The 226,900-nt window shown below is 70.7% G+C and carries 203 protein-coding genes, 1 tRNA gene, 11 pseudogenes and 1 riboswitch (2 of these 216 cut by a window edge); of the genes and pseudogenes, 115 read left to right on the forward strand and 100 right to left on the reverse strand.

Annotated features, from left to right (window positions below):
- From ABH928_RS04175 to ABH928_RS04240, 14 genes are all read left to right on the forward strand, one after another.
- Positions 1–228 carry the 3' end of a hypothetical protein gene (locus ABH928_RS04175; protein ID WP_370062108.1) on the forward strand. Its footprint begins 336 nt before the window's first position, so 228 of the gene's 564 nt are visible here — the last part of the coding sequence; the start codon falls outside the window, past its left edge; the stop codon is at positions 226–228.
- The gene (locus ABH928_RS04180) at positions 222–1,187 is read left to right on the forward strand and encodes a hypothetical protein (protein ID WP_370062110.1); all 966 of its coding nucleotides are present in this window, start codon (positions 222–224) and stop codon (positions 1,185–1,187) included. The genes ABH928_RS04175 and ABH928_RS04180 overlap by 7 nt, the downstream gene beginning before the upstream one ends.
- A 234-nt stretch (positions 1,188–1,421) precedes the next feature.
- Entirely contained in the window at positions 1,422–2,102 is a 681-nt protein-coding gene (locus ABH928_RS04185; protein WP_370062112.1) for an SAF domain-containing protein, read from the forward strand.
- Positions 2,102–3,430 (forward strand): hypothetical protein, encoded by a 1,329-nt coding sequence (locus tag ABH928_RS04190; RefSeq protein WP_370062114.1) that lies wholly within the window; start codon positions 2,102–2,104, stop codon positions 3,428–3,430. The genes ABH928_RS04185 and ABH928_RS04190 overlap by 1 nt, the downstream gene beginning before the upstream one ends.
- Positions 3,420–5,027: a CpaF family protein gene (locus tag ABH928_RS04195; RefSeq protein ID WP_370062116.1), complete on the forward strand. Its 1,608-nt coding sequence runs from the start codon at positions 3,420–3,422 to the stop codon at positions 5,025–5,027. Before ABH928_RS04190 ends, ABH928_RS04195 begins: the two co-directional genes overlap by 11 nt.
- Positions 5,024–6,013, forward strand: a complete 990-nt coding sequence (locus tag ABH928_RS04200) for a type II secretion system F family protein (protein ID WP_370062118.1) — start codon at positions 5,024–5,026, stop codon at positions 6,011–6,013. Before ABH928_RS04195 ends, ABH928_RS04200 begins: the two co-directional genes overlap by 4 nt.
- A complete protein-coding gene (locus tag ABH928_RS04205; protein ID WP_370062120.1) occupies positions 6,010–6,918 on the forward strand; it encodes a type II secretion system F family protein in 909 nt (302 codons plus the stop codon). Before ABH928_RS04200 ends, ABH928_RS04205 begins: the two co-directional genes overlap by 4 nt.
- Before the next feature lie 113 nt (positions 6,919–7,031).
- Positions 7,032–7,283: a hypothetical protein gene (locus ABH928_RS04210; protein ID WP_370062122.1), complete on the forward strand. Its 252-nt coding sequence runs from the start codon at positions 7,032–7,034 to the stop codon at positions 7,281–7,283.
- Positions 7,280–7,672 carry a TadE/TadG family type IV pilus assembly protein gene (locus ABH928_RS04215; protein WP_370062124.1) on the forward strand — a complete coding sequence of 131 codons (393 nt, stop codon included), beginning with the start codon at positions 7,280–7,282 and terminating at the stop codon, positions 7,670–7,672. Before ABH928_RS04210 ends, ABH928_RS04215 begins: the two co-directional genes overlap by 4 nt.
- Positions 7,669–8,094: a pilus assembly protein gene (locus tag ABH928_RS04220; RefSeq protein ID WP_370062126.1), complete on the forward strand. Its 426-nt coding sequence runs from the start codon at positions 7,669–7,671 to the stop codon at positions 8,092–8,094. Before ABH928_RS04215 ends, ABH928_RS04220 begins: the two co-directional genes overlap by 4 nt.
- A gap of 14 nt (positions 8,095–8,108) precedes the next feature.
- Positions 8,109–8,546: a pilus assembly protein TadG-related protein gene (locus ABH928_RS04225; RefSeq protein ID WP_370062128.1), complete on the forward strand. Its 438-nt coding sequence runs from the start codon at positions 8,109–8,111 to the stop codon at positions 8,544–8,546.
- The gene (locus tag ABH928_RS04230; RefSeq protein WP_370062130.1) at positions 8,546–12,142 is read left to right on the forward strand and encodes a LysM peptidoglycan-binding domain-containing protein; all 3,597 of its coding nucleotides are present in this window, start codon (positions 8,546–8,548) and stop codon (positions 12,140–12,142) included. Before ABH928_RS04225 ends, ABH928_RS04230 begins: the two co-directional genes overlap by 1 nt.
- Positions 12,143–12,373: 231 nt before the next feature.
- The gene (locus tag ABH928_RS04235) at positions 12,374–14,119 is read left to right on the forward strand and encodes a hypothetical protein (RefSeq protein WP_370062132.1); all 1,746 of its coding nucleotides are present in this window, start codon (positions 12,374–12,376) and stop codon (positions 14,117–14,119) included.
- A 55-nt stretch (positions 14,120–14,174) separates the two neighbouring features.
- Positions 14,175–14,726 (forward strand): Uma2 family endonuclease, encoded by a 552-nt coding sequence (locus ABH928_RS04240; RefSeq protein WP_370062134.1) that lies wholly within the window; start codon positions 14,175–14,177, stop codon positions 14,724–14,726.
- A gap of 91 nt (positions 14,727–14,817) precedes the next feature.
- Here ABH928_RS04240 and ABH928_RS04245 read toward each other — a convergent pair whose 3' ends face one another.
- The 4 genes from ABH928_RS04245 to ABH928_RS04260 all read right to left on the reverse strand — a co-directional run bounded on the left by ABH928_RS04245 (position 14,818) and on the right by ABH928_RS04260 (position 19,865).
- Entirely contained in the window at positions 14,818–16,293 is a 1,476-nt protein-coding gene (locus ABH928_RS04245; RefSeq protein ID WP_370062136.1) for an SDR family NAD(P)-dependent oxidoreductase, read from the reverse strand.
- Positions 16,294–16,379: 86 nt separating this feature from the next.
- The gene (locus tag ABH928_RS04250) at positions 16,380–16,856 is read right to left on the reverse strand and encodes a MarR family winged helix-turn-helix transcriptional regulator (protein ID WP_370062138.1); all 477 of its coding nucleotides are present in this window, start codon (positions 16,854–16,856) and stop codon (positions 16,380–16,382) included.
- 502 nt (positions 16,857–17,358) lie between these two features.
- On the reverse strand, positions 17,359–19,017 hold the full coding sequence (locus tag ABH928_RS04255) for an NAD-dependent malic enzyme (RefSeq protein WP_370062140.1): 1,659 nt from the start codon (positions 19,015–19,017) through the stop codon (positions 17,359–17,361).
- 140 nt (positions 19,018–19,157) lie between these two features.
- Positions 19,158–19,865 carry a nitroreductase family protein gene (locus ABH928_RS04260; protein WP_370062142.1) on the reverse strand — a complete coding sequence of 236 codons (708 nt, stop codon included), beginning with the start codon at positions 19,863–19,865 and terminating at the stop codon, positions 19,158–19,160.
- Positions 19,866–19,956: 91 nt separating this feature from the next.
- On the opposite strand from ABH928_RS04260, the gene ABH928_RS04265 reads away from it, so the two are divergent.
- Entirely contained in the window at positions 19,957–20,451 is a 495-nt protein-coding gene (locus ABH928_RS04265; RefSeq protein WP_370062144.1) for a winged helix-turn-helix transcriptional regulator, read from the forward strand.
- Between the two features lie 33 nt (positions 20,452–20,484).
- Here ABH928_RS04265 and ABH928_RS04270 read toward each other — a convergent pair whose 3' ends face one another.
- The 3 genes from ABH928_RS04270 to ABH928_RS04280 all read right to left on the reverse strand — a co-directional run bounded on the left by ABH928_RS04270 (position 20,485) and on the right by ABH928_RS04280 (position 21,921).
- Entirely contained in the window at positions 20,485–20,955 is a 471-nt protein-coding gene (locus ABH928_RS04270) for a nuclear transport factor 2 family protein (RefSeq protein WP_370062146.1), read from the reverse strand.
- A 191-nt stretch (positions 20,956–21,146) separates the two neighbouring features.
- Positions 21,147–21,473: a putative quinol monooxygenase gene (locus ABH928_RS04275; RefSeq protein WP_370062148.1), complete on the reverse strand. Its 327-nt coding sequence runs from the start codon at positions 21,471–21,473 to the stop codon at positions 21,147–21,149.
- A 79-nt stretch (positions 21,474–21,552) separates the two neighbouring features.
- The gene (locus ABH928_RS04280; RefSeq protein WP_370062150.1) at positions 21,553–21,921 is read right to left on the reverse strand and encodes a nuclear transport factor 2 family protein; all 369 of its coding nucleotides are present in this window, start codon (positions 21,919–21,921) and stop codon (positions 21,553–21,555) included.
- A gap of 157 nt (positions 21,922–22,078) precedes the next feature.
- Here ABH928_RS04280 and ABH928_RS04285 point away from each other — a divergent pair, with 157 nt between their 5' ends.
- Together ABH928_RS04285 and ABH928_RS04290 are read left to right on the forward strand one after the other, a co-directional pair.
- Positions 22,079–22,903, forward strand: a complete 825-nt coding sequence (locus ABH928_RS04285; protein ID WP_370062152.1) for a MerR family transcriptional regulator — start codon at positions 22,079–22,081, stop codon at positions 22,901–22,903.
- Between the two features lie 86 nt (positions 22,904–22,989).
- Positions 22,990–23,139, forward strand: coding sequence for a hypothetical protein (locus ABH928_RS04290; RefSeq protein ID WP_370062154.1), 150 nt, complete (start codon positions 22,990–22,992; stop codon positions 23,137–23,139).
- Between the two features lie 7 nt (positions 23,140–23,146).
- Here ABH928_RS04290 and ABH928_RS04295 read toward each other — a convergent pair whose 3' ends face one another.
- Positions 23,147–23,674 carry a MarR family winged helix-turn-helix transcriptional regulator gene (locus ABH928_RS04295; RefSeq protein ID WP_370062156.1) on the reverse strand — a complete coding sequence of 176 codons (528 nt, stop codon included), beginning with the start codon at positions 23,672–23,674 and terminating at the stop codon, positions 23,147–23,149.
- A gap of 88 nt (positions 23,675–23,762) precedes the next feature.
- Between ABH928_RS04295 and ABH928_RS04300 the strand changes: the two genes are divergently transcribed.
- Positions 23,763–24,668, forward strand: coding sequence for an NADP-dependent oxidoreductase (locus ABH928_RS04300; protein WP_370062158.1), 906 nt, complete (start codon positions 23,763–23,765; stop codon positions 24,666–24,668).
- Positions 24,669–24,728: 60 nt separating this feature from the next.
- Here ABH928_RS04300 and ABH928_RS04305 read toward each other — a convergent pair whose 3' ends face one another.
- Positions 24,729–24,926 carry a hypothetical protein gene (locus ABH928_RS04305; RefSeq protein ID WP_370062160.1) on the reverse strand — a complete coding sequence of 66 codons (198 nt, stop codon included), beginning with the start codon at positions 24,924–24,926 and terminating at the stop codon, positions 24,729–24,731.
- A 16-nt stretch (positions 24,927–24,942) separates the two neighbouring features.
- Between ABH928_RS04305 and ABH928_RS04310 the strand changes: the two genes are divergently transcribed.
- Entirely contained in the window at positions 24,943–25,095 is a 153-nt protein-coding gene (locus tag ABH928_RS04310) for a hypothetical protein (protein WP_370062162.1), read from the forward strand.
- Between the two features lie 69 nt (positions 25,096–25,164).
- On the opposite strand, the gene ABH928_RS04315 is transcribed toward ABH928_RS04310, so the two are convergent.
- On the reverse strand, positions 25,165–25,845 hold the full coding sequence (locus tag ABH928_RS04315) for a TetR/AcrR family transcriptional regulator (protein ID WP_370062164.1): 681 nt from the start codon (positions 25,843–25,845) through the stop codon (positions 25,165–25,167).
- 88 nt (positions 25,846–25,933) lie between these two features.
- On the opposite strand from ABH928_RS04315, the gene ABH928_RS04320 reads away from it, so the two are divergent.
- On the forward strand, positions 25,934–26,995 hold the full coding sequence (locus tag ABH928_RS04320) for an oxygenase MpaB family protein (RefSeq protein WP_370062167.1): 1,062 nt from the start codon (positions 25,934–25,936) through the stop codon (positions 26,993–26,995).
- Positions 26,996–27,221: 226 nt separating this feature from the next.
- Positions 27,222–29,186 (forward strand): prolyl oligopeptidase family serine peptidase, encoded by a 1,965-nt coding sequence (locus ABH928_RS04325; RefSeq protein ID WP_370062169.1) that lies wholly within the window; start codon positions 27,222–27,224, stop codon positions 29,184–29,186.
- A 228-nt stretch (positions 29,187–29,414) separates the two neighbouring features.
- Here ABH928_RS04325 and ABH928_RS04330 read toward each other — a convergent pair whose 3' ends face one another.
- Positions 29,415–31,118 (reverse strand): flavin monoamine oxidase family protein, encoded by a 1,704-nt coding sequence (locus ABH928_RS04330; protein WP_370062171.1) that lies wholly within the window; start codon positions 31,116–31,118, stop codon positions 29,415–29,417.
- Positions 31,119–31,247: 129 nt separating this feature from the next.
- Positions 31,248–31,994 carry a TetR/AcrR family transcriptional regulator gene (locus ABH928_RS04335; RefSeq protein WP_370062173.1) on the reverse strand — a complete coding sequence of 249 codons (747 nt, stop codon included), beginning with the start codon at positions 31,992–31,994 and terminating at the stop codon, positions 31,248–31,250.
- A gap of 106 nt (positions 31,995–32,100) precedes the next feature.
- Between ABH928_RS04335 and ABH928_RS04340 the strand changes: the two genes are divergently transcribed.
- The 8 genes from ABH928_RS04340 (at position 32,101) to ABH928_RS04375 (ending at position 41,168) form a co-directional block, all read left to right on the forward strand.
- A complete protein-coding gene (locus ABH928_RS04340) occupies positions 32,101–33,798 on the forward strand; it encodes an amidohydrolase (RefSeq protein ID WP_370062175.1) in 1,698 nt (565 codons plus the stop codon).
- An 80-nt stretch (positions 33,799–33,878) separates the two neighbouring features.
- On the forward strand, positions 33,879–35,516 hold the full coding sequence (locus tag ABH928_RS04345) for an ABC transporter substrate-binding protein (RefSeq protein WP_370062177.1): 1,638 nt from the start codon (positions 33,879–33,881) through the stop codon (positions 35,514–35,516).
- Between the two features lie 14 nt (positions 35,517–35,530).
- Complete coding sequence (locus ABH928_RS04350) at positions 35,531–36,511, forward strand: ABC transporter permease (RefSeq protein WP_370062179.1); 981 nt, start codon at positions 35,531–35,533, stop codon at positions 36,509–36,511.
- Positions 36,508–37,365 carry an ABC transporter permease gene (locus tag ABH928_RS04355; RefSeq protein ID WP_370062181.1) on the forward strand — a complete coding sequence of 286 codons (858 nt, stop codon included), beginning with the start codon at positions 36,508–36,510 and terminating at the stop codon, positions 37,363–37,365. Before ABH928_RS04350 ends, ABH928_RS04355 begins: the two co-directional genes overlap by 4 nt.
- Before the next feature lie 101 nt (positions 37,366–37,466).
- On the forward strand, positions 37,467–38,441 hold the full coding sequence (locus ABH928_RS04360) for an ABC transporter ATP-binding protein (protein WP_370062183.1): 975 nt from the start codon (positions 37,467–37,469) through the stop codon (positions 38,439–38,441).
- Positions 38,438–39,259: an ABC transporter ATP-binding protein gene (locus ABH928_RS04365; protein WP_370062185.1), complete on the forward strand. Its 822-nt coding sequence runs from the start codon at positions 38,438–38,440 to the stop codon at positions 39,257–39,259. The genes ABH928_RS04360 and ABH928_RS04365 overlap by 4 nt, the downstream gene beginning before the upstream one ends.
- A gap of 64 nt (positions 39,260–39,323) precedes the next feature.
- Positions 39,324–40,535 carry an FAD-dependent oxidoreductase gene (locus tag ABH928_RS04370; protein WP_370062187.1) on the forward strand — a complete coding sequence of 404 codons (1,212 nt, stop codon included), beginning with the start codon at positions 39,324–39,326 and terminating at the stop codon, positions 40,533–40,535.
- A 192-nt stretch (positions 40,536–40,727) separates the two neighbouring features.
- Complete coding sequence (locus ABH928_RS04375) at positions 40,728–41,168, forward strand: VOC family protein (RefSeq protein ID WP_370062189.1); 441 nt, start codon at positions 40,728–40,730, stop codon at positions 41,166–41,168.
- A gap of 32 nt (positions 41,169–41,200) precedes the next feature.
- Here ABH928_RS04375 and ABH928_RS04380 read toward each other — a convergent pair whose 3' ends face one another.
- The 3 genes from ABH928_RS04380 to ABH928_RS04390 form a co-directional block, all read right to left on the reverse strand.
- The gene (locus tag ABH928_RS04380) at positions 41,201–42,082 is read right to left on the reverse strand and encodes an SDR family NAD(P)-dependent oxidoreductase (protein ID WP_370062191.1); all 882 of its coding nucleotides are present in this window, start codon (positions 42,080–42,082) and stop codon (positions 41,201–41,203) included.
- A 174-nt stretch (positions 42,083–42,256) separates the two neighbouring features.
- Positions 42,257–42,835 (reverse strand): TetR/AcrR family transcriptional regulator, encoded by a 579-nt coding sequence (locus ABH928_RS04385; protein ID WP_370062193.1) that lies wholly within the window; start codon positions 42,833–42,835, stop codon positions 42,257–42,259.
- Positions 42,836–42,960: 125 nt separating this feature from the next.
- Positions 42,961–43,443 carry an SRPBCC domain-containing protein gene (locus ABH928_RS04390; RefSeq protein WP_370062195.1) on the reverse strand — a complete coding sequence of 161 codons (483 nt, stop codon included), beginning with the start codon at positions 43,441–43,443 and terminating at the stop codon, positions 42,961–42,963.
- Between the two features lie 104 nt (positions 43,444–43,547).
- On the opposite strand from ABH928_RS04390, the gene ABH928_RS04395 reads away from it, so the two are divergent.
- On the forward strand, positions 43,548–44,258 hold the full coding sequence (locus ABH928_RS04395; RefSeq protein WP_370062197.1) for a TetR/AcrR family transcriptional regulator: 711 nt from the start codon (positions 43,548–43,550) through the stop codon (positions 44,256–44,258).
- Between the two features lie 136 nt (positions 44,259–44,394).
- Here ABH928_RS04395 and ABH928_RS04400 read toward each other — a convergent pair whose 3' ends face one another.
- Positions 44,395–44,766, reverse strand: coding sequence for a PPOX class F420-dependent oxidoreductase (locus ABH928_RS04400; RefSeq protein WP_370062199.1), 372 nt, complete (start codon positions 44,764–44,766; stop codon positions 44,395–44,397).
- A 140-nt stretch (positions 44,767–44,906) separates the two neighbouring features.
- Entirely contained in the window at positions 44,907–45,407 is a 501-nt protein-coding gene (locus ABH928_RS04405; RefSeq protein ID WP_370062201.1) for a VOC family protein, read from the reverse strand.
- A gap of 63 nt (positions 45,408–45,470) precedes the next feature.
- On the opposite strand from ABH928_RS04405, the pseudogene ABH928_RS04410 reads away from it, so the two are divergent.
- Together ABH928_RS04410 and ABH928_RS04415 are read left to right on the forward strand one after the other, a co-directional pair.
- Positions 45,471–45,739: pseudogene (locus tag ABH928_RS04410) on the forward strand (DoxX family protein); the annotation flags it as partial.
- 47 nt (positions 45,740–45,786) lie between these two features.
- Positions 45,787–45,972: a hypothetical protein gene (locus ABH928_RS04415; RefSeq protein ID WP_370062203.1), complete on the forward strand. Its 186-nt coding sequence runs from the start codon at positions 45,787–45,789 to the stop codon at positions 45,970–45,972.
- 107 nt (positions 45,973–46,079) lie between these two features.
- On the opposite strand, the gene ABH928_RS04420 is transcribed toward ABH928_RS04415, so the two are convergent.
- Complete coding sequence (locus ABH928_RS04420) at positions 46,080–47,876, reverse strand: alkaline phosphatase family protein (RefSeq protein ID WP_370062205.1); 1,797 nt, start codon at positions 47,874–47,876, stop codon at positions 46,080–46,082.
- A gap of 305 nt (positions 47,877–48,181) precedes the next feature.
- Between ABH928_RS04420 and ABH928_RS04425 the strand changes: the two genes are divergently transcribed.
- The 3 genes and pseudogenes from ABH928_RS04425 to ABH928_RS04435 form a co-directional block, all read left to right on the forward strand.
- The gene (locus tag ABH928_RS04425) at positions 48,182–48,634 is read left to right on the forward strand and encodes a LysR family transcriptional regulator (RefSeq protein WP_370062969.1); all 453 of its coding nucleotides are present in this window, start codon (positions 48,182–48,184) and stop codon (positions 48,632–48,634) included.
- Positions 48,635–49,202: 568 nt separating this feature from the next.
- Positions 49,203–50,072, forward strand: coding sequence for an LLM class F420-dependent oxidoreductase (locus tag ABH928_RS04430; protein WP_370062207.1), 870 nt, complete (start codon positions 49,203–49,205; stop codon positions 50,070–50,072).
- Positions 50,073–50,240: 168 nt separating this feature from the next.
- Positions 50,241–50,375, forward strand: a pseudogene (locus ABH928_RS04435) (LysR family transcriptional regulator); the annotation flags it as partial.
- A 55-nt stretch (positions 50,376–50,430) separates the two neighbouring features.
- Here ABH928_RS04435 and ABH928_RS04440 read toward each other — a convergent pair.
- The 7 genes and pseudogenes from ABH928_RS04440 to ABH928_RS04470 form a co-directional block, all read right to left on the reverse strand.
- Positions 50,431–50,901 (reverse strand): annotated as a pseudogene (locus tag ABH928_RS04440) (FUSC family protein); the annotation flags it as partial.
- Between the two features lie 167 nt (positions 50,902–51,068).
- Positions 51,069–51,497, reverse strand: coding sequence for a DUF1269 domain-containing protein (locus tag ABH928_RS04445; protein WP_370062209.1), 429 nt, complete (start codon positions 51,495–51,497; stop codon positions 51,069–51,071).
- Between the two features lie 583 nt (positions 51,498–52,080).
- Positions 52,081–53,436 (reverse strand): glycoside hydrolase family 36 protein, encoded by a 1,356-nt coding sequence (locus tag ABH928_RS04450; RefSeq protein ID WP_370062211.1) that lies wholly within the window; start codon positions 53,434–53,436, stop codon positions 52,081–52,083.
- Positions 53,437–53,627: 191 nt separating this feature from the next.
- A complete protein-coding gene (locus tag ABH928_RS04455) occupies positions 53,628–54,380 on the reverse strand; it encodes an SDR family NAD(P)-dependent oxidoreductase (protein ID WP_370062213.1) in 753 nt (250 codons plus the stop codon).
- A gap of 17 nt (positions 54,381–54,397) precedes the next feature.
- Positions 54,398–55,357: a dihydrodipicolinate synthase family protein gene (locus ABH928_RS04460; protein ID WP_370062215.1), complete on the reverse strand. Its 960-nt coding sequence runs from the start codon at positions 55,355–55,357 to the stop codon at positions 54,398–54,400.
- A gap of 1 nt (position 55,358) precedes the next feature.
- Complete coding sequence (locus ABH928_RS04465; RefSeq protein ID WP_370062217.1) at positions 55,359–57,068, reverse strand: IlvD/Edd family dehydratase; 1,710 nt, start codon at positions 57,066–57,068, stop codon at positions 55,359–55,361.
- Complete coding sequence (locus tag ABH928_RS04470) at positions 57,065–57,835, reverse strand: FadR/GntR family transcriptional regulator (RefSeq protein ID WP_370062219.1); 771 nt, start codon at positions 57,833–57,835, stop codon at positions 57,065–57,067. Before ABH928_RS04470 ends, ABH928_RS04465 begins: the two co-directional genes overlap by 4 nt.
- A gap of 209 nt (positions 57,836–58,044) precedes the next feature.
- Between ABH928_RS04470 and ABH928_RS04475 the strand changes: the two genes are divergently transcribed.
- The 10 genes from ABH928_RS04475 (at position 58,045) to ABH928_RS04520 (ending at position 72,462) form a co-directional block, all read left to right on the forward strand.
- On the forward strand, positions 58,045–60,024 hold the full coding sequence (locus ABH928_RS04475; RefSeq protein WP_370062221.1) for a hypothetical protein: 1,980 nt from the start codon (positions 58,045–58,047) through the stop codon (positions 60,022–60,024).
- A 145-nt stretch (positions 60,025–60,169) separates the two neighbouring features.
- Positions 60,170–61,480, forward strand: a complete 1,311-nt coding sequence (locus ABH928_RS04480; RefSeq protein WP_370062223.1) for a sugar ABC transporter substrate-binding protein — start codon at positions 60,170–60,172, stop codon at positions 61,478–61,480.
- 27 nt (positions 61,481–61,507) lie between these two features.
- A complete protein-coding gene (locus ABH928_RS04485) occupies positions 61,508–62,461 on the forward strand; it encodes a carbohydrate ABC transporter permease (RefSeq protein WP_370062225.1) in 954 nt (317 codons plus the stop codon).
- Positions 62,458–63,366: a carbohydrate ABC transporter permease gene (locus tag ABH928_RS04490; RefSeq protein WP_370062227.1), complete on the forward strand. Its 909-nt coding sequence runs from the start codon at positions 62,458–62,460 to the stop codon at positions 63,364–63,366. The genes ABH928_RS04485 and ABH928_RS04490 overlap by 4 nt, the downstream gene beginning before the upstream one ends.
- Positions 63,367–63,451: 85 nt before the next feature.
- Positions 63,452–67,963 (forward strand): endo-alpha-N-acetylgalactosaminidase family protein, encoded by a 4,512-nt coding sequence (locus ABH928_RS04495; RefSeq protein ID WP_370062229.1) that lies wholly within the window; start codon positions 63,452–63,454, stop codon positions 67,961–67,963.
- A gap of 51 nt (positions 67,964–68,014) precedes the next feature.
- Positions 68,015–69,226 (forward strand): Gfo/Idh/MocA family protein, encoded by a 1,212-nt coding sequence (locus tag ABH928_RS04500; protein WP_370062231.1) that lies wholly within the window; start codon positions 68,015–68,017, stop codon positions 69,224–69,226.
- On the forward strand, positions 69,223–69,948 hold the full coding sequence (locus tag ABH928_RS04505; RefSeq protein WP_370062233.1) for a bifunctional 4-hydroxy-2-oxoglutarate aldolase/2-dehydro-3-deoxy-phosphogluconate aldolase: 726 nt from the start codon (positions 69,223–69,225) through the stop codon (positions 69,946–69,948). Before ABH928_RS04500 ends, ABH928_RS04505 begins: the two co-directional genes overlap by 4 nt.
- Positions 69,942–70,913, forward strand: a complete 972-nt coding sequence (locus ABH928_RS04510) for a sugar kinase (protein ID WP_370062235.1) — start codon at positions 69,942–69,944, stop codon at positions 70,911–70,913. Before ABH928_RS04505 ends, ABH928_RS04510 begins: the two co-directional genes overlap by 7 nt.
- A 203-nt stretch (positions 70,914–71,116) precedes the next feature.
- Positions 71,117–72,199, forward strand: coding sequence for a lactonase family protein (locus ABH928_RS04515; protein WP_370062237.1), 1,083 nt, complete (start codon positions 71,117–71,119; stop codon positions 72,197–72,199).
- An 89-nt stretch (positions 72,200–72,288) separates the two neighbouring features.
- The gene (locus ABH928_RS04520; RefSeq protein WP_370062239.1) at positions 72,289–72,462 is read left to right on the forward strand and encodes a hypothetical protein; all 174 of its coding nucleotides are present in this window, start codon (positions 72,289–72,291) and stop codon (positions 72,460–72,462) included.
- Between the two features lie 203 nt (positions 72,463–72,665).
- Here the strand turns inward: ABH928_RS04520 and ABH928_RS04525 are convergent, their stop codons facing one another.
- Both ABH928_RS04525 and ABH928_RS04530 read right to left on the reverse strand, forming a co-directional pair.
- Positions 72,666–73,124: a MarR family winged helix-turn-helix transcriptional regulator gene (locus ABH928_RS04525; protein ID WP_370062241.1), complete on the reverse strand. Its 459-nt coding sequence runs from the start codon at positions 73,122–73,124 to the stop codon at positions 72,666–72,668.
- Positions 73,117–73,875, reverse strand: coding sequence for an alpha/beta fold hydrolase (locus ABH928_RS04530; RefSeq protein ID WP_370062243.1), 759 nt, complete (start codon positions 73,873–73,875; stop codon positions 73,117–73,119). Before ABH928_RS04530 ends, ABH928_RS04525 begins: the two co-directional genes overlap by 8 nt.
- An 802-nt stretch (positions 73,876–74,677) precedes the next feature.
- Between ABH928_RS04530 and ABH928_RS04535 the strand changes: the two genes are divergently transcribed.
- A complete protein-coding gene (locus ABH928_RS04535) occupies positions 74,678–75,931 on the forward strand; it encodes an amidohydrolase (RefSeq protein WP_370062245.1) in 1,254 nt (417 codons plus the stop codon).
- A 94-nt stretch (positions 75,932–76,025) separates the two neighbouring features.
- Here ABH928_RS04535 and ABH928_RS04540 read toward each other — a convergent pair whose 3' ends face one another.
- Together ABH928_RS04540 and ABH928_RS04545 are read right to left on the reverse strand one after the other, a co-directional pair.
- On the reverse strand, positions 76,026–76,982 hold the full coding sequence (locus tag ABH928_RS04540; protein WP_370062247.1) for a phosphorothioated DNA-binding restriction endonuclease: 957 nt from the start codon (positions 76,980–76,982) through the stop codon (positions 76,026–76,028).
- A gap of 317 nt (positions 76,983–77,299) precedes the next feature.
- A complete protein-coding gene (locus ABH928_RS04545; RefSeq protein ID WP_370062249.1) occupies positions 77,300–77,755 on the reverse strand; it encodes a hypothetical protein in 456 nt (151 codons plus the stop codon).
- A 30-nt stretch (positions 77,756–77,785) separates the two neighbouring features.
- Between ABH928_RS04545 and ABH928_RS04550 the strand changes: the two genes are divergently transcribed.
- On the forward strand, positions 77,786–78,127 hold the full coding sequence (locus ABH928_RS04550; protein ID WP_370062251.1) for a hypothetical protein: 342 nt from the start codon (positions 77,786–77,788) through the stop codon (positions 78,125–78,127).
- Between the two features lie 59 nt (positions 78,128–78,186).
- Here ABH928_RS04550 and ABH928_RS04555 read toward each other — a convergent pair whose 3' ends face one another.
- Entirely contained in the window at positions 78,187–78,570 is a 384-nt protein-coding gene (locus ABH928_RS04555; RefSeq protein ID WP_370062253.1) for a DUF488 domain-containing protein, read from the reverse strand.
- A 249-nt stretch (positions 78,571–78,819) separates the two neighbouring features.
- Here ABH928_RS04555 and ABH928_RS04560 point away from each other — a divergent pair, with 249 nt between their 5' ends.
- Positions 78,820–79,320, forward strand: coding sequence for a cupin domain-containing protein (locus ABH928_RS04560; RefSeq protein ID WP_370062255.1), 501 nt, complete (start codon positions 78,820–78,822; stop codon positions 79,318–79,320).
- Positions 79,321–79,371: 51 nt separating this feature from the next.
- Here the strand turns inward: ABH928_RS04560 and ABH928_RS04565 are convergent, their stop codons facing one another.
- Positions 79,372–83,604 carry a molybdopterin-dependent oxidoreductase gene (locus tag ABH928_RS04565; RefSeq protein ID WP_370062257.1) on the reverse strand — a complete coding sequence of 1,411 codons (4,233 nt, stop codon included), beginning with the start codon at positions 83,602–83,604 and terminating at the stop codon, positions 79,372–79,374.
- Positions 83,605–83,776: 172 nt separating this feature from the next.
- Positions 83,777–84,970: a uroporphyrinogen-III synthase gene (locus tag ABH928_RS04570; protein WP_370062259.1), complete on the reverse strand. Its 1,194-nt coding sequence runs from the start codon at positions 84,968–84,970 to the stop codon at positions 83,777–83,779.
- Positions 84,971–85,243: 273 nt separating this feature from the next.
- On the opposite strand from ABH928_RS04570, the gene nirB reads away from it, so the two are divergent.
- The 4 genes from nirB (at position 85,244) to ABH928_RS04590 (ending at position 90,569) form a co-directional block, all read left to right on the forward strand.
- Complete coding sequence (nirB, locus tag ABH928_RS04575; protein WP_370062261.1) at positions 85,244–87,835, forward strand: nitrite reductase large subunit NirB; 2,592 nt, start codon at positions 85,244–85,246, stop codon at positions 87,833–87,835.
- Positions 87,832–88,260 (forward strand): nitrite reductase small subunit NirD, encoded by a 429-nt coding sequence (nirD, locus tag ABH928_RS04580; protein ID WP_370062263.1) that lies wholly within the window; start codon positions 87,832–87,834, stop codon positions 88,258–88,260. Before nirB ends, nirD begins: the two co-directional genes overlap by 4 nt.
- A gap of 187 nt (positions 88,261–88,447) precedes the next feature.
- Positions 88,448–89,827 carry a nitrate/nitrite transporter gene (locus tag ABH928_RS04585; RefSeq protein WP_370062265.1) on the forward strand — a complete coding sequence of 460 codons (1,380 nt, stop codon included), beginning with the start codon at positions 88,448–88,450 and terminating at the stop codon, positions 89,825–89,827.
- Positions 89,828–90,059: 232 nt separating this feature from the next.
- Positions 90,060–90,569, forward strand: coding sequence for a sirohydrochlorin chelatase (locus ABH928_RS04590; protein WP_370062267.1), 510 nt, complete (start codon positions 90,060–90,062; stop codon positions 90,567–90,569).
- Between the two features lie 5 nt (positions 90,570–90,574).
- Here the strand turns inward: ABH928_RS04590 and ABH928_RS04595 are convergent.
- From ABH928_RS04595 to ABH928_RS04630, 8 genes and pseudogenes are all read right to left on the reverse strand, one after another.
- A pseudogene (locus ABH928_RS04595) lies at positions 90,575–91,162 on the reverse strand (ATP-binding protein); the annotation flags it as partial.
- The gene (istA, locus tag ABH928_RS04600) at positions 91,159–92,688 is read right to left on the reverse strand and encodes an IS21 family transposase (RefSeq protein WP_370062971.1); all 1,530 of its coding nucleotides are present in this window, start codon (positions 92,686–92,688) and stop codon (positions 91,159–91,161) included. The pseudogene ABH928_RS04595 and the gene istA, both read right to left, overlap by 4 nt.
- 129 nt (positions 92,689–92,817) lie before the next feature.
- Positions 92,818–93,153: a hypothetical protein gene (locus ABH928_RS04605; RefSeq protein ID WP_370062269.1), complete on the reverse strand. Its 336-nt coding sequence runs from the start codon at positions 93,151–93,153 to the stop codon at positions 92,818–92,820.
- Between the two features lie 234 nt (positions 93,154–93,387).
- Positions 93,388–94,431 (reverse strand): DUF3533 domain-containing protein, encoded by a 1,044-nt coding sequence (locus ABH928_RS04610; RefSeq protein WP_370062271.1) that lies wholly within the window; start codon positions 94,429–94,431, stop codon positions 93,388–93,390.
- Positions 94,432–94,553: 122 nt separating this feature from the next.
- Positions 94,554–96,185 carry a cation acetate symporter gene (locus ABH928_RS04615; RefSeq protein WP_370062273.1) on the reverse strand — a complete coding sequence of 544 codons (1,632 nt, stop codon included), beginning with the start codon at positions 96,183–96,185 and terminating at the stop codon, positions 94,554–94,556.
- Positions 96,182–96,610, reverse strand: coding sequence for a hypothetical protein (locus tag ABH928_RS04620; protein WP_370062275.1), 429 nt, complete (start codon positions 96,608–96,610; stop codon positions 96,182–96,184). Before ABH928_RS04620 ends, ABH928_RS04615 begins: the two co-directional genes overlap by 4 nt.
- 259 nt (positions 96,611–96,869) lie before the next feature.
- Positions 96,870–98,153, reverse strand: coding sequence for an NAD(P)/FAD-dependent oxidoreductase (locus ABH928_RS04625; protein WP_370062277.1), 1,284 nt, complete (start codon positions 98,151–98,153; stop codon positions 96,870–96,872).
- A 39-nt stretch (positions 98,154–98,192) separates the two neighbouring features.
- A complete protein-coding gene (locus ABH928_RS04630) occupies positions 98,193–99,113 on the reverse strand; it encodes an ornithine cyclodeaminase family protein (protein WP_370062279.1) in 921 nt (306 codons plus the stop codon).
- Between the two features lie 105 nt (positions 99,114–99,218).
- Between ABH928_RS04630 and ABH928_RS04635 the strand changes: the two genes are divergently transcribed.
- The gene (locus ABH928_RS04635; protein ID WP_370062281.1) at positions 99,219–99,911 is read left to right on the forward strand and encodes a GntR family transcriptional regulator; all 693 of its coding nucleotides are present in this window, start codon (positions 99,219–99,221) and stop codon (positions 99,909–99,911) included.
- Positions 99,912–99,932: 21 nt separating this feature from the next.
- Here the strand turns inward: ABH928_RS04635 and ABH928_RS04640 are convergent, their stop codons facing one another.
- Positions 99,933–101,180, reverse strand: coding sequence for an MFS transporter (locus ABH928_RS04640; RefSeq protein WP_370062283.1), 1,248 nt, complete (start codon positions 101,178–101,180; stop codon positions 99,933–99,935).
- A gap of 901 nt (positions 101,181–102,081) precedes the next feature.
- Between ABH928_RS04640 and ABH928_RS04645 the strand changes: the two genes are divergently transcribed.
- From ABH928_RS04645 to ABH928_RS04675, 7 genes and pseudogenes are all read left to right on the forward strand, one after another.
- Positions 102,082–103,092, forward strand: coding sequence for a dipeptidase (locus tag ABH928_RS04645; protein ID WP_370062285.1), 1,011 nt, complete (start codon positions 102,082–102,084; stop codon positions 103,090–103,092).
- Between the two features lie 147 nt (positions 103,093–103,239).
- Entirely contained in the window at positions 103,240–104,046 is an 807-nt protein-coding gene (gene dapB / locus ABH928_RS04650; RefSeq protein WP_370062287.1) for a 4-hydroxy-tetrahydrodipicolinate reductase, read from the forward strand.
- A gap of 99 nt (positions 104,047–104,145) precedes the next feature.
- A pseudogene (locus ABH928_RS04655) lies at positions 104,146–104,328 on the forward strand (FCD domain-containing protein); the annotation flags it as partial.
- Between the two features lie 202 nt (positions 104,329–104,530).
- The gene (locus ABH928_RS04660; RefSeq protein WP_370063004.1) at positions 104,531–104,905 is read left to right on the forward strand and encodes a hypothetical protein; all 375 of its coding nucleotides are present in this window, start codon (positions 104,531–104,533) and stop codon (positions 104,903–104,905) included.
- A gap of 87 nt (positions 104,906–104,992) precedes the next feature.
- Positions 104,993–105,184 (forward strand): annotated as a pseudogene (locus ABH928_RS04665) (FAD-dependent oxidoreductase); the annotation flags it as partial.
- Between the two features lie 195 nt (positions 105,185–105,379).
- Complete coding sequence (locus ABH928_RS04670; protein ID WP_370062973.1) at positions 105,380–106,387, forward strand: 2-dehydropantoate 2-reductase; 1,008 nt, start codon at positions 105,380–105,382, stop codon at positions 106,385–106,387.
- Positions 106,388–106,488: 101 nt separating this feature from the next.
- Entirely contained in the window at positions 106,489–106,665 is a 177-nt protein-coding gene (locus tag ABH928_RS04675) for a hypothetical protein (RefSeq protein ID WP_370062289.1), read from the forward strand.
- Between the two features lie 278 nt (positions 106,666–106,943).
- Here the strand turns inward: ABH928_RS04675 and ABH928_RS04680 are convergent, their stop codons facing one another.
- A complete protein-coding gene (locus ABH928_RS04680) occupies positions 106,944–108,098 on the reverse strand; it encodes a PP2C family protein-serine/threonine phosphatase (RefSeq protein WP_370062291.1) in 1,155 nt (384 codons plus the stop codon).
- Between the two features lie 578 nt (positions 108,099–108,676).
- On the opposite strand from ABH928_RS04680, the gene ABH928_RS04685 reads away from it, so the two are divergent.
- Both ABH928_RS04685 and ABH928_RS04690 read left to right on the forward strand, forming a co-directional pair.
- Complete coding sequence (locus tag ABH928_RS04685; protein ID WP_370062293.1) at positions 108,677–108,862, forward strand: YegP family protein; 186 nt, start codon at positions 108,677–108,679, stop codon at positions 108,860–108,862.
- Positions 108,859–109,056, forward strand: coding sequence for a YegP family protein (locus tag ABH928_RS04690; RefSeq protein ID WP_370062295.1), 198 nt, complete (start codon positions 108,859–108,861; stop codon positions 109,054–109,056). The genes ABH928_RS04685 and ABH928_RS04690 overlap by 4 nt, the downstream gene beginning before the upstream one ends.
- Before the next feature lie 384 nt (positions 109,057–109,440).
- Here the strand turns inward: ABH928_RS04690 and ABH928_RS04695 are convergent, their stop codons facing one another.
- From ABH928_RS04695 to ABH928_RS04710, 4 genes and pseudogenes are all read right to left on the reverse strand, one after another.
- Positions 109,441–110,052, reverse strand: coding sequence for a cation transporter (locus tag ABH928_RS04695; RefSeq protein WP_370062297.1), 612 nt, complete (start codon positions 110,050–110,052; stop codon positions 109,441–109,443).
- A 19-nt stretch (positions 110,053–110,071) separates the two neighbouring features.
- Positions 110,072–110,623 carry a Chromate resistance protein ChrB gene (locus ABH928_RS04700; protein WP_370062299.1) on the reverse strand — a complete coding sequence of 184 codons (552 nt, stop codon included), beginning with the start codon at positions 110,621–110,623 and terminating at the stop codon, positions 110,072–110,074.
- 126 nt (positions 110,624–110,749) lie between these two features.
- Positions 110,750–111,010 (reverse strand): annotated as a pseudogene (locus tag ABH928_RS04705) (helix-turn-helix domain-containing protein); the annotation flags it as partial.
- 98 nt (positions 111,011–111,108) lie between these two features.
- Complete coding sequence (locus ABH928_RS04710; protein ID WP_370062301.1) at positions 111,109–112,083, reverse strand: hypothetical protein; 975 nt, start codon at positions 112,081–112,083, stop codon at positions 111,109–111,111.
- A 136-nt stretch (positions 112,084–112,219) separates the two neighbouring features.
- Here ABH928_RS04710 and ABH928_RS04715 point away from each other — a divergent pair, with 136 nt between their 5' ends.
- The gene (locus ABH928_RS04715) at positions 112,220–112,387 is read left to right on the forward strand and encodes a hypothetical protein (RefSeq protein ID WP_370062303.1); all 168 of its coding nucleotides are present in this window, start codon (positions 112,220–112,222) and stop codon (positions 112,385–112,387) included.
- Positions 112,388–112,488: 101 nt separating this feature from the next.
- Here the strand turns inward: ABH928_RS04715 and ABH928_RS04720 are convergent, their stop codons facing one another.
- From ABH928_RS04720 to ABH928_RS04735, 4 genes and pseudogenes are all read right to left on the reverse strand, one after another.
- Positions 112,489–112,737 (reverse strand): SCO4226 family nickel-binding protein, encoded by a 249-nt coding sequence (locus ABH928_RS04720; protein WP_196198144.1) that lies wholly within the window; start codon positions 112,735–112,737, stop codon positions 112,489–112,491.
- A gap of 133 nt (positions 112,738–112,870) precedes the next feature.
- A pseudogene (locus ABH928_RS04725) lies at positions 112,871–113,426 on the reverse strand (SpoIIE family protein phosphatase); the annotation flags it as partial.
- 40 nt (positions 113,427–113,466) lie between these two features.
- Positions 113,467–113,784 (reverse strand): annotated as a pseudogene (locus ABH928_RS04730) (dihydroneopterin aldolase); the annotation flags it as partial.
- Positions 113,785–113,878: 94 nt separating this feature from the next.
- Entirely contained in the window at positions 113,879–115,552 is a 1,674-nt protein-coding gene (locus ABH928_RS04735) for a multicopper oxidase family protein (RefSeq protein WP_370062305.1), read from the reverse strand.
- A 333-nt stretch (positions 115,553–115,885) separates the two neighbouring features.
- On the opposite strand from ABH928_RS04735, the gene ABH928_RS04740 reads away from it, so the two are divergent.
- Positions 115,886–116,689: a G1 family glutamic endopeptidase gene (locus ABH928_RS04740; protein WP_370062307.1), complete on the forward strand. Its 804-nt coding sequence runs from the start codon at positions 115,886–115,888 to the stop codon at positions 116,687–116,689.
- A 123-nt stretch (positions 116,690–116,812) separates the two neighbouring features.
- Here ABH928_RS04740 and ABH928_RS04745 read toward each other — a convergent pair whose 3' ends face one another.
- From ABH928_RS04745 to ABH928_RS04760, 4 genes are all read right to left on the reverse strand, one after another.
- Complete coding sequence (locus ABH928_RS04745; RefSeq protein ID WP_370062309.1) at positions 116,813–117,484, reverse strand: MBL fold metallo-hydrolase; 672 nt, start codon at positions 117,482–117,484, stop codon at positions 116,813–116,815.
- A complete protein-coding gene (locus ABH928_RS04750; protein ID WP_370062311.1) occupies positions 117,484–118,572 on the reverse strand; it encodes an S-(hydroxymethyl)mycothiol dehydrogenase in 1,089 nt (362 codons plus the stop codon). Before ABH928_RS04750 ends, ABH928_RS04745 begins: the two co-directional genes overlap by 1 nt.
- A 73-nt stretch (positions 118,573–118,645) precedes the next feature.
- Entirely contained in the window at positions 118,646–119,767 is a 1,122-nt protein-coding gene (locus ABH928_RS04755; protein ID WP_370062313.1) for an SRPBCC family protein, read from the reverse strand.
- A 60-nt stretch (positions 119,768–119,827) separates the two neighbouring features.
- Positions 119,828–122,335 (reverse strand): FAD-dependent oxidoreductase, encoded by a 2,508-nt coding sequence (locus ABH928_RS04760; protein ID WP_370062315.1) that lies wholly within the window; start codon positions 122,333–122,335, stop codon positions 119,828–119,830.
- A 314-nt stretch (positions 122,336–122,649) separates the two neighbouring features.
- Between ABH928_RS04760 and ABH928_RS04765 the strand changes: the two genes are divergently transcribed.
- The 3 genes from ABH928_RS04765 to ABH928_RS04775 all read left to right on the forward strand — a co-directional run bounded on the left by ABH928_RS04765 (position 122,650) and on the right by ABH928_RS04775 (position 126,005).
- The gene (locus ABH928_RS04765; RefSeq protein WP_370062317.1) at positions 122,650–124,146 is read left to right on the forward strand and encodes an aldehyde dehydrogenase family protein; all 1,497 of its coding nucleotides are present in this window, start codon (positions 122,650–122,652) and stop codon (positions 124,144–124,146) included.
- 93 nt (positions 124,147–124,239) lie between these two features.
- Positions 124,240–125,778 (forward strand): APC family permease, encoded by a 1,539-nt coding sequence (locus tag ABH928_RS04770; RefSeq protein WP_370062319.1) that lies wholly within the window; start codon positions 124,240–124,242, stop codon positions 125,776–125,778.
- Positions 125,775–126,005, forward strand: a complete 231-nt coding sequence (locus ABH928_RS04775; protein WP_370062321.1) for a hypothetical protein — start codon at positions 125,775–125,777, stop codon at positions 126,003–126,005. The genes ABH928_RS04770 and ABH928_RS04775 overlap by 4 nt, the downstream gene beginning before the upstream one ends.
- A gap of 210 nt (positions 126,006–126,215) precedes the next feature.
- Here the strand turns inward: ABH928_RS04775 and ABH928_RS04780 are convergent, their stop codons facing one another.
- Positions 126,216–126,989, reverse strand: coding sequence for an IclR family transcriptional regulator (locus ABH928_RS04780; RefSeq protein WP_370062323.1), 774 nt, complete (start codon positions 126,987–126,989; stop codon positions 126,216–126,218).
- A gap of 189 nt (positions 126,990–127,178) precedes the next feature.
- On the opposite strand from ABH928_RS04780, the gene ABH928_RS04785 reads away from it, so the two are divergent.
- A complete protein-coding gene (locus ABH928_RS04785) occupies positions 127,179–127,499 on the forward strand; it encodes a bifunctional 3-phenylpropionate/cinnamic acid dioxygenase ferredoxin subunit (protein ID WP_370062325.1) in 321 nt (106 codons plus the stop codon).
- Positions 127,496–128,671, forward strand: coding sequence for an NAD(P)/FAD-dependent oxidoreductase (locus tag ABH928_RS04790; protein ID WP_370062327.1), 1,176 nt, complete (start codon positions 127,496–127,498; stop codon positions 128,669–128,671). Before ABH928_RS04785 ends, ABH928_RS04790 begins: the two co-directional genes overlap by 4 nt.
- Before the next feature lie 78 nt (positions 128,672–128,749).
- On the opposite strand, the gene betA is transcribed toward ABH928_RS04790, so the two are convergent.
- Positions 128,750–130,408, reverse strand: coding sequence for a choline dehydrogenase (betA, locus tag ABH928_RS04795; RefSeq protein WP_370062329.1), 1,659 nt, complete (start codon positions 130,406–130,408; stop codon positions 128,750–128,752).
- 226 nt (positions 130,409–130,634) lie between these two features.
- Between betA and ABH928_RS04800 the strand changes: the two genes are divergently transcribed.
- The 6 genes from ABH928_RS04800 to ABH928_RS04825 all read left to right on the forward strand — a co-directional run bounded on the left by ABH928_RS04800 (position 130,635) and on the right by ABH928_RS04825 (position 138,903).
- Entirely contained in the window at positions 130,635–131,852 is a 1,218-nt protein-coding gene (locus tag ABH928_RS04800; protein WP_370062975.1) for a sarcosine oxidase subunit beta family protein, read from the forward strand.
- Between the two features lie 33 nt (positions 131,853–131,885).
- Positions 131,886–132,185: a sarcosine oxidase subunit delta gene (locus ABH928_RS04805; protein WP_370062331.1), complete on the forward strand. Its 300-nt coding sequence runs from the start codon at positions 131,886–131,888 to the stop codon at positions 132,183–132,185.
- Positions 132,182–135,085 (forward strand): 2Fe-2S iron-sulfur cluster-binding protein, encoded by a 2,904-nt coding sequence (locus ABH928_RS04810; RefSeq protein ID WP_370062333.1) that lies wholly within the window; start codon positions 132,182–132,184, stop codon positions 135,083–135,085. Before ABH928_RS04805 ends, ABH928_RS04810 begins: the two co-directional genes overlap by 4 nt.
- Complete coding sequence (locus ABH928_RS04815) at positions 135,075–135,716, forward strand: sarcosine oxidase subunit gamma (RefSeq protein WP_370062335.1); 642 nt, start codon at positions 135,075–135,077, stop codon at positions 135,714–135,716. Before ABH928_RS04810 ends, ABH928_RS04815 begins: the two co-directional genes overlap by 11 nt.
- A gap of 456 nt (positions 135,717–136,172) precedes the next feature.
- The gene (gene rho, locus ABH928_RS04820) at positions 136,173–137,564 is read left to right on the forward strand and encodes a transcription termination factor Rho (protein ID WP_370062337.1); all 1,392 of its coding nucleotides are present in this window, start codon (positions 136,173–136,175) and stop codon (positions 137,562–137,564) included.
- Positions 137,565–137,985: 421 nt separating this feature from the next.
- Positions 137,986–138,903, forward strand: a complete 918-nt coding sequence (locus ABH928_RS04825; protein ID WP_370062339.1) for an AEC family transporter — start codon at positions 137,986–137,988, stop codon at positions 138,901–138,903.
- A gap of 96 nt (positions 138,904–138,999) precedes the next feature.
- Here ABH928_RS04825 and ABH928_RS04830 read toward each other — a convergent pair whose 3' ends face one another.
- Genes ABH928_RS04830 through ABH928_RS04840 form a run of 3 tightly spaced genes read right to left on the reverse strand, consistent with a single transcriptional unit; the run spans position 139,000 to position 142,555 of the window.
- Complete coding sequence (locus tag ABH928_RS04830) at positions 139,000–140,148, reverse strand: alpha/beta hydrolase (RefSeq protein ID WP_370062341.1); 1,149 nt, start codon at positions 140,146–140,148, stop codon at positions 139,000–139,002.
- Between the two features lie 29 nt (positions 140,149–140,177).
- Positions 140,178–141,011: an SDR family NAD(P)-dependent oxidoreductase gene (locus ABH928_RS04835; protein ID WP_370062343.1), complete on the reverse strand. Its 834-nt coding sequence runs from the start codon at positions 141,009–141,011 to the stop codon at positions 140,178–140,180.
- The gene (locus ABH928_RS04840; RefSeq protein ID WP_370062345.1) at positions 141,011–142,555 is read right to left on the reverse strand and encodes a flavin-containing monooxygenase; all 1,545 of its coding nucleotides are present in this window, start codon (positions 142,553–142,555) and stop codon (positions 141,011–141,013) included. The genes ABH928_RS04835 and ABH928_RS04840 overlap by 1 nt, the downstream gene beginning before the upstream one ends.
- Positions 142,556–142,729: 174 nt before the next feature.
- Here ABH928_RS04840 and ABH928_RS04845 point away from each other — a divergent pair, with 174 nt between their 5' ends.
- Both ABH928_RS04845 and ribA read left to right on the forward strand, forming a co-directional pair.
- Positions 142,730–143,989 carry a PucR family transcriptional regulator gene (locus ABH928_RS04845; RefSeq protein WP_370062347.1) on the forward strand — a complete coding sequence of 420 codons (1,260 nt, stop codon included), beginning with the start codon at positions 142,730–142,732 and terminating at the stop codon, positions 143,987–143,989.
- A gap of 211 nt (positions 143,990–144,200) precedes the next feature.
- Complete coding sequence (ribA, locus tag ABH928_RS04850; RefSeq protein ID WP_370062349.1) at positions 144,201–144,854, forward strand: GTP cyclohydrolase II; 654 nt, start codon at positions 144,201–144,203, stop codon at positions 144,852–144,854.
- A 33-nt stretch (positions 144,855–144,887) separates the two neighbouring features.
- Here the strand turns inward: ribA and ABH928_RS04855 are convergent, their stop codons facing one another.
- The 3 genes from ABH928_RS04855 to ABH928_RS04865 all read right to left on the reverse strand — a co-directional run bounded on the left by ABH928_RS04855 (position 144,888) and on the right by ABH928_RS04865 (position 149,664).
- Complete coding sequence (locus ABH928_RS04855; RefSeq protein ID WP_370062351.1) at positions 144,888–145,343, reverse strand: ricin-type beta-trefoil lectin domain protein; 456 nt, start codon at positions 145,341–145,343, stop codon at positions 144,888–144,890.
- Positions 145,344–145,494: 151 nt separating this feature from the next.
- Entirely contained in the window at positions 145,495–147,810 is a 2,316-nt protein-coding gene (locus ABH928_RS04860) for a Dyp-type peroxidase (protein ID WP_370062353.1), read from the reverse strand.
- 81 nt (positions 147,811–147,891) lie between these two features.
- Complete coding sequence (locus ABH928_RS04865) at positions 147,892–149,664, reverse strand: galactose oxidase-like domain-containing protein (RefSeq protein ID WP_370062355.1); 1,773 nt, start codon at positions 149,662–149,664, stop codon at positions 147,892–147,894.
- Between the two features lie 153 nt (positions 149,665–149,817).
- Here ABH928_RS04865 and ABH928_RS04870 point away from each other — a divergent pair, with 153 nt between their 5' ends.
- On the forward strand, positions 149,818–150,222 hold the full coding sequence (locus ABH928_RS04870) for a hypothetical protein (RefSeq protein ID WP_370062357.1): 405 nt from the start codon (positions 149,818–149,820) through the stop codon (positions 150,220–150,222).
- Between the two features lie 102 nt (positions 150,223–150,324).
- On the opposite strand, the gene ABH928_RS04875 is transcribed toward ABH928_RS04870, so the two are convergent.
- From ABH928_RS04875 to ABH928_RS04900, 6 genes are all read right to left on the reverse strand, one after another.
- Positions 150,325–152,715: a glycoside hydrolase family 65 protein gene (locus ABH928_RS04875; protein WP_370062359.1), complete on the reverse strand. Its 2,391-nt coding sequence runs from the start codon at positions 152,713–152,715 to the stop codon at positions 150,325–150,327.
- Positions 152,712–153,479: an HAD family hydrolase gene (locus ABH928_RS04880; protein WP_370062361.1), complete on the reverse strand. Its 768-nt coding sequence runs from the start codon at positions 153,477–153,479 to the stop codon at positions 152,712–152,714. Before ABH928_RS04880 ends, ABH928_RS04875 begins: the two co-directional genes overlap by 4 nt.
- Positions 153,480–153,571: 92 nt before the next feature.
- Positions 153,572–153,928 carry a UBP-type zinc finger domain-containing protein gene (locus ABH928_RS04885; protein ID WP_370062363.1) on the reverse strand — a complete coding sequence of 119 codons (357 nt, stop codon included), beginning with the start codon at positions 153,926–153,928 and terminating at the stop codon, positions 153,572–153,574.
- 16 nt (positions 153,929–153,944) lie between these two features.
- Positions 153,945–155,402: an ATP-binding protein gene (locus ABH928_RS04890; protein WP_370062366.1), complete on the reverse strand. Its 1,458-nt coding sequence runs from the start codon at positions 155,400–155,402 to the stop codon at positions 153,945–153,947.
- Positions 155,399–157,075: an FAD-dependent oxidoreductase gene (locus ABH928_RS04895; RefSeq protein ID WP_370062368.1), complete on the reverse strand. Its 1,677-nt coding sequence runs from the start codon at positions 157,073–157,075 to the stop codon at positions 155,399–155,401. Before ABH928_RS04895 ends, ABH928_RS04890 begins: the two co-directional genes overlap by 4 nt.
- Positions 157,076–157,220: 145 nt before the next feature.
- Positions 157,221–158,165: an NADP-dependent oxidoreductase gene (locus ABH928_RS04900; RefSeq protein ID WP_370062370.1), complete on the reverse strand. Its 945-nt coding sequence runs from the start codon at positions 158,163–158,165 to the stop codon at positions 157,221–157,223.
- 81 nt (positions 158,166–158,246) lie between these two features.
- On the opposite strand from ABH928_RS04900, the gene ABH928_RS04905 reads away from it, so the two are divergent.
- Positions 158,247–158,807, forward strand: a complete 561-nt coding sequence (locus ABH928_RS04905; RefSeq protein WP_370062372.1) for a TetR/AcrR family transcriptional regulator — start codon at positions 158,247–158,249, stop codon at positions 158,805–158,807.
- Between the two features lie 21 nt (positions 158,808–158,828).
- Here ABH928_RS04905 and ABH928_RS04910 read toward each other — a convergent pair whose 3' ends face one another.
- Complete coding sequence (locus ABH928_RS04910; RefSeq protein WP_370062374.1) at positions 158,829–160,187, reverse strand: carotenoid oxygenase family protein; 1,359 nt, start codon at positions 160,185–160,187, stop codon at positions 158,829–158,831.
- A 2-nt stretch (positions 160,188–160,189) separates the two neighbouring features.
- Complete coding sequence (locus tag ABH928_RS04915) at positions 160,190–160,807, reverse strand: hypothetical protein (protein ID WP_370062376.1); 618 nt, start codon at positions 160,805–160,807, stop codon at positions 160,190–160,192.
- A gap of 98 nt (positions 160,808–160,905) precedes the next feature.
- Here ABH928_RS04915 and ABH928_RS04920 point away from each other — a divergent pair, with 98 nt between their 5' ends.
- Positions 160,906–161,481, forward strand: a complete 576-nt coding sequence (locus ABH928_RS04920; RefSeq protein ID WP_370062378.1) for a PadR family transcriptional regulator — start codon at positions 160,906–160,908, stop codon at positions 161,479–161,481.
- Between the two features lie 40 nt (positions 161,482–161,521).
- Here ABH928_RS04920 and ABH928_RS04925 read toward each other — a convergent pair whose 3' ends face one another.
- Positions 161,522–162,457: a LysR family transcriptional regulator gene (locus tag ABH928_RS04925; RefSeq protein ID WP_370062380.1), complete on the reverse strand. Its 936-nt coding sequence runs from the start codon at positions 162,455–162,457 to the stop codon at positions 161,522–161,524.
- A 71-nt stretch (positions 162,458–162,528) separates the two neighbouring features.
- On the opposite strand from ABH928_RS04925, the gene ABH928_RS04930 reads away from it, so the two are divergent.
- Positions 162,529–163,482: a cyclase family protein gene (locus tag ABH928_RS04930; protein WP_370062977.1), complete on the forward strand. Its 954-nt coding sequence runs from the start codon at positions 162,529–162,531 to the stop codon at positions 163,480–163,482.
- 298 nt (positions 163,483–163,780) lie between these two features.
- Positions 163,781–164,950 (forward strand): acyltransferase family protein, encoded by a 1,170-nt coding sequence (locus ABH928_RS04935; protein ID WP_370062382.1) that lies wholly within the window; start codon positions 163,781–163,783, stop codon positions 164,948–164,950.
- A 93-nt stretch (positions 164,951–165,043) separates the two neighbouring features.
- On the opposite strand, the gene ABH928_RS04940 is transcribed toward ABH928_RS04935, so the two are convergent.
- Positions 165,044–166,318: an LCP family protein gene (locus ABH928_RS04940; RefSeq protein WP_370062384.1), complete on the reverse strand. Its 1,275-nt coding sequence runs from the start codon at positions 166,316–166,318 to the stop codon at positions 165,044–165,046.
- A gap of 299 nt (positions 166,319–166,617) precedes the next feature.
- Here ABH928_RS04940 and ABH928_RS04945 point away from each other — a divergent pair, with 299 nt between their 5' ends.
- From ABH928_RS04945 to phoU, 4 genes are all read left to right on the forward strand, one after another.
- Positions 166,618–167,265, forward strand: a complete 648-nt coding sequence (locus ABH928_RS04945) for a MarC family protein (RefSeq protein ID WP_370062386.1) — start codon at positions 166,618–166,620, stop codon at positions 167,263–167,265.
- Between the two features lie 56 nt (positions 167,266–167,321).
- Complete coding sequence (gene rph / locus ABH928_RS04950; RefSeq protein WP_370062388.1) at positions 167,322–169,985, forward strand: rifamycin-inactivating phosphotransferase; 2,664 nt, start codon at positions 167,322–167,324, stop codon at positions 169,983–169,985.
- Positions 169,986–170,118: 133 nt separating this feature from the next.
- On the forward strand, positions 170,119–171,051 hold the full coding sequence (locus ABH928_RS04955) for a hypothetical protein (protein ID WP_370062390.1): 933 nt from the start codon (positions 170,119–170,121) through the stop codon (positions 171,049–171,051).
- A gap of 30 nt (positions 171,052–171,081) precedes the next feature.
- The gene (gene phoU, locus ABH928_RS04960) at positions 171,082–171,741 is read left to right on the forward strand and encodes a phosphate signaling complex protein PhoU (protein WP_370062392.1); all 660 of its coding nucleotides are present in this window, start codon (positions 171,082–171,084) and stop codon (positions 171,739–171,741) included.
- 266 nt (positions 171,742–172,007) lie between these two features.
- On the opposite strand, the gene ABH928_RS04965 is transcribed toward phoU, so the two are convergent.
- The 5 genes from ABH928_RS04965 to ABH928_RS04985 form a co-directional block, all read right to left on the reverse strand.
- Positions 172,008–172,682 carry an HAD family hydrolase gene (locus tag ABH928_RS04965; RefSeq protein WP_370062979.1) on the reverse strand — a complete coding sequence of 225 codons (675 nt, stop codon included), beginning with the start codon at positions 172,680–172,682 and terminating at the stop codon, positions 172,008–172,010.
- A gap of 170 nt (positions 172,683–172,852) precedes the next feature.
- Positions 172,853–173,380, reverse strand: coding sequence for a transposase (locus tag ABH928_RS04970; protein WP_370062981.1), 528 nt, complete (start codon positions 173,378–173,380; stop codon positions 172,853–172,855).
- Complete coding sequence (locus ABH928_RS04975; RefSeq protein ID WP_370062394.1) at positions 173,320–173,916, reverse strand: winged helix-turn-helix domain-containing protein; 597 nt, start codon at positions 173,914–173,916, stop codon at positions 173,320–173,322. The genes ABH928_RS04970 and ABH928_RS04975 overlap by 61 nt, the downstream gene beginning before the upstream one ends.
- 81 nt (positions 173,917–173,997) lie before the next feature.
- Positions 173,998–176,199 carry a SpoIIE family protein phosphatase gene (locus ABH928_RS04980; protein WP_370062396.1) on the reverse strand — a complete coding sequence of 734 codons (2,202 nt, stop codon included), beginning with the start codon at positions 176,197–176,199 and terminating at the stop codon, positions 173,998–174,000.
- A gap of 60 nt (positions 176,200–176,259) precedes the next feature.
- Positions 176,260–176,718, reverse strand: coding sequence for a MarR family winged helix-turn-helix transcriptional regulator (locus tag ABH928_RS04985; protein ID WP_370062398.1), 459 nt, complete (start codon positions 176,716–176,718; stop codon positions 176,260–176,262).
- A 63-nt stretch (positions 176,719–176,781) separates the two neighbouring features.
- Between ABH928_RS04985 and ABH928_RS04990 the strand changes: the two genes are divergently transcribed.
- Complete coding sequence (locus ABH928_RS04990) at positions 176,782–177,150, forward strand: VOC family protein (RefSeq protein WP_370062400.1); 369 nt, start codon at positions 176,782–176,784, stop codon at positions 177,148–177,150.
- Positions 177,151–177,172: 22 nt separating this feature from the next.
- On the opposite strand, the gene ABH928_RS04995 is transcribed toward ABH928_RS04990, so the two are convergent.
- Positions 177,173–177,733, reverse strand: a complete 561-nt coding sequence (locus tag ABH928_RS04995; RefSeq protein ID WP_370062403.1) for a GNAT family N-acetyltransferase — start codon at positions 177,731–177,733, stop codon at positions 177,173–177,175.
- 240 nt (positions 177,734–177,973) lie between these two features.
- Here ABH928_RS04995 and ABH928_RS05000 point away from each other — a divergent pair, with 240 nt between their 5' ends.
- Positions 177,974–178,990, forward strand: coding sequence for a patatin-like phospholipase family protein (locus ABH928_RS05000; protein ID WP_370062405.1), 1,017 nt, complete (start codon positions 177,974–177,976; stop codon positions 178,988–178,990).
- On the opposite strand, the gene ABH928_RS05005 is transcribed toward ABH928_RS05000, so the two are convergent.
- The 3 genes from ABH928_RS05005 to ABH928_RS05015 all read right to left on the reverse strand — a co-directional run bounded on the left by ABH928_RS05005 (position 178,978) and on the right by ABH928_RS05015 (position 180,876).
- The gene (locus ABH928_RS05005; RefSeq protein WP_370062407.1) at positions 178,978–179,814 is read right to left on the reverse strand and encodes a PspA/IM30 family protein; all 837 of its coding nucleotides are present in this window, start codon (positions 179,812–179,814) and stop codon (positions 178,978–178,980) included. The genes ABH928_RS05000 and ABH928_RS05005 overlap by 13 nt on opposite strands.
- 109 nt (positions 179,815–179,923) lie before the next feature.
- Positions 179,924–180,148, reverse strand: coding sequence for a hypothetical protein (locus ABH928_RS05010; RefSeq protein ID WP_370062409.1), 225 nt, complete (start codon positions 180,146–180,148; stop codon positions 179,924–179,926).
- Positions 180,149–180,270: 122 nt separating this feature from the next.
- On the reverse strand, positions 180,271–180,876 hold the full coding sequence (locus tag ABH928_RS05015) for a DNA-binding response regulator (RefSeq protein WP_370062411.1): 606 nt from the start codon (positions 180,874–180,876) through the stop codon (positions 180,271–180,273).
- Positions 180,877–181,029: 153 nt separating this feature from the next.
- Here ABH928_RS05015 and ABH928_RS05020 point away from each other — a divergent pair, with 153 nt between their 5' ends.
- Positions 181,030–181,848: a class I SAM-dependent methyltransferase gene (locus ABH928_RS05020; protein ID WP_370062413.1), complete on the forward strand. Its 819-nt coding sequence runs from the start codon at positions 181,030–181,032 to the stop codon at positions 181,846–181,848.
- 23 nt (positions 181,849–181,871) lie between these two features.
- On the opposite strand, the gene ABH928_RS05025 is transcribed toward ABH928_RS05020, so the two are convergent.
- Complete coding sequence (locus ABH928_RS05025; protein ID WP_370062415.1) at positions 181,872–182,339, reverse strand: MarR family winged helix-turn-helix transcriptional regulator; 468 nt, start codon at positions 182,337–182,339, stop codon at positions 181,872–181,874.
- A gap of 59 nt (positions 182,340–182,398) precedes the next feature.
- On the opposite strand from ABH928_RS05025, the gene ABH928_RS05030 reads away from it, so the two are divergent.
- Together ABH928_RS05030 and ABH928_RS05035 are read left to right on the forward strand one after the other, a co-directional pair.
- Positions 182,399–182,965: a YbhB/YbcL family Raf kinase inhibitor-like protein gene (locus ABH928_RS05030; protein ID WP_370062417.1), complete on the forward strand. Its 567-nt coding sequence runs from the start codon at positions 182,399–182,401 to the stop codon at positions 182,963–182,965.
- A 97-nt stretch (positions 182,966–183,062) separates the two neighbouring features.
- Complete coding sequence (locus ABH928_RS05035) at positions 183,063–183,698, forward strand: cyclopropane-fatty-acyl-phospholipid synthase family protein (protein ID WP_370062419.1); 636 nt, start codon at positions 183,063–183,065, stop codon at positions 183,696–183,698.
- Between the two features lie 33 nt (positions 183,699–183,731).
- On the opposite strand, the gene ABH928_RS05040 is transcribed toward ABH928_RS05035, so the two are convergent.
- Positions 183,732–184,391, reverse strand: a complete 660-nt coding sequence (locus tag ABH928_RS05040) for a hemerythrin domain-containing protein (protein ID WP_370062421.1) — start codon at positions 184,389–184,391, stop codon at positions 183,732–183,734.
- 314 nt (positions 184,392–184,705) lie between these two features.
- On the opposite strand from ABH928_RS05040, the gene ABH928_RS05045 reads away from it, so the two are divergent.
- The 7 genes from ABH928_RS05045 (at position 184,706) to ABH928_RS05075 (ending at position 192,385) form a co-directional block, all read left to right on the forward strand.
- Positions 184,706–185,302: a TetR/AcrR family transcriptional regulator gene (locus ABH928_RS05045; RefSeq protein WP_370062423.1), complete on the forward strand. Its 597-nt coding sequence runs from the start codon at positions 184,706–184,708 to the stop codon at positions 185,300–185,302.
- 126 nt (positions 185,303–185,428) lie between these two features.
- Positions 185,429–186,898, forward strand: a complete 1,470-nt coding sequence (locus ABH928_RS05050) for a DHA2 family efflux MFS transporter permease subunit (RefSeq protein WP_370062428.1) — start codon at positions 185,429–185,431, stop codon at positions 186,896–186,898.
- 126 nt (positions 186,899–187,024) lie between these two features.
- A complete protein-coding gene (locus ABH928_RS05055) occupies positions 187,025–187,498 on the forward strand; it encodes a DUF1772 domain-containing protein (RefSeq protein WP_370062430.1) in 474 nt (157 codons plus the stop codon).
- Between the two features lie 369 nt (positions 187,499–187,867).
- Entirely contained in the window at positions 187,868–188,494 is a 627-nt protein-coding gene (locus tag ABH928_RS05060) for a thermostable hemolysin (RefSeq protein ID WP_370062432.1), read from the forward strand.
- Positions 188,495–188,504: 10 nt separating this feature from the next.
- Complete coding sequence (locus ABH928_RS05065) at positions 188,505–190,091, forward strand: AMP-binding protein (RefSeq protein WP_370062434.1); 1,587 nt, start codon at positions 188,505–188,507, stop codon at positions 190,089–190,091.
- Between the two features lie 26 nt (positions 190,092–190,117).
- Positions 190,118–191,017 (forward strand): TauD/TfdA family dioxygenase, encoded by a 900-nt coding sequence (locus tag ABH928_RS05070; RefSeq protein ID WP_370062436.1) that lies wholly within the window; start codon positions 190,118–190,120, stop codon positions 191,015–191,017.
- A 492-nt stretch (positions 191,018–191,509) separates the two neighbouring features.
- A complete protein-coding gene (locus ABH928_RS05075; protein ID WP_370062438.1) occupies positions 191,510–192,385 on the forward strand; it encodes a transglycosylase SLT domain-containing protein in 876 nt (291 codons plus the stop codon).
- 146 nt (positions 192,386–192,531) lie between these two features.
- On the opposite strand, the gene ABH928_RS05080 is transcribed toward ABH928_RS05075, so the two are convergent.
- The 3 genes from ABH928_RS05080 to ABH928_RS05090 all read right to left on the reverse strand — a co-directional run bounded on the left by ABH928_RS05080 (position 192,532) and on the right by ABH928_RS05090 (position 195,428).
- Positions 192,532–194,190, reverse strand: coding sequence for a DEAD/DEAH box helicase (locus ABH928_RS05080; RefSeq protein ID WP_370062983.1), 1,659 nt, complete (start codon positions 194,188–194,190; stop codon positions 192,532–192,534).
- A 135-nt stretch (positions 194,191–194,325) separates the two neighbouring features.
- A tRNA-Met gene (locus ABH928_RS05085) sits at positions 194,326–194,399 on the reverse strand.
- A 102-nt stretch (positions 194,400–194,501) separates the two neighbouring features.
- On the reverse strand, positions 194,502–195,428 hold the full coding sequence (locus ABH928_RS05090; RefSeq protein WP_370062440.1) for a LysR family transcriptional regulator: 927 nt from the start codon (positions 195,426–195,428) through the stop codon (positions 194,502–194,504).
- 95 nt (positions 195,429–195,523) lie between these two features.
- Between ABH928_RS05090 and ABH928_RS05095 the strand changes: the two genes are divergently transcribed.
- The 4 genes from ABH928_RS05095 to ABH928_RS05110 all read left to right on the forward strand — a co-directional run bounded on the left by ABH928_RS05095 (position 195,524) and on the right by ABH928_RS05110 (position 199,259).
- Complete coding sequence (locus ABH928_RS05095) at positions 195,524–196,228, forward strand: succinate dehydrogenase cytochrome b subunit (protein WP_370062442.1); 705 nt, start codon at positions 195,524–195,526, stop codon at positions 196,226–196,228.
- Positions 196,228–198,195, forward strand: coding sequence for a fumarate reductase/succinate dehydrogenase flavoprotein subunit (locus ABH928_RS05100; protein ID WP_370062444.1), 1,968 nt, complete (start codon positions 196,228–196,230; stop codon positions 198,193–198,195). The genes ABH928_RS05095 and ABH928_RS05100 overlap by 1 nt, the downstream gene beginning before the upstream one ends.
- A complete protein-coding gene (locus ABH928_RS05105) occupies positions 198,192–198,956 on the forward strand; it encodes a succinate dehydrogenase/fumarate reductase iron-sulfur subunit (protein WP_370062446.1) in 765 nt (254 codons plus the stop codon). Before ABH928_RS05100 ends, ABH928_RS05105 begins: the two co-directional genes overlap by 4 nt.
- A 123-nt stretch (positions 198,957–199,079) precedes the next feature.
- Positions 199,080–199,259: a hypothetical protein gene (locus ABH928_RS05110; protein ID WP_370062448.1), complete on the forward strand. Its 180-nt coding sequence runs from the start codon at positions 199,080–199,082 to the stop codon at positions 199,257–199,259.
- A gap of 23 nt (positions 199,260–199,282) precedes the next feature.
- On the opposite strand, the gene ABH928_RS05115 is transcribed toward ABH928_RS05110, so the two are convergent.
- The 3 genes from ABH928_RS05115 to ABH928_RS05125 all read right to left on the reverse strand — a co-directional run bounded on the left by ABH928_RS05115 (position 199,283) and on the right by ABH928_RS05125 (position 202,157).
- Positions 199,283–199,675 carry an ArsR/SmtB family transcription factor gene (locus tag ABH928_RS05115; RefSeq protein ID WP_370062450.1) on the reverse strand — a complete coding sequence of 131 codons (393 nt, stop codon included), beginning with the start codon at positions 199,673–199,675 and terminating at the stop codon, positions 199,283–199,285.
- Positions 199,676–199,753: 78 nt separating this feature from the next.
- Positions 199,754–200,830, reverse strand: coding sequence for a HoxN/HupN/NixA family nickel/cobalt transporter (locus ABH928_RS05120; RefSeq protein ID WP_370062452.1), 1,077 nt, complete (start codon positions 200,828–200,830; stop codon positions 199,754–199,756).
- A 165-nt stretch (positions 200,831–200,995) separates the two neighbouring features.
- Positions 200,996–201,136, reverse strand: a riboswitch (cobalamin riboswitch).
- Positions 201,137–201,173: 37 nt separating this feature from the next.
- Entirely contained in the window at positions 201,174–202,157 is a 984-nt protein-coding gene (locus ABH928_RS05125) for a helix-turn-helix transcriptional regulator (RefSeq protein WP_370062454.1), read from the reverse strand.
- A 62-nt stretch (positions 202,158–202,219) separates the two neighbouring features.
- Between ABH928_RS05125 and ABH928_RS05130 the strand changes: the two genes are divergently transcribed.
- Both ABH928_RS05130 and ABH928_RS05135 read left to right on the forward strand, forming a co-directional pair.
- Positions 202,220–202,702, forward strand: a complete 483-nt coding sequence (locus tag ABH928_RS05130; RefSeq protein WP_370062456.1) for a hypothetical protein — start codon at positions 202,220–202,222, stop codon at positions 202,700–202,702.
- Complete coding sequence (locus ABH928_RS05135) at positions 202,699–203,250, forward strand: NIPSNAP family protein (protein WP_370062458.1); 552 nt, start codon at positions 202,699–202,701, stop codon at positions 203,248–203,250. The genes ABH928_RS05130 and ABH928_RS05135 overlap by 4 nt, the downstream gene beginning before the upstream one ends.
- 30 nt (positions 203,251–203,280) lie before the next feature.
- Here the strand turns inward: ABH928_RS05135 and cobF are convergent, their stop codons facing one another.
- From cobF to ABH928_RS05165, 6 genes and pseudogenes are all read right to left on the reverse strand, one after another.
- A complete protein-coding gene (cobF, locus tag ABH928_RS05140) occupies positions 203,281–204,042 on the reverse strand; it encodes a precorrin-6A synthase (deacetylating) (RefSeq protein ID WP_370062460.1) in 762 nt (253 codons plus the stop codon).
- 64 nt (positions 204,043–204,106) lie between these two features.
- Positions 204,107–204,952: a cobalt-precorrin-6A reductase gene (locus ABH928_RS05145; RefSeq protein WP_370062462.1), complete on the reverse strand. Its 846-nt coding sequence runs from the start codon at positions 204,950–204,952 to the stop codon at positions 204,107–204,109.
- Positions 204,952–205,956, reverse strand: coding sequence for a methylmalonyl Co-A mutase-associated GTPase MeaB (gene meaB, locus ABH928_RS05150; RefSeq protein WP_370062464.1), 1,005 nt, complete (start codon positions 205,954–205,956; stop codon positions 204,952–204,954). The genes ABH928_RS05145 and meaB overlap by 1 nt, the downstream gene beginning before the upstream one ends.
- A 14-nt stretch (positions 205,957–205,970) precedes the next feature.
- Positions 205,971–208,190 carry a methylmalonyl-CoA mutase gene (scpA, locus tag ABH928_RS05155; RefSeq protein ID WP_370062466.1) on the reverse strand — a complete coding sequence of 740 codons (2,220 nt, stop codon included), beginning with the start codon at positions 208,188–208,190 and terminating at the stop codon, positions 205,971–205,973.
- The gene (locus ABH928_RS05160; protein ID WP_370062468.1) at positions 208,187–210,115 is read right to left on the reverse strand and encodes a methylmalonyl-CoA mutase family protein; all 1,929 of its coding nucleotides are present in this window, start codon (positions 210,113–210,115) and stop codon (positions 208,187–208,189) included. The genes scpA and ABH928_RS05160 overlap by 4 nt, the downstream gene beginning before the upstream one ends.
- Positions 210,116–210,192: 77 nt before the next feature.
- Positions 210,193–210,387, reverse strand: a pseudogene (locus ABH928_RS05165) (hypothetical protein); the annotation flags it as partial.
- Here ABH928_RS05165 and ABH928_RS05170 point away from each other — a divergent pair.
- The 4 genes and pseudogenes from ABH928_RS05170 to ABH928_RS05185 form a co-directional block, all read left to right on the forward strand.
- Positions 210,388–210,684: pseudogene (locus ABH928_RS05170) on the forward strand (GTP-binding protein); the annotation flags it as partial.
- Positions 210,685–210,793: 109 nt separating this feature from the next.
- Positions 210,794–211,174 carry a glycine cleavage system protein GcvH gene (gene gcvH, locus ABH928_RS05175; protein WP_370062470.1) on the forward strand — a complete coding sequence of 127 codons (381 nt, stop codon included), beginning with the start codon at positions 210,794–210,796 and terminating at the stop codon, positions 211,172–211,174.
- A gap of 166 nt (positions 211,175–211,340) precedes the next feature.
- On the forward strand, positions 211,341–212,294 hold the full coding sequence (locus ABH928_RS05180; protein WP_370062472.1) for a hypothetical protein: 954 nt from the start codon (positions 211,341–211,343) through the stop codon (positions 212,292–212,294).
- Positions 212,295–212,473: 179 nt separating this feature from the next.
- On the forward strand, positions 212,474–212,899 hold the full coding sequence (locus ABH928_RS05185) for a carboxymuconolactone decarboxylase family protein (RefSeq protein ID WP_370062474.1): 426 nt from the start codon (positions 212,474–212,476) through the stop codon (positions 212,897–212,899).
- Positions 212,900–212,905: 6 nt separating this feature from the next.
- On the opposite strand, the gene ABH928_RS05190 is transcribed toward ABH928_RS05185, so the two are convergent.
- The 3 genes from ABH928_RS05190 to ABH928_RS05200 form a co-directional block, all read right to left on the reverse strand.
- Entirely contained in the window at positions 212,906–214,678 is a 1,773-nt protein-coding gene (locus ABH928_RS05190; RefSeq protein ID WP_370062476.1) for a protein kinase, read from the reverse strand.
- A 310-nt stretch (positions 214,679–214,988) separates the two neighbouring features.
- Positions 214,989–216,509 carry a hypothetical protein gene (locus ABH928_RS05195; protein WP_370062478.1) on the reverse strand — a complete coding sequence of 507 codons (1,521 nt, stop codon included), beginning with the start codon at positions 216,507–216,509 and terminating at the stop codon, positions 214,989–214,991.
- 301 nt (positions 216,510–216,810) lie between these two features.
- Positions 216,811–217,626: a DUF899 family protein gene (locus ABH928_RS05200; protein WP_370062480.1), complete on the reverse strand. Its 816-nt coding sequence runs from the start codon at positions 217,624–217,626 to the stop codon at positions 216,811–216,813.
- Between the two features lie 212 nt (positions 217,627–217,838).
- Here ABH928_RS05200 and ABH928_RS05205 point away from each other — a divergent pair, with 212 nt between their 5' ends.
- Positions 217,839–218,312 (forward strand): carboxymuconolactone decarboxylase family protein, encoded by a 474-nt coding sequence (locus ABH928_RS05205; RefSeq protein ID WP_370062482.1) that lies wholly within the window; start codon positions 217,839–217,841, stop codon positions 218,310–218,312.
- Between the two features lie 58 nt (positions 218,313–218,370).
- Entirely contained in the window at positions 218,371–219,303 is a 933-nt protein-coding gene (locus ABH928_RS05210) for an RNA polymerase sigma-70 factor (protein WP_370062484.1), read from the forward strand.
- A 437-nt stretch (positions 219,304–219,740) separates the two neighbouring features.
- Here the strand turns inward: ABH928_RS05210 and ABH928_RS05215 are convergent, their stop codons facing one another.
- Together ABH928_RS05215 and ABH928_RS05220 are read right to left on the reverse strand one after the other, a co-directional pair.
- Positions 219,741–221,339 (reverse strand): amidohydrolase, encoded by a 1,599-nt coding sequence (locus ABH928_RS05215; protein WP_370062486.1) that lies wholly within the window; start codon positions 221,337–221,339, stop codon positions 219,741–219,743.
- Positions 221,340–221,407: 68 nt separating this feature from the next.
- Complete coding sequence (locus tag ABH928_RS05220) at positions 221,408–222,904, reverse strand: APC family permease (RefSeq protein WP_370062488.1); 1,497 nt, start codon at positions 222,902–222,904, stop codon at positions 221,408–221,410.
- A 233-nt stretch (positions 222,905–223,137) separates the two neighbouring features.
- Here ABH928_RS05220 and ABH928_RS05225 point away from each other — a divergent pair, with 233 nt between their 5' ends.
- The 5 genes from ABH928_RS05225 to ABH928_RS05245 all read left to right on the forward strand — a co-directional run.
- Positions 223,138–223,785 carry a TetR/AcrR family transcriptional regulator gene (locus ABH928_RS05225; protein ID WP_370062490.1) on the forward strand — a complete coding sequence of 216 codons (648 nt, stop codon included), beginning with the start codon at positions 223,138–223,140 and terminating at the stop codon, positions 223,783–223,785.
- 425 nt (positions 223,786–224,210) lie between these two features.
- On the forward strand, positions 224,211–225,611 hold the full coding sequence (locus tag ABH928_RS05230; protein ID WP_370062492.1) for a sensor histidine kinase: 1,401 nt from the start codon (positions 224,211–224,213) through the stop codon (positions 225,609–225,611).
- Positions 225,608–226,018, forward strand: coding sequence for a roadblock/LC7 domain-containing protein (locus tag ABH928_RS05235; RefSeq protein ID WP_370062494.1), 411 nt, complete (start codon positions 225,608–225,610; stop codon positions 226,016–226,018). The genes ABH928_RS05230 and ABH928_RS05235 overlap by 4 nt, the downstream gene beginning before the upstream one ends.
- A complete protein-coding gene (locus ABH928_RS05240; protein ID WP_370062496.1) occupies positions 226,015–226,422 on the forward strand; it encodes a DUF742 domain-containing protein in 408 nt (135 codons plus the stop codon). Before ABH928_RS05235 ends, ABH928_RS05240 begins: the two co-directional genes overlap by 4 nt.
- Before the next feature lie 85 nt (positions 226,423–226,507).
- Positions 226,508–226,900, forward strand: the 5' portion of a protein-coding gene (locus tag ABH928_RS05245) for an ATP/GTP-binding protein (RefSeq protein ID WP_370062985.1). 171 nt of this gene lie beyond the right edge of the window; only the first 393 of its 564 coding nucleotides appear in the window; it begins with the start codon at positions 226,508–226,510; its stop codon lies off the right edge, out of view.

Raw genomic sequence — 226,900 nt, forward strand, 5'->3', positions numbered from 1 at the left:
CCGAAGGTGACCTCGGTCGGGGCGCTGTCCGGCGCGTCCGGGGTCGACCAGGCCACCGTCGTCGACTGCCTCGACGTCTCCGGCTGGCACCAGGTGCTCGCCTCCAGCGGGCGGACCGACGAGCCGGCGACGCGGCTGACGCGCTATCAGGTCGTCGCTACCGCACGCACCGTCAGAGGAGTGTGGATGATCTCCCAGATCACGCGCGAGACGGACAAGCCATGCTGACCCCGACGTCGACCCGGCCCTCTCCCCGTGCGGTGACGTCCACCGTGACGCGCATGGCCGCCGCGCTGCTGCTGGTCCTCGGCGGTGTGGTGGGCGGGGTGATGGGCGCGGCCGGTGCCGCGCACGCGGCCGTGTCGCCGTGCGCCAACTCCTACGTCTGCGTCGTCGTCGGGACCCCGGGGTCCGGCGGCGGTGCGCAGGGCGGCGGAGGCTCCGGCGGCGCCGGAGGCGGGAACGGGGCCTGCTACTACCAGAACCAGGTCGAGCCCTGCTACATCCCGGGCATCGGCGCGCTCGACTCCGGCGACGGCTGTTACTACATCCAGATGCAGCCGCAGCCCCCGGCCGGTGACCCGCTCTGGCAGGGGCACAAGCCGGGCGACGGTGCGATCTACGTCCGCACCTGCGCGCTCAGCGGCGGCGGGGGCACGGTCAGCCTCTGGATGGCCGCCGGTCCGCCCGCTCCGGTGCAGGTGACGCCCGCTCAGCTGGCGCACATGGCCGTGGCCAAGCTGCCGCTGCTCCCGGCCCAGCCGGAGACGGCACCAGGCAACGGAAAGCCCGGCCTCGTCAACACGCCGGTCATGCTCTGGCTCAACCCGGGCAACGGCAAAGGTGACTACGGCGACACCTATGCCTCGGCCGCAAAGCCGTTGACGGTGACCGCGAGCGTCCCTGGTCTGTCGGTGACCGCCACGGTCTGGTCGCCCAAGGTGACCTGGCAGATGGGCGACGGCGGGACCGTCGTCTGTCCGGACGCGGGGACGGCGTACACCGGGACGCTCGTCAACGGCTGCACCTACAGCTACACCAAGGCCGCCGGCGCCTATGCCGTCAACGCTCTGGTCAGCTGGACCGTCAGCTGGTCGGGAGGCGGCCAGACCGGAACCTTCCCGATGGACGACGTGGCCAGCCAACAGACCACGCTCAAGGTGGACGAGATCCAAGTCCTCAACTGACGCACCAACGAACCTACGCATCAACGCACCAACACGCTTCACCGTACGGACCGCACCACACCCGCAAGGCACCGCACCCGCAAGGCACCGCACCCGCACGGCACGCACAGCACAGAACGGACCAAGGAAAGAGGCGAGACTCCGGTGGAAGCCCCCGCGTCCCCGACGCTCGAAGCAGGGCATCGCCCCGCAGCGCCGATACGCGCGCCCCAACGCCGCAGGCGCAGGCCCGCCGTGCTCGCGCTCGGAGTCGCCCTGATCGCGGCCGGAGGACTGGGCGGCAGCGCCCTCTACCTGACCACCGGTCAGCGCGTCGGAGTCCTGGCCCTCGCCCAGGACGTGCCGGTCGGCCAGCCGATCACCGCCGGTGACCTGACGGTGGTGCGGATCTCACTGGACCCCGCCCTCAAGCCGCTCAACTCCGACAGCCACGTGCTCGGCATGCGCGCCACCGCCGACCTCAAGGCCGGACAACTGCTCACCGGCGCGGACCTGACCAACGATCCGCTGGTCGACGCGGGGGAGCAGGTCGTCGGACTGGCCGCGAAGCCGACCCAGTTGCCCGCGTCCGGAGTGCAGGCGGGCGCGTGGGTGGTCATGGTCTTCACGCCGTCGGCGGTCGGCAACGGCAGCGCGACGGGCGGTTCGCCGACGACCGGTTCCACCGGCGGCGGCACGAACGGCTCGACCGGCACCAGCGGTTCGGGATCAGGAACCGCCGGGACCGGTGCCGCGCAGGTGCAGTCGATCACGCTTCGGGTCGTCGACGTCGGCCAACCCTCGCAGTCCGACGGCACGGTGGTGGTGGACGTCGCCGTGCCGCCGCAGAAGGCCGCCGCCGTGGCGGACCTGGCCGCGAGCGGCCGGTTCATGCTGCTGCTCGCCGCCGCCGGGGCGCAGGGAGGGGGTGGCTGATGGCGGTGGTCGCGATCACCGGCGGTCCCGGCGCGCCCGGGGCCACCAGCACGGCGCTCGCGCTGCTGCTCAACTGGCCGTTGGCAGAGCACCGGAGGGTGCTGCTGCTCGAATGCGATCCGGACGGCGGCGCGGTGCTCTCCGGCGCGTTGCAGGGCCAGGTCGGGGCGGGCGGCGGCCTGCGCAACCTGGCGCTGGCGGACCGGCGCGGGCGACTGCTCGAAGTCCTGTGGGAGCAGTGCCTCGACCTCTCTCCGGGCGGCACCGGCGACCGGCTGCTGCTGCCCGGCCTCACCGATCCCGCCCAGGCCCCCGCGCTCGCGTACACCTGGGAGCCGCTCGCGCACACCTGCCAGAGCCTGGACGCGTACGGCTGTGACGTCCTGGTGGACCTCGGCCGGTCCGGCATGAACGGACCCTCGGCGGTGATGGCGCATCAGGCGGACGCCGTCGTGACGGTGCTGCGCACCACCCTGCGCGGGCTCAGCTCCACGCAACCCCGGATCGCCGCGCTGGCGGCGGACCTCGCGACGCAGGGCACCGGCGCGGACACGCTCGGCCTGCTGCTGATCCAGGAGGGCCCGTACGCGTCGTCGGAGGTCTCCCGGGCGTTGGGGGCCCCGGTCGTCGGCGTCCTGCCGCACGCCCCGCGCGAGGCCCGGGTCCTCTCCGACGGCGGCCAGACCTCGGACCGGCGCTTCCAGCGCTCCGAGCTGATGCGCGCCGCGCGCTCGACGGCCGACGAGCTGCGGGCGTTGGTCGCCCGCCGCCGGGTGCGGCTGCGGCCCGCCGCGGGTCCCGCTGCGGCTCCCGTGGCAGCGAACGTGGCGCCGACCGTTGCGCCGACCGTGACACCCCCGGTCGTGTCCCCCGTGGCACCGCGTCAGGCAGCGGCGGACTTCCGAGAGTTCCCGGAGTTCCCGGAGTTCCCCGAGTTCCCGGCGCCAGCACCGGCATCGGCACCGACAGCACCTGGGCCCACCCCACCGCCCGTGCCTGCACCATTCCCTGAGCCAGCCCCGCAGGCGGCGTACCGCCCGGCGCAGGCAGCCTCCCCGGATCCGGTGCCGCCGCAGTACCCACCCGCGCCCCATTTGGCGATGCGGCCGATTCCCGTGCCCGACGCAGCCGTTGCGGCGCACCCCAGCGGTCTTGTGACGCCCGGCCAGGCGCTGCGACTCCAGGCGGTGCAGCAGACCTACGGGCCGGACCCTGGAACAGACGTGAATTCTCACCCTAAGCCTCAGGTTGATGCTCAGGCGCCGCCGCTTGCGGTCCACGCGCCACGGCCGCCCGTGCCCGGGGAGGTGTCGGCCCATGTCCGTTGAGTCGTTGAACCAGCCGTTGCCGCGGCAGCAGCTCGCCGGCCGACCCGCGAACGACCAGGCGAGTGGCTATCCGAACGGCCAGTTGACCGGTCAGGAGCCGGCGCCACAGCCGTCGCAGCCGCCGAACTTCCTGTTCGGAGCGGTCGTCGACGCCAAGGTCGCGCAGGAGCTCAAGCGCCAGGTCGCCGCCGAGCTGCACGAGCAGCTCAGCGCCTCGCCGGACGCCGCGACCGCAGACTCCGCGGGCCGACGGCAGCGCGGCAGGGCGCTGATCGAGGACGCCGTCGCCCGCTGGTCGGACGCCTACGCCGTCGCGCACGGCGTCACGCCCACGCGGGAGCAGGACCGGGCGTTGGCCGAGGTGGTCTTCGACCTGCTCTTCCGTGCCGGTCGGCTGCAGCCCTACCTGGACGACCCGGAGATCGAGAACATCCTGATCAACGGCTACGACGACGTGTGGATCTCGCGCGCGCACCAGCCGCTGCGCCAGGTCCCGCCGATCGCCGACAGCGACGAGGAACTGGTCGAACTGCTCCAGGAGTTGGCGCGCCGGCACGGCGGCGGCGAGCGCTCGCTGTCGACGGCCACGCCGACGCTCGCGCTCCGGCTGGAGGGCGGCATGCGGCTCCAGGCGATGACGCACGTCACCCCGCGCCCGTACGTGGCGATCCGCCGCCACCGCGTCCAGAACGCGACGCTGGGCGACCTGGTCCAGCTCGGCACCGTCGACTCGAGCATCGCCGCGTTCCTGGCGGCGGCGATCCGCGCGCGGAAGAACGTGATGATCACCGGCACCCAGGGCGTCGGCAAGACCAGTCTGCTGCGCGCCATGGCGGGCGAGATCCCACCGGACGAGCGGGTCGGCACGCTGGAGTCGGAGTTCGAGCTCTGGCTGCACACCCTCGGCCATCTGAAGCAGGTCGTGCCGATGGAGGCGCGGGAGGGCAACGGCGAACGGATCGACGGACGCGTCGCGGGCGAGGTCTCGATCGGCGAACTGATCCCGGCCGCACTGCGGATGACGCTGAGCCGGATCATCGTCGGCGAGGTCCGCTCCAGCGAGGTGGTGCCGATGCTCCGGGTGATGACCAACGGCGAGGGCGGCTCGATGTGCACGCTCCATGCCCGCACCCCGCACATGGTGGTCGACCGCATCGCCGAACTCTGCCTGGAGTACGGGGCACAGATGACCGACCAGCTCGCCTACCGGCTCACCGCCAACGCGCTGGACTTCGTGGTCCACGTGACCATGCTCGACGAGACCGGGATCGGCGGGAAGCGCCACCGCTTCGTCTCCCACATCCTTGAGGTCACCGGCCTCGGCGAGCAGGGACGGCCCGCGCTGAACACCGTCTTCGGGCCGCGTCAGGGCGGCGTCGACGCGCAGGGGCGGCAGATCTGGCCCGAGCCACGCGGCGTTCCGCAGACGCCTCCCGCCTGCCTGGACGACCTGCGCCGCTCCGGTTTCGACGCCTCGCTGCTGCGGAACCCTTACGGGACCTGGGCCGCACCGCTCGGACTGCGGATCGGCGGCGGCCGGGGCAGCGGCGTCGACGTTTCGTCCGGGCCCGACAGCGGAGTCGGGGGAGCGGTATGAGCGTGCTGCTCTGGGCCGGCTGCGGCGTGCTGCTCTGCGGCGGGCTGGTGGCGCTGATCGTCTTCGCGCGCGGCAGCGACATGCGACCCGAGGCCGGAGCCGAGCCCGAAGCTGGGCCCGGCTCCGAACGCCGCCGGTTCCGGCCGACCGGCCCTGTCGGGGTGCGGGGTCGCGTCCAACTCGTGGTGGCGATCGGCGGTGCGGCGTTCGGCTGGCTGCTGACCGGTTACGTGGTGGCGCTCGTGATCGTGCCGATGCTGGCCTTCGGCCTGCCGTGGCTGCTCGCCGCGACCATGCCCAGGACCGAGGCGATCGACCGGCTGGAGGCGCTGGCCGAGTGGACCCAGCGGCTCTCCGACGTGCTGCTGCTCGGCGTCGGGATGGAACAGGCCCTGATCGGCAGTCTGCGCACCGCGCCGGAGGCGCTGGAGAAGGAGATCGCCGACCTGGTCGGCCGGATCCAGTCGCGGATGAACCCGGAGGAGGCGCTGCGCCACCTCGGCGACCGACTCGGTGACGCGACGTCGGACAAGGTCCTGGCCGCGCTGCTGCTCCGGGTCAACGACCGTGGTCCCGGCCTCTCCAGGGCGCTCTCCGACCTGGCCGACTCGGTCCGCGAGGAGGTCCGGCAGCGCCGCGTCATCGAGGCCGACCGGGCCAAGCACCGGGCGACCGTGCGCTGGCTGGTGCTGATCTTGCTGGGCGCGGCCGTCGTGATGTCGCTCAACGCCTCCTACGTCGCCCCGTACGGGACGCCGATCGGGCAGGCGGTGCTGACCGCCGTCGTGTTCTGCGTTGTCGCCGTCGTCGGCTGGATGGCCCGGATGACGCTGCACCGGCCCGTCCCGAGGTTCCTGGAGGCGGACCGCCGCAGTCGCGTCTCCACGCGCGAACTGCTGCGCCGGGACGGAACCGCAGACTCGGACGCCGACAGTCTGGGCGCGATGACCGGGCGCCCGTGGGCAGGGCAGGGGGAGGCACGATGATCACGTGGCTGGTGGTGCTCGGCGGCGCGCTCGGCCTCGGTCTGGCGCTGCTGATCGCCGAACTACGGCCCGCACCGCCGCATCTGGAGACGGCGCTGAACCGCCTCAACCCCGGTCCCACCGCGCCGATCCGGCTGGGCGAGGCGGTGCCCGACTTCGGCGTCACCGCCGAGCCGGGCCTGCTCGACGGTCTGGGCCGCAGGCTGCGGGGGCTCGGTGTGCTCAGCGGCTTGACCCTCCCGGAGCGCGATCTGGCCCTGGTCGGGCGGACTCCGGAACGCCATCTGGCGCAGAAGCTGATCAGCTCCCTGCTCGGCCTGCTGGCCTTCCCCTACGGCATCGTCATTGCCCAACTCATCGGCCACCCACTGCCGTTCGCCGTCCCGGCGGTGGCGTCGCTCGGGCTCGGCGCGGTGATGTGGTTCCTGCCCGACCTTCTGCTGCGCGGTCAGGCGGACGAGGCCCGGATCGACTTCCTGCACGCCGTCGCCGCGTATCTGGAACTCGTCGCGCTGGAGCGGGCCGCCGACCGCGGACCGGCCGAGTCGCTGGAGCGGGCCGCCCAGGTCGGGCGCGGCCCGGTCATCCGGCGCATCGCCCAGGCGATGGAACTCGCCTCGCTGCAACGCCGCCCTCCCTGGGACGGTCTGGCGGACCTGGCCACCGAACTCGGCCTGACGCCGCTTCAGGACCTCGCCGACACGATGCGGCTCTCCGGCACCGACGGCACCGCGGTCTACAAGACGCTGCGAGCCCGGGCCGCCAACCTGCGCTCCGAACTGCTCTCCGACGAACTCGCCAAGGCCAACGTCGTGAGCGAACGGATGGTCGTTCCCGGCACGGCCCTGGTCATGCTCTTCACCGCCCTGGTCGGCTTTCCGGCCCTCTATCGCATGCTCCACTGATCGACCCGTGCCACATGCACGACCGGTGCCACATGCACGACCCGCACGACCCGCACGATCCGAAACACCCGCACCGCCCGCACCACCCCGAGAAGATCACGAAGGAGTACGTCATGTCCCGCGAACGTCGTCGTCCCGCCTCGCCGCCCACGTCCGAACGGCCCGACATGCCTGCCGCGTTGCTCCCCGTCGTCATGGCCGTGACCTTCCTGCAGGGCCGGGCCGAGAAGGCGCGGCGGACGGAGGACCTGGGTGCGCTCAGCTTCGAGCTGGTGCTGCTGGCCATCGGGCTGATCGTGGTCGCGACCACCGTGATCGGCGTGCTGGTGGCGGCAATCACCAACAAGGCCAGCAGCCTCAAGTGAGGCGGGCCGATCGCGGCTCGCTCTCCGTGGAACTGGTCTTCCTCTTCCCCGTCGTGCTGTTGATGGTCTTCCTGGTCGTTCAGGGGGCGTGCTGGTGGTACGACCGCCAGGTCGCCCTGAGCGCGGCCCGAGAGGGTGCGGCCATCGCCGCCGACACCCAGAAGGGCGGCCAGGAGCCGGTGGCCGCCGCCGTGGACTTCGTCGACACCAATGCCCTGCTCAACGGCGGCGCCTCCGTCCCGCCGCCCACGACGTCGGACAACGACACAAAGGTCACCATGACTGTCACCGTGCGGGTGAACTCGCTGCTGGGCCCCGTGTGGGGTGGCCCGGACATCACGGTGACGGCGACCGTCCCCCTCGAGCGGTTCGTGGGGGTGGGGCAGTGACCGGACTGGCCCACGGGCCGGGGCGGGAGCGGGGCTCGCTGTCGTTGGAGGCCGTGCTGCTGATGCCGGTCGTGACGGCGTTCTTCCTGTTCGCCGTGGCGGCCGGGATCAGGGAGCAGGACCAGGGCACCTTCGACCTCGCCGTCCAGGCGGCGGCGCGGGCCGCCTCGCTGGACCGGAACCCCGGGGACGCCGTCAACGCGGCCACCACCGCGGCCGACACCGTGCTGCAGAGCGAGGACCTCCAGTGCTCGAACCTCCAGGTCGCGCCGCCGGTGCGGCAGGCCGGGGCCTACGACGACTACCTGAAGGTGTCGGCCAGTTGCGACCTGAGCCTGGACATCGGCCTGCCGTTCCCGATCAGGACGACGGTGACCAGCGACTTCGCCTCGGTCGTCGACACCTACCGAGGGCAAGGGTAGGAGGTGCAGGGCGAATGCGGGACCAGGGGCGAATGCGGGACCGGGGTTCGTTGTCGCTGTTCTTCCTCGGGATCGCCCTGGGGTTCCTGGCGTTGACCGGTCTGGTGCTGGACGGAGGAGGCAAGGTGCTCACCGAGGAAAGGGCGGACGCCGTCGCACGCGAGGCGGCGCGCGCCGCATGCGAGCAGATCGACGTCAACGCCGTCCTCGGCGGGACCTACCAGATCGACCGGACGCGTGCGGCCGAGGCCTCGGCGGAGTACCTCGGCTTGGCGGGCATGAACGGCTCACCGCCGCAGTTCCCCGCCGGGGCGTGCTCGGTCGCGGTCACCACCACGTACCGGACGAAACTGCTCGGACTGATCGGCATCGATCAGATCACGGTCACCGGCCACGGCACCGCCGTGGCCTTCTACGGCATCACGGGTCCGGAGGGGTCGGTGGGGAACTGATGCTCCGCAACGTCGTTCGCGCGTGCTTCGCGTGCGTCACGCTGCTCGTGCTGATGATCGGCCTTCCGGTCGTGCTCGGCTTCGGCACGGTGACGGTCGTCCACGACGCCCGACCGGCAGGCGGGCTGGGTGGCCTGCTGACCTCGGGAGACCAAGGAAACCTTTTCCTGTGGGTGTTGGTGCTGGTCGGGTGGGTGGCCTGGCTCTCCTTCGCGGTCTCACTGCTGGTCGAGATCCCCGCGCAGTTGCGGGGACGGGTGCCACGCCGGCTGCCCACGCTCGGCTGGAGCCAGCGGCTGGCCGGCGGCCTGGTCGGCGCGATCCTCTCGCTGCTCCCGGTGGCGGGCACGGCGCTTGCCGCCGCGCCCGCGCCGCAGCTCGCGATCACCGCGCCGCACCTGCCGTCGTCGGCGGAACGGGCGACCGGAACTCCGGCGATGGCCCACTCTGCTGACGTCGCGTCGGTCGCGGAGCCGCACGGGGCGGGCGGCGTCGCGGACAGCGCAACCGGTCAGGGCGGACACCTCAGCTACACCGTCCGGTCGACCCGACCGGCCGAGAGCCTGTGGAGCATCGCGGACCAGTTGCTCGGGTCCGGCGAGCGCTGGCGGCAGATCGCTGCGCTCAACGAGGGCCGGGTGATGGACGCCGAGCACCGCGTCTTCGACGCGGAACGCCCGATCCAGCCCGGCTGGGTGCTGCTGCTCCCGTCCGACGCGAAACTGCCGAGCGGGGACGGCAGCGTGACGCCCAGCCACGCGCCCGGGCGGCCGGGCGAGGTGACGGTCCGTCCCGGCGACACCCTCTCCGGGATCGCCGAGAACACCATGGGCACGGCCTCGGACTGGCCCAAGCTCTTCGCCGCGAACCGGGGCGTCGCGGCCCCGGACGGAGACCGCCTGACGGACCCGAACCTGATCGAGCCGGGGATGCGGCTCACCGTTCCAGAGGCGAGCGCGCCGAGCGGTAGTCCGGACTCCGGGACCGCAACGGCCCCGCCGCCGACACCGGCTCCGAAGCCGCCTGTGGCGACGCCGCCCTCAACACCGCCCGCCACGACGGCTCAGACCGCTGCGCCCTCCAGCCCTGCCACCTCAACGCCGACCTCCGCGCCTGCGTCCGACGCACCGACATCCAACGCACCGACATCCAAGGCACCGACATCGTCCGCGCCCGTCGGGAAGCCCGAAGGCATCCCGCACGCGACCGCCTCGCAGTCCCCGGAGGAGTTCGCGGTGGCGTCCGGGACCAGCGTGCTGGGGGCCGTGGTTCTAGGCGCGGTCGCCCTGCGTCGCTCCCGCAGGCGGAACGTGCCGCCGAGGCAGGGGGGTCAGCACCGGACGACGCGCGGGCCTCGCCCGACTCCCACGATCGACCCGGAGGCTCGCAGCGCCGCGCATCTGACGCCGGTTCCCATGCCGCTGCCCCCGTCCCTCGCCGGGGCGCCGCAGTCCGGGCCGCAGTCCGCGCCGCACGCCGCGTCGACTCCGGCCCCGGCGCCCGCCCCTGGCCCGGTCCCCGTCCCGCAACTCGGCGGCCAGGCCGGGCGTGACCTCGACCTGCTCGGCCGGGCGCTGCGCAGCATGGCCCGCAACGTCGCCCGGGAGGGCCGTCGGCTGCCGCCGCTGAACGTCGTCCGGGTGACGCCCGCGCACACCGTCGAGCTGCACCTGGTCGCTCCCGCGCCGCCGGTCGCGCCGTTCCGGGCCGCGCACGCCTCGACGGTGTGGTGGTGCACCGCCGACGCCCCCGGCCTGCTCGGGCCCGAGGCGGCGGCCGTGGTGCCCTCGCCGTATCCCGCGCTGGTCAGCCTGGGGGAGACGGACGACGGGGCCACGGTGCTGGTCGACCTGGAGGCGATCCGGCTGCTGCACATCTCCGGCGAACCGGACGACGTCTCCCGGGTGCTGCGGACGCTCGCGCTGGAGCTCACCTTCACCCCGCTCGCCGACCGGGTGGGCGTCCACGTCGTGGGCGTGGCCGCGGAGTTGGCGGCCGTGGCGGACGACCGGCTGGTCGTGCACGAGGATCTGGAGCACGCGGTTGCCGCGCTGCAACAGCGTGACGCCGCCGTCCGGTCCGCACTGGTCGAGGCCCAGGCGGCGACCCCGCGCGAGGCCCGCAGCCGTGGCATCGGCGGGGACGAGTGGGCGCCCGAGGTCGTCCTGTGCGCCGGTTACCCGACCGGCACGACGCCGGAGGCGCTCGGGAGGCTTCTCGACTCCCGTCCGCGCGGCAGCGTCGCCGTGGTGACCGCCGCGCCGCCGCCCGGCAGCGGTCCGGTGGCGCGCTGGACCCTGCCCGCCTCCGGTCGGGGCGTGGTGCCGGGACTGGGGATGGACCTGACCCTGCAGCGGCTCGACGACGAGTCCTACGACCGCTGGCTGCGCCTCCTCGGCGCGAACGTGGTCGATCCGGCAGTCGATCCGGCACCCGTCGCCGCCTCCGCTCCTGCCCCGGAGCCCAGTTGGCCCGAGGACGCCTTCGCGGACCTCTTCGACGACATCGACACGCCTGATGTCGCCGCGGACACCTCCGATGTGCCCGAGAGCCACGACCGCCCGCAGCGCTCCAGTGTGTGGAGCAGGCGAGACGTCGTCCCGACGCTGCGCGATCCCGACGCCGCGCCCCCGGACCCGCGCCTCGACCACCGCCTTGATCAGCCTGACAGTCCGCACGACACCCCGCCGGACAACCGGTCGTCCGACCGGTCGGACGCCCCTGGCGGGGACGACGACGCACGTCCCGCCGCCCGATTCGCCGTCACCGAACCGCCCGTACACGGAGCAGCGGTCGTTCTCCCGGACCGTCCGGGCCCGCTCCTCCCGGCAGCCAATCCGCCCGTCCCGAGCCTCGACCTCCCGCGCCTCGACGTCCCGACGCAGGGACGGCTGCCGAGCGACCCGTGGATCCTCGCCCTGCTCGCGACGCCGCCGACCTCCGCCACGCCCGCGCATCCGCAGCTCCGGCTGCTCGGACCGGTCGAACTGGTCGGCGCGGCCGGGCCGGTGGAGCCTGAGCGGCGTGCCGTGCTGATCGAGGCCGCCGCCCGTCGCTCGGTCGGGCCTGCCCAGGGCGCGTACGTCTCAGCCGACGCCATCGGACGGCTGCGGGAGTGGCTCGGCGACGGGCCGCACGGCCGCCCGGTCACCCTGCGCTGCGACTGGGACGACTTCCAGGCCCTCAGCGAGCGAGGACTTCGCGACACCGGGCCCGCCGCCGACACGGCCCTCGCGCGCGCCCTCGCGCTGGTGCGCGGCGCGCCGTTCGCGGAGGTCGCGTACCCGTGGGCGGAGCCGCAGCGCCGACGGATGGCCGCCGCGGTCGTCGACGTGGCCCACGAGCTGACGCTGCGTCGGCTCCAGGCCCGCGACCACCGGGGCGGCGAGGCGGCTGCCGCCCGTGGCCTGAGCGCCGATCCGGGTGCGGAGCTGCTGCTGCGCGACCTGCTCTGCCTGCACGCGGACGCGGGAGCCACCGCGGAACTCCGGTCCACCGTCGGCCGGCTGGAGGCGAAAGCGCTCCGTACCGGGCAGCCGCTGGAACCGGAGTCGGCCGCCCTTCTCGCCGAGCTGCGCAGTGCGTCGTTCAGCTGAGGGGGAGGGAGGGGGAGGAGCGGGCAACAATCGCAGTTTCTCCACAATGGCCGTGCGCGGGCCGCCGAAAGCCGAACGCGCCCGGGGGCCTGACCGATCCGAGAGGAAATGGGACGATAGCGCGCGGGACCGGCCAAGGCGGTTCGGTGCGCCCGAGGGTAGTGTGTCGCTCGGTGGGGCGTCAGGTCGCCCCAGCCCAGCGTGGGGTGCAGGCAACGGACGGGGTGGCGGATGGGCGGCGACGGGCTGCGCGGCCGGGTGCTCGTGATCGAGGGCGGCATCGGACGTGCCGCACGGCGGTTTCCGCCGCGTGAGGCGCGACCGGCGCCGGGGATGTCCTCGATCCTGGCGGCGCTGGCCCCACAGGTGCTGCTCGCCGCCGACGGCGTCGACATCGTCCACCTGCCCAAGGCCATGGACGCCGACGGCATTCGCGCCCACCTGCAGGCCTGCGTCCGCCACCCGGGACCGCTGCTGATCCATGTCGGCGGACACCTGGTCAAGGACCGCCGCACCGGCCTGCTCGACCTGGACCTCGGCGGCCACGGCCACACCTCCCGGCTGCCGTGGCGGGCCTTCGCGGAGGAACTGCGGCTGCGCTCCCTCCAGACCGGCACGCTGGTCATCGCCGACCTCAGCGCCGAGGAGGGCGCACTTCCCCAACTGCGCGTGCAGCCCTCCCCGTTGGGGGCGGGCCTGCCGCTGTGGGCGGCGGTCAGCCCGGACCCGCAGCAGGTCGGCATCTTCACCAAGGCCCTGGTCGAGGCGCTCCACGGCGGCCAGCCGGGCGCGGGCGAGCGGCTGACGCCGGAACAACTCCAGTACCAGGTCCACTCGGTGCTACGGCCCGAGACGCAGGTCGTCATCTCCCACGCACCGGGCTGGCAGATCTTCCGCAACACCTCCCGGCGTCTCGCCCCGACCATCGTCGACTCGCCGACCCCGGTTCCCGGCCCGACCCCAGTCTCGGTTCCTGGCCCGGTCGCTGGCCCGCCGCTGGTCCCAGGCCCGACCCCGGTCCCTGGCCCGCCGCCGGGAGCGCTGCGTCCGTCCTCGGTGACGATCGCCCCGGCCTCGGAGGAGGTGACCGTCGAGTTCCTCTCCCCGACGGCCACCAGTGCGGGAGGGCACACGCCGCCCGGCGTCGCGATACCGAGGGGCGTGGTGCCGACCGCTCCTCGGCTCCCCGCCGACGACATGCCGACCGCCCAGGTCCCCGTCGTGGTCATCCCCGCCGACGCGGTGCCCGCCGCAGTGCCGCCCGCCGATCCGGCACCCTTCGGCGTCGCGCCGTTCGACATGCCGCCGCTTCCGCCGCACTCGCCCACGGTCCACCTGCCCGACGAACCCGACCAGTTGGAGCAGTCGGACCGGTCCCACCCCTCCGGCGAGCCCACGGCCACGCTGCCGGCCACGCAGCAGGACCCGTCGGACTGGGCCGACGACGTCGAGCACGTCGACGAGGCCGACTCGGCTGGTGAGGCCGAAGAGACTGACGGGGCCGAGGCGTCGTCGACCCTCGCCGACCAGGACGACCTCGCGCCCTACCGCGAGGCCATCGGCACCATCGTCGCCGCAGCCGAGGCGGGCGAGCACGCCCAGGCCATCGCCGACGCCCAGTCGCTGGAGCGGCAGGCCATGCATTCCCACGGGCCGGATGCCGAGCCGGTGTTGAAGCTCCGTCAGGTCCGTGCCCACGTCACCCGCATGGCCGGGCTGCAGTCCGATGCCACGCTGCTCTACCGGGACGTGGCGCTCAGCCTGCTGGACGCCCGCGGCCCGGAGAACCCGGAGACGCTCCAGGCCGCCGCCAACGCCGAGGCCTGCTGGCGTGCGATAGAGGACGACGCGGAAGCCCGCCGCATCGGCCCGGACCTCCTCCGCCTCCGCCAGGCCGTCCCAGACCCCCGCCGCCTCGCCGCGGTCGAACGCCACCTCGCCCGCCTCCGCGACACCAACCGCGCCGCCGCGTCCTGAGAACGCCTACGGTGCAGGCGACGCCCCCGCTGAACTTGCCGTATGAGGGAAGCCGATGAACCCGCGCACTTTCGAGTTGCTGGAGCAGGTCCGCCGGGTAGCCCCGGAGAAGGCGAAGGTCGAGCTCAGCGGCGACATGGTCGTGGTTCAGGCGTCCCCCTCGGCCCTGCACCAACGGAATCTCGCCACCGTGCAGGAGCAGTTCGACGCGCACCGCCCGGACGGGTACTTCCCCAGCGGCAACAGCGACCTCGCCGCCGTGGAGGTGGGCAAGGTCCGCAACCCGGACCTGACCTACGTCCCCAACGACGTGGTCGACCTGCCGGAGCACGACATCCCAGCGGCTTTGGCGCTCGTCGCCGTCGAGATGGTCTCGCCCCGGAACCCCGAGAACGACTGGGTCGGCAAGCTGCGTGACTACCCGGTGATGGGAATCCCGCTCTACGTGATCGTCGATGCGCGGGCGAAGACCGTGACGCTCTTCTCCGAGCCGGAGAACGGCCGGTATCGCAGCCGCGAGGACGCCGACTTCGGCGAGACGATCCGGATCCCCGCACCGTTCGACTTCGTCCTGCAGACGTCGTCACTGCTCCCGATCACCGACTGACCGCGGCCGGCTGACCGCCGACCGACCGACCGACCGCCGCCCCCGACCGACCGGCGCGCGGTCGGTCGGGCGCGCCTGCGGGCGCGAACGCTCACCACGGGTGCGGGTGGTAGTCCTTGAGGAAGATACCGAAGAGGTCCTCGCCCTGCTCGCCGCGGACGATCGGGTCATAGACGCGGGCCGCGCCGTCGACCAGGTCGAGCGGGGCGTGGAAGCCGACGTCGGCCATGCGCATTTTGTCCGGGTGGGGGCGCTCGTCGGTGATCCAGCCGGTGTCGACGGCGGTCATCAGGATGCCGTCGGAGTCCAGCATCTCCTGGGCGCTGGTGCGGGTGAGCATGTTGAGGGCGGCCTTGGCCATGTTGGTGTGGGGGTGGCCCGGTCCCTTGTAGCCCCGGCCGAACTGGCCCTCCATGGCGGAGACGTTGACCACGTACTTCCGGCGGGCCGGGGACGCGGCCATCGCCGGGCGAAGGCGGCTGACCAGGATGAACGGCGCGGTCACATTGCAGAGCTGGACTTCGAGCAGCTCGATCGGGTCGACCTCGTCGACCTTCTGGCTCCAGCTGTTGGACGCGTCCAGATCCGGCACCAGGCCGCCGGCGTCGATCGCCGTGCCCGCCTCGATCAGCGCGGGCGCGGCCGAGCCGCTGGTCAGCGCCAGGGCGGTGAGCGCCTCCGCGCTGAGCTCGGCGCGACGCGGGCTGCCGGCCTGGGCGGGCAGCATCGGCTGGCGGCTCATGTCGAACCGGCCGAGCGTGACCGCGGAGGGCAGCTCGCCGGCGGGAAGCGGCGCGGCCTCGGCGTCGATCAGCTCCTTGTAGGCCCGGGGCGAGCGCCTCACGGTCTGGGCCGCGTTGTTGATCAGGATGTCCAGCGGACCGGCCGCGCTCACCGCGTCGGTCAGCGCGATGACCTGGGACGGGTCGCGCAGGTCCAGGCCGACGATGTTGAGGCGGTGCAGCCAGTCGGCGCTGTCCGGCATCGCCTTGAAGCGGCGGATCGCGTCGTTGGGGAAGCGGGTGGTGATCGTCGTGTGGGCCCCGTCGCGCAGCAGCCGCAGCGCGATGTACATGCCGATCTTGGCCCGGCCGCCGGTCAGCAGCGCGCGCTTGCCGGTCAGGTCGACGCGGGCGTCGCGACGGGAGCGGTTCTCCCGGGCGCAGTCCTGGCAGAGCTGGTGGTAGAACGCGTCGACCTCGACGAAGCGGGACTTGCAGGTGTAGCAGGCACGCGGGCGCTCCAGTGTCCCGGCGATCGCGCCGCTGGCGGAGGACGTGAGCTGCAGGCCCTGCGTCTCGTCGTCGATGCGGTCGGCGGCGCCGGTCGCGGTGCGCTCGGTGACCATCCGGTCGTTGGCGGTCTTGGCCGCCCGGCGCTCCTGGCGACGGCGGTGCTTGACCTCGCGGTAGACGCCGGAGGTGGCCTTGCGCAGCGCGATCGCCTGCGGGTGGTCGATGGGGAGCTCGTCGAGTTCCGCCAGGGTGTCCAGCACCAGCTGCAGGCGGTCCGGGTCGATCCCGGGGTGGGCCTCGGCGGCGGTCGTCACGTCGGGTCCTGCGTTCATCGCCTGCTGTTCTCTTCTGGAGGGAGGATCGGGTGGGGCGGTGCGGGGATCGTGCTGGGAGACAACCCGATCAACTCTACTTGGTTCTACGTGGGTGGGTTCTGTGTCCCGCATCGCAGTCGGCGGGCGACCTCGCCGAGCCCGGTGGCGAGGTGTGCCTGCTGCTCGGGCGTCAGCACGTCGATCAGTGCGGAGCGGACCGCGGCGACGTGGCCGGGGGCGGCCTGGCGCAGTGCCTCCCGGCCCTGGTCGGTGATCTCGGCGAAGACGCCGCGCACGTCGCTGGGACACGAGCGGCGAATGACCAGTCCGGCCCGCTCCAGCTGGGTGATCTGGTACGTGAGCCCGCTCTTGGAGGTGACCAGGCGGTCGGCCAGCTCGGTCATCCGCAGTGAGCCGTCAGGCACGGCCGAGAGCTGGACCAGCACTTCGTACTGGGTGTGGGAGAGCCCGGAGTCGTCCTTGAGCTGCTGTTCGAGCTTGCGGCCCACCAGGCTGGTCGCGCTGAGGAAGGCGATCCAGGCGGCCTTCTCGGCGTCGTCGAGCCAGCGGGGTTCACTCATGCTCACCACTGTACTCCCAGTAGTTCAAATTTAAAGAACACGTCCTCGGGACCAGGAGGGGGCAGGCCGAAGCCGTCGGTCAGGACGTTACCAACGATCTTGCGGGGTCGTCCGCCACCCCCGCGGCCGACGGTGGCCCGGGGATCAGCTCGGCGAGAGCGGCGTCTCCTGACCGGGTGAGGCGCATGGCGAGGCGCGTCGCGGCGCGTTGCCGGGTGCGGGAGGATCAGGCGCAAGATCGTCCGTACACCTCCACAACCAGGGCACCGGGGCATGCCTGGCCGCCGGGGGCGGCTACGCCTACAGCACCGGCTGCGACAACCGGCCCAACGAGAAGTGGAGCGCCGAGCGCCAGTAGGCAGCACAGCCGGTCGGTCGCGGCCGAGCGGCAGGTGTCGGTCCTCCCTGTCGGCCCTGCATGACCAGGGCGGCGACGCCAGGGCCGGCCTGCTCGCCGAGGCGGACGCCGATGCGGACGCCGCGCCCCGGCGCAGCCCAGCGGTCAGGCGTGGGCGTCGTGGTGAAGATAGGCGGCCTGCCAGCGGGTGGCATCGACCGCGTCGTGGATCTCCTCGACGCTCAGGTGCGGGGCGACCCCGTCGGCGACCGCGGCCCTGGCGACGGTGCGTGCGACGGCGGTGGCGGTCTCCGCCAGGCGCGCCCGCTCGGGGAGCAGGGAGGGGACCTGCGCGTGGGTGTCGACGCTCTCGGCCACGGCTTCGGCGGCGGCAGTCATCATCGCGTCCGTCACGCGGGTGGCGCCCACGGCGGTCACGGCCAGGCCGATGCCGGGGAAGATGTAGACGTTGTTGCACTGGGCGACCGGCACCTCCCGCCCGCCGTAACGCGCCTGGGGGAACGGCGAACCGGTCGCGATCAGGGCGCGCCCGTCCGTCCAGTCCAGCAGGTTCTGCGGGGCGGCCTCGCTGCGGCTGGTCGGGTTGGACAGGGGCATGATGACGGGCCGGTCGCAGTGCTCGTGCATGGTGCGCACGACCTGCTCGGTGAACGCCCCGGCAGCGGTGGACAGGCCGACCAGGGCGGTGGGGTGCACGGCGGCGACGACGTCGGCCAGACCGGCGGGGCCGACCGTGCTGGAGGGCACGGCGCCCGCCCGTTGGGCCAGGCGCTGCTGCGCGGGGTCGAGGTCGGTGCGGTCCTCGGTCAGCAGGCCCCGGATGTCGACCACGTAGATGCGCTCGCGGGCCGCCTGCTCACTCAGGCCCGCTGCGGTCATCGCGCGCACGATCTGCTCGCACACCCCGATGCCCGCGGAGCCGGCTCCCAGCATGACCACGCGCTGCTCGGTCAGCTTCGTGCCGCTGACCCGGCAGCCGGCGGTGAGCGCGGCCATCGCTACGGCCGCGGTGCCCTGGATGTCGTCGTTGAAGGTCAGCAGCCGGTCCCGGTAGCGCTCGAGGATCGGCAGCGCGTGCGGGGTGGCGAAATCCTCCCACTGCAGGAGCGTTCCAGGCAGTTCGGCCTCGACGGCCGTGACGAACTGCTCGATGAACGCGTGGTACTCCTCACCGTCGACGCGCGGGTGGCGCCAGCCGAGGTACATCGGGTCGGCGAGCAGTTCCGGGTTGTCGGTGCCCACGTCCAGCACGATCGGCAGGGTCCGGGCAGGGTCGATGCCGCCGAGCGCGGTGTAGAGGGAGAGCTTGCCGATCGGGATGCCCATCCCGCCGATGCCCTGGTCGCCGATGCCGAGGATGCGCTGCCCGTCGGTCACCACGATCACGTCCACCTCGCGGCGCGGGCGGTTGCGCAGGATCTCGGCGAGGTGCTCGCGGTCGGGGTAGGCGACGAACAGTCCGCGCGGCCGCCGGTAGATCTGGCTGAAGTGCCGACAGGCCTCGGCGACGGTGGGGGTGTAGACGATCGGCAGCATCTCCTCGACGTGGTCGCGCAGCAGTCGGTAGAAGAGCGTCTCGTTGTTGTCCTGCAGCGCGCGCAGGTTGATGTGCCGGGCCAGGTCGGTGGGCTGGTCGCCGTATGCCGCGTAGGCGCGCCCAACCTGCTGGTCCAGTGTCTCCACGGCGAAGGGCAGCAGCCCACGCAGCCCGAGCCGGGAGCGTTCCTGCTCACCGAAGGCCGTGGAGCGATTGAGGACGGCGTCCTCGAGCAGGTGCAAGCGGGCCGTGTCGCGAGGGCTCATGCCGTCGTTCCTTCCTCTCCCGCCGCGGGGCGGTGTGGGCGCGGGCCCACACGATGTCACATCCCACGATTCTCCCTCGCTCGGTCTGGTCAGCGCGGCAAAGGCGAGGGGAGCAGGTGGTGAACTGTGGAGTCCTCGGCTCAGCCTGTGTGCCAGGTGACGGCGTTGCCGGGCTGTTCGCGGGTGGTGCGGAACGAGTTGACGGGGTGGTCGGGGTGAGGGTGGCCGAAGGAGATCCCGGCCACCACGCGCCGGTTGGCCGGGATGGCGAAGTGGGCGCGAAGGAAATCGGAGTAGGAGGCGAGGGCGGCTTGGGGTGCGGCGGCCAGGCCGAGGCTCTGGGCGGCGAGCAGGAAGGTGCTGATGTAGAGGCCGCAGTCGACGGCGCCGTAGACGCCGAGGTCGGCTTCGGTGGTGATGATCGCGACGTGCGGCGCGTCGAACAGCTCGAAGTTCCGCAGCATCTGACGCAGCGTCTGTTCCTGGTCGCCCTTGGCGATGCCGAGGCTGCGGTACAGCTGGAGGCCGCACTCGCGCCGGCGCTGCCGGTAGACGCCGGTGTACTGGGCGGGGAACGGGAAGTCGGGGGCGGCCGGGTGGCTCTGGACGTGGGCCGTCAGCCGGGCGCGCAGCTCCTCGGTCGCGGCGCCTTCGGTGAGGTGCACGTGCCATGGCTGGGTGTTGCACCAGGACGGTGTGCGCTGTGCCAGTTCCAGCAGCCGCTCGATGGTGTCCCTCGGGACCGGGTCGGGCAGGAACTGGCGGCAGGTGTACCGGTCGGCGAGGATCCGGCCGAGCGCCTCGTGCAGGTCGGTGCCGGATTCGGGGTGGGTGCTGGTCGGGCTCAAGGATGGCCTCCGCTGGCGCCTATGGTCTCGTTTCGAGACCGCATGCTACCGGGCCGGTCTCGTTTTGGAACCGCGCGGGTAGAGTCGTGGGGTGCGTTACGAAGACCTCGCCGACCTGCCGTGCTCGATCACGCGCCCGCTGGTGATCCTCGGCGACCGCTGGACGCTGCTGATCCTGAAGGCCTCATTCACCGGAGTCCGCCGCTTCAACGCGTTCCAGAGCACGCTGGGCATCTCCCGCAGCCGCTTGCAGGACCGCCTCGGCCGCCTGGTCGAGCACGGCATCCTCACCCGGCGGCAGGCCGACGACGGTGACCATGTCGAATACCGCCTGACCCGCAAGGGCCACGACATCTACCCCATCCTCATGGCGATCCGGGACTGGGGCGACGCCTACATGGCCCCCGACGGACCGCCCGCGCACTACCGGCACCGCGACTGCGCGGGCGAGGCCCACGTCCAACTCGCCTGCGACGCCTGCGGTACCGGCGTCACCGCACGCGACATCACGCCCGAGCCAGGACCAGGCATGCTCACCCACCTCAGGCCGCCGGGGTCGGGCCGGTCCGGCAGGCAACCCGACTGATCATGCCGAGGGCGGCGACCCGGGCGGTGGCGCTTACGGAGAGCAGGGGCGGGTCTCGGTCCAGTCGACCATGAGGCGGCGTTCTGCGAAGTACCAGTTGCCGTCGCTCAGCTTGACGAACCGGTCGAGGTAGCGGATGGAGGCGACCATGATCGTGCGCTGCGGAGGCTCGTCGCGCGAGATGTGGTGGGCGAGGCAGTAGCTTTCGCCGGAGGCCCGGTCGCCGTCGAGGGTGACGGTGCTCTGGCCGTTGAAGTGGGTGGTGGCCTGGTAGGTGTTCAGGTTGTCGAACACCGGGGCCAGGGCGTCGCGGCCGTGGAGTTCCTGCGTGGGCTCGGCCGCGGTGGCGTCCATGAAGACGAGGAAGCGGGTGTCCTCGGTGAACAGGGCCATCTGGCCTTTGGCGTCCCGGCGGTCGGCGCAGTGCGCGTAGGCGTCGACCAGCTCGCGGATGGCCAGCCGGTCGGCGGCCTCTTCCGGGGAGATCGGCGGGTGGGGGGACATGGCGACTCCGTTCGAAATCAGATGCTGAGACCTATCGGATGTCAGCAGTCAGGGTCCGGCAACCCGTGGAGCGGCGGCCGTCGAGGCCGCCCGCCGGATCATCGAACCCGCAGCGCCGTCGAGTGACGGTTGATCAGTCGGTGGAGGACTGCGGGCAGGGCCGCAGCTTGAGCCGAGGCGTGTCTCGGTGGTCAGGCCTGCGCCGTGCGCGCTGCGATGCCACGGCCCTGGTAGATCTCGTCGTAGTAGTGGATGACCAGCGGGCGGGTGAGCATGGCTTCGAAGGTGGCGGTGAAGCCGTGCGCGGTGCGCCAGGCGAGGTAGTCGGTGTAGTTGTGTGCCTCGGTCCACTGCGTCAAGCCGGTGACGTGGTCGGCGTCGTTCCGGTCGCGCAGGATGCGGATCTCTTCGCAGCCGTCGTGCTCGAGACTTTCCCCGAGGATGTCCAGCAGTAGCTTGGCGACGTCGTCGCGGCGGCCGGGCTGGGCGAAGAGCTCGGCGGTGACAAGTGCGCTCATGGGGGAGCCCTCTCTTAAGGGTGTCGCCGCCGGCCGGAAGCAGCCGGCCGAGCGTCGCATCGGTCGAGACCCGGCAGGCTCAGTAGGGGGAGGGCTGGTTGAAGATGACGGTCAGGCTGGTGATCCTGCCGTCGCGGATGGCGAAGTAGCTGGTCATGACCAGCACCTCGGGCAGGTTGGTCTTGTCGTAGTCGCCGTCGTACTCGGCGCGCACGATGATGTCTCCGTGGTGGTCGATGACCTCGCGGACCTCCATCGTGACGCGGTCGCCGACGAACTCCTTGTCCAGGAACCGGCGGATCGCGTCGGTGCCCCAGATCTCGCGCCGGTTGTCGTTCACGTAGGCGTCGGGGGAGAAGGTCGCCACGATGCGTTCGGTCTCGAACGCGTTCACCGCGGCGATGTGCTCTGCCACGACGGCGGGAAGGTCGGTTGTCGTGCTGGACATGGCGGATCCTCTCGATCGGCCGGAAGGCTGATCTGCGCAGTGGCTGACCAGCCGGAATCGGTCTGTCACGGCCCAGGTTCGCCGCTCTCGTCGGGTGAGGGTCAAGGCCGGGATAAGCCGTTGACCCTCACACGACTGGAGGGTTGAGAATGAGGGGATGAGCCACGCGCTGACGATCGGCGACTTCTCCAAGGCGACGCACCTGAGCGTTCGGAGGCTCAGGCACTACCACCAGATCGGGCTGCTGGAGCCGGCCGACGTCGACCCGGACACCGGCTATCGCCGTTACGCGACCGAGCAGATCCCGGCAGCTCAGGTGATCCGCCGGTTCCGGGCGCTGGACATGCCGCTGGACGACATCCAGGCCGTGCTGACCGCCCCTGACGTGCGGACCCGTGACCAGCTCATCGCGGCCCACCTCGGCCGGATGGAGGCCGGTCTGGCCCGAACCCAGCAGGCCGTGACGTCCCTGCGCGACCTGCTCGAACGCCGCTCCGCGCCGGCCGCGATCGGGCACCGCAGCGTTCCCGCGACGCCCGCCGCGGCGATCAGCGAGGACGTCGGAGTCGCCGACGCCCTGCTCTGGTACCAGGGGGCGCTGGGGGAGCTGCGTGCCACGCTGGGCGCCCAACGCCTCCGTGCGGACGGCCCCGCGGGAGGGATGTTCGCCGACGAGCTGTTCGCCGACGAGCGCGGCCGGGCGACCGTCTTCCTCCCGTGTCGCGGGCCGCTCCGGCCCACGGGCCGCGTCACGCCGACGACCGTGCCAGCGGCCGAGCTGGCCACCATCGTCCACTCCGGTACGCACGACGACATCGACCGCGCGTACGGGGCCCTCGCCACCCACGTCGCCGAGCACGAACTGGCCGTCGACGGGCCACTGCGCGAGTACTACCTGATCGGCCCGGGCGACACCCTCGACGAGGGAGCCTGGCGAACCGAGATCGGCTGGCCCGTCTTCGCCACCGGGACCACTGGCTAGCGCGACCCCGGCTAGCCGGCGGAGGCTCGCCCGTGCCCGGGCCTGCGCGGGTACGGCCTGGCCGACTCGTCCGTCGGCCAGGCGGCGTGGATCTACGAGAAGCTCGAGCCGAGCGCACCCACAGCCACCGGCACTACTGGAACGACCGTATCCCCAGGGGCGGCCACTTCGCGGCCTTCGAGCAGCCCGCCATCTTCGTCACCGAACTGCGCGACTGCTTCCGCTCGCTGCGTTGACGGCAGGTCAGTCCTGGGCCGGCGGCCAGTCGACCGGGGGCGGCAGGGTGCCGCGCTTGAGGATGTTGGCGTACACGCCCTCCAGCGCCTCGGTGAGCGGCCCTATCAGCCCGGACGGCAGTCCCTCGACGAACAGGTTCCGGACGAGATCGACGTGCCCGGGCGCCGCCTGCCCGAGGGTCTGCCGCCCGGTGTCGGTCAAGGTCACCTCGGTAACGCGCTTGTCCGTGGCCGACAGGGCGCAGCTGACCAGCCCACGGGTGCTCATCCGCTTCACGTGGTGGGAGACGCGGCTGCGTTCCCAACCGATCTGCGCGGCCAGCACGGTGATCGGCATCCGGCCTTCGTCGGCGACGCTCAGCGCGGTCAGCACGTCGTAGTCGGGAAGGGACATGCCACTGTCCGCGAGCAGCTGGCGGTTCATCTCGTACGCCATGCGCAGCTGAACCCGGATGTAGGCCAGCCACGCCCGCTGCTGGTCGCTGTCCAGCCACCCGCCCTCGGGCTCCGGCACGGCGTTGCGTTTACGTGACATGTCACTAAGCTTTCTCTTGAAGCCACCACGCGGCAGGCACCACTTGGGACATCATCCCTCGCGGGCTGCCGCGATCAGGAGGTATCCCATGCCGTACGCATCAGTACCGACCGGATACGGGCCGCCCGAGGTGCTCGTCTGGTCCCAGGTCGCCTTGCCGGAGCCGGGCCCCGGCCAGATCCGGATCCGCGTGCACGCCGCCGGGGTCAGCCCGACGGACGCCAAGATCCGACGCGGAGACCTCGCGCAGGCGTTCCCGCTGCCGCCCTCCACCGTGCTCGGCTTCGAGGCCGCGGGCACCGTGGACGCCCTCGGCCCTTCCGTCACGTCGGCGGCGGTCGGCGACGAGGTCGCCGCCATGCTGCCCGCCCTGGGCGGGTACGGCGAGTACGCGCTGGCCTCGACCTGGACGCCCAAGCCCGCCGGAGTGAGCTGGGCCGACGCAGCCGCGCTGCCGTCGTCGGCGGAGGCCGCGGTCGGTGTCCTGCGGCAACTTCGGGTCGCCCCCGGCGAGACGCTGCTCATCCTCGGCGGTGGGGGATCGGTCGGTGTGATCGCCACCCAGCTGGCCGTCGCGCAGGGCGTCACCGTCGTCAGTGCCACCGGCGCACACGATGACCGGCTGGCCCGGGAGCTCGGCGCGATCCCCGTGCGCTACGGACCCGAGCTCCTCGCACAGGTGCGGGCCGAGGTCGGCAAAGTCGACGCCGTCCTGGACGCCGCCGGAAGGGGCGGGCTCGGTGACGCCGTCGAACTCGCCGGCGGAGCCGAGCGAGTGATCACCCTCGCGGACGAGCACGCGGCCGACTCCGGCGTCGCACTCTCGGCCCCGACGCCGGACCGCGCGCCCGACGCCCTCGACCTGACCATGCCGCTGCTGGCGAGCGGGACACTGCGACTGCGGGCCCAACGGACCCTCTCCATGCGCGACGCCGCTAAGGCGCACGCGTTCCTGGAGACGACACACGAGAGGTTGGTCCTCACCGCCGAATAGGCGCGCCCGCAGGGAACCCACTCCGCGGGTGGGCTGGTGCGGCCGTTGTATGAGTCGGTGTCAGTTCTTTTGGCGGGGTGCGTAGTCGAGGATCGCGTCGCCGAGCAGCGTGCGCATGTGCTGCAGCAGGTCGGTCGCGTCCCTGGTGACCTGCTCGGGCGGTCGGCCGGCGACCATCTCCCAGCCGATGAGGTCCAGCAGGGTCGAGTGCGCCCAGCCGAGCTGACTGGCCACCAGGCCCGGCAGCAGGGCCCTCAACGGGCTCTCCCACCTGGTGCCGTTCCGCTACCTGGTCGACGCCATGCGCGACGCCTACCTCGGCCAGTACACCGCACCCGCCGTCCTCGAAGGCGCCGCTGTCGCCCTCGCCCTCGCCGCCGTCTCGCTCGCCGTCGGTACCCGGGTGTTCCGCAGGACGGGCGCCTGACGTTGCGCGGCAACCCCGGGGTCCGGAGCACGCGCTGGGGGGGCTCGGCAGGTGCTAGGCGCTCGGCGCTCAGCGCGGCGGCCAGAGCATGCGGAACAGCAGTTCCACCTGCGCCGCGACGTGCGCGGGTTCGAACCGGTCGGGGTCCGTGAGGGCGACGCGCCCGAAGTGCTCGGCGCAGGCGACCAGGGCGTGCGCGAGGATCTGCGGGTCGAGTCGGGAATCGCCCCGGTCGGCCAGCAGGTCGGAGGTCCAGCGGGCGACCTGGCGCCGGAACCGCTCCCGGTCCGCCTCGACGCGGTCGCGGACGACGGCGGGCATCTCGCTCGCAGGCTGCAGGATCAGCCGCCAGGTGTCCGGGTCCGCGCGGAGCATCGCCGACATTCGGCACACCGCCCCAGCGGCGAATTCGGCCGGGTCGCTCGAGTCCGTCTCGGGAGGCAGGGTGTCGAGGAGCAAGTGGAAGGCGCGTTCCTGCTCCCGGTCGAGCAGGTCGCCCAGCAGGTCGCCCAGGTTCTCGAAGGCGCCGTAGACCACCGACCGGGCGACGTCGGCCTTCTTCGCGATCGCGTCGATGGAGACCCGGTCGTAGCCCTCACTGACGATCACCGCAAGGGCCGCGTCGAGCAGTTGCTCGCGGCGTTCCGCCATCGGGACGCGCGGGGCGTAGGGCCGTCGCTTGCGCGGCCCGCCCCCCGAGGAAGCGGACGCGGGTGAAGTGGATGCGGGCGAAGGGGTGGGCGCAGACACCTTGGCAGCTTACGACATCCGTGTCTTAATTTAGGACAGCAGTGTCGTAATCACGGAGCAGACGGACAGACAAACGAGGAGCGGCACCATGGCCTTGCTGAAGCGCGACGAGGTCGAACCGCACGAGGACTACGGCTTCTTCGGCCCTGACTCGGTGGTGTGGAAGGTCTGGAGCTATCCGACGTCGCTGACGGTGGGCTTCCAGCGGGCCGTGGTGGTGGAGGAGCTCGACCCGCCGCTGGTGGCCGCCGTCCACGGGACCCAGGGCATCTACCAGCGCCCGCGCACCCGCTACGACCGGACGTTGCGGTACTTCGCGATGGTGGCCTTCGCCGGGTCGCGCGAGGTCTGCAAGGCGGCCGACATCCTGGTCAAGGTCCACTCCAAGGCGATCGGCCACCTGCCCTACGGCGAGGGCGTCTACGACGCCAACGACCCCGCCTCGCAGCTGTGGATCCAGCTCACCGGCTGGCACTCCATCCTCTACGCCTACGAGAAGTACGGCCCCGGCAAGCTGACCGCCGCGGAGGAGCAGGAGTACTGGGAGGCCTGCGCCACCGCGGCCGAGCTCCAGACCTGTTCCCCCGACGACATCCCGCGCAGCCGTGAGGGCGTCCGCGCGTACTTCGAGCGGATGCGTCCGCAACTGTCCGCCAGTCCGATCGCCAAACAGGCGATGAACCACCTCTTGCGGACCGAGCTCGTGCTGCCGCCGACGCCGTGGTGGGCGAAGCCGACCTCCCTGGTCGTCGCGAAGGCACAGCGGGTCGCCACTGTGGCCACGATGCCGCGCTGGATGCGCGAGCTGGCCGAGATCCGCCAGTCACGCCTGCTCGACGCCCTGATCGTGCCCGTCATGAAGGTGTCGTTCGCGCTGGCCCACCTGAACCCGCAGCTCGAGCTGCTTCTGCTGGGCCGGCTCTCACCGTCCACCGTTCCGGTGGTCGCGCCGATGAAGCTGGGGATCCCGCCCCGCACCGACGAGGTGTTGACCCCCGCGGAGGCCCGCGCCCGCCACGGTTATGCCAGGCCCGCCGAAGCGCACCTCGAACTGCGGGCCCGGCAGGCCGTGCGCGTCTTCGGCGACAACGAATCGCCCAGCGACCAGGGGCTCGTGGAGTCACAGGAGATCCTCGGCCCGCTCGCCTGAGCGGCTCGATTTCCCTGTGGGGCTCGAAAAGTCATCGCTGCGCTCGAACCGCCCTTCATCGAACCGCCGTTAAGGAGCTCGGCGAAGCGGTCCAGCGTCACGGCCGCCCTGGCTTGGGTGAAGGGTGATCAGCACGAAGCGTGACGGGTTCAAAACCCGACTGACACAGGCTCGTCGGTGCGACAGGATGTCAATTTGTCGTACCGACGAATGAAAGGCAGTCCGCATGCCGCACCCCGCACCGCGACCGCTTCCCGAGTCGACCGACCTGCTCACCGCGGAACTGGTGGTGGACATGGCCGCCCCCATGGCGCCGGCCATCTCGCCGGACGGTCGCCTGGTCGCGTACGGCGTGGTCGCGAACAGCGGAAGGGGCGGACATCCGCACAGCTCTGTCTGGGTCGCCGCCGCCGACGGCAGCGCAGCCCCGTGCAGGCTGACCGACGGCACGGCCCGCGACGCCGCCCCGAAGTGGGCGCCGGACTCGGCTTTTCTGTTCTTCACCTCCGACCGCGAGGAGCAGGGCACCGCTCAACTCCAGCGGATCCCTCTGGACGGCAGCGAGGACGACGCCAAGGCAGAGTCCCTGACCAGGTGGCGCGGGGGCATCTGCGACTACTACCCGCTCGCCGACGGTCGCACCGTCGCGCTGCTCGCCGAGGACGAGCCCACTGCGGAGGACGAACGCCGGGAGGCCGAGGGTGACGACGCGAAGGTCTGGGGCCGGCACCTCCCGGTCACCCGGCTGCGCCTGCTCGACCTGGCGACCGGCGTGGCCCGCACCGTGGACGGCCTCGGGGACCGCCATGTCGTGGAGGTGACCCAGCGTCCGGACGGCGGCCCGCTGGCCGTGCTGAGCTGGGCCACCCCCGAGCTCGATCCCGGCGTCACGACGGCGGGACTGCATCTGGTCGCCCCGGAGACGGGCGCCGTCCAGGACCTGGGCCCGGTCGGATTCGAGGCCCAGTCCCCGGTCTGGTGGAACCACGACGGTGCTTGGCATCTGGCTCACCTGGCAGTGACCCCTGGGCACTTGGTAGGCGGCCTCGCCGTGATCGACACGGTCCCGCCGGCGACCGGCCCGACCGTCGAACAGCGCAATCTCACCGCCGGGATGTCTGCCTGCCCCACCGAGCTGGTGCAGGTCGCCGACGGGCCGCCGCTGGCGCTGTTCGCCGAAGGGTTGGATACCGCGCTGTACCGGCTCGATCCGCAGTCGCTACGGTTCGACCGATTGTCCTGCGCGCCCGGCACGCTCGCCGGGCTGACTGCGAGTCACTCCGGGGAGACCCTCGCCGTGGTGACGAGCACCGCGCACGAGCCCAGGAACGTCCACGCGGGGCCCACCGGCGGGCCACTGCTCCGGCTCAGCGACACCAGTCCCGAACTGCGCAGGATCCGCTGGGGTGTCCAGGAGCGGCTCAGCTACCAGGCGTCCGACGGACTGCAGTTGGACGGCCTGCTGATCCTGCCGACCGGCCGGACTCGGGACGAGGGCCCGTTCCCGCTCGTCACCCTGGTCCACGGCGGCCCCTACTTCCGCCATGCCGACGAGTTCGCGCTCACTGTGGTCGACTGCGGCCAGTGGCTGGCAGCCGCCGGATACGCGGTCTTCCTGGCCAATCCCCGGGGCGGGTCGGGCCACGGCCATGAATTCGCAGCCGTGGTGGCCGGCGCGGTGGGCGGCGACGAGTGGACCGACATCCTCACCGGGATCGACCTGCTGGTCGCCGAGGGAGTCGCCGATCCCGAACGCTTGGGCATCTCCGGCTGGAGCCACGGCGGTTTCATGGCGGCCTGGGCCGTCGGCCAGACCGACAGGTTCAAGGCCGCGTTGATGGGCGCCGGCATCAGCGACTGGGGCATGCAGGCCGGGACCGGCGACTGGGGAGTCATGGACGCGACGCTCGGCGGCGGCACCGCCTGGAACGGTCCGGGACCACACATCCACGACCGGAACAGCCCGATCTCCTACGCGTCCCGGATCCGCACCCCGGTCCTGATCCTGCACGGCGAGGAGGACACCAACGTCCCACTCGGCCAGGTGGTGCACTTCCACCGCGCACTGCGCCACTTCGGCGTCGAGCACGAGTTCGTGGTCTACCCCCGAGAGGGCCACGGGCTTCACGAGCGCGCCCATCAACTCGACGCCCTCCGGCGTATCCGCGCCTGGTACGACCGCTGGCTGTAGGCCCGTGCCAGGGTGTGGGCATTGAGTCGTGATCAATGAGTGGCAAACACACGTGAGAACGAAGTCCTGCGGGCCACCAAGGCCCGCCGCCGCTCAAGCACGCCGTCAACCGTGGCGAGGCGGGGGCAGCGCCGGCCTGAGCGGGTGCGGCTCGGCCTGCCCGGCCGGTGTGCGGAAGGCGGCGAGGCCGCTCCCGCGCACCCTGCCGAGCAGTCCCTTGACGCCCGGTCACACCTGCGTGGTGACCTCCGCCGCGACCCGCTCCCCGGAGGCGACCGCGGCGTCGAGGGTCGCGTTGTCGACGTCGGTGTGCTCGCCGGCGAAGTGGATCCGGCCCTCCTGGACCGCCTCGTAGCCGGCGAAAGCGGTGTACTGGCCGATGCCGTAGTAGTGGTAGGCACCCTTGTGCCACGGGTCCAGTGACCAGTGGTCCTCGTAGGCCAGCCCGTTCCATGCCGCCGTGGTCCCGGGGAAGACCCGCTCGATCTGGGAGAGGAACCAGGTGACGTCCGCCGTCGGGGCGGGGCCGTGGGCCGCGCCGGTGAGGACGGACTTGGCCGTGTTCCCGCCGGGGAAGTTGACCAGCAGGGCGGGGCTGCCCTTGGCACCCAGCTGGACCGAGCCGTCCCAGGCGGTCTGGTAGCCGTTCGGCGCGGTGTTGCTGACGCCGTTGTAGCCGAGCGAGGGCCAGGTCTTGGCGGTGAGCTGGGTGACCAGCTTGGCGTTCTGCCCCATGCCCTGCTGCTGGATGGCGGTCGTCTTCAGCGGGGAGAGCCCGGCCCGGGAGAGGTCGACGTCGCGCAGCGTGCTGAACGGGAGTGCGAGCACCACGTGGTCTGCCGGGACGGCGATCGTGCCGCCGCTGGAGACGTCGAAGGTGCAGGTGTAGCTGCCGTCGCCGTTCTGGGCGACCGCGACCAGTTGGTAGCCCTGCTGCACCGTCTGGGCGGGGAGTTGGGCCTGCATGCAACTGATCAGCTGGTCGTTCCCGCCGACCAGGTGGTACTTCTCGTCGAATCCTGGACCGCCGTCGAAGGTCGACGAGTTGCCGAGGAAGCCGATCATGCCGATCGCCGACGACTGCGACGGCTCGCCGCCGGACTGCAGCTGGATGGACTGGATCAGCTGGCTCAGGGCCGAGCCGGACGGCAGGCCGATCTGGCTGAGGTAGTCGAGGCAGGAGAGCTGGTCCAGCTGTTTGGCGGTGGCGGTGGCGCTGTTCCAGCGGGGGGTGCCCATGGCGGTGTAGGAGGAGGCGAACGCACTGTACGCCTCGGCGACCCAGTCGCTCTGCTGGGCCGGGCCGTCGTAGTGGCTGCCGTTGATCCAGCCTGCGTAGGTGCCCGCGTCCAGTGCCCCGCCGTCGGCGTACTCGGTCTTCAGACCGAAACGCTTGGCGAGGTTGAGCACGGAGGTGTCGGTGGAGCTGATGAACGAGCCGCCGTGCTCGCTGACCTGGTCGCCTGCGAAGAAGCCTCGCAGCGACCAGCAGCGACCGCCGATGTGGCTGGTGTCCGCCTCGTAGACGGTCGAGGCGATCGGGGTCGACTGGGTCCACAGCTGGTGCGCGCAGCGCAGTCCGGCCAGGCCGGAGCCGACGATGACGACGCGCGGAGCGGTCGCCGGGTTCACCGCGGACGCCGACGAGGCGGACGAAGCCGCCGCCGCGCGGGTGGCGCCGGAGAGTGCCGCGGCGGCCAGTCCGCCGACAGTCACTGCTCCGGCACCCGCCAGTAGTTGACGGCGATTCAGCTCACGCTCGGCGCGCTCGGCGCGTTCGCCGGCCACCTCGGCGACCGGCATGCGGCGGCGTCGCGCCTCGCGCTGGAGGGAGAAGGCCAGGCCGAGCGGATCGGGCAGGCCGGTGCGGGACTTCGGGGGAGTGGGGGAGGAAGCGGGGGTGGTGCTCGATCTGGCAGGTTCCCGGTGCATGGGGAATCCCTCTCGGAGAGCGGATCGAACGATGCTGACCGGGAGTGAACTGCCGCCGCAACGCTGTTGTCAACAGTGTTGCGCCAATTGACCGCGCCCACGTGCTGTCCTGAGGAGGAACCGGGGTGCTCAGTCCGGCGGGCCGAGTTCGGTGGCCCGCCGTTCGATCGCCGTGATCAGCGCCTCCACCCGGGCGTCGTAGACCCGGTCCTGGGTGACCTGGGCCAACTCGGCTGCCACGGCCGTGATCTGGGGGAAAATCCCCGGGTCCACCAGCCGGTACTCGCGGGTCCACGCGGACTCGTCAGCTGCCCGCGCCTCCGGCGAGAAGAGCAGGTAGGCGGCGCGTTGGCCGACCAGGGCGAGCAGCGAGTCGCCGACCATGCGGTAGTGGACGGCCGCCTCCGTGCCGCGCAGGCCCGCCTCGTGCACGGCGCCGAGGATCAGCTCCACGACGCGGAACTCGTTCGGCCTGCGGGTGGTGCGGCTGGCCATCGCGGAGGCGACGGCCGGGTACTTGAGCGCCACGGCGAGCGAGCCGTCGGCGAGCGCCCGCAGGCGGTCCTGCCAGGTCAGGCCTGCGGGGATGCTGTCCAGCACCTCGCCGAGGGTCCGGTCGGCGACCTCCAGCAGCAGCTCGTCCTTGTCGCGGAAGTGCCGGTAGACGGCTGTCGGGTCGGCGCCCAGCTCCTCGCCGAGGCGGCGCACGGTGAACGCGTCCGCGCTGCCGCGCGCGGCGATCCGCAGGCTGGCCTGGATGATCGCCTCGGGCGTGAGCTGACTGCCCGAACGCTTGCTCCGTGCGGGCCGGGCCGCGGGCTTTCCGGCGGCCTCGCCGGCGGGTGCCGCGGGGGTGGGATTCGAGGAGTTCGACATGGTGCGGTCAGTGTAGCGATGTGGTCGGAGCTCAGCGCAACAGTGTTGACAACAGTGTTGCGCCGCGCTTCACTCCTCCTCACCACCACTCGGGGAGGACCCGCCCATGGCAGCGAACAATCCGTCATATCCCAAGGCAGACCTGCTCTTTCGCGGCGGTCGCGTCTTCACGGCGACTGCGCCGAGCCCGGCTGACAGGTCGGCGGTCGCCGTCGGTGCGGGCAGGATTCTCGCCGTGGCCGAGAACGAGGCCGACCTGCGCGAGCTGGTCGGTCCGGCGACGGAGGTGGTCGACCTCGACGGGGGACTGCTCGCGCCGGGCTTCCAGGACGCGCATGTGCACCCGACCGTCGCCGGGGTCCAGATGCTGCGCTGCGACCTGTCCGGGCAGCGCACGATCGAGGGATACCTGGCCGCCGTCGCCGGCTATGCCGCCGCAAACCCCGCCGCGGAGTGGATCCGCGGCGGGGGTTGGTCGATGGACGTCTTTCCGGACGGCATTCCCACCAGGGCGATGCTCGACGCGGTGGTCCCCGACCGACCGGTCCTGCTCACCAACCGCGACGGCCACGGCGCCTGGGTCAACTCCCGGGCCCTGGAGCTGGCCGGGCTCGACCGACGTACCCCCGACCCCGCCGACGGCCGGATCGAACGCGAACCGGACGGCACGCCGATCGGCATGCTCCAGGAAGGCGCGATGGACCTGGTCGGCAGCCTGGTCCCGGTGGCCACGCCGGAGGAGGCCCGCGCCGGGCTGCTCGTCGCCCAGCAGCACCTCTTCTCGCTCGGCGTCACCGCCTGGCAGGACGCCATGATCGGCGCCTTCCCCGGCAATCCGGACAACTACGGCGTCTACCTGGACGCCGCACGCGACGGCTCGCTCCAGGCCCGCGTGGTGGGCGCGCTCTGGTGGGACCGGGAGCGCGGCACCGAGCAGATCCCGGAGCTGGTCGAACGCAGGCGGGGCGGTCAGGTCGGCCGGTTCCGCGCCACCACCGTCAAGATCATGCAGGACGGCATCGCCGAGAACTTCACCGCCGCCATGCTCCAGCCCTACCTGGACGCGTGTGGCTGCCCGACCGGCAACGCCGGCCTGAGCTTCGTCGACCCGGCCGTGCTCCACGACGCCGTCCGGCAACTGGACGCGCTCGGCTTCCAGTTGCACTTCCACGCGCTCGGCGACCGGGCCGTGCGTGAGGTGCTGGACGCGCTCGCCGCCGCCCGCGCGGCCAACGGCGCGAACGACCATCGGCACCACCTGGCCCACCTTCAACTGGTCCATCCCGAGGACATCGCCCGCTTCGCCGAACTCGGAGCCGCCGCCAACATCCAGGCCCTGTGGGCGGCCCACGAGCCGCAGATGGACGAGTTGACCATCCCCTTCCTCGGGCCCGACCGCGCCGCGCTGCAGTACCCGTTCGGCGATCTCGCCCGCGCCGGTGCGCGGCTGGTCGCGGGCAGCGACTGGTCGGTCAGCAGCCCCAACCCGCTCTGGGGCATCCATGTCGCGGTCAACCGCGCCGTCCCCGTTGCCGCGCCGAACGCCGCCGCCGACCGTCGACCGCGCCGCCCCTTCTATCCCGATCAGGCGCTCACCCTGGCCCAGGCGTTCACCGCCTACACGGCAGGCAGCGCCTGGGTGAACCACCTCGACGCCGAGACCGGCACGGTCGAACCCGGCAAGCGGGCCGACCTCGTCGTCCTCGACCGGGACCCGTTCGCGGGCCCGCCCGAGGAGATCGGCGAGGCCCGAGTGCGGATGACCTTCGTCGACGGCCACCCCGTCCACTGCGCCGCCGGCTGAAGCCTGACCGACCGTCACTCTCCCCGCGCACCCCCGCTGCGCCGCTCGACCACAGAACGCCCTCACCCCGGAGGCCCTTCATGCCCCGCACCAGCCCCACACCGAGCAGCCACAGACCCCGGCGCTCCGTCGCCGCCGCCCTCGGCCTGCTCTCCGCCCTCGCCCTCACCGCCTGCAGCGGCACCGCCGCCGGCGGCACCGGCACCGGCAGCAGCAGCGCCGCCGCCTACCAGTTGACCGCCGACACCCCGCCCAGCAAGGGTGACCTGAAGTCCTTCACCTGGTCCCTCTACGCCGAGCCCACCTCGCTCGACTACGCCCAGTCGTTCGACTACCCGCCCAACACCGTGCTCGCCAACGTCTGCGAGGGCCTGCTGCGCTGGAACCCGGACCTGACCGTCTCCCCGGGCCTGGCCACCTCCTACGCCAACCCGACGCCCACCACCTGGGTCTACACCATCCGCAGCGGCGTCCACTTCCACGACGGCACCCTGCTCACCGCCGACGACGTGGTCGCCTCGCTGCGCCGCAACCTCGACCCCAGCGTCAACAGCGTCTGGGCCTACCCGTTCCGCAACGTCAAGTCGGTGGAGAAAACCGCGCCGATGCAGGTGACGGTCCAACTGACCAGGCCCGACTCGACCTTCAACAAGTACATGGCGGCCAGCCCCGGCACTGTCGAGTCCGCCGCGACCCTGGCCAAGGACGGCAGCAGCTACGGCAACCCCACCGACGGTGTGAACTGCACCGGTCCCTTCTCCTTCGCCTCCTGGAAGCCCGGCCAGTCGATCACCCTCAAGCGCTTTGCCGGCTACTGGGATCCGAGCCTGCGAGCCAAGGCCGGGCAGGTCACCTTCGTCTTCCTGCCCGACTCCACGGCCCGGGTCAACGCGTTCGAGACAGGCGAGGTCGACGGCGGCTGGATGCTGCCTCCCGACTCCTACGGGCAGTTGGCCTCCTCCTCGGCGGGCAGGCTCTACTTCGGGCAGAACACCACCGTCGCCGACGAGGTCGTCAACAACCTCAAGGGCCCGCTGGGCAATGCCAAGGTGCGGCAGGCGCTGCTGATGGCCATCGACCGACAGGGCATCATCAAGGCCGGCGTCTCCGGTGTCGGCGACGTCGCCGACTCGCTGGTCACCCGCAACAACTGGAGCGGTGTGCCGCAGAGCACCCTCGACGGCCTGCTCAAGGACCTCCCCGGCTACCCCTACGACCCCACGAAGGCCAAGGCGTTGGCGGCCTCGGCGGGTGTGCGGGGACAGCAGGTGGTCATCGCGACCAGCCCGCTCGACTCGCAGACCACGATCATCACCCAGGCCGTCGCCCAGGCGGCCACGGCCATCGGGCTCAAGCCGGTGATCGACACCGTCTCGGCGGACAAGTACACCGCCCTCTTCCTGACCTTCTGGTACACCTCCATCACCGACCCGCTGGACATGTACACCTCGCTGGAGACCGGGGCGTACTCCAACTACGGCAACTGGTCCGACCCGCAGTTCGACGCGGCGGTCAACCAGGCAGTCGGGGCGTACGACCCCGCCACCCACGCCGCGGCCACCGCCCGCGCCCAGCAGATCGCCATGGAGCAGCTGCCCTGGCTGCCCCTCTACACCACTCCCGTCAGCGTCTTCCTGGGCAACCGGGTCACGGGCGTCAAGCCGTCCATCGACTACCTCTACTACCCCTGGGCCGCCGAGATCGGGGCCAGGCAGTGACGCGCGCCGGAGCGGTGACCCGCGCGCGAGCGGTGCTCGGCGCCGTGCTGCGACGCCTGATCGGCACCGCGGTGACCCTGCTGGTCACCTCGTTCCTGGTGTTCTCCTCGCTCTACCTCGCACCGGGCGACCCGGTCTCCTTCCTGGTCCGCGGGCGCAGCCCCGGGCCGGGCGAACTCGCGGCGCTGCGCCGGCAGTACGGCTTCGACCAGCCGTTCCCGGTGCGCTACTGGCACTGGCTGGACGGCGTCCTGCACGGCGACTTCGGTCAGTCCTACCTGTTCCACGAGAGCGTCGGCGCGCTGATCTGGTCCCGGTTGCCGTCCTCCCTGCTGCTGGTCGCGGTCGCCGCGCTGCTGATCGCCGTCTTCGGGGTCGGCGCGGGGGTGCTCGGCGCGCTGCGGCGCGGCAGCCGGACGGACAAGACGGTGCTGCTGCTGGTCACGGTCGGGGCCGCGGTCCCGTCGTTCGCTGCCGCGATCGTCCTGCGGTCGGTGTTCGGGGTCCGCCTGGGCTGGTTCCCGACCATCGGCAACGGCACCGGTTTCGTCGACGAGCTGCACCATGTGGCGATGCCCGCGGTGGCGCTGTCCGTGACCTTCATGGCCCTGGTCACCCGGGTGACCCGCACCTCGATGCTCGACGAACTCCGGCGCGAGCACGTGGAGGTGGCACTCAGCCGGGGCACGCGGCGCAGCAGCGTGCTGCGGCGGCACGTCTTCCGCAACGCCCTCGGACCGATCGTCACCGTCTCCGGCCTGCTGGTCTCCGGAATGCTGGTGAGCACGGCGATCGTGGAGACCGCGTTCGGCATGTCCGGCATCGGCTCGTTGCTGGTCGAGTGCGTCGACGAGATGGACTTCCAGGTGGTCCAGGCGCTGGTGCTGCTGGTGGTGACGGTCTTCGTCCTCGTCAACACCGCGGTGGACCTGGTCTATCCGCTGATCGATCCGCGTGTGGCCCGTCGCCCCGCGACCGCAGGAGGCGCCCGATGACGCAGCTCACCACGACCGCTCCAGCCCCCACCATGCGCCGCTGGTGGCCGCACGGTCTGTTCTACCGGATCTGCCTGCTGGCCCTGGTCGTCTTCGTCGTGGTCGCGCTGTTCGCTCCCTGGCTCGCGCCGCAGGACCCGACCGTCGGCGACTTCTCCCAGACGCTGGCCGGCCCGAGCGCGCAGCACTGGCTCGGCACGGACCAGGGCGGGCACGACACCTTCTCCGCGCTGCTCGAAGGGGCCCGGACCAGTCTGCTCGGGCCGTTGGGCGTCGTCGCCTTCTCCAGCGTCGGCGGCATCGCGGTCGGGCTCTTCAGCGGCTGGCGCGGCGGGTGGCTGGACGCGTTGATCGGGCGAGCCCTGGACATCCTCTTCGCCTTCCCCTCCCTGCTGCTGGCGATCCTCGCTGTGGCCCTGTTCGGCAAGGGACTCGGCGCCCCCGTGGCCGCCATGGCCATCGCCTACCTGCCCTACACGGCCCGGCTGGTGCGGGGTCTCGCGGCGCAGGAGAAGACCCGCCCGTATGTCGCCGCCTACCTGGTCCAGGGCCATTCCCCGGCCTACGTCGCGCTGCGCCGGCTGCTGCCGAGCGTCGCGCCGACGGTACTGGCCCAGTCGACCGTCAACTTCGGCTACGCACTGCTGGATCTGGCCGCCCTCTCCTTCCTCGGCCTCGGCGTCCAGCCGCCCACCCCCGACTGGGGAGCCATGATCAACCAGGGGCAGGGCGCCATGCTCGCCGGTCAGCCGCTGTCGGCCGTCGTCCCGGCGGTCGCCGTGGTGCTGGTCGTGGTGGCCGTCACCGTCGTCGGTGAGCAGCTCGGAGACCGCCTCGCACGAAGGGACGCCTGATGGCCGAGACCGTGACACCGCGACCGGGGAGAACCCCGGGACCGGATTCACTTCCGACACCCGAGACGTCACCACGACCCGCGACCGGTCCGCTGCTCGACGTGGTCCGGCTGACCGTCGAACTGCCCGGCGCTGCCCGGCCCGTACTGGACGAGGTCAGCCTGACCGTGGCCGCGGGCGAGGTCGTCGGCCTGGTCGGCGAGTCCGGCTCCGGCAAGTCGGTGACCGCGCGCAGCGCCCTCGGTCTCTTCCCTGCGGGAGCGACGCTGCGCGGGCAGGTGCTCGTGGACGGCGCGGACCTGGTGTCGCGTGACCCGGAGCGGCTGCGGCAGGTGCGCACCTCGGTCGCGTCGATGATCTTCCAGGACCCTCGCGCGGGCATCAACCCGGTCCGCAGGATCGGCGACTTCCTCACCGAGCCACTGCGTCTGACGCGACGTCTGCCCCGCGGACAGGCGCGGGAACGGGCGCTGGAGCTGCTCGCAGCCGTCGGCCTGCCGGACCCACCGCGTCATCTGCGCCAGTATCCGCACGAGTTGTCCGGCGGCATGCTGCAGCGCGCGATGATCGCGGGCGCGCTGGCGGGCGAGCCGCGGCTGCTGCTCTGCGACGAGCCGACCACCGCCCTGGACGTCAGCACCCAGGCGGAGATCCTGGCGCTGCTCGGGCGGCTGCAACGGGAACGCGGCCTCGGCATGCTGCTGATCACTCATGACATCGACCTGGCCGCCGCGAGCTGTGACCGGGTCTACGTGATGTATGCGGGCCGGATCGTGGAATCCGCGTCGGCCGCGGACCTGTTCGCGGCACCGCGCCACCCCTACACGATCGGCCTGCTCGGCTCCACCCCGCCGTTGGTCGGTCCGCTGCAGCGCCTCCGCCCGGTCCCCGGTGCCCCGTTGGGTCTCGCCGAAGCGCAGCCCGGCTGCGCCTTCGCTCCACGATGCGCCTTCGCCCTCCCGGGCCGGTGTGACGTGGAGCCACCGGCACTGGTGCCGCTGGACGGCGCCTCCGGGCGCGCCACGGCCTGTCTGCGAGCGGCCGAACTCCCCGACCCCCAGGAGGTCCACCCATGACACCCACGGCGCAGAGCCCGCTGTTGGAGGTCGCCGACCTGCGCAAGTGCTACGGGCCCACCGTGGCCGTCGACGGGGTCTCCTTCACCCTGCCGCCGGGCGGAGCGCTCGGACTGGTCGGCGAGTCGGGTTCGGGCAAGACCACCACCGCGCGGATGCTGGTCGGCCTGGAGCGCCCGGACCGCGGCACGATCACGGTCCGGGGCGAGCCGCTCGCGGCGCGCGTCCACGGCCGGACCGCACGCCTGGCGCGCGCCAAGGCCGTCCAGATCGTCTTCCAGGACCCCTACCTCTCCCTGGACGGGCGCCTCTCCATCGCGGCGACCGTCGACGGCGTCCTGCGCCTGCACGGTCTCAGTGACCGCGCCGCCCGCGCCGACCGCGTCCGCGACCTGCTCGCCCAGGTCGGCCTCGGCGACCGCGAGGCGGCGGCGCTGCCTCGCCACCTCTCCGGCGGCCAGCGCCAGCGGGCGGCGATCGCCCGCGCCCTGGCGGTGGAGCCCTCCGTCCTGGTCCTCGACGAGGCGGTCTCGGCACTGGACGTCTCGGTCCAGGCACAGGTGCTGAACCTGCTCACCGACATCCGCACCGAGACCGGTGTCGGCCTGGTCTTCGTCAGCCACGACCTCGCGGTGGTGCGCTACGTCTGCGACGAAGCCCTCGTCCTGCACCGGGGCCGCCCGGTCGAGCAGGGCCCGCTGGAGCCCCTGCTCGAACACCCGGCCCACCCCTACACCCGCCTCCTGCTGGCCTCGGTCCCGCACCCGGGTTGGAACCCCGACGACATCGCCCGCCGCAGAAGGGAGTTGAGCGCCTGATCCGGATGACGCGATATGACGCGTATTCTGATGCCCTCGACAGCGACCATCGGGGGATGGCGTCATGGGATTGCGTGTAGCTGTGATCGGCGGCGGGCTTGGCGGACTGTGCCTGGCCCAGGGGCTGAGGAAGGCCGGCATCGACGTCACCGTCTATGAACGGGACGCGACGTCGGCCATGCGGAGGCAGGGCTACCGGCTGCACGTCGACGCGCGTGCCGGACTGGCCTTGCAGCGCTGCCTGCCGCCGGAACTGTGGGAGCTGTTCTTGGCGACGTGCAGCCGCGCCAGCACCCGCTTCACAGTGGTGACCGAGCACCTCCGACAGCTGCACGAGGTGGCGGGCGACCCGGCGGTCGACACGTTCGCCGCTGCGACGCTGGCCACGTCCGTCAACCGGCAGACGCTGCGGGAGATCCTGGCGCGCGGACTGGACGTCGAATACGGCCGCGAGTTCGTCGGCTACGAGCTGACCGGCGACTTGGTCCACGCCGTGTTCGCAGACGGTAGCCACGCCGACGCGGACCTACTGGTCGGCGCGGACGGCGTCAACTCGGCGGTGCGTCGCCAATATCTGCCGGAATCCGAGGTCATCGACACCGGAGGCCTCAGCGTCTACGGCAAGACTCCGCTCACGGAAGAGACCTCGAAGCTGGTGCCGCCGAGCCTGCTCGACGGTTTCACGGCCGTCATCGGCGGTCAGGTCGGCATGGCGACCGGGCTGGTCCGCTTCCGGAAGGCACCCGGCGAAGCCGGCCTCTCGCCGGTCGGCGACTACATGATGTGGGCTGTGACGGCCGAACAGCGACTGTTCAGGGTGTCGCAGGACAGGCTGGACGCCATGGCGGCGGCCGAGCTGCACGCCCTGACGGGGAGCATGATCAGGTCTTGGCACCGGGACCTGCGCGCGCTGCACGCCCTGGCCGACATCGACGAGACGTTCCTGGTGCGGATCCGGACGTCGGTGCCGACGCCGGCCTGGAAGCCCAGCCGCGTCACCGTCCTGGGCGACGCCATCCACGCGATGAGCCCGGCGCGCGGATCCGGCGCCAACACGGCTTTGCAGGACGCCGGACTGCTGTGCCACGTCCTGACCGAAGCCGCGCCGGACGAGAAGAGCCTGCTGGCGGCGGTCGGCGCGTACGAGGCGCAGATGCGCGAGTACGGAAATGCCGCTGTCGAGGCATCCAGGAAGGCGGAGGCCGAGTACGCCCGTCGGCGCGGCGGCCCGATGTTCTGGCTCTACCGGCGGCTGGCCCGGAACAGACCGTCATGACCGCGGACGCCCCGGCGGTTCGGTGTCGGGGCGACGCCGGGCGCTCTGCGCGGAAGACGAGTGTGGACACGCGCGGAAACCCGCCTGAACAGGAACCGGTCAGTCCCGTCACGTTGCCCGTTGGCCTCGTGACAGTGCGGCATCATTGACCCCACTCGATGGACCTGATCGAGCGAAGAAGGAGAGACCAGCGTGGCGATTCAGCGGATGGACAACGTCGGCATCGTCGTCGAGGACATGGATGCCGCCATTGCCTTCTTCGTGGAGCTCGGTATGGAGCTGGAGGGCAGGGGGGAGGTCGAGGGCCTCTTCGCCGACCAGTGCACCGGGCTCGACGGCGTCCGCTGCGAGATCGCGATGGTGCGGACCCCGGACGGTCAGGGCCGGCTCGAGCTGGCCAAGTACCGCAGCCCGGCGGTGATCAGCGCCGGGCCGCGTAACCGGCCGCACAACGTTCTGGGTACGCACCGCGTCATGTTCGCCGTCGACGACATCGAGGACACCGTTGCCCGCCTGCGCCCTCACGGCGCCGAACTCGTGGGCGAGATCGCCCGGTTCGAGGACAGCTATCTGCTCTGCTACGTCCGCGGCCCGGAGGGCATCATCGTCGGACTGGCCGAGCAACTGAGCTGAACCACCTCGTCGAGGCGGGCCCTGCCCTGAATTCAGCGCGTGTGCGCGACGGGACCACCGCGCAGGGGTGCCAGCTTTCGGCTGAGCCTGAGGACGTTGTCGACGACCTGGGGGTCGGTACTTCCCCGGAAGGCGGGGACGGGGTGGACCCGAGGGCCGATCAGGAGGCCGGTCTTCCCGTCGAGGGAGGTGTCGGTGGCGGCGAAGACGGACGGGCGGGCGGCAGCGGAGGCGGGGCCGGCGGTGGAGCGTTCGAAGGTCCGCCGGACCAGCGGCCACAGCAGGCGCAGCCCGGGGGAGACGATCTTCGGTGAGGTCATGGTGCCGTTGGTCATGTCGGTCGCGGCGCCGCCGGGGTCGGCGGCGAAGACCGCGATGCCGGTGCCGCGCAGCCGCTCGGCCAGGTCCAGGGTGTAGGCGAGGTTGGCGAGCTTGGCCCGGCCGTACCAGTGGAATCCGTAGTAGCCGCCCGGCGGTTCGACGGCCTCGAAGGTGCGCTTGGCGACCTTGATCGCGCCGGAGGTGACGTTGACGACCCGACTCGGCCCGCCGGCCCGGAGCTGATCCAGCAGCAACTCGGTGAGCAGGTACGGCGAGAGGTGGTTGACGGCGAATGACGCCTCGATCCCGTCAACGGTCTCCTGCCGCTGGGCGAACATCGCGCCGACGTTGTTGACCAGCACTTTGAGTGGGCCCTCGGCTGTCAACTGCGCTGCGAGCGCGCGCACGTTGTCGAGCGAGGCCAGGTCGGCTGCCACGAAGCGCGGGGCCGCTCCGGTGGCCACCGCGGCGATCCGCTCGGCCGCGCGGGCGCCGCGCTCCGCGTTGCGGCCGACCACCGTCACGGCTAGCCCGTGCGCTGCGAGTCCCATCGCGGTCTCCAGGCCAATCCCGCCGGTTCCCGCCGTCACCACTGCCCGATGCTCCACAGTTCCGCCTTCCAGCGCCACACGGATACGGATAGGTATCCGTTTCGATGAGCGCACGTTAGCACAATCGGATAGTTATCCGGTTGCTGTGTGTGGGATGCACCGGGCAACCCCCTCGGCGGGGGTCCGGTGCGGGTGTCGGCGGGGCGGGGGGTGCGATCAGCGTGGGGGGCGCAGGCCCTCAAGGAGAATGCCGAGATAGAGCTCTCGGCGCGTGGCGTCGCTGTCGCCGGACCGCACGGCGTGCTCGATGCCGCAGAGAAGGCGGCGCACATCGTCCGCCCCGACCCCGTCCCGGATGACGCCGACCCGGCGGGCCCGGTCCAGCAGATCCCCGACGGCCCGGTCGAGCTCGGCCTTCATCGCCGAGGTCTGCGCCTCGGCGTCGCTCGCGGACTCCAGTACGGCCGCGAAACCGGCATCGTCCAGGGCTCGGTCGAGCGTGAAGTGCAGCAGGCGGTGCAGTCCGGCGAGAGCGTCCTCGGCGGCGGCTGCCGCCTGTGCCTCGCCGACCAGCTCCCGGAAGCGTTCCGCCGAGAGCGCCTCCATCAGCGCATGGCGGTTGGGGAAGTGCCGGTACACGGTTCCCACGCCGACGCCGGCGATCCGGGCGATGGCGTTGAGCTGGAGTGAGTCGTCACCGGCGGCCAGTTGCTCGCGGGCGATCTGCAGCACCCGGGCACGGTTGCGCGCGGCATCCGCCCGCAGCGCTGGCCCCTGCTCGGCTCTCGGTGTCACCGGCCCAGCATAGGTGCCCCGGCTGGGGTGCCGTCGTCGGTGGCGGGTGCCGACGGAGGCTCTTGCGGGCCGCCCATCGATGGGCTCAGGCGTCAGGGCAGGGGGTCAGGGGGCGTAAGGGGGCGTCAGAGTGGCTTCGGGCGCAGAGTACTGCCGGCCTTCAGCCGGCCGTGGCCGTCCATGTCGTCGAGCAGCGCGCTCAGGCCGACGGCGAGCATCTTGTGGCGGACTCTGCCGAGCAGCTTGGCCAGGAGGCGGCCGCCGAGGCCGGTGAAGCCGGCGTGCTCGTAGGTGAAGCGCGTGCCGCCGGCATGGGGCTCGATGCGGTAGCTGACCTCCGTCGTCCCGCCCCCACCCGGGTCCGTCCACGAATAGCGCAGCAGGGAGGGCGGTTGGACCTCCAGGACCTCGCAGGCGACGACCCCGCTCCAGCCCGGCTTCGGCTTCGCGACGAACCTGAACCGGGTGCCGACGGTGGGGCTGAAGCCTTCTGGCCTCCCGCCTGCGCCGGTCGCCGTCCACAGCGGGATCAGCTCGGCGTCGGTGACCGCCCGCCAGACCTTCTCCGGGGGATGGGGGTAGTCCTGGGTCAGATGGATGGCGCTCACGCGAGGCTCCTCTGGCTGATGGACAAGACAAGCTCCAAGGTTTATATAGTGACTAGAAATTTACAGTAACACTAAAGTTCTGGTGGCACGACTATGCTGACGCCATGAGTCAGCGCGCGGTGGACTGGACGGGGCTGCGCCCCTTGGCTGAGGGGTCCACGGGCGAGGGGTTGCGCGAGCGCAAGAAGCGGCTGACGCGCCGCCAGTTGTCCGACACGGCCACCGAGATGTTCCTGGAGCGCGGCTTCGATGCCGTCCGCGTCGCCGAGATCGCGGAAGCCTGCGGGGTGTCGGAGAAAACGGTGTTCAACTACTTCCCGACCAAGGAGTCACTCCTTCTCGACCTGGACGAGGCCATCGAGGACGCCCTGCGCTCCACCTTGGCCGACCCTGGCCTCACGCCGGTCCAGGCCGTGCTGAAGATCCTCGCCGAGCAGCTGGCGATGGTGACCTCCTGGCTCGGCGCCCAGGACGACCGACCTCACGCCGTGGAGCAGTTCCGGCGCTTCGGCGCCCTGATCCGATCCACGCCCTCGCTACGCGCCCACCAGCGCGACGCGACCGAGCGGCTCATCGCCGCCGCTGCCGAGATCCTGGCCCACCGCACAGGCATGCACCCCTACGACCCCGAACCGCAGATCGCAGCCACCGCCCTTCTCGGCCTGTGGCCCGTCCAGTTCCAGGCCCTGGGCAGATACCTCGACGACGCCCGCACCCCCCAACAACTGCACACGGCGGTCACGGCCCACGTGGCCAGAGCGGCAACAGTTGTCGAGACCGGACTGGGGTCCTGCTTCACACCGGCTGCCGATTGACCGGCCCGGTCGCAGCACGGGCCGGGTGTGAGCGGCCAGTATCAGTTCTGTCTGCGACAACCTGGTCCAGCGTCGCGCCCTGCGGCGCTACCGCTCCTGGCTGGGATGGCTGGGGACGACGGTCTGACAGCCGGCGCTATTCGATGCCGAAGCTGTTGACCTTGGCCGGATGGATGCGGATGAAGGCCTCGCCGAATCCCGGCCCGAAGTGCGCGCCGCCGGTCGGAATGGCTTCGGCGGCGCCGCGGATCTCCAGCATGCGCGGGGTCCACGGATCGGTCGACACCAGATCGTCGACCACGATCGCCGCCCAGCCGTTGGCCTGGACGTCCCGGTACTTCTTGGTGTTCGCCACATCGTGACCGCCGACGTCGACCGTGCCAAGTTCGGCGTTGTAGCGGAACGAGGTCGGCACGACGTGAGGCTTGTGGTCGGTTCCGGCGGTGGCCAGCCGGCCGAGCAGTTGGCTTCCGAGATACTCGATCTGCGCAGCAGTCAGTTCCGTCATGCCACCAGTAGACAGCGGGCCGCCGTGCCGGTCACGCGACAACGCCGGTCCCGGGCCCCGCCATCGCGAGCATCTCGAAGATCCTGGACCCGCCTGCACGCACTGCGCATGATCGAGACCAGGATCTTCGACGGCCGTGATCAGGTGGCAAGACCCGCTGCGGACCCGGTGGCGAGGTCGGGCCCCCAGCGTTCGAGGGATTGAGCGAGGTCGAGGGGGCCCGGCTTGGCGTCGGAGTCGGGGCCGGGCCAGTCTTCGCGGGGGACGCGCCACATCAGCTCGAACTCGTTGCCGTCGGGGTCCTTGGCGTAGAAGGACTGGGAGACCAGGTGGTCGGTCGAGCCGACGAGGGCTCCGCGCTCGGCGAGCTTGCGGCCGATGGCGGCCAGTTCACCGAGGGTGCCGACCTCCCATGCCAGGTGATAGAGGCCGACTCGGCCCTGCTCGGGGCCGGGGGCGTCGAGCCCCAGGGCGAAGAGGCCGAGGTCGTGGTCGTTGAGGCTGTCGGGCGCACTGAGGAAGGCGGCCCGGCCGGGGATCAGATGGTCGACGTGGAAGCCGAAGACATCGGTGTAGAACGCGACCGAGCGGTCGACGTCGCGGATCCAGAGCACGGCGTGGTTGAGGCGGCGGACTGACATGCGGGAAAGGATACGCCAGGACGTTCGAATTCAAACTACAAGCATGGTGTGCTGGGACATCTGCTCCGCCCGATGACGGCCTGGGCCGAAGGCGTACCCCGGCCTGTCGTCAGGACGCTGGGCGCGCTCGAAACACTCGGCGCGGCCGGCCTCATCCCGCCGCCCCTGACCGGCATCCCCCCTCGCTGGCCCTGGCCGCGGCCGTCGGCTTCGTACTCCTGCAACTGGGCGCGATCGCCGTCCACCCGGCCTGCGACGACCGCCGGATCGCACTGAACCTCGGGCTCACCGCGACCGCGGCCGTCACCGTGTGGCTCGCCACCGGGCTGTGATCGAGTGACCGAGCACGGCCCCCGACGGCGGCTGCGAGAATGGGGCCGTGGAATTCGAGGGTTCACGTCCGATCGCGCCGAGACTCCTCCTCACCAGCCGCGTCGGCTGGTTCGTGCTGGAGCATCCGGTCTTCATCCCGGCCGGCTGCCGCTTCTGGAGCGAATCAGCCGCTCTGGTCGTCGAGCCGCCGGCAGGCGAGCGGCGCAAGTACCCGGGCAGCGTGGTCCGCTGACCCGGGTACCTGCGCGCCGCGCCCCGGCCCGGAGATGACGCTCGTGCTTGGCGCCCCGGCCTCCCGTTTCAGGCGCTGCCGATCAGCTGGCGGGTAGCGGCGCCGGGTCAGTGGCCCCGCGGACGGTCAGCGAGGCCGGGAAGGACCTGCGTGCCCTCAACCTTGACGGCCGTCAACTCGCGCGGGTTGAGCCCCAGAACGGACAGGATCGTGGGAGCGACCTGGGTGGTCTCGACCGAGGCGGACTCGACCTGAGCCGGGATGCCCGGGCCGTCGACAAGCATCAGGACATGCCGGTCACCGGTGTTCATGCCACCGTGCTCGGCCAGCTTGGTCGGCTTCGAGTAGACAATGCCCTCCTGGACCTCGCCGAAGACGTCCGGGTAGTGGCCGTTGTCGACCGAGGTGCCGAAGAAGTGCGCGGCGGCTGCGCCGGCCCAGATCTGCGCCAGGCCCGAGTGCGCGACGGTAACCGGCTTCTCGTTGACGTCGTAACCCTGAGCGGTGTGGTCCCACAGGTAGCTCTTGACGAAGTCGGAAGCGGCTTGCGACCTGTCCGACAGGTAGGACTGCCACAGGTCGTCGTCCGTTCCGGCGACGATGAGGCTCTTGTTGGCCGGATGCGTCTTCGCCCAGGCGGCGTTGATCGCGCTGATGATCGGACCGTCCTGGACGGTGATGAGCTTGTTGGGGTCCTCCGGCGACTGACCGTGCTTGGCCGTCACAATGATCGTCGTCGAGCCCGCGAGGCCGTCCTTGTGAATGGCGGCGACCATGCGGCCGAGCTGAGTGTTGACGTAGTCCAGCGCGCTGGACAGCACCGGCCCTGGGACGAGCTTGCCGTGCACCCACTGGTAGCCGCCCGGTTCCGGAGCGCTGGTGGTGTAGTTGCCGTGGGCGTCCGGACCGATCAGCGTCGTCGGGGTCGAGCGGATCTTCTGCGCGACCGAGACGGTCTGGAAGTTCATGCCGAAGATCGCCGGGGTGCCGACCTTGGTCTTGCCCGAGTGATCGCGGCCGCCGATCTCATTGAGGATGGCCTGGACCTTGTAGCCGTCGTACTGCTTGGTGGCGGCGTCGATGTGGGCCCAGTCGTTGTCCTGCGGGTACGGGACGCCGTTCGGCATGACGGCCTGTGAGTCGATCTCCGGCGAGAAGAGGTCGTCGATGCTCTGACCGTTCGAGCCGGGACCGTTGAAGGACGCATAGACCTCGTGCTTGTCGGACCACGCGGTGCGCAGGCCGGCGTTGTGGATGACCTGGAAGATCGTGTTGTCGCCAAGGTAGTCCCACGGGGTGATCGGCTTGCAGGTCTTGGGATCGACCGGGAACGTCTTCGGGTTGAGCGACGTCTTCGGGTCGAACTTCAGGTTCATGATCGCGGCCGGGTTCTTGTCGACGCCCCCGGGGAAGATCGAACCGTTCTCGTCGAACGACGGGAAGGTGCCGTTCGCCGGGTTGATGAAGTCGTTGACGTTCGCCAGTGCGTCGTCCGGCGAGTCGTAGATGACGTCACCACCGGTGGCCGGCCGGCCAGGGGTGCAGGCGGCGCCCGCCTCGTCGGTGGTGTGGCTGTACTCGACGTCGTAGTAGACGCCGGTGGATTTGGGGTTGCCGCCGGTCATCAGCGCGGTGCCGCCCGGGTCGGAGTCCGACGGGTTGGACGTCTCCGCATTGGTGTACTCGCTGCCGGCGTGCGCCAATCTGGCCAGCGTCGAGCCCGGGTGGTTGGCGATGTACCAGTCGAGATCGCTCTGGTGCATGCCGTCGACCGAGATGAGCAGGACGTGCTTGCTCGCGGGCGCGGCTGTCTCAGCGCTGGCGTTGAGGACCGGAAGCCCACAGAGTGCGGCTGCCGTCGCCGTGGCCAGTCCGATCAAGGCCGGACGGGTGTATTTGGGCATCATGCTCTCCAAACAAGTCGAGCCAGTGAAGTCGCACATCGCACATTGCTGTGCGCGCGTATCCTTCAACGCCCAGGCGGGCCTAAGAGAAAAATCGAGTGTCCATCAGGCAACTGTCAGGTCACGTCCGGATGTTGCGGGGCCTCGCGAGCGCTCGCCCGCAACCCTGTCGAGACCGGGTAAGCCCCGCGCCCATCCGCCTGACGGTTCACCAGGGCGCGTGAAGGTGCCGGTCGGTCCGTCGGCGCCGATGGTGGCCATCCGGACGGCGGCCACCGCGCCTTCGGCGGGGTGCGGTGGCCGCGATGGCCGTTGAGGTCGGTGGCGACGTAGCCGGGGCAGACCGCGTTGACCTTGATGCCGTCCGGCAGCAGGTCTCGGGCGTACTGCAGGGCGAGGGCATGGCGCAGCTGCCGCTGTCCCGCGCCATCGCCCAGTTGGAGCGACGCATGGGCGTGCAACTGCTGGAACGCACCAGCCGGGCCGTGAACCTCACCGCCGCCGGCCAGGTCTTCCTGACGGAGAGTCGCAAAGCACTGGACGCGGTCTCGGCATCGATCCGGCGCGCGCAGCGCGCGGGACGGACCGATCCGAAGCTCACGCTGGCGATGAAGCCCAACGGGGATGCAGGGCTGCTGGAGTCGATCCTGCAGCGCTACCACCGCGATCCGGATGCCGTCGACATCGACGTGACCGTCTGCGGCATCGGGAGCAGGCTCCGATTCTGCGCGACGGCAGGGCCGATGTCGCGTTCCTGACCGCGCCGTACGACGACCTCGCGGGCTTCGACACCGAACCGCTCCTGACGGGTCCTGAGCTGACGAGGCCTTGACAGCCAGGGCAACCGGCCTCGGTGTCTCCAGCAGATCCAGGGGTACGACGGCTGACCTGGCGAGACCTGGCGGCCGGTCAGCGATGACCCGTCGAGCCGCACACCCGTCCAGGTGGACTCGTACATCAGTCGGGCGCGTCTGCCGGCCGGGCATCGGGTCGGGTGGTGACCTTGGGTGGGCAGCTCCCGCTCAGACGGCTGAGGATGTCTCGTCACGCGCCGTGCTTTCGAGTTGATCGGTGCTCCGGCCGGGGCGCCGGCACGGTCACCGTCGAAAACCTCAACACCACCGGTCTGGGGACGTTCACCCGCTGAACGTCCCTGCGAACAGGGGCGGTCGCGCGTGCGCCGGCCGACGTTGCTGGAGATGCGACAACAGCGCGTCTCCGCCTGACGGCGTCTCGTTCGCAGGGCGGCGCACCCAGTCTGTCGCGGACGGCGTCCCGAGCTGGTCGTGGTCGCGGTCCGGTGCCGATAGTGAGGTCAGGTGGAGCATGCGGGTGGGTCTGCACGTGCTCGGTATCGGTGACGGTGCCCGTCCGGAGGTGATCCGGGCTGTGGCCACGGCCGCGGAGGCGGACGGCTTCGCGAGGCTGTGGTGTGGTGAGCACGTAGTGCTCGTGGACGCGCCTGCCTCCCGCTACCCGTACTCTGCGGACGGCCGGATCGCCGTCCCCGCGGATGCGGACTGGCTGGACCCGCTGCTCGCTCTGAGCTTCGCGGCAGCGGTCACCGGCCGGATCGGACTGGCCACGGGCGTCCTCCTGCTGCCCGAGCACAACCCCGTCGTGCTCGCGAAGCAGGCCGCCACGCTTGACGTACTGTCCGCCGGGCGGTTCAGCCTCGGGGTCGGGGTGGGCTGGTCGGCCGAGGAGTTCGCCGCCCTCGGCGTCCCCTTCGCCGGGCGCGGGCGGCGCACCGACGAGTACCTCGCCGCGATGCGCATCCTCTGGACCGACGACCCCGCCTCCTTCGCCGGGGAGTTCACCCACTTCGACGCGATCCGGGTCAACCCCAAACCGGTGCGCGGCGGTCGACTCCCGGTCCTGGTCGGCGGCAACAGCGATGCCGCGCTGCGCCGCGCGGCACGGCTCGCCGACGGCTGGTACGGCTTCAACGTGCCCATGGCCGATATTCCGGCGCGCGTCGCCGTTCTCGCCGACGAGCGCGCCCGCTTCGGCCGCACCCTCGACGATTTCGTGGTCGCCGTCGCGCCGAGCGAATGCACCCCGGAGCGTCTGCCCGAGCTCGCCGCCGCAGGCGTCACCGAACTCGTTGTCGTCGACGCACCCCCGACGGCTCCCGATCAGGCCGCGACGTGGGTCAGGGAACTCGCCCGAACATGGATCCGCTCAGGCGGATGACACGGAGTAGCTGTTGACTGGCCGTTCGGTCAGTGTTCGCCGGCACATCGAGCGGTCGAGCGGACACGGTCATTGGCCGGCAGGCCAGACCCCACTCCCACCGACGAGCCGGGCAAAAGCCCACACCCGCCCTCTCATGCATCTGCACCTGCCTCGGAGAGCGCGTGCCGAGCCCAACTGCACGGTGACCTCGCCGCCGTACCCGTGCTGGACGCGCCGAAGGTCACCACCGTCATCGCCTGGCCACCGCACAGCCGGTCCAAGGCCGTCGCCGACCTCGTCCGCACTGCGACACATCTCTAGGCGTTCTTGAGCCGCTCGGCGACCTTGCCGACGGCCTCGTCCTCGTACAGGTGCCGAAGCGCTTGAGCGCCTCCTGCGCCTCACGCGACGTCAGACCCCTGGGGCGGACCGGCTCCTGCTGTGCCCGGTCGTAGGCCTCCTGCCAGGCGGCGCGTGCGTCCCTGCTCGCCAGCAGTGCCCTGCGCATGTCGGCGCGATGCTCTCGGATCGGTTCGGCGTAGCTGCGGAGCACCGCGGCCGCGTAGCGGCCGTTGGCGGCGAGCCAGTCCGCAAGCCGACCCGGCAGCCGGGGCGTCTCCCACGCGGGGAACACCAGGTACGCCAGCATTGCCAAGGCCCCGCCGAGCAGGGTGAGCATCACCCGCTCCGGGACCGTCTGCTCCCGCGCCTGGCCACCCATGCCGAGCAGGAAGACAACGTACGCGGCAGTGAAGCACTGGGAGTAGGCGTTGCCGGTACGGATCAGCGTGTACGACAGGCCCGCCGAGACCACCGCCAGCGCAGCGGACACATGGGCTGCTCGACCCGGCCGCACTCCGCGACCACCTCATCCACCAGCTCCGGAGGGAACGCGCGGGTCAACACCCCCAACGCGATCCGATCCGAGAACCGTTCACCCACCGACTTCACCTGACCGGGCCTTGGCACAACCCGTCCAACGACCAAGGCCCACCAAAGTCACCGGTATTGCATCTAGGCAGGCCCCTGGCCGCCGTCGGACGGTGCGCCGAAGGCAGCCCTGAGCTGATCTTCCTGCTTCACCGAAAGGTCGGAGCGCATCAACTCCATGGCGTGTCCCTCGAACGCCTTCGCGACGGCGTCGACCTCGCTATCGGTGCTCATCAGCACCAGCGCCGAGCTCCCCGGCGTCATGTCACCTTTCACCGAGTCGATCATCGAGCCGTCGATACCGGTCTTGCTGAACTTCTTGGCGAGCGAGGCAGCCTTACTGCCCTCGTCGGTCACGTGCTCCTGTACCTGGGGTGCCGCTGCGTACAGCGGCCAGCGGATCACAGCGACATCACGCAGGTCGATGAGCTCCTGGCCACCCAACTGCTTAAGCCTGAGGACCGCGTCATCGGCCTCTTCGGTGCCACGGAACCGCCATGCCGTTGTTGACATCGATTCACTCCTTCCGGCAGACCGTTTGATCGGGCCGCCGTGCCGATCCGTGCATCCCTCCGGGAGTCGCAGGACCCCCGCGGGCTGGCCGGAACGATTCCCGGCGTGGGAGGTCGGAACGGCCAGGTAGCCAGGGGAGCCAAGGTCGGAGTGTCGATGGCAGGCCTGCCGGTCCGTTCCTGTCTCGCTCGTCCAGGCTAACCTGATATGCCAGGCGTTTCATCTGAGACTCTCCAAGCGTCTCACCAGCACTTTTGTGCCTGCGGGGCAGCCTCTGTTCTACGGCGCAGCGCTCGCCACAGCGCCCTGACGACGAGCGCCATCACGCTGAGCGCCAGCGCTGCGAGGCCGAGTGCGATGGCGGTTGCGGCGAGCGCGAGCAGTTCGACGGTGACGATCCCGCCGGCCTCAAGTCAGGCGAGGATCTGGGTCGAGTGACCTGCGCAGTAGACGTCAAGCTCGGGGCTTGCTCCTGCGCTGTCGGTGTGCGAGGAGCAGGCCGCAGGCGGCCAAAGTGGCTGCGGCGGCCTCGGCGAGGACTGAGAGGGTCTTCATCTGGGACGCCGGAGTTGGAATCGCCCGTTCAGGGCGTGGACGGGACGAGCGGATCGGGCGTCGAGCGGGCCAGCAGACGTCGAGCGGTCTGCAGCCCCCAGTCGTCGAGGGAGTTCACGCGGTCGCTCAGGACTCGGATCCCTGAGTACTTCTCGATGTGGTGGGCCCACTCCTCGCGCCGCTCGACCTGGGGGCGGACGATGATGCAGTCGGGGTCGTTGTGCCAGAACCGGCCGTGCATGAACGCCCGTCCGCGCCCGCTGAGGACGGCGCCGGCCTGGGAGGGTTCGCTGATGTCGCGTTCGGGCGATTCGTAGGTCGGGGCGATGTCGCAGCTGATGCGCATACCGTCGAAGAGGCCCACCGAGGGCAGCAGCGGGGCGCCGCAGCCGAGCAGGGTGGCGTCCTTGCCGACGGCGTCGCGGATGAGGTCGATGCCCATCGCGTACGCCTGGAGCGCGGTGACGTCCTCGTGGCGGCGGCCGACACGGGCCGCGGAGGCGAGGAAGTCCAGTTTGAAGTAGTCGAAGCCGTGGCCGCGCCAGGTCTGGAAGACCTCGCGGAGGTAGGCTGCCGCCCCGGGGTGGGTGACGTCGAGGGCGTACAGGTCCTGCTCCCAGATGTGACCGGTCCACAGCGGCTCTGACCCGTCCGGGGTCCGCACCAGCCAATCCGGATGGTCACGGTAGACGTCGGAGCGGGCGCCGACGAACGTAGGGGCGATCCAGACACCGGCGCGCCGGTCGGAGGCGTGGATCCGGTCGACGAGGCCGTTGAGCGAGCTGAACCGGTCGGAGAGCTGGAGCCAGTCGCCGATCTCCTTCTGGAAGGCGTCGTCGACGGCGATCATGTCGATGGGGAGTTCATGCGCGTCGATGGCGTCGATGTTCTCGTACATGTCGCGCTCGGTGAGCTCGGTGAAGTACTGGTACCACGGGCACCAGCCGGTCGGGTAGCTCTCCGCGACGCGAACGCCCACCTTCTCCGCGTACCGGTCCGCCCAACGGGCCAGGACGCAGTCCAGGCCGCCCGGACCGTCGTCGACGGTGTGCTCGACTGCGCCGTCGGCGCTGATCTGCACGCCCCCGGCCTGTGCGGTGGCCCGGATGGAGGGGCACTCGACGCGGGCGTCGGGCGCCGCGAACACGTGGACGGGACCACCGTCCCCGGGGTCGACGGCGAGCAGCCCCTCACCCTGGAAGCCGGTGGCGGGCGCCGGGGTGTCGGCGCGGAAGACCGACATCTCGAACACCCGCCGCGCGGGCCGGGGGGAGGTGGCCGTGGCCGGGTAGGCGGCGCTGGGGCCGAACGAGGACCAGCCGTTCTCGAAGACACGCGTGCGGGTGGGATCGCACTCGACGAGTGCGACGGGAGCGAAGGGCATGGGAGTTCCAACTCTCGGGCAGATGGCGGCCGACGCGCGGCCCGCCTGTGTCTCGAAGGTGTCGGCGGGGGCCGGGCGTGGGTGAGGTCGGCGCGTGCCGATGCACGCGTCGTAGTCGGGGGCCGGGTGGCTCGCGCCGTCCGCGACGGGCCGGGCGGCGGCCGGGGTCCCGCTTGTCGCAGGGGCCCTGACTATCCGTCGTGGGGGTCCTGCATGAGCGCCGAGCGTCCGCCGTCGATGGTGAGGGAGGTGCCGGTGATGAAGCCGGACTCGTCCTGGTCGGCGAGGAAGCGGATGGCGCGGGCGACGTCCTGGGGGCTGCCGATGCGGTGCAGCGGGTGCAGGGCTTCGACGCGGGTGCGTTCGGTTGCGGGGTTGTCGAAGCCGGAGAAGTAGGCGTCGTTGATCGGGGTGTCGATGTAGCCGGGGCAGACCGCGTTCACCCGGATTCCGCGGTCGGCGAGTTCGAGCGCGAGGGACTGGGTCAGAGCGAGCACGCCGGCCTTGGCGACGTTGTAGGGGAAGATGCCCGGCATGGTGGAGTGGGCGTGGTTGGAGGCGACGTTCACGATCGCGGCGGGCCGAGCCAAGTGTTCGGCTGCGGCACGGGAGAGGAGCCAGACGGCTCGCAGGTCGAGGTCCAGGCAGTCGTTCCACTCGTCCAGCCCGGCCGGGAGCGTGCCGGCGAAGACGTTCGCCCCGGCGTTGTTGACCAGGACGTCGATGCGGCCGGTGTGCCGCAGTGCGAAGTCGGTGAGCCGGCGGCCCTCTGCGGGGTCGCGCAGGTCGCCGGCGAGGAAGTCGGCCTGGCCGTCGGCGGCTCGGATGCCGGCGGCCAGTTCGGCGCCGTCGTCCTGCCCGTGGCCGATGACGTGTGCGCCGCAGCCGGCGAACAGTTCGACGGTGGCCGCGCCGATGCCGCGGGTGGCGCCGGTGACGATCACTGTTTTTCCTGTCCAGCTCATGCGTTCTGCCCCAGCCGCTCGGTCGCCTCCGCCTGCGCGGCACCGCCGGGTCGCGGTCCCGGCAGCAGGTGGTCGGCGAACTCGTCCAGGAACCGGTCGATCATCGCTCGCTCTTCGGCGTCCAGCCGCCAGCCGGGCCGGCGGCACGTGTCGGAGGCGAACCAGCCGCGCGCTACCGAGACAGTCTTCTCCGCCGCCACGATGAGGTTCACGTGCTGCATCCAGTAGGCCAGGTAGGGCGCCAGCCGCTGGTGCAGTGCCTCCGCCCGCTGCTGGTCGCCGGTGGTCCACCGGTGCCAGATCTCCAGGTAGATCTCCACGAAGGAGCAGCCCGGTTGGACACCGACGGCGCCCCGGCGCAGCGCGTCGGGCAGCTGCAGTCCGGCGTACCCGACCAGGCTGGGCAGCGGCTGCGGCCGAGCGGCGAGGGCGGCGATGAGCCGGCCGGGTGGCTGTGACTCGACCTTGACGCAGGCCAGGTTGGGGTGTTCCGCTGCGAGTTGCTTGATGGACCGGGCGTCCAGGGCGGTGCCGGTCTGGGCGGGGGCGTACTGCAGGACGACGGGCAGCGGTGCCACGGCGTCGAGTACGGCGCGCAGGTGTGCCAGGACCTCGTCCGGGGGAGGGGCGAGGAAGTGCGGCGGCAGCAGGTTGATCGCCGCCGCGCCGTTCGCCGCCGCGTACTCGGCGTTGGCCACGGCGGTGGCCGTGGCGTGGTCGGGGACGGAGATGACGGCGGCCGGGCCGCCCTGGGCGCTGTGATCCAGCAGTATGTCGGTCAGGCGTCGGCGTTCGGCGTCGGTGAGGGTGTGGAACTCCGAGGCGAAGCCCGGGAACATGACGGACTCGACGCCGGCGGCCGTCATTGCGTCGATGACCCGGCCGAAGCCGGCCTCGTCGACGCTCTGGTCGGCGTGGAAGGGTGTTTCGAGGACCGGGCAGATTCCGTGCGGCATGTCAGAACGCCTTCTTCGGTGGGGTGTCGCCGCTGGAGCCGACCAGGAAGTCCAGGTCGACGCCCCGGTCGGCCTGAAGTACATGGTCGACGTACAGGCGAGTCCATCCGCGGTCGGCGGCCGGTGCGGGCGCGCTCCATGCCTCGGCGCGGGAGCGCAGTTCGGCCGGGTCGACCAGCAGGTCCAGGCGGCCGCCGGGGACGTCGAGGCGGACCGGGTCGCCGCTGCGGACGAGCGCAAGCGGTCCGCCGACGGCGGATTCGGGGGCGACGTGCAGGACGCAGGCTCCGAACGCGGTACCGCTCATGCGGGCGTCGCTGATGCGCACCATGTCGGTGACTCCGGCGTCCAGGAGTGCTTTGGGCAGGGGCAGGTTGCCGGCTTCGGGCATGCCGGGATAGCCGCGCGGGCCGAGGTTGCGCACGATCAGGACGGTGTCTGCGGTCACGGGCAGTGCGGGGTCGTCCGCCACGGCGAGGTAGTCCGACAGGGAGTCGAAGACCAGGGCCGGCCCGGTGTGTTGAAGGAGGTGCGGTTCGGCGGCCGAGGGTTTGATGACCGCTCCGCTCGGGGCGAGGCTGCCCTTCAGCACGGCGGTCGCGCTGCCTGCGGGCTGGACGGGATCGCTCAGAGTCCGTATCACCGTGGCGTCGTCGCTCTTCCGGGCCGCGTCCAGCAGGCTTGACCCGGTGACGGTGCGCACGTCGGTCCGCAGCAGGTCGCGCAGCTCGTGCAGGAGTGCCGGCAGTCCGCCGGCGTAGGCGAACTCCTCCATCAGGTACCGGCCGCTGGGCATCAGGTCCACAAGCAGCGGGACGTCTCGGCCGAGGGCCGCGAAGTCGTCGAGTTCCAGCGGCACACCGACCCGGCCGGCGATCGCGAGCAGGTGCAGCACGGCGTTGGTGGATCCGCCGATCGCGGCGTTGACGACGATTGCGTTCTCAAAGGCGGCGCGGGTCATGATGGTTGAGGGCCGCAGGTCGGAGCCGGCCAGCTCGACCGCGCGTGCTCCGGTCTGTTCGGCGAGCACGGTGCGGCGGGAATCGACGGCGGGCAGTGCGGCGGCGCCGGGCAGTTGCATCCCCAGCGCCTCGGCCAGGCAGGCCATGGTGGAGGCGGTGCCCATCGTCATGCAGTGCCCGGCGGAGCGGTTGAGGCAGGACTCGAACTCGGCGAAGTCCTCGGCGGTGGCCTTGCCGGAGCGCAGGTCCTCGGTCATTCGCCAGATGTCGGTGCCTGATCCGACGGTGCGTCCGCGGTAGCGGCCGTTGAGCATGGGCCCGCCGGTGAGCAGGACCGAGGGGAGGTCGACGCTGGCTGCTCCCATGAGCGCGGCAGGGGTGCTCTTGTCGCAGCCGGTCAGCAGCACGGCGGCGTCGAGCGGGTTGGCGCGCAGACCCTCCTCGACGTCGATGGCCATGAGGTTTCGGTAGAGCATCGACGTGGGCCGCACCAGCGGTTCGCCGGGTGAGAACACCGGGAACTCCAGCGGTACGCCGCCGGCCTGGAGCACTCCGCGCTTGACGGCCTCGGCGAGTCCGCGCAGGTGGGCGTTGCAAGGGCTCAGTTCCGACCAGCTGGTGCAGATACCGATGACAGGACGGCCGTCGAACTGGGCGGGGCCCAGGCCCATCGCGCGCAGGTGGTGGCGGGCGATGAAGCCGTTCTTGACGTCGCCCCCCAGCCATTCCTGGCTGCGCAGCGGGCTCATCGTTCGTCTCGCTTGGCGGCGCGCAAGTCCTGTTCGGTGTCCAGGAGGTGGTCGTCCATCGCGGCCGCGGCGGCGGCGGGGTCGCCGCGGCGGATCGCGTCCAGGACGGCGCGGTGGGCGGCGATTGTGGCGGTGTGGCCGCCTCCGCGCCGGGATCGGCCGGTGTAACTGGAGCGCCGCGAGTCCAGCAGGACCCCGCCGAGGGAGTCGAGGACGAGCTGCAGCATGCCGTTGCCGCCCAGTTCGGCGAGTTCGTGATGGAAGGCGATGTCCAGCGCGATGAAGCGGTCCGGGTCGGTGACCGCGTCGGCCATCGCGGCCAGCGTCAGCTCCGCCTTGTGGACGGTCACCTGGCCGTCGGCCACCCGCTCCGCGGCTCGCGCGGCGAGGGTCCCCTCGATCGCGCGGCGGGCGCTGACCAGGTCCTCGAACCGCAGTGACTCCTGCTGCAGCCGGAACTCCAGCATCTGTCCGAAGACCCGGGCGGACGGCACCGTGACGCGGGCCGGACGCCCCTGGCTGGAGACCAGGATCTCTCGCGCGGCCAGGATTCTGATCGCCTCGCGGACTGCGAGGCGGTTGACCTCGAAGCGGCGTGCCAGGTCGGCCTCAGCGGGCACCACGTCCCCCGGGCGCAGGTGCAGTTCCTCGATCAGCGCGACGATCCGTGCGGCCACCTGCTCGGCGACGGTGGCCCGCGCCGGATTCTGCGCCGGACTCGGGCTTTCGTGGGTGGCGGCCTCGTCGGCCGAAGCACTCTGGGTCATTCCAACCCCTCCCTCAAACTTAGCTGCGATGTTAGCCGAACGTGTCGCCCGACGCGAGAGTGATCGAAGCACTATTCCTGTGAACTGCGAGCCCGTCACATCGACCCTTGACAACCTAGCTGCTAGGTAACAGGATCCCGGGACAACACCGGCTCGACCGAGCAGGTGGCACGACGTTGCTCCCGGTTGCGGGGGCGGAGGTGAGTCGGATGGGGACGCGGTATGTGCTGCGGGTCCAGGCAGACCCGGCCGACGATCCGGCTGAGGTCGCCGAGCGCATGATGCGGCTGGCCGAGCAGTCCGGGGCCGACGAGCTGTGCGTCTTCCTGTTCGGCATGGAGTTCAACGACGGCAACCCGCCGCTGGAGCGGATCGAGCGCTGGCTCGACCGGACCAGGCCGTGGCGCGCGGCCGTGCGGTCGGCCGGCATCTCGGTCAGCCTGAACCCTGGCCACACCCTCGGGCACTGCGACTGGGGCCGCCCACGGCGCGACGACTGGCAGCCGATGGTCGACCAGCGCGGGACCCCTGCCGATGTGGTGGTCTGCCCGCTGGACCCGGGGTGGCGGGCGTACTTCGCCGAATCCCTGCGCCGCTACGTCGCCGAGGACCTGGACGCGGTCTGGATCGAGGACGACATCCGGCTGCACAACCACGCACCTCTGCAGTGGGGTGGCTGCTTCTGCCCGCTGCACCTGGCCGAGTTCGCCCGGGTGTCCGGCGTGCAGGCCACCCGTGAGGAGGTGGTCGCCGCCTGTACGGCCTCCGGTGAGCCGCACCCGTGGCGCCGGCTGTGGCTGGACATGTGGGAGCGCACCCAGCTCGAACTGGTCCGCTCCTGGCAGAAGATCGCCGCTGATCACGGTGTCCGGCTGGGCCTGATGTCCAGCAGCCCGGAGGCGCACGCGGCCGAGGGGCGGCGCTGGTCGGACTGGCTGGCCGGCTTCGACCTGCACCGGCCGCACTTCTGGGGCTACTCCGACGTCGGCGCCGAGGCGTTGCCCAGGTACGCGGCGCTCCTGGACGCCCAGCGCGCGCAGCAGCCGCCCGGCCTGGTCAGTTACCCCGAGATCGAGTGCTGGCCGTACGGGCAGTGGAACAAGTCCTACCGGCAGACCTTCGGCCAGATGGCGATCGCGCACATCCTGGGCTGCGACGGGCTGGCGATCAGTCTCTACGACTTCTTGACCAACCATCCCGACGACGAGCCCGGCCGCGCCGACTTCCTCGCCGACGCGCGACCGGCCCTGGATTGGTTGGCCGACACCTTCGACACCACGCTGCGCACCGTCGGGGTCGGCGTGCCCTGGTCGCAGGAGACCGGCCGGGCCGTCCGGCTCGGCGACCGCACCGGCGACTGGCGTGCACTGACCGTGGCACACCGCGAATGGGCCGGCTGGCTCGGCGCCACCGGCCACGCCGTCACTCTGCGAGGCGACGCGCCGGTCAACGCCCTGGCGGGCGAGTCCGCGTGGGCCTACGACGACGCCACCCTGCGGGGCTGGCTGGCCGGCGGTCTGCTGCTGGACGGCATCGCGGCGCGGGTCCTCGCCGAGCGCGGCTACGGGGAGCTGACCGGGCTGAGCAACGTGCGCGAGCTCGGCCCGTCGGACCCGCTGCCCGTGCGCGAGATCTGCGAGGACCCGGATTTCTCGTTGCGGGTGGGCGCGATGATCTCGGTCGACCCGCACATCAACGCCCATCCGGCGGTCGTCGTCGGCGATCCCGCCCCCGGCGCCCGAGTGGTGAGCCGGATGACGGACGGCGACGGCCGCCCGGCAGGCCCGGGACTTGTACTGCACCGCAACTCGCTGGGCGGACGCGTCGCGGTCTGCCCGTGGCCGGCCACCACAACGGTGCGGATGACCCCGCAGCGTGCCGCACAACTGTCCGCCGCAGTGGACTGGCTGAGCGCGGGAACCCACGCGCGGGTGTCCGGCGGTCCCTGGCTGGTTCCGCAGGTGCTGACCGACGGCACCCGCTGGCGGCTGGTGGTGTGGAACGCCGGCCCCGACGAAGTCGACGCGGTCACCGTTCGGCTGCCGGCCGGTATGCCCCCACCGACCGACTGCGTGCAGATCACCGCCTGTGGCAAGCGGCACTGGGTGGGATACGCCGACGGCGTGCTCGAACTGAGCCGACCGCTGAGGCAGTGGGAGTTCGCGGTCCTCACCGCGCAACGGCCCTGACCACCCCGGCACATGCGCACCCGCCCCGCCGCACCGCCGGCCGTTCGCGGTGATTCACGCAACGGCCCTGACAACCCCACAGATTTCCCTCCCATCGGCGCGCTGCAGCGAACTGTCGCGCGACCCCCTGACCATGGAGCAGACCATGAGATCTCGACGTCTGGTGTGTACGGCCGCACTGACCGCGGCGGCGCTGACCGCGCTTGCCGCCTGCGGCTCGGGCAGTTCGGCCGGCGGGGCCGGCGGATCCTCCGGCAAGCCGGTGAACATCACCTTCTGGGGGTGGGCACCGGGTTACGACAAGTCGGTGGCGCTGTTCAACGCCACCCACCACGACGTGCACGTGACGTTCCAGCAGACCGCCTCCGGATCGGGCGGCGGCTACGCGAAGATGCTGACCGCGGTCAAGGCGGGCAGCGCCCCGTGTCTGGCCCAGGTCGGCTACGAGACGCTCCCCACCTTCGCCGCGGCCGGCGCCCTGCAGGACGTCTCGACGTACGCGAACGCTTCCAGGGGCGAGTTCGTCCCCTGGACCTGGAACCAGGTCAGCATCGACGGCCAGGTCTACGGCGTGCCGGTCGACACCGGGCCGGAGGCGATGTTCTACCGGACCGACCTGTTCGCCAAGTACAAGCTGCCGGTCCCCACGACCTGGGCGCAGTTCGAGAGCGACGCGGAGAAGTTCCACGCCGCCGACCCGGCGAACTACCTCACCACCACCCCGCAGGACGCCTACGACCTGGCCGGGTTGGCGTGGCAGAACGGTGCCAAGTGGTTCGGCACGGCAGGCGACCAGTGGCAGGTCAGCACCACCGACGCCGCGACCCAGCAGGTGGCGGCCTACTGGCAGACGCTGCTGGACCGTCATCTCGCCAAGAGCGAGCCGACGCTGGACGTCGCCTGGTTCGACGATCTCAACGCCGGGCACGTGGCGACCCTGATCGGCGCGGTGTGGAACGCGCCGCTGATCGCGCAGAACCTGCCCAAGCTGGCCGGCAAGTGGGCGGTCGCACCGATGCCGCAGTGGACGGCAGGGGCGAAGGCCGCGGGCAACAACGGCGGGTCGGCCACCGCCGTCCTCAAGGGGTGCGACCAGCCGCAGGCGGCAACCGAGTTCGCGACGTGGATGAGCACAGACAACGCGAGCGTCACCAACCTGATCGAGAACACCGGCATCTATCCGGCGGCCACCAGCGGCCTCGACCTGCCTGCCGCCAACGCCACGTCGGCCTACTACGGCGGGAGCGACATCTATCCGGTGTTCAAGGAGGCCGCCGCCCAGGTCAACACCTCCTGGCAGTGGGGTCCGACGATGGACCAGGTCGAGTCCGACTTCACCGATGTGCTCAAGCAGGCCGGCGCCGGCCAGGGCACCATCCCGAACGGCCTGTCGACGGTGCAGTCCAAGACCATCGCCGCCATGAAGAACCAGGGCCTGTCGGTTGCCGGCGAGTAGACCTGACCCGTCGTCCGGAGGGACACCATGACGACCTCACTGACGCACGCGCCGCCCGAGGCGGCCCACCGAGGCAGGCCGGCGGCACGACGTGGCGCACACGCGCGCCGGGTCTTCTCCGCCGTCGGGTTCCTGCTCCCGTTCGGGGTGCTCTTCGCCGGCCTGATGATCGCGCCGATCTGCTACGCGCTATACGAGAGCCTCTTCCGACTCCACCGCAGCGGACTGGGACTGAGCGCCCCGACGACCTCCTTCGCCGGCCTGGGCAACTACCTCACCGCCCTGAAGGACTCGGTGTTCACCTCCTCGATCCTGCGGGTGCTGCTGCTCGGCATCGTGCAAGTCCCGGTCATGTTGATCGCGGCGCTGATCCTCGCCCTGCTGCTGGACGCGCGCAGCACCCGCTTCAAGCGGACCTTCCGGCTGATCTACTTCCTGCCCTACGCCCTGCCCGGCGTGATTGCGGCGATCATGTGGTCGTTCCTGTACGCACCCGGGGTCAGCCCCTACGCCTCGGCGATCGCGCACCTCGGTGTGCATGTGGACTTCCTGTCCCAGCACATGGTGATCTTCTCGATCGGCAACATGATCACCTGGGCGTGGACCGGCTACAACATGCTGATCATCTACTCCGGCCTGCAGGCCATTCCGCCCGAGCTCACCGAGGCCGCGCACATGGACGGCTGCCGCGGTTGGCGGCTGGCGTGGCACGTGAAGATCCCCCTGGTGCGCCCCGCCCTGGTGCTGACCACGGTGTTCTCGATCATCGGCACCACCCAGCTCTACAACGAGCCCGCGATCCTGTACCGGGTCGCGCCGACCGTGACCTCGTCCTACACCCCGATCCTCGCCGCCCAGCACTCGGCGGACATCAACAACTACAACTACTCCGCGGCGCAGTCGATCATCCTGGCGGCCGTCACCTGCGTGCTGTCCTTCGGGTTCCTCAGGTTCACCCAACGCAAGGCGGCCGACGGATGACCACCACGACCACCCGACCCCGCAGCGCCGCCTCCCCGACCGGTCACCGGCCCGCGGTCCGCGGCATCCCCGTCGCTTCCGCCGCAGGCCGTACCGGCGCCATGCTCGTGATGCTGCTCGCGGCGCTGTACAGCCTGCTGCCCATCTGGTGGCTGATCGTCACCGCCACGAAGAACAAGGGCTACCTCTTCACGACCAACGGGTTCTGGTTCTCCCACTTCGACCTGTGGTCCAACATCCGCGACGTCTTCGACCAGGACAACGGCATCTTCGGCCGCTGGCTCCTCAACAGCCTCCTCTACAGCGCAGGCGGCGCGGCGACCGGCACCGTCATCTCCGTGATGGCCGGCTACGCCCTGTCGAAGTACGCCTTCCGCGGCCGGGACGCGGTCTTCAACACCGTGCTGGGCGCCGTCCTGATCCCCGCGCCGCTCTTCGCCCTGCCGCTGTATCTGATGTTCAGCTCGGTGCACCTGGTCAACACCCTCTGGGCGGTGTTCCTGCCCAGCATCGTCAGCCCGTTCGGCGTCTACCTGTCCCGCATCTACGCCAGCGCGTCGGTACCCGACGAACTCATCGAAGCCGGCCGCCTCGACGGCGCCAGCGAGGCCCGCATCTTCTGGCGGATCGCCCTGCCGGTGATGTCCCCAGCACTGGTGACCATCTTCCTCTTCCAGTTCGTCGGCATCTGGAACAACTACCTGCTGCCCGCGCTCATGCTCAGCAACGACCAACTGCAGCCCGTCACCGTGGGCCTGGCCGGCTGGCGCGCCGAACTCAACAACGGCGTCCCCTACAACGTCACCATCACCGGCGCGTTCCTGTCGGTCGTCCCGCTGATCGTGGCCTTCCTGGCACTCCAGCGGTTCTGGCGCTCCGGCCTGACCGCGGGCGGCCTGAAGTAGCCCGCCACGCCCCGCCACGCCCCGCCCCACCTCTGGCCTCGCCAGACCCCACCCACCGCACCAACTCAGTCACTGAGGAGCCCCCATGGGCAGCGGAACCACACGCCTGCCGAGAGCCGTGGCCGGCGCCACCGCCGGCGCCGTCCTGGCCTTCGGCCTCACGACGCTGACCGCACCGCCGTCCGCCGCCACGGCACCAGGCGTTGCGATCATCCGGTCCGGACAGCTCAGCGCCACCCTCGACCGCGCCTTCCCGCAGGCCGAGCAGTACCAGTACGGACCCGCCGGCCTGGTGTACGGGCACAACGGACCAGCACCACAGGTGGACATCAACGGCACCGCCTACACCCCCACGGTGACCTCCACCATCGCCGCCGACCACGCCGACTACCGGCTCGACTTCGCCGCGATCGACGTCAGCGTCAAGATCCGCATCTCGGTCCGTCAGGACGTACTGGACTGGAAGGTCACCGGCGTCACCGAGTCCGGCACCACCAAGGTGTCCACGTTCGCCGTCCCCGGCCAGAGCCTGCTCTCCGTGCGCGGCGACCAGCCCGGCGCCACGCTCGCAGACGCGACCGTCTACCGCACCGACTACGCGCCCGGCCCGGACCTGGACACCATCAAGGCAGTTGCCGACCTGCCGGTCCAGTCCACGCCGCAGACCGCCAGCATCGCCCTGCTCAACACCAGCACGGTCGCAGCCGCCCTGGAGTCCAACTCCCTCCAGAGCTACGGCAACCTCCAGGTGCAGACCACCCAGGCTGGCAGCGTCAAGCAGACCGGGGCCTGGTCGAACTCCTGGACCTACCGCGGTCCGGACGGCAAGGTCGTCGCGCCGCCGGAGGAGAAGGTCGTCTTCACCGGCGACCGCAACGGCGACTCAACCGTCGACTGGCAGGACGGGGCAATCGCGTACCGGGAGATCATGCCGGCGCTCACCGGTGCCGCCGAGACCAAGAACAACGTGGTCTCCCAGATCGCCCTGAACTTCGAGAGCCAGGCCCAGAACCCCTTCATCAAGACCCTCGACGACATCAAGAAGGTCGACCTGCTCACCGACGGCCTCGGCCAGTCGATCGAGCTGAAGGGCTACCAGGACCAGGGGCACGACTCGGCACACCCCGACTACGCCGGGCACTACAACCAGGCCGCCGGCGGCCTGACCGACATCAACACCGTGGTCAGCCAGGCCAAGAAGTACAACACCATCGTCGGTGTCCACATCAACGACGCCATGGCCTCCCCGCGCGCGAAGGCGTTCCGCTGGGACGACACCAGCGACACCAGCGCCCCGTCCTACATCTACGGCGACACGAACTACGCCCTGAACCAGACCAAGGACCTGGCGAGCGGCGACTTCGGCTCCCGCATCGACGCGCTGCTCAAGGACGTCCCCGGGCTCGGGTTCATCTACTCCGACGCGTTCTTCGCCGAGGACTGGGACGCGTGGAAGGAGGCCGCCACCGTCAACAGCCACGGACTGCCGATCTACACCGAGTTCCCCACCTACATGTGGCCGGACGTCGCCTGGTACCACGACTCCAACGAGTACAACGACGTCGGCATCAACAGCCAGATCCTGCGCTTCATCTACAACTCCGACACTGACGCCTGGATCCAGAACAGCCAGCCGATGCTCGGCGGGGAGCAGAACAACGCGAGCTTCATGGGCTGGCACAGCGCCAACTCGGTCAACAAGGAGATCACGCAGGTCTTCACCAACAACCTGCCCACCAAGTACCTGCAGAACTTCCAGATCACCCGCTGGCAGCCCAACGAGATCGACTTCACCGGCGGCGTCAAGACCACGATGAGCGGCAGCACGCCGCAGATCTGGAAGGACGGCGCGCTGGAGCGCGACGGCGACAACCTCTTCCTGCCCTGGTCCGCGCAGGGTGAGGAGAAGATCTACACCTACAGCGACAGCAGCGCCGCCCGCACCTGGACCCTGCCACGCGCCTGGGCCGACCAGCACGAGGTCACGCTCTACAAGCTCACCGACACCGGCAAGACCCAGGCCACCACGGTGCCCGTGCACGACGGCAAGGTGACGATCACGATCGCGGCCGACACCCCCTACGTCGTCTACCCGCAACACCCGATCACGCCGCAGCAGACCACCGCCACCGACAGCGACGGCAGCAACACCGGCACCCCCGTCCTCACCCACGACACGGCCCAGAACGTGGACTTCGGCGCCGGGACGCCCGTCAAGGACGGCGAGTTCTTCTCCCACAGCTTCGACGCGTGGAGGCCCTCCTCCTCGACCGGCGACACCAGCGGCGTGCAGATCGTCACCGACTCGAACGGCTTCCAGAACCTCAAGGTCAGCGGCCCCAAAGACGGGCAGGTCAGCCAGCAGGTGAACGACCTGCAGCCCGGGCAGACCTACGCCGCCTCCGCCTACGTCAACGTCACCGGCAATCGCAAGGCCACCCTGCAGGTCAGCGACTACGGCGGCCCGACCGTCCAGCAGTGGATCGACGCCCCGCCACCCGTACAGAACGACCAGGACAACCGGCTGGCCGGGCAGCGGTTCCAGCGCATCGACGTCCTGTTCACCATGCCCCAGCGCGGACACACCTCAGCGAGGCTCAGCCTGATCGGCGGCGCCGGCACCGGATCGGACGCCGTCCAGTTCACCGACGTCCGCATCCAGACCGACCCGGGCGGCAACGACCAGACCGGCGGCCACTACGCGACCGAGGACTTCGAGCACCCCATCGGTGGCAGCTTCGGCCCGTTCATCATCGGCCAGTCCAGCGAGCCGAGCGAGATCCTGTCCGAGAACAACCCCGGCTACACCCGGGACACCATCAGCGGCACGTACTCCCTGGAGACCATCAACAACGGCGCAGGACTCCAGTTCCGAACCTGGCCCGGCACACTGCGCCTCCAGCCGAACCACGTCTACCGGGTACGCATGGACTACCAGTCCGACACCAGCGGCCTGTACGACTTCCAGGTCGACACCGACGGCGTCACAACCCCGATCGTCGACCTGCCCCTGGCGCAGACCACCGACCGCGGGCTGACCAGCTCACCGCCGCCCGGCCCGAGCCCGAAGGGATGGACCGACAGCCTGCCGCCCCAGTACTCGGCCCCGCACGCCTCCATCGACACCACCTTCGCCACCGCCGCCACCGGTGACGCCTACCTCGCGCTCACGCAGAACTCCGACGCGCAGGGCGCAGCCACCCTCGACAACCTGGTGGTGGACGATCTCGGCCCGGCACCGGCAGCCGACGCCGGCAACGCACTGTCGACGCTGACCGTGACCCCGGCACAGTGGGCCAGCGGCACCACCACCTCGGCGACCGTCAGCCTCACCAACCACTCCGCGGAACCGATGACCGGACTGGACCTGTCGCTGACCTCGCCCAACGGCTGGGCGATCAAGCCCACCTCGAAGCCCGCCTCGACCGTCGCCGCCGGCGCGACGACCACCGCCACCTACGCCGTCGCCGTCCCGACCACGGCCCTCGCAGGCGACAACGTGCTCACCGCACACGCCGACTACACCTGGAACCGGCAACGGACCGGCGCGACCAGTTCGATCAACGCGGCGATCACGTACTCCTCGGTCGCAGCCGCCTACAACAACGTCGGCATCACGGACAACGCGAACACCAAGGCCGGCGACTTCGACGGGAGCGGCAACAGCTTCTCCGCCCAGGCACTGGCAACCGCAGGAGCGACCCCCGGCGCAACCGTCACCCACGACGGGGTCGACTTCACCTGGCCCGACGTACCGGCCGGCGCACCCGACAACATCTCCGCCCAGGGACAGACCGTGCTGCTCCACGGAGCAGGCCAGATCGCGGTCCTCGGCGCCTCCGCAGGCACCGGCTACGGCACCGCCACCCTCACCTACACGGACGGCAGCACCTCCTCGGCACAGATCGGGCTGCCCAACTGGTGCTGCTCCGACGTCCACGCCCACGGCGCGCAGCCGACCATCGACTCCGTCGGCGACAACGGACCCGGCGGGCCCGCCAACGCGGGCACCCACTACGACATCGCGTACAACACCATTCCCACCGACCAGGGCAAGACGGTCGCGGCGGTGACCCTGCCCAACGACCCGGCGCTGCACATCTTCGCCATGACCCTCAAACCCCTGGTCACCGCGCCGCCGACCGCCGACGTCTACGCCAGCGACCTGGAGTGGACCGGCAGCACCAACGGCTGGGGTCCGGTGGAGCGCGACCACAGCAACGGCGAGGACCTGGCCGGTGACGGCAACGCCCTCACCCTGGGCGGCACCGTCTACGCCAAGGGACTTGGCACCGTCCCCGTCTCGGACATCCCCGGCACCATCGACTACGACCTCGGCGGCAACTGCACCAGCCTGACCGCCGTCATCGGCCTGGACGACGAGGAGACGGGCACCGGCGGCTCCGTCAACTTCATGGTGGTCGCCGACGGCAGGACCGTCTTCAGCAGCGCAGTGTTCCGTTCCGGGACCCCCGCGCAGAGCATCACCGTGCCGCTCACCGGTGCCCAGCAGGTCGAACTGCAGACCGGAGACGGCGGCGACGGCATCGGCAACGACCACGCCGACTGGGCCGACGCGCAGTTCCACTGCTCCTGACCGCCACGCCACTGCCCCGAACGACCATCAACCGAGAGGAGCACCAACGCCATGGACGACCTGCGCCTGGGCGTCATCGGCCTCGGGCCGCGCAGCACCCTCGCCGACTACGCCCACCTGCCCGGTGGCGGCTCGCGCATCGTCGCCTGCTGCGACACCGACCCGCGCATCCTGCGGGCCGAGTCGGCCCGGTCCGGCCCGGACATCGCCGCTGTGCCCGACCTCGACCGAATGCTCGACCTCGACCTCGACGGTGTGTTCGTGCTGACGCCCGACGACACCCACGAAGAGATCGCCCTGCGGCTGCTGGCGGCCGGGGTGAACGTCTTCCTGGAGAAGCCGATGGCGATCACGGTCGAGGGCTGCGACCGCATCCTGGAAGCGGCCCGGAGGCACCGCGTCCGGCTGTACGTCGGCCACAACATGCGGCACATGCCGGTCGTGCAGACCCTGCGCGCTCTCCTCACGCAGGGCGCCATCGGCGAGGTCAAGGCGATCTGGTGCCGTCACTTCGTCGGCCACGGCGGGGACTTCTACTTCAAGGACTGGCACGCCGACCGCACCCGCACCACCTCACTGCTGCTGCAGAAGGGCGCCCACGACCTGGACGTCATCCACTGGCTGGCGGGTGGCGTCAGCCGCCAGGTGACGGCGCTGGGGGACCTGAGTGTCTACGGCGGCATCACCGACCGCGCGGACCGCTCCGGCCAGCGGATGAGGGACTGGTTCGACCCCGACAACAACTGGCCGCCGGCCTCCCTGACGGGACTCAACCCGGTGGTCGACGTCGAGGACATCAGCATGATGCTGATGCAGCTCGACAACGGCGTGCTCGCCAGTTACCAGCAGTGCCACTTCACCCCCGACTACTGGCGCAACTACACGGTCATCGGCACCGAAGGACGCATGGAGAACTTCGGCGACGAGAGCGGCGCGCAGGTGAGGGTGTGGAACCGACGCTCCAACTACCGGGCTGAAGCCGACATCACGGTCGTGGTCCCCCCGGCCTCGGGCGCGCACGGAGGCGCGGACAGCGAACTCGTGGCGGAGTTCTGCGCGTTCCTGCGGGACGGCGTCCAGACCCTCACCTCGCCGGTCGCCGCCCGTGAGGCGGTCGCGGCCGGATACGCGGCGACCGCGTCTCTGCGCGCGGGTGGCCGACCCGTCGCCATCGAAGCGGTGGGCGACGCGATCGGCGAGTACTACGCGGCCGGGCAGCCCGGTGCATGCCGGCCGACAGCGCACGCGGGCGGTGTGTCGTGACGACCGACGTGTACGACCTGCTCGCCCAGGACCGGGTGCTCGCCATCGTGCGCTACCGCGACGGCGCCCACACCCTCGACGCCCTCCGCGCCCTGGCCGCGGGCGGGGTACGGCTTGCTGAGGTGACCGCCACAACTCCCGGTTGGCTGGACGCGATCGGTGCCGCGACCGACGCAGGGCTGGTCGTCGGAGGCGGCACGGTCACCACACCCGCGCAGGTGCGGGACGTGGCCGCGGCCGGCGGCCGCTTCGTCGTCTCACCCGGCCTGGACGCCGACGTGGTCACGGCGGCGCTGCGGGCCGGACTCGAACCCCTGCCGGGGGTGTTCACCGGCACCGAGGTACTCGCCGCCACCCGTGCCGGAGCACGCCTGCTCAAACTGTTCCCCGCCAACACCCTGGGCCCCGCACACCTGGCACAGCTCCGGGCACCGTTCCCCGCCACCGCCTTCGTACCCACAGGCGGCATCACCCTCGGCGACATCGGCACCTGGCTGGAAGCAGGCGCGTTCGCCGTCGCCGTCGGCGCACACCTGGTCGGCCGCACCGCCCCCGCCGATCCGTCCGCCCTGCGCGACCTCACGCAGCGGGCCGCACACGCCCGCGCCACAGCGAATCCCGAACGGGGAACACACGCGGGCACATCCGCTCTGCGGCACCTGACCGTGCGGGCCGCACCGGCCCGCGCCACGGCGAATCCCGAAGGAGGCGCCTCATGCTGACCACCCCACGACCGGCGGGCGGCGCGGTCACCCTCGGCGAGGCGCTGGCCACCGCGACAGGCACGCAGCCCGGGACGCCGACGGCAGGATCGCCGCTGCGCCTGTCCTTCGCCGGCGCCGAGTCGAACGTGGCGATCGGCCTCGCCCGCCTCGGGCACGCCGCCACGTGGATCGGCCGACTCGGCGACGACGACCCGGGCCGGATGGTGCTGCGCGGCCTGCGCGGCGAGGGCGTCACCGTCCCCGCCACACGGACCGCGGAACCCGCCCCGACGGCGTTCATGCTCAAGCAGCAGCGCACCGCGGACCGGGTGTTCGTCACCTACTACCGCACCGGTTCCGCCGGGTCCCGACTCGACGAGGGCGACGTGGATCCGCAATCGATCTCCTCGGCGGCTGTCCTGCACGTCACCGGCACCACACCTGCCCTCGGCCCCGGCCCTCGCCGCGCCGTGCAACGGGCCCTGGAAGTGGCCCGCGAGCACGCCACACTGATCAGCCTCGACGTGAACTACCGGTCCGCGCTGTGGTCGCCGCGACAGGCCGCTTGTGTACTCGGTCCTCTCGCGGCCCATGCGGACGTCGTATTCGCGGGATCCGAAGAACTCGACCTGGTCACCGACGCCGGCTCGCGGACCGCCCAGCAACGTGCCGCGGACCTGCGCGCGAACGGGGTGCGCGAAGTCGTCGTCAAGGACGGTGCCCGGGGTGCCTGGGCCCTCCACTCGGAAGGGCTCACCCGCGTCGCGGCCCGACACGTCACCTGCGTGGACCCGGTAGGAGCGGGTGACGCGTTCGCGGCAGGCTACCTGTCCGCACTGCTGGACGGTCTGCCCGTCCCGGACCGGCTGGAGCGCGGCACCCTGTGCGGCGCGGCGTGCGTCTCGACCCGGGGAGACTGGGAGGGCCTTCCGCACCGTGGCGAACTGGCCATGCTTGCCACCGCCGACAACGTGAGGCGATAGGCCAGGGCCCAGAAGAACTGAGGCGACTCGCTGCCACGGTGATTGCGCCGGGTCCCACGGTGGTAGGGCGCGCCGGAACCGTTCGTGCGCCGCACTGCCCGGCGACGCCGCGCAGATCGCGCGCGGCTACCCGGGCGGCGCGGGCCAGCCTTGGACGGTACCGCCCAGACCCCTCCTCCTCCCACACGGAAGGCAACAAGCCAGTGCACGACCGGACCGTCCTGCCTCTCATCGTCGGCAGCTACACCGAGCAGCTCCCACATGTCGAGGGCAAAGCCGAAGGCCTTCTCGCAGCCTGGTTCGACACCACGACCGGCAGGATCAGCAGCGTCAGCACACTGATCACGGCACGGAACCCGTCGTTCGTCGCACTGTCCCCATGCGGTTCAATTCTCTACGCCGTGAACGAGGTCCGAACCTTCCAAGGCGTCGCAGGCGGCGGTGTCGAGGCCTTTGCGCGCGATCCCGTCTCCGGTGCACTCAGCCGGCTGAACACCCGGCCGACCGGCGTCGACCCCTGTCACCTCGTCGTGGACCCGACCGGCCGGTTCGTGTTGACAGCGAACTACGGCGACGGCTCGGTCACGGTATTCCGCATCGAGGACGACGGCAGACTGGGGGAGCCCACCGACCAGGTCCGCCACCAGGGCCGGGGTACGGATCACAGCAGGCAGGCCGGTCCACACGTCCACATGATCGCCTGCACCCCCTGGGCCGGCGAGGTACTGGTCACCGACCTGGGCCTCGACCAGATCCGGGTCTACTCCCTTGACGCCAGGGGCCGTCTCACGCCCCGCCCAACAGCGCGCATCGACACACCACCAGGTGCCGGACCGCGCCATCTGGCTCTGTCACCCGACGGGATACACCTGTTCGTCGTCAATGAGCTGGACAACACCGTGCTCACCCTCCGTCGGAGCGACAACCGCTACCAGCAGAGCCATCGCGTCTCGACGTTGCCTGCGAACTTCGACGCACACAACCGGACCTCCGCGATCCGGGTCACGCCATCGGGTCGGCTCGTACTGGTGGCAAATCGGGGCCACGACAGCATCGCAATGCTGCGCTTCGACGAACTCGCCGGCACACTGCGTCTCATCGGCACCGCACCCATTCCAGGCCAAGAACCGCGCGACCTCGTGGTGACCCAGGACGGGCGCCACGTGATCGTCGCCGCCCAGGAAAGCAACCTACTCGTCTCCTACGAACTCGATGAGGAGATCCCAGAGCTGCGCATGGTTCACTCGGTTCCAGCACCGAGCCCGTCCAGCGTGTTCCTCGGCTGACTGGCGAGGCCAAAGTCCCGGCGCCGACCAGGCGGAACCCGTGCGGAGCAGGGACGACCGCCCACGAACACGCCGCTGCCCCGGACCGGGTGGTCGGCGCTGCCGGCGAGATCGAGCAGTTCCGCGGTGAACTCAGCCTCTGGGTCGGACTGCTGGTTCCACAGCGTGAACGCACCCTGCAAGGCATCGACGCCGAAGCCGTGTGGGCGCTCGACGCGACTGCGGACATCGGCGGCCTCCAAGGCCAGTCCCACCGCCCGTAGTCATTGAGGAGGGCGACCCCGTGCCCGGGGCAGTGGATCGTCACGTTCTCCAGAACGTTGTCCCGGTCAACCGCACGCCCCTTCGTGCCGAACTCGAACGTGCCGCCCCGCAGCCGCACTCCCGGCGCCAGCGTGATCGGCGGAGGCACGCACCGGCACCAACGCCAAGCTCCCTGGCCGGCTGGCCGGCTGTGAGCGTGGAGTCAGTCGAGGTTGAGGCGTTTGTTGAGGGCCTCGCCTGCGGGCAGGGTGTCGATGAGCTTGTGCAGGAATTCGAGGACCGCGTCGGTCTCCAGGCCCTCGGAGACGGCGTCGAGCAGGGTGTACATGTCCTGTTCGATCCCGGCGACGGTGGTGGCCAGGCGTTCTCCCTGGGGGGTGAGGCTGAGTTGGAGGTAGCGGCGGTCTTCGGCGTCGGTGCGGCGCTCGACCAGCCCTGCCGCGACGGTGCGTTCGACCAGTCGGCTGGGGTTGGTGCCGCTCTCGCAGACCAGGAGCTGTCCGAGGCCGTTGAGGCTCAGGGTGCCGTGCTGCTGGAGCAGGCGCAGCACCTCGGCCTGTGACGGGGTGATGCCGTGGGGTTTGAGGGCCTGGGTCAGCAGCCGGTTGCCTTCGCGTTGGGCTGCCAGGATCGCGAACCGCAGGTGTTCGGCCTTACGCATCGGCGTCCTGTCGGGTGGTCGGCAGGGCGGCGGCGAGGAAGTCCTTGACCGCGGTGGCGTAGGTGGCCGGGTGGGAGAAGCGGAACATGTGGCCGGTGCGCGGCAGGACGACCTCCCGGGCGTCGGGGATGCCCGCGAGCATGGTCTTGGAGGCGTTCTCTCCGATCAGCACGTCGTGGGAGGGGGTCAGGATCAGGGTCGGGACCTGGATCTTGCCGAGCGCGTCGACGTAGTCGGCCGTGAAGGCCGCTGACACGCGGGCCCCGTAGGAGGCGGCCGGGGTGTTGGTGAGGAACAGTTCGCGGCTGCGTGCCTCGGTCCAGGGCACCTGGCCCTCGCCGTCGAACGGGGAGGCGAGGCGGTTGGCGTGGGCGCGCAGTGTCAGCTGCCGGTAGAACGGGCCGCGGGTCTTGCCCATCACCTGCGCCAGTGCCTTCAGCGGCTTCGAGTCGACCGGGTTGGCCGCGAATCCGCCGGACAGGACCAGGGCGCGCAGGCCCTGCGGGCGGCGGACGGCGAGGGCGAGCGCGATGTTCGCGCCGAACGAGTCGCCGACCAGCACGTAGTCGTCGAGGTCCGCGATCGCGTTCTCGACGTAGTCGGCGTAGCGCTCCATGTCGTCGACGCCCTCGGGCAGGCGCAGCGTGCGCTTGGGCGCCTCGCCGTAGGGGTCGAGCTGTTCGGCGCTCCACGGGGCGCCGGAGAAGCAGGGGATGAAGACGAGGGTCGGGTTCTTCTCTGCAGTGTTCATATCGAATACATTACACGACATATATGCCGTGACATAAGTTATCTGGGTCACACTTGAATCCGCTCCGTGCGCTCGTCCGCCTCTCGGCGCGGCGCGGCCGGTCGAGAGGGTCAGGAGTCCCGGGCCAGTCAGGTGGAGTGGCCGCCGACAGCAGGTTCACTCCTCGCCGACTCGTCCTCGGCGGCGTGGGGGTCGCCGAGCGGGGGCATTCCGGGGGCTGGCGCCCGCCGTTCGCCGGCACGGGTGGGCCGCCTCGCGGGGCGGGGAGCACGGGGGTCTAATCGAAGGCGTTCCGACTGGCCACGATCGTGAGGATCCCCCGATGCGCAGCGTCCGCCCGCTTGCTCTGCCCTTGGCCTGATGGGGGCTCTGACGCTCGCCGTCAGCACGTGCACCGGTCTGATGCTGGGCGACCGGCGCACCCCGGACAGAGCTGCTCCCCCCGCGCTTGCGCTGGCCCTGGCGGAGTCGGCCTACTCCTCCCGGCGACCACCTGTCTTCCGAGCTATTCCGGCAGTTCGGCGTCCCGCTACGGCCCCGTCGGCCCGGTGTTCGTGGTGGTCTCAAGCCGGTTCGTCGTCATGCTCGTTGTTGTCGCGGGCGCCTTCGGCCGCGAGGTCGTCATCGAACGCGCCCGCATCTGGCGGGGACACACACCGCCCAAGGGGGAGGAACGCCAATTGTGGAGCAATCTTCGCGGCCAGGCACGGCTCCGCTGGGACCTGCTCCGCGAGCGCGTCCAGCCGCGCCGGCCACCACGACAGAAGTCCCAGTCCCATGAGTCGGCGGAGAGAGGCTGTCCATGAACGACGCCGTGATCGGGAACCTCCCGGAGATCCGCGAGGGCCTGGCCGAGCTCTACCGGCACCTGCACCAGCATCCCGAACTGTCCCTGCAGGAGACACGTACGGCCGCACTGCTCGCTCGGCGTCTGCGGGACGCTGGATTCGACGACGTCACCGAGTGCGTGAGCGGGACCGGTGTGGTGGGCGTGCTGCGCAACGGCGAGGGCCCGGTGGTGATGCTCCGCGCCGACATCGATGCCCTGCCCGTCGAGGAGAAGACCGGCCTGCCCTACGCGAGCAGCACCCGCGCCATCGACCAGGACGGCCGCGACGTCCCCGTGATGCACGCGTGCGGGCACGACATGCACGCGACCTGCCTCGCCGGCGCAGCGACCCTGCTCGCGCGGTCACGCGACCAGTGGCGCGGTACGCTGCTGGTCGTCTTCCAGCCCGCCGAGGAGTTCGCCGTCGGCGCGCGCGGGATGGTCGACGACGGGCTGTTCGACCGCTTCCCGCGGCCACAGATCGTGCTCGGCCAGCACGTCGCGCCCCTGCCGGCCGGCTTCATCGGCTACGGCACCGGGCCGGTGATGGCGGCCTCGGACTCACTGGCCATCACCCTGCACGGCCGCGGAGGGCACGGCTCGCGCCCGGAGTCGACCGTCGACCCCGTGCTCATGGCGGCCCATCTCGTCACCCGCCTGCAGGGGATCGTCGCCCGCGAGGTACCCCCGGCGGAGTCCGCCGTGGTCACTGTCGGGCGCCTCCAGGCCGGCACGAAAGACAACATCATCCCCGACCGCGCCGAACTCGGCGTCAATATCCGCACCTACACGGAGCAGACACGCAAGCTCGTCCGCTCCGCGATCGAGCGCATCGCCCGCGCCGAATCCGCGGCGTCGGCCGCCGTGGCCGAACCGGACCTGTCCTGGTCCGTGTCCGTCCCCGCATTGGTGAGCGATCCGGAGGCGACCAGGACCACGATCGCCGCTTTCACCGAGCACTTCGGCGCCGCACGCGTCCTGACGATGCCGCAGGTGAACGCGAGCGAGGACGTCGGAGTGTTCGGCGCCGCGATCGAGGTGCCGACGGTCTTCTGGTTCTGGGGAGGCCTGGACGCCGAGCCCACCCTCGCCGCCCTCCAGGAGGGCCGCCTCGACGAGCTGCCGGGCAACCACTCCCCGTTCTTCGCCCCGGTCGTCGAACCCACCCTGACCACCGGTGTCGAAGCGCTCACCATCGCCGCCCTGACCTGGCTCGGAACCCCCTGAGCAGCGTCTCGCCTTCAGTGCGTCGGCGACGCCGAGCCCCGGCGCCACGGCACCATGCAAGGGCGCCTGGTCGTGTTCGGCCTGTACGCCGGGTTCAGTCATCGGTGCCCGCCGCATGCGGGTCAGGCGAAGGGACAGTTCTCACCTCTCGCAGAAGCCCCAGCACTCGAGGGCGCGGGAGTCCGTGGAACACCTGCTTGGTGTGCCAGGCGCGGTGTCGAGGGTCGACGCGCCTCGTGCCTGCCTGGGGGCCGAGGAGCGACCTGCCGGCAAGGTCGATCACCTGGCGCCCAGCCGGGCTCCGCGCCACGAAGTGCTGCGAGACCATGACGGTGTCGTCGTCCGTGAGTCCGAGGACGCCCTTGTCGAAGAGCTTGTGGTGCAGCGAGCAGAGGCACAGGCCGTTGTCGACCTCGTCCGGGCCGTCGAATGCCCACCAGCGCACGTGTGCTGCTTCGAGCCCGACCGGGACCGTGCCGATGCGGCCGTCGTAGCCGCAGAAAGCGCACTGGTACTCGTATGCGGTCAGGACGAGTTCGCGCATCCTGGCGTCGCGTTGCCGGGATCGGGCCGGGCCGGGCAGGGTGGCTGTCTCGGTTGGTTCCAGTTCGAGGCCGACGGCCTGGCACAGGTCGTCGTGCAGGGACGGCGGGAAGTGAAGGTCGAGGAGGATCCGTGCCATACGTCCGAGCAAGGACGGGTCGCGGCGCAGCGAGACTCGCAGATCTTCGGCGAGCCGGCCCGTGGCGCCCGAGGTTCGGAGTTCCCGGACGCCGGTGCCGGGGCTTCCGGGACCCCGGGTGGTGTGCACTTCCCAGACGCCATCGCTGACCAGGTGGTGGAACGGGTACGCCGGGGTGGTCCGGCGGCTCGGGCCGTATTCGACCAGGAGGTTCGCCAGCGCCGACTCGACCGTGCTGTAGGACAGTTCGGCGTCGGGGTCCTGCTGGAACCGAGCCAGGGCGAAGAGCAGGAGCAGCGGCTTGTGCGGGGCACGGACTCCGCCCGCGCTCCACTGACGCAGCCGTGCGGTTCGCTCAAGCCAGTCCATGGGCCACGATCGTAGGGGTTCACGCGGATCAGGACGTGGCACTTGTACGGACCGTACGCCCGACCACCGGACAGATCGCCCGGCACGAGGAGTCCGGCGTCGAGTCTGCAAGTGCCCTGACCGGGGGCGGACTTGTCCGGAGCATCACCGCGATCCACGACCGTCGTGACCGGGGCACATGCTCCCTCTCGCGGTGGGGGCTCAGCGCACATGCCGTGTGCGCTGCGGGACGATTGCCGGCACTGCCGGCTGCTTACTGTGGAAGCGCCACTCCGGGGCCGGATTGCGCGCAGGTCGACCAGGTGGGCGCCTGAGAATCAGGTCGTGGCCCAGGCTTCAGCACGCCAGCCTGGCAGTTCCTTGTCCAGCCACTCCTCGACGGTCCTCCGCCGAGGATCCGAGGGATCGCTGTCGGCGACATCGGCCCAGGCGTCCTCCGCCATATCGGGGCGGATGATCAGGCTGTCGAGATAGGCGTCGAACTCGTCAGCCACCTTCGTGAATACATGGTTGCCCAGATACCCAGGGTGGGAAATGGCGTGGATGAACGCATGGAGCTGGCCATGAGTGGCCGGGTTCAGGTCCAGGAAGAGAGTGTCGCTGCCGCCGTTGCGGGCGATGGGCAAGAGACCGGTCAGAGAGACGTTCTCGGCGAGCCACCCGACGCGACTCCGCCGGTACTCGCCCAGGCTAATGCCACCCGCTGGCGTCGAAGGGACGAGCGAGTAGTCCCGCGCGGTCCGAAGCGCGGGACTCTCTCCGTTGACGTCCACTGCTTGGCGGACTATGCGAGCAGCTGCCCCATGTTCATGTTCATCTTGAGCTGGGCGAACGGAGTCCGGGTGACGTCGTGCGCGATCGTCCCCAGGTTCCGTCCCGACGTCCGGTTCCACCCCGCCGGCCCTGCCCAGCCCGCGACCCGGGGCCGCGACCAGGCGCTGGCTTGGTACGACGACCGCCACGCCCGTGGCATCCGCACCCAGGTCGAGGAGACCTTCACCTACCCGACGCCGTCGTCCTGGACCTGCGGATCACCGACCCGAACGATCCCGCCGCAGCGCCCACCCTGGTGTACCGCCTCTTCCGTCTTGCCGGTGACCATGTCACCCACATCCGCGACTTCACTGAGCGTCCCCACGCTCTGACCGCCGCCGACCGCCCCGGACCACGCCCCAACTGAAACCCCGCACACCAGTCGCCGCGCTCACACAGGCCGCTCCTGCCGCTGGCGCTTCAGATGGTCGATGAGCACAGACACATGGCTGCGCTCCGGGTCCTTCACGGCGGTAACCAGGGTGACCGTGCAGGTGCGGGCCAGGTCGAGCAAGTGGCTGACCGCCGCCGCGTGGTCGGGCCCGGCCAGTTCCGCCCGGTAGCGGACCCGGAAGGTGTCGAAGTCCACCTGGCCTGCGTGGTAGGCGGCACGCAGCCCGCCCGACGGCGTGACGTCCTTGAGCCATTCGTCCACCGCCGCCCGTTCCTTCGACAGCCCGCGCGGCCACAGCCGGTCGACCAGCACCCGCAGCCCGTCAGCGGGCTCGGGCGGGTCGTAGACACGGCGCACACGGAACCCGGGGTCGGACTGCATGATGTGCCTCCTCGATCGCTGCGCTGTCCCAGTCCACACCCGTGGACACCCTCTGGCGACCGGCCCGTTACCACCCGCCGCCTGCGTGTGCGCTCCCATGAGTGCGAGCGCACCCCGCTTGCTTGCCGCCACCGCTTACCCTGGTCGAGCGCGCCGCTGACGCAGGTGCAGACTTCCCCCGGCAAGCGGGGGCAGGGCTTGCGAAGGACCGACGAAGACGGCGCCAGGATGAAGTCAGAAGGAGAGACGATGGACTCCAGGAGCACGGTGCGTCTGCTGGCAGAACTGGCCGAGTGCGTCGCCGGGGCTTCGCCTGGGCAGCGCGGCGCGCTTTGGCGGCTCTCCGAGCCCGCACGGCAACTGGACGCGAACCTGATCCGGCTCCCGGCCGGTGCCGATGTGGGTGAGCACCAGGAGAACGACCTGGACGTGATGCTGCTCGTCGTCGCGGGCAGTGGGGCCTTGCTGGACGTGGAGCGGGAGCTGCCGCTGGGTGTCGGTTCGCTCGCATGGTTGCCGAGTGGGGCCGGGCGCGGTCTGCGTGCCGGGTCCGACGGGCTGGTCTACCTCACTGTTCACCGACGGCGTCCCGGCCTGGTGGTCCAGGGCATCCGGGAGGCCGAGCCGATGGAGGAGGCCGGTGAGGCCGCCTGCTGGCTGCATCTGATCTGCCCCGGCTGCGGCGCGGTCCCCGACGGAGCCTCCCCGGCTTACTGCAGCCGCTGCGGTGAGCGGCTGCCGACGGACTGACAGGCCCGGGTGCCACCGCTGCCCGGTGAACCGGGCGGGAGGTACCGGTTGTCAGTAGACGTCACGGACGTAGCGCCGGTCGGTGGCCAGCTGTCGGACGTACGCCTCGGCCTGCTCCTCGTCGAGGCCGCCGTGGGTGACCGCGATGTCGCGCAGGGTCCGGTCGACGTCTTTGGCCATGCGGGTGGCGTCACCGCAGACATAAAGGTGCGCGCCGTTGTTCAGCCAGCCCCACAGCCGGTGGCCGTGTTCGCGCATCCGGTCCTGGACGTAGATCTTGGCTCGTTGGTCGCGGGAGAAGGCGAGGTCGAGTCGGTCGAGGTGGTCCGAGCGGTGGAAGGCGGTGAGTTCCTCGCGGTAGTAGAAGTCGGTCGCCTGTCGTTGTTCGCCGAAGAACAGCCAGTTGGGACCGGTGTCCCCACGGGCCTGACGTTCCTCCAGGAAGCCGAGGAAGGGCGCTACTCCGGTGCCGGGGCCGACCATCACCATGGGTGCCCTGGGGTCGGTGGGCGGTCGGAAGTGCGGGGAACGCTGGACGAAGACGGGGACGGGGCCGTTATCGGCGTCGTCCGCGAGGTAGGCGGAGCATACTCCGGTGCGCGGGACGCTGCGGTCGTTGCTGTAGCGGACGACCGAGACGGTGATCCGTAGCTGGTCGGGGTGGGCCAGCGGGCTGGAGGAGATGGAGTACAGCCGCGGCTGTAGTGGCTTGAGCACTGCAGCCCATTCGGCGGCGGTGGCCCGGAGTGGGTGGGCGGCGATGACGTCGATTGCCTGGCGTCGCCAACTCCATTTGGCCAGTTCGCCCTTGTTGTCCGGACGCAGCAGTTGCTTGAGATCCCGGTCCGCGGTGCGTTCTGCCACGAAGCGGAGCAGGTCGGGGGTGATCCGGGCGATCTCCAGACGGGTGCGCAGGGCCTCGCCGAGGGGGACCTGGCCCAGGTTGGCGAGCGGGACGGGTTCGGTGGGGTCGAGTTCGGTGGCGGTCAACCACTGCGTCACCAGCTCGGCGGAGTTGGCGGGCCAGACGCCCAGGGCGTCGCCGGTCTGGTAGGTGAGCTGGCCGCGGTCGCCGCCGTGGATGTCGAAGGTGAACTGGCGGACCTCCTTGGCCGATCCGGGGAGGTTGAGCAGCCGGTTGCCGACCAGCAGTGCGGCGAAGGGGGATGCCTTCGAGTACCCGGTCTCGTGCTTGGGCGTGGCCGCTGCCGGGCGGACTCCGGCAGGGACCGCTGTCGCTGGCTGGGTGGCGGTACTGGTGCCGGCCAGTGCGGTCAGGACCTGGTCCAGCCACTGGTCGGTGGCCTGCTGGTAGTCGGGTTCGCAGTCGGTGCGCGGGGTCAGCCGGGTGGCGCCCAGTTCGTGCAGGCGTTGGTCGATGCGGCGACCGTGGGCGCAGAAGTCGTCGTAGCTGGAGTCGCCGAGGGCCAGCACGGCGTACCGCAGGCCGCTCAACTGGGCCCGGGTGTCGTCGCTGCTGCTGAGGGTCTGCCAGAAGGCGGTTCCGTTGTCGGGGGCCTCGCCGTCGCCGAAGGTGCTGGTGATGACCAGGACGACGGCGTCGGGCGACAGCGCCTCCGGGGTGCAGTCGTCCATGCTGAGCTGGCGGGGGAGCCAGCCGGCCTCGGACAGCCGACGGACGCTGGCGGCTGCGGCGTCCTCGGCGTTGCCCGTCTGCGACGCCCACAGCACCACCACCTCCTGGTGCTGGGGCCGGGACTGTGGCTGCGGGTCGGTAGCGGACGCCGGGAATGAGTCGGCCGGCGGTGGCGCGGCTGGGTTCGCCTCGGTGCGTGAGAACATGCCGGCCAGCAGGCCGTTGACCCACCGGGCCCGGTCCGGCGCGAGCGGAGCCAGCGCCGGGAGCACCGGCACGGCGGTGGTCGCTGTGCCGCCGGGACGCTGCCCGCCGTCGAGGCCGGTGAGGCCGGTGAGGAACCCGGACAGGTAGAGCCGTTCCTCGGTGGGGAAGACGGGCGCTGCGCCCGGGTCCACCCCCAGCAGCCTGCCCAGCGCGGTGACCAGGTCGCTGCTCCGCTCGCCCCCAGCCGGAGCCGGAGCACCAGTGGCGGGCGCGGTCGACGTCACCTTGCTCGACACCTTGGTCAACGTCACGGCGCAGAACTTGAATTCGGGTTCGTAGGAGATCGGGTCGACGGCGTCGTTGGTGACCGCGTTCAGGCTGAGGTACTCGCCGAAGAGGTCGTTCCAGTGGAACGGCGCGAAGCAGTTGCCCGGCCGGACCCGGTCGGTGACCACGGCGGGCAGCACGGCCCTGCCGCGCCGCGAGCAGACCTCGACCTGATCACCCTCGGCGATGCCCGACCGCAGCGCGTCGTCCGGGTGGATCTCCACGAAGGGGCCGGGGTTGAGCTTGTTGAGCCTGGCGACCTTCCCGGTCTTGGTCAGCGTGTGCCACTGATGTTGCAGCCGCCCGGTGTTGAGCACATAGGGGAACGCGTCGTCGGGGAGTTCGGCGGGGGGTAGGTGTGGGCGGGCGAAGAACACCCCGCGCCCACTGGCGGTGGCGAAGGCCAGCCGGGGCCGGCTGCCGTCGGCACGCTCGACCAGCGTCTGGTGGGTGCCGTCGTTGAGGTAGCGGATCGGGTTGCGGTCGCTGCCGTCGGTCGTGGCGCTGGGCCACTGCACCGGGGCGTCCCGCAGCCGCTGGTAGGTCACGCCGCGCAGGTCGTAGCCGGTCTTCGGGTTCCACGCCCGTTTGATCTCCTCGAAGACCTCTTCGGCGCAGCTGTAGTCGAACGCGTCCGCGAAGCCCATCTCGCTGGCGATCCTGGCGATGAGCTGCCAGTCCGGCAGCGCCTGGCCGGGCGGGTCCACGGCTTGTCGCAGCAGGGTGAGGTTGCGTTCGGAGTTGACCATCACGCCTTCGGCCTCGGCCCACAGCGTGGCCGGGAGCACCACGTCGGCGTAGGCGTTGGTCTCGGTCTGGGCGAAGACGTCCTGGGTGATCACGAACTCGGCGGCCTCAAGGGCGGCGATGACGGTCTTGCGGTTGGCGACCGAGGCCACCGGGTTGGTGCAGATGATCCAGCAGGCCTTGATCTCGCCCTCGGCCATCCGTGAGAACAGGTCGACGGTTCCCTGACCGGCCTCGGCCCGCAGGGTGCCGGGCGGCAGGCCCCACAGCTGCTCGGTGAACTCGCGGTCCTGCGCGACCAGGGTCGAGCGCTGCCCCGGCAGCCCGGGTCCCATGTAGCCCATCTCGCGACCGCCCATCGCGTTGGGCTGGCCGGTCAGCGAGAACGGGCCGCTGCCCGGGCGGCAGATCGCGCCGGTGGCCAGATGCAGATTGCACAGCGCGTTGGTGTTCCAGGTCCCGTGCGTGCTCTGGTTCAGGCCCATGGTCCAGCAGCTCATCCACTCGGCTGCCGCGCCGATCCACTGCGCGGCGAGGCGGATGTCGGCCTCGGGGATGCCGGTGATCTCGGCGACGCGCTGCGGCGGGTAGTCCTCCAGGAATTCGGGCATGGCCTCCCAGCCCTCGGTGAACTCGGCGATGAACGCCGTGTCGGTGCGGCCGTCCTGTACCAGCAGGTGCAGCAGTCCGTTCAGCAGGGCGAGGTCGGTGCCGGGCCGGATCTGCAGGAAGAGGTCGGCCTTGGCGGCGGTGGCGCTGCGCCGGGGGTCGACCACGATCAGTTTGGCGCCTGCCTTGACCCGCTCCATCATCCGCAGGAACAGGATGGGGTGGCAGTCGGCCATGTTGGCGCCGATGACGAAGAAGACGTCCGCGTGTTCGAAGTCCTGGTACGAGCCCGGTGGTCCGTCGGCGCCCAGCGAGAGTTTGTAGCCGCTGCCCGCGCTGGCCATGCACAGCCGGGAGTTGGACTCGATCTGGCTGGTACCGACGAAGCCCTTGGCCAGTTTGTTGGCGAGGTACTGCGCCTCCAGTGTCATCTGGCCGGAGACGTAGAACGCCAGCGCGTCGGGCCCGTGGGCGTCGATGATCTGCCGAAGTCGGCGCGCGGTCGCGGTGATCGCCGCGTTGAGGTCGGCGGCCTCGGGCTCCGCGCCCCGTTCGCTCCGCACCAGCGCGGTGGTCAGCCGGTCGTCGGCGGTGAGTAGGTCGGCGCTGGTCGTGCCCTTGGTACAGAGCCGTCCGAAGTTCGCCGGGTGGGACTTGTCGCCGGAGGCCCTGGTCGCTGTGCGCCGACCGGTGGACGGGTCGGTACTGACGTCGAGGACCATCCCGCAGCCCACTCCGCAGTAGGAGCAGACGGTCTTCACCGCACTGGTGGCGGCCTGGGGAGCCGATGCCGTCACAAAATGCCCCTTCCACATCACGTGGGTCAGTGCTTCGCACCGCACCCTAGGAACCGTCCATTGCGCCCGGGTCACGCGAGCCTGACGCCGGTCGTTACGTCCGGCTCACCAGTCCGCCGTCGGCGCGTGATCCGCCCAACGGCCGTCCCCGCAGCGCGTCGGCCGAGCCAGGTCAGGGGGTGTCGCCCAGCCGGTAGCCGCGTTTGAGGACGGTGCGGACCAGTCCGGCGTGCGGACCCAGGACTGTCCGCAGTCGGGCGACCGCGGCCTCGACCGCGTGTTCGTCAGCACTGCTGCCCACCCATACCCGTTGCAGCAGTTCGGCCCGGCTGAGCACATGTCCGGGCCGGTCGGACAGGGCCCGCAGAAGCGCGCTCTGGGTCGGGGACAGCCACAGGTACTCCCCGGCGACCAGGAGAGCATTGCCCTGGAGCACCAACCGGCTCTCCCCCAAACGCAGTTCGCGATTTCCGGTCGGCAGCGTCTCGACGATGGTGCGCACCAGTGAGCCGAGCCTGCCGCGGTCGGGGCAGGTGGACGCGATGCCGTGTTCCTCCAGCGGCCTGGCACAGACCGGCCCGACACAGACCGGCAGCACGCCGCCGCCCGTCGCGCCCACCCGCAGCGCGGTCACCACCTCGGCGTGCAGGTCCAGCGTCCGGGCGGCGTCGAGGAACCCGGTGATGGCCGGGGCGCTGGTGAAGGCGATGGCCTGGACCTCCCGGCGCACGGTCTGCTCGACCAGACGCCGCACCGCGGCCGGGTCCTCGGGCGGTCCCCAGCGGTAGACCGGCACCACGATCACTTCCGCGCCGCGTTCGCGCAGCGCGGCGGCGAACCCGTCCAGCGGTGCGCCGTGCTCCTGCACGGCGATCCGCCGTTCGTGCAGATTGCGGGCGAGCAGCCAGGTGAGCAGTTCTTCGTTGGCCTCGCTTTGCGGTGAGAAGGTCTCGCCCAGGCCGCTGGCCCGCACCGCGCCGGTCGCCTTGGGTCCGCGGCTGAGCACCACAGCGTCCCGGCAGGCCTCGGCCAGACGTCGTCCCAGGCCCCAGCCGTCGGCGGCGCTCATCCAGCCGCGCCAGCCCACCCCGGTGGTGGCCACGACGTAGTCCAGCGGGGCCACCAGGCAGCGCTCGGTGGCGCGGCGTAGCGCGCTGTCGTCGTCGAGCGGCACGATCCGCACCGTCGGCGCCTCCACCACCCGCGCGCCGCGGCGTTTGAGCAGCGCGGAGAGCTCGTCGCGGCGGCGCGCGGCGGTCACCCCGACCGTGAACCCTGTCAGCGGACCCGTGAGCGACCCCTCCGGCGGAGCCGCCGAGCCGGGGCGCGCGGGCGGGCCGGTGTCGGGCATGTGACCAGTTGCCATGAGCTGAAGGCTCCGGCAGCGGCGTTTCACCCCGATTGCGTGGTGGTCACGGCGTCGTTAGCGCACCGCCGCCAGGAGTACGGGAGATGTCGTCCGGGTCACCCTCAGCGGGACATCGAGTGAGACACCCGTACCGCGGTGGCAACACGGGCGACCCGGACCGGAAACCCGCCCCCTCGACGCTCAGGGCATGGCTCGTACTCCCGCCCCGCCCAGGACCCGCCCCGCTGCGCCTGAACCCCGGTCCCTGCCGACCATCGAAGGAGCCCGTCCGTGACACCTCAGCATCTGGTCCTGGTGGGACACGGCATGGTCGGCCAAGGCTTCCTGGAATCGCTGGCCGAGCACAGTCCGGCCACCGCGTGGCGGATCACCGTGCTGGCCGAGGAGCCACGCCCCGCCTACGACCGGGTGCACCTGACCTCCTGGTTCTCCGGCACCAGCGCCGAACAACTCACGCTGTGCCCGCCCGAGTTCCTGGACCAGCTCCGCCGCGCTGGGCACAGCATCGAGCTGTGCCTGGGGGACCCGGCGGTCACCGTCGACCGCGCCGCCCGCACCGTCACCGCCCGCTCCGGCCGCACCTTCCCCTATGACGCCCTGGTCCTGGCCACCGGCTCCTATCCGTTCGTCCCGCCCATCCCCGGGCACGACGCACCGGGCTGCCACGTGTACCGCACCATCGAGGACCTGGAGGCCATCCGCGACCACGCCACCGACGCCGGTGTCGGCGTCGTGGTCGGCGGCGGGCTGCTCGGGCTGGAGGCGGCGGGCGCGCTGCGGACGCTGGGCCTGCGGACCCATGTGGTGGAGTTTGCCCCGCGGCTGATGGCCCTGCAGATCGACCACGGCGGCGGCGAGGTGCTGCGCCGCAAAATCGAGCAACTGGACGTCACTGTTCACACTGGAGCCGCGACGCAGCGAGTCGACACCGACGCGGACGGCCATGTCCGCACCATGACGCTCTCCGACGGTACCGTCTTGGACGTCGACCTGGTGGTCTTCTCCGCCGGGGTGCGCCCCCGCGACCAGCTCGCCCGTGACTGCGGCCTGCCGGTCGGCGAACGCGGCGGCATCGTCGTCGATGAGCAGTGCCGCACCGCCGACCCGCGGATCTGGGCGATCGGTGAGTGCGCGCTGGCCGCGGACGGCCGGGTCTACGGCCTGGTCGCCCCCGGCTACGCGATGGCCGAGGCCGCCGCCCGCCACTTGGCCGGCGCCCCCGGCAGTTTCACCGGCGCCGACACCTCCACCAAGCTCAAGCTGTTGGGCGTGGAGGTGGCCAGCTTCGGCGACGCCCACGGCGCCGCCGAGGGCGCGGTGGACGTGGTCTACAGCAGCAGCCGCACGGGGGTCTACCGCAAGCTGGTGATCGACCCGCAGGGCCGACTGCTCGGCGGGGTCCTGGTCGGTGACACCGAGTCCTACGCCACCCTGCGGCCACTGGCCATCAGCGGAGCGCCGCTGCCTGCCCCGCCCGAGCAACTCGTCCTGCCGGCAGCGCTCGGCGCGCCCGTCGGGCCGCTCACCCTGCCCGACGACGCCGTGGTCTGCTCCTGCCACAACGTAGACAAAGGCACTATCGCCGCCGCCGTCCGCGACGGCGGCTGCGACACCCTGCTGCAGGTCAAGAAGTGCACCAAGGCCGGTACCGGCTGCGGCAGCTGCATCAAGCTGGTCGAAGGCATCCTCAAGGAAGAGCTGGAGGCCTCCGGGGCCGAGGTCGCCCACGGCCTGTGCGAGCACTTCGCCCACACCCGCGCCGAGCTCTACGAGATCGTCCGGGTCAAGGGCATCAACAGCTTCACGCGGCTGCTGGAGGAGCACGGCACCGGTGAGGGCTGCGAGATCTGCAAGCCCGCGGCCGCCTCCATCCTGGCCAGCCTGGACCAGGGCCACATCCTGGACGGCGAACAGGCCACGCTCCAGGACACCAACGACCACCACCTCGCCAACCTGCAGCGCAACGGCTCCTACTCGGTCGTGCCGCGCATCCCGGGCGGCGAGATCACCCCGGACGGCCTGATCACCATCGGTGAGATCGCCCGCGACTTCGGCCTCTACACCAAGATCACCGGCGGCCAGCGGATCGACCTCTTCGGGGCCCGGGTCGACCAGCTCCCCCTGATCTGGCGGCGCCTGGTGGACGCGGGCTTCGAGTCCGGACACGCCTACGGAAAGGCTCTACGCACGGTCAAATCCTGCGTCGGCCAGACCTGGTGCCGCTACGGAGTGCAGGACTCCGTCGCACTCGCCATCGAACTCGAACTGCGCTACCGGGGTCTGCGCGCCCCACACAAGATCAAGTCAGCGGTCTCCGGCTGCGCACGGGAATGCGCGGAAGCACAGAGCAAGGACTTCGGGGTCATCGCCACCGCCGAGGGCTGGAACCTCTACCTCGGCGGAAACGGCGGAATGACCCCGCGCCACGCCGACCTGTTCGCCAAGGACCTGGACCACGACACCCTGATCCGCACCATCGACCGGTACCTGATGTTCTACATCCGCACTGCCGACCGCCTGGAGCGCACCGCCCCCTGGCTGGACCGCCTCGAAGGCGGCCTGGACCACCTGCGCGCCGTCCTGCTCGACGACTCACTCGGCATCTGCGCCGACCTCGACGACCTGATGGCCCGCCACGTCGCCACCTACCAGGACGAATGGGCAGCCACCCTGGCCGACCCGGAGCGCCTGCGCCGCTTCGTCTCCTTCACCAACGCCCCCGGCACCCCCGACCCCACCGTGCGCTTCGTCCCTGAGCGCGACCAGATCCGCCCCGCTCGCCCCGACGAGGACGGCCACACCCTGCCGGTGGCGTCCGTGCCCCTGATCGCCGGCCCTTCCCTGGAGGTACGTACCCGATGACGTTGACACTCACCGAACAGCCCACCGTTCAGCAGCCCGTCGACCAGTCCACCCAGCGTCCCTCCCACCAGCAGTCGCTGACATCCCAGGTCGAGATCCACGACGGCAGGAACTGGACCCGGGTGTGCGCTCTGGCCGATCTGACGCCCGGACGCGGCACAGCCCTGCTGGTCGACGGACAACAGGTGGCCGCCTTCCGCGACCGCGCAGGACAGCTCTACGCCCTGGACAACCGCGACCCCTTCAGCGGCGCCTACGTCCTGGCCCGCGGCCTGCTCGGCACCCGCGGCCCGGTGCCGGTCCTGATCTCCCCGATGTACAAGCAGGCGTTCGACCTGCGCGACGGCACCTGCCTGGACGAGGAAACCGCACCGGACGGCAACAGCAGCCACCTGCGGACCTGGCCGATCCGACTGCAACCCTGAACCCTGACGCCACCTCAGCCCAGCTCCCGACAGCATCCGGCCGCCGCTCTCACACGGGCCGGCGGCCGGTGTGCGTGAGCCGTAGCGCTGCGGTGCCCGCGCGAAGCAGGCCGCGAAACCTCTGCTCCCTAGCGTCGGGAACCAGTCAGCAGCCGCCGCAGCAACCCTCCGCCGAAGGCAGGCAACCATGAGCGCGACAGTCCATGACCCGCACACCGCCACTACAAAGGCCCCGCCCCGGACCCGGTCCCGCAGGGTCGCCGAATGGCACCCCGAGGAACCGCAGTTCTGGGAGCACACCGGCGCTGCGGTGGCCCGGCGCAATCTGATCTTCTCCGTACTGTCCGAACACATCGGATTCTCCGTCTGGAGCCTGTGGTCGGTCCTGGTGCTCTTCCTGGGACCCCAGTACCACATCGACACAGCTGGGAAGTTCGTCCTCACCGCCGTCCCCACAGCCGCCGGATCGCTGCTGCGGCTGCCCTACACCACCGCTGTGGCCCGCTTCGGCGGACGCAACTGGACCATCGCCAGCGCGTTGCTGCTGCTGATCCCCACCGTGCTGGCCGGCACCCTGCTAAGGCCCGGCGTCTCCTACACTGCCCTGCTGGCGCTGGCCGCCGTGGCCGGAGTCGGCGGCGGCAACTTCGCCTCCTCCATGGCGAACATCAACGCCTTCTACCCACAACGCCTCAAGGGCTGGGCACTGGGGATCAACGCGGGCGGCGGCAACATCGGCGTCGCAGCCGTGCAACTCGTCGGCCTGCTGATCCTGGCCACCGCCGGTGCCGCCCACCCGCGACTGCTGCCCCTGGTCTACGTGCCGCTGATCGTCCTGGTGGCGCTCGGCGCCGCCCTGCGGATGGACAACCTCGACGCCCCCGGAGACCGGCGGCACGCTCTGCGCGACATCTGCCGTGAACCGCACACCTGGGTGATGTCCGCGCTGTACATCGGTACCTTCGGCTCCTTCATCGGCTTCGGCTTCGCCTTCGGCCAGGTCCTCCAAGTCCAGTTCCATACCCAGTTCGACACCCCCCTCAAGGCGGCCTACCTGACCTTCCTCGGCCCGCTGCTCGGCTCACTGGTACGCCCGATCGGCGGCAGGATGGCCGACCGCTGGGGCGGGCCCCGGGTGACCTGCTGGAACTTCGCCGCGATGGCCCTGGGCGCGGGCACGGTCCTGATCGCCTCCGGGCAACGCTCGCTGCCGTTGTTCCTGGTCGGATTCATCGCCCTGTTCGTGCTCAGCGGCATCGGCAACGGCTCCACCTACAAGATGATCCCAGCCATCTTCCAAGCCAAAGCCCGCGCCGCGGTGCCGGCTGGGGTAGGCCAGGCCGAGGCCGAGCAGGCCTCCCAGCGCCAGGCCACCTCACTGATCGGCGTCGCCGGCGCGATCGGCGCCTTCGGGGGCGTCCTGGTCAACCTCGCCATCCGCCAGTCCTTCCTCAACGCCCACAACGGCAACGCCGCCTACCTGGCCTTCCTCGGCTACTACGGCCTGTGTCTCTCCCTGACCTGGGGCGTCTACCTGCGCAGGCGCGGCCCGGCCGCGGAGAAGTGACCGCCGACGCCCACCCCACCCCCCATGGGAGGACCTGCCTCATGCCGTCGCCGATCGCCGTGGTCCTGGCTGTTCACGGAACCCGCAACCCAGCAGGGACCGCGGTGACGCAGGACCTGGCCTTCGCTCTCGCCGACCAGCTCGGACTGCCGGTGCACCCCGCCTACGCGGACGTCCACGGCCCCACCATCGCCGACGTGCTCAGGGGCACACCGGCCGTACCCCGGTCCTGGTGCCGGCCTTCCTGTCCAGCGGCCATCACGTCCACACCGACATCCCGGCCCAGATCCTGGGCTCCGGCCGCAGCGACACGGTGGTCACCCCGCCGCCCGGCCCGGCTTCGACTCTCCTTACCGCGTTGACGGACCGGCTCGCCGAGGCCGGTGCGGGGCCCGGCGACTCTGTCGTCCTGGGGGCGGCCGGCTCCCGCGACCCAGCCGCCCGAGCGGAGGTCGCCGCACTGGCCCAGACCCTGGGCCGCCGCCTCGGCACAGCAGTGTCCGTAGGCTGGGCTGCGTCCGCGCGGCCCACCGTCGCCGAGGCGGTCGCGGACGCCCGCTCCCGGGGAGCACGGCGGGTATCGGTCGCCACCTGGCTATTGGCTCCAGGCCTTTTCGCTGACCGGATCAACGACTGCGGCGCGGACTCCGCCGCACGTCCGCTCGGAACCCACCCGGCCCTGGTCGAAGCGCTCGCCCAGCGGGTGGAGGCGGCCACCAGAACCTGCCTGACCGGTCCGTGACGAGCATGCAGGTCCTCGGCGGCGTCCTCGGAAACCGGCAATAGGCCGATGTCATCAACGATGATCAAATCGGATCGGATGATCCGGGACAGCGCCCTTGCGATGGAGTCGTCCGCGCGGTGCCGGCGGACCAGCGACCCGAGGTCCTGGATCGTGAACCAGGAGACGGCCAGGCCTGCCTCGACCGCGGTCTGACCGAGGGCCTCGGTGAAGTGGCTCTTGCCCGTCCCCGACGGGCCGCAGATGCAAAACGACTCCCGGCGGCCGACCCACTCCAGCGTCTTCAGGGCGTCCTGGGTTGCCCTGGGGATCGAGGACTTGCCCTCATCCCAGTCGCCGAAGGTCTTCCCGGTCGGGAACCCGGCCCGCTTGCGGCGGGTGTGCAGGTTCGCGCGGTCCCGGCCGGCGGCTTCCTCCGCGAGCAGGACGCGGACGACCTCGGCCGGGTCCCAGCGCTGGGCCTTCGCCGTGGGGATGATGTCGGTCAACGACCGGCGGATGTGCGGGAGTTTGAGCCGCCTGGTGTATTCGATGGCCTCGGCGAGCGGGTCGCCGTTGGTGCCGGGAACGGTGCGGAGCGGGGCGGCCCTCAGGTCAGATCGCTCTCGTCGAACTCGGGGGTGTCGGTGGTGGTGCGGCCGAAGGAGGACCAGGCGCCAGTGCCGGGCTGCAGGGAGTGGTCCTCGCTGCGGCGGTGGGGCTCGGTGTGCTCGTGGACAGCCTGGTAGTCGAGGATGGACAGCAGGTCCGCGTCGGCGAACCGCCCGGTGACCGCGGCGGTGCCAAGCGCCCGGTCGACGTCCGGGGCGGAGTGCAGCTTCGCCAGGGCGACGGCCTCGGCCATCTTTGCCTTGATCCTGCGGACGCCAGCTGCTGCGGCTTCGACCAGCCAGGACGCGGCGCCGGGCCCGAGGGCGAGGAACGCGGCTTCGTCCGCGCTGGTGGCGCGCGGAGTTCGGTCCGCGGTCTTGTCCTCGCGGGGCGGGTAGTGGCCGTCGTCCAGGACTGGGGAGCCGGGCTGTCCGCGCTGGTGGCGGGCGACCTCGCGAGCGGGTCCGTGTTCGTCGACAGCGGTGACGATCAGCTCGTCGCCGTGGAAGCGGGCCCAGACCCGGGTGTCGATCAGCTGGTGCGGGACCGAGTAGCGAACCGCCTCGACGGAGATCGTCGAGTCCCAGGCGACCCTTCGGGTGGTGCCGAACGCCGCGGTGAACGGGCTCTTCGGCGGCGGGTGCAGCCGTTGCTGTTCCTCGGCCAGCCGCTCGATCGGCTTGCGCCGGGTCGCCTTGTGGACGCGGGAGTTGACCTCCTCACCGAACTGGCGGCAGGCAGCCTCCAGCTCGCCGAAGGTCTGGTAGTGGTCGCGCAGGTTGACGTCCTTCGGCACGAGATCGGCCTTCGCGATCTTCACCGTGGATTCCGAGCCGCCCTTCGTCTCCGGGTCCGCCGGGACGCAGGTGCGTATGGTCGTGCCGTAGTGGCGGGCGACCTCGACGACGTCCGGGTTGCGGACCGCGATCCCGGCGATGTGGTCGGTGGTGACCGTTTTCTCGTTGTCGGTGAGCACGTAGGCCGGGACGCCGCCGATCCTGCGGAAGGTGGTGTCCAGACAGGCGGTCACTGTTGGGAGCGTCTTGTCCCAGATCGGGATGACGACGCGGAAGCGGGACCAGGCCAGCCATGCGCAGAACAGCGTGGTCTTGCGGCCCTTGATGACTGGGCCGTCGCCGAAGTCGTATTGGAGCCAGAGCCCCGGCTCGGTCACCCACGGCCTGTAGACCCTCCGCCGACCGGTCTTGAACTGGGCTTTCGCCTCGGCGATGGTGCGGCGGGTGGTCCGTTCCCCGCCGGTGAAGCCCATCGCGGTGATCCTCTTGTGGACCACGTCCGCGCGGATCTTGCCCCGCGAGCGGACCACCAGTTCCTCGATCTTCGGCAGGTAGTCGTCGATCTGCCGGGTCCGGTGCCGGCGGCGATCCGGCTGCTGGCCGGCGGCCCGCATCTTCACGTGTCGGGCAACGGTGTGGTGGTCGCAGCCGGCCAGCTCGGCCGCGGCGCGGTAACTCCCCGTGAGGTCGTATGCCTCCAGGATCTCCATGATCTCCTCGCCGTTCTTCACCCGCTCCAGCGTCGTCGAGCGGGACTGCAAGCGGCGAGCGGGGAGAAATATCTGGCGGTACTCGGGGGATCCCGTGGCCACAGAATGCGCCGTATATGGCCGCACTCGGGGAGCTTACGAAGACCGCCGTCACTCCGCGAGCGCCATGGCGAGGTCGAGGTCTGCGGCAGTGAGTGCGTTCGGGCGGTTGGAGCGGACGAACGTGGCCAGCCCGAGGAACTGCTCCTGGACCAGCAAGGGTGCGTGAACGCCGGAGCGCTCCCCGAGCGGCAGGACGTGGTCCTCGGACACGCTCTCCACGAGCACCGGTGCCGGTGAGGCCATTGCCTCGGTGCAGGCGGACGGATACGGCTGGGCCCAGACCTCTCCCAGATCCGGGCCGACCACCGGGCAGCAGTGCGCGACCGGGATCACGCCGGGTTGGCTGGCCGCTTCGGTCTTGTGTCCTGGAACGAACATCTGCATCCGGCGACTGTCGCGGCGGAAGAACCGCAGGCACCGGGGATCGCCTCACGCGGCGCGCGGACTGCGGCCAGTCAGCGCCGGCAAGTCGCGGAGACGAGGGGCCCCGGGGGGGGGGGGGGGGGGGGCCCCCCCCCCCGGGGGGGGGGGGGGCCCCCCCCCCCCCGCCGCGGGGGGGGGGGGGGGGCCCCGGGGGGGGGGGGGGGGCCCCCCCCCCCCCCGGGGGCCCAGGCTGGACTACACCAGCGGCGTCTCCGTCTGCGTGTCAGGGCGCTTGCGGACCACGGATCCGAGCAGGGTCAAGGCCAGCCCCACGATCGCCCAGGCCACCAAGACCAGCCATGGGAAGGTGGTGTGGGTACCGTCGAAGTACGCGTAGCTCCGGTTGAGGCTCGTACCGGCGCTGTTGGGCAGCCAGGGGCCAATGGCTCGCCAGAACGGCGGGATCATGGGGGGTGCGTACACCCCGCCGGAGGACGGATTTCCCAGGATCACGAAGATCAGGACCGCTGCTCCGATGCCGGCGATCCCGAGGAAGCACTGCAGAGCCATCGAGCACGCACCGACCGCGAAGACCAGGAGTGAACCGATGCCCCACAGGGCGAGGATGCCCGCGGGAAGCGCGCCGAGAACGGGGCCCACGATGATCGCTCCACCGAGGCCGGCGGCGATTGAGTAGAGCGCCAGCGCGCCGAGGCGGATCGTAGCCCGTCGGGGGTTGGCGGGCCGTGCGCCACCGCTGATGCCGAGAATGGAGGCGACCAGGTAGCCGCCCACGCACCAGCCGATGGCCAGGTAGAAGGAGGTCAGACCGTTCTGGTCGTGACTGGAGACGGGGACCACGTCCTGGACGGTGATGGTGCGGTGCTGGGTAGCGTCCACCTGAGTCATCGTCTTCTCTAGGGCGGTGGCCAGAGAGGCGCTCGACGCCGAGGCGACCAGCAGCCGGTCGTGAGTTCCGGCGGGGTTGGGAATGAACGCGCTGTAGAGCGTCTGGTCCTTGATCTGGCGGACCGCCTCAGCCTCGGAAGTCACGGCCTTGGCGTCCAGCGGCTGACCCGGAATCGCGTTCAGCTGGTGGACGATCTTGCCTTGTGCCGCGGTTGGGGCGACGACCCCGATGGAGGCCTTGTGGGGGACGGGGTGGTGCAGCGCCCCCACGAAGCTGAGGATGAAGCCGAGCTGAAGAAGCAGCGTGGCGAAGACGAGGATCACCGTACGTGCGCTCACAGCGTCCCGCAGTTCGGCCGCGAAGCCGCGTGGGGTTTCCGTGCCGGTCATCTGACTGAGTTCCATTCCGTTCGTTGTGTTGCCTATTTCTGGATCGCCCTCGACAGGCGAAGAGTGACGTCGCTCGAATGGCCCGATCCCACGGAATCTCCGTGGCTCAGCCCGGCCGCAACTCAAGCCGACCCTCGGTCGGCGCCCGGGTTCTGCTGGGCGCCCAGGAGCAGCGCAGCATCGGGTCCCCGTGGAGGTTCTACGCCCGTAGGTGTGCCTTTTCCTCGGACGCTGGCGGCCCAACCAAGAAGGAAGGCCACCGGCACGGAAATCAGCCCCGGGGTCTGGAGCGGGAAGAAGTGAAAGTCGACCTGCGGGAACAGGGAGGACGCGGAGCCGGAGATCGTCGGGGAGAACAACTGCAGTCCGACGGTGCAGGCCAGGCCGCCGTACACAGTCCACAAGAGGCCGGCTCGGTTGTAGCGCGGCCAGAACAGGCTGTAGACCAGCGCTGGGAAGATGGTGGACGCGGCCATCGCGAGCGCGAAGACGGTCAGGAAGTTCACGTTGTAGCCCAGCGCTGTCACGGCCAGCCCGATGCCAAGAAGACCGACCGCCACCGCTGACCACTGGGTCGCGCGCACTTCCCTGGCCTCCGACATCGTGCCGCGTTTGAAGGCGTGGGCCGCGAGGTCGTGTGCCAGGCCGGCGGCGGCTGCGAGGGTGACGTCGGCCACCGCCGCCAGCACGGCAACGAACACCGTCGAGGCGACGACGGTGAACAGGGCGTTGCCTGCGGTGGTCCCGATGCCGCCGTTGAGCGTGCGCGACAGCAGGAGCAGAGCTGACTGGCCGTTGGGGTTCACCGCCGCAATCGTGAGGCCGCCCACCATCGCCGCTTCTGCCATGCCGAGGAGCACCACGCCGAGCATGAGCGCGCCGACCATGGAGATCGCGCGTCGGGCAGAGCGCCGGGCAGCAATGCCGTTCGGTGCGCAGCTCACCCGCATGATCATGTGCGGCATGAAGGCGCTGAGGGCCACGGTGACCTGTACGCCCACGAAGTCCAGCCGACCGTTGAGCGAGTTGCCGAACTCGCGGCCCGGACGCAGGTACGGGTACGGCGACGGCCCGCTGCCGTCGCCGGCGGCCCGAAGCAGAGCGTTGAGGCTCCAGTGGAAGTGGCTGAACACGGAGAGCAGGACTACGAGCATCACGCCGAGGACCAGAGGCACCTTGACGATCTGCAGGATGCCGATGCCCCTCATCCCCCCGAGCACAGCGAAGCAGACCATCAACACGCCGATCAGTGCCGTGCACAACTTCTGGGTGCCCGCGTCGGTATGGCCGAGGAACAGTGCGGTGGTCGAGCCGGCACCCGAGAGCTGGACGACCAGGAAGGGCAGCGAAGCCGCCAGCGTCGCGACAGCGGCCGCGATGCGCGGGGCGGGTCCGGCTGCCCTGAGTTCCAGGATGTCGCCGAAGGTGTACCGGCCCGCATTGCGCATCGCCTGGGCCAGCAGCATGAGGACGCCCATGCTCAGAACGATGCTGACGCTGAGGGCGAACCCGTCGTAGCCAGCCAGGGCGACCAACCCGGTCATGCCCAGCATCGTGGTGGCGGACACGTAGTCGCCGGCCAGCGCCAGACCGTTCTGCAGAGGTGTCAGGGTGCGGTTGGCCGTGTAGAAGTCGGCCACCTGGTCGCTGTCTGAGCCGAACAGCACGCACAGCAGGATTGAGAGGCCCACGACGATCAGGAAGGAGATGAGGACCCCGCTGGGGACACCGGTGTTCGGGACAGGGACGTTCATCGTCTCTCCGTCCTGATGTCGCTGCGCTGCTGCGTGTGGGAGCTTTCGCGGTCGTAGAGGTAGCTGTCCCAGATCCCGTAGAGCTGATCGAGCGATCGGGGCTCCGGAGGCACGCACTTGGCGTCCTGGGCCCGGGTCGACCTGTGGTCGAATCGTCCGGCCGTCACCAGCAGCAGGACGACTTGGGCCAGCCCGAGCAGGATGCCCAGGCTCAACTGACCCAGGACGTCGATGCCGAGAAGGCCGCCGGCCGTGCAGGCGAGCAGTAGCATCGCGGCGAAGGGCACGCTGTTGGTGACCGCGAAGGTCCGGGACAAGGGCGCGGTCGTCCGGTGCCAGTCGCCGAGTTGGCTCGTCGGGATCGACGAGGAGGGCTCGAATGGGCTCGCGGCGCGAAGCCGGCGAGGGTGAAACAGCGAAGACATGCGGCGTCATCCTTGGGATCAGCCCGACTGGCGCAGCTCTGGTCGACGTCCATGCGCCCAGGCGCGGGGATCAGGGCGTATTCGGTGCTGCCATCGGGTCATGACGAGCGATCAACGTTTGGAGTGCGTGGAGAAGCCCGATTCGCCTTCGCGGGTCACGCGACTGCGGCGCGGCTTGATGCCTTCGGGCGGGAAGCCGCAGCAGGCTCCCCTGCGCACCCCTCTGGGTGCGCACACAGCAGCCCGCCAAAGTCGCGCATCAGTTGCGTGCCGGAGTCCGCGCTCGGCGACCGGCGAAGCGCACGGGGGCGAACGGGTGAGCCGCAGCGGCCATATGTGACACCTGCTGACCGCCCTTGATGTGTGCGGAGATGACCTCCGCCGTGACCGGGGCCAGAGTGACGCCCAGCATGCAGTGTCCGCTGGCGACAAGCACGTTGTCCTTGCCGGGCAACACCCCGATGACCGGTAGCCCGTCCGGCGTCATCGGACGCAGTCCCGTCCAAGCTTGTGGCTCTGACGTCGGCGAGAAGGCCGGCAGGTACTCGTGGGCCGAACGGACGATGCCTCGCACGCGATGCGTGTCGATAGTCGCGTCGAAGCTGCCGAACTCCATGGTTCCGGCAAACCGCAGCCGGTCTGACAACGGGGTGACGGCCACCTTCGCCTCGCCTAGGTACACCGAGTGCCGCAGCGTCACGGCGCTGTCGGTTTCGTCGAATCCGTACCCCTTGCCGGGCTGGATGGGCAGTGGGAACCCGGCCAGCCGTGCAAGCCGGCGGGTGTGCACGCCTGCCGCGAGGACGAAGAGGTCAGCAGTGACTTCCTCACCGCCGGCGACCACCGACGTCACCACCGGGCCGCGGAAGCGGATGTCGGTCACCGGGCTGTCATAGCGAAACCGGACGCCGAGTTCCACGCAGCGCCTTGTCAGGCCGTCGATCAGACTTGCCGGGTCGACGTGCCGCTCCTGTGGGCACTGCAGTCCCGCCAGCACATGCTTGCCCAGCGCAGGTTCGAGATCCCTGAGCTCATCACCGGAAAGGGGGACGGCGGTGTGGCCGATCCGCTCCACCGGCTCTGCTGCCGCTTGGTACCCCTGCATCGCTTTCCGGGTGTGGAAGACCATGAGCTGGCCTGTGCGGTGGTATTCGAACCGAACGCCGTCCTTCTCGTACTCGTCGAACAGTTCGATGGTCCGTTCGTTGAGCGTGGTGAGGGATTCCAGGCCCTGGTGGAAGTCCTTGGCATTGGAGTGCCGCAGCATGCCGACCATAAAGCGCACGTGTTCAGGACGTGGCGAGAGTCGGGCGCGCAGCGGGCTCTCCTTTCGGCCCATCCACTTCAGTGCTGCTCCGAGCATGCCGGGTGCGGGCACGGGAGCCGACATGATCGGGACGACCCACCCGGCGTTGTGCCTGGAGGCTCCCGTCTCGCCGTGAGCTGCGTCCACGATGGTGACGGCCAGGCCGTCACGTGCGAGCCTGTACGCGGTGGCCAGCCCGATCACGCCTCCACCGACGATCACTGCACTGTCTGTCATGTCTTGGCCTTCTTGTGGTTCGGACCGGGCTGCGCCGGGTCAGTGGAGGAACTTCTTGGCCAGCAGGTGGGCGATCGCCCAGTCCTGCATGGCGACACCGACGGTCTTGAACACGGTCCGCTTGCCGTAGTCCGCGGCCGGAGCCGTCAACGCGGTGCCGAGTGGCGTGAGGGCGTCCGTGGTGAGAGCGCCGGCTTCGAGGGCGTGGATGATCTCGCCGGACTCCTCGAGGATCGCAGCGAGGTCGTCGACGACGACGGTGCTGTCGGCGAGCAGTTCGTCGGGCAGTTCGCGCATGGTGGGGCGGTACGCGCCGATGGCGTTGACGTGCACCAGTGCGGGCAGCGCCGGCTCCGGGAAGAGCGGGCTGGTCGCGTTGGTCGCGCAGCACACGATCTCAGCCGTCCGGACGGCCGACTCCGCGTCTGTTGCGGTGAAGAGTTCCACGCCGGCCAGTTCCGGTTCCAGCGTCTGGATGAGGGACCTGGTGCGCTGTGGGTCGCTGTCCACGACCGTCAGTTGACGCAGGGGCCGGACCGCGTGGACGGCGCGGACCTGGTCGAGGGCCTGCCCGCCTGCACCGATCAGGGTGAGACGTCCGGCCTCAGGAGCAGCAAGGAGATCGGTGGCGACGCCGACCGCCGCACCGGTGCGCAGGCAGGTCACGGCTCCGGCATCGGCGACCAGGTGGTCCAGGCGGCCGGTCTCGCTCCAGACGACGGTTCCCGTGATGGCGGGTTTGCGCGTGAAGTTCACGCTCAGCGTCTTGATCATGGCTGAGGCGGTCGGCCTGTGATGTGCCGACATGACCAGGAACTGCCCGTCGCACAGTGAAGTGCGGGTCGGCATCTCGAACTGTCCGTCAGCGAGGTCGATGAAGCCCCCCCGAACGGCATCGATCGCCTCCCTGATCGTGACGGCGTCACGTATCTCACGCTCACCGACAGTGATGGTCTTCATCGGCATCCCGCCTTCGTCATCGTCGACTAGTAAGGTATTACGCCTTACACAGTACAGCAGGGTTGGCCTTTCGACGACTTGGGCATTTCGTGTTATGCATAAGGCGTGACCACTCCTCGCCCGGCAGCACCGACTGCCCGCACCCCGCAGCTCAAGTCGATCAGCCTCCGGGAGCAGGCACGGGAGGCAGTGCGGACTCAGATCGTGCTGGGACAGATCGCACCGGGGCAGGTGACGAGCGTCATCAATGTGGCCGCGGAGCTCGGCGTCTCGGTAACTCCGGTCCGAGAAGCGATCATGGATCTCGCCAATCTGGGCATGGTCGAGATCATCCGCAACCGGGGGTTCCGGGTCCCGGTACTGACCGACCACGACCTTGAGGAGATCTTCCAGCTCCGCACCATGCTCGAGGCGCCGGCCATGGCCGAGGTGGTCCAGGTTCTGGGCGGAGCACCGGTGCCGCAGTTCCGGCAGCTTGCGCAGGAGATCACCGATGCCGCGCACGAGGGCGACCTCACCCTCTTTCTCGACCTGGACCGGCAGTTCCACCTCGGCCTACTCGAACTGCTGGGCAATCGTCGCCTGGTGACCACGGTCGGCCAGTTGCGCGACCAGGCCCGGATGCAAGGCCTGCAGAAACTGGCGGATCAGGGACAGCTGACCCGGTCCGGCGAGGAGCACATCGACATCGTCGACGCCATCGAGTCGGGAGACCACGAGCTGGCCTCCGAACTCATGCGCAAGCACCTCGCCCACAGCCGCGGAATCTGGGCCGGTCGCCCTGAAGCCGACGCCTGAACCGGGCGGGTGGTTGCTCCCTCATAGGGGTCGCCCGTGACAGTGGGCGCGTTCGAGTGCGGCCAGGCCGGATTCGTGGACGTCGGCGATCTTTCGGTACGACTGTTCGGGCATGCCGACGCGCTTGCAAGCCGTCCTGGCCGAGCCCGCCGCCGACGACGCCCTGCGCGCATCCGGCCGGATCCAGCAGATGTGGCAGGACCTCCACCTGATGGACGGCCAACCCTGACCCCTGCGGGAGTCGGCGCGACGACAGAGCGGAGACGTGATGCCGGCCGCCGCCACACCAGGGACTAGCCGAAGAGCGATCAGCGGGGTGGCTGCAGCCTCCCAACCACCTGAAGTGGTTGGCTCGACCTGCTTCATGCGCCAGCCCGCGAGCTTGCCGTCGCGTTTCGCGGCTTTCATGCCCGATTCTGATTCAGCCTGAATCAGCGTGCTGCGATGTACGCGCTCACCGACCAGGTCGAGTTGCCGAACCCGCCGAACAGCGCCGTCGCGATCACCGGCGGTGAGACCGCCGGTGAGAGCCGCGCCGACCTGGTATCCGAGCGAGAATCCGATGTAGCGGCGCCGTGCGGGGTGCTGCTCGCAGAAGAAGGCGAGGAGCGGGCCGAGAACCGCGCCCGGACCAATCGCCGCCATGGCCAGCGCAAGGATGACCAGTCCCGGCGAACGGGTCTGCAGCAGGAGGAAGAAGGGAACCGCCTGGAGCGCGGTGAACAGCGCTCCCGCCACGATGATCGGCTTGCGGCCATACCGGTCGGACAATGCGCCGAAGGCCAGGACTACAGCGGTCTGGACGAGCGAGCTGGCCACCATGCCCACCAGGCTCACGCCGGCCGCGACCTTCAACGTGTCGGAGAGATAGCTGGGAGCCCAGGTGATCAGCAGATACCAGAAGCTGGTGAAGCCGAAGTTGACGCCGATGATGCACACCGTCCGCCGCCAGTCCTGCCGCGCTACCTCGACAATCGGTGCCCTGGCCGTTCGCCGCTCCTCGGTCAGGTCGGCGAACTCCGGCGTCTCACTGAGACGAAGACGCGCATAGACGCCGGTACTGACGACGAGCACACTCACCGCGAACGGTATGCGCCAACCCCAGTCGACGAGGTTGTCTTCACCCAGTGACTTGGTCACCGCCCACACCACGGTGGCCAGCAGAGCGCCCATGGGTGCGGTGGCTCCGCCGATGGCCGTGTAGGGCCCCGCGCCGTCCGGGGCTGGCGTGTTCCAGCAGGGTGAGGGCTCCGCCTCCACTCTCCCCACCCTGGGACAGGCCCTGGACGAATCGGAGGATCACGAGCATGACTGGCGCCGACACCCCGATCTGCCCGTAGGTCGGGAGGGCGCCGATGAGCCACGGTCGCGCCTCCCATGATGAGGAGGGTGTACTGGAGCATCCGTCGACGTCCCAGGCGGTCGTCGAAGTGGCCGAAGACGATGCCGCCCACCGGCCGGGCGAAGAACCCCACGCCGAAGGTCATGAACGCAAGCATTGTTCCGACGGTCCTGTCGCCGCCGGGGAAGAAAAACTGGCTGAACACCTGGCCACTGGCCAGGCCGAAGAGAGTCACGTGGTAAAGCTCGAGGGTGGGTCCTGCGCCCCAGGTGATAAGGATCCTGCTCAGCGGCATTCTTGTCGACGCCGTCTGTCTTTCGGTCATCGTCATCTTCGGCCCCCTCACCTGCTTTGTCACTGTTGCTGTCTGTCGCGGCCGAAGCGGCGAGTCGGTCGGCCACCGTCCCGCCCGTCACCGGTGCGAGGGTCATGCCGAATGCGCCGTGCCCCGCCGCGACCAAGCGGCCCTTGTGCCGCCTGGCGGAGGCGTCCGCACTTCAATAGGACCCTTCGGAGAGGTGTGATACCTTACACATTAGGTGCCAGGCCGTAGTGAGCTGGGCTCGTGAGATCCGGTTCCGAAATGAGGAAAGAGAAGCGGATGCCGCAGAGCCGGCCGGTGGCCGAAGGATCACTGCGACAGGCCTTCGCGACCAGGCGCCGCGCATGATCCGCGCCCGTGGCGGTAGGACGTCAAGACCAGCCGGTCGGCGCCGACCTCGGCGCGCGACATCCAGGGTGACCAACCCCCCTGACCATCGGCGTTGACGCAGAGCGCGACAAGCCCGCGGCGTGGATCACCCATCACAACTCCCGAAGGAGCCAAATATGACCTCCGTAGCTGACCTCCACCGGCAGTCCGTCGTGATCGACGGCTGTGCACCGCTCATCGCCAACGCACAGGGCGTACTCGACTACATGGCTGGGGGTTTCACCGCCGTCGCCGCGACGGTCAGCGACAACGTCGAGGGGGCACTGGGGACGCTGCGGAACATCGGTCGGGCTCAAAAGCTCATCCGCTCGGCCGGCGACGCACTCACCGTTATCCGAAGCGCCGACGACATCGACGCCGCGAAGGCCGCCGGCAAGATGGGGATCATCCTGCATTTCCAGGGCGGTGACCCCATCGAGAATCGCCTGGACTACATCGACGCCTACAAGTCGATGGGCGTCGGCATGATCCAACTGACCTACAACGTCAAGAACCGCATCGGCGACGGCTGCGAGGAGCGCACCGATGCCGGCCTGAGCCGCTTCGGGCTCGACGTCATCAAGCGCCTCAACGAAGCCAGGATCGTCGTCGACTGCTCCCACACCGGCTACCGCACCACCATGGAGACCATCGAAGCCTCCGAACGCCCCGCAGTCTTCTCTCACGCAGGCGTGAGGGCAGTGCACCCCTCGCCGCGCAACATCCTCGACGACCAGATCAAGGCCATCGCCCAAAGTGGCGGCCTCGTTGGCGCCAACGCCTACCCGCCGTTCGTCTCCGGCGACAAGCAGCCCAGCCTTGAGCAGCTCATCGACCACATCAAGTACATCGCCGATCTGGTGGGCGTGGACCACATCGGTCTCGGGCTCGACTACTTCGACGGCCAGCACCCTTACTCCACCGACGAAGAAGCCCAGGTGTTCTACAACAAGTTCCTCGAGTCCGGTGAATGGTCGCCCGCCTCCTACCCGCCCCCGCCGTACCTCTACCCCAAGGGCATCGAGACCCCCGACAAGGCCGCCAACCTCACCGAAGCCCTGCTGCGGGCCGGCTTCGACACCAAAGAAGTACAGAAGATCATCGGCGGCAACTGGATGCGCGTGTTCCGGGAGGTCTGGGGTGAATAGAGACATCCTCTTGGTTCAGGCGTTCCAGATACTTCTCGCGCCGGCCCCAGGACGCGACCAGACGCTCCGCGTCGGCTTGCTGGCAACGGCCACGCGAGTCACAAGACTTATCGGGCGACAGCACCGAGTCCCGGTCCTGGAGGATTTGTGACACTACGTCTGTGCATCGCCGGCGCGACGGGCTGGACAGGGTCAGCGGTGGCGCGAGCCGCCATAGGGCGTGACGAGCTCACTGTCGTCTCGGGCGTGTCGCGGAAGCACGCCGGCAAGGACCTTGGCCTTGCCCTGGGTGTTGAACCGATGGATGTACCCCTGTTTTCCACCGTGCAGGAAGCGCTGGACGCCGGCTCGACTGACGTGCTGATCGACTACACATCGCACTTGAGCGTGAAGGACCACGTGCTCAGGTCGCTGCGCCACGGCGTGGCGGTGGTAGTCGGGTCGTCAGGCCTCTCTGCTGATGACTTCGCCGAGATCGAGGCCGCGGCAAGTGAAGCTGGACGCGGCGTCGTCGCGTCGGGCAACTTCTCGATCACGGCGTCACTGCTCCAGCATGCCGCACTGCTTGCCGCTGAGCATCTGCCGACATGGGAAGTCGTGGAGTACGCGGACTCCACGAAGGCGGACGCGCCTGGCGGGACGGCACGCGAATTGGCCGAACACCTCGCCGAGGTCCATGAACCGCAAATCGATGTCGCAATTGCGGATACCGGCGGTGTCCCGGCAGCGCGCGGGGCACCGATAGCCGCCACACAGGTACACAGTGTCAGGTTGCCCGGCTACGCACTGAGCGTTGAGATCCTGTTCGGGCTGCCCGCCGAGCGGCTCACGATCCGGCACGACGCCGGATCGGACACTACGCCTTACGTTGACGGAACCCTTCTGGCTGCCACCAAGGCCATGGACCGCATCGGCCTCGTGCGCGGTCTGGACACGCTCTTGTTCGCGCCCTAGAAGTCGAGCTCTGCTGTCTTGAAGTCGCTGGCCAGCGGGTTGGCGTGGAATCGATAAGGGACGCTCGCACCGGCTCGCACAGGAGATCGCCGATGCCGCGTGCGAGGGCGACCTACCGCTTTCCCGGACCTGGACCGGCAGTTCCACCTCGGCCTGCTCGAACTGCTGGGCATCCGCCGCCTGGTGGCGATGGTCGGCCAGCTGCGCGACCAGGCTCGACGGCAGGGCCCGCAGAACTTGGCCGACCAGGGGCGATGGACCCGCTCCGACGAGGAGCACAGGACAACGTCCGACGCCATCGCGTCGGACGAGGAGCCGGCCTCCGAGCACATGCGCAAGCACCGTCTTCCGCAAGGTCCGGGGCGAATAGCTCGGGCTCCACTGAGTCCGGCGTCGGTGGTTGCGGCCACCCCCCCCTGTTCTCCAGTGTTCGGGGCAGGTCCCCGTCGCGTCGCTGATTTTTCTCAACTACGACAGGACAACTATGAGTACGCACGGCATACCCGCTCTGCTCTGCGCCCAGGCGGCGTACGCGGTGGTGGCGGCGGGCTACCACGCCCTCAGTATTCGCGAGAAGCGGGCAGGTCGCCGGCCGCTGCACTCGGAGTCAGGAGGAGCGAGATTCCTCGTGATGGTCGCTTACACCGCATCACTGGGGCTGGGGCTGGCACGCCTTGATGTCGCCTACCGGATCGCGATGGCCGTGTTCATCGTGATCCTCGGCTATGGCGGGCTCCTGGTCCACCTGCTGCGGGGCCCAGGTGACTACTACCGGAGCCGGGCAGCGTGGGCCAGCCCCATCGCCATCAACGTAGCGGGGCTGGCGCTGAACATCACCGGTCTGGTCGCCGGGGCTTGATCTGCGCGGCGGCGGCACCGAACGCGAAGCGGGGCTGCGCGTGTCAATACTCATCAGCAACTTGTGTTGTCAGAAGGAGAAGTGCTCATGGACGCCGACTTGATCGTCGTCGGGGCAGGTCTCGCGGGGTTGATGGCAGCCCATGAACTCACCTCGCGGGGGCGTCGGGTGGCGCTGGTGGATCAGGAGAACGCCGCGAGTCTCGGCGGTCGGGCCGTCTGGTCCTTCGGCGGCCTGTTCTTCGTCGATTCGCCCGAGCAGCGGCGTCTGGGGGTGGAACGCCCTGGAGGGCACCTTCCTCGGTGGCTGCCTCTTCTCGAGCCGCCAAGGAGGACGCGCCGTCGCCCAGGCGACCTCCAACTGACGCCACACTTGGCCCACCTCGCGCGCCACTCCCGCATTTCTCTTCACACTCCGCGACCCACTGCAACGCCGACCGAGAGGTCGCGCCCCACGCCAGACCTGGAGCACTCCATGGTTGAGACCACCCGCCCCACCATCACCGTGTTCGGCGCCGGCAGCATCGGCTGCCACCTGGGCGGCGCGCTCGCCGCCGTCGCTGACGTCACTCTGATTGGCCGGGCCCCCGCCATGGACGTCCTGGCTGAGTGCGGTCTGACGTTCAGCCGGGCGGGCAGCGCTCCCCGCCGAATCGAACCGGACGAACTGCGCTTTGCGACCGGCCCGGACGCGGTAGGCGATGCCGACTACGTACTCGTCACGGTGAAGACAGCAGCGACCGCCGAGGCCGGCCGGCAGCTGGCGCCGCACCTCCGCTCCGACGCGGTGGTGGTGAGCTTCCAGAACGGCCTGCACAACCCGGACACCCTGCGCGCGGAACTGCCAGGCCATACAGTCCTGGCGGGAATGGTCCCGTACAACGTCGTGCAGACCGAAGCCGGAACCGTCCACCAGGGCATGCCCGGCACCATCATGGTCGAACAGGCCCCAGCTGCCGACAAGTTGATCCGCCTGTGCACGGCAGCGGGCCTGTCGGTCCAGGCGCGCGGAGACATCGCCGAGGTCCAGTACGGCAAACTCCTGATGAATCTCAACAACGCGATCAACGCCCTGTCCGGGTTGCCGCTGCGCGAGCAACTGGGCCTGCGCACCTATCGGTTGTGCCTGGCCCTCTGCCAGCGCGAGGCACTGATCGCGTATCGGACCGCCGGAGTGCGGCCGGCGAAGCTCGGCCCGATGCCGGCCGCGATCACACCGCATGTGCTGCGACTGCCTGATGCCCTGTTCCGGCGCGTGGCCGCCTCTACATTGGACATCGATGAGCAGGCTCGCTCCTCGATGTGGGAGGACCTCGAGCGTGGTCGGCCAACCGAGATCGACTCCCTGCAGGGCGAGATCGTCGCTCTGGCCGCGCGGCACGGCCAGTCCGCACCGGCCAACGCGTGCCTGACGAGGCTGGTGCATGAGCCAGAGACAGCTCCCGAGGTTGTGTCGTGGACCGGGGAACGGCTGCTCCAGTAGGTACTGTCGGCGGTCCGAGGCTGAATCGCGCACCTGTGGGTGCCGAACGTTGCGTCCATGCAGGGCAGGGCAGCTTTGTGCTCGGGCGTCCGAGATCCGGCGTGAGCAGCGACACCAACTCGCCGGGCCGATTTGGTCGCCCACGTGTGGTGGGCCTTCTTTTTCGCGCCGATTGCGAACAGGCCGATCGTCGTCATGCGGGTCAGCGTCATCCGCTCGCGGCCTTGGTCGGCGACTTCGAGGCGAAGAGTGCTGAGCTGGAAGGTCTTGCGATGTAGGCCTGCGAGGACGGTTATCGTGGCCTGCTCATTGTCGATCTTGATTCCGAAGCCGAACGGTGGCTTTGGTGGCGGCACCAACACTTCACTGATCATGGCGACGACTCCTGTCCCGGCGCGGCATGCACCCGCCTTGCGGCTGCCCGCCGATTGGCCCGGGGGCACCTGCGTGGGTAGCGCTTCGGCCGGGCGGTGTAGGCGACCTTGGCAGTTGGGTGAACCGATCGCCGGACGGTTCGGGCCTCGGTCGCCCTGCAGACCAGCTGCAGGCGGACGGTTCAGTGGCTCTCGCGGGTTCCCGCGCCCCGCTGGCTGATCCGGGATCCGACCGGCCGCTCGATCGCGATCGCGGCAGCGTCGTCGCCGAGGCGGCGCCCGCAGTGCTGCAAGAGGTCGTGCTGCAGGTGTCGCAACAGACTCTCCGGACCCTGGCCCGTCCAGTTCTGTACGCGTTCCGCCAGTGGGTAGAACTCGCCGACCTGGTTGCGCGCTTCGATGACGCCGTCGGTGTAGAGGAGCAGAGTGTCGCCGGCCTCGAAGGCGGCGGCCTCCTCGGTGTAGTCGGCCAGAGCCAACATGTGCATGCCGAGCGGCGGGGCGGGATTGGGGCTTGCCAGGAGCCGGACATCGCCATCGCGGATCAGCAGTGGTGGCGGGTGCCCGCAACTGGTGAACTGCACGGAGTGCCCGCGGCTGGGGATGTTGAGCAGCAGGGCGGTGATGAAGTGCTCGGCGGCATGGGCGTAGTCGTCGACGAAGTCGGCCAGGTAGCGGCTGACGCTGAGGTCCAGGGCGGCGGCGAGCTCGGGCAGGGTGGTGTGGCTGTCGGCGGCCTCGCGAAACGCCCCGATCAGTAGGGCCGACTCGCCGACGGCGGTCAGTCCCTTGCCGCGCACGTCCCCGATGATCATGCGGGTACCGTGCCGGGTGCGGGTCGCCGTGTAGAGGTCGCCGCCGATCTCGGCCTGGTCCGCGGCGGCCAGGTAGAAGGAGGAGATGCGCAGTTCCCCCAGGCGTTCGGGCAACGGCCTCATGAGTGCGCGCTGAGCCGCCTCGGACACGGAGCGTACCTGCTGAAGCTGGCGCTCGCGCCGGTCGCGGATCCGGGTGAGAACAACGACCAGGGTGGACAGCGCCGTGGTGGCGAGGATCTGGACGGCCTCCTGGCGCTGCACCGCCAGCACATCCAGCCGGGCGGCGAGGAAGGCCTGGGCGCACACGGCCAGCAGTCCCGTTGCCGCGGTGAGCCACGCGTCGCCGATCAGTGCCGCGATCAGGGGAGCCAGGACGAGCAGCACCCCGTAGTGGACATTGTCCGTGGTGAGCACGTCGAAGACCGTGACCGCGGCGACGAACCCGATCGGGATCAGCGCCAGCGCATGGTGTCCGCGCCAGGCCGGCCACGTCGAACGGTTTCCCTTCGACGCTCCCACACATCCACCATGCGCTCCGCAGCGCCCCTGCTCCACACCGGAACGAGGGTGCCGCCGTGCGTCACGGAGGTGAACGCGTAGTGGTGTGGCTCAAAGGCGAACGACCTTGCCCCACGAAGAAGAGTGGCCACCATCACGGCACCGAAGAAGGACCCCTGTGCCGGTTGTTGGACGACTCTCTGGGTGAGCACGTAGGTGGGGGTTCACGTCACTGACGGCCGATCCGGACCTCCCGCAGCATCCGCTGCCGCTTCCCGCAGGCCGTCCGCCGGGCTGGTGGCGGTGAGCAGGGCGACCGAGATGGTGCCGCCGGCGGCTGCCAGTCCAAGCGACAACACCCGACCGGACGACGCACGCGAGGAACCTCACGCCACTCGCGTCCGTGATCACGAATTCGACCCTCGCCGGTCGGCGCATGCCCATGAGGCCCCTCAGCGCTCGGCAGTCTGAGAAACCTGGCAGCCGTGTTTCAGCAGGCCGGGGGCTGGTTTGCTGTATGGGTTCGCCGTCTCGGAATGCCAACCCAACCCTCCGGTCGCACGCTGGAGTGAGCGACCCATCGTTGCAGGGAGGCTGGCATGAGCGCACACTTCGAGGTCTACGAGGACAAGGCCCACCAGTGGCGATTCCGGCTCAAGGCCGGCAATGGTGAGATCGTCGCCGTCGGTGAGTCCTACCCGACGAAAACGAACGCTGAGCGTGGCTGCGAGGCGGTGAAGCGCGCCGCGGCCGAGGCGGACATCGTCGAAGCCAAGGCCGCATGATGGCCCGCGCCATCCCGCACTTCGAGGTCTGGCAAGGCGAAGACAACGAGTGGCGCCGGCATCTCAAAGCCGCCGGCGGTGAGATCCTCGCAGAGGAGAAGGGCTTCGACACCGAGGACGACGCCGGGCGGGCGTGCGACGCGGTCAAGCGCCCTGCGGCGGAGGCCCACATCATCGAAGCCAAGGCCGCGTGAACAGTAGCTACGGTCCTGGTGACGCGCCGATGATGTTCTGCCTCGGCTGCAACCGCGAGCGGGCGTGGACGCCCTTTGGGCGCTGCTCGTGGGAGTGCCAAAGGGCCATCAGTTCGCGTTTTCTGAAGGAACCTGGCTGGTGAACTCAAGGGTCTGCTGTGTGGACTTGGTGCATCGACAGCTGGGAGTTCGCGAATCCGAGGTGGACTCCAGTGCTGCAGAGAGACAACACGCCTGATCCAGGGCGAGATGGCTGCTCTCAACATAGGCCGGGCGCAATGATGAGGACGGGCGAAATCTGACCAGGGTTGCTCGTCACCTCAGTTCATTTACTCTGCAGCAGAGAAGGGGTCCGGCGGTCGACGGGCCCCTTTGCGCTCGGGGTCAATGTTCGCCGAGGAAGATCTCCTTGACCTCGCGGGCGGCGTAGTAGACGAGGACGTAGCCGGCGGCTGGGTCGGCCCACCACCAGCCGAACGCCAGGTTGAGGATCAGTCCGAGCAGCACGGCGGCGGCCAGGAGGCCGTCGATGAGGGTGACGCGGCCCTCGGTCTTGAGGACCGGGTTGTCGAGCGCGGTGCCGGTGCGCGCCTTTCCGTATGCGAGCGAGAACATCACGGCCGCGGTGATCGCGGTCCACACGATGCCGAGGGTTGAGTGGTGCGGACGGAAGCCGGCCACGAGGACCCAGGTCGACTGCACGAGCAGGTACAGCCCGAGCAGCGCGAAGCCGACGCCGATCAGCCTCAGGGCGCGCTTTTGGCGTTCCTCGCCGGCCCCGGACAGCTCCCAGATCACGACGGTGGAGGCGCCGATCTCGATCAGGGAGTCCAGGCCGAAGCCGGCCAGCGCCACCGAGCGGGCGCTGATCGCGGCGATGGCCAGGACCACGATGCCGACCACGTTCCAGCCCAGCGTCGTGTACTCCAGGGCGAAGCCCCGCCGCAGCAGCGCGGCCCGGGACACCTCAACGGTTTCTGCAGAATCTTGCGTCACGGCATGAGTGTAACGGGCGTTAGATTCCGATGTTCGGCTTGGCAGTCTCGACGGCGTAGACCCGCTCCGCGAAGTGCTCCAGTGCGCTGCCGCACTCCTGGACCGCTCTCACGGCCTCGTTCTGCCGTGCCGCGCCGAATTGGTCCCGGGCGCGGATCTTGTCCAACCAGGTCCGGAGCTTGGCCAGGTCCTCGTCGTTCTCCTCCAGCTCGGCGTAGGTGAAGTGCTCTTCGGCGGTCTCGGTTTCGATCTCGGCGAGGAAGTCCCGGCACTGGCCCAGCAGCTCGGCGTACTCCTCGTCCCGGGCCGTGTTGAACGCGCCCACGACCTCGTCCTCCCCCGCGAGTGCTTCCGCCCGGAGCACTTGGGCGGAGCCGCCCATCTCGATGATGTCCTGGCGCAGCAGCCGAAGTGCCCGCTCCGCCTCCGGCGAGGCCGGCAGGACCGCCACCGCGTTCTGCAGGTACATCGCCCCGAGCGCCTTGAGTCGGCGCCAAACCCCGGCACGCAGCCGAGTCGGCTCGGTGGGAATTCGGTAGCTGAGCAGCAGCCATTTGATCGCATCCGCCATGCGCCCAGTCTGCCCCCGCCGCGATCCTCCCCGGCGAGTGGACCACCCCGCCCCCTCGAACGGACGATATTGAAGTGTGGGGAACGAAGCCCAGCTCCAGTGACATCAGCAACGCGTGTGGGCGACTGCGGCTACATCTCCGAGCTTGATGGCGGTCACGATGCCTGGGAACGCGTTGCGGGCCGAGGTGGAGCGTCGCTCGCCGTCCTCACCGTCGCCCTCTTTGGCCAACTGCACACAGAACGCGGCCAGGTCTGCACCTTCCACGATCCGCCGGTCGCCGGCGTCGCGGGTGGTCGTGAAGCGCCCGGCATCCGCCCAACGGCGCGCGGTGTCGATGCTCACGCCGAGCAGTTCAGCGGCCTGGCCGATCGTGTAGGACTCCATAGGTCAGAGCCTAGGGCGGTGACGTGCGGCGAGCTGCTGGCGGCGCGCCTCAGGCTCGATCGATCCCTGACACCGGGCTGGGCGTCTCGCAGTTCCGGTCATTGTGGAGGTCGGCGGAGGTGGATGTTGACTTCGGTGAGGCCTGGGTGGCCGAGGGTTGCGGTGTAGCGCAGGGCGGTGCCGACGCTGACGCCGAATAGCGCGCACAGGCGGCGTACGTCGCCGCCGGATTCCCGTGCCTCGTCCAGGATTCGGTCCTCGCGGATGGACTGAGCTGTCATGCCGAGGGTCTTGTTGACCCACGCACTGGTGACGGGCGAGATGCGGCGGGCGGTGAACTGGGTGATGAACAGGTGCGGGTTGGCGGTAAGCGGCCATCGTCGGTCGCGCACGTCGAGGTAGGCGCGGAGTCGCTGCTCGACCTGGGGCGCGAGGAGGATCACCCGGCCGTCGAGATGGAGGCGGCCGTCGACGCCGAGGTCCGGGCGCCAGTCCTTGACGTCCAGCTTCTCGGTCTCGTTGATTCGCAGGCCCGCCCGGCGCCACAAGGACGCGGCAAAGTAGTCCCGCACGGCCGGCAGGTACTTGCGGGCGTCGGGCAGCGCCGCCCGCCAGCCCCCGAAGAGCGCATCTACCTCTACCTCGGAGGGAGGGACGCGCACCGCGCTGTAGGTGGCCTTCGGCGGTCCGTTGAACTTGTCGATCGGCTGGACCAGCACGTGGCCGGTCAGCGCATGGATGTCGCCCTGGTAGCGGCCGATCAGGAACTCGTAGAAGGACGCGAGCGCCCAGGCCTTGACCTGCACCGTGGCCGGCGCCCACCCGCAGTCCTTGCGCTGGTGGGCCAGAAACCGGTCCGCGTCCTCAGGGCCTGCCGCCCACACCGGCCTGCCAACGAATCGCATGAACTCGCAGATGACCCGCCGATCCCCGGCGACCGTCCCGTCTCCCACTCCCGCGCCGACGCTCGCCAGCAGGTACTGGTCGACGAGCTCCTGCTCGAAGTCCTCTGACTCCTGCGCGGTCCGTAGCTGCCGCGGGGCGTCCATCGAACGCACTACGGCCAGGGCCACGACCACCACCCCAGCTCAATGAAGGCGACCATGCCTCACAGATACCGGTAGGCCGTCAGGAATCCCGACGGAACCTCACTCTTACCACGCGAACGAGTGAACCCTCCCTCACCTGCACCGCAGGCCAGGCAGGCCCATGCGTCATCCAGGGAACGCGAGGGACTTCCTACACGACCAAGACCGCGACGACCCCGCCGAGCACCAGGCGATGCAGCTGGCCGCGCCGGAGGCGTTCGCGTTCTTCTTCGGCCTGCCTCCCGGCCGGCGGGTCGACGGCGGCTCGGATGTCAGTGACGCGCCGTAGCTTCGAATCAGCGCACCGGCCCGGGGCAGCACGCAGATTGCGACGGGCCGGGCCGGCTCCGACACTCGGGAGCGGCCCGGCCTCTGCGCTTTAGCGTGAAGTCAGGCCGTCAACGGCACCGGGTGGATCTCGTCCGCCCGATGGCCGGCCCGCTCATGGATCCGCTGGACGGCTTCCATGGACGGTGCTTCGGACAGGCAGTAGACCGTGCCAGAGTCCGGGTCTGCCCACGCCTGCTTGAAGTGGACCTGTTCCTCCGCTTCGATCGCGAGATCAGCTTGGTGGGCTGCAGCGAGTTGATCGGCTGTGATGCCAGCCATGCCGTGGTGGACGTCCATGAATACAGCCATGATCCCGACACCTCCGATGTTCAGGGGCCACGACGCTTTCATCATCGCCCGGCTTGGCGTGGCGTGCCAGTTTCGCTCGCGCTGGCTGGTGTTCCCGATTCGGGGATGCGCTGGTTGGCACGGCGCGTCCGACGCCGACGGGTGGCAGCAGGTCGGACAGCAGTGCGTCGGCGAGGGCATCCGGGTTGGCGCCCAGGTGGCGGGCCGGGGACGCGGCGAGGTGGTCCAGGCCGGCGGTGATGTCCTGGTGGCGGCGCTCGATGACCCCGTCGGTGAAAGGGGTGACGGCTTCGGGGCGCGGGCCGGGGTCGGGGGAGGCGTCCAGGGGCGGGTCGAGGGCCTGGTCGAGCCAGGTCACGCGGCCGTCGGTGTGCAGGTGCGCGGGTGGGGGTGGCCGGCGCTGGAGTAGGTGATGGTGTGCCGGCTCCAGTCGACGAAGCAGGTCACCGCGGTGGTGGACTCGGCGCCGTCGACGAAGCTGGCGTAGCGGCCCAGCACGTCCAGGGCCTGGGCCGGGCCGTCGGCGACACGGGAGGTGGCGGCGAGGGCGCTGCGGAGTTGGCCCATGACGTCGGCCGCTTCCAGGCCGTGGCCGACGACGTCGCCGACGGAGACGCCGACGCGGTCACCGCCGTGAGGTCGGCGATGTCGTACCAATCGCCGCAGACGTTCAGCGCGCCGGTCGCGGGGTCAGCGATGTCCAGCGTCCGCACCGGTCGCACCCACCGGTCACTGCCTGGAACGGGAGATCGTCACGGCCACGTCGTCGAACGGCACCTGGATCGGGGCTTCGGGCTTGTGCACGGTGACCTCGACCTCGCGCACACCGTCGTGCCCCAGGCAGGCGTCGGCGATCTGCTGGGCCAGGGTCTCGATCAGGTCGACCGGAGGGCCTTCGGCGAGCGCCACCACCTGTTCCGAGACCCGGCCGTAGTCGACCGTCAGGGCGAGGTCGGCGGTGGTGCCGCGCGCGCCGAAGACGACGAGCGGGCCGAAGACCGGGTCCTGGACCACACCGGCCAGCAGCTCCGTCCCGGTGGCACAGCGCGGTTGGACCTGCGCTCATGTACTACGCCATCCGCGAGGTTCGGGAGATCTTCTTCACGGCTCACTGAGTGCGGGGCCCGCCTGGATTCTGTCTTCACGCGACCACGTTGATGAAGCTCATCATCCCGTTGTCCTCGTGGGCCGCTATGTGGCAGTGGAACATGTAGCGGCCGGTGAAGTCGGAGAAGGCGACGCGGATCACCACGACGCCCGGCTTTCCGTTGACCTCGTTCGGGACCGGGATGATGTCCTGCTGGTGGGTGTAGGGCTGTGCTACGCCGTTGATCGACATCACCTGGAACGCCGAGGTGTGCAGGTGGAAGGGGTGTATCTCGCCACTGGTGTTGACGAGGGTCCACTCCTCGACCGTGCCCAGCTTCGCCGGGGTGGCGAAGACCGACGGTGCGTCCATGGAGAACTGCTTGCCGTCGATGTAGAAGCTGTTGCCGTCAGCGCTCTCGGACAGGACGACCGTGCGGTGCTGTGCGATCGGCGCGCCCGCGAGGTTCGGCGCGGCCGTCGGGATGCGCCCGGAGACGGTCGGCAGTGAGTGCGCGGGGCGGCCGGACACGTTCAGCTGGAGCAGCGGGACGTTCGGGTAGGAGTCGCCCTGCGGGCCGTTGCTGTAGGCGAGGGTCCGCAGCCAGGTGCGCGCGGGGTGCGCGCCTGCGGTCACCAGCACGTCGTACCGCTTGCCCGGAGGCAGCAGCAGGGACGAGGCCGTGGTCACCTGCGCGACCGGGGTGCCGTCCTCGCCGATCACGGTGAAGCGGTAGCCGTCGAGTTGGAGCTTGTAGAAGATGTCCGCCCCGGCGTTGGCGAGCCGCCACAGCTGGGTCTCGCCGGGACGCATGGTCAGCACCGGCCGCAGCTGCCCGTCGACCAGGCGGACGGTCGGGTTGTTCGAGTTGATCGATGTGGTGGCGGTGTTCTGGACGATGTGGCCGCCGCTGTCGATCTGGGCGTCCTTGAACACCATGGTGTGCGCGGTGATGTGACGCAGCGCGGGCGGCAGCAGCGACCGGTCGTCGCCGACGATCAGCGCTCCGGAGAGCCCGGCGAAGATCTGGTTCTCGACGTCGCCCGGCACGAAGGCGGTGGGGGAGGCCGACGCGGAGGGCGTCGGGCTCGACATGCCGGGCATACCTGCCATTCCGGCCATGGCTGACGCATCGTCGGAGTCGCTACCGTCGTCGGTCACCATCGTGCCCGGCGCCGGGCAGGTGGTGCCCATGGCGTGGCTGTGGTACCAGAACGTCCCTTGAGGGTGGTTGCGCGGGATCGCCAGGTGGTAGACCAGCGTCTTGCCCGGTGCGACGCAGAGGAACGGGTCGTCGGAGTCGCCGGTCGGCGACACGTGCAGGCCGTGGAAGTGCAGGTTGGTGGCCACCGGGAGGTGGTTGACCAGGCGGATCGTCAGGTCCGTACCCGGCTGCGCGTGCAGCGTCGGCGCGACGAACCGGCCGTTGTACGACTGTCCCCACACCGGGCGGCCGGAGAGGTCGAAGCGCGTCTGTCGGGCGTCCAGGGTGATGGTCAGGCCGGGCTTCGCGCTCGCGTCGACGGGCTCGGTGAACGGACGGCCCGCCACCATGCCCTGCTCCTGCTGCGCCGTCGACGGCGGCTGTGGCGAGGGTGACGCGATCGCCTGTCCGGCGAAGGCCGCGCCGACCATGCCGACCACGAGGGCGGCTGCGCTCAGGCGACGTCGGCGCAGGCGCCCGGATCTGTCGGTTTCCTTTGCCGTGCTCGGTATGTGACTGATCATCGGATCCCCCGTTCACGAGCGCGGGGGTGAGCTCATAGCTTTTCCCCCGAAAGCTCAGAAGTTTTTCAAAGGAAAGCATGTCAAGTGCGCCACGCCGAAACAATCCCGAACGTGTAACGGGGACTTTGCCGCGATGTGTCATCAGAGGAACCTCAGAAGTTTCTGCTTCAACCCTCTTTTCAGCGTGTACGCGACACCTCTACGCTCCGGTAGCGGCAGCAAGCACCACACCGCAGGGTGACACGCCACGCCCTCCGGGTCTGCCGGCGTTCCGCTCGAACCGCAACTCCCTTGCACGTCCAGTGAAGTTGGACACCGTCCGAAAGGAATCCGATGCAGCTCCGCCACCTGCTCGCCCCCGGCTCGGCCCTCGTCCTCATGGCCACCGCGTTCGCGCCCGCCGCTGCCGCGGCCACCGTCGCGACCGCCGGGCACGCCGCTTCCGCCGTGACGGTCGACGCGCCGATGCACCACGTCAGCGGGCAGCACGGCAGCGTGCCGTTCTTCGTCAGCCACGGTGGTGGCGTCAAGCACGCCACGTCGACCAGCGACAACTGGTCCGGCTACGCCGCCACCGGCTCGACCTACAACAGTGTCTCGACCACGTTCGTCCAGCCGTCCGTGGACTGCTCGCAGGGCGACGGCTACTCCAGCTTCTGGGTCGGCCTCGACGGCTACAGCTCCAGCTCGGTCGAGCAGACCGGCACCGAGGCCGACTGCTCCGGCGGCCAGGCCTCGTACTCGGCCTGGTACGAGATGTACCCGGCCAACCCGGTCACCTACAGCAACACCGTCCAGCCCGGCGACACCATCACCGAGACCGTCAGCTACGCCTCGGGCACGTACACCCTCAAGCTCGCCGACAAGACCGAGGGCTGGACCAAGACCGTCACGAAGAAGGAGAGCGGCCTGGCCCGCTCGTCCGCCGAGGTCATAGCCGAGGCCCCGTACTCCGGCGGCGTCCTGCCGCTGGACGACTTCGGGACCGTGAACTTCACCAACTCCACGGTGAACGGCAGCAGCCTGGCCTCCACCAACCCGACCGGCATCAACATGGCCTCCGACTCGGGCACGCCCGAGGCCACCATCTCCGCCCTCAACGGCGGCGCCTTCTCCATCACCTGGAACAGCCTGTAACCCAAGCCACCTCCCGGCACCGCCCCGGCCCGTCCCCGTCGGTCTTCCCCCATCCGACGGGGACGGGCCCGGCCGTTGTCACAGCCGGGCCCGTCACACCACCGTCGGTCGCACCACCGTCCGTCAGTGCCCGCGGGCGATCCACTCGTCCAGGTGCGGGGCCTCCGCGCCGACGGTGGTCGGGTCGCCGTGGCCGGTGCGGACCGTCGTCTCCGGCGGCAGGGTGAGCAGCCGTTCGCGGATCGAGCGGACGATGGTGGGGAAGTCGGAGAAGGACCTACCGGTCGCGCCCGGTCCGCCCGCGAAGAGCGTGTCGCCGGTGAAGACCGTGCCGAGCGCCGGAGCGTGCAGCGAGACCGCCCCGGGGCTGTGGCCCGGAGTGTGCAGGACGTGCAGGTCCACGCCGGCGACGTGCAGCACGGCGCCGTCCTTGAGCACGCCGTCCGGCTCACGGTCGGGGTGGGTCATCCGCCACAGCGTCAGGTCGTCCGGGTGGAGGAGGATCGGCGCGCCGGTGCGGTCCGCGAGTGCGGGAGCGGCGTTGACGTGGTCGTTGTGGCCGTGAGTGCACACGATCGCGGTGACCCGCCGCCCGCCGACGGCGGTCGCGACGGCGTCCGCGTCGTGGGCCGGATCCAGGACCAGTACCTCGCTGTCGTCGCCCACCAGCCAGACGTTGTTGTCCACCGCCCAGCTGCCGCCGTCCAGGGTGAACGTGCCCGAGGTGACCAGGAGTTCGACGCGGGCGGCGGAGTCGGACGGAGCCCCTGCCGACGGCGCTGCGGACGCCGCCATCAGAACAGCACCACCGAACGCAGCACGTCGCCGCCGCGCATCCGCTCGAAGGCCTGCTCGACCTCGTCGAGGGCGATGGTCTCGCTCACGAAGGCGTCCAGGTCCAGGCGGCCCTGGAGGTGGAGGTCGATCAGCATCGGGAAGTCGCGCGAGGGCAGGCAGTCGCCGTACCAGGAGGACTTCAGCGCGCCGCCGCGCCCGAAGACGTCCAGCAACGGCAGTTCGAGCGTCATCTCGGGCGTGGGGACGCCGACCAGGACGACCGTTCCGGCCAGGTCGCGGGCGTAGAAGGCCTGCTTGTACGTCTCCGGGCGGCCGACCGCCTCGATCACCACGTCCGCGCCGAAGCCGTCGGTCAGCTCCTGGATCGCCGCGACCGGGTCCGTCTCGCGGGAGTTGACGGTGTGCGTCGCACCGACGGTGCGCGCCTTGTCCAGCTTTCGCTCGTCGACGTCGACCGCGATGATCCGCCGCGCGCCTGCCAGCCGCGAGCCGACGATGGCCGCGTCGCCGACGCCGCCGCAGCCGATCACGGCCACCGAGTCGCCGCGGCTGACCGCACCGGTGTTGATGGCCGCGCCGATCCCGGCCATCACCCCGCAGCCGAGCAGCCCGGCGACGGCCGGGGAGGCGGCCGGGTCGACCTTGGTGCACTGACCGGCGGCGACCAGCGTCTTCTCGGCGAACGCGCCGATGCCCAGCGCGGGGGAGAGCTCCTGGCCGGTGTCGGCGAGGGTCATCTTCTGGGTCGCGTTGTGGGTGTTGAAGCAGTACCACGGCCGCCCGCGCCGACAGGCCCGGCACTGGCCGCAGACGGCACGCCAGTTGAGGATCACGAAGTCCCCCGGCGCGACCTCGGTCACGCCCTCGCCGACCTGCTCGACGATCCCGGCCGCCTCGTGCCCGAGCAGGAACGGGAAGTCGTCGTTGATGCCGCCCTCGCGGTAGTGCAGGTCGGTGTGGCAGACGCCGCACGCCTGCACGCGCACCACCGCCTCGCCGGGGCCCGGGTCGGGGACGACGATCGTCTCCACCCGCACGGGTTCGCCCTTGCCGGGGGCGACGACTGCTCGGACCTGCTGGGGCATGGAACGACACCTTTCGCGGGGCAACCGGGATACGGGGAAGCGGCCGTGGCGATCATGGAATCAGCTCATGGAATCAGGGGCGCAGCCGGTCGGCAACCCATGTGTGGAAGTCTCCGATGTGGTGCTCGCTGGGGACCAGCACTCCGCCCCGAGCATAGGCGCGCGAGTCCATCGCGGGCTGGCAGCGCTCGCACGCGTCGAAGTCCTGCACGTTGACCCGGTGGAACAGCTCGACGGAACGGTCCAGGTCGGCGCCGTTGTCGACCACGTCCTTGAGGAAGAGCCAGTCGCACTCGACGACCGTCCGGTCCGCGGCGAGCGGGAACATGCGATGGACGATGGCGTGGTCGGGCACCAGGTTGACGAACACCTGCGGCTTGACCGTGATGGCGTAGTACCGCCGGTCCTGCTCCGCCGAGACGCCGGGGATCCGGGTGACCCCGGGGCTGCCGTCCACGGTGAAACCCTGCGCCTCCTCGGCGAACTCCGCGCCGTGGCCCACGTAGTACTGGGCCGCGTAGCCTCCGGCGAACTCCGGCAGCATCTCGGTGAGTTCGGGGTGGATGGTGGCGCAGTGGTAGCACTCCATGAAGTTCTCGACGATCAGCTTCCAGTTGGCCTTGACGTCGTAGCGGACGCGTCGGCCGAGGGCGAGCTGGTCGAGCTGGTAGTGGCCGATCGCCTCCGGGGTGCCCAGCCGCTGGGTCGCCGCGGCGACCACCTCGCCCTCGAAGGACGGCGGCTTCTCGGCGAGGCAGACCCAGACGTAACCGAGCCACTCGCGGACGTGCACCGGGACGAGCCCGAAGGTGGTCCGGTCCACGTCCGGCATCGAGGTGAGGTTGGGGGCGGCCACCAGCCTGCCGTCGAGGCCGTAGGTCCAGGCGTGGTACGGGCACTGGAACGCCCGCTTCACCGCGCCCGCTTCCTCCGTGCACAGGCGTGCGCCGCGGTGGCGGCAGACGTTGAGGAACGCCTTGATCGTGTGGTCCCGCGAGCGGGTCACCAGCACGCTCTCCCGGCCGACCTGCACGGTCTGGAACCTGCCCGGCGCGTCCAGCTCGGCGGCGCGGACGGCGCAGAACCACAGGGACTCGAAGATCTTCTCCTGCTCCCGCGCGAAGACCTGCGGATCGGTGTAGGAGGAGCCGGGCAGGGTGCTGATCAGGCTCGGCGGCAGCTCGGTCGCGGTCACGTCGTGTGCCTTTCGACGAGGCGGTCGGGGAAAGGTGCTGAACCAAGGGCCGTTCGGTACTCAGCGGCGGATGCGGGCCATCTCGGGGTCGAACAGCGGCTCCGCCGCGACGGTCGCGGGCAGCCGTTCGCCGAAGTACTCGACCTGGACGCGCGTGCCGGGCGCTGCGGCCGTCGCGGGCAGCCAGGCGTAGGCGATGGACCGGCCGACCGAGTACCCGTAGGCGGCGCTGGTGACGTACCCGGCCGGGGCGCCGTCGACGTACACCGGCTCCTTGCCCGTCACCACCGCGTGCGGGTCGTCCAGGACCAGGCAGGCCAGCCGTCGCGCCACGGTCTCCTCGGTGACGCCGACCAGTGCCTCCCGCCCGACGAAGTCGCCTTTGTCCATCCGGACCGCGAAGCCGAGGCCGGCCTCGTACGGGTTGTGCTCGGCTGTCATGTCGGTGCCCCAGGAGCGGTAACCCTTCTCCAGGCGCAGGCTGTTGAACGCGCTGCGGCCCGCCGCGACGATGCCCAGCGGCTGCCCGGCGCGCCAGAGCGTGTCCCACAGCTGCTGCCCCGCGTCCGCCGTGGTGTACAGCTCCCAGCCGAGCTCGCCGACGTAGGAGAGGCGCATCGCGGTGACGGGGACGTTGCCGAGGTACGTCTGCCTCGCCTTGAAGTAGCCGAAGCCGCGGTGTGAGAAGTCGGCGCCGGTCAGCGGCTGGACCAGCTCGCGGGCGAGCGGGCCCCAGACGCCCAGGCAGCAGGTCCCGGCGGTGATGTCGCGGACCTGGACCGTCCCGTCGTCCGGCAGGTGGCGGGTGAACCAGTCCAGGTCGAGCATGCCGTTGGCGCCGACCTGGAAGCGCCGCTCGCCCAGCCGGGCCACCGTCAGATCGCTGCGCACGCCGCCGGACTCGTCGAGCAGCAGGGTGTAGGTGACCGCGCCGACCGGCTTGTCCAACTGGTTGGTGGTCAGGCGCTGGAGGAAGGCGAGCGCGCCCGGCCCGGTGACCTCCAGCCGCTTCAGCGCCGTCATGTCGTAGAGCGCGACGCGTGAGCGGGTGGCCAGCGCCTCGGCACCCGCGATCGGGGACCAGTAGCGCGACGCCCACGCGCCCCGTCCGGGGATCTCCGAGACCTCGGCGAGGCCCGCGTTGGCCTCGTACCAGTGCGGGCGCTCCCACCCCGAGGCCTCCAGGAACACCGCGCCCAGCTCGCGCTGGCGGGCGTGGAAGGGGCTTACCCGCAGCGGGCGCGGTTCCTCCATGGGCTGCAGCGGGTGGACGATGTCGTAGACCTCGACGAAGTTCTGGCAGCTGCGCTGGTGCACATAGGCGGGGGCGAGCTGGACCTGCTCGAAGCGGTTCAGGTCGCACTCGTGCAGATCGGTTCGCGACCGGCCCTCGACCAGCCACTCGGCCATCGCCTTGGCCACGCCCGCCGAGTGGGTCACCCAGACCGCCTCGGCGACCCAGAAGCCGCTCAACTCGGGTGCCTCGCCCAGCAACGGGAAGCCGTCGGGGGTGAACGAGAAGACGCCGTTGAAGCCCTCCTCGACCTTGGCGCCCGCGAGCGCGGGCAGCAGGGCGCGGGCGTCGTGCCAGGAGGGTTCGAAGTCCTCCTCGGTGAAGGCCAGCATCGAGGGCATCACCGGGCCGCCGGGCGCGGCTGGGTGGTCGAGGTCATCGAGGTCATCGAGGTCGTCGAGGTCGACGGGCAGGGGGCGGTGCGCGTAGGAGCCGATGCCGATCCGGTCCACGTGCTCGCGGAAGTAGAGGTCACGGTCCTGGTACCGCAGGATCGGCTTGGTGGCCTCCTGCAGCTCGGTGTTCTGCCCGGCCAGCACCGGCAGCGGAGTGGTGCGCGCGTACTGGTGGGCCATCGGGACCAGCGGCACGGTCAGCCCGGCCATCCGGCCCAGCTTCGGACCCCAGAAGCCGGCGCAGGAGACGACGATGTCGGCGGGGAAGACGGCCTGCTCGGTGCCCACGCCGGTGCCCACACCGGCGACGTCGGTGACGACGCCGGTGACCCTGACGCCGCTCGACTCGATCCCGGTGACGGTGTGGTGGGCCAGGAACCGCGCACCGCGCGCCTCGGCCCGACGGGCCTGGGCCTCGCCGGCGCGCAGCGCCTTGGCGAGACCGTCGTCGGGGGTGTGCAGCCCGGCCAGGACCTGCTCGCGGTCGAGCAGCGGGTGCAGCGCGACGCACTCGTCGGGGTCGGCCAGCCGGGCGCGCACGCCCCAGGAGGCGGCCCAGCCGCGCTTGCGCGTGAGCTCCGCGACGCGCTCCGGGGTGGTGGCCACTTCCAGACCGCCGACCTTGCGGAAGCACCACTGCCCGTCGAGCGAGAGGTCCGTGTACTTGTCGACCGTGTAACGGGCGAACTCGGTCATCGTCTTGGAGGAGTTGGTCTGGAAGACCAGGCCGGGGGCGTGCGAGCTCGATCCGCCGGTGGCGAAGAGAGGCCCCTGGTCGAGCACGGTGACCTCGGTCCAGCCGCGGGCGGTGAGTTCGTCGGCCAGCGCGCAGCCCACGATCCCTGCGCCGACGATCACGACCTTCGGTTGAGCTGTCAAGTGATCCGTCCCCTCGGGAGGTCGACCCTGACGGTGCATTAACCACTGTTGTGCGGGCGGTGCTTGATGGTCCTCACCCTGCGCCGGTCGAGTTCCGAATGGCGCACAGCAATGCGTGATGTGAAACAGCGTCCGTCCGGACTGAGGTCGTGTCAAGACGCCTGGCAGGTATGCCGACGGCCATTGCGGTCGTACTGTCGTGACCTGGTGGCGAACCCCTTGACACCCCCTTGACGCCGCTTCCATACTCGGCGGCACGTTGCGGATGAAGACAGTTGTTGCACATGACGCAACTCACCCGAGGAGGCGGCGGCTTGCGCCCATCCATCCGATCCGAGTCCCTGCTCGTCGCCGACTCCTGGAGTCCGGCCGAGAACGGCCGCCTCCGGCAGATCGTCAATCCCTTCGACGCGAGCGTTCTGGCTGCGGTCGCCGAGGCGTCCGGCGCGGACGTCGATCGGGCGGTTCGCGCTGCTCGCAAAGCTTTTGACGAAGGCTCATGGCCCGCCGCGCCTGCGGCCCGACGGGCCGCGGTCCTGACCGCCCTGGCCGACGCGCTCCAAGCGCACCGCGAGGACCTGGCCCATGTGGAGACGCTCGACACCGGCAAGACCCTGGCCGAGAGCCGCTACGACGTCGACGACTCCACGGCCGTGCTGCGCTACTACGCCGCGCTGGTCACCACCGACGCCGGCCGCACCGTCGACACCGGCCGCGCCGACGCCATCAGCCGGATCGTCCACGAGCCGGTCGGCGTCTGCGCGTTGATCACCCCGTGGAACTACCCGCTGCTGCAGATCACCTGGAAGCTCGCCCCGGCGCTCGTCGCCGGGAACACCGTGGTCGCCAAGCCCAGCGAGGTCACCCCACTCACCACGATCCGTCTCTTCGAGCTGCTGCAGCCGCTGCTCGCCGACGCGGGCGCCCCGGCCGGAACGGCCAACCTGGTGACCGGCGGTGGCGTCGCGGGAGCGGCGCTGGCCGAGCACACCGGAGTGGACCTGGTCTCCTTCACCGGCGGCCTAGCCACCGGACGGTCCGTCATGCGCGCCGCCGCCGAGACGGTCAAGCGGGTCGCCCTGGAACTCGGCGGCAAGAACCCGAACATCGTCTTCGCCGACGCCGATCTCGACGCCGCTGTGGACTTTGCGCTCACCGCGGCGTTCCTGCATTCCGGCCAGGTCTGCTCGGCCGGATCGCGACTGCTGCTCCACCGCAGCCTGCACGAGGACTTCACCGCCGAACTGGCCCGTCGCGCCGACCGGATCCGGCTCGGCGACGGACTGGCCAAGGGCACCGAGTGCGGCCCGCTGGTGTCCGCGGAGCACCGCGCCAAGGTCGAGCGCCATCTGGCCGGTGCGCTCGTCGAGGGAGCGGTGGTGCGGGCGGGCGGCGGCCGCCCGGTCGAACCCGAGCTGCAGGACGGCTTCTTCCTGCGGCCCACGGTGCTCGACGGCTGCCACGCGGGCATGGCAGTGGTCCGCGAGGAGGTCTTCGGACCGGTCCTGACCGTCGAGCTCTTCGACGAGGAGGACGAGGCCGTGGCGCTGGCCAACGACACGCCCTACGGCCTGGCCGGAGCCGTCTGGACCCAGGACGCCGGACGCGGCGAACGGGTGGCGGCCCGGCTGCGGATGGGCACGGTATGGATCAACGACTACCACCCCTATGTCCCGCAGGCCGAGTGGGGCGGCTACAAGCAGTCCGGAACCGGCCGCGAGCTGGGCCCGACCGGTCTGCGTGAGTACCAGGAGACCAAGCACATCTGGCGCACGCTCACCCCCGCACCACAGCACTGGTTCGCCGGCTGACGCCCGCACGACGGGGTCGCGGTTCCCGGACCACGCTCCGTGTCTTGTCCTCGAAGCACTTTTTCTGAGCATTCGGAGCACCTGGAGCTGCCCATGAGCACCTCGGGAAAGACCACCGCCCCCGGACAACCGGGGGAGGACACCGCCGACCTGGCCCGGTTCGGCTACCGACAGGAACTGGAGCGGTCCCTCGGCTCCTTCTCCAGTTTCGCCGCCGGGTTCAGCTACATCTCCATCATGACCGGCGTCTTCCAGCTCTTCGGCTTCGGATTCGGTGCGGGCGGGCCGGCGTTCATCTGGTCCTGGCCGCTGGTCTTCGTCGGCCAGCTCGCCGTCGCGCTCTGCTTCGCCGAGATGGCCGGGCAGTTCCCGCTGGCGGGCGGCGTCTACCAGTGGTCCAAGCAGATCGCCCGCCCGATCACCTCGTGGATGTCCGGCTGGATCATGGCGATCGGCGCGGTGGTCACCGCTGCCGCCGTCGCGGTCGCCTACCAGGTGATCCTGCCGCAGGTCTCGCTGGCCTTCGAGATCGTGGGAAGCCCCTCGGACGCGGGTCAGACCGCGACGCCCAACGGGGCCAAGAACGCGATCCTGCTCGCCCTCGGGCTGGTCGTCTTCACCACGCTGGTCAACCTCGTCGGCGTCAAGCTGATGGCGAAGATCAACAACTTCGGCGTGGCGGTGGAGCTGACCGGCGTCACCCTGCTGATCGTCATGCTCGCGATCCACATCCACCGCGGCCCGCAGGTCGTGCTCAAGACGGCGGGGACGGGGACCGGGCACTCCTGGGGCTACCTCGGCGCGTTCCTGGTCGCGTCCATCATGAGCGCCTACGTCTTCTACGGCTTCGACACGGCGGGCGCGCTGGCGGAGGAGACCAAGGAGCCGCGCCGGCACGCCCCGCGGGCCATCATCCGGGCGATCAGCGCGGCGTTCCTCGCGGGCGGGCTGCTGATGCTGATCGGCATGATGGCGGTGGGCGACATCAACTCCCAGGCGCTGGGCTCGCTCGGGATGCCGTACCTGATCAAGTCCACGCTCGGGAACGGCCTCGGGGACGTCTTCCTGATCTGCTCGGCGATCGCCATCACCGTCTGCTGCCTGGCCGTCCAGACCGCCGCGATCCGGCTGCTCTTCGCCATGGCACGGGACGGGCGGCTGCCGTTCGGCCACGCCATCGCCAAGGTGTCGCCGCGCTCCAAGACCCCGGTCGTGCCCGCGCTGCTGACAGGTGCGCTGACCATCGCGCTGCTGCTGGTCAACATCGGGAACCAGCGCGTCTTCTACATCCTGACCTCGGTCGCGATCATCCTCTTCTACATCCCCTACCTGATGGTCACCGGCCCGATGCTGCTGCGCCGCCTGCGCGGCGAGTGGCCGCGTCCGGACCACGGACCGTACTTCAACCTCGGGCGCTGGGGTACTCCGGTGAACGCGTTTGCGGTGCTCTACGGCGCGGCGATGACCGTCAACCTCGCGTGGCCGCGTGCCTCCGTGTACGGGAGCGACCACTGGTACTACCAGTGGGGCGCCGTGGTCTTCACCGCGGTCATCACGGCCGTGGGCCTCGGCCTCTACCTGCGCTACCGCCGGACGGCGGCCACTCGTCCACCTGTCACCATGGACGCATGACGTTCAGTGACTGGGCAGAGCGGCACTACGGCAGCGAGGACCTCGCGCTCGTCGACTGTGTCGCATCGATCGAGGAAGCGGGAGGCGACGACTTCGCGCAGCTGTCGGCCGACACGAGGGCGAAGGCGGTCCAGCTCTTCGTCGGCTGGATCGCGACACACCACCCCGACGAGTCAGCGACGGGCGCGTTGGCGGGCGAGTTCCTCGCGGAGCTGATGACCGGTTGACCTCAGGGCCTAGGCCCTGTCGTCAAACTCGCGTCGGATCAGCCCGGGTTGTCTGGTGCGGCCAGCTGCAAGGCGGAGGATCGCCCTCGTACTGGGCCGTACTTGGGCGATGCGACAACGCAGCGTGGGGGTACCCCCGGCCGAAGGCTGGGGGAGGGCGTGCCAGGCGAGCCGGGCCCGGCGGGAGTTTGACGACAGGGCCTGGGGTCGTCAGCCGACGCGGACGTGGCCGAGGCGTGCGGAGATCTCCTCGGCCGCGTCGCGGACGGCGACTGCCACGTCCGCGAGACGGCTCTCCGAGAGGCGGAAGGAGGGCCCGGACACGCTGACCGCAGCGACCACCTGGCCGTTGTGGGCGTAGACCGGAGCGGCGACCGCGTTCAGCCCGGTCTCCAACTCCTCGACCGTGCAAGCGAATCCGTCCGCCCGGGCAGCGTCGAGCTGTTGGCGCAGCAGGGTGGGGTCGGTGACCGTACGCGGGGTGAAGCGCGTCAGCTCCAGGGCGAGGCGCTGCTCCAGGGCGGTGCCCGGCAGGTGGGCGAGCAGCACCTTGCCGCTGGACGTCGCGTGCAGCGGGGTGCGCTGGCCGACCCAGTTGTGCGTGGTGAGCGCCGAAGGGCCGAGTACCTGGTCGACGTTGACGGCCGCGTCGCCGTCCAGGATCGCCACGTTGATGGTCTCGGCGACCTCCGCCGCCAGCCGCTCACAGACCGGGCGGCTCTGCTGCGACAGGTCCAGCCGTACGGTCGCCGCTCCGGCCAGCCGCACCAGGCCCAGGCCCAGGCGGTACTTGCCGCGCTCGCCGGGCTGTTCGACCAGTCCGCGCAGCTCCAGGGCGGCGACCAGCCGGAAGGCGGTCGACTTGTGGACGCCGAGTTCGGCGGCTATCTCGGTGACGCCCGCCTCCCCGCGCCTGGCCAGGAGTTCGAGGATCGTCACCGCCCGGTCCACGGACTGCACCGGGGATTCCGCGCTGTTGCTCATGGCGCAACATTATGCACGCGTGGCCGCAGGGCGAAAGCCTTGACAAGGCATCAGGCGCCGGAAACCATGTTGCGTATGCCGCATCGAGTTGTGTAATACGCGACACTGCCCGGCAGTTGAGCGCGGTACCGCTCCGAGCAGCGCGAGTGTTCCGATCCCCGGAGTCCTTGGAGTCCTTGGAGGTCCCGCATGATCACGGTGTGTCGGATTGAGGAGCTACCGCCCGGCGAGGCCCTCCGCGTCACCGACGGCGTCCCCGCTCCCATCGCGGTCTTCAATGCCGACGGCGTCCTCTACGCGATCGACGACACCTGCACCCACCAGGACGCATCCCTGGCTGACGGCTGGCTGGAGGGCTGTGTCGTGGAATGCCCGTTGCACGCCTCCGCCTTCGACCTGCGCACCGGTCGTCCCAACTGCCCTCCGGCGAAGGCGGCCGTGCGCACCCACCACGTCTCCGTGCGTGACGGGGTGGTCCTGCTGGAGGTCAACGTCGGCGAGCCGGCGTGAGGACGGTCACCGTCGTCGGCGCCTCGCTCGCCGGGCTGAGCGCGGTACGGGAGCTGCGTGCCCAGGGGTACGACGGCGCCGTGGTGGTCGTGGGAGAGGAGCGCCATCTCCCGTATGACCGGCCGCCGTTGTCCAAGGAGTTCCTCACCGGCGGCTGCGACGCTGACGCGCTGGCCCTCGGCGATCCGGACGAGTACCGGGAGTTGGCGGTGGACTGGCTGCTCGGCGAGCGGGCGGTCAGGCTCGATCCCGCCTCCCGTACGGTATCGCTGGCCGACGGGCGCGAACTGCGCACCGACGCCGTCGTCGTGGCCACGGGTGCCCGTCCGCGCCTGCTCCGAGGCGCGGACGGCCTCCACGGCGTCCACACGCTGCGCACCCTGGACGATGCCCGCGCGCTGCGCGCGGACCTGACCACCGGTGGTCCCCGAGTCGTCGTCATAGGCGCCGGGTTCATCGGTGCCGAGGTGGCCTCCGCGGCGAGCGGGATGAGCCTGGACGTCACCGTCGTCGAGGCGGCGGAAGTGCCGCTGCATCGGGCGCTCGGACCCGAGATGGGCCGCGCCTGCGCCGAGCTCCACGCCGACCATGGCGTGCGCCTGTGGTGCGGGGTCGGTGTCGCCGGGCTGGAGGGGAGCGGGCGGGTGACCGGCGTCCGGCTGGCGGACGGGCGGCTGCTCGCCGCCGACGTGGTCGTGGCGGGTGTGGGCGTGCAGCCTGCGACCGAGTGGCTCTCCGGCTCAGGGGTCCAGGTCGAGGACGGTGTGCTCTGCGACGCCGGGTGCGCGACGAGCATCCCCCGTGTCGTGGCCGTGGGCGATGTGGCGCGGTGCCCGCACGCCTTCGTCGGGGCCGGTGTGACGCGCATCGAGCACTGGACCAACGCCATGGAGCAGCCCCGGACCGCCGTGCGCACCCTGTTGTCCGGCGCGTCCGCGCCGGGTCCAGCTGCACCGCCGTACTTCTGGTCCGACCAGTACGGCGTCCGGATCCAGCTCGCCGGACACGTCCGCGCAGGCGATGTCCCGGAGGTCGTCCACGGCGACCCGGCCAGCCGCTCCTTCGTCGCGGTCTACCGCCGCGGGGGACGCGACGGACACGACGTGGCCGTCCTCGCCGTCGACCAGCCCAAGCTCTTCACCCGGCTCCGGCGCACGCTGACGCCCGGCTGACGACAGGGCCCCGCCTCCGGCGCTGCGAGAGCCGGAGGCGGGGCCATTCACCAATGGGGCGGTGAGGCTGACGAACCGTCACTCGACCTTGCGGTGCCGGTAGAACTCGCGATGGTCCGGATCCAGCGGAGTGTTCCCGAGGATCAGGTCGGCGGACTTCTCCGCGAGCATCATCACCGGGGCGTAGATGTTGCCGTTGGTGACGTACGGCATCGACGACGCGTCCACCACGTGCAGCCCCTCCAGCCCGTGGACCTGCATCGTCGCCGGGTCGACGACCGACATCTCGTCCGTGCCCATCTTGCAGGTGCAGGAGGGGTGCAGGGCGGTCTCGCCGTCCCGCCGGACCCAGTCGAGGATCTGCTCGTCGGTCTCGACCTCGGGGCCGGGGGAGATCTCGCCGTCGCTGTACGGGGCGAGCGCGTCCTGGCCGAGGATCTCGCGGGTGACCCGGATCGCCTCCACCCACTCGCGGCGGTCCTGCTCCGTGGAGAGGTAGTTGAACCGCAGCGCCGGACGCTCACGCGGATCGCGGGACTTGATCTTCACCGAGCCCCGGGAGTCCGAGTACATCGGCCCGATGTGCACCTGGTACCCGTGCCCGCCGGCCGGGGCGGAGCCGTCGTAGCGGACCGCGATCGGCAGGAAGTGGAACATCAGGTTGGGGTAGTCCACCTCCTCGTTGCTGCGGACGAAGCCGCCGCCCTCGAAGTGGTTGGTCGCCCCCGGCCCGCTGCGCAGGAAGAGCCACTGCGCGCCGATGAACGGCCGCCGCCACATCTTCAGCTGCGGCTGCACCGACACCGGCTGCCTGCACGCGTGCTGGACGTAGACCTCCAGGTGGTCCTGGAGGTTCTCGCCGACGCCGGGCAGGTGGTGCACCGGCTTGATGCCCAGCTTCGACAGCTCGTCCGCGTTGCCCACGCCGGAGAGCTGCAGCAACTGCGGCGAGTTGATCGACCCGCCGGCCAGGATGACCCGTCCGCCGCTCACCCGCTGCGGCGTGCCGCGCCGTGGGGTGTACTCGACGCCGACCGCTCGCTTTCCGTCGAAGAGGACGCGCGTGACCAGCGCCCGGGTCCGCACCTCCAGGTTGGGACGGGTGCGCACGGGGTGCAGGTAGGCGCGGGCGGCGCTGAGCCTGCGGCCCCGGTGGAGGTTGCGGTCGAAGGGCGCGAAGCCCTCCTGGCGGTAGCCGTTGACGTCGTCGGTCAGCGGGTGGCCCGCCTGCTGGACGGCATCGAAGAAGGCGCCGAAGAGCGGGTTGGTGACGGGCCCGCGCTCCATCACCAGAGGTCCGGCATGGCCGCGGAACGCGCCGTCCTCGTCGGCCAGGCAGTTCTCCATCTTCTTGAAGTAGGGCAGGCAGTGGGCGTAGTCCCAGGCCTTCATGCCCGGGTCCGCACCCCAGCGCTCGTAGTCGAGCGGGTTGCCGCGCTGGAAGATCATGCCGTTGATGCTGCTGGAGCCGCCGAGGACCTTGCCACGGGCGTGGTAGATCCGGCGGTCGTTCATGAACGGCTCGGGCTCGGACTCGTACTGCCAGTCGTAGAACCGGCTTCCGATCGGGAAGGTGAGTGCGGCCGGCATGTGGATGAAGACGTCCCAGGGATAGTCGGGACGCCCCGCCTCCAGGACCAGGACCCGGTTGCCCGGATCCGCACTCAGCCGGGCGGCGAGCGCGCAACCGGCCGAGCCCCCGCCGACGATGATGAAGTCGTACTGATGCATGGTCATGGGTGTCCTGCCGTAACTGTCGGCAACCGTGACATCGACGGCGAGTTTCTCCAAGTGAAACTCGCTCCGTAGTGCGCAACAGTCTCGGGCGGCTCCCGACCCCCGTCAAGGAGTCCTGCGCAAGCTCGAGTTGCTCGGAGTGTTGTGGGTGACGCAACTCTGTGCGTAATCTGAAACAGATTTGATGCCCTCCACACGTCCGGGAGGAAGTCGCCCGATGTCTTCGATGTCCCCTCAACTTCCTGAACATCCCGACTGGTTGTGGCGCACTCCCGAGCCGAAGACCTCGTACGACGTCGTCGTGGTCGGCGCGGGCGGCCACGGCCTGGCCACCGCCTACTACCTGGCCCGCAACCACGGCATCACCAATGTCGCCGTGCTGGAACGCGGTTGGCTGGCGGGCGGCAACATGGCGCGGAACACCACGATCATCCGCTCCAACTACCTGTGCGAGGAGAGCGCGGCGATCTACGAGCACGCGCTCAAGCTCTGGGAGGGCCTGCCGGAGGAGCTGGAGTACGACTTCCTCTTCAGTCAGCGCGGCGTGCTCAACCTCGCCCACACCCTCCAGGACGTCCGTGAGGGCACGCGACGGGTCAACGCCAACCGCCTGGGCGGTGTCGACGCCGAGTGGCTCGACCCGGACCAGGTCCGGGAGTTCTGTCCGATCGTCAACACCTCGCCCGACGTGCGGTATCCGGTGCTGGGCGCGACGCTCCAGCCCCGGGCCGGGATCGCCAAGCACGACCACGTCGCCTGGGCCCTGGCCCGCAAGGCCGACGCGTACGGCGTCGACCTGATCCAGAACTGCGAGGTCACCGGCTTTGTCCGCGACGGCGACCGGGTGACGGGTGTCGAGACCACCCGCGGCCGGATCGCCGCCGGACGCGTCGCGCTCGCCGCCGCCGGGCACACCAGCACCCTGACCGACCTGGTCGGGCTGCGGCTGCCGCTGCAGAGCCACCCGCTCCAGGCACTGGTCTCCGAGCTGCTGGAGCCCGTTCACCCGACCGTCGTCATGTCCAACCACGTGCACGTGTACGTCAGTCAGGCGCACAAGGGCGAACTGGTCATGGGCGCGGGCGTCGACCCCTACAACGGCTACGGCCAGCGCGGCTCCTTCCACCAGATCGAGCACCAGATGGCCGCCGCCCTGGAGCTGTTCCCGATCTTCGCCCGCGCGCACGTGCTGCGCACCTGGGGCGGGATCGTCGACGTCACGCCCGACGCCTCGCCGATCATCGGCCTGACGCCGGTCGAGAACCTGTTCCTCAACTGCGGTTGGGGCACGGGCGGTTTCAAGGCCACGCCCGCCTCCGGCTGGGTCTACGCCGACACCATCGCCCACGGCCGCCCGCACCCGCTGGCGGAGCCGTTCGCGCTGGACCGGTTCACCACCGGCGCGCTCATCGACGAGCACGGCGCAGCCGCCGTCGCCCACTGACCCCCTGGATCCTGATCCTGGAGCGGAGGACGCATGCTGCTCATCGCCTGCCCCTGGTGCGGGGAACGCGACGAGACCGAATTCCACTACGGCGGGCAGGCGCACGTCGCGTACCCCGCCGACCCCGAGGCGCTCACCGACGCCGAGTGGGCCGCGTACGTCTTCGTCCGCGACAACCCCAAGGGCCCGTTCGCGGAGCGCTGGTGCCACGCGGCGGGCTGCCGCCGATGGTTCAACGTGATCCGACACACCGTCACCCACGACATCCTGGCGGTGTATCAGGCCGGGCAGCCGAGGCCCGTGGAGTTCGGGCTGAACGGAGGGGCCGCATGACGCACCGACTTCCTGAGGGCGGGCGCATCGACCGCTCCGCGCCGCTGCGGTTCACCTACGACGGAGCGGAGTACGAGGGTTTCCGTGGCGACACCCTCGCCTCCGGCCTGCTGGCGAACGGCGTCCTCGCCGTCGGCCGCAGCCTCTACCGGGACCGGCCGCGCGGGATCGTCTCGGCGGGCGTGGACGAGCCGCATGCGCTGGTACAGGTGGAGGGGTCCTGTTCCGAGCCGATGCTGCTCGCCACCACGGTCGAGCTCTACGACGGTCTGACCGCCCGCAGTCTCCAGGGCCGTGGGCGTCTCGACGAGGCTTCTGACGAGGCGGTCCACGACAAGATGTACCGGCACGCCGACGTGGTGGTCGTCGGCGCGGGCCCGGCCGGACTGGCGGCGGCGCTTGCGGCGGGCCGCTCCGGCGCCCGGGTCGTCCTGGTCGACGACCAGCCCGAGCTGGGCGGCGCGTTGCTGGTCGGCCACGAGGAGATCGACGGGCGGCCGGCGCTGGAGTGGGTCGCCTCCGTGCGTGCCGAACTCGCCGGGCAGCCGGAGACCCTGGTGCTCACCCGGTCCACGGCCATCGGCTACTACGACCACAACTACCTGCTGGTGGCCGAGCGCCGCACCGATCACCTGGGCCCGAGGCCGGTCCCGGGGATATCCCGGCAGCGGCTGTGGCACCTCCGGGCGCGTCAGGTGGTGCTGGCCACCGGCGCCCAGCAGCGTCCCCTGGTCTTCGCGGGCAACGACCGGCCGGGCGTCCTGTCGGCGGCTGCGGTGCGCACCTACGTCAACCGCTACGCGGTGCTGCCGGGCCGCCGCGCGGTGCTGTTCACCACCGATGACCAGGCGTACGCGACGGCGTTGGACCTGGTCGGGGCGGGCGCGCAGGTCGCCGCGCTCGTGGACACCCGCTCGCAGCCGCCCGCCGCCCTGGTCGAGGCGTGCCGCGACGCGGGCATCGAGGTCGTGCCCGGCTCGGCCGTGGTCGCCACGGTGGGCGAGGACCGGATCACGGGGGTGCGGATCAGCGCGCTCACGGACGACGACCAACTGACCGGAGCGGTCCGCGAGGTCGCCTGTGACCTGCTGGCCGTCTCCGGCGGCTGGAGCCCGGCGGTGCACCTGTGGAGCCAGTCCCGGGGCACCGTCCGCTACGACGACGAGCTCGCCGCCTTCGTCCCGGACCGGGCCGCACAGGAGGTCCAGGCCGTCGGCGCCGGGCGCGGCACGTACGACCTGGCGGGCTGCCTGCGCGAGGGCTTCGCCGCAGGCGCGGAGGCGGCCTCGCGCGCCGGTTTCGCGGCCGAAGCGCCCGCTGAGGTCGTGGGCGTGCCGTCCTGCGTCGGGGACGGGACGCCGACGCGTCCGCGTCCCGTCTGGCTGGTGCCCGGCGAGCACGGCGGACCGGGTGACTGGCACGACCACTTCGTCGACTCCCAGCGCGACGCCACGGTCGCCGACGTCGAACGGGCCGTCCGGGCGGGAATGCGCTCGGTGGAGCACATCAAGCGCTACACGACCATCGGCACGGCCCACGACCAGGGCAAATCCTGTGGCGTGGCCGCGATCGGCGTCATCGCCCGCCTGCTGGGCGCGAGTTCGCCGGGAGAGGTGGGTACCACGACCTTCCGTGGCCCCTATATCCCGGTCTCCTTCGCACTGCTCGCCGGGCGCGAGCGCGGTCCGCTCTTCGATCCGGTCCGCACCACGCCGATCCACCCCTGGCACGTCCGGCACGGCGCGGTCTTCGAGAACGTCGGCCAGTGGAAGCGCCCGCGCCACTACCCGAGACCCGGCGAGGCAGGCCACTCCGGAGAAGACATGGACGCCGCCGTGCGGCGCGAGTGCCGAGCCGCTCGCGAGGGCGTCGCGATGATGGACGCCTCCACGCTCGGCAAGATCGACGTGATCGGCCCCGACGCCGGACTGCTGCTGGACCGGCTCTACACCAACGGCTTCGCCAAGTTGCCGGTGGGCTCCGCCCGTTACGGCGTGATGTGCCGCCCGGACGGAATGGTCTTCGACGACGGCGTGACCGTCCGGCTCGCCGCCGACCACTACTACCTGACCACAACCACCGGCAATGCCGCTCCCGTGCTCGACTGGCTGGAGGAGTGGCTCCAGACGGAGTGGCCGGACCTCCGGGTCCGCTGCACCTCGGTGACCGAGCAGTGGGCGACGGTGGCGGTGGTCGGCCCTCGCTCACGCGAGGTCGTCGCCGCGCTCGCCCCCGAGCTGGACGTCTCCAACGACGCCTTCCCCTTTATGACGGTGCGTCATACGACGCTGGCCGACGGTGTCGAGGCGCGGATCTGCCGGATCTCCTTCTCCGGCGAGCTGGCCTACGAGATCAACGTCGCGGGCTGGTACGGGCTCGCGGTGTGGGAGGCCGTCCTCGCCTACGGCGCGCACGCTGGGATCACCCCCTACGGCACCGAGACCATGCACGTGCTGCGCGCCGAGAAGGGCTACCCGATCGTCGGCCAGGACACGGACGGCACGGTCACCCCGCCGGACCTCGGCATGGAGTGGATCGTCGCCCGGCACAAGCACTTCGTCGGCAAGCGCTCCTTCCGCCGCGCGGACACGGCACGCAGCGACCGTCGGCAGCTGGTCGGCCTGCTGGCGGTCGACCGGCAGGAGTTGCTGCCGGAGGGATCGCAACTGGTTGAGGTGGACGCTGATCTGACGGTGGTCCCGGTCGAATCCCTGGGCCACGTCACGTCCAGCTACCGCAGCGCCGCGCTCGGCCGGACGTTCGCCCTGGCACTCGTGCGAGGCGGCCGCGAGCGGATCGGGGAGACGGTCCTCGCCCCGCTCCCCGACGGCCGCACTCTCGCGGCGACGATCACCGATCCCGTCCTCTACGACCCCAAGGGAGCCCGTCGTGACGGCTGACCACGACCTGCGCCGCAGCCCGCTCGCCCACCTCGGCGAGGTCGTCGCGGGCCAGGGCGACCGACAGGTGACGCTGCGTGAGATCCCCTTCCTCGCCCAGTTCGACCTGCGGCTCGACCCGGACGCCCCGGCTGCCGCCCGGGTCGGTCGCGCGCTCGGCACCCCGCTTCCCACCGCGGCCGGTTCGGTTGCCACGGCGGGAGCGGTTCGGGTGCTGTGGTTGGGCCCGGACGAATGGCTCATCGTCGCCCCGGACGGCCGGGCCTACCCGAGCCGGCGGACTCTCTGTGACGCCCTCGGCGACGAGCCGGGCTCGGTGGTCGACGTCTCCGCCAACCGCACCACGCTCGAACTCTCCGGCCCGGCCGCACGGGAGGTGCTGGAGAAGGGCTGCTCGATCGACCTCCACGCGCGCGCGTTCGCGCCCGGGCGCTGTGCGCAGACGACGGTGTCCAAGGTCAACGTCGTGCTGTGGCACCTGGACGCCGGTCCTGACACCGCCGGTGACGTCTACCGCCTGCTCGTCCGCGGCTCCTTCGCCCAGTACCTCGCCGACTGGCTCACCGACGCGATGGAGGAGTACCGGCACCCGTCCCTGACGTCCGCCGTCAGTCCTGTCCCGCAGGGCTGACCAGTCGTAGCCCTGACCAGCCGGGGCTGACCGGCCAGGTGTACGACTGCTCCGGGGCGGCGGGCTGCTCGTCCCGGAGCAAGCTGGGCAGCTCGCCGGATCATGGGCCTGAACAGCAGCTTTGTGCCGCCTGAAGGATTATCCGGCAGTCCCGGTCCCGATGCTGCTACCATGGGTGCGAAGGGTTCGCCCTGAACGCTCCCGCGAGGCTCTCGCGGTTGAGCACACGGCAGACGAAATCCCTGCCACTGAAGATCCCGCCAGAGATCACGTGACATTCGTGCACCGCTTTGGTGCCGCGTCCTGTGTCTCCATGGCCTGTACCCGTCGCGTGTCGATGCCGCGGCGTAGTTCCTCCACACCCACTTTCTCCTTCGCAGCCACCCAAGAACGGGGCTTCCCATGACCACCGCAATCGCAACCACCATGAACACAGAACCAATGACCACAACACCAATGACCACACCACCCGACCAGGCGCTGGACCGGCTCCTCCGTGCCGAGCTGCATCAACTCGCCACCACCCTGGGCATTCCGGGCGCCACCCGGCTGCGCAAGGCCGAGTTGGTCGAGGCGATCGCCGCCAAGCGCGTCGTCGAGCAGCCGCGCTCCGCCCCCGCCCCCGCGCCCATCGCCGTCCCTGCCCCGGCAACGGACCCCGACGCGACGTCGGTCTCCGGTGTGCTGGACATCCGGGACGGCCACGCCTTCCTCCGCACCTCCGGCTACCTTCCCGGCCCCGGCGACCTGTACGTGTCGATGGGTCAGGTCCGTAACCTGGGCCTGCGCACAGGCGACCTGATCACCGGAAACATGCGCACCGACCAGGGCAACCAGGGCAACCAGGGGAACCGGGGCCGCCAGGGGAACTCCGGCGCCGGAAAGAAGGCCGACCGCTCCGACCGCCGAGCGGCGCTGGGACGCGTCGACACCGTCAACGGCCGTGCTCCCGAACTGATCCGCGACCGGCCCGACTTCGCCAAGCTGACACCGCTGTACCCGCAGGAACAGCTGCACCTGGAGACCGACCCCGGCGTCCTCGCCACCCGCGTCATCGACCTGGTCGCCCCGATCGGCAAGGGACAGCGTGGCCTGATCGTCGCCCCGCCGAAGACCGGCAAGACGATGATCCTCCAGTCGATCGCCGCCGCCGTCGCCACGAACCACCCCGAGGCGCACCTGATGGTCGTCCTGGTCGACGAACGCCCGGAGGAGGTCACCGACATGCAGCGTTCGGTGCAGGGCGAGGTCCTCGCCTCGACCTTCGACCGGCCCGCACGCGAACACATCGCCCTCGCCGAACTGGCCATCGAGCGGGCCAAGCGCCTGGTGGAGCTCGGCCACGACGTCGTGGTGATGCTGGACTCGATCACCCGCCTCGCCCGCGCCTACAACACGGCGGCGCCGACCTCGGGCCGCGTCCTGACCGGAGGCCTGGACGCGGGTGCGCTCCACCTGCCGAAGCGGTTCTTCGGCGCGAGCCGCAACATCGAGGACGGCGGCTCGCTGACCATCATCGCCACGGCCCTGGTGGACACCGGGTCACGCATGGACGACCTGATCTTCGAGGAGCTCAAGAGCACCGGCAACATGGAACTCCGCCTCGACCGCCGCCTCGCCGACCGCCGCGTCTTCCCCGCCGTCGACACCCAGGCCTCCGGCACCCGCCGCGAGGAACTCCTCCTCGGCCCCGCCCGCACCACCGCGACCTGGACCCTCCGCCGCGTCCTGGGCGCCCTCGACACCCAGGCGGCGACCGAGCTCCTGCTGGACCGCCTGAAGCAGTCCCCGAACAACGCGGACTTCCTCCGCAAGGTGGCCGTCAGCCGCCCGGCCGAGGCCGCCTGACGGTGGGTGATGTGTAGTCCCTGGACTCGTCACGGCAGCGTGACTGGGACTGAGGGGAGCAGACCTTCCCGGACGCCCAACAGTCCGCGTCCCGTCCCCCCGTCACCCCGACGCGCGCAGACGGAACTCGACTCCATAGGCTCCCTACTCGAGGTTGAGCCGCTTGTTGAGGGCCTCGCCTCATCCCGGCGGCTTCCGCCGCCGGTGGCGGCGATGAACTCCCAAGCCCTGCAAGCATCATGTGGCTGAACGGCCCAACCGGAAAGCTGAGAGCTCTCAGGGGGATGGGCGGCCGGCAGGTCTCGCCGCCCACGGCACACCAGTTCAGGACTATCCTCGCGCGGGTGATCACCCTCCCCAGGCACGCGGACGTTGACGGAATCGGCCTTCCCGGCCCTACGACTGCATCCGAGGTGACGGCGTGAGCCTGCTCAGCGCCTTCATACCGATCTGGATCCTGACTGCGGTCGGGTACGCGGCCCGTCGGCAGGGGCTGCTCAGCGAGAACGCGGCGTCGGTGCTCGGGCGCTTCGTGTTCCACATGGCGATGCCCGCCGCGCTGTTCATGACCTTGTCGGCGACGCCGCTGGCGGGCTACGACTACCGCGCTCTGGTCGCGTTCGGCGTGAGCACGGCCGTGGTGGTCGGGGCCGGCTGGCTCGGCGTCAGTCGGCTCTTCGGGCGGAAGGCGGGGGAGCGGCCGGTCTGGGGGATGGCGGCGGGGTACGTGAACTCGGCGAACCTCGGGATCCCGATCGCCCAGCAGGTGCTGCACTCGGTATCGTTCCTGGCCGAGGTGGTCCTGCTACAGACGCTCGTCGTCACGCCGGTCATCCTGATCGCCCTGGACCGGCACGGTGACACCGCCGGCAAGGTGCGGATGCGGCGGATCGCGAGCCTGCCGGTCCGCAATCCGGTGATCCTCGGGTCCGCGCTCGGGGTGGTCTGGTCGGCCGCGCATCTGCCCGTGCCGCAGGCCGTGTCCGGCTCGCTCGACCTGCTTGCGGGGGCGGCCGTGCCGGTGGCGCTGATCGCGCTCGGCGCGTCTCTCCACAACGACTCAGGCCTGAAGGTCGCGCACACGGAGGCCGCCGTGATCACGGTGCTCAAGCTGGTGGCGCAGCCGCTGGTCGCCTTCGCGTGCGGCCTGCTGCTGCACCTCAGCGGCCCGCAGCTGCTCGCGGTCGTCGTCTGCGCGGGCCTGCCGACGGCGCAGAACACCTTCATCTTCGCCCAGGAGTACGGGATCGGTGAGGCACTCGCCAGCCGCGTGGTCGTCGTGACGACCCTCTTCTCCCTCGGCACCCTCGCCGCAGCGGCGGCCCTGCTCCAACGCTAGGCGCTTCCCGCCACCGGGTCAGCATCCCGCCTCAGCGTCAGCCGCCCGCCGCCCGGTTGGCGGCGCGGCGGATGGCGACATGACGATGACGATTCGTCAGGAAGTGGGTACTGCTGCTTCGTCCTCCGGCGACGGTACGTCGGCTGCCTCAGTCTCGGCCTCAACCTCGACCTCGACCACGGTGGCCGCAGCCGGATGGCGCTGGTCCAGCCAGGCCCCGATCGTGGCGTAGGCCTGCTCGCGCGCGTCCGACTCGGAGAGCAGCACGTCGTGGCGGGCGCCCGGGATCGGGACGACGGTCGTCTCGTTGCCCAGGCAGCCCGCCCACCGGGCGATCTGGGCCACGTCGAGCACGGTGTCGGCGCGGTCGGCCCGCTCGGACCAGGAGCTCGCGAAGTGGGTGCGGTCCGAGCGCAGTACCAACGAGGGCACGCCGATGTCGAGTCCGTGGTGCAGCCGGGCGTGGCCGCGGCGGACGGCGTTCAGCCAGCCCGGCGTGATCGGGAAGCCGTTGAGCGGCTTGAGGTCGAGGTCGAACTCCCACTCGCCGTGCGACGAGACGTGGAGCGAGTCGCCGTAGGTGGTGCTCGGCGGCAGCTTCAGCGGGCTCTTGGGGGTGACCTTGGCGAGGACGCGCAGCAGCTGTGTCAGCGGGCCACGGTGCACCGGCTTGCCCTGGAGGTCGAACCACGGGCTGTTGAGCACCAGTCCCGCCACCGGCGCGACGCGTCCGGCCGCGCGGCGGCGGTCCAGCCACAGCGGCAGCACCAGACCGCCGGTCGAGTGCGCGGCCAGCACGACGGGCAGGTCCGGATGATCGGAGGTGACGATCGCCAGCGACCGCTCCAGCTCCTCGTCATAGAAGGCCAGGTCCGAGACGTAGTGCCCGGTCTGGCCGGGGCGGCGCGCACGGCCGCACTTGCGCAGGTCGAGCGCGTAGAAGGCGAGGCCGCGCGCGGCGGCGAAGTCGGCCAGCTCGGTCTGGAAGAAGTAGTCCGAGAACCCGTGCACGTACAGCACCGCGCCGTGGACGGCCTCGTCCGCCCGCGTCTCGCGACGGACCAGTACCGCGGCGACGGAGCCCTCGCCGTCCGGGTCGACACCCAGGTCGAGGGTGTGCTGGACGTACCCGTCGCCGAGGATGTCCGGCTGCCAGTCGGGCTGGACGCCGGCAGCGGCGCCGACAGCGGTCTCGGCCGCGGCGTCGGCAGCAGCGGCGGCGGGAACGCGCTCGGGTGCGGGCATGGAACTACCTCCGGGGAGTTGGTCGAGGTTCACCTTGGCCGACCGCCGGCCTTCAGGACAAGTGCCAGTACCGACGAGTAGTGGGCCGGGAACAGCCGCGCGAGCACGTCGGGGATGCGCGCACTGATCGCGATCAGCAGCCGTGGCCGACGCCGCTCGACGGCGCTGACGATCTCCTCGGCGGCCTTCTCGGGCGGGTAGGTGAGCAGCTTGTTGAATCCGGCCCGGCCCGCTGCCGCCTCCGAGGCGGGGATGCTCGCGGCGGACCGGGCGGACGAGGCGATCCCGGTGCGGATGCCGCCGGGGTGCACGACCGTCACTCCGACGCTGCCCGCCAGCTCGGCGCGGAGCGCCTCGGTGAAGCCGCGCACGGCGAACTTGCTGGTGGCGTACGCGACCTGGCCCGGCGGGGCGATCAGCCCGAACAGGCTGGAGACGTTGGCCAGGTGCGATCCGGTGTTGGCCCGCAGCACCGGCAGCAGGGCGCGGGTCAGCGTCACCACGGCGCGGTAGTTGACCGACATCAGCCAGTCGAACTCCTCCTCGCTGACCTGCTCGAAGGTCCCGCCGAGCGCCACGCCCGCGTTGTTGACCAGCAGTGTGGTGTCCGGGTGCTCGTCCGCGAGCCGCGCGCCGAGGGCGTGCGTCGCGTCGTCGTCGGACAGGTCGACGACGTAGGTCGCCACCGGTCGACCCGACACCGACCGCACCGCCTTGGCGACGAGTTCGAGGCGTTCGGCGTCTCGGTCCACCAGCGCCAGCGCGCTGCCCCGGCGGGCGAGGGCGTGCGCGAGCTGCTCGCCGATGCCGCTCGCGGCACCGGTCACGACGGCGGTGCCGAGAGTGAAGTCGTAGCGGTCCATCAGGCGGTGACCTCGTTGGTGGTGGACGTGCGGGAGCCGCGAGCCGATTCTCCCGGGCTCACGCTCAGGCGCAGCTCCGGGTCGGTCACCGGGAGGTGGCGCAGCAGCTTCACATCGCCCGCGTAGCTCATCGAGGTCAGCCACGGCGCGCGGTGGCCCTGACGGGGGAGCTGGCCGATGGCCCGCTGGATGTAGCCCGCGCCGAAGTCGAGCAGCGGCCGGGTCGGCAGCTCCGGGTCCGCGACGACCGGCACGGCGGTGTCGAAGCCGAGGCTGTCCATGTGCGCGAGCAGACGGCAGAAGTGCTCGCAGAGCAGGCCGACCTTGAGCGTCCACGACGAGTTGGTGTACCCGATCGCGTACGCGAAGTTCGGCACGCCGGAGAGCATCATCCCCTTGTACGCGAGGGTGTCCGCGATGCTCACGGGGCTTTCGTCGACGGTCAGTCGGATGCCGCCCATCGCCTGCACGTTGAGTCCGGTCGCGGTGACCACGATGTCGGCCGGAAGCTCCCGGCCGGACTCCAGCCGCACGCCCGCCTCGGTGAAGGTCCCGATCTTGTCGGTCACCACCGAGGCGTCGCCGCGGCGGATCGCGTGGAACAGGTCGCCGTTGGGAACAGCGCAGAGCCGCTGATCCCACGGCCCGTACGGCGGGTTGAAGTGCTCGTCGACGGGATAACCCTCCGGGAGCAGCCGGGCGTTGATGCGCCGGATCAGTCCCCGTGCGGCCTGCGGGTACTTCTGGCAGAACTTCCAGACCAGCTGCTGCTGCAGGATGTTCTTGCGCCGGGTCAGCGCGTAGGCGCGCTCGTCGCCCAGCAGTGCGCGCATGCCGATGGCCAGCTTGTCCTGGGAGGGCACCGGCATGATGTACGTCGGCGTGCGTTGCAGCATCGTCACGTGCGCGGCGTTCTGCTCGGCCAGTGCCGGGACAAGGGTGACCGCGGTGGCGCCGCTGCCGATGACCACGACCCGCTGGCCGCTGACGTCGAGGTCCTCCGGCCAGTGCTGGGGGTGGACGATGGTCCCGCCGAACCGGTCGCGTCCCTCGAACTGCGGGGTGTAGCCCTCGTCGTAGCGGTAGTAGCCGGCGGCGGCGAAGATCCAGTTGCAGGTCACCGTGGTGCGTTCGCCGGTGTCGGTGTGCTCGGCGGTGACGGTCCAGCGGGCGTCGGCGGAACTCCACTGCGCGCCGAGCACCTTGGTGCGGTAGCGGATCTTCCGGTCGATGCCGTGCTCGGCGGCGGCCTCGCGCAGATAGGCAAGGATCTTGTGGGCGTCGGCGATCGAGTCCTTGTCCCGCCACGGCTTGAACTCGTAGCCGAAGGTGTGCAGATCGGAGTCGGACCGGATACCGGGGTAGCGGAACAGGTCCCAGGTGCCCCCGGAGGCCTCGCGGGCCTCCAGGATCGTGTAGCTGCGCCCGGGGTGCTCGCGCTGGAGGTAGTAGCCGGCCCCGATGCCGGAGATACCCGCGCCGATGATGACGACGTCGACATGGGTCGGCGTCTCGGCTGTGCTGTTCGTGTCGTTCGAGACCATGGGCAGAGCTCCCGTCGGGGCGGTCGGGGCGGTCGGGGCGGTCGAGCCGGTGGGGGTGGGACCAGCCGTTGGCGATCATCGTCGTACGGGCAAGGATCCGTGGCCATGGGCAGAGTGCACCTGGATTTCTGTTCTGCGCAGCAGAGTGCACCATTGCTGCCGTAGGGTGGGCGCGTGGGAGCCGCAGCATGGGAACCGCCCTCGCCGCAGGTGCGGGAACTGATCCGCCAGGGCGCGGAGCTCGCCGTGCGCGCACCGGCCGCCTGGCTGGACGAACTCGACGAGGCGACGCTGTCCGCCGCGCACCACCGCGACCTCGCCGACGACCCGGCGCTGCGGGCCGCGACCCGCGCGTCCAACCGCTCCAACCTGCTCTTCTGGGCCGCGGCCAACGTACAGGCCCCCGGGGCGCGGGTGAAGGCCAACGTCGACGCCTCCCAGGTGAACATCGCCCGCGACCTGGTCCGACGCGGGCTCAACGAGACCGCACTGGACGCGTACCGCGCCGGTCAGGCGGTCGCGCTGCGGCGGTGGACGGAGATCTGCTTCGCGCTCACCACCGACCACGACGAACTGCGCGAGCTGCTCGACGTCTCCTCCCGCTCGATCGCGGCCTTCGTCGACGACACCATCGCCGGGATCGCCGAACAGATCGCGCGTGAGCGCCAGGAGTTGACCTCCGGCAGCCATGCGGAGCGGCTGGAGACCGTCAGCCTGATCCTCGACGGCGCCCCGATCCCGGTCGGCCGCGCGGAGCAGCGCCTCGGCTACCGGCTCGCGGGGGAGCACACGGCCGCGGTGGTGTGGAGCGAGGGACCGGACGCGGAGCTCGCCGACCTCGACCGGGCGGCGGAGCTGGTCGCGGGCCATGGAGCCGGGCATGTCGCCGGACATCCCGGCGTCGGCGGTGATCCGCGACCGTTGACGGTGCTGGCGGGCGCGGGGACCCGCTGGGTCTGGGTGCACGGCCGCCCCGACCGGGAGCAGTTGCGCTCGCGCGCGGCCGACATCCCAGGCGTGCGGATCGCCGTCGGGTCGACCGGCGACGGCGTCGACGGATTCCGCCGCAGCCACCTCGACGCGCTGACCGTGCAACGCATGCTCGACCGACTCTCCTCGCCCCACCAGGTCGCGAGCCACGACGAGGTCGAACTGGTCGCGCTGCTCACCGCCGACCCCAAGAGCGCCGGACAGTTCGTCCGGCGGGTCCTCGGCGGCCTGGAGACCGCCGAGCCGGAGATCACCGAGGCGGTCCGCGCGTTCGTGGCCGCCCAGTGCAACGCCTCGCACGCCGCGTCCCGGCTCTACGTCCACCGCAACACGCTGCTGCGCCGCCTGGCCCGCGCGGACCAGTTGCTGCCGCGCCCGCTGGCTTCGAGCGTCGTGGACGTGGCCGCCGCGCTGGAGGTCCTGCGCTGGCGGACGGGCGCCTGACCGCCTCGGAAATCCTGACCGCCCCGGAATACAGCCGGGGTTGGTCCGGTTGGTGATCCGGCGAGAACCGGTGAGAACCGGCGAGCAAAACTGCTCCCGGATCCGGGCATGACTGGGCGATTCTCCGTTGTTCAAATTTGAAGCACGGTGTACTGTCATCGAGTCGCTTGGTTCAAATTGGAACGAAGCCCGGAACGAGCGGAGCCCCAACATGAGCGCCCCCAGTTTGAGCGTGGGTCCCGAGGCGTCGGTCCGTACCCGCGTCCGCGTCCCGCTGCGGTTCGGTGACGGGTACAGCGTCGACTCCGAGCTGGTCACCTTCCACGGCCTGGCCGACGGCCAGGAGCACCTCGCCGTGGTCCTGGGCGACCCGGACGCCACGACCACCCCGCTGGTCCGGCTCCATTCCGAGTGCCTCACCGGCGACGTCTTCGGCTCCGCCCGCTGCGACTGCGGCCCCCAGCTGCGCGAGGCGGTCGAACGCATCGCCTCGCGCGGCGGCTACCTCCTCTACCTCCGCCAGGAGGGCCGCGGCATCGGCCTCTACAACAAGCTCGACGCCTACGCGTTGCAGGACCAGGGCTACGACACCTACGAGGCGAACGCGGCCCTCGGGCTGCCGGAGGACGGCCGCGACTACACCGCCGCCGCCCAGATGCTCGCCGCCCTCGGCGTCGGCAGCGTCGACCTGCTCTCCAACAACCCCGACAAGGCCGCCCAGCTGCGCGACCTCGGCGTCGCGATCCGCGACCGCGTTCCCACCGGCGTCCACGCCACCCCGCACAACCTCCGCTACCTCCGCGCCAAGGTGAAGGGCACCGAACAGCTGTTGGCACACGACCTCCTGGCGGGCCGCATCGCCTGAGGAGCGGCCTCTACCTCGCCGCGGCATTCGTCGTCACCTGATCTCCTTCAGCACAGTCTGGTTGCCGGAGTTCTCACAGGCTGGGAAGGCGCCGCCCGGAGCGCCGAGGACGAGCGGGGGGTACGCGTCAGCGTGCTCGGGCCAGCAGACCGCCTGCTTCTTCGGGTCGGCGTCGTGCGGGTACAGTGCTTTGCTCGCCGCGTCGTAGCGCCACTTCTGGTCGGAGCGGCCGTCGCAGGAGGCGACATCCACAGCAGTGGACTGCTGAGCCAAGCATGAATCCGTCTCCGGGTTCTTGATCGTGCCGTCCTCGGACAGTGCCCAGGTGGACATGGTGCCGTGGCTGTTCGGGCAGGTGCCGCCGCGGACCACCAGCTCGGGAGAGCCCTTCGTGCGGTCCTCGGCGGCGCAGTGATTCCGGACGGGGCTGACGATCTGGTAGAAGCCCTTGGGCAGCAGGGCCGGAGAAGTACGGAGATTCATCGTCATCGGCTTGGTCTCGTCCCACCCGCCGTTCCGGCTGACGCTGAGGACGAGGCTCCCGCCGGTCAGCGCGGTGGCGTACGGCCGTATCTCGAAGGCCGGTCGGCGTGGCCGGGGCGCGCGGGTTCGGGCCTGAGCGCCTCGGCCACGCGCGGGGTCATCCGAGGTTGACCCATTCGCCGAGGGGGCGGTCGTCCCGCACCCGGGTGTCGGTGTGGCGTTCGCCGTCCGCGATGGAGACCGTGCGGACTCCTTGGCGGTGGAAGACCCAGAACTGGCTCTTCCCGGCGGCGCGTTGCATCGTCGGGACGGGGAGGAAGGCGTCGACCCGGTCGACACCGCGCAGGGACTCCCACAGGGTCAGTTCACGGTCGCTGCGGACGAGTTCATCGGCGCGCCGGGGGCCGTCGGTGATGGTGATCATCCGATACACCTGTCGCTCCCGGCCGTCCGTCCCGGTGACGGTGTGGAAGACCCAGTACCCGCTCTTGCCGCCGACGCGTTGCTGGTCCGGTACCGGCAGGACCGCGTCGACGTGGGCGACGCCGCTGAAGGAACGCCACGGGGTGAGTTCGCGGTCGGCCACCTCGACCTTGCTGGTGTACCGGGGCCCGTCCGCGATCGAGATCATGCGGAACACCTGCTTGCCGTTCCTGGTGTGGAAGAGCCAGTACGAGCTCCTGCCGTCGATGCGTTGGAGGTCCGCCACGGGGAGGAGGGCGTCCAGCCGGGCGACGTTCTCCAGTGCGGGCCAGCCGGTGAGGTCGCTGGTGGGGCGCAGCACCATGTCGGTGGTCTCCCGGCTGTCCGGGACGGCGATGGTGCGGACCTTGTCCTGCTGGAACATCCAGAACTGGCTGACGCCGCCGAAGCGCTGTTGGTCCGCGACCGGGAGGAACGCGTCGACGCGGGCCGAGGTCGGGGTGTGTCCGTCGAGTCGACCCTGGGCGAGCGCCTTGAGCGTGCTGATCGAGGGGGCGAAGGCGTACACGGCGCCCTCGGTGCGGACGAACCGCCGCATGCTCAGCGGGGTGGTCCGTGGTCCCTCCGCATTGGTGCTCTCGTACTGCAGGACGCCCTCGTTGATCTTCGGCAGCCGCCCGCTGATCATCCCGTCGGGGCCGGGCTTGCGGTCGCCGCGGCCGGGCGGGAAGTTCGGGGTGTTGATCCAGTCCTTCTGGATGAACTCGAACTGCTCGACCAGATCGGACTGGTAGCTGACGAAGAGCAGGCCGCGTGAGGCGTCCGGGCCGCCCGCGCTGCCCGTGGTGGGGTCGAACGGCTGACCGTAAGGGGCGCCGCGCCGCATGATCCGGCGTGCGTCCATGAACACCTCGGCGACCGGCCCTTCGTCGACCAGGCCGTCGCGGGGCGCGGTCTGGCGAAGGTGGGAGAAGAGCGGGGTCTTCAGGCCGTCGGGGTCGTCGAGGAAGCTGATGTCGTTGTCGCGCATAGCAGCCGCGTCGTTGACCGGGTCGTGGGTGGGGCACTTGTGGACCGGCGCGCCGGAGCGCCAGCGGCCCACCATCCGGGCGGCCAGCCACTCGACGGTCGCGCCTTCGGGCACGGCGTCCTTGACCTTCTTGAGCTCCTCCAACTGCTCGCCCACCTGGGCCCACCAGCCGGGCACGTCCTGGCCGAGGCGGCGGATCACCTGGAAGGACCCGTCGGTCATCCACGGCGGCATGTCCTTGGTCGGGTATTCGCGGCGGTCGCCCTCGACCTCGACCCGGGGCCGGCCGACGAGGAACTCGCCCGGCGGGATCAGTCGGGTCCCGGGGTGCCCCTTCACATAGCCCTTGCGCTGCGGGTCCTCCTCGTCGAAGCCGAGTACGCCGGGTTCGCTGATGCCGTCCTTGAAGCCGAAGTGCTCCTTGCCCCGGCGATCTCCGGTGAGGGTCGCGGCGTTCTGCTGGAACACGATCACGGCGGCGGCCCTCGTCGCGACCTCGCGCTGCTCGTCGATCGCGATCTGCAGGTCCTCGGGGGAGTCCGAGGCGATGGTGAGCACCGCGTGGACGGTGCGGCCGCCGTCGTGGCCGAAGAGCCAGCACTCGCTGGCGCTGTCCCGGACGTCGCCGAGGTCCATGGCGCGGGCGGACGCGCCCAGGACGAAGGCCCTCAGCGTCGAGTCCTTCGGAGTGTCGGGGACCGGGACGGGCTGCCCGGAGACGAACTGGATGCCCGCGTGGGTGAAGCTGACGCCCAGCCAGGTGGCCTTGAGCGCCTCGGGGTCGTCGCCGCCGGACGTCTTGCGGGCATCGCTGAACTTCTTGTTGAACCTGGCGACCTGCTTGGTCGTGGCGATCCTGGGGGCGAGTGCAGCGAGCCAGGCCTGCGCCCGTGCCCGGTCCTCGAACTGGAGGAAGAGCAGGGAGACGTAGTCCTTCTTGAACCCGGCGATGATGTCGCCCTGGATGTCGGCGCTGTCCCGAAGGGGGAGCGGGGTGGTGCCGGTCGTGGTGGTGGTCATGGTCTGCTCCGCTGGGGGTGTGGGGTGCCCCCGGGCGGGTGCCTTCAGACAGCCGCCCGGGGCGGAGTGAAACGTGTGGGCTCAGGGCTTGAGCTGGATCCACTTGGCGATGCTGGGAACGCCCTTGGAGTCGAGGAGGAACAGCATGTAGTAGCCGGGAGGCGCGGCGTCCGCGGACGGGGGCGTCTTCAGCAGCAACTGGCCGTTGGCCTTGTCGACGATGGGCAGTTCGACGTAGCGCTGGCTGGTGTCCACCGAGTGCGTGGAGGTGATCGGTGCGAGGAGGACGGCCTTACTGATGTCCGTCGAGGTGGTGTCGACGGGGAAGAGCCGGTTGTAGCCCTGCGCGCGGGTGGGCACTTCGGTCAGGGTCGGGCGCGGGCCCTGGAAGAGGTACGGCGGTTCGTAGATCTCGATGGAGCCGTTGACGGCCGGGTTCTTGATGTCCGGGTTGCTGGCCAGCTCCTGCAGCTCGTCGCCGGTCACCATGATCCGACCGTCCGGGAGGATGACCGCGTTGGAGTGATACCCGCGCGGCAGCCGCTGCGCCGGGCCGAGGGTCCAGGTGCCGTTGGCGTCGCGCGCCTCGGTCTGGCGGTACTTCAGGTCCGCGTTCGGGTTGAGGTCGCCGAAGCCGTAGTTGCGGATGCCGTAGGCGCCGTTGACGGTGAACAGGTTGCCGCCCGGCAGGATGAGGGTGTCGTCCTGGGTCCGCCCGAAGGCGCGCGGCGTGCTCTTGGTCCAGCGGCCGCCGGAGAACAGGTAGGTGTTCGGGTCGTCCTTGTCGCCGCCGAGGACCAGCACGGAGTTGGGGCCCGCGGTGCCGTTGGGCAGGGCGACCGCCGATCCGTAGAGGCGCAGCCCGCCGTCGGGGCGGTTGGGCAGCGGGAGGCGGGTCTGCCTGACGGGGTCGAAGACGAACTGCTGGTCGGCGTCGCGGCCGAAGCCGTAGATCCGGCCGTCGTTCAGCGAGAACAGGTGCGGGTAGTCCATCCGGTAGGGGGCGTCGGCGGTGCGCCACTGGTCCACCGGGTTGTTCTCGGTGAAGTCCTGCCCGTACGGGACGTCGGTCCCCGCGGCAGGGAAGCGTTCGATGATCGGGGTGGGGGTGCCCCAACCCAGCTCGGTCTGGCCGGACATGATGGTCTGCCGGCCGTCCGCGCCGGTGACCACGCTCGGGTACCAGCGGCCGACACTCATGTCCTGCTGCTTGAGCCACTTCTCGTGCCAGGAGTCGAAGACCAGCGCGAACCGGGCGCCGGCCCCGTTGTTGCCGCCGAAGTTGCCGCCGAAGACGGCGACCATGCCGTTGGGCAGGTAGGCGTGGCCCGCACAGAAGATGGGCGCGGGGCGCGGCTGGTTCAGGCCGTCGTCGAGGTTCACGGTCGGCGGCGGGACGTCCTTGAACGCGTTCAGCCCGGTGCCCAGGCTCGGATCCCAGACGTAGGCGCGGCCGGCGTTCTCCTTGCCGATCGTCTGCGTGGGCGCGGGCTCCTGCTGCGGGTTGGAGGTGATCCGCTCGAACGAGAAGAGCAGCACCTTGCCCGTGGGCAGCAGGGCCACGTGGTCGCCGAAGTCGGGGGAGGGGAAGTAGTCGGTGAACCGACCGTACTTGGCGACGTCGGTGAACTTGCTGTTGTTGAGCGCGGCCTGGGAGTCGGCCAGGGTCTTCAGCCGCAGGGCGCGGATCGGGTCCGGGTAGTCGCCCACGCCGCGCGCGCTCCGCGCTCCGTGCGAGCCCGGTTGGTCGGCCGCGTAGCCGCGGGAGGTGGGCAGGGACGTGGACAGTGCGGCCGTCGTGGCCAGTGCGAGAGCGGTACAGGCCACCAGCGCCGCGGACAATCTTCGGGACATGTCAGGGACACTCCTTGCTCGTAGCTGACAGTAGTCAGACAAGCAGGGAGGGTGACTGTTCGTGTGCAGACACGCGCGGCGAACCCGCGATTTTGGATGTGGGCATGCTCAAATGTCGCTGAGTCCGTGATCGCCCTCGGAAAGGAATCCGCCGTGATCAGCACCCCCGGCCGTGCCGTTGCCGCCGCAGCGGGAGCAGCCTTGCTCGTTCTCGTCCTCACCACCAGCGCGGGCGCGACCAGCCCGCGCCGAGACTTCCAGCCGCACGCGATCACTGGAGCCGTCATCAAGAACGGCGCGAACGGGGCCGAGCAGACCCTGATGTGCCCGCCGGACGAGAACGTGCTCGGCGGCGGCTTCACGGTGTCCGCCCAGCCCGGACGCCACCTGGACGCGACCCCGACCGACGTGCTGGCCAGTCGCCCCACCACCGACGCCACCGGCTGGATCGTCGCCGTCCACAAGTCCACGCTGCCGACCCAGGGCAGTGCGGCGGAACCCGCCGACCTCACCCTGCAGGTCGTCTGCACCGAGGGCGAGACGACCCCCGGCGGCTGAGTTTGTTGACGGTGACCGTGCCGTTGTAGCCGGTGCCGGAGTTGATGTCGGCCAGCGGCAGGACCGTGCCTGAGCCTCAGCCGCCCAGGGCGGGGATTCGGATCACTCGGCCGGTAGCTGGTCGGTCGGGGGCGTGTGGGAGGCCGGCTGGGCGTGGCGGCGGGCGGGTTCGCGTCCTGGCGGCTGCACGTGGCGTTCGACCGGCTCGTGCCGACGGGTCTTTCTGGTCACGGGGTGGCCGGGTTCCACCTGGAGACGCTCGGTGTCGTGCACGACCGGGATCGGGCCGCCCTTGCGGACCTCGTAGGTGGTGGTTTCATGGGTGATCTCCACCTTCAGCAGACTCTGGCGGACCGTCAGAGCGAATGCGAGCCGCCGCACTCCGCTGGGCAGGCGGGGGCGGAAGGTGAGGGTGCCGTTCTGGTCGCGCAGGCCGCCGAAGCCGGCGACCAGGGCGATGCAGGCCCCGGCGAGCGAGGCCATGTGGAGACCCTCGTGGCTGTTGCCGCCCAGGTTGTCGAGGTCCATCAGGGCGGCTTCGGCGGTGTAGTCGTAGGCGAGGTCGAGCTGGCCGACCTCGGCGGCGATGACCGCCTGGGTGCACGCCGACAGCGACGAGTCGCGGACGGTGATGCGCTCGTAGTAGGCGAAGTTGCGCGCCTTCTGCTCGTCGGTGAACGCGTCGCCGCGGACCTGCATGGCCAGCACCAGGTCGGCCTGCTTGACGACCTGCTTGCGGTAGAGATCGAAGTACGGGTAGTGCAGCAGCAGGGGGTAGTTCTCCGCCGGAGTACTGTCGAAGTCCCAGAACTGGTGGTCGGTGAACCCGTCGGCCTGCGGGTGGACTCCGAGCCTTTCGTCGTAGGGGATGTACATCGCGGTGGCGGCGTCACGCCAGGCCGCCGCCTCCTCGGGATCGACGCCGAGAGCCGCGGCCTCCTGCATGTACGTGGTCGCCGTCGCGGCCGCGTGCCGCAGGTTGGCCTGCGCGGTGAGGTTGGTGTAGACGTTGTTGTCCGCGATCGCGCTGTACTCGTCCGGCCCGGTGACGCCTTCGATGCGGAACCGCCCGGCGAGGTCGTGATGGCCGAGCGAGCGCCACATCCGCGCGGTGTCGACCAACAACTCGAGCCCGATGGTGCGTTCGAACTCGTGGTCGCCGGTGGCGCGTACGTAGCGGACGACGGCGGCGGCGATCCCGGCGCCGATGTGGAACGCGGCGGTGCCGGCGGGCCAGTAGCTGGAGCACTCCTCGCCGTGGATGGTGCGCCAGGGGAACACGGCTCCGGCGAGGCCCAGTTGGGCGGCGCGCTCGCGGGCGAGCGGGAGCGTGCTGTGCCGCCAGCGCAGGACCTGGTTGACGGCGCCCGGCAGGGCGTAGGTGAGCACCGGCAGCACGAACGCCTCGGTGTCCCAGAAGCTGTGGCCGTCGTAGCCCGTGCCGGTGAGGCCCTTGGCGGGGATGGGGCGGTCCTCGCTGCGCGCACTCGCCTGCAGAACGTGGAACAGCGCGAAGCGCACGGCCTGCTGCAGTTCCACGTCGCCGTCGAGCCGGACGTCGCTGTGCTCCCAGAACTCGTCCAGGTACTCCCGCTGTTCGCGCACCAGGCCGTCCCAACCGGTGAACCTGGCGGCCGTGAGGGCCGCGAGGACCTGGTCACGGACGGCAGGCAGCGACCGCACCGCGGACCAGCCGTAGGCGACGAACTTCACCAGCCGCAGGCGCTCGCCCGGCTGCAGCACGGTGGTGACGCTGATGCGCGCGTTGTTCTCACTGCTCTCGGCGCTGACGTCGAAGGCCCCGGGGGCCTCGATGACGTGGTCCATCCCGGCCGCCACCCGCAGCCCGCTACGGGCGGTGCGGTGCACCAGTGCGGCCTCCGTGCCCACCGCGATGTTGGCCTCCGCGACCAGGGGCGCCTCCGGCATCGCGGCCACACGGGGGTCGGCCTCCGCGGTGGGCAACTGTTCGTTGGCGACCAGCGTGGACTGCAGCACGATCCGGGCCGGACCGTCGACGGCCTCCACGGTGTACTCGATCGCGGCGATCGCCCGCTGGGTGAGCGAGACCAGGCGGGTGGAGGTGACCTTGACGGTCCGTCCGGCGGGCGACGTCCACTGCGCCTCGCGACGAAGCAGTCCGTCACGGAAGTCCAAGCGGCGCTGGTGACTTCGCAGTTGCCCGTACCGAACGTCGAACGGCTCGTCGTCGACCAGCATCCGGATGATCTTGCCGTTGGTGACGTTGATGACGGTCTGCCCGGACTCGGGGTACCCGTAGCCGATCTCCGCATACGGCAGGGGATGCAGCTCGTACACGCCGTTGAGATACGTGCCGGGCATCCCGTGTGGCTCGCCTTCGTCCAGATTGCCCCGCAGGCCGATATGGCCGTTGGACAACGCGAACACGGACTCCGCCGTGGCCTGGCCGGTCAGGTCGAGGGTGTGCTCGACGACGGCCCACGGGTCGACGGAGAAAGCCTCGGACCTCACTGCGTGTCCCCTTCGAGCCGTCCGGGCAGATCGAGCAGTTCGGACAGGTCCCGCACGACGACGTCGGCGCCGTGTGCGCGCAGTTCGTCCGCCTGACCGACCCGGTCCACCCCGACGACGGCACCGAAGCCCCCGGCGCGCCCGGAGGCGACACCGGCCAGCGCGTCCTCGAAGACCGCCGCGTGTTCGGCCGGGACGCCGATCATCCGGGCGGCGGCCAGGTAGGTGTCGGGCGCGGGCTTCCCGGCCAGGTGCTGCTCCGCGGTGACGACGCCGTCCACGACGACCTCGAACAGGTCGGCGAGGCCGGCCGCGTGCAGCACGTCCCGCGCGTTGGCGCTGGAGGAGACCACCGCCCGTGGCAGCCCGAGCTGCTGCAGGCGACGCAGGTAGGCGACCGAGCCGGGGTAGGCGTCGACGCCGCGCTCCTTGATCATGCGCAGCACGATCTCGTTCTTGGCGGTGCTCAGACCGTGGATCGTCCGTGCCCCGGGCGGGTCCTGGGGGCTGCCCTCGGGGAGCTGGATGCCGCGGGACCGCAGGAAGGCGCGGGTTCCGTCCAACCGCGGGCGGCCGTCCACGTATCGGTCGTACTCCCCGACCGGATCGAACGGCACGAACTCCGTGCCGGTCCGAGCCGCATCCGCCCGCAGGAAGCCGTCGAACATGTCCTTCCAGGCAGCCGCATGTACCTCGGCGGTCCGCGTCAGTACGCCGTCCAGATCGAACAAGAAGCCGCGGATGTGGTCCGGGAGTCCCAGCATGGCTCCCAGTCTCACCCGCGCGTATGCGGCTACGCGGCCATTTCTCCCCGGCGGGCGCGTCGCCTCCGCTTCGACGTCGAGCCTGCGCGCGGTCACCCGGCGGCGAGGCGCTGCTGCCAGTCGCTCGGCAGACGGTCGGCCGGGCCGGGGACGGACTGGTTCAGGGGGTGGTGGGTCGGGGGAGCCAGCTGCGGGCCGGACTCGTAGAACTCCGAGGTGTCGTAGTTCCAGAACCACTCCTCGCTCGGTTCGAAGCTGCGGATCACCGGATGCCCGCTGGCCTTGGCGTGCGCGGTGGCGTGCTTGGCGGGGGAGTCGTCGCAGCAACCGATGTGGCCGCAGGCGGCGCAACGCCGCAGGTGCAGCCACCAGCCGCCGGCCGCGTCGCACTCGACGCAGCCGGTGCCGCTCGGCGGGACGGTGGGGTCGATCGCGTTCTCGGCGCTCATGGCGGGGCTCCTGCTCCTACTCGGTGTCGGACGGTGTGTCGGACGGTGCGGGATCGATCGGGAGGCGGATCTGGAAGCGCGTGTCGCCCGGCTCGGACTGGAGACGCAGGTCGCCGCCGTGGCGGTTGACGATGATGCGCCAGGAGATGTCCAGGCCCAGGCCGGTGCCCTCACCGACGGGCTTGGTGGTGAAGAAGGGGTCGAAGACGCGGCTCTGCACCTCGGCCGGCACGCCGGGGCCGGTGTCCCGGATCTCGACCAGTACCTTCTCCCCGTCCCGTGCGGTCCGCACGGTGAGGGTGCCGCCGTTGCCGGTGCTGTGCATGGCCCAGGCGGCGTTGTCGATCAGGTTCGTCCAGACCTGGTTCAGCTCGGCCGGGTACCCGGGGATGCTGGGCAGGCTCGCGTCGTAGTCGCGCACCACGGTGATGTCCGGACCGAGCTTCCCGGCGAGCAGCAGCAGCGTGCTGTCCAACAGCTCGTGCACGTCGGCTCGCTGGTACGGGGCGCGGTCCAGCTGCGAGTACTCCTTCGCCGCACCCACGAGAGCGGAGATGCGGTGGGTGGCGTCCTCGATCTCGGTCAGCAGGAGTTCTGCTTCGACCGTGCAGCCCAGCCAGCCCAGGGCCCGGCCGAGCAGGTCCTCGGGCACGGCGGCGGCGATCCCGTCCAGCCAGTCGGTGCCGAGGCCGCCCTGGACGAGGACCGGCGCCAGCTCCCAGGCGTTGCCGATCTCGCGCTCCTCCAACCAGTCGCCGACCTCGTCCTCCAGGTCCGCGGTCTGGAGCGGGCTGAGCGGCGGGGCCTGCCCGATCCGGGCGAGGGTCATGTCCTGAAGGTCGTTCAGACGGGCCAACTCCTTGGCCCGGCGCGGATCGGCCGCGAGTTCGCCGAACTCGCGGCGGACCTGGGCGATGCGCTCCCGCAGGGCGGAGGTGGCTCGCACGGCGGCGGCCGCGGGGTTGTTGAGCTCATGCGTGAGACCGGCCGTCACCGAGCCGAGGGCGAGCAGCCGTTCCCGCTGTCCGATCGCCTCCTGGGTGTTCTTGAACCCGAAGAACAGGCCCTCCAGCAGGTGGACGGCCATCGGGAACCAGTCGCGCACGATTCGCGCGAAGGCCTCTGCGGGCAGCACGAAGAAACGCGAACGCTCGGTCACCCGGAGCGAGTTGTTGTAGACCTGCGGCACCTGGTCACCGAGGTACGCCTGGAACGCTCCGGCGTAGACCCCGGGTGCCGACGTGCGGGTGACGTCCACCTCCTGGCCGCCGACCAGACGGGAGAGGACCACGGTCCCTTCGAAGAGCACGTAGAAGTGCGCCGCCGGATCCCCCTCCCGGCACACCGGCCCGGCCTCGAACCACTCCACGTGGCCGTCCCGGCACAGCTGGGTGAGCTGGTCCGGCGTCAGCTTCTCGAACAGGAACAGCTTCCGCAGCTCCTCCTCGTCGCAGAGCGCCCAGCCGCCGGTCACGACTGCTCCAGGTAGCGGTGGACGAGCATGACCGCCATCGCACCCTCACCGACGGCGGACGCGACCCGCTTGGCGGACTCGGCCCGTACGTCCCCGGCCGCGAAGACCCCCGGCACGTTCGTCTCCAGGTGGTAGGGCGGCCGGTCCAGCGCCCACCCGGCCGGCGGGCGCGCGTCAGGGGTCAGGTCGGGGCCGGTCAGGACGAAGCCGTGGGGGTCTCGCAGGACGGTGCCGTCCAGCCAGTCGGTCAGCGGCTCGGCCCCGATGAAGACGTACATCCACTGCGCGTCGACCGTCTCGGTCTGCCCGGTCGCCCGGTTGCGCAGGGTCAGCCCCTCCAGGTGGTCCTTGCCGTGGGCCGCCTCCACGACGGTGTCCGTGCGCACCGCGATGGTCGGGGCGTCCTCGACCCGCTGGAGCAGGTAGTACGACATGGACGCCGACAACTGGGGCGCCCGTACCAGCAGGGTGACGCTCCGGGCGTTGCGGGCGAGGAACATCGCGGCCTGTCCGGCCGAGTTCGCCCCGCCGACGATGTAGACGTCCTGGCCCTGGCAGGCGGTCGCCTCGGTCAGCGCCGAGCCGTAGTAGACCCCGCGCCCGGTCAGCTCCGCGACGCCCGGTACGTCGAGTTTCCGGTACGACACGCCCGTCGCGAGGATCACGCCGTGGGCCGACACGGCGGAGCCGTCGGCGAAGCGCAGCGTGCGGGCGGCGCCGTTCACCTCCAGTCCGGTGACCTTGCACGCCGTGAGCAGTTCCGCGCCGAACTTCGTCGCCTGGCGACGTGCCCGCTCGGTGAGCTGCGCTCCGGAGACGCCGTCGGGGAAGCCCAGGTAGTTCTCGATGCGGGAGCTCTGGCCCGCCTGACCGCCGGTCGCCTCGCGTTCCACCAGAACGGTGCGCAGGCCCTCCGAGGCTCCGTAGACCGCGGCGCCGAGCCCGGCCGGGCCGCCGCCGACGACGACCAGGTCGTAGAAGTCGGCGGCGGGGGTGATCGACAGGCCGACGTGGGCGGCCAGGTCCCGCTCAGTCGGCTCGACCAGGGCGGTGCCGTCCGGGGTGACCACCAGCGGCAGCCGAAGCGCGTCCTGCCCTGCGGCGGCGAGCAGCCTGGCCCCCTCCGGCTCCTCGACGGAGTACCACCGGTAGGGCACCTGGTTGCGCGCCAGGAACTCCCGGATCTGCGAGGAGCGCGCCGACCACCGGTGGCCGACGACCTTCGTGATGTCCACGACCCGACCGTCCGTCTCCCGCCACGTCGCCAGCAGGTCGTCCACCACCGGGTACAGCTTCTCCTCGGGCGGCTCCCACGGCTTGAGCAGGTAGTGGTCGAGGTCGACGACGTTGATGGCGTCGATCGCGGCGCTGGTGTCGGCGTAGGCCGTCAGCAGTACCCGACGGGCGCCCGGGTACAGGTCGAGCGCCTCCTCGAGGAACTCGATGCCGTTCATCTGGGGCATCCGGTAGTCGGCCAGGATCACCGCGACCGGCGTGCCGCGGAGCTTCAGCTCGCGCAGCGCCTCCAACGCCGAGTCGCCGGACTCGGCGCGGACCACCCGGTACCGGTCCCCGTAGCGGCGGCGCAGGTCCCGCGCCACGGCGCGGGAGACCGCGGGATCGTCGTCCACGGTCAGGATCACGGTCCGTGCCGCGTCGGCGGCGTCTGCCATGGTGCACCACCCGGACTGTCGCAGGGCTCGATGGAACAGCCCCTCCAGTCTGCTCCGGGGGACGTGATCCGGCTCCTGAGAGTCGCATCGCCCGGCGTCCCGCCCCCAGTCTGTCGGGCCCCACACCGGCGCCCGACGCGTTCTCTCAGGGGATCAGGACGACCTTGCCCCCGGGGCGGCCGGACCTGCTGAGCTCGACGGCGGCCTGCCAGTCGGCGAGCGGGTAGGTGCGCGCGATCGGGACACGGAACGCGCCGTCGGCTGCGAGCGCGGCGTACCGGGGGAGGAAGGTGCTCGCCGGTGCCGGAGCGGTGAGGTGGTCGAGGTTGACGCGTGCGCCGAGTCGCCGCGCCTCGTCGTGGTTGCTGATGGTCATGACCCGGCTCGGATCGCCGGTGGCGGCGACGAGTTCGGGGACGACCCCCGCGTGCGGCGGCGCGGCGTCCAGCACCAGGTCGACCGGGCCACCGGCGAGCTCACGTACCCGATCGGCCATCCCGGCCCCGTAGGGAGTGGCCTGGGCGCCCAACGCGGTGAGCTCTGCGGTGTAGGTGGGGCCGGCGGTGGCGACGACCCGGACGCCGCGGCTCAGCGCGATCTGAACGGCGGCGAATCCGACCATCGCGCCCGCGCCGTGGACCAGCAGCGTGTTGCCCGGCTCGACGCCCATCGCATCGAGGGTCCAGGCGGCGGTCTGGACGACCATCGGCAGGACGGCGGCCTCGACGGGATCCAGCCCGTCGGGCACGCGGTACCAGCTGTCGAGAATCGCGACGTCGGCGACGCCCGCGCTGGGCTGCCCGAGGAAGTCCGCCGTCCCGAAGACCAGGTCTCCGGCCGCGACGTCGTCCACCTGCTCACCCACCGCGTCGACCACCCCGGCGACGTCGTAGCCGATGCCGCGCGGCAGGCCGCCCGGCCTGAATCCACGGCAGACCGCCCAGTCGGCCGGGTTCAACCCGGCCGCGGACACCCGCACGCGGACACGGCGGGCGGCCGGGTCGGCGATCTCGACGCGCTCCTCGCGCAGGACGTCGGCCGGTTCGCCGTACTCGTGAAAGCGGATTGCGGTAGAGGGAACGGGGCTCATCGGGTCTCCTCACGACACCACGTAGCGACAGTCACTGACGCTATCAGTGTGACAGTCACTGTCGCTACGTACAATGCGGGCATGCCGAGAGACGGATCGAAGGCGCGCGCCCGCCTGCGCGCGGCGGCCCTGGACCTGTACCGCGAACGCGGTTACGACGAGACCACCACTGCGCAGATCGCCGCGCGAGCCGAGGTGAGCGAGCGCACCTACTTTCGGCACTTCGCCGACAAGCGCGAGGTGCTCTTCGACGGCGAAGCGGAGCTGCGCGCGATCCTCGTCGACGCCGTCGCCGCAGCGCCGGACGGCCTGGCCCCGCTGCAGGTCATGGTCAGGGCGTTCAGCGCGGCGGTCCCGCTCATCGTCGCCAACCGCTCGGTGGCGGAGCAGCGAGCGGAGGTCATCGCCGTGACACCGGCCCTGCAGGAACGCGCCTACGCCAAGACCGCCGGCCTCACCGACGTCCTCGAAGCGGCCCTCTCCGCCCGCGGGGTCACCCGACCGACGGCGCGACTCGCGGCGCAGGTCGGGATGGCGGCCTTCGAGCGCGCCAGCCGAGCCTGGGCCGGCGATCCCGAGGTCGACCTGGCCGCCCTGATCGCCCGTGCGGCCGACGAGGTGCTCACTCTCGGCGGAACGTGAGAGCAGTCCTCCGGCAGACCGTCAGGAGCCGGCGTCCGGCAGCCAGTTGCCGTGGAAGCCGGCCGGGACGCGGTTCGGCAGAGGCACGGACGCGACACGGGTCATGTCGCTCGCGTCCAGGACCGCGAAGGCGGAGCCACGGCCCTCGCGGTCGGAGACGATCGTCAGCAGCCAGCCGTCGTCCTCCGCGCGGGCGTCGGCCGCGGGGACGAAGACGGCCTCCCCCGGGGCCTGGCTGCTGCCCGCGTCGTAGCTGCGGCTTGCGCCAAGGGTCAGGTCGTACTTGACGATCGAGGTGTCGGCGACGGCGTAGCGGTACCGGCTGGGGCGGCCGACGAGAGTCTCGTTGACGGTGGGGAACTCCACCGCCCGGTCGTCCAGGGGCTGTTCGTTCACCCGGCCGGTATCCGGGTCGAGGGTCCACTGGTGGAGTCGGGGGTGGTCGGCGGTGCCGGACGGTGCCGGGGCTGCCCCGCTGATGCGGTCCCAGGAGCGGACGAAGCCGTCCCGCCCGTAGCGCACCGCGTCCAGCACGATCCGGCCGGCCGCGTCCTCGCGGGCGTTGCCGACGTGGTAGACGTAGCCGGGCTCAACCTCGAACCACCGCACCGGAGCTGAGCCGTGCTGTGCCATGACGCCGATCCGGGCCGCGTAGCCGTCGTCCCACCGGTACGGCATACCGCCCCGGCCCAGTCGGGAGTGGTCGAAGACGACCGGAAGGTCGAGCCAGACCACGTGGTTCTCGGTGATCGCGAAGTCGTGCATCATCGTCGGCCCACCGACCGGGATCTCCCGGCTCTCCACCAACGTGCCGTCCACGGTGGCGCGGTGGTAGGTGAGATGGGGAGGGAGGGCGCCGTATCCGAAGAAGTGCAGGTCCCCGGTGACCGGGTCCTCCTTGGGGTGGGCGGTCATGGCCGTGGTGAGACGGCCGCCGAAGTCGTAGGGGCCGAGGGTTTCGAGCCGGTCGGTGACCCGGTACGGGAAGCCGTTCTCGACCAGCGCGAGGATGAGTCCGGCATGCCGGATGACGTTGGTGTTGGCGGTGACCGCCCGCAGGTCCGGCCCTTCCGGACCGAGGAAGCGGGACCCGGCGAACGCGGCCGTGCGCACCCACCGATTGCGCTGCCACAACGCGCGACCGCCCTGGAGCCGGATGCCGTGCAGCATGCCGTCGCCGGTGAACCAGTGGCCTGGATCCTGTCCGGGGCGGGGGTTGGGGCCGTTGCGGAAGTAACGGCCGTTCAACTCGGGCGGCAGTGTGCCCTCGACGGACAGGGCGCGGCTCTCGGTCTCTTCGGTGACGGGCGCGAGGTGACCGGTGAGATAGACGGGCTGCTGGACGGGCTGATCGCTGGGCTGATCGCTGGGAGGGGTCATGGTCAGCTCTCCTTGGTGAACACGGCGGCCTGCCCGGCCTGCGCGGCGTGCGCCGTCTGTGCGGACTGGGCGGCGAGCCGGCGGCGGGACTCCTGGTAGCGGAGGGTGAAGACGGCCGGGACCACGAACCCGGCGACCTGGATCAGCGTGGTGGCCAGGCTCGCGTGCGGGTCGGTCAGGTCGATGGCGCCGCAGACCAGCGCCGTGACGGTGAAGCCGGCCGCCCACACCGAGGTGATCACGTTGTTGGCCCGCCGGAACTGCGGGGTGTTCCAGAGCTGCTCAGGCACCGAGCGGCGGGCGATGCCCAGGGTGAACGGGCGGGAGATCGCCAGGGAGGCCCAGGCGGTCAGGGCCAGCCAGGCGGAGGACAGCGCGCCGACACCGTCGCGCAGCGGCGAGTGGGGCTGCACGTGGGCGAGGATCGCGACGGCCACGAAGAACACCGCGGCACTCAGCTCGATGACGTTCGCGTCCAGGCCCACCCCGGCGCGGCGGTTGCGCAGCAGCAGGACGACGCTGAGGGCGACCGCGGTGATCGCCGCCGTCTCCCAACCGGCCGTGCCGCTGAGCACCGCGAAAGCGATCCAAGGGATGAAACCGCGCACCGATCCGGACATGACTGGTTCTCCTCCGTTGACATGTCTGTGCTGACATGTCGAAGATAGAATGTCACTAGGGACCTGTCAATGCAGGAAGGTCGGCGTAGGATGCACGCATGAGCTTGAGACACGCTGCGCTGGGCCTGCTCGCACTTCGCGGGGAGGCGAGTGGCTACGACCTCCTGGGCATCTTCAACGAATCCCTGGAACACGTGTGGCCCGCCACGCAGAGCCAGCTCTACACGGAGTTGGGCAAGCTCACGGACGCGGAGCTGGTGGAGGTGGTGGCGGAGGGCGGCCGGGGCCGCAAGGCCTATGCCGTCACTGAGGCCGGTCGGAAGGAGTTCGAGCACTGGCTCCTGGAGGAACCGCCGACCGTCAACCGGCGCAACGACCTGCTGCTGCGGGTCTTCTTCCTGGGCCTGGTCCCCAGTGAACGGGCCCAGGAGTTCCTGCGCGAGCGCGCGGCGGCGTCCGCCGACATGCACGAGCGACTCCGGGGAGTGGAGCGGTCACTCGTGACAGAGCAGGGCTCGCTGGCTGTCCACGGGCGACTGGCCCTGGAGTGGGGGCTGCGCTTCAGTCGCATGCAGAGCGAGTGGGCGACGTGGGCCGCCGAGCAACTGGCCGAAGCGGAACCCGCTCCCGCTGCACAGGTGGCTGTCCGGCAGGCCGCGCAGCCTTCGGAGTGATTCTCGCCCCGGCCGGGCATGTCAGGGCAGGTAGGGCACGTCAGGGCGTGCCGGTGGCGGGCCGTTGCAGCCCCGCCGCCGTCGCGGCCTCGCGCAGAGCCGCGACCACGGCGTCCGTCAGCGGGTCCGGGCCGCGGCCCGAGAAGCGCCGGAGCGCGGCGATGCGGCGATGGCCGGCGACAGGCAGGGCGGGGAGCGTGACGAGGTCGGTGCGCGTGCTGCCCAGGGCCAGTGCGGGGACGATCGCGGCACCGAGCCCGGCCGCCACCAGCGCGAGGACGGTCGGGAACTCCAGGGCGGTGTGCGCGCGGATCGGAGCGAAGCCGTACTCGGCGGCGATCCGCTCCAGCGCCCGCCCGCAGGCGGTCTCGGGGGGACCGGCCACCCACGGACGGTCCGCCAGGTCCCCGACGGAGTCGGGCGGCGGCGACCACCCGGCGGGGATGACGACGCGGTACTCGTCGTCGGCGACCGGGACCGCGGAGAGACCGGCCGGATTCGTGGTGGCGTCGGGGCCGACCACGTCGTACTCGGCGACCACCAGGTCGAGCCCGCCGGTCCGCAACTCGCGCAGGGCCACCGCGCCCTCCAGCTCGACCACGCGAGGCTCCAGGTCCGGCTGACCGACGGAGAGTTGACGCAGTGCCGGGATCAGCAGGTGGCAGATCGCCGAGGAGAACCCGGCGATGGCGACCGGACCGGTCATCCGCCCGCTCGCCGTGGCGAGTTCCCGGCGCGCCTCGGCCAGTTCCTGCTCGATGCGCTCGGCGCGGGCGGCAAGGAGCTGTCCGGCCGGTGTGAGTCCAACCCTGCGCCGGGACCGGTCCACCAGCGGCTGGCCGACTTCCCGCTCCAGTTGGGCGAGTTGCTGGGAAACCGCCGAGGGAGTCAGGTGCAGCAGTCGTGCCGCGTCCACCACGCCGCCGCGCACGGCCACTGCGTAGAGCACCCGGAGGCGCCTCGGGTCCAGTTCCATAAGCACGACTGTAGCGACACTTCAGAAATCCTCGATTGCTCTCCAGCTCAGCTTCACTGATCATCGTGAGTATGGAGACGGTGAACACGGACCAGGGCCACGACGATGCCGACGGGCAGCAGTGGCGCGTGCAGTTCGACGCGGATGTGGTCTTCGCCAACGGCGGCGGCTTGCAGACCCAGGGGTTCCGCCTGGACATGCCCGTCCCGGACCTCGGCGACGACGACATCGCCCAGCTGTTCGTGCGTCACCTCGGACTGCTGATGGTCGACACGGTGCGCATCAGCGGCAGGCGCTCGCTGCGCGAGCCGCACAAGGGCGGCCGCGGTACCGGCGGGGCGGCCTCGCAGCCGACGGGCAACCGGACCGTGGACCTCAGCCACCCGATCCGGCACGGCATGGTCACCTATCCGGGCCTGCCCACGCCCGAGATCAGCGACCACCTCTCCCGCGAGGCGTCCCGCGACCACTACGCGCCCGGCACCGAGTTCCACATCGGCCGGATCTCGATGGTCGCGAACACCGGCACCTACCTCGACAGTCCCTTCCACCGCTTCGGTGACGGGCCGGACCTGGCGGGGTTGCCGCTGGGCGGGCTGGTCGACCTGGACGGGCTGGTGGTCCGGGCCCTCGGCGCGCAGGACCGCGCCGTCGACCGGAACGTGCTGCTGCCGCTCCAGGTCACCGGCCGGGCGGTGCTGATCCACACCGGCTGGGACCGGCACTGGGGCACCGACCGCTACGGATCGGGCGGCCACCCCTTCCTCACCGCACAGGGCGCCGCGTGGCTCGCCGAGCAGCGGCCCGCACTGGTCGGCATCGACTCGGTGAACATCGACGACACCGAGGATCCGACCCGCCCCGCGCACACCACCCTGCTGGCCGCGGGCATCCCCGTCGTGGAGCATCTCTCCGGCCTGCAGCAGTTGCCCGCGGACGGCTTCCGCTTCCACGCGGCCCCACCCGCCGTCGAGGGCATGGGCACCTTCCCGGTCCGCGCCTACGCGGTGCTGCGGGCGAATTGAATTTCCTGTGAATTTCCTGTCCTGATTTTGAACGGGTTCTCGCGTCGAGGGAAAACCTGGCCCCTGTGGGTCCGCTGACGAATCAGCCTCAACGCGGAGAGAACGGACACCACGGCATCAGGCGCCGCCCGCAGTTGCGATTTTGACCTTCGGAGCCTGTTGATTGTCTGTGTAGGGTCCAAGGGGGGCTTTGCCGTAGGCGCGGCCGATTTGCGGCGGTGCAGCATCCAGCTGCCATTGCGCTGCCCGGTGTTCCCCTCTCCCCTTTTCCTCCCGGCTCCCGGAGACCTACGGCCTTATGCCCACCGCACAGACCGCCTCCCTGTCCGCCACGTCGTCGGCAGCGCCGTCCACCCGACCATCGACCGGGTCGGTGGGGTCGGGGCGGCGACCACGGTTGGACTCGCTGACCGGTTTGCGGTGGTTCGCCGCGTTGGCTGTGTTCGCGTTCCACACCAATCAGATGGGGCGGGTTCCCAAGCTGCAGATTCCTGCCAGCTACGGGGACGCGGGAGTGGCCTTCTTCTTCATCCTGTCGGGGTTCGTGCTGGCGTGGTCGTTCTCGCCGGACACCCCGGCGAGGGTCTTCTACTGGCGGCGTTTCGCGCGCATCTGGCCGCCCTTGCTGGTCACCACGGTGCTCGCGTTCTTCGGACTGCAGCAGACCTGGCACCAGGCCGCGAAGGCGGTGGTCCTGGGACTGACCCTGCTGCTGGCCTGGCACCCCAACACGACGCTGGTCGGAAACCCGGTTGCCTGGTCGCTGTCCGCGGAGGCCTTCTTCTACCTGCTGTTCCCGCTGGTGATCCGGCCGATACTGCGGGCCCGGCCGGCTGTCCTGGGGGTGTTGGCAGTTTCTCTGGTCGCCCTCGACATCGTGTTCCGGAAGGTCAGTTTCGACTACTACCTGCCGCACCACTACGACACGTTCCACGCCCTGCTGCTGCAGTGGCTCCCGGCCTACCGGGCGCTGGAGTTCATCCTCGGCGTGGTCGTGGCCGCGGTCCTGATCCGCGGGTGGCGCCCCCGCATCCCGGTCGGCGTCGCTCTGGCGGTGCTGGGCCTCGACGTGTTCGTGATGTGGTGGGCCCACTACGAGCTCTGGCTCGGCGTTTCGTGGACCAGCCAACTCCTCAGCCCGGCCCTCGCGTTGCTGATCCTGGCCGCCGCGCTGCGTGACCTGAGCGGGAAGCGGTCGCTGCTGCGCACCAAGCCGCTGCTGCGGCTGGGGGAGTGGTCGTACTGCTTCTACCTGATCCACGCGACGGTGATCTTCGGCCTGAGCCGCTACTTCCCTCCGCCACAGGGGCGCCCGGCCTGGACGAACCTCGGCTACGACGCCGTATGGCTCGCGATCGCGCTGGTCCTCTCCTGGATGTGCTACCGCTTCGTGGAGAAGCCCGCGGAGAAGTGGCTGCGCGGCCGGTACGGCGCCCGCCCGGCCAAGACCGCGCCCGCCTCCGCCTGATCCCTGTCGGGTCTCCGACTCAGCGACGACGCCCGCACCGGCTGCAGCCGGTGCGGGCGTCGTCGCTTTTGGACTAAGGCCTCGCGGTCGGCGTCAGCTTCCGGAGGCGGCCGTCGTCGCGTCGTTGGACGCGATCGTCACCGGCTGGTCGTTCTGGAGCTCGCTGAAGAGGGTCTTCGCCTGCGTCTTGTCCCAGAGCAGCGCGTCGCCGTCGGTCGGGGTGTAGTAGTTGGCGTTCCCGACCGGGACCGTCAGCGAGTGGCCGTTGCCGCCCTGGACGTCCTTCATCGCGAAGAACATCTGCGCCAGGTCGTACGGGGTCATGCTCTTGTCGACGCTCAACGTGGCCATGCCCGCGCTGAGGGCCGGGTAGAGCTTGAACGGGTTGAGCAGCGTCGACGGAGTGGCGGCCTGGTGGGCGACGGCGGCGAGGAACTTCTGCTGGTTCGCCATCCGGCCCAGGTCCTGCGACGCCTCCTGGTGGCGCTCGCGGACGAAGGCCAGGGACTGCGCGCCGTTGAAGGTCTGGCAGCCGGCCTTGAAGTTCGCGCCCGAGGCCTGGTCCACCATCGGCTTGTCCAGGCACATGTTGACCCCGCCCAGCGCGTTCACCAGATTGACGAAGCCGCCGAAGCCGATCTCGGCGTAGTGGTCGATGTGGATGCCGGTGTTGTACTCGACGGTCTGCGCCAGCAACTGTCCGCCGCCCCAGGAGAACGCGGTGTTGAGCTTGTGCTGGGTCGCCGGGTACTGCTTGCCGGACGAACCGGTGAACGCGGGGATGGTGACGTAGCTGTCGCGCGGAAGGCTGACCAACGTGTCGCCGTTCGCGCCGACGTGCAGGATCAGCATCGAGTCGCTGTTGCCGTACTGGCCCTCGTTGTCGCTGCCGGTGTGCAGCTGTTGCTGCTGCTGCGTGGTGAGGTTCTGCCGGTTGTCCGAGCCGGCGATCAGGTAGTTCGTGCCCTGGCCGACCGGCGGCTGGGCAGGCAGCGCGCCCAGGTCGACGGTGTGGTTGAGCTGGCTGTCCGCCCAGGCGTAGGTGCCGCCCGCGGTGGCCAGCAGGGCGACGACCAGGCCTCCCGCGATGTAGGCGGTCCGGCGACGCCAGGACCAGCGGCGCCAGCCGCGCGGCGGGCGCCCGCCGGTGGTGCCGGAGCTGTAGGTCCCGCCCGGTCCGGACGGGGCGCCGGGCCGGGCCGACGCGGCGGACGCACCTGGGGTGCCAGGCACCTGACGGGCGGGCGTGCGTAGCCGGGACCGGCTGCCTGCACCGCCCCGAGGCGACAGCCCAGGGGGCAGCGGCGGCTCCTGACCGCCCCCGCCGTTGTCGGCGCTGCTGTTCCACTGATCGGCCCATTCGTTCATGGCGACAGTGTGCTGCAGTCGGATGAAAGACGTGTGGAGGGCCTGTTCTTACCCCGTGCCGAGCCCATGACGGGCTTGTTGCACATCGAGCGTTTCGGACGGACAAGGTCCGGTGCAGCCACCGCCCCGGACCCGTCTCGTCTGGGCATTCGCACGGTGCGGGGTTGTTCGACCACTGCGGGTGAGATGCGGCCGAGGCGGTCGATACTGTCGCAGAGCTGTGACACGAAACACCGGCTTTTGTCCGATCCGAGTGGCCTGAGACGGGGTGCCGGTCGAGGAGGAGGATGATCGACTGCATGTCCTCGCTCACCGGGCCGCTCAATGTCACCAGCACCTTCGTCACCTTCTTCGCGGTCGTGGGGCCGCCCAAGGTGATGCTGTCCTTCGCCCACGTAGCACGGGAGCGCACCACGCTGGTGGCGCGACGGGTGGCACTGCTCGCCTCGGCGGCCTCGGCCCTGTTGGGTGCGCTCTGCGCGTGGACGGCGCCCTACGTGACGGAGTTCTTCCACATCAGCGCCGAGTCGCTCGAACTGGCCGGTGGGATCATCTTCTTCCTCTACGCGGTGGGTCTCGTGCTCGGCGTGCACGTCGGCGCGGACAGCCCGGACGAGGTGGACGAGATGCATCCGGTGGTCTCCGGCTTCCGGGAACTGCTGCTGCCCTACGTGGTGAGCCCCTTGGCGGTGACCGCCGTCCTGGTGGAGTCCTTGAACCGGAGCGACTGGGGCTGGCGGAGCAGCGTGGTCGCGTCCTTCGTGGCCGTGGCACTGATCGACGCGGTCTGCATGGTGGCGACGACGGGGCTGCTGCGCAAGGTGCACACGACCACCCTCGAAGTGTGCTCCCGGCTGCTCGGCCTGCTTCTCGCGGCCGTGGGCGTGGAGTTGTTCCTGACGGGTCTGGACCGTGCGATCACCGACTGGTCCGGCGCAACGCACTGATCGGCAAAAACGCACTGATCGGCAAACAGGATGTGGCGGGCTTCGGAGGTGTCGCAGTGACTGAGCAGTACATGGTGGATCTTCGGGACGTCGACGAGACACAGGTCGCGGTCGTCGGCGGCAAGGGCGCCCACCTGGGAGGGCTGGCGCGGCTCGGCGGCGTCCGCGTGCCGGACGGCTTCTGCGTGACGACGGACGCGTTCCGCCGGACCGTGGCGGGGGCGCCGTCGATCGACGTCCTGCTCGACCAGTTGTCGCGGGTGAGCCCGGTGGACCAGGAGGCGATCCGCGCGCTCGGTGCGGAGCTTCGCCGGACCGTCGAGGGGGTTCCCGTCCCGGACGATGTCGCGGCGGAGATCATCCGCGCGCTCGCTCGGCACGGAGAGGACACCGCCTACGCCGTCCGGTCCAGCGCGACGGCGGAGGATCTGCCGACGGCGTCCTTCGCCGGGCAGCAGGACACCTACCTGAACATCGTGGGGCCGACGGCGGTCCTCCGACACGTCAGCCGGTGCTGGGCCTCGCTGTTCACCGAGCGGGCCGTGACCTACCGTCAGCGGAACGGCATCGACCACCGCACGGTCCACATGGCCGTGGTGGTGCAGCAGATGGTCGTCCCCGACGCGTCGGGCATCCTGTTCACGGCCGACCCGGTCACGGGCAATCAGACGGTCGCCACCGTGGACGCCGGCTTCGGCCTCGGCGAGGCCCTGGTCTCCGGCCTGGTGAACCCGGACGTCTTCACGGTGCGCGACGGCGAGATCGTCGGCAGGACCATCGCCGCCAAGCAGCGCGCCGTGCAGGCTCTGCCGGGCGGTGGCACCCACGAAGTGGCGATCGACGCGCAGCGGCAGGGCCAACCGGCGCTGACGGATGCGCAGGTGGTGGAGCTGGTGCGGCTCGGGCGCCGGATCGAGGCGCACTTCGGCCGCCCGCAGGACATCGAGTGGTGCTTGGTCGACGACGGCTTCCGGATCGTCCAGAGTCGGCCGATCACGACGCTGTTCCCGATCCCCGTCCCCGAGGCCGGAGATCAGGGGAACCACGTCTATGTCTCCGTCGGTCACGGGCAGATGATGACCGATCCCATGAAGCCCCTGGGGCTGTCGATGTGGCAGCTGACGGCCATGGTGCCGATGCACGAGGCCGGCGGGAGGCTGTTCGTCGACGTCACCTCGCGGCTGGCCGCGGCTGCGAGCCGTTCCGCCCTCCTGGACGTGATGGGCAGGAGCGATCCGCTGATCAGGGACGCGCTGGAGACCGTCCTGGACCGCGACGATTTCGTCCCGCCGCTCCCGGACGCCCCTCCGGACGGGCCGCGGGCCGGTGCAGCGCAGCCCGGCGGGCCGCGGGCCGGCGGTGCGTCCGCGCCGATCGAGACCGATCCGTCCATCGTCACCGGGCTGATCGAGCGCAGCCGGGCGTCCGTCGCCGCCCTGGAGCGTGAGATCAGGACGAAGAGTGGACCGGCGTTGTTCGACTTCCTGCAGGAGGCGTTCGAGGAGCACAAGCGGGTACTCAGTGATCCGCTGAGCGTGCAGGCGATCATGGCGGGCATGGAGGCCACCTGGTGGCTCAACGACTCGCTGCTGGAGTGGCTGGGAGAGAAGAACGCGGCTGACACGCTCACGCTCTCCGCCACCGGCAACGTCACCTCGGAGATGGGGCTCGCGCTGCTCGACGTCGCGGACGTGATCCGCCCGCTGCCGGAGGTGCGGGCGTTCCTGCGGAGCGTCCAGGACGCGGGCGTGCAGGATGCGGGCGTCCAAGACGAGCACTTCCTGGACACGTTGGAGACGTGCGCGGGCGGGGCCGAAGCGCGCGCGGCCATCGAGGTCTACCTCGACCTCTACGGCATGCGCTGCGTCGGCGAGATCGACATCACCAGGCCGCGTTGGCGCGAGCGCCCCACCACGCTCGTGCCCGTGATCCTCGACAACGTCAGGAACTTCGGGCCGGGCGCTGCCGAGCGGCGCTTCGAGGAGGGGCGGCAGAAGGCGCAGCAGAAGGAACGTGACGTGCTGTCACGCCTGCGGCTGCTGCCCGACGGGGACCGCAAGGCCGACGAGACCAAGCGGATGATCGACCGGGTCAGAACCTTCATCGGGTACCGGGAGTATCCCAAGTACGGCATCATCAGCCGGTACTTCGTCTACAAGCAGGCCCTGTTGGCGGAGGCCGGGCGCCTCGTGCAGGCGGGTCTGCTCGCCGAGCGGGAGGATGTCTTCTACCTGACGTTCCAGGAGTTCCGCGACGTCGTGCGCACCGGCCGGGTCGACGGCCGGCTCCTTCAGCAGCGCAAGGACGCGTTCCGCTCGTACCACGCACTCACCCCGCCCCGCGTCCTCACCTCGGACGGCGAGGCGCTGACCGGGGCGTACCGGCGCGAGGACGTACCGGTCGGCGCTCTGCCCGGCCTGCCGGTCTCCGCGGGGACCGTCGAGGGGAGGGCCCGGGTCGTCCTGGACATGGCGCAGGCCGACCTCGAAGCCGGCGACATCCTCGTCACGCCGTTCACCGACCCCAGCTGGTCCCCGCTGTTCGTCGGCATCGCGGGCCTGGTGACGGAGGTGGGTGGGCTGATGACCCATGGCGCGGTGATCGCCCGGGAGTACGGCCTGCCGGCCGTCGTGGGCGTGGAGCAGGCCACCCGGCTGATCCGGGACGGACAGCGGATCCGCGTGCACGGAAGCGGGGGGTACGTCGAGATCCTGCCCTGACCGGCGTAGCCGGGGTGGCCGACGTAACCGGCGTGGCCGACATGGCCTGCATGGCCTGCATGGCTGTCCTGGCCGGAACGCCGCCCACCGGGCCGCGTGGACACGGCCGGTGATCATCCGTCAGGCTGGGTCCGTGATCGCGGAGATAACGGCACTGGTCGGCATCCTCAGCACGGTGTCCGCGCTGTGGATCAGCGTGTCGGACCACCGGCAGCGGGCCGCCGAGGCACACGAGGCCGCACGCGGGCGGGAGCGCGCCGAGGCCGAGCGCCGGAAAGCCGAGCGCGACGCCGAACGCCACCGCCTTGAGGCGGCGGCGACGGAGGCCGAGAGCCGGCGACTCCGGGAGCAGGTGGACGCCGCGCGTGAGCGCGAGCGGGCCGAGGCGGAACTGCTGTGGCAGCTCAACAAGTTGGTGATCAGGCTCCGGTCCGCCCCGCCGCGTGCGGGTGCGGGTGCGGGCGCGGGCGCGGGCTCCGTGACGGGCTGGAGCGTCGTCGTCCGGAACCCCAGTGGTCTCCCGATCCTCGATGTGCAGGGCTTCTGGCGCGGCGTCGCGCTCGCCGAACCTGTCGACGTCCAGGGCGGGTCGGAGATCGACATCGCCGGTCCGCACACCGACGGGGCACCACGCCTGTCCGATCTCAGCGTCCACCTCACGGACGCGCAGCACCACCGCTGGCGGCAGGATCTCGATGGCCAGGCCTGGAGCGGAACGCGTGGGGACGACGGCGCCAGCTACACGTGGACGCCGGCGTCCCTGCGTTGGGGATCCTCCTGGGACGCGCCGGCGGCGCCCGTCCCCGTCCCCGCCCCCGCCCCCGACTACGGCCCCTCCGGACTCGCGGCGCCGGGGCCGGAAGGACCGCAGGCCGGGGGAGCACCGTGGAGCCAACCTCAGGGCTCGCCGCAGCCCTTCCCTGTGATGCCGCAGCAACCTGCGTACGGCGCACCCGCGCCCGCCGCTGGCACCTTGCCGGTGCCCCGGCCACGGCTGCGGCCGGTGCTGCTTTTCCTCTGGCTGCTCAGTACGGCCTGCTTCGCCTCGCTCCTTCTGCTGAAGTAGCGGAAGGAAGTCCGGCAGAGAGGGAGCACGATGCGCGACGCGTACCACGAGGAACTCGCCACGATCACCGACGGCCTGGAGCAGATGGCCCGGCTCGCCGCCTCCGCGATCGGCCGCGCCACCACCGCACTCCTCGACGCGGACCTCCAGCTCGCCGAGACCGTGATCGCTGCCGACGACAGGCTCGACGCACTCCAGCGTGACCTGGAGGAACGGGCGATCGACGTCCTCGCGCGCCAACAGCCCGTCGCCACCGAGCTGCGCACCGTCGTGACCGCGCTGCGCATCAGCGCCGAACTGGAGCGCTCCGGCGACCTGGCCCTGAACGTGGCCAAGCTGGCCCGACGCCGCTACCCCGACCACGCCGTGCCCAACGAGCTGCATGCCACCGTGCTGGAGATGGGGCACGTCGCACAGCGCCTGATGGCCAAGGCCGCCGACGTGATCGCCACCCGCGAGATCATCGTGGCGCTCGAACTCGACGCGGACGACGACGCGATGGACGACCTGCACCGCGCCCTGTTCCGACGCCTGCTGGACGACCGCTGGCAGCACAGCGTCGAGGACGCCGTCGACGTCGCACTGGCCGGCCGCTTCTACGAACGGTTCGCCGACCACGCCGTCTCGGTCGCCGAACGCGTCGTCTACCTGGTCACCGGCGCGCACGTCGACAACCTCCAGCCGGAGTAGGCCCGGCCGGGGTGCGCCCTGACGGCCCTGGAACGGCCCGCCCGCCGTCGGTCGGCTACTGAACTTGAATGAGTGATGTCGCGGCCGGCAGCGGGGTGGCCGGAGGCCCGGGCGGCGTCTTCCCGGTATGGCCGGGGCACGGGGATGCATCAGCGACCTCGTCCCCGAGATCAGCTCCATCCTCCGCGGCCTACGCGTCCGGCCCCCGCTGACCCTCACCGGTCGCTGGGCCCTCAACATCACCGAGGTCGCCCCGGCCAGCCGCGTCAAAGGAGTTGCAGCACCTTGGCGAGCGCGTCCGGACGCCGATCCACGGGCAGGGGGTCGACCAGGTGGACCTGGCACCCCAGCACGGCAGCGCCGGTGTCCGCAATGGGCTCGTCTCCCACCATGAGTGCATCGCCGGGCGCCACTCCGAGCTTCTCGCACGCCATCTGGAAGATCCGGGGGTCGGGCTTCTTCACCCCGCACTCGAAGGAGAGGAAGTAGGCGTCCACGAGGTCGTCGACACCGTGGTCGCGGAAGACAGGGCGCATGTCCCAGCCGATGTTGCTGACGACAGCGACCGGGATGCCTCGCCCGCGCAGAGCGCGGAGGGTCGCCTCGGCGTCGGGATACGGCTGCCATGCCCCGGACACCTGAGAACGTTCATACAGGGCTTCGGCCAGGTCAGCCGCCGGCCACCCCGCCTCCCGGGTCATGGCCGTGAATGCCGTCCGGTGGCGTTCGGCGGTCAGATCGCGCTCCCGCCACAGTCGCTCCAGATGGGGCGGAACTCGGCGGGGCGGCACCCCGCCGGGCTGCGCCCCGAACTCTTCCAGCCCGCTGACGCACGCCTCGAGTTCGTCCTCAGGAACAGCCAGACCAGCATCCGTTACCACCGCGCGCAGCCACTCTGCGGCCGATTCGACGCGGAACAGGGTTCCGGAGAAGTCGAACATCACACCCTTGATCATGCCGCCGATCCTGGCCGCCCCGACAAGCCGCCCGCAACCCCACGACGGTCAAGATTCGCAGCCCGAACGATCCGCCCGCATCCTCAGATCTTTGAGGCCTGAACCAACCGAGGAACAAGATCCACGCTGGTCGATTTCAAGAATCGCCATCAACCTCAGCCCTCCAAGGTCAGGCCGGTGGTCGCGAGGCAGCTGTCGACGAGTCCCGGACGGTACTGGATCCTCTTTAGCCGCCGCTTCACGGCTCGGGTGATCTGAGTGAGGTCCGCGGCGGCGAGGTTGCCGATATCGCGTTTCACCAGCGACCACACACCTTCCTGCGGGTTGAGGTCGGGTGCGTAGGTGGGCAGCTGAAAGACGGTGAGCCACTCGGCGTTCGCGTCGATGAAGTCCCGCATGCCGGCCGTCGAGTGCAGCGGGAGGTTGTCCCAGACCAGCACGATCGGTCCGCCGAGCTGGGTGCGGGCGCGGACGATCAGGTCACGGAAGTCGCGCCAGCCGAAGCCCTTCGGCTCGTCCTTACGGCCCCGGTACTCGCGGATCGCGTAGATCAGCCGGGACCGTTCGCCCGGCTTGTAGCAGGCCATGCCCGCCATCGACACCCGCCCGGAGCCTCGGCCCCTCACCCTGACGACCGGGGTCTGACCGATCCGGCCCCAGGTCCTGGCACGCGGCGGAGCCATCGACTGCCCGGCCTCGTCCTCAAAGACGATCCAGGCCCCGCGCTCCGCCGCGATGCTCTTACCCGCGGCCAGGTCGCCTTCTTCCACACCTCGACCGCCGCGTCGTCGCGCTCGATCGCCCGCCGGGCAGGCTGCTGCCAGCTCCAGCCATGCCGCTTCAGCAGCCGCCAGGTGCCCTCAACCGTGTAGGAGACATGGAACAGCCGGCCGATCAGCGTCTTGATCCGCGCCAGCGTCCAGCGCTGGTCCGCCCAGCCATGAACCAACGGACCACGCTCCAACTCCCGTTCCAACCTGGCAATCTGGGCCTCACTGAGCCGAGGCCTCCCAGGGGACCCCTTCGACAGGACGCCCGCCTCGCCGCCCTCGCGCCAGGCCCGCCGCCACCGTTCGACCGACCGCACGCTGATCCGTAGGGCAGCGGCGATCTCCACGTTCTTCTGCCCAGCCTCGAAACGCTCCACGGCCTGGAGCCGTAACCGTTCCCGCGTGGTCCTCTCGGCGTCGGTCAGCCCGCCGCCCTGCGCGTACCTCACACCCCAGGGCTACCGGCTTCGACACCCCGCTGTCAGGCGAACGGCACCGACATCACTCAATCAAGTTCAGTAGTCGGGCGGCTATTCGGCGACCAGGACCAGCGCCGCCTGGTCGTCGTCCGTGAAGCCGCCGGTGAAGCTGTCGACGGCGTCCGTGAGGGCGTCGAGGATCTGCTGCGCGTCAGTGGCACCGGCGGTCGGGCGGACGGCGGTGATGAGCCGATCCTCGCCGAAGAGGGTCCCGGCCGGGTCGCGGGCCTCGAGGATGCCGTCGGTCACCAGGACGAGGTGGTCCCCGCTGCGCATGGTGAACGACTCCATGGCCAGCTCGGGCTCCGGCGAGACGCCCAGGAGCTCGCCGCGAGGGCTGGGTGCGGACACGGTTCCGTCGGCCCGGTGCAGCACCGGAGGAGGGTGTCCGGCCCGGACCATGCTCACGGCGATTCCGTCGGGCACCCGGCGCAGTTCGGCGTAGATCAGGGTCACGAAGCTCTCGTCGCTGTCCGGTCGGGCCAGCAGGGCGCCGTTGACCGCGTCGGCCACCGCGCCCGGGGTCGGCAGCAGCGGTGCGACCGCGCGGGCGGTGTTGCGGACCAGCGCGGTCGTGGTCGCCGCCAGGGCTCCACGCCCGCAGACGTCTCCGATGACCAGCCCCCACCGGTCCCCGGGCAGCGGGAAGAGGTCGTAGAAGTCGCCGCCGATGTCCAGGCCCTCGCCCGCCGGCCGGTAGGAGGCGGCCAGCCGCGCTCCGGGGACGTCGGGCAGCGCCGCGAGCAGCAGCCCGGCCTGGAGGTCATGGGCCAGCCGAGCCCGCTGGGCGTGCTGGCGGGTGGTTTCGGCACCCGCCGCAGCGGTGCGGGCCAGTTCCTCGGCAAGGGCGATCGTGCGGGGGCCCAGGGGCCGGTCGGCGGTCGCGACCACGGTCAGCGCGCCGAAGGTGTGCCCGCGCGCGGTCAGCGGCACGCAGATCCGGCCGGTGATGGCGAGGCCCAGCTCGCGCCACCCGGCTCCGGGCGCGGCCCGGCTCACCTCGCTGCGTCCGGTCGCCAGCACGCGTCCGACAGGACCGTCCTCGGCGTGCGCCGACGCCTCGGCCACCAGCAGCTCTTCGGCCCTTTCGGGTAGTCCCGGGGCGAGGGCGACGGCGACCCGTCGGATCCGCCCGGACTCCAGCACGTCGATCACGCACACCGGCCCGAGGGTCGGGACGGCCAGCTGCGCCAGCCGCTGGAGGTTCTGCGGGTAGCGGGCCTCCTCGCTGACCGCGGTGCTGGTCCGGAGGACGAACTCCAGGTCGGAACTGAGCGTGTGCTCGCGCTCGTGCGCCCGGTGGCGCGCGACCTCGGTACGGTGGCGCTCGATGGCCAACGCCGCGGTGCGGGTGAAGACGATGCTCAGGTCGAGATCCTCCTCGCGCAGCGTCCGCGGGGTGCGGTGGTACATGGCGAAGGTGCCGAGCAGCTCTCCCGCACTGGACATGATCGGGGACGACCAACAGGCCGCGAGTCCGGCCTGCCCGGCCAGCTCCCGGTAGTCGGTCCAGAGCGGATCCGTGGCGATGTCGTTGACCACGACCATCTCGCGGCGGAAGGCGGCGGTGCCGCAGGAACCCTCACGTGGCCCGATCTGGCAGCCGTCGATGGCCTCGTTGTAGAAGTCCGGCATGCTCGGTGCGGCGCCGTGCAGCAGCCGGGTTCCGGTCTCGTCGAGGAGCAGCACCGAGCTGAGCACGGCGGGTGAGAGCTTCTCGATGGCCCGGCACATGCCGTCCAGCACCTCCGCCAGCGGCGCGTCCCGCGCGATCTGCTCCAGCAGCGCCTGCTGCTCGGCGGCCAGCTTGTGGGCCGCGCGCTGCCGGGTGACGTCCACGGCGAGGAACGCGACGCCCCGGACGCGTCCGTCCTGGTCCCGACGCGGTTCGAAGCTGAAGTCGAAGTACCGCAGGCGGCGCCTGCCGACCGGCCCCAGCAGTACGGCGGCGCCGTGCATGACCATCGGCTCGCCTTGGACGTAGACGGAGTCGAGCAGGGACAGCAGGCCCTGGTCCACCAGCTCGGGCACGACGTCCGCGACCCGCCGCCCGAGCACGTCCGCGCCCGGCTCGCTGCCGATCGTGTCGAAGAACGCCTGGTTGGCTCCCTCGATCAGGTGGTCCGGTCCGCTGAGCGCGGCGAAGACCACCGGCGCACCGGCGAACATGCCCGGCAGCGGGTCGACCCCGGTCACGCCGAGGGTGGGCCGCCTCTCCGCGGCGGGCCCGCTGTCTCGGCTCCCGGGCTCCATGAGATCAGCCTGACCCCGCCCACACGGGTGAACAAGTCGGCGAGGTGCGCCGGGAACGAGCTATGCACCGGCGTTGCCGTCGCGCAGGGAATGGATCATGCTCTGCAGGCTCCGGAACGCGGCTGACTGCTCGGTCTCGGTCATGCCGGCCAGCATTCTGACCTCGACGGACCGGACCGCAACGGTCGCCTTCTCGAGCTTCTGCCGGCCGCGAGGCGTGAGCCGCGTGGGAAGAACCTTGCCGACGGGCGCCTCCGCAGGCCTGGTCACCTGGCCCTCTCGTTCCAGGGCCTGGAGTAGCACGTTCATCGACTGCCGTGTGACGAACGCGCCCCGCGCGAGCTCGGAGTTCGACAAGCCCGGCCGTTGAGCCAGCAACTCGAGGCAGGAGTAGTGCGTCACGGTCATCCCGAGTGGCCGCAGCACCTCCTCCATGGCTGCGCGCAGGGCGCTAGAAGCCTCTTTCAGCAGGTAGCCCAGTGATTTGTCCAGGTCGACGCCGGCACCGTTTTGACTCATGTCAGTATTCTGACATACCTTGGCCTGTGTCAGGAATCTGACACGTAGCGAAGGAGCATCATCATGCCCGTCACCGGCCCCGACTTCATCTCGCTCCAGGCGCGCGACCTTGACGCTTCGCAGGCGTTCTACGAGCAGTACCTCGGGCTCGTCCGCTCGCAGGCCGGGCCTCCGCACGCCGTCGTCTTCGAGACCAAGCCGATCGCGTTCGCGCTCCGCGACATCGTTCCCGGCACCGATCTCGCATCCGTTGCCCAGCCCGGCATCGGTGCCGCGATCTGGCTCCACGCCACCGACGTCCAGGCCATTCACGATGCTCTCGTCGCCGACGGTCACACCATCGTCTCGGCACCGATCGACGGCCCCTTCGGTCGGACCTTCACCTTCGCCGACCCCGACGGCTACCAGGTCACTCTCCACGACCGCGCCTGACAGGCCGAACGCCGCCGGACGATCACCGGCCCCGCAGACCGCGGTTACCGGACTCCGTCACCGGGGACCGCATGCCCATCCACTGTTCGGCTCCCCACGCCTCGTACCGCTGGACCTCGGCGAAGCCCAGCTTCGCCGCCAGGCGCATCGAGCGGGCGTTGGCGGTCTGGGTGAAGAGCACCACCGGCTCGCCGGGAAGCTCGTCGTCGAGCCAGTCGAGTGCCGCCGCGCAGGCCTCGGCGGCGTATCCGCGACCCCAGGCGTGCGGCAGGAGCAGGTAGCCGAGTTCGGCCTTCCCCACAGCGGCCGAAGGAGCGTTCCCGGTTGCACGCCTGAGGAGGACCTGGCCGATCATTGTTCCGTCGAGCTCGATCACGAAAAGTCCGGGGTGGCTCTCGGGCACCTCGGGCAGCGTGCGTTCGAGCTCGTCATGCGGCCGGGGGCCACCGAGGTAGGTGCCCACCTCCGGCGAGGCGAGCAGCTCGACGAACGTCGCTCGGTCCCGGGCCTCGGACGCGCGGAGCACGAGACGCTCGGTCTTGATCGGGGCAGGGGGCCAGGCGACAGGTCCAAGATCAGTCATGGCGGGCAACCTATCGAACGGACCAGGAGCCGTCGCACGTCGTGACCGACCTGGGGGCGATGAGTTCTGGCTGTTCAAGACCCGCCTTGACCCGCTCCGATTCCGATCGGCCACGGTCGGTCACCGGGTCGGCCGGGCAGGGCGATCTGTTCAACTCTGCACAACTGGCCGTGCCGAGGCGGATCATGGACGCTGGAGTCGGAGGCGGCCCCGGACGCGCGAGGAAGGCGGCGGTCGGACATGGCAGTGCGGGCAACGGATCCGGGTGACGATGACAACGCGCCGGCCGGCGCGCGCCGTGGGTCGGCGGGGCCGCGGCGCGGGCTGGTGATGGGGGCGGGCGGGAGCTTGGGCGCCGCCTGGACGATCGGCGCGTTGTGCGCGCTGGAGGAGGCCGGCGGGTGGGATCCGCGCAACGCGGACGTCATCGTGGGCACGTCGGCGGGGTCGCTGGTCAGCTCGATGCTCGCGATCGGTGTCACCGCGGCCGACCTGCGGGACCACCAGCGCGGCATCGTGCCGGGCACCGGGCCCATGCGGGGAATACAGGTCGACTACGACACCTGGGTCGGCGGCGCGCTGCCCCGCATCCCCCGGCCGGGGGTCGGGTCGCTGCGGCTACTGCGCGACCTGGTGGGACATCCGCACCGGATGCCGTTCGCCACGGTGCTGGCCGCCGCCGCGCCCACCGGCCGGGGCAGCCTGAGCGGCGTACGGGAGCTGTACCACCAGCTGCACCTGGACGACCGCTGGCCGGGGAACCCGGCGCTGCGGGTGGTCTCCGTCGACCTGGACACCGGGATGCGCGTGCAGTTCGGGACCCCGGAGGCGCCGTCCACCGACCTCGCCTCGGCGGTGACCGCCTCGTGCGCGCTGCCGGCGTGGTTCGAGCCGGTGCGCATCGGCGGACGCCGCTACGTGGACGGTTGCGCCTGGTCGGACACCAACCTGGACCTGCTGGCGGGGGAGGAGCTGGACGAGGTGTACGTCCTGGCGCCGACCTGCGCCCGCGAGAGCGACCACCCGCGCAGCGTCCCCGCCCGGCTGGAACGCCGACTGCGCCGGGGTTCCACCTCCCGTCTGCTGCGCGAGGCGCGGCAGGTGCGGTCGATGGGCACGCGGGTGCACGTCCTCGTCCCCGGGCCCGAGGACCTGGCCGCGATGGGCGCGAACCTGATGGCTCCGCAGCACCGGCTCACCGTTCTGGAGACCTCGCTGCGAACGAGCAAGGCCTTTCTGCAGACTCAGCCGGGCTGATCCTGGCTCTCGTCCGGTCGCCCCGGCTGGTCCGGCTGCTTCGGCTCATCCCGCTCGCCGGGCTCGGCGGGGGCGTCCGGCGCGTCCGGGGCGGGCTCCAGCGAGGCAGGGCCTCGCTTGCCCGCGGTGAGTTCGGCCTTCATCGCGGCCAGTTCGGCCTCCACCTCGCCGCCTGCGGTGATCGCGTCGAGCTGGTCGCGCAGCTCGTCGTGGGCGACGGGGGAGGAGGGGTCCTCCAGCGCCCCCGAGGCCATCAGCTCGTCCAGGGCACCGGCCCGCGCCTGCATCTGTTCGGTCTTGTCCTGGGCACGCTGGACCGCGGCGCCGACGTCGCTCATCCCGTCGGAGATGCCGGTGGCGGCCTCGCTGATGCTGGTCTGGGCCTCGGCCGCGGTGTAGGAGGCCTTGATCGTCTCCTTGCGGGTCCGAAACTCGTCGACCCTGGTCTCCAGCTGCCGGGAGGCCGCGGTGAGCTTCTCCTCCTCCTGCTGGAGGCTGACCAGCTGGTCCTGCAGGTCCTGGTCCTCGGCGAGGACGCCGGACCGGCGCGTCAGCGCCTCGCGGGCCAGGTCCTCCCGACCGACGGCCAGCGCCTGCTCCGCCTGGCCCTGGAGCCGGGTCGCGGAGCCGGCGAGCTGGGTGCGCTGCATCTCGATCCGCTTGCGGCTGGTCGCGACGTCCGCCAGCCCGCGTTTGACCTGCTGGAGCAGCTGGATCTGCCGCTGGTAGGCGTAGTCGAGGGTCTCGCGCGGATCCTCGGCGCGGTCGAGGGCCTTGTTCGCCTTGACCTTGAACATGTCGGTGACGCGGTGGACCAGGCCCATGGCCGTCACCCTCCTTCCGGGACGGCATGTTCCGGGACGGCATGCCCCTTCCTGGCTTTCTTCCCGCTCACCCCCGTGCTACGCCACTCGACTCCTGGGGCTGTTGTGGTCAGGCGATGTAGTGCGGGGTGTGGGTGCGCGTCGCGAGCTCGATCCCGCCGTGCCGCCAGGTGACCTCGTGCCCGTCGGTCGGGAAGCGCAGCCGGACACCGCCGTCCTCGGTGATCCGGACGACGGTCGCGGTCTCCACCGCGGCCAGCGGGCCGTCCCGGTAGACCCGGACCTCGTCGCCCTGCCGAAAGTCGCCCTGTCTGAAGGGGATGGTCGTCGACATCGCTCTCACCGTCCGTAGCAGAGTCCCCGAAGGGAGGATGTGGGGCTGGAGCAGAGGGCCCACAGGTTTGGGCGGCGCACTCGAGGATCGCTGGAGCGAGCGCACAGCGCACCCGGCAGGTCTCAGAGCCAGCCCGCCTCCTGGGCGATGCGGACGGCGTCGACGCGGTTGCGGGCGTTGAGTTTGGTGACGATGTTGGTGAGGTAGTTGCGGACGGTGCCGGAGGCCAGATAGAGACGGTCGGCGATCTGTTTGACGTCCTCGCCGTCGGCGGCCAGGCGCAGGACCTCGAAGTCGCGGGGCGTGAGTGGGCTGCTGCCCGCATCGAGGGCGGCGAGGGCGAGTTTGGGCTCGATGGCGTGTCCGCCTGCGGCGACGGAGCGGATGGCGCCTGCGAGGACGGCCGGTTCGGAGTCGGTGAGCATGTAGCCGACGGCGTGGGCGGCCAGTGCCCGGCGCAGCCTGCCCGGTCCGCCGACGTCGGTGAGGATCATGGTCCGGCAGGACGGCAGCTGGTCGTGCAGCTGACGGCATGCGGTGATGCCGTCCACGCCGGGCAGTTCGGTGCCGAGCACCGCGACGTCGGGTCTGTGCCGGTGCGCCAGCGGCAGGATCTCGTCACCCCGGGCGGTCTCGGCCACGACCTCCAGATCGTGCTCCAGGTTCAGAAGCGAGACCAGTGACTTCCGAAGCAGAATCATGTCCTCAGCGAGCAGGATGCTGATCAACGCTCTCCACCGTCTTTCCATGTGATGGCACCAGACGGAAGAGTGCCTTCTCCTTGTTGATCTTCTGTCAGCGGACCATGAACACTCGCGCACATTTCGGTCGCATTCTCGTATTGCAGGGTCGATCGTGCGCGGCAGGGCTAGCGTGAGCGCATGGCGGATCGGGATGAACAGCAGCTGCACGCCTCGTCGTTCGGTGCCGCGGCCGTCGCGTATGCCGAGCACCGTCCAGACTACGCGCAGGACGCGGTGCGTTGGGCGCTGGAGGCCGCTCCCGGCCCGCGCGTGCTCGATCTGGGCGCGGGGACGGGCAAGTTGACGGCGACGCTGGTCGCGAAGGGCCTCGGCGGTGCCGACTCCGCCGTCGTCGCCGCCGCCGACGTCGTCGCGGTCGAGCCGGATCCGGCGATGCTGGGGGAGCTGCGTCGCGCGCTGCCGAACGTCCGGGCGCTTTCCGGCAGTGCGGAGTCGATCCCGCTGCCGGACGGGTCCGTTGACGCCGTGCTGGCTGGGAACGCGATGCACTGGTTCGACATGGCCGTCGCGGGACCGGAGATCGCCCGGGTCCTCAAGCCCGGCGGGATCCTGGCCGGGCTGTGGAACGTGATGGACGATCAGGTCGAGTGGGTCGCCGAGTTGGCGCGGGTCAGTGGAGGCGCGGCGATCGGTCCGCGTGACACGCCCGCCAGTTGGCGTGCCGAGACGGCGGCGATGCACGTGCCCGAGGCGGGCGGCGGGCCCGCTCGGTTCGGCTCGCCGGAGCAGGCGACGTTCCCGCACGGGCAGCGGCGCACAGCGGACTCGCTCGTCGCGACTCTCGCGACGCGCGCGGGGGTGCTGGTCATGCCGGAGCAGGAGCGGGAGGCCTTGCTGAGCCGGATCCGCGGGTTCCTGGCGAGCAGGCCGGAGACCGCGCGCGGCGAGTTCACGCTGCCGATGCTGACCGGGGTGCTGCGCGTCCGACGGATGTGAGCGTGCCTAGCTGTCCGCCGTGATCAGGAGTCGGCGATGCCGCCGAGCAGTTCTGCCGCGCGGGCGATCACCGCGCGGTCCTCGGCGCTGAGTGCGCGCAACCGCCGGTCCAGCCAGGCGTTGCGCTGGTCGCGTGCGGCGCGCGCGAGTGCGTCGCCCTCCGCGGTGGCGCTGAAGCGGACCTTGCGGCGGTCGTCCGGATCGGGGGTGCGGACGGCGTATCCGGCGGAGGTGAGGCGGTTGACGGTCTGGCTCATGGACGCGGGGGAGACCCGGTCGCGTTCGCTGAGTTCGGTCAGCGTCTGCGGGCCGTGCTTGTGCAGCCGGGTGAGCACTTCCAGCGCCACGTCGCCGAGGCTTCCGTCCGGGCGCTCGCTGCGGAAGCGGCGGTAGAGGCGTCCGACGGCGGAGCGCAGAGCGCCGCTGAGGTCCGGCTCGTCCGTTCCGAGGGGTATCCCGGCGGATTGCTGGTCGGTTGCCTGCTTCTCCATGGCTGATTAGTATACCTAAAGAGATCTTTCGTGTACCTAAAGGAAGAGTCGAGGCAGCTATGCCCGCAAACCCGCTCGGCGTCGCCCTGCGCAACCGTCGCGCCGGTCAGCACACCCTCGTCTGGGCGCGCCCCGATCTGCAGGCTCCGGAGAACTTCACGCTGACCAGCCCGGCCTTCGAGCACGGCGCGCCCATCCCGGAGGCGTACCGCGGCAGGATGTTCGGCGCGAACGTCTCACCCGCGCTGGAGTGGACGCAGCCCCCGGCCGGCACCGTCGAGCTGGTGCTCATCGCGCAGGACCCCGACGTCCCGATGGGCAAGCCCGCCACCCATGCCCTCGCGCTGGGCATCGACCCCTCGCTGAAGGGGATCCCCGACAACGCCCTCGCCCACCCCAGCCCGGTCCCGGGTATTCGCCACGGCAAGGGCGCGCTCGGCCGCCGCGGCTGGGCCGGACCGATGCCGGTCCGCTCGCACGGACCGCACGCCTACGTCTTCCAACTCTTCGCCGTCGACCGGGCGTTGGAGCTCTCCGACGGCTTCGGCCTGGACGACGTGCTCGCCGCCCTCGCGGGTCACGTCCTCGGCCGCGCCCGGCTGGACGGGACCTACGAGATCCGGTAGGGGCCGTCCGGCCCAGGAGGGTCAAGAAAGCGGGTCGGGTTTGCCGAACCGGCAACAGGACTTGTCGGTCCCGCCGCGGGCGACGGACGATCGCCGCATGACTGATGTGACGACGAACGAGCAGTTCTGGGATTCCTTCTACGGCGAGCGCCGGCAGGTCTGGAGCGGGCGGCCCAACGACGCCATGGTCCGGGAGACGGCGGACCTCGCGCCGGGGCGCGCCCTGGACCTGGGGTGCGGCGAAGGCGGGGACGCGATCCACCTCGCCCGGCAGGGCTGGACGGTCACCGCGGTGGACATCTCCCGGGCCGCACTCGACCGCGGCGCCGCGCAGGCGGCCGTCGAGGGGGTCGCGGACCGGATCGACTGGCAGCGCCACGACCTCGCCGCGTCCTTCCCGGAGGGGGAGTACGACCTGGTGAGCGTCCAGTTCCTGCACTCGACGGTGGACATCCCGCGCGAGGAGATCCTGCGCCGGGCAACGGCGGCCGTCGCACCCGGTGGCGTGCTGCTCATCGAGGGCCACGGCGGCTTCCCGTCCTGGGAGGACGGGCACGACCACCACCCCGACGTCCACTTCCCCAGCCCGGACGAGGTCGTGGCCGATCTGCGGCTCGTGGAAGGGGAGTGGGAGGTCCTGGTCAGCGCGGAGCACGAGCGCGCCCACAACGCCCCCGACGGGCGGCCGACCGTGCGGATGGACAGCACGGTCAAGGCCCGTCGGAGGAGGTGAGCGTCGAACCCGGCTCGCGATACTGACGGTTCGTCAGGCTGCCTGCGCGGCCAGCTCTTCGCCGAAGGCCGCGCGCCGCAGGGCGCGCAGGCGGCTGCCGCCGAGCTTGGCGATCAGCGGCGCGGGGACGCCGCTGCGCTCCTCCGGGGTGGCGACGGCGGCCAGCCACGGCGGCAGGAAGGTGAGCGCCCAGGGCGCCTGCGTCTTCATCATGTGCTTACGCAGCGCGTCCCAGACCTCGTCGGTGAGGTGGGGGGCGAGGCGGCCGAGCAGCTGGTCCTCCTCGTCCGCGGCGTGCCGGGTGAGCAGGGAGTGGGTGTCGCTCGCCGCCGCCGAGAGGCGCAGCGCCGCAGAGTGGTCGGTGGTGAGGTCGGCCGCGGCACGACCGGTCTGCTGCAGCAGTTCGGCGAGCTCGCCGTGCTCGGCGGCCATCAGCTCCAGCGCCTCCGGGTCCGCGCCGCGCTTGGCCAGCTCCGGCCACAGGACGTCGTCCTCGCCGGTGTGGTGGTGCTCGATCAGGTGGAGCAGCTGGTCGGCGTACTTGGCGAGGGCGCGGGCCCGCGCGGCGTCGGGTCGCTCCGCGAGGACGGCGGCGGCGCGGGCGAGGCACTCCAGGTCCCGCGACATGGCCCGGTGCGCGAGCAGCATCGTCTGGTGGCTGCGGTGGAGGGTGGTGAACGGCGGGTGTGCCATGGGGCCTGCGTCTCCTGTAGTCGGGTTGGGGCGGGCGACGAGCACACGACGCACGGGTCCGCTGCTCATCTGCTCCCTCTTTCCGTGCGGGCAGCCTTCGGTGGCGGCAGTCTGCCCGGGTCGGATGGATCGGTTCTGGAGCGGCCCTGGAAGGCGTCGGTCGGGCCACGGCTGCGCAGCTTGCGGTACTGCATCGTCGGCGCCACTCCGGTAGGTCGACTGCCCTGCCCATGTGCGATGTTGTCAACGCTAGCAGATGTAGCAAGAGCAATTCTAGTGTTGACAGAAGTCCTGTCCTGGCTATCTTTCTAGTCATGTCGCTGCAGGAGCGTCGGGAGCGCGAGCAGGTCCAGCGCCGACGACTGATCATTTCCACAGCACGGGAGCTCGCCGAGGCCGAGGGCTGGGGCGCCGTCACCACCCGGCGCCTGGCGCAGCAGATCGAGTGGAGCCAACCCGTGCTCTACAAGCACTTCAAGGCCAAGGAGGACATCGTCCAGGCGGTCGCGCTGGAGGGCTTCGACGAGCTCGCCGAAGCGCTCGGTGAGGCCTGCCGGACGGAGGCCACGCCGGCGGCCGGTCTGCGCGAACTCGCCCAGGCGTACCTGCGGTTCGCCACCGACAACCCGACCGTCTACGAGGCGATGTTCACCCTTCCAGTGGGACTCGACTTCGGGGTGGTAGACACTCCTGAGCCGCTCGTGGCCGCCTTCGCGGAGCTGCGGGAGGCCATCGCCCCCCTGGCGGGAGACCGTGACCTCGACAGTCTCTCCGAGCTGCTTTGGGGTGCGTTGCACGGCCTGGTCGCGCTCGCCCACAGCGGACGGCTGCGCCCGGGACACGAGGTGACCCGACTCCAGCTTCTCGTCGACCAGTTGAGTGCGGACGCCGATGATCTCGCCCAGCGATAGAGCGCTGGAGTCGCGTACCAGCAACTCATCGCGGACCGGAACACCCTGCTGCTCCAACGTCAGTTCCACGTCGCCTCCGGGTCCGCCGAACCGGACATCAGTCGCTACCAAGAAAGAGGAAGGTCCATGACGGACACCGTTGGCGCCCCGTCGCAGGGAGTCGGGCGGGGAGTGGTGGTGTGGGCGGTCATCGTGACCGGTCTCGCCGGCTTCATGGCCATGCTGGACAACCTGGTCGTCATCACCGCCCTGCCGACGATCGGCCGGCACCTCGGTGGCGGCATCGACAAGCTCGAATGGACGGTGAACGCCTACACGCTCACCTTCGCCGTGCTGCAGATGCTCGGCGCGTCCGCAGGCGACCGCTTCGGGCGGCGCAAGATGTTCATGGGGGGCCTGGTGCTTTTCACGGTCGCCTCCGCGGCGGCGGCCTCCACCACCGGGATCAACGCCCTGATCGCCGCCCGCGCGATCCAGGGTGTCGGCGCGGCGATCGTGATGCCGCTGACGCTGACCCTGCTCACCGCGCACGTGCCCGCCAAGTTCCGTGGCGTGGCGCTGGGCGCGTGGGGCGCGGTCAACGGCCTCGCGGTGGCCACCGGACCGCTCATCGGCGGCGCGATCGTCGAGCACATGTCCTGGCAGTGGATCTTCTGGGCCAACGTGCCGATCGGCATCCTGCTGGTGCCGCTGGCCGGATGGCGCCTGAAGGAGAGCCGCGGCCCGAGCGCCCGACTGGACGTGGTCGGCACGGTCCTGATCAGCCTCGGCCTGTTCGGCGCGGTCTACGGCATCATCCGCGGCCACGACGACGGTTGGACGAGCACGGGCATCCTCGCCTCGCTGATCGGCGGCGCGGTCCTGGTGCTGGCCTTCGTGCTCTGGGAGTTGCGGGTCAAGCACCCGATGCTGCCGATGCGGCTCTTCGCCAACCGCTCCTTCGCCGGGGTGAACGCGGCCAGCCTGCTGATGGCTCTGGGCATGTTCGGCGCCATCTTCCTGCTGACCCAGTTCCTCCAGAACGTCCAGGGCTACGACGCCCTGGGCGCCGGTGTGCGGATGCTGCCGTGGACCGGTATGCCGATCCTGGTCGCCCCGGTGGCGGGCATGCTCTCCGACAAGATCGGCGGCCGGCCCATCGTCATCCTCGGGCTCTTCTTCCAGGCAGCCGGGCTGGCCTGGTACGCCGTCATCTCAAAGGCGGGCGTGACCTACGGCGAGCAGATCCCGGCTCTGATCCTCGGCGGCGTGGGCATGGCCCTCTTCTACGCCCCCATCGCCAACGTGCTGATGGACTCGGTGCGCACCGAGGAGCAGGGCATCGCCTCCGGCGCCAACAACGCGCTGCGGGAGTTCGGCGGCGCGCTCGGGGTAGCGGTGCTGACCTCGGTCTTCACCGCTGAGGGCAGCACCGCCACGCCCAAGACCTTCGTGGCCGGGCTCGTGCCCGCGCTGTGGGTCGGTGCCGCGGTCGTGGCGCTGGGCGGGATCGCCATGTGCTTCGTCCGGGGGCGCGTCAAGCAGTCCGCACCGGCCGGGGGCGAGGCTCCGGTCGCCCGCGCCGCCGAGCCGGACGCGGTCGCCGGCGTCAGCTGAGCGCTGACTGAAGTTCCCTCACTGCTCACGAAACTGATCCGATCTGCTGGGCGCCCGACACGAGATCATCCTTCGGGAATCCGGGTCGTGGCCCGGCGGGGCACGAGAGAAAGGCTGGAGTCACTCATGGTGACGCTCATTCAGGTACTGGCAGTTGTAGGCATCCTGGCCAACGGCATCGTCTATGGGACGGACTTCTTCTGCGCGCTCGTCCAGCGGTCCGCGCTGGCGAACCTGGACGACGCCATGCTCACCAAGGTCATGGGTGAGGTCCACCGGTTCGGCGACAAGCGCATGCCCGCTCCGGGCGCGGTGGGTCTCATCGCTGCGCTCGCGTGCACGATCGTGGCGGGCGTGAGCGGTCACGGCGCGGCTGCGGCGGCCGCGGGTGTCGGCACGGTCGCGCTGGTGGTGTGGCTGGTGGTGTACGCGAGGATCAGCGCGCCGGTCAACAAGGCGCTGACCACCGCCGCGGACGAGGGCCAGACCCTCGCCAACGCCCGTGCGCTCCAGGCGACCTGGGACCGCGTCATCAACGCGCGGGTGGCCCTCCAGTTGATCGCCGTCCTGGGCCTCTGCATCGCGCCCATCCGCGCGTAGGACGAGCGGACAAGCCAGCCCCGGCCCCGGTGCGGGCTGGGAGGAGTCACGACTCCTCCCAGCCCGCACCGGGGCCTCTGCATGAGGCGGACTTCAAGGTCCGTTCGAGCCCACTGCGAGCCCTGACCGGCACGTTATGGCGCGTGGACGAGAGATATCCGGAAGACCGGATCCGCCGCACATTCGTGATGTTCCCCGGACAGGGCTCGCAGCGCGATTCCATGGCGGTGCATCTGCTCCCAGCCGCTACCCGTACGCGGGGCTGACCCTCACCTGGGAAGCCCCGACCCCGGCCGCGTAGCCCGCGGTCCGGAACCCCCATCGCGCAACCGCAAGTCCGCCAGGTCCACGCTCAGGAAGGGAACTCCCGTGCATCTCGAGGTAGCACGACGCGACACCAGAGCCTGGCGAGCAGGTGTCCGGCTCGCACAGCGCACGTACCAGGACCAGTTCGACGCCCGGATCGACCCGGCCCCTGACGCCGCGCTGATCCTCAGCGAGCAGGACCCGCGTACCCTCGGCCCCGACGACGAACTCGACGGCGCGGTCGCCGGGTTGACCTTCGCCAACCAGGGGCCGCTCTTCGCCGAGCACTACCTGGACGTCCCGATCGAGACGGCGCTGGCGCCCTTCGCGGGCGAGGAGCTGTCCCGGTCGCAGATCGTCGAGGTCGGACCGCTCGCCTCCAGCACCGTCGGTGCCGGTGGTCGGCTGGTCTCGCTGCTCGGGGCGATGTGCTGGTGCCAGGGCGCCAAGGCGGCGGTGTTCACCGTCACCCGGCCGCTGCACCTGATGCTGCGACGCTCGGGCATCAGCACCGAGGTGATCTGCCACGCGACCGAGGCCCGGCTGCCCGCCGAGCTGCGCGGCGACTGGGGCCGCTACTACAACCTGGACCCGGTGACCGTGTACACGGACATCAACCAGCACATGGGGGACGCGCTGTCCCTGCTGTCGGGGCAGTCGCCGCTGGCCGGCACCGCGGGGAGGGCGTGAGATGCGGAGCGTGGAAGCAGGGTTGACCAACCCGGCCTGGCAGGACCGGCCGCTGGTCGAGGTCGCCGACCCGATGGACGGACGGGTCGTCAGTTCCCGTACCTACGGCGAGATCCGCGCCGCCCGGGACCGGTTCGCCGCCCGGCTGCGCCGGTGGGTCGCCCCGGGCACGCCGGTCGGCCTGGTCGCGGGCAACACCCCGGAGTGGGTCGTCGCCGACCTGGCGCTGCTGGCCGCCGAGGCGGTCGAGGTGCCGGTCCCGCTGGCCTTCTCCGCCGAACAGGCCGGTTCGCTGCTCGCCGGTACGTCGGTGTGCCTGGTGGACGAGCAGGGCGCACGGCGCCTCGCCGAGTGGGGCCTGGACGCCGACCGGGTGCTGCTGCACATCACCGACGACAGCGCCGACGACAGCGCGGACGACAGTGCGGACGACAGTGCGGACGTCGAGAGACCGGTCACCCTCGTCGGCGAGCCGCTGCAGGGTCGCGCCGCCGACGTGGTGAAGATCATCCACACCTCCGGCACCACCGGCACGCCCAAGGGCGTGCTGATCCGCCGCTCCGGGATCGAGGCGCTGCAGGAGTCGCTGCACGGCATGCTGCCCGCAGGCGCGCTCGACCGCTACCTCTCCATGGTGCCGTTCAGCCTGCTGATCGAGCAGGTCGCCGCCGTCTACATGCCGATCGCGGTCGGCGGCACGCTGCGTCTGCTCGCACCGGAGGCCGCGCTGCTCGGCACGGCCGGGTCGCGGGTGGAGGACGCCCTGCAATGGCTGCGCGTGATGGGGCTGAGCGCGGCGGTGCTGCCGCCGGTGGTCGTCTCCGCGCTGGCGAAGGTCGCGGCGCAGGCTGTCGCGGCCGGACGCGATCCGGTCCAGGAGCTGTTCGGCGCGTCGACCGCGCCGCTGCTCATGGCGGGCGGCGCCCCCGTCGCCACCGAGGCGCTGGAGTCGCTCGCGGCGCTGGGCATCGAGGTCCTGGAGGGCTACGGCCTGTCCGAGAACACCTCCGTGGTCGCCTGGAACCGCCCCGGCGACGTGGTGCCCGGCACGGTCGGCAGGCCGCTGCCGCACTGCGAGGTCCGGATCGGCGAGGACAGCGAACTGCTCGTCAAGTCGCCTTCGCTCTTTGCCGGTTACACCGTCGAGGACCCGACCAGCCGCCCGCTGGACGACGACGGCTGGCTGCACACCGGCGACCGGGCGGAGCTCGACCCGGACGGACGGCTGCGCATCCTGGGACGCCTGAAGAACATGATCATCACAGGCTTCGGCCGCAACATCTCGCCCGAGTGGGTGGAGGGCCGACTGCGCTCCTGCCCGGCGGTGCGGGAGGCCGTGGTCTTCGGTGACGGCCTGGAGCACCTGGTGGCGCTCGTCCTCACCGACGGAACCCTGGCTGACGACCACGTGCACGCCGAGGTCGCCGCGTACTCCGCGCACGCGCTCGCCGAGACGGACCAGCCGAGCCGGACGATCGTGCTGCGCGACGAGCCCGCACTGCGTGCACGCTACTTCACCGTCACCGGTCGGCCCCGCCGTGACCTGCTCTTCACCGAGCAGGTACAGCCCCACCTCGCCGTCGCCGCAACCCGCTGACCATTTCCTTTGAAGGGGACTTTCCTGTGACCACCGCTTCCCTCCCGATCCACCGGTCCCGCCTCGGCGACGGAACCGGAGCGCTCATCACGCCGTCCGACAGCACCGTCAGACTGGTCGACACCGCCTCCGTGCTGCTGGACGAACTCCGCGGGGCGGGCCACCTGCTGCTGCGTGGCTTCGCGCCCAGCGTCGAGGACTTCAACGAGCTGGTGCAGAAGTGCAGCGCCAAGGTCACCCTCGACCCCGCGCGCACCTTCCACGGCGACGTCGCGCAGCTGGTGGACTCCGGCACCGACTCCATCGGCCTGCACATCGAGAACGGCGCGACCCCCTACCCGCCCGACCTGCTGTGGTTCCACTGCGTCACGGCCGCGGCTTCCGGCTCGCAGACCACCGTCTGTGACGGGCGCCGGGTGTGGGAGCAGCTGGACGAGCCGACCCGTGAGCTCTTCCTCGACAACCCCGTGGTCTTCGCCCGCTCGGTGTCCGAGCCGCAGTGGCGGCAGTTCACCGCCTTCAGTCTGGGCGGCGGCCGAAAGCCGGAGGAGGTGACCCTGGACGACCTGCGGTTCCTCGCCGACCAGGGCAACGCCACCGTGACGCAGCGCGAGGACGGCTCAGTCCACTACGCGTTCCAGACCCACGCCGCCCACCCGGGCAAGTGGTCGGAGGACACCACCTGGGCCAACAGCATCTTCGGCCCCTCCTACAACTACGAGACGCCGGAGATCCGCTTCGAGCACGGCCCGATCCCGCGCGAGGTGCTGGACGAGCTCGCCCGGATCACCGAGGAGGTCACGGAGGAGATCGCCTGGCAGGACGGCGACGTCGTCCTCATCGACAACTCCCGCGTGATGCACGGCCGTCGCCCGATCACCGACACCCGCCGCACCATCGTCAACGCGCAGAGCTTCGCAGCCTGAGCCGCCCGATCCGGACTGGACCGTACCGGCTGCGCTTATCCCCGATGAAAAGGGGTGAGCATTATTAAATCGGACGAATCAGACTTATCTGGGCAAATATCTAAAACACCATCAAATACTGACCTCACGACGCCGTTTCGACCGGGTTGCCGCACTTTGCGGTGCCTGATCGGAGCGGCGTCGCTGCGCTCCGTAGACAAATGAGACGCAGGTCACGGCCTTCTTGTGGCGTGGCGCACTTTACCGGCGGTATGGCTTGCTCCACTTGTGAAGGCCGTGTGAGAGTGCCTGAGGCAGGCCAGGCAGAGAGCCTGCTGGAGCACGGCGACCGGCGCACACAGCGCCGACCTGTCAAACGCCGATGTGCTCCCCCTGCTCGGTCGGGCCAGTCCCGAATGCCGCCGGGCGCATTCCCAGCCAGCGACGCCGGTGCGGCGAACGCGTGGTTCCGTGCGCCTTCGGTCAGGGCAGATCCGTCGACATCGGAGTGTCATGCCTTCCCACGCCCGTTTCTCCCACGCCCGTCGCTCTCTTGTGCAGCTCAACCAGCGTGTCTCCGCGATGAGCCTCAACAAGCGCCTGACCGCCGGTGTCGGTGCAGCTGTCCTGCTGACCGGTGCCGCCACGGGGACCGCCGTCGCCCTGACCGGCAGCTCCAGCCCGAGCCACACGGCCGCTGCGGCCGGCGCCGTTGCCGCCGCCCGTCCGTCCGCCAGCACCGCGAACCGCTCCGAGCAGCGCGCGCCGCTGGTCAACGCGTCCGCGTCCGCCGACGCGGCCAAGGCCAAGGCTGCTGCCGCCGCCAAGGCGAAGGCCGCTGCCGACGCCGCCGCGAAGGCGAAGGCTCAGGCAGAGGCGCAGGCGCAGGCGCAGGCCCAGGCCGCTGCCAAGGCAAAGGCCGACGCCGCCGCCAAGGCTCAGGCGCAGGCCCAGGCCCAGGCCGCCGCTCAGGCTCAGGCCCAGGCGCAGGCCGCTGCCGCCGCCAAGGCGAAGGCTGCCGCTGCGGCTGCCGCCGCGGCCGCCGCGACCCCGGTCTACGCGAACAACCTGAGCGGTTGGATCGCGCAGGCCCAGGCCATCCTCCAGGCCGACGGCGACCAGGTCCCGACCGCGGACGCGATCACCGCGCGCGCCATGACCGAGTCCTCCGGCAACCCGAACGCCCAGAACAACTGGGACTCGAACGCCGCCGCGGGCACGCCGTCCATGGGTCTGATGCAGACGATCCAGTCCACGTTCGACACGTACGCGCTGCCGGGGCACACGGACATCTGGAACCCGGTCGACAACATCGTCGCCGCGGTCCGCTACGCGAACGCCACCTACGGCTCGTTCATGAACGTCGCGTACGGCTCGAGCGGCTACTGATCAGCCGCCCTCGCCAACGCACAGCGCCCCCGTGCCTGCCTGGCAGGTACGGGGGCGCTGTGCGTTGCGGACTATCCGGTGAATCGGGCCCGGCTCACGACCTGGTGCGCGACAGAGAGTGGACCTCTCTGTCGCGCAGCAGGTCGTTACGCCTTGTCCTGGTTCGTCTTCGGCCCCTGCGGGCGGCGACGGCGCTGGTCCGGGCGACGGCCGGACGCGGCGCGGGGGCCGGACTGCTCGGTGCGCTCGGGCCGCTGAGTGCGCTCGGTGCGCTCGCCGCGCTGAGCGCGCTCGCCCCGCTGCTCGGTCCGCTGGGGCCTTTCGGTCCGCTGGGACCGCTCGTTGCGCTGGGAGCGCTCGCCCCGTCCACCGGCCGACGAGCGGGAACCCCTCGACCCGGCAGGCTTGGACGCGGCCGGCGGAGTCGGCGTCGGGAGGGTGACCGGGACGCCCGACGGGCGGCGCGCGCCGGTGATCCGGACGAGCTCCGGGTCGCCGGGGCGGACCCGGTCGTTGGACGGGCGGATGCCCGCATCGGTCATGAGCTTGGCCGTGTCGCGCCGCTCGTGGGAGAGGACCAGGGTGACCACGGTGCCGGACGCGCCCGCGCGGGCGGTGCGACCGCCCCGGTGCAGGTAGTCCTTCGGGTCGGTCGGTGGGTCGACGTTGACGACGAGGTCGAGGTCGTCGACGTGGATGCCGCGCGCCGCGACGTTCGTGGCGATCAGCGCGGTGACCTGGCCCTGCTTGAACTGCTCCAGGACCCGGTTGCGCTGCGGCTGCGTCTTGCCGCCGTGAAGCGCTGCGGCGAGGATGCCGTTCGCGAGCAGGTCCTTGGCCAGACGGTCGGTGGCGCGCTTGGTGTCGACGAACATGATCACGCGTCCCTCGCGGGCCGCTATCTCGCGGGTGATCTCGCGCTTGTCCTGGTCGCTCACGTAGAGCACGTGGTGCTCCATGTTGGTGACCGCGCCCGCGCTGGGGTCGACCGAGTGCGCGACCGGGTCGCTCAGGAAGCGGCGGACCAGGCGGTCGACGTTCTGGTCGAGCGTCGCCGAGAAGAGCAGTCGCTGCCCGTCCGGGCGGACCTGCTCCAGCAGGGCGGTGACCTGCGGCAGGAAGCCCATGTCGGCCATCTGGTCGGCTTCGTCCAGCACCGTGATCTCGACGCGGCCGAGCTGCACGTCGCCGCGCTCCAGCAGGTCGCGCAGCCGGCCGGGCGTGGCGATCAGTACGTCGACGCCGCGCTTCAGCTCACCGGCCTGGCGTCCGATCGGCAGGCCGCCGACGACGGTGGCGAGCCGCAGGTTCACGGCGGTCGCATAAGGGGTGAGCGCGGTCTGGACCTGCTGGGCCAGCTCGCGGGTGGGCACCAGGACCAGCGCCAGCGGGGCCTTGACCTCCGCGCGGCGACCGGTCAGGCGGCCGAGCACCGCGAGGCCGAAGGCGAGGGTCTTGCCGGAGCCGGTCCGGCCACGGCCGAGCACGTCGCGTCCGGCCAGCGCGTTGGGCAGCGTCGCCGCCTGGATCGGGAACGGCTCGGTCACGCCCTGCTTGACGAGCGTCGTCTGCAGCGCACGCGGCAGTTCGGCCTCGGCGAAGCTCGCCACCGGCGGCAGCCCCGGGGTCTCCGGCGCGGCCACCTCGAACTCGCCCTGCGCGGCGACGGACTGACGCTTCGTCGGACGGCGCTTCGGCGGACCGTAGGACGCGCCGCCCCGCTGCCCGCCGCCCTCGGCGTTGGCACGCTGCTGCTGGCCACCGCGCTTACGTCCGTTGCGTGCGTCCCGCTCGGCCGGGGACAACGGCCGACCGAAGCGGGTCGCGGGACGCTGGTCGTTCGACCGGTTGGTGCGGTGGTTCACAGATGGACCTTCCACAAGAAGTCACAAAAAAGGCTCCGTGGGCCCGGCCTTCCGGCCGAGCCCACGGAGCCGTAGTAGCGGGGGCAGGATTTGAACCTACGACCTCTGGGTTATGAGCCCAGCGAGCTACCGAGCTGCTCCACCCCGCGTCGGTACCTTGAACGTTAACAGAGTTCGGCCGCCGATGTCGGATGGGGCCCTGTGACGACGCCCACCTGCCGGTCGCCGCGTCTCTCTCTGTGATCAGCGCCTCACGCCGGACGCGTTCCCGGCGGGAGCGTTCCGCTCCTGGCGGCCTCGTCCAGATACTGCGTCAGCACGCTTCGCAGCTCGCGCGCGGCGCGCGGCGGTTGCACGTCCTTGCGGTGGGCGAGCGCGATCGTGCGGCGCAGTCCCGGCGGGGCGAACGGGGTGACCCGGAGCGGGCGGCGGGCGGCCACCATGCTGGGCACCACGGCCGCTCCGAGGCCGGCCTCGACCATGCCGAGCACCGCGTCCATCTCGCCGCCCTCGACGGCGAAGGGCGGCTCGAAGCCCTCGGCGCGGCAGGCGGCCATGGTCACCTCGCGCAGGTCGTAGCCGTGGCGGAACATCACCAGCGGCTGGTCGCGCAGCTCGGCGACCTCGATCACGGGTCCGGCCGTCGGCGGCGGGGCGTCCGGCGCGGAGGCCAGCACCAGCTCCTCGCTGAGCAGTTCGGTGGTGGCAAGGGCCGGGTCGTGCCGTTGCAGCGGGAGGATGATCAGGGCCAGGTCGAGGCTGCCGGTGGCGAGGTGGCCGACCAGGTCACGGGAGCCGCCCTCCTCGATGTGCAGGCCGATGCCGGGGTGCTCCCGGCGGTAGGCGCGCAGCACGTGGGGGAGGAGCCCGGTGCACAGGCTCGGTGTCGCACCGAGGCGGACCCGGCCGCGGCGCAGACCGGCCACCTCCTGCACCTCGATCCGGGCGCTCTCGGCGTCGGCGACGATCCGCCGGGCCAGCGGCAGCAGCGCCTCACCGGCGTCGGTGAGGGTGATGTTGCCGCGGGCGCGGTGGAACAGGTCGGAGCCCAACTCCCGTTCCAGCGCCCGGATCTGCTGCGACAGCGACGGCTGGGCGACGTGCACCTGCTGGGCCGCGCGGGAGAAGTGGCGCGCGTCCGCGACAGCGAGGAAGTAGACGAGCTGCTGGAGCTGCATGTTCCGCAACCCTACCCGCTCGATAGGCATTACCTATCGAAACAACCAAGATCATGTCTTGGACCTTTCGATGCGACGAACCTAGCTTCTTGTCCATGGCAGTCGCGATTCGGACGGTTCCGCCGTCGACCCTACGGACGCTGTGGTCCTCCACCATCGGCAAGAAGGCCGTGATGGCGGTGACCGGCGTGGTCATGCTGGCGTTCCTCGTCGTCCACATGCTCGGCAATCTCAAGATCTTCTTCGGTGCCACGGAGTTCGACGCGTACGCGGCCTGGCTGCGCACCATCGGCGAGCCGGTCCTGCACCAGTCCTGGTACCTGTGGATCCAGCGCACGGCCCTCGTGGCGTGCGTCGTGCTCCACGCGGTCTCCGCGTACCAGCTGAGCCGCCGGGACGTCGCCGCGCGCAGGCAGCGCTACGTCCACAGCACGCCCGTCGGCCCGTCCTTCGCGACCCGCACCATGCGCTGGGGCGGCGTGATCATCGGCCTGTTCCTGGTCTGGCACATCCTCGACCTCACCACCGGCACCCTGAACCCGCTGGGCGAGGCGGGCCACCCGTACGAGAACGTCGTCGCCGACTTCCGCAACTGGTGGGCGGACGTCATCTACCTCGTGGCGATGGCGGCGCTCGGCCTGCACATCCGCCACGGGTTCTGGAGCGCCGCACAGACCCTGGGCGCCAACGGGCCCCGCAGCGGCCCGGTCTTCAGGACCGTCAGCTGGGTCCTCGCCCTTGTCCTCTTCGCGGGCTTCGTCACCGTGCCCGTCGCAGTCATGACCGGAGCCGTGCACTGATGTCCGAGCACCCCGACAGCACCCCCTATGTCGACTATGCGGTCGGCGCGCCCGTCGCCGACACCCGGGCACCCGACGGGCCCATCGAGGAGCGCTGGAACACCCGCCGCTTCCAGGCGAAGCTGGTCAACCCCGCCAACCGCCGCAAGCACACGGTGATCGTGGTCGGCACCGGCCTGGCCGGCGGCAGCGCCGGGGCCACCCTCGCCGAACAGGGCTACCACGTCGTCCAGTTCTGCTACCAGGACTCCCCACGGCGGGCTCACTCCATCGCCGCGCAGGGCGGCATCAACGCGGCGAAGAACTACCGCAACGACGGCGACAGCGTCCACCGGCTCTTCTACGACACCGTGAAAGGCGGCGACTTCCGCGCCCGCGAGTCCAACGTCCACCGCCTGGCCGAGGTCTCCGTGCAGATCATCGACCAGTGCGTGGCCCAGGGCGTCCCGTTCGCCCGCGAGTACGGGGGACTGCTCGACACCCGCTCCTTCGGCGGCGTCCAGGTGCAGCGCACTTTCTACGCCCGTGGCCAGACCGGTCAGCAACTCCTCCTCGGCGCGTACCAGGCGTTGTCCCGGCAGATCGCCGCCGGCAACGTCGAGATGCACGCGCGCACCGAGATGCTCGACCTGATCGTGGTCGACGGCCGTGCCCGCGGCATCGTCGCCCGCGACCTGATCACCGGCACCGTCTCCAGCTATTTCGCCGACGCCGTCGTCCTTGCGTCCGGCGGGTACGGCAACGTCTTCCACCTCTCCACCAACGCCAAGAACTCCAACGCGACGGCCGCCTGGCGCGCGCACCGGCGTGGCGCGTACTTCGCCAACCCCTGCTTCACGCAGATCCACCCCACCTGTATCCCGCGCTCCGGGGACCACCAGTCCAAGCTCACGCTGATGAGCGAGTCGCTGCGCAACGACGGCCGGATCTGGGTGCCGAAGACCAAGGGCGACACCCGGAGCCCCGACCGGATCCCCGAGGACGAGCGCGACTACTACCTGGAGCGCCTCTACCCCTCCTTCGGCAACCTGGTGCCGCGCGACATCGCCTCCCGCGCCGCCAAGAACGTCTGCGACGAGGGTCGCGGCGTCGGTCCCGGCGGGCTCGGCGTCTACCTCGACTTCGCCGACGCGACCCGGCGGCTGGGCAGGCAGGCCGTCGCCGAGAAGTACGGCAACCTCTTCGAGATGTACCAGCGGATCACCGGCGAGGACCCCTACCAGGTCCCCATGCGGATCTACCCGGCGATCCACTACACGATGGGCGGCCTCTGGGTCGACTACGACCTGCAGACCACCGTCCCGGGCCTGTTCGCCATCGGCGAGGCCAACTTCACCGACCACGGCGCCAACCGCCTGGGCGCCTCCGCCCTGATGCAGGGCCTGGCCGACGGCTACTTCGTCCTCCCCACCACGCTCAACGACTACCTTGCCCGCAACCCGAGCCTGGGACTGGTCACCGAGGACCATCCCGAGGTCGCCCCGGTGGTCCGGGAGACCACCGAGCGCCTCGCCCGGCTGCTCGCCAACGACGGCGACCGCAGCCCCGACTCCTTCCACCGCGAGATCGGCGAACTGCTGTGGGAGTACTGCGGCATGGCCCGCAGCGACGCCGGGCTGCGCAAGGCGCTGGCCCGGATCCCGGAGATCCGCGAGGAGTTCTGGCGCTGCATCACGGTCCCTGGCGCAGGCGACGAGCTCAACCAGTCCCTGGAGAAGGCCAACCGCGTCGTCGACTACCTCGAACTCGCCGAACTGCTCTGCCTGGACGCGCTGCACCGCACCGAGTCCTGCGGCGGGCACTTCCGCACCGAGTCGCAGACCCGCGACGGCGAGGCCGCCCGCCAGGACGACGCGTTCTCCTACGCCGCCGCCTGGGAGTTCACCGGTACCGGCAGCGCGCCCGTCCTGCACAAGGAAGACCTGGTCTTCGAGTACGTCCACCCCACCCAGCGGAGCTACACGTGAACCTCACCCTGCGGATCTGGCGCCAGCGCAACGCCGACGCCCCCGGCGCCATGGTCACCTACCAGGTCCAGGACGTCTCACCCGACATGTCGTTCCTGGAGATGCTCGACGTCCTCAACGAGGACCTGATCCAGCGCGGCGAGGAGCCGGTCGCCTTCGACCACGACTGCCGCGAGGGCATCTGCGGCATGTGCTCGCTGGTCATCAACGGCGAGGCGCACGGCCCGGAACGCGCCACCACGACCTGCCAGCTGCACATGCGCCACTTCACCGACGGCCAGACCGTCGACATCGAACCGTGGCGGGCCACCGCCTTCCCGGTCGTCAAGGACCTGGTCGTGGACCGCTCGGCGTTCGACCGCATCATCCAGGCCGGCGGTTACATCACCGCTCCGACCGGCTCCGCTCCCGAGGCCCACGCCACCCCCGTCCCCAAGCCGGACGCGGACCTCGCCTTCGAACACGCCGAGTGCATCGGCTGCGGCGCGTGCGTGGCAGCCTGCCCGAACGGCTCGGCGATGCTCTTCACCAGCGCCAAGATCACCCACCTCGGCGTCCTCCCGCAGGGCGCGCCGGAACGCGAGAGCCGGGTGCTGGACATGGTCGGCGCCATGGACGCCGAGGGCTTCGGCGGCTGCACCAACACCGGCGCCTGCACCACGGCCTGCCCCAAGGGCATCCCGCTGACCAGCATCGCCACCCTCAACCGCGAGTTCCTCCGCGCGGCGAGGAGCAACCCCGGCGCGGCACACCGGCGCTGACGGGTTCCCGTCCGGCGCGCGTTCCGGGGCGGACACGGTCGCCGATGGCGAGATCTGACGCCACCACGGGTGCTCCCAGGTACGCGGAGGGACGCTTGGAACACCCAGCGCGGTGCCGGGACGATGACGGGCCACGACGCGATGGTCAACGGCCGGGGCTTCGGCGAGACGATCCGCAACATCAACGGCGACCCGGAGTGCAACGGCAAGAACCCGGACGAGCGCAACGACCGGATCAGCCTGTACAAGCAGTTCACCGGGATGCTCGGCACGGACGTCGGCCCGGGCGACATCTCCTGCTGATCCCGGGACGGCCTCCGGCGCGCTCAGGTGGCGCTGTGGTGCAGCTCCCGGGCGAGGACGGCCGGTTCGGGACGGATCTGGTCGAGGATCGCCGCCAGGTGGGCGTCCTTGAGTTCGTACCGGACGATCCGGCCGTCCTTCGTCCCGGCGACCGTGCCACCGGCGCGTAGCAGGCGCAGGATCTGCGAGACAGCGGTGTCGGCGATACCGGTCGCCGTGGCCAGGTCGGTGACGGCGATCGGACCGGCCCGGTGGACGGCCAGCAGCACGGCGAGCCGGTGCGGCTCGCCGAGCAGCGCGAAACGGTCGGCCCAGACGGGGAGTTGATCGGGCTCGCCGATGCCTTCGATGGCCGTGCAGACGCTGTGTTCGTCGATGGCCCTGCGGTGGGCCCGCTCGGTGGGAACGAGATGCATGGGGCCCATTGGACCCCCGCTGCCCGGTGATCTGCAACACCGTGCAGGTGAGCGGATGTGCAGGGTCAGTTGGCGGGCTCAGGCCTCGGTGGCCGTGACTGTCGCTGCGGCGTCGGCAGGAGCGGCCTCCGTCCCTCCGGCGAGACCGGTCTGCCAGCGGGACTCGATCTTGCCGTAACGCCAGTAGAGCAGCGCGACGACCCAGGTGAGGGCGAACAGCCCAGCGATGACGAAGCCAGCCTTGTTGATGTCGAAGTTGGCCATGAAGTCCCAGAAGCCGCCGGTGAGATGGAGCTCGCTGGTGAGTACGCCGAGCACCTCGATGGTGCCGATCAGGAAAGCGGCGGCGATGGAGAGGCCGGTGATGACGAGGTTGTAGTAGACCTTGCGCACAGGTCGCGCGAAGGCCCAGCCGTAGGCGAAGTTCATGAAGAAGCCGTCGAAGGTGTCGAAGAGGATCATGCCGCCGGAGAAGAGCAGCGGCAGCGCCAGCACGGCGTAGAACGGCAGCCCGGCGGTGGCGGCGTAGGCGGTGGCGGCGAGCAGGACGACCTCGGTGGCGGTGTCGAAGCCGATGCCGAAGATCATGCCCACGAAGAAGAGCTGCCAGGTGTGGTTGATGGAGCGCATGAAGCGGCCGAAGAAGCGCCACATCAGCCCGCGCGCCTGGAGCTGCCTTTCGAGCTCCTCCTCGTCGAAGGTGCCCCGGCGCATGTCGCGGAAGACCTTGAAGATCCCGGCGAGCACGATCAGGTTGAGCGCGGCGATCAGGTAGAGGAACCCGGCGGAGGTGAGCGTGCCGAGCATGCCGCCCAGCGTCTCGTAGGTCGAGTTCGGGTCGACCATCGCGCCGAAGACGGCCTTGGCGGCGACGGTGATGCCGACGCCTACGGCGGAGACGACCGTGGAGTGGCCGAGGGCGAAGAAGAAGCCACTGGCCAGGGGACGTTGACCGTCCGCCAGTAGCTTGCGGGTGGAGTTGTCGATCGCGGAGATGTGGTCCGCGTCGAAGGCGTGACGCGCGCCCAGCGTCCAGGCGGTGAACGCGACGCCGAGGCCGACGCCGAGCTTGTCGTAGTGGAAGTGGTGGGGGAGCACAGTGAAGATGTAGATGCCCCAGCCGACGCCGTTCAGCAGCAGAATCACCAGGGACATCACCCCGATCCTGGTCCATTCCGCGGGACTCAGGGACTGACGGACCATCTGTAGCTTGGCGACGAACGCGGACACTGGGCATCCTCCTCGGGACGCTCACAGGTCGGCGCGGCCTGGTCGGAGACTCCCGGAGGGCCCGGTCCGGACCGACCTTCCTGCGAGGCTGGTTTCCAGGAGTGCGACGCCAGGCGACCGGACTTGCCCTCACTCGTGCCGAGGGGTTCACCGTTGCGGGACAGCGCCGGATTCTCACCGGACTTCGCTGACGCTGCACTGTCCCCGCGCAGTGAGGGGACCTTCGGCAGCCTAGAGGTGGCGGGGGCTCGGGTACAAGCCTGCACATCTAAGCAGGTGTCTGATTCACTGCCGAGGACGGTGCGGACGTCGGCTGGTACCGGGCGGCGAGGGTACGCACCGTCTCGGTGATGCGGTCGCGGAGTTCGGCCGGTGCCAGGACCTCGACGTCCGCGCCGAGCCGGAGGAACTCCTGGTGGGCGTGGTCGATCGACTCGATGGGCACCCGGGTCTCGGTCCATCCGTCCTGTGCTGCTCCGTCGCCCAAGGCCGTTACGCCGAGGCGGCGGGCGCCCTCCGGGGTGAGCCGGACCAGGGCCTCCCCGGTGTGCAGCCGGGTGTGGAAGTCGGCCAGACTGCTGCTCCAGTGCGCGGCCAGGTCGAACCTGTCCGGGATGGCGAACTCCTGATCCAGCATATGGACTTCGAGGATCTGGTCGACCCGGTAGGTGCGGATCCCGGACGGCCCGCCGGCGGCCAGGTACCAGCGTCCGGCCTTGAGGACCAGCCCGTACGGCTCGACCCGCCGCTCGATCTCCTCCGGCGCCCGCCAGCGCCGGTACCGCATGAGGACCGCTCGCCGCGCCCAGAGCGCGGCGGCGACCGCGGGCAGGTGAGGCGTGCTCTCGGCCTCGCCGTACCAGCCGGGGGCGTCGAGCAGGAAGCTCCGCCGGATCCGCTCGGCCTGCTCGCGCAGCTCCGCTGGAAGTGCGGCCCGCAGCTTGAGCTGGGCGGTCACCAGCGCCTCGCCGAGGCCGAGTTGGGCGGCGGCGTCCGGGAGCGCCGTCAGGAACGCGGCCTGCGCCTCGTCCGGGGTCAACCCGGTGAGCCGGGTCCGGTAGCCGTCGACCAGCTGGTAGCCGCCCGCGTGTCCCGCCTCGCCGTACAGCGGGATGCCGGCGGCGGCGAGCGCGTCGACGTCCCGGTAGACCGTGCGGACGGAGACCTCCAGCTCCTCGGCCAGTTGGCGGGCCGTCATCCGGCCCCGGTTCTGGAGCAGCAGAAGCAGGGTCACCAGTCGGCTCGCGCGCATGTCGCCCAGTATCCACATCCACTGACAGGAGATGTCAGTGGAGCGTGCCTAACCTGCGTCACATGGACGACTTCGACTTCCTGCACGGCTCCTGGGACGTGGCCAACCGCCGTCTCACCACACCACTCGGCGACGCCGACGCGGACATCTGGGAGGAGTTCCCCGGTCACTCGGTGATCCAGCCCCTGTTCGGAGGGGCCGGCAACATCGACGAGATCACCTTCCCCACCCTGGGCCGTCAGGGCGTGTCCCTACGGCTCTTCGACCGCGAAACGAAGCAGTGGTCGATCCACTGGTCCGACAGCAGGACCGGCCGGCTGGACCCGCCGGTGGTCGGCGGCTTCACCGGTGACCGTGGCGACTTCTACGGAGATGACACCTACGACAGCCGCCCGATCCGGGTGCACTTCACCTGGCAGCGCCTCGGCCCGGACACCGCCCGCTGGGAGCAGGAGTTCTCCGCCGACGGGGGCCGCACCTGGGAGCTCAACTGGACCATGGACTTCACCCGCACCCGCACCCGTACCTGGCGGCCCGGCGCATGAACATCGTCGAACTCCGGCAGTACACCCTGCATCCCGGCGCGCGGGAGACGCTGATCGAGCTCTTCGAGCGCGAGTTCGTGACCGGCCAGCAGGCGGTCGGCATCACCGTGGGCGGGCGCTTCCGCGACCTGGACGACCCGGACCGCTTCGTCTGGCTGCGCGCTTTTCCGAACATGGCACACCGTCGGCGCTCGCTGGAGGCGTTCTACACCGGCCCGGTCTGGCGCGAGCACCGCGACGCGGCCAACGCCACCATGGTCGACAGCGACGACGTCCTGCTGCTGCGCGGCCCGGGCTTCACGCCGACGCCCGGCACGCGTGAAGTCCTTACCACCGTCTGCCACCCCGGGGTCGTGGCCGACTTCGACGCGTACGCCGCGCGGCACCTGGGCCCCCGGCATGCGCTGCACCGCACCGAGCACACCGAGAACGACTATCCGCTCCTGCCGGTCCGCGCGGGAGAGGACGTCCGTGTCTGGTTCGGCCCGGCCGAGCCGCCGCCTCCCTGGCCGGTCCGGCGACTGCGGCTGGAACCTGTGGCCCCGTGACGCCGTGACGCCTGACGCCGTGACGCGACGTCAGTCCTCCCTACGCCGCAGCAGGTAGCTGTCCATGATCCAGCCCTTGGCCTCGCGGGCCTCCTGGCGCAGGCGGGAGATCTCCTCGGCGGTCTCGGCGAGCGGGCCGGAGACCAGGATCTCGTCCGGGGTGCCGAGGTAGGCGCCGTAGTGGATGTGGACGCCCTCGGGATCGATCCTGCTGAACGCCGCCTTCCCGTCCAGCATCACCACGGCGTCCTCCGCACCGGGCGGGAAGCCGTCGGCGGCCAGGCGGCGGGCGGTGGTGATGCGCACCGGGCGGCCGACCCGGGTCAGCGTGGTGCGGTGGCGTGCCGCGAGCACCGAGGGGCTGCTGATGCCGGGGATGACGTCGTAGCTGAAGGCGGTGGGGTCCTGCTCCAGGATCTCGTCGAGGACGGCGGAGACGCTGTCGTAGAGGGCAGGATCGCCCCAGGCCAGCAGCGCGCCCGTGCCGTCCGGGCCGATGTGCTCGGCGATCAGGCCCGCCACCAGCTCGGCCCGGCGCCGCCGCCAGTCGTGGACCGCCTCCCGGTACGCGGGGGTGCTGCGGTCGCGCTCGGCGTCCGGGACCTGGACGAGCCGGTGGCCGGGGCGTCCGTGCTCCTCGATCATGCGCAGGCGCAGCTGGACGAGCTCCTGCCGCTGGTCGTTCTTGTCGAGGAGGAGGAAGACGTCGGTCCGGGCGAACGCCTTGACCGCCTGGAGGGTGAGGTGGTCGGGGTCGCCCGCGCCGATGCCGATGACGTTGATGTGCCGCATGGGGATGATTCTTCCGGATCGGTTCCGGCGACCGTACGCCGAGGTCAGGGCGCGGTCGTCCGGGTCAGGTGAGTTGCGGACGAGCCAGACGCGCCAGCCATGCCAGCGCGGCCGCGACGTCCGCTGCCACTGGCACGCCCGCAGGCGCGGGCGGTCGTTGGACCACGACGACGGGCAGGCCGAGTTCCCGCGCCGCCGTCAGTTTCGGGGCCGTGGCCGCGCCACCGCTGTCCTTCGTGACCAGCACGCCGATCCGGTGATGCCGCAGCAGCGCCCGTTCGCCGTCGAGGGTGAACGGGCCGCGGTCCAGCACCACGTCGACGCCCGGCGGGAGCGGTGGCTCGGGTGGATCGACCGAGCGGATCAGGAACCGGAGCCGGTCCAGCGCGGGCAGCCGGTCGGGGCCGGTGAACGGGGCCAGGTCCTTGCGACCGGTGGTGAGGAAGACCCGGCTGCCCGACTCCGCGCTGCCCGACTCCGCGCTGTCCAACTCCGGTAGCAGGGCTGCGGCTTGGGACAGCGAGGCGACCAGATGCCAGCGGTCGCCCGCGACCTGCTGCCAGCCCGGGCGGCGCAGCACGAGCAGCGGCACGCCGGTCCCGGCCGCGGCCTGGGCGGCGTTGGCGCTGATCCCGGCGGCAAAGGGATGCGTGGCGTCCACCACAGCCGACACCCGCTCGGCGCGCAGCCAGGCGGCCAGACCGTCCGCGCCGCCGAACCCGCCGACGCGCACGCCCCCGTCCGGCAGCGCCGGTTGCTCCACGCGGCCTGCCAGCGATGTGGTGACCCGTAGGGCGGCAGACCATGCCGCAAGCTCCGTTGCCAGCAGCCGGGCCTCGGTCGTGCCGCCCAGGATCAGCACATGACGGAGTGCATGACGGAATGTATGACGCAGCTCATGACTGGACATCAGCTTTCGCTGGCATCTGCGGAGTTGACGCCGTCGAAGGCGGCGAGGATCTGCTCGGCGGCTAGGGTCGCCGTCAACTCGCCCGCCCGGACCTGGGCTTCCAGGTCCGGAGTGAGCGCACGGACACCCGGATGCGCCTTCAGCCGGCCGAGCAGCTCGTCGCGGACCATGGACCAGGCCCAGTCGACCTGCTGCGAACGGCGCTTGGCGGTGAGCCGACCCGTGGACTCCAGTAGCGTGCGGTGCTGCTCCAGCCGCTCCCAGACCGTGTCGAGCCCGGTGGACTCCCGCGCGCTGCAGTGCAGGACCGGCGGGGTCCACGCAGCGTCGGCGGGATGCATCAGCCGCAGCGCGCCCGCCAGTTCGCGGGCGGCGGCGCGGGCGTCGCGCTCGTGCGGGCCGTCGGCCTTGTTGACGGCGAGGACGTCGGCCAGCTCCAGCACGCCCTTCTTGATGCCCTGAAGCTGGTCGCCGGTTCGGGCGAGGGTGAGCAGCAGGAAGGAGTCGACCATGTCCGCGACGGCGGTCTCCGACTGGCCCACGCCGACGGTCTCGACCAGGATCACGTCGTAACCCGCGGCCTCCATCACCACCATGGACTCGCGCGTCGCCTTGGCCACCCCGCCGAGCGTCCCGGCGCTGGGGGAGGGGCGGACGAACGCGGCCGGGTCCACCGCCAGCCGCTCCATCCGCGTCTTGTCGCCGAGGATGGAGCCGCCGGTCCGGGTCGAGGACGGGTCGACGGCCAGCACCGCGACCCGGTGGCCCAGGCCGGTCAGCATGGTGCCGAAGGCGTCGATGAACGTGGACTTGCCCACGCCGGGCACGCCGCTGATGCCGATCCGCCGGGCCTTGCCGGAGTACGGAAGCAGCTCCGTCAGGAACTGCTGCGCCAGGGCCCGGTGGTCGGGACGGGTGGACTCGACGAGCGTGACGGCGCGGGCGACGAACGCCCGCTTCCCGTCGAGCACACCCTTGATGTAGGCGTCCAGATCGATGCGCATCCGCTGATCCGCGACTACAGGTCCGCGTGACCGAGCGAGGCGCCGAGGCGCTGCACCAGGTCGTAGGCCGCGTCCGGGATTACCGTGCCGGGCGGGAAGACCGCTGCCGCGCCCATGTCGAGCAGCGTCGGGACGTCGTGCGGCGGGATGACGCCGCCGACGACGATCATGATGTCCTCGCGGCCCTCGGCCGCCAGCTCCTCGCGCAGCGCGGGAACCAGTGTCAGGTGGCCGGCGGCCAGCGAGGAGACGCCGACGATGTGCACGTCCGCCTCGACGGCCTGACGGGCCACCTCGGCCGGGGTCTGGAACAGCGGGCCCACGTCGACCGTGAAGCCGAGGTCGGCGAAGGCCGTCGCGATCACCTTCTGGCCGCGGTCGTGCCCGTCCTGGCCCATCTTGGCCACCAGGATGCGCGGACGGCGCCCCTCGGCCTCCTCGAAGGAGTCGACCAGGGCACGGGTGCGGCCGAGCGACGGGGACTCGCCTGCTTCGTTGCGGTACACACCCGCGATGGTACGGATCTGGCTGGTGTGCCGCCCGTACACCTTCTCCAGGGCGTCGGAGATCTCGCCGACGGTCGCCTTGGCGCGGGCCGCGTTCACGGCCAGCGCGAGGAGGTTGTTGTCCAGGCCCGATCCGGAATCCGAGCCCGAACCGCGCTCGGCCGCAGCGGTCAGCGCGCGCAGCGCGTCCTGCGTCGCCGTCTCGTCGCGCTCCTCCCGCAGCCGCCGGAGTTTGGCGATCTGCTGGGCGCGCACCGAGGAGTTGTCGACCTGGAGCACGTCGATCTGCTCGTCGCTCTCGACCCGGTACTTGTTGACGCCGATGACCGGCTGGCGACCGGAGTCGATCCGGGCCTGGGTGCGGGCCGCCGCCTCCTCGATCCGGAGCTTGGGGATGCCCGCGTCGATGGCCTTCGCCATGCCGCCGGCCGCCTCGACCTCCTGGATGTGCTGCCAGGCGCGCCGGGCCAGGTCGTAGGTCAGCCGCTCGACGTAGGCGCTGCCGCCCCACGGGTCGATGACGCGGCAGGTCCCCGACTCCTGCTGCAGCAGCAGCTGGGTGTTGCGGGCGATGCGGGCGGAGAAGTCGGTCGGCAGGGCCAGCGCCTCGTCCAGCGCGTTGGTGTGCAGCGACTGGGTGTGCCCCTGGGTCGCGGCCATGGCCTCGACGCAGGTCCGGGTGACGTTGTTGAAGACGTCCTGCGCGGTGAGCGACCAGCCGGAGGTCTGCGAATGGGTGCGCAGCGACAGCGACTTGGCGTTCTTGGGGTCGAACTGCTTGACCAGCTTGGCCCAGAGCAGCCGGGCCGCGCGCATCTTGGCGATCTCCATGAAGAAGTTCATGCCGATCGCCCAGAAGAACGAGAGCCGCGGCGCGAAGGTGTCCACGTCCAGGCCCACGGCCTGACCCGCCCTCAGGTACTCCACACCGTCCGCGAGCGTGTACGCCAGCTCCAGGTCGGCCGTCGCTCCGGCCTCCTGGATGTGGTAGCCGGAGATGGAGATGGAGTTGTAGCGCGGCATCTTCTGAGAGGTGTACGCGAAGATGTCGGAGATGATCCGCATCGAGGGCTTCGGCGGATAGATGTAGGTGTTGCGGACCATGAACTCCTTGAGGATGTCGTTCTGGATGGTCCCCGCCAGCTTCTCGGGCGGCACCCCCTGCTCCTCGGCCGCCACGATGTAGAGGGCGAGAACGGGCAGCACGGCACCGTTCATGGTCATCGACACCGTCATCTTGTCCAACGGGATCCCGTCGAACAGCTGGCGCATGTCGTAGATCGAGTCGATCGCGACGCCCGCCATGCCGACGTCGCCGGTGACGCGCGGGTGGTCGCTGTCGTAGCCGCGGTGGGTCGGCAGGTCGAAGGCGACCGACAGGCCCTTCTGACCGGCCGCCAGATTGCGGCGGTAGAAGGCGTTGGACTCCTCGGCGGTGGAGAACCCGGCGTACTGCCGGATCGTCCACGGCTGGTTGACGTACATCGTCGGGTACGGGCCGCGCAGGTACGGCGCGACGCCCGGGTAGGTGCCGAGGAAGTCCAGGCCCTCAAGGTCCTGGCCGGTGTAGAGCGGCTTGACGGAGATGCCCTCGGGCGTCTCCCAGAGCAGGTCGCCGACGCTGCTGCCGGTGGCCTCCTTGACCGCCGCGCGCCACTGCTCCTCGGTGGCCCCGGCCGGTGCACCGGCACCGAGGTCGACGTGCGAGAAGTCGGGAATCTGCGTCACGCCGGGGCTCCCATGAGGTCGAGGGCGGAGGAAAGGACGGCCGGCGCGTCGCAACCGGCGAAGACGTAGGCGTCGACCTGCGCGTACTCGGCGGGCCGACCGGCGAGGTACACACGCGTGGCGCCTGCGGTGCGGAGCGCCTCGGCGACGGCCTCGGCCTGCTCCGCGTAGAGCTCGTCGCTGGAGCAGAGGCACGCGACGGTCGCGCCGCTGGCGGCGAACGCCGAGCCGACGGTGGTGGCGTCCACGGACACCGGGTCGTGCACGGGCTCGATGCCGCCCGCCTGGAACAGGTTGGACGCGAAGGTCGCGCGCGGGGTGTGCGCCGCCGCCGGGCCGAGCGCGGCGAGGAAGACCCGGGGGCGCGCGCCGGTCGCCGCGAGCTGCGCGTCCGAACGCGCCCGCAGCGCCTCGTACGCCTCGTCGCGGCGGACCCGGGGGAGGCCCTTGCCGTCGCCCGTGTGGCGGGCCAGGGGGCGGATCCGGTCCGCTGCGGCCTCCTCGCGGACGACGGGCGTCTCGGCGAGGTTCGGGAACTCGCTGACGCCGGTGATCGGCTCCTTGCGACGGGCGAGCTTCTTGCCGCGTGCCGCCCAGGTGGCCGCGATCCGGTCGGCCACCATGCCGGAACGCAGCGCCGCCTCCTGGCCGCCCGCACGCTCCAGCTCCTGGAAGAACGCCCAAGCGGCGTGGGCGAGTTCGTCGGTCAGCTGCTCCACGTACCAGGAGCCGCCCGCCGGGTCGGTGACCCGGCCCAGGTGGGACTCCTCCAGCAGGATCGACGAGGTGTTGCGGGCGATCCGGCGGGCGAACGCGTCCGGCAGCCCGAGCTCGTGGTCGAACGGCAGCACGGTCACCGCGTCGGCACCGGCGACCCCGGCCGCGAGGCAGGCGATGGTGGTGCGCAGCATGTTCACGTACGGGTCACGCCGGGTCATCATCACCGGCGAGGTGACGGCGTGCTGCACCTGGGCAGCGGCGCCGGTGGCCGCACCGGCCCCGCTCGCCTCTGCGCCGGCCCCGCTCGCCTCCGCGACCCGGGCCCAAAGGCGCCGCGCCGCACGGAACTTGGCCACCGTCAGGAACTGGTCCGCGGTGGCCGCGTAGCGGAACTCCAGCTGGCGGCAGGCCGCGTCGACGGAGAGTCCGGCCTCGGTCAGCAGCCGCAGGTAGGCGACGCCGGTGGCCAGCGAGCAGCCGAGCTCCTCGGCGGCCGAGGCGCCGGCCTCGTGGTACGGCAGCGCGTCCACGGTCAGTGCGCGCATCCCCGGGTAGCGGTCGGCGCAGAGCTTGGCCAGCTCGACGGCGTCGGCGGTGTCCGACTCGGCAACCGGCTCGCCGGTCCGGGCGGAGAGGCCGATCGGGTCGGCGCCGAGCGTGCCGCGGACGACGTCGGGCGCGACGCCCTTGGCGTCGTAGATCCGCAGCAGCTCGCGTGCGGCGGCGCCGGTCTCGGCGCCCGCGTCGAGCGCGACCGGCGCGAGGTCGAGGTAGACGCCGTCCAGGGCACGGGCCAGGTCGGTGACGGGCACACCCGATCCGCCCACGGCCAGCCAGAGGGAGGTGACGCCGTTCTCCAGATCGGCGAGCACGGCCTCGTTGCAGCGGTCGGCCTCCGGCCGCTCGTGTCGCTGACGTACGTCCCAGCCGGTCGAGGCCGGTGCGGCGCCACGGAGGTACGGTGCGAAGCCGGGGAAGCCGGTCGTGCCGTCCGCGGTGTTCTCGGCCGTGTTCTCCGCCGTGTACAGGGGAGCGACGACGAGGCCGTCCTCCAGGGCGGTCGCGAGGGCCTCCTCGGCAGCCGCGCCCGACACGTCCTTCCCCGACTTGCGCAGTACGCCGGCTACCAGGCTCTGCCACTGGTCTCGGGTGGCGTCGGGGAATTCGGCAGCGAGCGAGAGCCCGTCATCAGGCACGACTGTCATGCAAAGGATGCTAGAGCAGCCAGCTTGAGGTTCAGCAGAGCGAACGGTTGTGATGTATCCCTCTCCGCACCTGCATGTCAGGGGGTGAGGACGAGCGAGCCCTCCGGGTGCGGATGCCTCCCGGTGACCAGGTACACCACGCGCCCGGCGAGCGACGCGGCATGGTCCGCGTACCGCTCGTAGTAGCGGGCGGTCAGGGCGGCGTCGACGGCCGTCTCGATGCCGTGCGGCCAGTCGGCCTCCCCGAGCCGCGCGAAGACCGCGCGGTGCAGCTGGTGACCCGCCCCCACATCACCGGCCTCTGGTCCCAGGCCGGCTCCGTCGCCCGGTTCGAGCCCTCCGGCGCCCACGTCGAGGAGGCGGACGGGCCACATCGGCACGAGGAGATCGCGCGGCAGCAGGAGTTGGTCTTCATCGGCACCGGCCTCCAGCACGACGCGCTCCGCCGTGAGTTGTACGCCTGCCTGCTCTCCGACGACGAGCTGGCCGGTGACGAGACCGCCTGGCGTGCCTTCGACGGCCCGTTCCCGGCCTGGGACAACGTCTGCGAGGTTCCAGTGGGTCGCTGACGCAGGTGCCCGCCCTTCGGGCGTGTTGGGGCGAAAGCTCGCATACAGGCACCCCCCGGCATGGCAGCGTGTCACCTGTTGATCACACCCTGTCCCGGAGGAGCCTGTCATGGCGAACGTCCCCGCCGACCTCATGTACACAGCCGACCACGAGTGGGTGCACGTCGAAAAGGACGGCACGGTGCGGGTCGGCATCACCGACTTCGCCCAGAACGCCCTCGGCGACATCGTGTTCCTGGAGCTGCCGCCGGAGGGGAGGTCCGTCCAGATCGGTGACGAGATCGGCACCATCGAGTCCGTGAAGTCGGTCTCCGAGCTCTACAGCCCGGTGGACGGTGAGGTGGTGGCGGTGAACCAGGACGTCGTCGACTCCCCCGAGGGAGTCAACTCGGACCCCTACGACGCGTGGCTGGTCAGCATCAAGCTGGCGGCAGGCGCCAAGCTCGACGAGCTCCTCGACGCCGCCGCCTACGAGAAGTTGATCGGCTGACGGCCTGTTTTCCTTGCTGTTGTGCTGGGTCCGCCTGCGGTGCAGCCGGCCCCAGCCGAAAACGGTAATCGATCGACGGTGCGTGATCCAACAGCTAGTCTTTTGCGTGGACATGCAAAAGGTCTGAAGCCGACTCGTCGGCGTATGGCTCCGGGGGGATGCCAGGTTGATACGGATCAGTCTGTCGACGGACGACTTGGAGCGGCTGCAGGTCGCCGACGTGCCTGACTTCGGGTACGAGCTCGCGCTGGGCGGGGCTCAGTTGGCCTACCGGACTTCCGACCGGAGGCTGACGGCGTGGAAGCTGGAGGTCGCCCGGGGCTGGAACCCCGACCACAGCAGATTGTTCGACCTGTACACGAGCCTCTACATACCGGCGTTCTTCGATCAGGTCGCCTGCGCGGCGTCGTCAGGGATCGACCCTGAGTCCCCGTCGGCTACCGCTCATCTGCGTGACCTGGCCCGATCCAGCGCCCTGACTCCGTTCACCCGCGAGCTCGCTGACGGCCGCTCGGGCGCGGTGAGCACGCTGAATCACATCCTCGCCACATTCCGTACCACGGCGCTGGACCCCTACCGCCGAAGGATCACCTCCGCCGTCGCCACCGCATCAGCCGACGCAAAAGTCCGCGCCGCGCTCGGTGGCATCGACGACATGCTGAACTCCTTGCACCCGTCGATTCGTTGGGACGGTCGGAGGCTGCGTCTGAACACCAACGTCGAGGCCGAAGAATCTCTCGAAGGGCGTCCCTTGATCCTCCAGCCGACGGCGTTGGCCACTCGCATCATGTTCGACCCGCTGGCTGACTCGGTGACGGTCATCTATCCCGCGGCGCCCGGTGTCATCACGCGCGACCCCGAGCTCCACGCTCCGGCCCCTGCCTTGGAGTCGCTCCTGGGAACGACAAGGGCAGCGGCACTCGTCGCCGTCGTCAGGACGCCGGCCGTGACCACCGGACGGCTCGCGGCGACACTCGGAGTATCGGCTGCAGCAGCCTCGCGACACGCCTCCGTCCTACGCGAGTCCGGCCTCATCGCCACCGTCCGCAACGGCCAGACGGTCCACCACGCCCCGACGCGACTCGGCACGGACCTGGTGCACGGAGCAGGTCTCAGCTGACCGACGTCAGGTGTCTCCCCGTCAGGACGGTCTAGCGGGCCGTTGAGCAGCTCGGCGCTGACAGCGCCCGTCCGCGTGAGCCGCACGCGGCTACTCCAGCCGGGTGGTGCACCTCGTCGCGACTCCGGACACGCCCGCCGGACCCTGACGCCGCGCGGCACCCCCGGTACCGTCGGCCCATGACGGAGCAGGGCGAGCGGCAGGCACGGTTCGAACGCGGAATGGCACTCCTCGAAGAGGTCAGCGGGGGGCAGGGGCAGCTCTTCGTCGACTCGATGGCCGACGTCTCACCCGAGCTGGCCCACCAGGCGGTGGCCTGGGGGTACGCGGAGATCTACGGCCGACCCCAGTTGGCGCCGCGCGACCGCCAGTTGCTCACCCTCGGCATGCTCACCGCGCTGGGCGGCTGCGAGCCCGAGCTGCGCATGCACATCGGCACGTCGCTCAACGTCGGCCTCACGCCGGTCGAGATCGTCGAGGCGCTGCTGCAGTCCGCCGGATACTGCGGCTTCCCCCGCGCGATCAATGCCACCAAGGTCGCCAAGGAGGTGTTCGCCGAACGCGGCCTGTTGCCGGTCGAGGGAACAGGCCGGGCGCAACACTAGCGGCTATCAGTACGGGGTCTCGGAGCAGATGGACTTCGACCAGGGCGAGACGCCGTGCGAGTTGACGGCACGGAGCCAGATGCAGATGTTGTCGCCGGAGACCTGGCTGCTGATCGTGTAGCTGGAGCCGCCGGTGGGGATGACGGTGTCCGTCTTGTCGTTGGCGTTGCCGGCGCCGTCGTTGGTGTAGTGGATGTCGTAGCTGGTCGCGCCGGAGACCGTGTTCCACTGGATGAGGATCGGGAAGCGGCAGCTGCCGAAGCAATTGCCCTGGAAGTAGGCGCTCCAGTTCGTCACCGTGCCTGGTGCGGAGCCGGTCGGCGGGCGCGTCGACCCGCCGCTGGAGCCTCCGTTGGAGCCGCCGGAGGAGCCTCCGCCCGTGCCGCCTGAGTTGCCCCCGGAACTGGTGCCCCCTGAGCTGGTACCCCCCGAGCTGGTGCCACCGCTCGTCCCCGCCGACGCACTGCCGGTCGAGCCGGAGCCGGAGGTCGAGCTCGACTTCGCGGTCGGGCTCGTGCCCGCCGACGCCGACGCGTGCGAGGACGGCGAGCCCGAGCCTGAACCGCTCGCCGACGGCGAGGCGGAGCGGGGGGAGGTGGTCGTCGCCGGGACCGTGGTGACCGAGGTCCCGGAGTGTCCGCCCGTTGCGTTGCTGGAGGGGGAGAGGGTCCCCGGCAGCAGCGCCACCGCGACGATCGCACCCACAGCAAGGAGGATCGGGACGACGGTGTACATCAGGCGCCTGCGGCGTCGAGGCCGCTCGGGTGGCGGCCCTTCGCTGAGCAGGACCGGGGAGACGACGCTCTGCCCCGTCGGCGAGCCGGCTGGCGCGGCGCCTCCCGCACCCGGTGCCGGCACCGCGTCAGCCGGAGCCGCCCCCGCGCCCGCCGCAGCCGCCTCGGCAGGAGCCGCGATCGCGGGCACCTCGGTGCGGGCGAAGGCCGACCGCCGGGCCAGGATGCTCATGACCTCCGACGGCCAACCGGGCTTCGGCGCACCGCACTTCTGCTTGCCGAGCTCGTGCAGCCGCTCCGCACTGGGCCGGGCCAGCGGGTTCTTGTCGAGGCAGGCAGCGACGACCTCCCCGAGCTCGGCGTTCAGCGCGCGGACCCGGGTCAGGTCGGGCTCGGTGTGGACGATGCGGTAGAGCAGGTCCACGCCCGAGCCGTCGCCGAACGGCGGTTCCCCGGCCGCCGCGTAGGCAAGCATCGCGCCGAGTGCCCACACGTCCGTGGCGCCGGTGAGGTTCTTGGCCGCGTTGGCCTGCTCCGGGGACATGTAGGCGGGGGTGCCCATCATCACGCCGGTGCGGGTCAGTCGGCTCTGGTCGGCCGCGCGTGCCACCCCGAAGTCGATGAGCGTGACGCCCTGCTCGGTGAGCATCACGTTCGACGGCTTGAGGTCCCGGTGCACCATGTCCTGCGCGTGGACGGCCTTGAGGCCGGCCGCCGCCTCGCGCAGCAGCAGCCACAGCATCGGGACCGAGAGCGGACCGCCGTGCAGGTCCAGCGTCTGAGCCAGCGTCATGCCGGGGATGTACGCGGTGGCGAACCACGGCGGACGGCCCCCGCGGTCGCTGGCCAGTAGCGCGGCGCTCACGTCCTTCGGGAGCCTGGCCAGGTTGTCCAGCTCGTGGCCGAAGTGCCGCAGGAAGTCCCCGTCCTCGGCGAAGGCAGGCAACACCTGCTTGATCGCGGCGTATCTGCCGTCGACCACACCCAGGTAGACCCGGCCCATGCCGCCGGAACCGAGCCGCCCCAGCAGTGGGATCGACCCCACCCTGCGCGGGTCCTCGTCCCCGAGTGGTGTGGCCCCGCTCCCCGCAAGGTCGAACCCGTAAGGCTCGTTCGACCCGTTCCCCGTTTCAGCCACGCAGTGTGCTCACAATCCCGGAATGTCAACTGTCCTCGTAGGCCTCGCGAGTCTACGAGAAGATCAGCGACAGATCCGCATGCAGTGATCGGTGCGGCCGGTTCTCCATCGTCCCCACATATCTGACGCAGCGTCAAGAATGGTTCACTGCGTGCTTGCCGGTGACGTGCCTGCCTACCGACGTGCCTGCCCGTCTGCCACGACTGTTGACGTGTCGTCAGGAGGCTGCGGGATCCACCGCGAAGAGGGTGAGACCGTACGGCTCGGACGAGACGACCTGCACGTCGCCGCGTAGGTCGGACGGCAGCGCGGCGGCGGGGACGCCGATCCACCGCACGTGGTAGCGGCGCAGCGTCGCCAGCCGCTGGGCGTGGAGGGTGGCGGGATTGAAGAAGGCCCAGGTGGCGTCGGAACGCGCGGTGCTGTCCCTGAGGAACACGTCCATGTACGCGGGCGCGACGGTGGGCATGCCGTGCGCCGGCGCGACGCGGAACATGTAGTAGTCCTCGGTCATCAGCGTCCCTGTGGCGGCCGTGGTCTGCGCCGACGGGAAGTGCCAGGTCGACGCGTCCCAGAGGGCGACGACGTGGACGCCCGCGTCCGTCAGCGGCGCCCGCAGACCGGGCAGCGCGAAGACGAGTGCGCCCGCCTGCGTCCACAGCCCGACCGCCGCAGCGGCTGCGGTGACCGCGAGCGCGGCCCGGCGCAGCCGCCGCGTGAGCCCGGAGCCAGGGGCTGTCCGAGCCGTCGCCGACCGGGTGGGCAGCAGCTCGTAGGCGAGGGCGAGCTGCGCGGAGAGCATGACGGCGGGCAGGATCCGGCCCATCGCCCACTCGTGGGTGAGCCCACCGGCGACGAAGACGCCAAGTGAGGAGAGGAAGAGCAGCACCAGCGGATCCAGCCGGTCCCGGCGGAACCGCAGCGCGAGCGCCGGAACGCCGAGCAGCGCCAGTCCGTAGTGCCGCCCCATGGCCAGGTAGAGCGGCTGGTGGATCCTGTTGAGCGCGTCGGCGCTGCCGCCGAGCGCCCAGAAGTCGTAGTACGGCCAGACGCTCACCACCACCGCGCAGACGGTGACGGCTCCCGCCGCGTGCCCGAGAAGCCGCAGCCGGTCCTGCCGGGTGCGGGCCTGACGCCACAGCGGGCCGCAGGCCATGGCGGCCAGGCCGAGCCCGGCGGCGAGCCCGGTGAACTGATGGATCAGCAGGATGACGCCGAGACAGGCGCCCATTCCGGACAGCCAGAGCCCCGGCCGCGCACCCCCGTCGCGCATGGTCCGGCGACGGCACCAGGCCCACAGGTTGAGCGTCAGCGCCAGCGCCGCCGTGCTGGGGTAACCGACGCCCAGCGCCAGCGAGTTGAGCGAGGGGAAGCCGCTCCAGTCGAAGAGCTGCCAGCCCCACAACCCGACCAGCAGCGCCAGAGCCAGCGCGGGGGCGAGGACGTGGTCGGTGAAGCAGCGGGTCAGCCGCACGACGCCGATCGCCAGAACGAGGACGAAGCAGGCGGCGCTGATGCTGACGACCGCGTGCGCGGAGAGGCCGGTGACCCGGCCGAGCAGTCCCTGGGGGATCGTCAGCGGCGAGTAGTAGGGGCTCGAATCGGTCGTTCCGGTCAGCGGGTCGACCGGGTTCCATGGCGACGCGGCGGCCCGCAGCGCCGTCGCCAGGTGCACGCCGAGGTCACCGTCCCAGGGCAGGCGGATGCAGACGGGCAGCCCGAGCAGGAACACGCCCACGACCAGCAGTGCGTCCCCTCGGGCCTGCCTGAGGGAGGTCCCGCGTGTCCGGGGACGGCGGCCCGCGTCGCTTCCGGTTACGCCTGTGGTCGGGGGTACCGAGCCGGTGACTGACGTCGTCATGTGGGGGACACTCCGCCGCGATCCGATCAAGGGGACACGGCAGCTTGGCACACCTACCTGTGGGCCTTCCACGGGGAGCCGACCTCGGGCTTTCCAGTGCGTGAACTCCGCGAACTCGGCGAACTCCATGGACTCTGTGAGCTCCGCCAACTCCGCGAACTCCGCGCGCGTCAGGACGTCAGGAGTGGGGGCCGCTGCGGCCGAGGGTCTTCTCCGGAGTCGCACCTGGGCGGGTCCACTGCGGCACGGGCCGGCTGGTCGGGCCCCAGTCGGCGGTGCCGTCGGCGTCGGACCGCCAGTACCAGCAGGAGTGGTGTCCCTCGGGCCAGCCCTCGGGCTTGTCCTCCCACGTCTCACCGCGGCCGTAGGGGGTCATGTCGAGCAGGCCGAAGGACCCGTTGGCCGGCTCGTTGCCCCGGCCGGTCGTGGAGTAGGTGAGGAACGCACGGTCGCCGTCGCGCAGGAAACACGTCAGGTAGCCCATGTCCCCGCCGACCGGCTCCGGCAGACCGCGCACCGAGTGCCAGGGCTGGGTGTAGCCCATGAACTCGGTGAAGGCGGCCACCTCGTCCCACCGGCCCGTGGTCAGGACCGCGAACGAGACGCCGCGTTTGTTGAGGTAGACGGCATCCGGGATGTGCCAGGCGGCGTTGGTGCAGCCCTCGCACTGCCCTTGGTGGGGTGCGCTGTCGTACCACATGTGCTTGTACACGATGAGCTCGTCACGCCCCTGGAACAGGTCCAGGAACGGGATCGGACCGTCGGGCCCGACGACCTCGACCGTGCCGTCGAACTCCACCATCGGCAGTCGTCGGCGCGCTGCGGCGATGGCGTCGCCCGCGTGGGTGTGGGCCTTCTCGCGGAGCAACAGCTCGCCCCGGGCGGCCCGCCAGGTGGCCAGGTCGACGACGGGCGGACGGCCGGGTGTGTTCCCGGCGCGCGGCGGGTTCGGTGGTGTGTCCGGTGTGTCCGGCGTGTTCGGTGCGGACGTCATGGTGTCCTCCGTGGTGAACGGATCCCCGACCCGGCCCAGCCTGCCCGTTCCCCTACCGCAAGACAACGGGACACGCTCACCCGCCCTGCGCCCGCACGATCGGGCGACGCGGTGCGTGCCGACCGTGACCCGGGTCACTCCCGTGCATGTCACAGGGGGCCGGGCTATTCCGTCTCAGGGGGTGTAGGCACCGACGAGCACGAGGAGCACCCATGGAACCGCGTCTCAACTTCCTCGCCCAGCCGACCGCGGGCAAGGCCCTCAAGCACCTCATGACGGCGGGCGCGTCGCTGCGCGAGTCGGCGCTCCCGGCCGCGACCCAGGAGCTGGTGTCGCTGCGCGTCAGCCAGATCAACGGCTGTGCCGCCTGCATCGACATGCACACCAAGGTGGCCACCGCCGCCGGCGAGACCGCGCTGCGTCTGCACCTGGTCGCCGCCTGGCGCGAGGCGACCGTCTTCACCGAGCCCGAGCGCGCCGCGCTGGCCCTTGCGGAGCAGGGGACACGTACTGCGGACGCGGGCGAGGGCGTCAGCGACGAGGTGTGGGAGCAGGCGGCCAAGCACTACGACGAGGAGCAGCTCACGGCCCTGGTGCTGCTGGTCGGCTTCATGAACCTGGCCAACCGGATGAACATCATCACCCGCCAGCCCGCGGGCGACTACCAGGCCGGACAGTTGCACTGATCCACTTGCACCCAGGCGGCATCGGATGAAGGATCCCGCCCAGGGGAGAGGAGTCGCTGTGGAAAGCGCGGACAGGGTCAAGGAGTTCGAGGAGCTGCGACCGCTGCTCTTCTCGATCTCCTACCGGATTCTCGGCAGCGTGGGGGAGGCCGAGGACGCGGTGCAGGAGACCTGGCTGCGCTTCGACGCCTCGACCACCCGGCCCACCTCGACCAAGGCCTACCTCTCGGCCGCCGTCACGCGGATCTCGATCGACGTCCTGCGGTCGGCGCGCGTCCGGCGTGAGGAGTACGTCGGGCCGTGGTTCCCCGAGCCGCTGCTCGCCGACCCGTACGAGGACCCGGAACGCGCGGTGGAGTTGGCGGACTCGCTGTCGATGGCGGCGCTGGTCCTACTGGAGCGGCTCAGTCCGCTGGAGCGCGCGGTCTTCGTGCTCCGGGACGTGTTCGGCTTCGAGTTCCCGGAGATCGCCTCGGCGGTCGAGCGCTCGGAGGCCGCGTGCCGCCAACTCCTGGTGCGGGCCCGGCGCCACATGCAGGCCGGGACGCCGCGCTTCGAGGCGAACCGGACGGAACGTCAGCAGCTCGCCGCCCGCTTTTTCGACGCGCTGAAGGACGGTGACGTGGGCGGACTGCAGCAGCTGCTGGCCGCCGACGTGCAGCTGGTCGGGGACAGTGGCGGCAAGGCACCCCGCCTGGCCAGGGTGGTCCTGGGCGCTTCGAGCGTGGCCCGACTGCTGGGCTCGGTCTACCCCGCGCTGCTCCGCATCGACGTGACCTGCGAGCTCCACGAGCTCAACGGCCAGCCCGGCGCGATCCTCCACGACCGCGACGGCAGGGTGCTCCAGACGCTGGTCCTCGACGTCGCCGACGGCCGGATCCAGGCCATCCGCGCGGTCGTCAACCCCGACAAGCTCGCCCACCTCGGCCCGGTCGCCGACGCCTGGGCGGTCGACCGCGAGTTCCGCGAGTCCCGCCGCTCCGCGCGCTGAGCACGCGTCCGTTCCACCCATCCGTTCAACTCATCTCTTCAGCTGATCCGCTCGGCGATGGTCCGGGCGCACGCGAGCGGCTCGCTGGAGGTGCTGTCCACGACCAGGTCGTAGTCGACGCCCTGGTGTGCTCAACGGCTCCCGCAACATCGCCCACCGGGCCGATGCTGCGTGGCAGCGGGGCAAAGTCAACAGCCCCAGCACCGTCAGGCGACACGCCTAGCACAGTGCCGGACGCAGGCGACCTGCTGCAGCCAGCCGTGAGTACGACTTGCAATCAAAGCTCCGGGATCGGGCGACACGCTCGGTCCTCAGGGCCGAGAAGTTGACCCGCTTCCTCCGGCAGCGCGCTGGCGAGACCCGTGGGCTTCCGCACCCGCGCCCGGGCTCGCGGGTCCCGGGCAAGCGGTCAGGCCTGGCCGGAGTAGCGCTGTCCGTCAGGCGCGGTGGGTGACACGGCCGTTGGACATGGCGAGCGCCACCGGCGTCTCCGCCAGCTCGTCGGCGGGGGTGTTGAGCGGGTCGAGGGCGAAGGCGGTGAGGTCGGCGCGCAGGCCCGGGGAGATGCGGCCGGTGCGCTCGGCTTCGCCCGCCGCGAGGGCGGCGTGAGTGGTGAAGCCCTCCAGCGCCATCGTCGCGGTGAGCGCCTGCTCGGGCATGACGGGTGCGGTGTCGGTCCCGGCGTGGCGTCGGAGTTGGGCGTAGGCGAGGACCTCGCGGGCGTCGAAGTGGGCGATCGGCCAGTCGGAGCCGAGGGCCAGCACCGCGCCCGTGTCGCGGAGGGTGCGGCAGATCCAGGCGCGGTCGGCGCGCTCGGCGCCGACGCGGGTGGACCACTCGTCGGTGTGGTCGGCGCGCGTGTAGGCGGAGTGGGTGGGCTGGATCGAGGCGATCACGCCCAACTCGCCAAAACGCCGTGCCTGTTCCTTGGAGAGCGTCTCGATGTGCTCGATGCGATGGCGCATCCGGCCGCCGGGGCCGATGGCGGCGACGGTGTCCAGAACATGGCGCACACCCGCGTCGCCGATGGCGTGGGTGGCGGTGCGGACCCCGGCGGCATGGAGGCGGTGCACGGCGCTGGTGTACTCGGCCGGGTCCAGCCAGAGCGCGCGACTGTTCTGGCCGTGGCAGTCCGGGTGCTCCAGCCACGCGGAGCCGCCCTCGACCGTGCCGTCCATGAAGAACTTCACGCCGCCGACCAGCCAGTTGCGTCCGGCGGTGCCCTGGAGATCGGCCAGCGCGTCGAGGCCCTCCGCCGAGATCCCGGGGTTGCACCAGGGCGCGAGCCGCAGGCGCAGCGGAAGGTCGTGTTCCTTCTCGACGGCCCGCAGCAGGTCGACCACGTCGCCCTCGGCGTCCATCACATGAGCGCCGGTCAGGCCGGTGGCGGCCATCGAGCTCAGCAGGGCGTGGAGGGCGTCGCGGCGCTCGGCGAAGGGACGGCGCGGCAGGACGGCGGTGACCAGGTCCATCGCCGCCATCTCGATCAGGTGGCCGGTGGGCGAGCCGTCCGCGTCGCAGACGACGGTGGACCGCTGGGCGAAGGCGACCGGTCCGGTGATCCCGGCGGCGCGCAGCGCAGCGCCGGTGACCAGGGCGGAGTGGCCGTCGTAGAGGCGGATGAACGCGGGGGTGTCCGGACCGAGGACGGATTCCAGGACCTCGCGGTGGACGGGCCGGCCGGCGAAGACGTTGTGGTCGAGCCCCCAGCCGTGGACCCATCCGTCGACGCGCTCGGCATCGGCCAGCGCGCCGCTCAGCTGGTCGAGGTCGCGGACCGCGCTGAGATCCGTCCCGGAGGCGAGGTCGATGCCGAACACCGGGTGGCTGTGGCTGTCGACCAGGCCGGGGAAGAGGGTTGCGGCACCGAGGTCGAGCACCTCCGTCCCTGCCCCGCGCCAGTCGCGTACGTCGTCCGCGTCGCCGACGGCCGTGATCAGGCCGTCCCGGACGGCCACGGCGGTGGCATGCGGACGGTCCGGGTCGAGGGTGTGGACCTGGGCCGCGACGACGATCACTTCTGGCGCGAGGGACATCGATGCTTCCTTGTTCGGGTGGATCGAGAGGAGGGACAGACAGGAGGAGAGACAGAGGAGGGGTGTGCTCAGGACGAGATCGGCAGCGCGGCGTTCTCGGAGGTGCCAGGCGCATCCGGTCGGGCAGGCTCGGCGGCGAACTCCGCGTATACGCGCGGCTTTGCGGCGCGAAGCCGGAGCGCGTACCCGACGCCGGCCAGGAAGACCAGCGGGACCAGCACCACCAGCACCGTGTTGACCGTGTCGGACGCCCCGGTCAGCAGCCCGACATGAGCGACGACCAGGTAGAGCGCGGCCCCGAGCAGCAGCGTGGCGAGCGAGGGTGCGACGACGGTGCGCAGCACGCCCTCGTCGTGGTGGATGCGACGGAAGTAGCAGGGCACGGCGACAGCCGCGAGCAACTGCAGAGCGACCAGCGCGAGCAGGCCCGGCGTGTTCACCCACAGCAGCAGCTGCGTGTAGGGGTCCGCACCCGCCGCCGCGAAGGCGACGACCACGACGACGCCCAGCACCGTCTGCGCGACGCCGGCGACCCACGGGCTGCGGTGCCGGACGTGGATGCGGCCCAACTGCCTTGGGAGCACGCCCTCCTCGGCCATGGCGAGGGCGTAGCGGTTGGTCGCGTTGTGGAAGGCCAGCAGCGAGGCGAACAGGCTGGTGACGATCAGGACGTGCATCACGTCGGCGGCCCACGGGCCGACGTAGGTCGCGGTCGCGGAGAAGAAGAGGCCGGTCGGGTCCTTGGCCGCGGCGGCGACGACCTGCTGGTCGCCGAAGGCCTGGATCACCACCCACACGACGAACGCGTAGAAGAGGCCGAGGAACGCCACGGCGATGTAGGTGGCGCGGGGGATGGTCCGGTCCGGGTTCCGCGCCTCGCGGCGGTAGATGACGGTGGACTCGAAGCCGGTGAACGCGGCGAAGGCCATGGCCAGCATGCCGGGCATGCCTGCGGCCGTCAGGTTGGCCGGAGCGAAGGAGCTCGCGCTCAGCCCGTGCGCGCCGCCCTGCACCAGCACCGCGCCGGCCAGCAGCACCAGGATCGCGACCTCGGCGAGCAGCAGGACGCCCAGCACCTTGGCGCCGAACTCGATCGAGCGGAAACCGCCGAACCAGATGACGGCGAGCCCGGCCAGGGAGATCACCGGCCAGGGGACGTTCCAGCCGAACAGGGTCTGGAGCGTGTCGTGCGTGGCCGAGCCGAGCAGCCCGTAGACGCCGATGTTCATGGCCAGGTAGCCGAGCAGGGCGAGCAGCGCGGCGCCGAATCCGGCCGGCCGGCCGAGCCCGCGGGTGATGTACGCGTAGAACCCGCCGCCGTGGCGGACATGGCGGCTCATGGTCATGAAGCCCACGGCGAAGACGGCCAGGGTGCCTCCGGCGAGCAGATAGCCGGCGGGCGCGCCGATGCCGCCGATGAGAAGGGCGAGCGGTGCGACGCCGGCCATCACCGTGAGGGGTGCGGCGGCGGAGACGACGAAGAAGGCGATGTCGGCGGTGCCGAGGGTGTTGGTGCGCAGGGTGGGGGCGGGCGCGTCCGCTCTTCGGGCGTGGGGCTCGGTCATGCGCAGGTGCCTTTCACGGCCGGCCGGGGTCCGGGACCACGGCGACTTCTCCATAAACCTAAAGCTTGATGGTTTCGGTACCGTAGCCCTGTCTTCACCGTTTGGGAAGGCCTGGTTCCGCGGCCGCGGGCAGACGATCGCCGCGCTGCGGCGAGCGTTGCGACCGTGCGTTGCGACCGCGCGTTGCGGCCGTGCGCAGCGACCACGCGCGGATGACGTGTGAGAGGGGTGCGATGGGACGGCCCAGCAAGGCCCTGCTCGACCGCGAGCGCATCGGCGCCACCGCCTTGGCGCTGGTCGACGCCCACGGCGACTTCAGCGTTCCGCAGATCGCCAAGCGGCTCGGGGTGCAGACCGCGTCGGTCTACCACCACGTCGAAGGCCGGGCCGGGATCATCGAACTGCTGCGGGTGCGGCTGGCGGCGGGGATGGACGCGTCCGCGCTCGACCTGCGTCCGTGGGACCGCGCGCTGGAGGCCTGGGCTCGCTCCTATCGCGCCGCGTTCGCCGCGCACCCGCGCGCGATCCCGATGCTGGCGGCGGCCCGGGTGGCCGCGCCCGAGGCCCTGGCGCAGTACGACCGGTGCGCCGCAGCGCTGCTGGAGGCGGGGTTCCCGGAGGGGACGGTGATGCCGCTGATCACCGCGCTGGACAACATCGTGCTGGGCTCGGCGCTCGACCTGACCGCTCCGGAGACCATGTGGGAGACCGCCCCCGACGGCTCCACCCCGTCGCTGGCGCGGGCGCTCGCCGCCGCCGGGGGCGCGGAGGGTGGCCATCGCGCCGACGCCGCGTTCGAGTTGGCCTTGACGGCCTTCCTCGCCCACTGCCGCACCCTCCTCACCGCGCCCCGGCCGGACGGCCCCGCCGCGAAGCCCTGACGGTCAGTTGCCGTTGCGTCAGTCCCGGTGCGCGATTTCTTCACCAAATCCACCCCTGAGCTGCGTGGATGGTGCGGGCTCCCGGCACGCCGGCCGAACAGGAGTGTCATATCCGGCTCGCTGTACCGGTATCGAGTGCCATGGGCTTCCTGTGACCCGGCTCTGAGCTGGCCGTTCGTCTTCCCGGAAGACTTCGTGGGCGATCCGCTGCATCGTGCGGTCCGCGTCCAGGGCGCGGCGTTTCCGACTGCGGGCCGATGTCGCCCGCTGATGCGCCGACAGCCGGATCAACCTGCGGTGCTTCGGCATTGGCGTCCCCTCAGGGGACGGACTGGAATGCGGAATCGTCCATATGATGTGATGGGCGGGTCATTCCTTCTGATTGCTTCTGATGCGCAAGCTGCTGCGCTGAACTGTGGGGTTACGTGTCCACACTGAACGCCCCTGCGGCTCTGGCTGCTGCCGCCGCTGTAGTTGCGGTCCTCCTGTTGCTGACCCTCCTGGTGGTGCAACTGCGCACCCGCAGAGCCCGTCGCCGTGGTCAGGCCGCCCGTAACGCGGCCATGGACAAGATGCGGCGGGCCTACGACGACCTGGACCGGGCGTACGCGCAGCTGCAGGAAAACAACGTGCGGCTCGTCCAGGAGCTCGACGACGCCTCCGAGGAGCTCCACCGCAGCCGGACCCAGGGCGGCGAGGTGCTGGCCAACCTGGCGCTGCGCTCCCTGGTCCTGGTGGAACGCCAGCTCGGCAACCTGGAGGGGCTGGAGGAGCGCGAGTCGGACTCCGTCCGGCTGGAGCAGCTCTACCAACTCGACCACCTCGCCACCCGGATGCGCCGCAACAGCGAGAACATGCTGTTGCTCGCCGGCGGCAGCGACCAGCAGCGCCCCGGTCGCCCCGGCGCGCCCGCCCAGTTGCTGGACGTCCTGCGCGCCGCCCTCTCCGAGATCGAGCGCTTCGAGCGCGTGCACCTGACGGCGCTTCCGCCGGTCCTGGTCCGCGGTGAGGTCGCCGACGACCTCAGCCACGTCTTCGCCGAACTGCTGGACAACGGCACCGCGTTCTCCCCGCCCACCGAGGCGGTCACGGTCACCGCCTGGCACCTGGACAGCGGCGAGGTGATGGTCTCCGTCGGCGACCGCGGCATCGGCATGACCGACACGATGCTGCGTCAGGTCAACCGCACCCTCGCCGAGCAGGGCGACGGTCACGAGATCGGCCACGGCAGCGGCCGCTCCCTCGGGCTGCGCGTCGTCACGCTGCTGGCACGCCGTCTCGGCCTGCGGATCCAGCTGCGCACCAGCGCCAGCGGAGACGGGACCACGGCCCTGGTCGCCCTGCCCGCCGGGCTGTTGGCCGACCCCGCCGAGACGCACCAGCAGGCCGTGACGGGAGGGATGGAGCACATCCCGCCCGGACGCCCGCTCCCGGAGGACGCCCACACCCAGGCCGCCACCTACCGACAGGGAGGCCCGATGCTCGCCGCCGTCCCCAACGCCCGACACGGCCAGGGGGCCGGCTTCTCCGGTGGCACCACCGGCGGGGTCGGCGCCGCAGGATCCATGGGCGGGTCCAGGTCTGCCGGTCCTGCCGGCACGTCCGCCGCGCCGAGCACGACCACGACGTCCCCCAACGGACTGCCCAAGCGCGTCCCCGGCGAGAGCGGACAGGTGGCGCAGGCCAACGAACCGAGCGGCGAGGTGGGTACTCGTCCTCCCCGGGACGCCGGCTCCGCAGCCGAAGAGCTCCGACGCCGCCTCGGCGGCTTCCAGAACGGACTGCGCGAGGCCGCAGCCCCGCGCGAGGAGGACGACAAGGCATGACCCAGGCGACCCCGCAGCAGCGTTTGCGCTGGCTGCTCGGTGATGTGCTGGTCAGCACACCCGGCCTGCGTGCGCTGGCCCTGGTCTCGACGGACGGCCTGCCCCTCGTGGCCGTCGACGAGCACTGCCCCGTGGAGGAGCTGGCGACCTTCGTCGCCGGGATCAACGGACTGGCGAGCGGGCTGACCCACCTCCTCCAACTCGGCCGGCTCAAGCGGACCGTGGTCACGCTGGACGAAGGCACGGTGATCCTCATGTCCGTCGACGAGACCGCCTGCCTGGCCGCCTACACCTCACGGGACTGCGACCTGAGCGTCGTGGCCTTCCAGATGGCCCGGTTGGTCGACCAGGCCGGCCATGTCCTGACCGCGCACGTCCGTACCGAGGTCCAGGAGGCGATCCGGTGACTGTCCCCGCGCGCTCGCTCCGCGTGCGCCCCTACGCGCTGACCGGGGGCCGAACCCGTTTCGGCCAGGTGCTGCTCGTCGAGACACTCATCTCGGCCGTCGAGCAGAGACCGGTCCAGCCCGCGTGGCAGGCGCAGCCGACCGCCTCCGCCATGCCCGAGCTGGAGCGGATCTGCGCTCTGTGCGAGGGTCAGATGCGCTCCATCGCCGAGGTGTCCGCGCTGCTGAAGCTGCCGCTCGGCGTCGTCCGCGTCTGGGTCAGCGACCTGGTGGACGCCGGGCGCATCCGCGTCCACGGCTCCTCGGTCAGCATGGGCTCCGGCAACTCGCCGATCGGCGTTCCCAACCGTCCCAACCGCGTGGTGCTCGAAAGAATTCTCGGAGGCCTTCGTGACCTGGCCTGACACCCGGTCGGACGCCGCCCCGCCCGGCGGCGTTCCCGGTCCCGGCGCGCCCGGCGTCTCCTACGCGGCCGTCGCCACGCCCGGCATCCCGCTGACCGAGCTTGCGGTGACCTCCGCCAAGATCGTGATCGCGGGCGGTTTCGGGGTCGGCAAGACCACGATGGTGGGTTCGGTCTCCGAGATCACCCCGCTGCGCACCGAGGCGATCATGACCGACGCGGGCAGCGGGACCGACGAACTGGCTCCCGGCAGTGAGAAGACCACCACCACGGTGGCCATGGACTTCGGCCGCCTGCACATCGCCGACGACCTGATCCTCTACCTCTTCGGCGCCCCGGGCCAGCGACGCTTCTGGTTCATGTGGGACGACCTCGCCCGTGGCGCGGTCGGCGCGGTGGTCCTGGTCGACACCCGTCGGCTGGCTGAAGCCTTCCCCGCGGTCGACTACTTCGAGAGCAGCGGCCTGCCGTTCATCGTC

The sequence above is a fragment of the Streptacidiphilus sp. MAP5-3 genome, from assembly GCF_041262505.1.
GTDB lineage: Bacteria > Actinomycetota > Actinomycetes > Streptomycetales > Streptomycetaceae > Streptacidiphilus.

Bases quoted from the DNA above. Each gene is read 5' to 3' on its own strand.
- ABH928_RS04920 (WP_370062378.1), top strand. From the start codon at position 160,906: ATGAGCTTGAGACACGCTGCGCTGGGCCTGCTCGCACTTCGCGGGGAG.
- nirD (WP_370062263.1), top strand. From the start codon at position 87,832: ATGACGTTGACACTCACCGAACAGCCCACCGTTCAGCAGCCCGTCGAC.
- ABH928_RS05215 (WP_370062486.1), bottom strand. From the start codon at position 221,339: ATGTCCCTCGCGCCAGAAGTGATCGTCGTCGCGGCCCAGGTCCACACC.
- ABH928_RS04670 (WP_370062973.1), top strand. From the start codon at position 105,380: ATGGTTGAGACCACCCGCCCCACCATCACCGTGTTCGGCGCCGGCAGC.
- ABH928_RS04830 (WP_370062341.1), bottom strand. From the start codon at position 140,148: ATGCCCGCACCCGAGCGCGTTCCCGCCGCCGCTGCTGCCGACGCCGCG.
- ABH928_RS04230 (WP_370062130.1), top strand. From the start codon at position 8,546: ATGCTCCGCAACGTCGTTCGCGCGTGCTTCGCGTGCGTCACGCTGCTC.
- ABH928_RS05110 (WP_370062448.1), top strand. From the start codon at position 199,080: ATGACGGGCCACGACGCGATGGTCAACGGCCGGGGCTTCGGCGAGACG.
- ABH928_RS04610 (WP_370062271.1), bottom strand. From the start codon at position 94,431: ATGACCGGCACGGAAACCCCACGCGGCTTCGCGGCCGAACTGCGGGAC.
- ABH928_RS05050 (WP_370062428.1), top strand. From the start codon at position 185,429: ATGACGGACACCGTTGGCGCCCCGTCGCAGGGAGTCGGGCGGGGAGTG.
- ABH928_RS05160 (WP_370062468.1), bottom strand. From the start codon at position 210,115: ATGACAGTCGTGCCTGATGACGGGCTCTCGCTCGCTGCCGAATTCCCC.
- ABH928_RS04320 (WP_370062167.1), top strand. From the start codon at position 25,934: ATGGCCTTGCTGAAGCGCGACGAGGTCGAACCGCACGAGGACTACGGC.
- ABH928_RS04540 (WP_370062247.1), bottom strand. From the start codon at position 76,982: ATGGACTGGCTTGAGCGAACCGCACGGCTGCGTCAGTGGAGCGCGGGC.
- ABH928_RS04940 (WP_370062384.1), bottom strand. From the start codon at position 166,318: ATGAACGAATGGGCCGATCAGTGGAACAGCAGCGCCGACAACGGCGGG.
- ABH928_RS05225 (WP_370062490.1), top strand. From the start codon at position 223,138: ATGGGACGGCCCAGCAAGGCCCTGCTCGACCGCGAGCGCATCGGCGCC.
- ABH928_RS05115 (WP_370062450.1), bottom strand. From the start codon at position 199,675: ATGCATCTCGTTCCCACCGAGCGGGCCCACCGCAGGGCCATCGACGAA.
- ABH928_RS05100 (WP_370062444.1), top strand. From the start codon at position 196,228: ATGTCCGAGCACCCCGACAGCACCCCCTATGTCGACTATGCGGTCGGC.
- ABH928_RS04785 (WP_370062325.1), top strand. From the start codon at position 127,179: ATGATCACGGTGTGTCGGATTGAGGAGCTACCGCCCGGCGAGGCCCTC.
- ABH928_RS04270 (WP_370062146.1), bottom strand. From the start codon at position 20,955: ATGTCCCCCCACCCGCCGATCTCCCCGGAAGAGGCCGCCGACCGGCTG.
- ABH928_RS04445 (WP_370062209.1), bottom strand. From the start codon at position 51,497: ATGTCAACAACGGCATGGCGGTTCCGTGGCACCGAAGAGGCCGATGAC.
- ABH928_RS05235 (WP_370062494.1), top strand. From the start codon at position 225,608: ATGACCCAGGCGACCCCGCAGCAGCGTTTGCGCTGGCTGCTCGGTGAT.
- ABH928_RS04190 (WP_370062114.1), top strand. From the start codon at position 2,102: ATGGCGGTGGTCGCGATCACCGGCGGTCCCGGCGCGCCCGGGGCCACC.
- ABH928_RS04475 (WP_370062221.1), top strand. From the start codon at position 58,045: ATGGGGACGCGGTATGTGCTGCGGGTCCAGGCAGACCCGGCCGACGAT.
- ABH928_RS04285 (WP_370062152.1), top strand. From the start codon at position 22,079: ATGAGCCACGCGCTGACGATCGGCGACTTCTCCAAGGCGACGCACCTG.
- ABH928_RS04550 (WP_370062251.1), top strand. From the start codon at position 77,786: ATGTTCATGTTCATCTTGAGCTGGGCGAACGGAGTCCGGGTGACGTCG.
- ABH928_RS04925 (WP_370062380.1), bottom strand. From the start codon at position 162,457: ATGGAACTGGACCCGAGGCGCCTCCGGGTGCTCTACGCAGTGGCCGTG.
- ABH928_RS04835 (WP_370062343.1), bottom strand. From the start codon at position 141,011: ATGGACCGCTACGACTTCACTCTCGGCACCGCCGTCGTGACCGGTGCC.
- ABH928_RS04905 (WP_370062372.1), top strand. From the start codon at position 158,247: ATGCCGAGAGACGGATCGAAGGCGCGCGCCCGCCTGCGCGCGGCGGCC.
- ABH928_RS04405 (WP_370062201.1), bottom strand. From the start codon at position 45,407: ATGTCAGTCCGCCGCCTCAACCACGCCGTGCTCTGGATCCGCGACGTC.
- ABH928_RS04275 (WP_370062148.1), bottom strand. From the start codon at position 21,473: ATGAGCGCACTTGTCACCGCCGAGCTCTTCGCCCAGCCCGGCCGCCGC.
- ABH928_RS04840 (WP_370062345.1), bottom strand. From the start codon at position 142,555: ATGGTCTCGAACGACACGAACAGCACAGCCGAGACGCCGACCCATGTC.
- ABH928_RS04480 (WP_370062223.1), top strand. From the start codon at position 60,170: ATGAGATCTCGACGTCTGGTGTGTACGGCCGCACTGACCGCGGCGGCG.
- ABH928_RS04965 (WP_370062979.1), bottom strand. From the start codon at position 172,682: ATGTTCGACTTCTCCGGAACCCTGTTCCGCGTCGAATCGGCCGCAGAG.
- gcvH (WP_370062470.1), top strand. From the start codon at position 210,794: ATGGCGAACGTCCCCGCCGACCTCATGTACACAGCCGACCACGAGTGG.
- ABH928_RS04625 (WP_370062277.1), bottom strand. From the start codon at position 98,153: ATGACAGACAGTGCAGTGATCGTCGGTGGAGGCGTGATCGGGCTGGCC.
- ABH928_RS04745 (WP_370062309.1), bottom strand. From the start codon at position 117,484: ATGGCGGCGTCCGCAGCGCCGTCGGCAGGGGCTCCGTCCGACTCCGCC.
- ABH928_RS04570 (WP_370062259.1), bottom strand. From the start codon at position 84,970: ATGGCAACTGGTCACATGCCCGACACCGGCCCGCCCGCGCGCCCCGGC.
- ABH928_RS05130 (WP_370062456.1), top strand. From the start codon at position 202,220: ATGGACGACTTCGACTTCCTGCACGGCTCCTGGGACGTGGCCAACCGC.
- ABH928_RS04370 (WP_370062187.1), top strand. From the start codon at position 39,324: ATGGGATTGCGTGTAGCTGTGATCGGCGGCGGGCTTGGCGGACTGTGC.
- ABH928_RS04995 (WP_370062403.1), bottom strand. From the start codon at position 177,733: ATGACTGATCTTGGACCTGTCGCCTGGCCCCCTGCCCCGATCAAGACC.
- ABH928_RS04880 (WP_370062361.1), bottom strand. From the start codon at position 153,479: ATGCTGGGACTCCCGGACCACATCCGCGGCTTCTTGTTCGATCTGGAC.
- ABH928_RS05120 (WP_370062452.1), bottom strand. From the start codon at position 200,830: ATGTCCCTGGTGATTCTGCTGCTGAACGGCGTCGGCTGGGGCATCTAC.
- ABH928_RS04895 (WP_370062368.1), bottom strand. From the start codon at position 157,075: ATGGCAGACGCCGCCGACGCGGCACGGACCGTGATCCTGACCGTGGAC.
- ABH928_RS04945 (WP_370062386.1), top strand. From the start codon at position 166,618: ATGTCCTCGCTCACCGGGCCGCTCAATGTCACCAGCACCTTCGTCACC.
- ABH928_RS04330 (WP_370062171.1), bottom strand. From the start codon at position 31,118: ATGCACCGGGAACCTGCCAGATCGAGCACCACCCCCGCTTCCTCCCCC.
- ABH928_RS05075 (WP_370062438.1), top strand. From the start codon at position 191,510: ATGCCTTCCCACGCCCGTTTCTCCCACGCCCGTCGCTCTCTTGTGCAG.
- ABH928_RS04775 (WP_370062321.1), top strand. From the start codon at position 125,775: ATGACGTTCAGTGACTGGGCAGAGCGGCACTACGGCAGCGAGGACCTC.
- ABH928_RS04685 (WP_370062293.1), top strand. From the start codon at position 108,677: ATGAGCGCACACTTCGAGGTCTACGAGGACAAGGCCCACCAGTGGCGA.
- ABH928_RS04700 (WP_370062299.1), bottom strand. From the start codon at position 110,623: ATGGCGGATGCGATCAAATGGCTGCTGCTCAGCTACCGAATTCCCACC.
- ABH928_RS04245 (WP_370062136.1), bottom strand. From the start codon at position 16,293: ATGAACGCAGGACCCGACGTGACGACCGCCGCCGAGGCCCACCCCGGG.
- cobF (WP_370062460.1), bottom strand. From the start codon at position 204,042: ATGCGGCACATCAACGTCATCGGCATCGGCGCGGGCGACCCCGACCAC.
- ABH928_RS05030 (WP_370062417.1), top strand. From the start codon at position 182,399: ATGCCCGCAAACCCGCTCGGCGTCGCCCTGCGCAACCGTCGCGCCGGT.
- ribA (WP_370062349.1), top strand. From the start codon at position 144,201: ATGAGCGCCCCCAGTTTGAGCGTGGGTCCCGAGGCGTCGGTCCGTACC.
- rho (WP_370062337.1), top strand. From the start codon at position 136,173: ATGACCACACCACCCGACCAGGCGCTGGACCGGCTCCTCCGTGCCGAG.
- ABH928_RS04620 (WP_370062275.1), bottom strand. From the start codon at position 96,610: ATGTCTTCGCTGTTTCACCCTCGCCGGCTTCGCGCCGCGAGCCCATTC.
- ABH928_RS05185 (WP_370062474.1), top strand. From the start codon at position 212,474: ATGACGGAGCAGGGCGAGCGGCAGGCACGGTTCGAACGCGGAATGGCA.
- ABH928_RS04645 (WP_370062285.1), top strand. From the start codon at position 102,082: ATGACCTCCGTAGCTGACCTCCACCGGCAGTCCGTCGTGATCGACGGC.
- ABH928_RS04205 (WP_370062120.1), top strand. From the start codon at position 6,010: ATGATCACGTGGCTGGTGGTGCTCGGCGGCGCGCTCGGCCTCGGTCTG.
- ABH928_RS04250 (WP_370062138.1), bottom strand. From the start codon at position 16,856: ATGAGTGAACCCCGCTGGCTCGACGACGCCGAGAAGGCCGCCTGGATC.
- ABH928_RS04420 (WP_370062205.1), bottom strand. From the start codon at position 47,876: ATGCCCAAATACACCCGTCCGGCCTTGATCGGACTGGCCACGGCGACG.
- ABH928_RS05010 (WP_370062409.1), bottom strand. From the start codon at position 180,148: ATGTCGACGACCATCCCCTTCAGACAGGGCGACTTTCGGCAGGGCGAC.
- ABH928_RS04780 (WP_370062323.1), bottom strand. From the start codon at position 126,989: ATGAGCAACAGCGCGGAATCCCCGGTGCAGTCCGTGGACCGGGCGGTG.
- ABH928_RS04555 (WP_370062253.1), bottom strand. From the start codon at position 78,570: ATGCAGTCCGACCCCGGGTTCCGTGTGCGCCGTGTCTACGACCCGCCC.
- ABH928_RS04195 (WP_370062116.1), top strand. From the start codon at position 3,420: ATGTCCGTTGAGTCGTTGAACCAGCCGTTGCCGCGGCAGCAGCTCGCC.
- phoU (WP_370062392.1), top strand. From the start codon at position 171,082: ATGCGCGACGCGTACCACGAGGAACTCGCCACGATCACCGACGGCCTG.
- ABH928_RS05040 (WP_370062421.1), bottom strand. From the start codon at position 184,391: ATGGCACACCCGCCGTTCACCACCCTCCACCGCAGCCACCAGACGATG.
- ABH928_RS04240 (WP_370062134.1), top strand. From the start codon at position 14,175: ATGAACCCGCGCACTTTCGAGTTGCTGGAGCAGGTCCGCCGGGTAGCC.
- ABH928_RS05145 (WP_370062462.1), bottom strand. From the start codon at position 204,952: ATGTCCAGTCATGAGCTGCGTCATACATTCCGTCATGCACTCCGTCAT.
- ABH928_RS04210 (WP_370062122.1), top strand. From the start codon at position 7,032: ATGTCCCGCGAACGTCGTCGTCCCGCCTCGCCGCCCACGTCCGAACGG.
- ABH928_RS04735 (WP_370062305.1), bottom strand. From the start codon at position 115,552: ATGATCAGTCACATACCGAGCACGGCAAAGGAAACCGACAGATCCGGG.
- ABH928_RS04970 (WP_370062981.1), bottom strand. From the start codon at position 173,380: ATGGCTCCGCCGCGTGCCAGGACCTGGGGCCGGATCGGTCAGACCCCG.
- ABH928_RS04800 (WP_370062975.1), top strand. From the start codon at position 130,635: ATGTCCCCTCAACTTCCTGAACATCCCGACTGGTTGTGGCGCACTCCC.
- ABH928_RS04225 (WP_370062128.1), top strand. From the start codon at position 8,109: ATGCGGGACCAGGGGCGAATGCGGGACCGGGGTTCGTTGTCGCTGTTC.
- ABH928_RS04180 (WP_370062110.1), top strand. From the start codon at position 222: ATGCTGACCCCGACGTCGACCCGGCCCTCTCCCCGTGCGGTGACGTCC.
- ABH928_RS04450 (WP_370062211.1), bottom strand. From the start codon at position 53,436: ATGCCCTTCGCTCCCGTCGCACTCGTCGAGTGCGATCCCACCCGCACG.
- ABH928_RS04530 (WP_370062243.1), bottom strand. From the start codon at position 73,875: ATGAACACTGCAGAGAAGAACCCGACCCTCGTCTTCATCCCCTGCTTC.
- ABH928_RS04900 (WP_370062370.1), bottom strand. From the start codon at position 158,165: ATGAGCCCCGTTCCCTCTACCGCAATCCGCTTTCACGAGTACGGCGAA.
- ABH928_RS04425 (WP_370062969.1), top strand. From the start codon at position 48,182: ATGGCCGTTGAGGTCGGTGGCGACGTAGCCGGGGCAGACCGCGTTGAC.
- ABH928_RS04300 (WP_370062158.1), top strand. From the start codon at position 23,763: ATGCCGTACGCATCAGTACCGACCGGATACGGGCCGCCCGAGGTGCTC.
- ABH928_RS04885 (WP_370062363.1), bottom strand. From the start codon at position 153,928: ATGAGCGCCGAGAACGCGATCGACCCCACCGTCCCGCCGAGCGGCACC.
- ABH928_RS04560 (WP_370062255.1), top strand. From the start codon at position 78,820: ATGGACTCCAGGAGCACGGTGCGTCTGCTGGCAGAACTGGCCGAGTGC.
- ABH928_RS04200 (WP_370062118.1), top strand. From the start codon at position 5,024: ATGAGCGTGCTGCTCTGGGCCGGCTGCGGCGTGCTGCTCTGCGGCGGG.
- ABH928_RS04535 (WP_370062245.1), top strand. From the start codon at position 74,678: ATGAACGACGCCGTGATCGGGAACCTCCCGGAGATCCGCGAGGGCCTG.
- ABH928_RS04280 (WP_370062150.1), bottom strand. From the start codon at position 21,921: ATGTCCAGCACGACAACCGACCTTCCCGCCGTCGTGGCAGAGCACATC.
- meaB (WP_370062464.1), bottom strand. From the start codon at position 205,956: ATGCGCATCGATCTGGACGCCTACATCAAGGGTGTGCTCGACGGGAAG.
- ABH928_RS04490 (WP_370062227.1), top strand. From the start codon at position 62,458: ATGACCACCACGACCACCCGACCCCGCAGCGCCGCCTCCCCGACCGGT.
- ABH928_RS04930 (WP_370062977.1), top strand. From the start codon at position 162,529: ATGGAGACGGTGAACACGGACCAGGGCCACGACGATGCCGACGGGCAG.
- ABH928_RS04395 (WP_370062197.1), top strand. From the start codon at position 43,548: ATGAGTCAGCGCGCGGTGGACTGGACGGGGCTGCGCCCCTTGGCTGAG.
- ABH928_RS04460 (WP_370062215.1), bottom strand. From the start codon at position 55,357: ATGCCGCACGGAATCTGCCCGGTCCTCGAAACACCCTTCCACGCCGAC.
- ABH928_RS04235 (WP_370062132.1), top strand. From the start codon at position 12,374: ATGGGCGGCGACGGGCTGCGCGGCCGGGTGCTCGTGATCGAGGGCGGC.
- ABH928_RS04855 (WP_370062351.1), bottom strand. From the start codon at position 145,343: ATGACGATGAATCTCCGTACTTCTCCGGCCCTGCTGCCCAAGGGCTTC.
- ABH928_RS04935 (WP_370062382.1), top strand. From the start codon at position 163,781: ATGCCCACCGCACAGACCGCCTCCCTGTCCGCCACGTCGTCGGCAGCG.
- ABH928_RS04255 (WP_370062140.1), bottom strand. From the start codon at position 19,017: ATGAGCCCTCGCGACACGGCCCGCTTGCACCTGCTCGAGGACGCCGTC.
- ABH928_RS04485 (WP_370062225.1), top strand. From the start codon at position 61,508: ATGACGACCTCACTGACGCACGCGCCGCCCGAGGCGGCCCACCGAGGC.
- ABH928_RS05055 (WP_370062430.1), top strand. From the start codon at position 187,025: ATGGTGACGCTCATTCAGGTACTGGCAGTTGTAGGCATCCTGGCCAAC.
- ABH928_RS04365 (WP_370062185.1), top strand. From the start codon at position 38,438: ATGACACCCACGGCGCAGAGCCCGCTGTTGGAGGTCGCCGACCTGCGC.
- ABH928_RS04495 (WP_370062229.1), top strand. From the start codon at position 63,452: ATGGGCAGCGGAACCACACGCCTGCCGAGAGCCGTGGCCGGCGCCACC.
- ABH928_RS04605 (WP_370062269.1), bottom strand. From the start codon at position 93,153: ATGCAGATGTTCGTTCCAGGACACAAGACCGAAGCGGCCAGCCAACCC.
- ABH928_RS05220 (WP_370062488.1), bottom strand. From the start codon at position 222,904: ATGACCGAGCCCCACGCCCGAAGAGCGGACGCGCCCGCCCCCACCCTG.
- ABH928_RS04690 (WP_370062295.1), top strand. From the start codon at position 108,859: ATGATGGCCCGCGCCATCCCGCACTTCGAGGTCTGGCAAGGCGAAGAC.
- ABH928_RS05205 (WP_370062482.1), top strand. From the start codon at position 217,839: ATGGAACCGCGTCTCAACTTCCTCGCCCAGCCGACCGCGGGCAAGGCC.
- ABH928_RS04340 (WP_370062175.1), top strand. From the start codon at position 32,101: ATGGCAGCGAACAATCCGTCATATCCCAAGGCAGACCTGCTCTTTCGC.
- ABH928_RS04325 (WP_370062169.1), top strand. From the start codon at position 27,222: ATGCCGCACCCCGCACCGCGACCGCTTCCCGAGTCGACCGACCTGCTC.
- ABH928_RS04585 (WP_370062265.1), top strand. From the start codon at position 88,448: ATGAGCGCGACAGTCCATGACCCGCACACCGCCACTACAAAGGCCCCG.
- ABH928_RS04400 (WP_370062199.1), bottom strand. From the start codon at position 44,766: ATGACGGAACTGACTGCTGCGCAGATCGAGTATCTCGGAAGCCAACTG.
- ABH928_RS04805 (WP_370062331.1), top strand. From the start codon at position 131,886: ATGCTGCTCATCGCCTGCCCCTGGTGCGGGGAACGCGACGAGACCGAA.
- ABH928_RS04430 (WP_370062207.1), top strand. From the start codon at position 49,203: ATGCGGGTGGGTCTGCACGTGCTCGGTATCGGTGACGGTGCCCGTCCG.
- ABH928_RS05025 (WP_370062415.1), bottom strand. From the start codon at position 182,339: ATGGAGAAGCAGGCAACCGACCAGCAATCCGCCGGGATACCCCTCGGA.
- ABH928_RS04910 (WP_370062374.1), bottom strand. From the start codon at position 160,187: ATGACCCCTCCCAGCGATCAGCCCAGCGATCAGCCCGTCCAGCAGCCC.
- ABH928_RS05125 (WP_370062454.1), bottom strand. From the start codon at position 202,157: ATGCGCGCGAGCCGACTGGTGACCCTGCTTCTGCTGCTCCAGAACCGG.
- ABH928_RS05135 (WP_370062458.1), top strand. From the start codon at position 202,699: ATGAACATCGTCGAACTCCGGCAGTACACCCTGCATCCCGGCGCGCGG.
- ABH928_RS04980 (WP_370062396.1), bottom strand. From the start codon at position 176,199: ATGGAGCCCGGGAGCCGAGACAGCGGGCCCGCCGCGGAGAGGCGGCCC.
- ABH928_RS04770 (WP_370062319.1), top strand. From the start codon at position 124,240: ATGAGCACCTCGGGAAAGACCACCGCCCCCGGACAACCGGGGGAGGAC.
- ABH928_RS05200 (WP_370062480.1), bottom strand. From the start codon at position 217,626: ATGACGTCCGCACCGAACACGCCGGACACACCGGACACACCACCGAAC.
- ABH928_RS04810 (WP_370062333.1), top strand. From the start codon at position 132,182: ATGACGCACCGACTTCCTGAGGGCGGGCGCATCGACCGCTCCGCGCCG.
- ABH928_RS04750 (WP_370062311.1), bottom strand. From the start codon at position 118,572: ATGCCCCAGCAGGTCCGAGCAGTCGTCGCCCCCGGCAAGGGCGAACCC.
- ABH928_RS04865 (WP_370062355.1), bottom strand. From the start codon at position 149,664: ATGTCCCGAAGATTGTCCGCGGCGCTGGTGGCCTGTACCGCTCTCGCA.
- ABH928_RS04615 (WP_370062273.1), bottom strand. From the start codon at position 96,185: ATGAACGTCCCTGTCCCGAACACCGGTGTCCCCAGCGGGGTCCTCATC.
- ABH928_RS04985 (WP_370062398.1), bottom strand. From the start codon at position 176,718: ATGAGTCAAAACGGTGCCGGCGTCGACCTGGACAAATCACTGGGCTAC.
- ABH928_RS04500 (WP_370062231.1), top strand. From the start codon at position 68,015: ATGGACGACCTGCGCCTGGGCGTCATCGGCCTCGGGCCGCGCAGCACC.
- ABH928_RS04740 (WP_370062307.1), top strand. From the start codon at position 115,886: ATGCAGCTCCGCCACCTGCTCGCCCCCGGCTCGGCCCTCGTCCTCATG.
- ABH928_RS05045 (WP_370062423.1), top strand. From the start codon at position 184,706: ATGTCGCTGCAGGAGCGTCGGGAGCGCGAGCAGGTCCAGCGCCGACGA.
- ABH928_RS04525 (WP_370062241.1), bottom strand. From the start codon at position 73,124: ATGCGTAAGGCCGAACACCTGCGGTTCGCGATCCTGGCAGCCCAACGC.
- ABH928_RS04510 (WP_370062235.1), top strand. From the start codon at position 69,942: ATGCTGACCACCCCACGACCGGCGGGCGGCGCGGTCACCCTCGGCGAG.
- ABH928_RS04630 (WP_370062279.1), bottom strand. From the start codon at position 99,113: ATGAAGACCATCACTGTCGGTGAGCGTGAGATACGTGACGCCGTCACG.
- ABH928_RS05005 (WP_370062407.1), bottom strand. From the start codon at position 179,814: ATGGGCCTGGTCCACCGCGTCACCGACATGTTCAAGGTCAAGGCGAAC.
- ABH928_RS04860 (WP_370062353.1), bottom strand. From the start codon at position 147,810: ATGACCACCACCACGACCGGCACCACCCCGCTCCCCCTTCGGGACAGC.
- betA (WP_370062329.1), bottom strand. From the start codon at position 130,408: ATGACCATGCATCAGTACGACTTCATCATCGTCGGCGGGGGCTCGGCC.
- ABH928_RS04915 (WP_370062376.1), bottom strand. From the start codon at position 160,807: ATGTCCGGATCGGTGCGCGGTTTCATCCCTTGGATCGCTTTCGCGGTG.
- ABH928_RS05020 (WP_370062413.1), top strand. From the start codon at position 181,030: ATGGCGGATCGGGATGAACAGCAGCTGCACGCCTCGTCGTTCGGTGCC.
- ABH928_RS04470 (WP_370062219.1), bottom strand. From the start codon at position 57,835: ATGACCCAGAGTGCTTCGGCCGACGAGGCCGCCACCCACGAAAGCCCG.
- ABH928_RS05095 (WP_370062442.1), top strand. From the start codon at position 195,524: ATGGCAGTCGCGATTCGGACGGTTCCGCCGTCGACCCTACGGACGCTG.
- ABH928_RS05090 (WP_370062440.1), bottom strand. From the start codon at position 195,428: ATGCAGCTCCAGCAGCTCGTCTACTTCCTCGCTGTCGCGGACGCGCGC.
- ABH928_RS04720 (WP_196198144.1), bottom strand. From the start codon at position 112,737: ATGGCTGTATTCATGGACGTCCACCACGGCATGGCTGGCATCACAGCC.
- ABH928_RS05035 (WP_370062419.1), top strand. From the start codon at position 183,063: ATGACTGATGTGACGACGAACGAGCAGTTCTGGGATTCCTTCTACGGC.
- ABH928_RS04660 (WP_370063004.1), top strand. From the start codon at position 104,531: ATGAGTACGCACGGCATACCCGCTCTGCTCTGCGCCCAGGCGGCGTAC.
- ABH928_RS04355 (WP_370062181.1), top strand. From the start codon at position 36,508: ATGACGCAGCTCACCACGACCGCTCCAGCCCCCACCATGCGCCGCTGG.
- ABH928_RS04715 (WP_370062303.1), top strand. From the start codon at position 112,220: ATGCGTCATCCAGGGAACGCGAGGGACTTCCTACACGACCAAGACCGC.
- ABH928_RS04295 (WP_370062156.1), bottom strand. From the start codon at position 23,674: ATGTCACGTAAACGCAACGCCGTGCCGGAGCCCGAGGGCGGGTGGCTG.
- ABH928_RS04990 (WP_370062400.1), top strand. From the start codon at position 176,782: ATGCCCGTCACCGGCCCCGACTTCATCTCGCTCCAGGCGCGCGACCTT.
- ABH928_RS04465 (WP_370062217.1), bottom strand. From the start codon at position 57,068: ATGAGCCCGCTGCGCAGCCAGGAATGGCTGGGGGGCGACGTCAAGAAC.
- ABH928_RS05000 (WP_370062405.1), top strand. From the start codon at position 177,974: ATGGCAGTGCGGGCAACGGATCCGGGTGACGATGACAACGCGCCGGCC.
- ABH928_RS04335 (WP_370062173.1), bottom strand. From the start codon at position 31,994: ATGTCGAACTCCTCGAATCCCACCCCCGCGGCACCCGCCGGCGAGGCC.
- ABH928_RS04345 (WP_370062177.1), top strand. From the start codon at position 33,879: ATGCCCCGCACCAGCCCCACACCGAGCAGCCACAGACCCCGGCGCTCC.